The 230,686-nt window shown below is 31.9% G+C and carries 216 protein-coding genes and 2 tRNA genes (2 of these 218 running past the window's edge); 102 read left to right on the forward strand and 116 right to left on the reverse strand.

The genetic code is table 11. The features are described 5' to 3' along the window. The 8 genes from Q4Q40_RS01230 to Q4Q40_RS01265 all read left to right on the forward strand — a co-directional run. Positions 1-518: the 3' portion of a DUF1444 family protein gene (locus Q4Q40_RS01230; protein WP_303299851.1), read on the forward strand. 205 nt of this gene lie to the left of the window's left edge; 518 of the gene's 723 nt are visible here — the last part of the coding sequence; its start codon lies off the left edge, out of view; its stop codon occupies positions 516-518. Between the two features lie 116 nt (positions 519-634). Beyond that, positions 635-1,672 carry an ankyrin repeat domain-containing protein gene (locus Q4Q40_RS01235; RefSeq protein ID WP_303299852.1) on the forward strand — a complete coding sequence of 346 codons (1,038 nt, stop codon included), beginning with the start codon at positions 635-637 and terminating at the stop codon, positions 1,670-1,672. Between the two features lie 409 nt (positions 1,673-2,081). Further along, positions 2,082-2,735 (forward strand): hypothetical protein, encoded by a 654-nt coding sequence (locus Q4Q40_RS01240; protein WP_303299853.1) that lies wholly within the window; start codon positions 2,082-2,084, stop codon positions 2,733-2,735. Between the two features lie 243 nt (positions 2,736-2,978). Beyond that, complete coding sequence (locus tag Q4Q40_RS01245; RefSeq protein ID WP_303299854.1) at positions 2,979-3,593, forward strand: ricin-type beta-trefoil lectin domain protein; 615 nt, start codon at positions 2,979-2,981, stop codon at positions 3,591-3,593. 19 nt (positions 3,594-3,612) lie between these two features. Beyond that, entirely contained in the window at positions 3,613-4,812 is a 1,200-nt protein-coding gene (locus Q4Q40_RS01250) for a serine hydrolase domain-containing protein (protein ID WP_303299855.1), read from the forward strand. Between the two features lie 182 nt (positions 4,813-4,994). Then, positions 4,995-5,711, forward strand: a complete 717-nt coding sequence (locus Q4Q40_RS01255; RefSeq protein ID WP_303299856.1) for a hypothetical protein — start codon at positions 4,995-4,997, stop codon at positions 5,709-5,711. Positions 5,712-5,832: 121 nt separating this feature from the next. Further along, entirely contained in the window at positions 5,833-6,324 is a 492-nt protein-coding gene (locus Q4Q40_RS01260) for a tetratricopeptide repeat protein (RefSeq protein ID WP_303299857.1), read from the forward strand. A gap of 156 nt (positions 6,325-6,480) precedes the next feature. Next, complete coding sequence (locus Q4Q40_RS01265) at positions 6,481-6,858, forward strand: hypothetical protein (protein WP_303299858.1); 378 nt, start codon at positions 6,481-6,483, stop codon at positions 6,856-6,858. A 61-nt stretch (positions 6,859-6,919) separates the two neighbouring features. On the opposite strand, the gene Q4Q40_RS01270 is transcribed toward Q4Q40_RS01265, so the two are convergent. Further along, a complete protein-coding gene (locus Q4Q40_RS01270; RefSeq protein ID WP_303299859.1) occupies positions 6,920-7,888 on the reverse strand; it encodes an endonuclease/exonuclease/phosphatase family protein in 969 nt (322 codons plus the stop codon). Between the two features lie 62 nt (positions 7,889-7,950). Here Q4Q40_RS01270 and hflX point away from each other — a divergent pair, with 62 nt between their 5' ends. Together hflX and Q4Q40_RS01280 are read left to right on the forward strand one after the other, a co-directional pair. Then, positions 7,951-9,165, forward strand: coding sequence for a GTPase HflX (gene hflX / locus Q4Q40_RS01275; protein WP_303299860.1), 1,215 nt, complete (start codon positions 7,951-7,953; stop codon positions 9,163-9,165). 25 nt (positions 9,166-9,190) lie between these two features. Further along, positions 9,191-11,446 carry a transglycosylase domain-containing protein gene (locus tag Q4Q40_RS01280; RefSeq protein ID WP_303299861.1) on the forward strand — a complete coding sequence of 752 codons (2,256 nt, stop codon included), beginning with the start codon at positions 9,191-9,193 and terminating at the stop codon, positions 11,444-11,446. Between the two features lie 291 nt (positions 11,447-11,737). Here Q4Q40_RS01280 and Q4Q40_RS01285 read toward each other — a convergent pair whose 3' ends face one another. The 24 genes from Q4Q40_RS01285 to Q4Q40_RS01400 all read right to left on the reverse strand — a co-directional run bounded on the left by Q4Q40_RS01285 (position 11,738) and on the right by Q4Q40_RS01400 (position 35,090). Continuing rightward, positions 11,738-12,289: a class I SAM-dependent methyltransferase gene (locus Q4Q40_RS01285; protein WP_303299862.1), complete on the reverse strand. Its 552-nt coding sequence runs from the start codon at positions 12,287-12,289 to the stop codon at positions 11,738-11,740. Between the two features lie 24 nt (positions 12,290-12,313). Continuing rightward, a complete protein-coding gene (locus Q4Q40_RS01290; protein WP_303299863.1) occupies positions 12,314-13,564 on the reverse strand; it encodes a YaiO family outer membrane beta-barrel protein in 1,251 nt (416 codons plus the stop codon). Positions 13,565-13,579: 15 nt separating this feature from the next. Continuing rightward, the gene (locus Q4Q40_RS01295; protein ID WP_303299864.1) at positions 13,580-15,994 is read right to left on the reverse strand and encodes a sulfatase-like hydrolase/transferase; all 2,415 of its coding nucleotides are present in this window, start codon (positions 15,992-15,994) and stop codon (positions 13,580-13,582) included. Positions 15,995-16,010: 16 nt separating this feature from the next. Continuing rightward, entirely contained in the window at positions 16,011-17,441 is a 1,431-nt protein-coding gene (locus Q4Q40_RS01300; protein WP_303299865.1) for a glycosyltransferase family 2 protein, read from the reverse strand. A 2-nt stretch (positions 17,442-17,443) separates the two neighbouring features. Further along, positions 17,444-18,547 carry a HEAT repeat domain-containing protein gene (locus Q4Q40_RS01305; protein ID WP_303299866.1) on the reverse strand — a complete coding sequence of 368 codons (1,104 nt, stop codon included), beginning with the start codon at positions 18,545-18,547 and terminating at the stop codon, positions 17,444-17,446. Positions 18,548-18,561: 14 nt separating this feature from the next. Next, a complete protein-coding gene (locus Q4Q40_RS01310; RefSeq protein WP_345027266.1) occupies positions 18,562-18,927 on the reverse strand; it encodes a response regulator transcription factor in 366 nt (121 codons plus the stop codon). Next, entirely contained in the window at positions 18,920-19,288 is a 369-nt protein-coding gene (locus Q4Q40_RS01315; protein ID WP_303299868.1) for an Hpt domain-containing protein, read from the reverse strand. The genes Q4Q40_RS01310 and Q4Q40_RS01315 overlap by 8 nt, the downstream gene beginning before the upstream one ends. A 777-nt stretch (positions 19,289-20,065) precedes the next feature. After that, positions 20,066-20,998, reverse strand: a complete 933-nt coding sequence (locus Q4Q40_RS01320; RefSeq protein WP_303299869.1) for a DUF3078 domain-containing protein — start codon at positions 20,996-20,998, stop codon at positions 20,066-20,068. A 98-nt stretch (positions 20,999-21,096) separates the two neighbouring features. After that, positions 21,097-21,603 (reverse strand): DUF2480 family protein, encoded by a 507-nt coding sequence (locus Q4Q40_RS01325; RefSeq protein WP_303299870.1) that lies wholly within the window; start codon positions 21,601-21,603, stop codon positions 21,097-21,099. Between the two features lies 1 nt (position 21,604). Beyond that, positions 21,605-22,174: a class I SAM-dependent methyltransferase gene (locus tag Q4Q40_RS01330; protein ID WP_303299871.1), complete on the reverse strand. Its 570-nt coding sequence runs from the start codon at positions 22,172-22,174 to the stop codon at positions 21,605-21,607. Positions 22,175-22,395: 221 nt separating this feature from the next. Next, the gene (locus Q4Q40_RS01335) at positions 22,396-22,722 is read right to left on the reverse strand and encodes a DUF59 domain-containing protein (RefSeq protein ID WP_303299872.1); all 327 of its coding nucleotides are present in this window, start codon (positions 22,720-22,722) and stop codon (positions 22,396-22,398) included. Between the two features lie 72 nt (positions 22,723-22,794). After that, positions 22,795-23,217: a SufE family protein gene (locus Q4Q40_RS01340; protein ID WP_303299873.1), complete on the reverse strand. Its 423-nt coding sequence runs from the start codon at positions 23,215-23,217 to the stop codon at positions 22,795-22,797. 38 nt (positions 23,218-23,255) lie between these two features. After that, a complete protein-coding gene (locus tag Q4Q40_RS01345) occupies positions 23,256-23,684 on the reverse strand; it encodes a hypothetical protein (protein ID WP_303299874.1) in 429 nt (142 codons plus the stop codon). A 22-nt stretch (positions 23,685-23,706) separates the two neighbouring features. Then, the gene (locus Q4Q40_RS01350; protein ID WP_303299875.1) at positions 23,707-24,921 is read right to left on the reverse strand and encodes an aminotransferase class V-fold PLP-dependent enzyme; all 1,215 of its coding nucleotides are present in this window, start codon (positions 24,919-24,921) and stop codon (positions 23,707-23,709) included. A gap of 86 nt (positions 24,922-25,007) precedes the next feature. After that, on the reverse strand, positions 25,008-26,321 hold the full coding sequence (gene sufD / locus Q4Q40_RS01355; protein ID WP_303299876.1) for a Fe-S cluster assembly protein SufD: 1,314 nt from the start codon (positions 26,319-26,321) through the stop codon (positions 25,008-25,010). A 155-nt stretch (positions 26,322-26,476) separates the two neighbouring features. Beyond that, positions 26,477-27,229 (reverse strand): Fe-S cluster assembly ATPase SufC, encoded by a 753-nt coding sequence (gene sufC, locus Q4Q40_RS01360; protein ID WP_303299877.1) that lies wholly within the window; start codon positions 27,227-27,229, stop codon positions 26,477-26,479. A gap of 74 nt (positions 27,230-27,303) precedes the next feature. Then, entirely contained in the window at positions 27,304-27,720 is a 417-nt protein-coding gene (locus Q4Q40_RS01365; protein ID WP_303299878.1) for a hypothetical protein, read from the reverse strand. Between the two features lie 148 nt (positions 27,721-27,868). Then, on the reverse strand, positions 27,869-29,317 hold the full coding sequence (gene sufB, locus Q4Q40_RS01370; protein WP_303299879.1) for a Fe-S cluster assembly protein SufB: 1,449 nt from the start codon (positions 29,315-29,317) through the stop codon (positions 27,869-27,871). A 14-nt stretch (positions 29,318-29,331) separates the two neighbouring features. Beyond that, positions 29,332-29,661: a HesB/IscA family protein gene (locus Q4Q40_RS01375; RefSeq protein ID WP_303299880.1), complete on the reverse strand. Its 330-nt coding sequence runs from the start codon at positions 29,659-29,661 to the stop codon at positions 29,332-29,334. Between the two features lie 664 nt (positions 29,662-30,325). Next, complete coding sequence (locus tag Q4Q40_RS01380) at positions 30,326-30,529, reverse strand: hypothetical protein (protein ID WP_303299881.1); 204 nt, start codon at positions 30,527-30,529, stop codon at positions 30,326-30,328. Between the two features lie 99 nt (positions 30,530-30,628). After that, positions 30,629-31,615, reverse strand: a complete 987-nt coding sequence (locus tag Q4Q40_RS01385; protein WP_345027267.1) for a cytochrome-c peroxidase — start codon at positions 31,613-31,615, stop codon at positions 30,629-30,631. Positions 31,616-31,694: 79 nt separating this feature from the next. Continuing rightward, positions 31,695-32,465: an MbnP family protein gene (locus Q4Q40_RS01390; protein ID WP_303299883.1), complete on the reverse strand. Its 771-nt coding sequence runs from the start codon at positions 32,463-32,465 to the stop codon at positions 31,695-31,697. Between the two features lies 1 nt (position 32,466). Next, positions 32,467-33,807, reverse strand: a complete 1,341-nt coding sequence (locus Q4Q40_RS01395) for a hypothetical protein (RefSeq protein ID WP_303299884.1) — start codon at positions 33,805-33,807, stop codon at positions 32,467-32,469. 20 nt (positions 33,808-33,827) lie between these two features. Continuing rightward, positions 33,828-35,090 carry a choice-of-anchor B family protein gene (locus Q4Q40_RS01400; protein ID WP_303299885.1) on the reverse strand — a complete coding sequence of 421 codons (1,263 nt, stop codon included), beginning with the start codon at positions 35,088-35,090 and terminating at the stop codon, positions 33,828-33,830. 285 nt (positions 35,091-35,375) lie between these two features. Between Q4Q40_RS01400 and thiL the strand changes: the two genes are divergently transcribed. Continuing rightward, positions 35,376-36,422 carry a thiamine-phosphate kinase gene (thiL, locus tag Q4Q40_RS01405; protein WP_303299886.1) on the forward strand — a complete coding sequence of 349 codons (1,047 nt, stop codon included), beginning with the start codon at positions 35,376-35,378 and terminating at the stop codon, positions 36,420-36,422. Here the strand turns inward: thiL and Q4Q40_RS24030 are convergent. The 4 genes from Q4Q40_RS24030 to Q4Q40_RS01425 all read right to left on the reverse strand — a co-directional run bounded on the left by Q4Q40_RS24030 (position 36,412) and on the right by Q4Q40_RS01425 (position 38,597). Then, positions 36,412-36,750 (reverse strand): DUF1660 family phage protein, encoded by a 339-nt coding sequence (locus Q4Q40_RS24030; protein ID WP_345027269.1) that lies wholly within the window; start codon positions 36,748-36,750, stop codon positions 36,412-36,414. The two genes, thiL and Q4Q40_RS24030, sit on opposite strands and share 11 nt — an antisense overlap. Before the next feature lie 72 nt (positions 36,751-36,822). Further along, the gene (locus tag Q4Q40_RS01415; protein WP_303299887.1) at positions 36,823-37,089 is read right to left on the reverse strand and encodes a DUF1660 family phage protein; all 267 of its coding nucleotides are present in this window, start codon (positions 37,087-37,089) and stop codon (positions 36,823-36,825) included. Positions 37,090-37,147: 58 nt separating this feature from the next. Then, complete coding sequence (locus Q4Q40_RS01420) at positions 37,148-37,927, reverse strand: alpha/beta fold hydrolase (protein WP_303299888.1); 780 nt, start codon at positions 37,925-37,927, stop codon at positions 37,148-37,150. Between the two features lie 13 nt (positions 37,928-37,940). Next, positions 37,941-38,597, reverse strand: a complete 657-nt coding sequence (locus Q4Q40_RS01425) for a hypothetical protein (protein ID WP_303299889.1) — start codon at positions 38,595-38,597, stop codon at positions 37,941-37,943. Positions 38,598-38,880: 283 nt separating this feature from the next. Here Q4Q40_RS01425 and Q4Q40_RS01430 point away from each other — a divergent pair, with 283 nt between their 5' ends. Next, positions 38,881-40,203, forward strand: coding sequence for an aspartate kinase (locus Q4Q40_RS01430; protein WP_303299890.1), 1,323 nt, complete (start codon positions 38,881-38,883; stop codon positions 40,201-40,203). Positions 40,204-40,347: 144 nt separating this feature from the next. Here the strand turns inward: Q4Q40_RS01430 and Q4Q40_RS01435 are convergent, their stop codons facing one another. After that, a complete protein-coding gene (locus Q4Q40_RS01435; RefSeq protein WP_303299891.1) occupies positions 40,348-41,640 on the reverse strand; it encodes an aminopeptidase P family protein in 1,293 nt (430 codons plus the stop codon). A gap of 164 nt (positions 41,641-41,804) precedes the next feature. Here Q4Q40_RS01435 and Q4Q40_RS01440 point away from each other — a divergent pair, with 164 nt between their 5' ends. The 5 genes from Q4Q40_RS01440 (at position 41,805) to Q4Q40_RS01460 (ending at position 48,356) form a co-directional block, all read left to right on the forward strand. Next, positions 41,805-43,637 (forward strand): T9SS type A sorting domain-containing protein, encoded by a 1,833-nt coding sequence (locus Q4Q40_RS01440; protein WP_303299892.1) that lies wholly within the window; start codon positions 41,805-41,807, stop codon positions 43,635-43,637. Between the two features lie 266 nt (positions 43,638-43,903). After that, the gene (locus tag Q4Q40_RS01445; RefSeq protein WP_303299893.1) at positions 43,904-44,575 is read left to right on the forward strand and encodes a succinate dehydrogenase cytochrome b subunit; all 672 of its coding nucleotides are present in this window, start codon (positions 43,904-43,906) and stop codon (positions 44,573-44,575) included. A 12-nt stretch (positions 44,576-44,587) separates the two neighbouring features. Then, positions 44,588-46,600, forward strand: a complete 2,013-nt coding sequence (locus Q4Q40_RS01450) for a fumarate reductase/succinate dehydrogenase flavoprotein subunit (RefSeq protein WP_303299894.1) — start codon at positions 44,588-44,590, stop codon at positions 46,598-46,600. A gap of 10 nt (positions 46,601-46,610) precedes the next feature. Next, a complete protein-coding gene (locus Q4Q40_RS01455) occupies positions 46,611-47,354 on the forward strand; it encodes a succinate dehydrogenase/fumarate reductase iron-sulfur subunit (protein ID WP_303299895.1) in 744 nt (247 codons plus the stop codon). Positions 47,355-47,438: 84 nt separating this feature from the next. After that, entirely contained in the window at positions 47,439-48,356 is a 918-nt protein-coding gene (locus Q4Q40_RS01460; RefSeq protein WP_303299896.1) for a M28 family peptidase, read from the forward strand. Here Q4Q40_RS01460 and Q4Q40_RS01465 read toward each other — a convergent pair. Continuing rightward, a complete protein-coding gene (locus Q4Q40_RS01465) occupies positions 48,353-51,775 on the reverse strand; it encodes a DUF8818 domain-containing protein (RefSeq protein ID WP_303299897.1) in 3,423 nt (1,140 codons plus the stop codon). The two genes, Q4Q40_RS01460 and Q4Q40_RS01465, sit on opposite strands and share 4 nt — an antisense overlap. A 285-nt stretch (positions 51,776-52,060) precedes the next feature. Between Q4Q40_RS01465 and Q4Q40_RS01470 the strand changes: the two genes are divergently transcribed. The 4 genes from Q4Q40_RS01470 (at position 52,061) to Q4Q40_RS01485 (ending at position 56,705) form a co-directional block, all read left to right on the forward strand. Further along, entirely contained in the window at positions 52,061-52,822 is a 762-nt protein-coding gene (locus tag Q4Q40_RS01470; protein WP_303299898.1) for an exodeoxyribonuclease III, read from the forward strand. 44 nt (positions 52,823-52,866) lie between these two features. Further along, positions 52,867-53,826, forward strand: coding sequence for an OmpA/MotB family protein (locus tag Q4Q40_RS01475; RefSeq protein WP_303299899.1), 960 nt, complete (start codon positions 52,867-52,869; stop codon positions 53,824-53,826). 238 nt (positions 53,827-54,064) lie between these two features. Further along, entirely contained in the window at positions 54,065-55,096 is a 1,032-nt protein-coding gene (locus Q4Q40_RS01480) for an NADP(H)-dependent aldo-keto reductase (protein WP_303299900.1), read from the forward strand. A 214-nt stretch (positions 55,097-55,310) separates the two neighbouring features. After that, the gene (locus Q4Q40_RS01485; RefSeq protein ID WP_303299901.1) at positions 55,311-56,705 is read left to right on the forward strand and encodes a M57 family metalloprotease; all 1,395 of its coding nucleotides are present in this window, start codon (positions 55,311-55,313) and stop codon (positions 56,703-56,705) included. Between the two features lie 72 nt (positions 56,706-56,777). Here the strand turns inward: Q4Q40_RS01485 and Q4Q40_RS01490 are convergent, their stop codons facing one another. Further along, complete coding sequence (locus Q4Q40_RS01490; protein WP_303299902.1) at positions 56,778-58,325, reverse strand: Rne/Rng family ribonuclease; 1,548 nt, start codon at positions 58,323-58,325, stop codon at positions 56,778-56,780. A gap of 404 nt (positions 58,326-58,729) precedes the next feature. Continuing rightward, complete coding sequence (locus tag Q4Q40_RS01495) at positions 58,730-59,020, reverse strand: HU family DNA-binding protein (protein WP_019386001.1); 291 nt, start codon at positions 59,018-59,020, stop codon at positions 58,730-58,732. A 132-nt stretch (positions 59,021-59,152) separates the two neighbouring features. Here Q4Q40_RS01495 and mutY point away from each other — a divergent pair, with 132 nt between their 5' ends. The 4 genes from mutY (at position 59,153) to gldD (ending at position 62,834) form a co-directional block, all read left to right on the forward strand. Further along, complete coding sequence (gene mutY / locus Q4Q40_RS01500) at positions 59,153-60,193, forward strand: A/G-specific adenine glycosylase (protein ID WP_303299903.1); 1,041 nt, start codon at positions 59,153-59,155, stop codon at positions 60,191-60,193. A gap of 179 nt (positions 60,194-60,372) precedes the next feature. Continuing rightward, positions 60,373-60,846: a single-stranded DNA-binding protein gene (locus tag Q4Q40_RS01505; protein WP_303299904.1), complete on the forward strand. Its 474-nt coding sequence runs from the start codon at positions 60,373-60,375 to the stop codon at positions 60,844-60,846. Between the two features lie 26 nt (positions 60,847-60,872). Then, on the forward strand, positions 60,873-62,177 hold the full coding sequence (locus Q4Q40_RS01510; RefSeq protein WP_303299905.1) for a gliding motility-associated protein GldE: 1,305 nt from the start codon (positions 60,873-60,875) through the stop codon (positions 62,175-62,177). A gap of 48 nt (positions 62,178-62,225) precedes the next feature. Further along, the gene (gldD, locus tag Q4Q40_RS01515; protein WP_303299906.1) at positions 62,226-62,834 is read left to right on the forward strand and encodes a gliding motility lipoprotein GldD; all 609 of its coding nucleotides are present in this window, start codon (positions 62,226-62,228) and stop codon (positions 62,832-62,834) included. Positions 62,835-62,899: 65 nt separating this feature from the next. Here gldD and Q4Q40_RS01520 read toward each other — a convergent pair whose 3' ends face one another. Continuing rightward, positions 62,900-63,298, reverse strand: coding sequence for a heavy-metal-associated domain-containing protein (locus tag Q4Q40_RS01520; protein ID WP_303299907.1), 399 nt, complete (start codon positions 63,296-63,298; stop codon positions 62,900-62,902). 93 nt (positions 63,299-63,391) lie between these two features. Here Q4Q40_RS01520 and Q4Q40_RS01525 point away from each other — a divergent pair, with 93 nt between their 5' ends. The 8 genes from Q4Q40_RS01525 (at position 63,392) to Q4Q40_RS01560 (ending at position 72,701) form a co-directional block, all read left to right on the forward strand. Then, a complete protein-coding gene (locus tag Q4Q40_RS01525) occupies positions 63,392-64,279 on the forward strand; it encodes a DMT family transporter (protein ID WP_303299908.1) in 888 nt (295 codons plus the stop codon). Between the two features lie 100 nt (positions 64,280-64,379). Continuing rightward, positions 64,380-64,829 (forward strand): DUF4199 domain-containing protein, encoded by a 450-nt coding sequence (locus Q4Q40_RS01530; protein ID WP_303299909.1) that lies wholly within the window; start codon positions 64,380-64,382, stop codon positions 64,827-64,829. 417 nt (positions 64,830-65,246) lie between these two features. Beyond that, a complete protein-coding gene (gene rplU, locus Q4Q40_RS01535) occupies positions 65,247-65,795 on the forward strand; it encodes a 50S ribosomal protein L21 (protein ID WP_303299910.1) in 549 nt (182 codons plus the stop codon). 25 nt (positions 65,796-65,820) lie between these two features. Then, a complete protein-coding gene (rpmA, locus tag Q4Q40_RS01540) occupies positions 65,821-66,081 on the forward strand; it encodes a 50S ribosomal protein L27 (protein WP_109681945.1) in 261 nt (86 codons plus the stop codon). 221 nt (positions 66,082-66,302) lie between these two features. After that, a complete protein-coding gene (locus Q4Q40_RS01545) occupies positions 66,303-69,128 on the forward strand; it encodes a TonB-dependent receptor (RefSeq protein ID WP_303299911.1) in 2,826 nt (941 codons plus the stop codon). Positions 69,129-69,131: 3 nt separating this feature from the next. Next, the gene (locus Q4Q40_RS01550; RefSeq protein ID WP_303299912.1) at positions 69,132-70,148 is read left to right on the forward strand and encodes a phytase; all 1,017 of its coding nucleotides are present in this window, start codon (positions 69,132-69,134) and stop codon (positions 70,146-70,148) included. 555 nt (positions 70,149-70,703) lie between these two features. Then, complete coding sequence (locus tag Q4Q40_RS01555; RefSeq protein WP_303299913.1) at positions 70,704-70,964, forward strand: hypothetical protein; 261 nt, start codon at positions 70,704-70,706, stop codon at positions 70,962-70,964. Between the two features lie 903 nt (positions 70,965-71,867). Then, a complete protein-coding gene (locus Q4Q40_RS01560; protein ID WP_303299914.1) occupies positions 71,868-72,701 on the forward strand; it encodes a type IV pili methyl-accepting chemotaxis transducer N-terminal domain-containing protein in 834 nt (277 codons plus the stop codon). A 114-nt stretch (positions 72,702-72,815) separates the two neighbouring features. Here Q4Q40_RS01560 and Q4Q40_RS01565 read toward each other — a convergent pair whose 3' ends face one another. The 9 genes from Q4Q40_RS01565 to Q4Q40_RS01605 all read right to left on the reverse strand — a co-directional run bounded on the left by Q4Q40_RS01565 (position 72,816) and on the right by Q4Q40_RS01605 (position 81,884). After that, entirely contained in the window at positions 72,816-74,342 is a 1,527-nt protein-coding gene (locus Q4Q40_RS01565) for a S1C family serine protease (RefSeq protein WP_303299915.1), read from the reverse strand. Positions 74,343-75,280: 938 nt separating this feature from the next. Further along, entirely contained in the window at positions 75,281-76,105 is an 825-nt protein-coding gene (locus Q4Q40_RS01570; protein ID WP_303299916.1) for a heparin lyase I family protein, read from the reverse strand. A 100-nt stretch (positions 76,106-76,205) separates the two neighbouring features. Beyond that, positions 76,206-77,735 (reverse strand): alpha/beta hydrolase, encoded by a 1,530-nt coding sequence (locus Q4Q40_RS01575; RefSeq protein WP_303299917.1) that lies wholly within the window; start codon positions 77,733-77,735, stop codon positions 76,206-76,208. Positions 77,736-78,093: 358 nt separating this feature from the next. Next, positions 78,094-78,837, reverse strand: a complete 744-nt coding sequence (locus tag Q4Q40_RS01580; protein ID WP_303299918.1) for a hypothetical protein — start codon at positions 78,835-78,837, stop codon at positions 78,094-78,096. Positions 78,838-79,145: 308 nt separating this feature from the next. Then, the gene (locus Q4Q40_RS01585; RefSeq protein WP_303299919.1) at positions 79,146-79,766 is read right to left on the reverse strand and encodes a hypothetical protein; all 621 of its coding nucleotides are present in this window, start codon (positions 79,764-79,766) and stop codon (positions 79,146-79,148) included. A 315-nt stretch (positions 79,767-80,081) separates the two neighbouring features. Further along, positions 80,082-80,555, reverse strand: a complete 474-nt coding sequence (locus tag Q4Q40_RS01590; protein ID WP_303299920.1) for a hypothetical protein — start codon at positions 80,553-80,555, stop codon at positions 80,082-80,084. Between the two features lie 69 nt (positions 80,556-80,624). Further along, positions 80,625-80,831, reverse strand: a complete 207-nt coding sequence (locus Q4Q40_RS01595) for a hypothetical protein (RefSeq protein WP_303299921.1) — start codon at positions 80,829-80,831, stop codon at positions 80,625-80,627. Between the two features lie 321 nt (positions 80,832-81,152). After that, positions 81,153-81,491 carry a GIY-YIG nuclease family protein gene (locus Q4Q40_RS01600; RefSeq protein ID WP_303299922.1) on the reverse strand — a complete coding sequence of 113 codons (339 nt, stop codon included), beginning with the start codon at positions 81,489-81,491 and terminating at the stop codon, positions 81,153-81,155. Between the two features lie 147 nt (positions 81,492-81,638). Then, positions 81,639-81,884 carry a helix-turn-helix domain-containing protein gene (locus tag Q4Q40_RS01605; protein WP_303299923.1) on the reverse strand — a complete coding sequence of 82 codons (246 nt, stop codon included), beginning with the start codon at positions 81,882-81,884 and terminating at the stop codon, positions 81,639-81,641. 204 nt (positions 81,885-82,088) lie between these two features. Here Q4Q40_RS01605 and Q4Q40_RS01610 point away from each other — a divergent pair, with 204 nt between their 5' ends. Together Q4Q40_RS01610 and Q4Q40_RS01615 are read left to right on the forward strand one after the other, a co-directional pair. Then, positions 82,089-82,424 carry a hypothetical protein gene (locus Q4Q40_RS01610; RefSeq protein ID WP_303299924.1) on the forward strand — a complete coding sequence of 112 codons (336 nt, stop codon included), beginning with the start codon at positions 82,089-82,091 and terminating at the stop codon, positions 82,422-82,424. 1 nt (position 82,425) lies between these two features. Then, the gene (locus tag Q4Q40_RS01615) at positions 82,426-82,692 is read left to right on the forward strand and encodes a sigma factor (RefSeq protein ID WP_303299925.1); all 267 of its coding nucleotides are present in this window, start codon (positions 82,426-82,428) and stop codon (positions 82,690-82,692) included. Positions 82,693-82,989: 297 nt separating this feature from the next. Here Q4Q40_RS01615 and Q4Q40_RS01620 read toward each other — a convergent pair whose 3' ends face one another. Together Q4Q40_RS01620 and ahcY are read right to left on the reverse strand one after the other, a co-directional pair. Next, positions 82,990-83,895, reverse strand: coding sequence for a hypothetical protein (locus tag Q4Q40_RS01620; protein WP_303299926.1), 906 nt, complete (start codon positions 83,893-83,895; stop codon positions 82,990-82,992). A 338-nt stretch (positions 83,896-84,233) separates the two neighbouring features. Further along, on the reverse strand, positions 84,234-85,550 hold the full coding sequence (gene ahcY, locus Q4Q40_RS01625) for an adenosylhomocysteinase (protein ID WP_303299927.1): 1,317 nt from the start codon (positions 85,548-85,550) through the stop codon (positions 84,234-84,236). A gap of 132 nt (positions 85,551-85,682) precedes the next feature. On the opposite strand from ahcY, the gene Q4Q40_RS01630 reads away from it, so the two are divergent. From Q4Q40_RS01630 to Q4Q40_RS01665, 8 genes are all read left to right on the forward strand, one after another. Beyond that, positions 85,683-86,309, forward strand: a complete 627-nt coding sequence (locus Q4Q40_RS01630; RefSeq protein ID WP_303299928.1) for a 4'-phosphopantetheinyl transferase family protein — start codon at positions 85,683-85,685, stop codon at positions 86,307-86,309. Then, complete coding sequence (locus tag Q4Q40_RS01635) at positions 86,310-87,077, forward strand: phosphoglycerol geranylgeranyltransferase (RefSeq protein ID WP_303299929.1); 768 nt, start codon at positions 86,310-86,312, stop codon at positions 87,075-87,077. Between the two features lie 28 nt (positions 87,078-87,105). Continuing rightward, positions 87,106-87,366, forward strand: coding sequence for a thiamine-binding protein (locus tag Q4Q40_RS01640; protein WP_303299930.1), 261 nt, complete (start codon positions 87,106-87,108; stop codon positions 87,364-87,366). Further along, the gene (gene pnuC / locus Q4Q40_RS01645) at positions 87,350-87,982 is read left to right on the forward strand and encodes a nicotinamide riboside transporter PnuC (RefSeq protein ID WP_303299931.1); all 633 of its coding nucleotides are present in this window, start codon (positions 87,350-87,352) and stop codon (positions 87,980-87,982) included. Before Q4Q40_RS01640 ends, pnuC begins: the two co-directional genes overlap by 17 nt. Further along, positions 87,943-88,506 (forward strand): AAA family ATPase, encoded by a 564-nt coding sequence (locus Q4Q40_RS01650; protein WP_303299932.1) that lies wholly within the window; start codon positions 87,943-87,945, stop codon positions 88,504-88,506. Before pnuC ends, Q4Q40_RS01650 begins: the two co-directional genes overlap by 40 nt. Positions 88,507-88,509: 3 nt before the next feature. Then, positions 88,510-90,072 (forward strand): DUF4301 family protein, encoded by a 1,563-nt coding sequence (locus tag Q4Q40_RS01655; RefSeq protein WP_303299933.1) that lies wholly within the window; start codon positions 88,510-88,512, stop codon positions 90,070-90,072. After that, positions 90,065-90,472: an alternative ribosome rescue aminoacyl-tRNA hydrolase ArfB gene (gene arfB / locus Q4Q40_RS01660; RefSeq protein WP_303299934.1), complete on the forward strand. Its 408-nt coding sequence runs from the start codon at positions 90,065-90,067 to the stop codon at positions 90,470-90,472. The genes Q4Q40_RS01655 and arfB overlap by 8 nt, the downstream gene beginning before the upstream one ends. Before the next feature lie 282 nt (positions 90,473-90,754). Then, positions 90,755-93,010: a TonB-dependent receptor gene (locus Q4Q40_RS01665; protein WP_303299935.1), complete on the forward strand. Its 2,256-nt coding sequence runs from the start codon at positions 90,755-90,757 to the stop codon at positions 93,008-93,010. 323 nt (positions 93,011-93,333) lie between these two features. Here the strand turns inward: Q4Q40_RS01665 and Q4Q40_RS01670 are convergent, their stop codons facing one another. Then, the gene (locus Q4Q40_RS01670; protein WP_303299936.1) at positions 93,334-93,762 is read right to left on the reverse strand and encodes a hypothetical protein; all 429 of its coding nucleotides are present in this window, start codon (positions 93,760-93,762) and stop codon (positions 93,334-93,336) included. A 172-nt stretch (positions 93,763-93,934) separates the two neighbouring features. Here Q4Q40_RS01670 and greA point away from each other — a divergent pair, with 172 nt between their 5' ends. Then, the gene (gene greA / locus Q4Q40_RS01675; RefSeq protein ID WP_303299937.1) at positions 93,935-94,408 is read left to right on the forward strand and encodes a transcription elongation factor GreA; all 474 of its coding nucleotides are present in this window, start codon (positions 93,935-93,937) and stop codon (positions 94,406-94,408) included. 86 nt (positions 94,409-94,494) lie between these two features. After that, on the forward strand, positions 94,495-94,884 hold the full coding sequence (locus Q4Q40_RS01680; RefSeq protein WP_303299938.1) for an HIT family protein: 390 nt from the start codon (positions 94,495-94,497) through the stop codon (positions 94,882-94,884). A gap of 1 nt (position 94,885) precedes the next feature. Here the strand turns inward: Q4Q40_RS01680 and Q4Q40_RS01685 are convergent, their stop codons facing one another. Beyond that, positions 94,886-95,236, reverse strand: a complete 351-nt coding sequence (locus Q4Q40_RS01685; RefSeq protein WP_303299939.1) for a hypothetical protein — start codon at positions 95,234-95,236, stop codon at positions 94,886-94,888. Beyond that, on the reverse strand, positions 95,229-96,392 hold the full coding sequence (locus Q4Q40_RS01690; RefSeq protein WP_303299940.1) for a sensor histidine kinase: 1,164 nt from the start codon (positions 96,390-96,392) through the stop codon (positions 95,229-95,231). Before Q4Q40_RS01690 ends, Q4Q40_RS01685 begins: the two co-directional genes overlap by 8 nt. 182 nt (positions 96,393-96,574) lie before the next feature. On the opposite strand from Q4Q40_RS01690, the gene Q4Q40_RS01695 reads away from it, so the two are divergent. From Q4Q40_RS01695 to Q4Q40_RS01710, 4 genes are all read left to right on the forward strand, one after another. Then, the gene (locus Q4Q40_RS01695) at positions 96,575-97,444 is read left to right on the forward strand and encodes a flavin reductase family protein (RefSeq protein WP_303300707.1); all 870 of its coding nucleotides are present in this window, start codon (positions 96,575-96,577) and stop codon (positions 97,442-97,444) included. A gap of 28 nt (positions 97,445-97,472) precedes the next feature. Further along, entirely contained in the window at positions 97,473-97,850 is a 378-nt protein-coding gene (locus Q4Q40_RS01700) for a DUF3127 domain-containing protein (protein ID WP_303299941.1), read from the forward strand. Between the two features lie 293 nt (positions 97,851-98,143). Continuing rightward, complete coding sequence (gene aat / locus Q4Q40_RS01705) at positions 98,144-98,767, forward strand: leucyl/phenylalanyl-tRNA--protein transferase (protein ID WP_303299942.1); 624 nt, start codon at positions 98,144-98,146, stop codon at positions 98,765-98,767. 139 nt (positions 98,768-98,906) lie between these two features. Beyond that, positions 98,907-99,350, forward strand: coding sequence for an SRPBCC family protein (locus Q4Q40_RS01710; RefSeq protein WP_303299943.1), 444 nt, complete (start codon positions 98,907-98,909; stop codon positions 99,348-99,350). Positions 99,351-99,378: 28 nt separating this feature from the next. Here the strand turns inward: Q4Q40_RS01710 and Q4Q40_RS01715 are convergent, their stop codons facing one another. Further along, positions 99,379-99,945 (reverse strand): DNA-3-methyladenine glycosylase I, encoded by a 567-nt coding sequence (locus tag Q4Q40_RS01715; protein WP_303299944.1) that lies wholly within the window; start codon positions 99,943-99,945, stop codon positions 99,379-99,381. Between the two features lie 96 nt (positions 99,946-100,041). On the opposite strand from Q4Q40_RS01715, the gene Q4Q40_RS01720 reads away from it, so the two are divergent. Continuing rightward, positions 100,042-100,659 carry a thioredoxin family protein gene (locus Q4Q40_RS01720; RefSeq protein WP_303299945.1) on the forward strand — a complete coding sequence of 206 codons (618 nt, stop codon included), beginning with the start codon at positions 100,042-100,044 and terminating at the stop codon, positions 100,657-100,659. Here the strand turns inward: Q4Q40_RS01720 and Q4Q40_RS01725 are convergent. The 5 genes from Q4Q40_RS01725 to Q4Q40_RS01745 form a co-directional block, all read right to left on the reverse strand. Beyond that, positions 100,643-101,359, reverse strand: coding sequence for a hypothetical protein (locus Q4Q40_RS01725; protein ID WP_303299946.1), 717 nt, complete (start codon positions 101,357-101,359; stop codon positions 100,643-100,645). The genes Q4Q40_RS01720 and Q4Q40_RS01725 overlap by 17 nt on opposite strands. Positions 101,360-101,403: 44 nt before the next feature. Continuing rightward, positions 101,404-102,105, reverse strand: coding sequence for a tRNA pseudouridine(55) synthase TruB (gene truB / locus Q4Q40_RS01730; RefSeq protein WP_303299947.1), 702 nt, complete (start codon positions 102,103-102,105; stop codon positions 101,404-101,406). A 1-nt stretch (position 102,106) separates the two neighbouring features. After that, the gene (locus Q4Q40_RS01735) at positions 102,107-102,904 is read right to left on the reverse strand and encodes an undecaprenyl-diphosphate phosphatase (RefSeq protein WP_303299948.1); all 798 of its coding nucleotides are present in this window, start codon (positions 102,902-102,904) and stop codon (positions 102,107-102,109) included. A gap of 58 nt (positions 102,905-102,962) precedes the next feature. Then, positions 102,963-103,229 (reverse strand): DUF3098 domain-containing protein, encoded by a 267-nt coding sequence (locus Q4Q40_RS01740; RefSeq protein WP_303299949.1) that lies wholly within the window; start codon positions 103,227-103,229, stop codon positions 102,963-102,965. A 162-nt stretch (positions 103,230-103,391) separates the two neighbouring features. Next, a complete protein-coding gene (locus Q4Q40_RS01745) occupies positions 103,392-104,267 on the reverse strand; it encodes a cell division protein FtsX (RefSeq protein WP_303299950.1) in 876 nt (291 codons plus the stop codon). A 267-nt stretch (positions 104,268-104,534) separates the two neighbouring features. Here Q4Q40_RS01745 and Q4Q40_RS01750 point away from each other — a divergent pair, with 267 nt between their 5' ends. From Q4Q40_RS01750 to Q4Q40_RS01800, 11 genes are all read left to right on the forward strand, one after another. Next, positions 104,535-107,849: a leucine--tRNA ligase gene (locus tag Q4Q40_RS01750; RefSeq protein WP_303299951.1), complete on the forward strand. Its 3,315-nt coding sequence runs from the start codon at positions 104,535-104,537 to the stop codon at positions 107,847-107,849. Positions 107,850-108,018: 169 nt separating this feature from the next. After that, on the forward strand, positions 108,019-108,279 hold the full coding sequence (locus Q4Q40_RS01755; protein WP_303299952.1) for a SemiSWEET family sugar transporter: 261 nt from the start codon (positions 108,019-108,021) through the stop codon (positions 108,277-108,279). Positions 108,280-108,450: 171 nt separating this feature from the next. Then, complete coding sequence (gene ald, locus Q4Q40_RS01760; RefSeq protein WP_303299953.1) at positions 108,451-109,557, forward strand: alanine dehydrogenase; 1,107 nt, start codon at positions 108,451-108,453, stop codon at positions 109,555-109,557. Positions 109,558-109,626: 69 nt separating this feature from the next. Next, a complete protein-coding gene (locus tag Q4Q40_RS01765; protein WP_303299954.1) occupies positions 109,627-110,322 on the forward strand; it encodes a zinc metallopeptidase in 696 nt (231 codons plus the stop codon). Between the two features lie 146 nt (positions 110,323-110,468). Further along, a complete protein-coding gene (locus tag Q4Q40_RS01770) occupies positions 110,469-112,238 on the forward strand; it encodes a MutS-related protein (protein ID WP_303299955.1) in 1,770 nt (589 codons plus the stop codon). 195 nt (positions 112,239-112,433) lie between these two features. Beyond that, positions 112,434-112,730 (forward strand): GIY-YIG nuclease family protein, encoded by a 297-nt coding sequence (locus Q4Q40_RS01775; RefSeq protein WP_303299956.1) that lies wholly within the window; start codon positions 112,434-112,436, stop codon positions 112,728-112,730. A gap of 595 nt (positions 112,731-113,325) precedes the next feature. Then, positions 113,326-114,012, forward strand: a complete 687-nt coding sequence (locus Q4Q40_RS01780) for a sensor histidine kinase (RefSeq protein ID WP_303299957.1) — start codon at positions 113,326-113,328, stop codon at positions 114,010-114,012. Positions 114,013-114,287: 275 nt separating this feature from the next. Further along, the gene (locus Q4Q40_RS01785) at positions 114,288-114,980 is read left to right on the forward strand and encodes a LytR/AlgR family response regulator transcription factor (protein ID WP_303299958.1); all 693 of its coding nucleotides are present in this window, start codon (positions 114,288-114,290) and stop codon (positions 114,978-114,980) included. Positions 114,981-115,455: 475 nt separating this feature from the next. Beyond that, complete coding sequence (locus tag Q4Q40_RS01790) at positions 115,456-116,598, forward strand: methionine aminotransferase (protein ID WP_303299959.1); 1,143 nt, start codon at positions 115,456-115,458, stop codon at positions 116,596-116,598. A 54-nt stretch (positions 116,599-116,652) separates the two neighbouring features. Continuing rightward, positions 116,653-117,093 carry a hypothetical protein gene (locus tag Q4Q40_RS01795; protein ID WP_303299960.1) on the forward strand — a complete coding sequence of 147 codons (441 nt, stop codon included), beginning with the start codon at positions 116,653-116,655 and terminating at the stop codon, positions 117,091-117,093. Next, on the forward strand, positions 117,094-117,873 hold the full coding sequence (locus tag Q4Q40_RS01800; protein WP_303299961.1) for an amidohydrolase: 780 nt from the start codon (positions 117,094-117,096) through the stop codon (positions 117,871-117,873). It abuts the gene before it with no gap. Here Q4Q40_RS01800 and Q4Q40_RS01805 read toward each other — a convergent pair. The 7 genes from Q4Q40_RS01805 to Q4Q40_RS01835 all read right to left on the reverse strand — a co-directional run bounded on the left by Q4Q40_RS01805 (position 117,860) and on the right by Q4Q40_RS01835 (position 128,884). Then, positions 117,860-119,470 (reverse strand): Ig-like domain-containing protein, encoded by a 1,611-nt coding sequence (locus Q4Q40_RS01805; RefSeq protein WP_303299962.1) that lies wholly within the window; start codon positions 119,468-119,470, stop codon positions 117,860-117,862. The genes Q4Q40_RS01800 and Q4Q40_RS01805 overlap by 14 nt on opposite strands. Positions 119,471-119,528: 58 nt before the next feature. Then, positions 119,529-120,206, reverse strand: coding sequence for a ComF family protein (locus tag Q4Q40_RS01810; RefSeq protein WP_303299963.1), 678 nt, complete (start codon positions 120,204-120,206; stop codon positions 119,529-119,531). Between the two features lie 73 nt (positions 120,207-120,279). Beyond that, positions 120,280-120,687, reverse strand: a complete 408-nt coding sequence (locus Q4Q40_RS01815) for a hypothetical protein (RefSeq protein ID WP_303299964.1) — start codon at positions 120,685-120,687, stop codon at positions 120,280-120,282. A gap of 176 nt (positions 120,688-120,863) precedes the next feature. Further along, the gene (locus Q4Q40_RS01820; RefSeq protein ID WP_303299965.1) at positions 120,864-121,277 is read right to left on the reverse strand and encodes a response regulator; all 414 of its coding nucleotides are present in this window, start codon (positions 121,275-121,277) and stop codon (positions 120,864-120,866) included. Next, a complete protein-coding gene (locus Q4Q40_RS01825) occupies positions 121,277-123,823 on the reverse strand; it encodes an HWE histidine kinase domain-containing protein (RefSeq protein ID WP_303299966.1) in 2,547 nt (848 codons plus the stop codon). The genes Q4Q40_RS01820 and Q4Q40_RS01825 overlap by 1 nt, the downstream gene beginning before the upstream one ends. Next, positions 123,777-124,364 carry a heme oxygenase-like domain-containing protein gene (locus tag Q4Q40_RS01830; protein ID WP_303299967.1) on the reverse strand — a complete coding sequence of 196 codons (588 nt, stop codon included), beginning with the start codon at positions 124,362-124,364 and terminating at the stop codon, positions 123,777-123,779. Before Q4Q40_RS01830 ends, Q4Q40_RS01825 begins: the two co-directional genes overlap by 47 nt. A gap of 86 nt (positions 124,365-124,450) precedes the next feature. Then, positions 124,451-128,884: a chemotaxis protein CheB gene (locus Q4Q40_RS01835; protein ID WP_303299968.1), complete on the reverse strand. Its 4,434-nt coding sequence runs from the start codon at positions 128,882-128,884 to the stop codon at positions 124,451-124,453. A 357-nt stretch (positions 128,885-129,241) separates the two neighbouring features. On the opposite strand from Q4Q40_RS01835, the gene Q4Q40_RS01840 reads away from it, so the two are divergent. Continuing rightward, positions 129,242-129,853 carry a hypothetical protein gene (locus Q4Q40_RS01840; protein ID WP_303299969.1) on the forward strand — a complete coding sequence of 204 codons (612 nt, stop codon included), beginning with the start codon at positions 129,242-129,244 and terminating at the stop codon, positions 129,851-129,853. A 181-nt stretch (positions 129,854-130,034) separates the two neighbouring features. Continuing rightward, on the forward strand, positions 130,035-131,579 hold the full coding sequence (locus tag Q4Q40_RS01845; protein ID WP_303299970.1) for a glycine--tRNA ligase: 1,545 nt from the start codon (positions 130,035-130,037) through the stop codon (positions 131,577-131,579). A gap of 219 nt (positions 131,580-131,798) precedes the next feature. Here Q4Q40_RS01845 and Q4Q40_RS01850 read toward each other — a convergent pair whose 3' ends face one another. Together Q4Q40_RS01850 and Q4Q40_RS01855 are read right to left on the reverse strand one after the other, a co-directional pair. Further along, entirely contained in the window at positions 131,799-132,269 is a 471-nt protein-coding gene (locus tag Q4Q40_RS01850; RefSeq protein WP_303299971.1) for an Lrp/AsnC family transcriptional regulator, read from the reverse strand. Between the two features lie 617 nt (positions 132,270-132,886). After that, entirely contained in the window at positions 132,887-134,251 is a 1,365-nt protein-coding gene (locus Q4Q40_RS01855) for a saccharopine dehydrogenase family protein (RefSeq protein ID WP_303299972.1), read from the reverse strand. Between the two features lie 80 nt (positions 134,252-134,331). On the opposite strand from Q4Q40_RS01855, the gene Q4Q40_RS01860 reads away from it, so the two are divergent. Further along, positions 134,332-134,730, forward strand: coding sequence for a DUF423 domain-containing protein (locus tag Q4Q40_RS01860; RefSeq protein ID WP_303299973.1), 399 nt, complete (start codon positions 134,332-134,334; stop codon positions 134,728-134,730). 60 nt (positions 134,731-134,790) lie between these two features. After that, on the forward strand, positions 134,791-136,407 hold the full coding sequence (pckA, locus tag Q4Q40_RS01865) for a phosphoenolpyruvate carboxykinase (ATP) (protein ID WP_303299974.1): 1,617 nt from the start codon (positions 134,791-134,793) through the stop codon (positions 136,405-136,407). 194 nt (positions 136,408-136,601) lie between these two features. Here the strand turns inward: pckA and Q4Q40_RS01870 are convergent, their stop codons facing one another. Together Q4Q40_RS01870 and Q4Q40_RS01875 are read right to left on the reverse strand one after the other, a co-directional pair. Further along, positions 136,602-137,351, reverse strand: a complete 750-nt coding sequence (locus tag Q4Q40_RS01870) for a uroporphyrinogen-III synthase (RefSeq protein ID WP_303299975.1) — start codon at positions 137,349-137,351, stop codon at positions 136,602-136,604. A 22-nt stretch (positions 137,352-137,373) separates the two neighbouring features. Beyond that, positions 137,374-138,021, reverse strand: coding sequence for a DUF4271 domain-containing protein (locus Q4Q40_RS01875; protein WP_303299976.1), 648 nt, complete (start codon positions 138,019-138,021; stop codon positions 137,374-137,376). Positions 138,022-138,308: 287 nt separating this feature from the next. On the opposite strand from Q4Q40_RS01875, the gene Q4Q40_RS01880 reads away from it, so the two are divergent. From Q4Q40_RS01880 to Q4Q40_RS01890, 3 genes are read left to right on the forward strand one after another with little or no spacing between them, the layout of a single operon-like run. Further along, positions 138,309-139,031, forward strand: coding sequence for a polyprenol monophosphomannose synthase (locus tag Q4Q40_RS01880; RefSeq protein ID WP_303299977.1), 723 nt, complete (start codon positions 138,309-138,311; stop codon positions 139,029-139,031). Positions 139,032-139,038: 7 nt separating this feature from the next. After that, positions 139,039-140,379 carry a dihydroorotase gene (locus tag Q4Q40_RS01885; protein WP_303299978.1) on the forward strand — a complete coding sequence of 447 codons (1,341 nt, stop codon included), beginning with the start codon at positions 139,039-139,041 and terminating at the stop codon, positions 140,377-140,379. A gap of 2 nt (positions 140,380-140,381) precedes the next feature. After that, the gene (locus tag Q4Q40_RS01890; protein ID WP_303299979.1) at positions 140,382-141,074 is read left to right on the forward strand and encodes a DUF4296 domain-containing protein; all 693 of its coding nucleotides are present in this window, start codon (positions 140,382-140,384) and stop codon (positions 141,072-141,074) included. Here Q4Q40_RS01890 and Q4Q40_RS01895 read toward each other — a convergent pair. Then, positions 141,049-142,050, reverse strand: coding sequence for an NAD-dependent epimerase/dehydratase family protein (locus tag Q4Q40_RS01895; protein WP_303299980.1), 1,002 nt, complete (start codon positions 142,048-142,050; stop codon positions 141,049-141,051). The two genes, Q4Q40_RS01890 and Q4Q40_RS01895, sit on opposite strands and share 26 nt — an antisense overlap. A gap of 87 nt (positions 142,051-142,137) precedes the next feature. Between Q4Q40_RS01895 and tyrS the strand changes: the two genes are divergently transcribed. Continuing rightward, positions 142,138-143,433 (forward strand): tyrosine--tRNA ligase, encoded by a 1,296-nt coding sequence (gene tyrS, locus Q4Q40_RS01900; protein WP_303299981.1) that lies wholly within the window; start codon positions 142,138-142,140, stop codon positions 143,431-143,433. A gap of 107 nt (positions 143,434-143,540) precedes the next feature. On the opposite strand, the gene Q4Q40_RS01905 is transcribed toward tyrS, so the two are convergent. The 3 genes from Q4Q40_RS01905 to Q4Q40_RS01915 form a co-directional block, all read right to left on the reverse strand. Next, positions 143,541-144,533 (reverse strand): hypothetical protein, encoded by a 993-nt coding sequence (locus Q4Q40_RS01905; protein ID WP_303299982.1) that lies wholly within the window; start codon positions 144,531-144,533, stop codon positions 143,541-143,543. 456 nt (positions 144,534-144,989) lie between these two features. Next, positions 144,990-145,970, reverse strand: coding sequence for a LuxE/PaaK family acyltransferase (locus Q4Q40_RS01910; RefSeq protein ID WP_303299983.1), 981 nt, complete (start codon positions 145,968-145,970; stop codon positions 144,990-144,992). A gap of 198 nt (positions 145,971-146,168) precedes the next feature. Then, entirely contained in the window at positions 146,169-146,510 is a 342-nt protein-coding gene (locus Q4Q40_RS01915; RefSeq protein WP_303299984.1) for a T9SS type A sorting domain-containing protein, read from the reverse strand. Positions 146,511-146,712: 202 nt separating this feature from the next. Between Q4Q40_RS01915 and Q4Q40_RS01920 the strand changes: the two genes are divergently transcribed. Beyond that, positions 146,713-147,393 (forward strand): response regulator transcription factor, encoded by a 681-nt coding sequence (locus Q4Q40_RS01920; RefSeq protein ID WP_303299985.1) that lies wholly within the window; start codon positions 146,713-146,715, stop codon positions 147,391-147,393. Then, entirely contained in the window at positions 147,393-148,436 is a 1,044-nt protein-coding gene (locus tag Q4Q40_RS01925; protein WP_303299986.1) for a sensor histidine kinase, read from the forward strand. The genes Q4Q40_RS01920 and Q4Q40_RS01925 overlap by 1 nt, the downstream gene beginning before the upstream one ends. On the opposite strand, the gene Q4Q40_RS01930 is transcribed toward Q4Q40_RS01925, so the two are convergent. Next, positions 148,410-149,465 (reverse strand): glycosyltransferase, encoded by a 1,056-nt coding sequence (locus Q4Q40_RS01930; RefSeq protein WP_303299987.1) that lies wholly within the window; start codon positions 149,463-149,465, stop codon positions 148,410-148,412. The two genes, Q4Q40_RS01925 and Q4Q40_RS01930, sit on opposite strands and share 27 nt — an antisense overlap. A 282-nt stretch (positions 149,466-149,747) precedes the next feature. Between Q4Q40_RS01930 and trmB the strand changes: the two genes are divergently transcribed. The 5 genes from trmB (at position 149,748) to Q4Q40_RS01955 (ending at position 152,925) form a co-directional block, all read left to right on the forward strand. Next, positions 149,748-150,425, forward strand: a complete 678-nt coding sequence (trmB, locus tag Q4Q40_RS01935) for a tRNA (guanosine(46)-N7)-methyltransferase TrmB (RefSeq protein ID WP_303299988.1) — start codon at positions 149,748-149,750, stop codon at positions 150,423-150,425. 5 nt (positions 150,426-150,430) lie between these two features. Further along, positions 150,431-151,054, forward strand: a complete 624-nt coding sequence (locus tag Q4Q40_RS01940) for a lysine transporter LysE (RefSeq protein ID WP_303299989.1) — start codon at positions 150,431-150,433, stop codon at positions 151,052-151,054. A 3-nt stretch (positions 151,055-151,057) separates the two neighbouring features. Further along, the gene (locus Q4Q40_RS01945) at positions 151,058-151,387 is read left to right on the forward strand and encodes an MGMT family protein (protein ID WP_303299990.1); all 330 of its coding nucleotides are present in this window, start codon (positions 151,058-151,060) and stop codon (positions 151,385-151,387) included. Positions 151,388-151,539: 152 nt separating this feature from the next. Then, the gene (locus Q4Q40_RS01950) at positions 151,540-152,676 is read left to right on the forward strand and encodes an Mrp/NBP35 family ATP-binding protein (RefSeq protein WP_303299991.1); all 1,137 of its coding nucleotides are present in this window, start codon (positions 151,540-151,542) and stop codon (positions 152,674-152,676) included. 3 nt (positions 152,677-152,679) lie between these two features. Then, the gene (locus tag Q4Q40_RS01955; protein ID WP_303299992.1) at positions 152,680-152,925 is read left to right on the forward strand and encodes a NifU family protein; all 246 of its coding nucleotides are present in this window, start codon (positions 152,680-152,682) and stop codon (positions 152,923-152,925) included. Positions 152,926-152,942: 17 nt separating this feature from the next. Here the strand turns inward: Q4Q40_RS01955 and Q4Q40_RS01960 are convergent, their stop codons facing one another. Then, complete coding sequence (locus Q4Q40_RS01960) at positions 152,943-153,317, reverse strand: HEPN domain-containing protein (RefSeq protein ID WP_303299993.1); 375 nt, start codon at positions 153,315-153,317, stop codon at positions 152,943-152,945. 95 nt (positions 153,318-153,412) lie between these two features. On the opposite strand from Q4Q40_RS01960, the gene Q4Q40_RS01965 reads away from it, so the two are divergent. From Q4Q40_RS01965 to Q4Q40_RS01980, 4 genes are all read left to right on the forward strand, one after another. Then, positions 153,413-153,565, forward strand: coding sequence for a 2-oxoacid:acceptor oxidoreductase family protein (locus Q4Q40_RS01965; protein ID WP_303299994.1), 153 nt, complete (start codon positions 153,413-153,415; stop codon positions 153,563-153,565). After that, positions 153,562-153,726 (forward strand): NADH-quinone oxidoreductase subunit A, encoded by a 165-nt coding sequence (locus Q4Q40_RS01970; RefSeq protein WP_303299995.1) that lies wholly within the window; start codon positions 153,562-153,564, stop codon positions 153,724-153,726. Before Q4Q40_RS01965 ends, Q4Q40_RS01970 begins: the two co-directional genes overlap by 4 nt. A 76-nt stretch (positions 153,727-153,802) precedes the next feature. Next, positions 153,803-153,937: a hypothetical protein gene (locus Q4Q40_RS01975; RefSeq protein WP_303299996.1), complete on the forward strand. Its 135-nt coding sequence runs from the start codon at positions 153,803-153,805 to the stop codon at positions 153,935-153,937. Positions 153,938-154,174: 237 nt separating this feature from the next. Beyond that, positions 154,175-154,504, forward strand: coding sequence for a 2Fe-2S iron-sulfur cluster-binding family protein (locus Q4Q40_RS01980; RefSeq protein WP_303299997.1), 330 nt, complete (start codon positions 154,175-154,177; stop codon positions 154,502-154,504). Positions 154,505-154,743: 239 nt separating this feature from the next. Here the strand turns inward: Q4Q40_RS01980 and Q4Q40_RS01985 are convergent, their stop codons facing one another. The 12 genes from Q4Q40_RS01985 to Q4Q40_RS02040 form a co-directional block, all read right to left on the reverse strand. Next, a complete protein-coding gene (locus Q4Q40_RS01985) occupies positions 154,744-155,364 on the reverse strand; it encodes an alpha-ketoglutarate-dependent dioxygenase AlkB family protein (protein WP_303299998.1) in 621 nt (206 codons plus the stop codon). Next, positions 155,351-155,596, reverse strand: a complete 246-nt coding sequence (locus tag Q4Q40_RS01990) for an Ada metal-binding domain-containing protein (RefSeq protein WP_303299999.1) — start codon at positions 155,594-155,596, stop codon at positions 155,351-155,353. The genes Q4Q40_RS01985 and Q4Q40_RS01990 overlap by 14 nt, the downstream gene beginning before the upstream one ends. Positions 155,597-155,598: 2 nt before the next feature. Next, complete coding sequence (locus tag Q4Q40_RS01995; RefSeq protein WP_303300000.1) at positions 155,599-156,312, reverse strand: 2OG-Fe(II) oxygenase; 714 nt, start codon at positions 156,310-156,312, stop codon at positions 155,599-155,601. Beyond that, positions 156,313-157,155: a methylated-DNA--[protein]-cysteine S-methyltransferase gene (locus Q4Q40_RS02000; protein ID WP_303300001.1), complete on the reverse strand. Its 843-nt coding sequence runs from the start codon at positions 157,153-157,155 to the stop codon at positions 156,313-156,315. It abuts the gene before it with no gap. A gap of 151 nt (positions 157,156-157,306) precedes the next feature. Beyond that, positions 157,307-157,834, reverse strand: coding sequence for a GNAT family N-acetyltransferase (locus tag Q4Q40_RS02005; RefSeq protein WP_303300002.1), 528 nt, complete (start codon positions 157,832-157,834; stop codon positions 157,307-157,309). Between the two features lie 171 nt (positions 157,835-158,005). Next, a complete protein-coding gene (locus Q4Q40_RS02010) occupies positions 158,006-158,665 on the reverse strand; it encodes a hypothetical protein (protein ID WP_303300003.1) in 660 nt (219 codons plus the stop codon). Positions 158,666-158,757: 92 nt separating this feature from the next. Beyond that, positions 158,758-159,657, reverse strand: a complete 900-nt coding sequence (locus Q4Q40_RS02015) for a metallophosphoesterase family protein (RefSeq protein WP_303300004.1) — start codon at positions 159,655-159,657, stop codon at positions 158,758-158,760. A gap of 68 nt (positions 159,658-159,725) precedes the next feature. Further along, the gene (locus tag Q4Q40_RS02020) at positions 159,726-160,754 is read right to left on the reverse strand and encodes a transporter (RefSeq protein WP_303300005.1); all 1,029 of its coding nucleotides are present in this window, start codon (positions 160,752-160,754) and stop codon (positions 159,726-159,728) included. Positions 160,755-160,830: 76 nt separating this feature from the next. Beyond that, positions 160,831-161,202 carry a hypothetical protein gene (locus Q4Q40_RS02025; RefSeq protein ID WP_303300006.1) on the reverse strand — a complete coding sequence of 124 codons (372 nt, stop codon included), beginning with the start codon at positions 161,200-161,202 and terminating at the stop codon, positions 160,831-160,833. Positions 161,203-161,606: 404 nt separating this feature from the next. Continuing rightward, entirely contained in the window at positions 161,607-165,053 is a 3,447-nt protein-coding gene (locus Q4Q40_RS02030; RefSeq protein ID WP_303300007.1) for a PPi-type phosphoenolpyruvate carboxykinase family protein, read from the reverse strand. Between the two features lie 252 nt (positions 165,054-165,305). Next, positions 165,306-166,484 (reverse strand): acyl-CoA dehydrogenase family protein, encoded by a 1,179-nt coding sequence (locus Q4Q40_RS02035; RefSeq protein WP_303300008.1) that lies wholly within the window; start codon positions 166,482-166,484, stop codon positions 165,306-165,308. A 109-nt stretch (positions 166,485-166,593) separates the two neighbouring features. Continuing rightward, a complete protein-coding gene (locus tag Q4Q40_RS02040) occupies positions 166,594-167,346 on the reverse strand; it encodes a tRNA1(Val) (adenine(37)-N6)-methyltransferase (RefSeq protein WP_303300009.1) in 753 nt (250 codons plus the stop codon). A 146-nt stretch (positions 167,347-167,492) separates the two neighbouring features. On the opposite strand from Q4Q40_RS02040, the gene Q4Q40_RS02045 reads away from it, so the two are divergent. Further along, positions 167,493-167,942, forward strand: a complete 450-nt coding sequence (locus Q4Q40_RS02045; RefSeq protein ID WP_303300010.1) for a DUF2383 domain-containing protein — start codon at positions 167,493-167,495, stop codon at positions 167,940-167,942. Positions 167,943-167,961: 19 nt separating this feature from the next. On the opposite strand, the gene rimM is transcribed toward Q4Q40_RS02045, so the two are convergent. The 3 genes from rimM to Q4Q40_RS02060 all read right to left on the reverse strand — a co-directional run bounded on the left by rimM (position 167,962) and on the right by Q4Q40_RS02060 (position 170,350). Further along, the gene (gene rimM, locus Q4Q40_RS02050) at positions 167,962-168,486 is read right to left on the reverse strand and encodes a ribosome maturation factor RimM (RefSeq protein ID WP_303300011.1); all 525 of its coding nucleotides are present in this window, start codon (positions 168,484-168,486) and stop codon (positions 167,962-167,964) included. 173 nt (positions 168,487-168,659) lie between these two features. After that, positions 168,660-169,178: a 30S ribosomal protein S16 gene (locus Q4Q40_RS02055; RefSeq protein ID WP_303300012.1), complete on the reverse strand. Its 519-nt coding sequence runs from the start codon at positions 169,176-169,178 to the stop codon at positions 168,660-168,662. Between the two features lie 110 nt (positions 169,179-169,288). After that, positions 169,289-170,350 (reverse strand): lactonase family protein, encoded by a 1,062-nt coding sequence (locus Q4Q40_RS02060; protein WP_303300013.1) that lies wholly within the window; start codon positions 170,348-170,350, stop codon positions 169,289-169,291. 169 nt (positions 170,351-170,519) lie between these two features. Here Q4Q40_RS02060 and dnaE point away from each other — a divergent pair, with 169 nt between their 5' ends. Further along, the gene (gene dnaE / locus Q4Q40_RS02065) at positions 170,520-174,908 is read left to right on the forward strand and encodes a DNA polymerase III subunit alpha (protein ID WP_303300014.1); all 4,389 of its coding nucleotides are present in this window, start codon (positions 170,520-170,522) and stop codon (positions 174,906-174,908) included. Between the two features lie 481 nt (positions 174,909-175,389). Here dnaE and Q4Q40_RS02070 read toward each other — a convergent pair whose 3' ends face one another. After that, positions 175,390-176,982, reverse strand: coding sequence for a hypothetical protein (locus tag Q4Q40_RS02070; protein WP_303300015.1), 1,593 nt, complete (start codon positions 176,980-176,982; stop codon positions 175,390-175,392). Between the two features lie 663 nt (positions 176,983-177,645). On the opposite strand from Q4Q40_RS02070, the gene Q4Q40_RS02075 reads away from it, so the two are divergent. Then, positions 177,646-178,701 carry a LamG-like jellyroll fold domain-containing protein gene (locus tag Q4Q40_RS02075; protein WP_303300016.1) on the forward strand — a complete coding sequence of 352 codons (1,056 nt, stop codon included), beginning with the start codon at positions 177,646-177,648 and terminating at the stop codon, positions 178,699-178,701. 174 nt (positions 178,702-178,875) lie between these two features. Here Q4Q40_RS02075 and Q4Q40_RS02080 read toward each other — a convergent pair whose 3' ends face one another. From Q4Q40_RS02080 to Q4Q40_RS02090, 3 genes are read right to left on the reverse strand one after another with little or no spacing between them, the layout of a single operon-like run. Further along, positions 178,876-179,322 carry an SRPBCC family protein gene (locus Q4Q40_RS02080; RefSeq protein WP_303300017.1) on the reverse strand — a complete coding sequence of 149 codons (447 nt, stop codon included), beginning with the start codon at positions 179,320-179,322 and terminating at the stop codon, positions 178,876-178,878. Next, entirely contained in the window at positions 179,315-179,644 is a 330-nt protein-coding gene (locus Q4Q40_RS02085; RefSeq protein WP_303300018.1) for an ArsR/SmtB family transcription factor, read from the reverse strand. The genes Q4Q40_RS02080 and Q4Q40_RS02085 overlap by 8 nt, the downstream gene beginning before the upstream one ends. Next, on the reverse strand, positions 179,634-180,065 hold the full coding sequence (locus Q4Q40_RS02090) for an SRPBCC family protein (protein ID WP_303300019.1): 432 nt from the start codon (positions 180,063-180,065) through the stop codon (positions 179,634-179,636). The genes Q4Q40_RS02085 and Q4Q40_RS02090 overlap by 11 nt, the downstream gene beginning before the upstream one ends. Positions 180,066-180,397: 332 nt before the next feature. Here Q4Q40_RS02090 and trxA point away from each other — a divergent pair, with 332 nt between their 5' ends. The 7 genes from trxA (at position 180,398) to Q4Q40_RS02125 (ending at position 187,804) form a co-directional block, all read left to right on the forward strand. Beyond that, complete coding sequence (gene trxA / locus Q4Q40_RS02095; protein WP_136480345.1) at positions 180,398-180,715, forward strand: thioredoxin; 318 nt, start codon at positions 180,398-180,400, stop codon at positions 180,713-180,715. A gap of 88 nt (positions 180,716-180,803) precedes the next feature. Beyond that, positions 180,804-181,346, forward strand: coding sequence for a ClpP family protease (locus Q4Q40_RS02100; protein WP_303300020.1), 543 nt, complete (start codon positions 180,804-180,806; stop codon positions 181,344-181,346). 78 nt (positions 181,347-181,424) lie between these two features. Further along, positions 181,425-183,989 carry a M1 family metallopeptidase gene (locus Q4Q40_RS02105; RefSeq protein WP_303300021.1) on the forward strand — a complete coding sequence of 855 codons (2,565 nt, stop codon included), beginning with the start codon at positions 181,425-181,427 and terminating at the stop codon, positions 183,987-183,989. Further along, on the forward strand, positions 183,986-184,915 hold the full coding sequence (locus tag Q4Q40_RS02110) for a DUF58 domain-containing protein (RefSeq protein WP_303300022.1): 930 nt from the start codon (positions 183,986-183,988) through the stop codon (positions 184,913-184,915). Before Q4Q40_RS02105 ends, Q4Q40_RS02110 begins: the two co-directional genes overlap by 4 nt. Before the next feature lie 170 nt (positions 184,916-185,085). After that, positions 185,086-185,159, forward strand: a tRNA-Asp gene (locus Q4Q40_RS02115). 491 nt (positions 185,160-185,650) lie between these two features. Then, positions 185,651-186,703, forward strand: coding sequence for a helix-turn-helix domain-containing protein (locus tag Q4Q40_RS02120; RefSeq protein WP_303300023.1), 1,053 nt, complete (start codon positions 185,651-185,653; stop codon positions 186,701-186,703). Between the two features lie 78 nt (positions 186,704-186,781). Continuing rightward, positions 186,782-187,804 (forward strand): alpha/beta hydrolase family protein, encoded by a 1,023-nt coding sequence (locus Q4Q40_RS02125; protein WP_303300024.1) that lies wholly within the window; start codon positions 186,782-186,784, stop codon positions 187,802-187,804. 47 nt (positions 187,805-187,851) lie between these two features. Here the strand turns inward: Q4Q40_RS02125 and Q4Q40_RS02130 are convergent, their stop codons facing one another. From Q4Q40_RS02130 to Q4Q40_RS02210, 18 genes are all read right to left on the reverse strand, one after another. Further along, complete coding sequence (locus Q4Q40_RS02130; RefSeq protein ID WP_303300025.1) at positions 187,852-188,922, reverse strand: adenylate/guanylate cyclase domain-containing protein; 1,071 nt, start codon at positions 188,920-188,922, stop codon at positions 187,852-187,854. A gap of 110 nt (positions 188,923-189,032) precedes the next feature. Then, positions 189,033-190,151 carry an ABC transporter permease gene (locus tag Q4Q40_RS02135; RefSeq protein ID WP_303300026.1) on the reverse strand — a complete coding sequence of 373 codons (1,119 nt, stop codon included), beginning with the start codon at positions 190,149-190,151 and terminating at the stop codon, positions 189,033-189,035. Beyond that, the gene (locus tag Q4Q40_RS02140) at positions 190,151-191,263 is read right to left on the reverse strand and encodes an ABC transporter permease (RefSeq protein ID WP_303300027.1); all 1,113 of its coding nucleotides are present in this window, start codon (positions 191,261-191,263) and stop codon (positions 190,151-190,153) included. Before Q4Q40_RS02140 ends, Q4Q40_RS02135 begins: the two co-directional genes overlap by 1 nt. Beyond that, the gene (locus tag Q4Q40_RS02145) at positions 191,263-191,988 is read right to left on the reverse strand and encodes an ABC transporter ATP-binding protein (RefSeq protein ID WP_303300028.1); all 726 of its coding nucleotides are present in this window, start codon (positions 191,986-191,988) and stop codon (positions 191,263-191,265) included. The genes Q4Q40_RS02140 and Q4Q40_RS02145 overlap by 1 nt, the downstream gene beginning before the upstream one ends. A gap of 5 nt (positions 191,989-191,993) precedes the next feature. Beyond that, on the reverse strand, positions 191,994-192,905 hold the full coding sequence (locus Q4Q40_RS02150; RefSeq protein WP_303300029.1) for an ABC transporter ATP-binding protein: 912 nt from the start codon (positions 192,903-192,905) through the stop codon (positions 191,994-191,996). Then, positions 192,905-193,813, reverse strand: coding sequence for an HlyD family secretion protein (locus Q4Q40_RS02155; RefSeq protein WP_303300030.1), 909 nt, complete (start codon positions 193,811-193,813; stop codon positions 192,905-192,907). Before Q4Q40_RS02155 ends, Q4Q40_RS02150 begins: the two co-directional genes overlap by 1 nt. Positions 193,814-193,817: 4 nt before the next feature. Beyond that, the gene (locus Q4Q40_RS02160; RefSeq protein WP_303300031.1) at positions 193,818-195,092 is read right to left on the reverse strand and encodes a TolC family protein; all 1,275 of its coding nucleotides are present in this window, start codon (positions 195,090-195,092) and stop codon (positions 193,818-193,820) included. 1 nt (position 195,093) lies between these two features. Continuing rightward, on the reverse strand, positions 195,094-195,705 hold the full coding sequence (locus Q4Q40_RS02165) for a TetR/AcrR family transcriptional regulator (protein ID WP_303300032.1): 612 nt from the start codon (positions 195,703-195,705) through the stop codon (positions 195,094-195,096). 120 nt (positions 195,706-195,825) lie between these two features. Continuing rightward, positions 195,826-196,947, reverse strand: coding sequence for a hypothetical protein (locus Q4Q40_RS02170; RefSeq protein WP_303300033.1), 1,122 nt, complete (start codon positions 196,945-196,947; stop codon positions 195,826-195,828). 446 nt (positions 196,948-197,393) lie between these two features. After that, a complete protein-coding gene (locus tag Q4Q40_RS24235; RefSeq protein WP_496559852.1) occupies positions 197,394-197,678 on the reverse strand; it encodes a YhaZ family DNA alkylation repair protein in 285 nt (94 codons plus the stop codon). 179 nt (positions 197,679-197,857) lie between these two features. After that, positions 197,858-198,469 (reverse strand): SRPBCC family protein, encoded by a 612-nt coding sequence (locus Q4Q40_RS02175; RefSeq protein ID WP_303300034.1) that lies wholly within the window; start codon positions 198,467-198,469, stop codon positions 197,858-197,860. Positions 198,470-198,763: 294 nt separating this feature from the next. After that, on the reverse strand, positions 198,764-199,108 hold the full coding sequence (locus tag Q4Q40_RS02180; protein WP_303300035.1) for a hypothetical protein: 345 nt from the start codon (positions 199,106-199,108) through the stop codon (positions 198,764-198,766). 261 nt (positions 199,109-199,369) lie between these two features. Continuing rightward, positions 199,370-199,975 carry a class I SAM-dependent methyltransferase gene (locus tag Q4Q40_RS02185; RefSeq protein ID WP_303300036.1) on the reverse strand — a complete coding sequence of 202 codons (606 nt, stop codon included), beginning with the start codon at positions 199,973-199,975 and terminating at the stop codon, positions 199,370-199,372. A gap of 182 nt (positions 199,976-200,157) precedes the next feature. Then, complete coding sequence (locus Q4Q40_RS02190; RefSeq protein WP_303300037.1) at positions 200,158-200,523, reverse strand: DUF4180 domain-containing protein; 366 nt, start codon at positions 200,521-200,523, stop codon at positions 200,158-200,160. Between the two features lie 6 nt (positions 200,524-200,529). Further along, positions 200,530-201,018, reverse strand: a complete 489-nt coding sequence (locus Q4Q40_RS02195) for a DUF2938 domain-containing protein (RefSeq protein ID WP_303300038.1) — start codon at positions 201,016-201,018, stop codon at positions 200,530-200,532. A 114-nt stretch (positions 201,019-201,132) separates the two neighbouring features. Next, positions 201,133-201,987, reverse strand: a complete 855-nt coding sequence (locus Q4Q40_RS02200; RefSeq protein ID WP_303300039.1) for a helix-turn-helix transcriptional regulator — start codon at positions 201,985-201,987, stop codon at positions 201,133-201,135. 173 nt (positions 201,988-202,160) lie between these two features. Beyond that, complete coding sequence (locus Q4Q40_RS02205; RefSeq protein WP_303300040.1) at positions 202,161-202,373, reverse strand: helix-turn-helix transcriptional regulator; 213 nt, start codon at positions 202,371-202,373, stop codon at positions 202,161-202,163. After that, on the reverse strand, positions 202,370-202,762 hold the full coding sequence (locus Q4Q40_RS02210; RefSeq protein WP_303300041.1) for a hypothetical protein: 393 nt from the start codon (positions 202,760-202,762) through the stop codon (positions 202,370-202,372). Before Q4Q40_RS02210 ends, Q4Q40_RS02205 begins: the two co-directional genes overlap by 4 nt. A 260-nt stretch (positions 202,763-203,022) precedes the next feature. Here Q4Q40_RS02210 and Q4Q40_RS02215 point away from each other — a divergent pair, with 260 nt between their 5' ends. Beyond that, positions 203,023-204,426 (forward strand): AraC family transcriptional regulator, encoded by a 1,404-nt coding sequence (locus Q4Q40_RS02215; protein WP_303300042.1) that lies wholly within the window; start codon positions 203,023-203,025, stop codon positions 204,424-204,426. A 140-nt stretch (positions 204,427-204,566) separates the two neighbouring features. Here the strand turns inward: Q4Q40_RS02215 and rsgA are convergent, their stop codons facing one another. Next, complete coding sequence (gene rsgA / locus Q4Q40_RS02220; RefSeq protein ID WP_303300043.1) at positions 204,567-205,646, reverse strand: ribosome small subunit-dependent GTPase A; 1,080 nt, start codon at positions 205,644-205,646, stop codon at positions 204,567-204,569. A gap of 64 nt (positions 205,647-205,710) precedes the next feature. After that, positions 205,711-206,250, reverse strand: coding sequence for a GNAT family N-acetyltransferase (locus tag Q4Q40_RS02225; protein ID WP_303300044.1), 540 nt, complete (start codon positions 206,248-206,250; stop codon positions 205,711-205,713). A 1,232-nt stretch (positions 206,251-207,482) separates the two neighbouring features. On the opposite strand from Q4Q40_RS02225, the gene Q4Q40_RS02230 reads away from it, so the two are divergent. From Q4Q40_RS02230 to Q4Q40_RS02250, 5 genes are all read left to right on the forward strand, one after another. Further along, entirely contained in the window at positions 207,483-207,947 is a 465-nt protein-coding gene (locus Q4Q40_RS02230) for a MarR family winged helix-turn-helix transcriptional regulator (RefSeq protein WP_303300045.1), read from the forward strand. Between the two features lie 10 nt (positions 207,948-207,957). Then, complete coding sequence (locus tag Q4Q40_RS02235) at positions 207,958-209,073, forward strand: efflux RND transporter periplasmic adaptor subunit (RefSeq protein WP_303300046.1); 1,116 nt, start codon at positions 207,958-207,960, stop codon at positions 209,071-209,073. A gap of 3 nt (positions 209,074-209,076) precedes the next feature. Further along, positions 209,077-212,259 carry an efflux RND transporter permease subunit gene (locus Q4Q40_RS02240; protein ID WP_303300047.1) on the forward strand — a complete coding sequence of 1,061 codons (3,183 nt, stop codon included), beginning with the start codon at positions 209,077-209,079 and terminating at the stop codon, positions 212,257-212,259. After that, positions 212,243-213,568, forward strand: a complete 1,326-nt coding sequence (locus Q4Q40_RS02245) for a TolC family protein (RefSeq protein WP_345027272.1) — start codon at positions 212,243-212,245, stop codon at positions 213,566-213,568. Before Q4Q40_RS02240 ends, Q4Q40_RS02245 begins: the two co-directional genes overlap by 17 nt. Positions 213,569-214,273: 705 nt before the next feature. Then, complete coding sequence (locus Q4Q40_RS02250; protein WP_303300048.1) at positions 214,274-214,921, forward strand: hypothetical protein; 648 nt, start codon at positions 214,274-214,276, stop codon at positions 214,919-214,921. Positions 214,922-215,479: 558 nt separating this feature from the next. Here the strand turns inward: Q4Q40_RS02250 and Q4Q40_RS02255 are convergent. Genes Q4Q40_RS02255 through Q4Q40_RS02270 form a run of 4 tightly spaced genes read right to left on the reverse strand, consistent with a single transcriptional unit; the run spans position 215,480 to position 219,103 of the window. Continuing rightward, the gene (locus tag Q4Q40_RS02255; RefSeq protein WP_303300049.1) at positions 215,480-216,094 is read right to left on the reverse strand and encodes a deoxynucleoside kinase; all 615 of its coding nucleotides are present in this window, start codon (positions 216,092-216,094) and stop codon (positions 215,480-215,482) included. Between the two features lie 4 nt (positions 216,095-216,098). After that, positions 216,099-216,878, reverse strand: coding sequence for a hypothetical protein (locus Q4Q40_RS02260; protein ID WP_303300050.1), 780 nt, complete (start codon positions 216,876-216,878; stop codon positions 216,099-216,101). A gap of 34 nt (positions 216,879-216,912) precedes the next feature. Then, the gene (locus Q4Q40_RS02265) at positions 216,913-217,596 is read right to left on the reverse strand and encodes a response regulator transcription factor (protein WP_303300051.1); all 684 of its coding nucleotides are present in this window, start codon (positions 217,594-217,596) and stop codon (positions 216,913-216,915) included. Further along, complete coding sequence (locus tag Q4Q40_RS02270) at positions 217,589-219,103, reverse strand: sensor histidine kinase (protein ID WP_303300052.1); 1,515 nt, start codon at positions 219,101-219,103, stop codon at positions 217,589-217,591. The genes Q4Q40_RS02265 and Q4Q40_RS02270 overlap by 8 nt, the downstream gene beginning before the upstream one ends. Positions 219,104-219,229: 126 nt before the next feature. Between Q4Q40_RS02270 and Q4Q40_RS02275 the strand changes: the two genes are divergently transcribed. From Q4Q40_RS02275 to Q4Q40_RS02290, 4 genes are all read left to right on the forward strand, one after another. Further along, the gene (locus tag Q4Q40_RS02275; protein WP_303300053.1) at positions 219,230-220,045 is read left to right on the forward strand and encodes a GLPGLI family protein; all 816 of its coding nucleotides are present in this window, start codon (positions 219,230-219,232) and stop codon (positions 220,043-220,045) included. Positions 220,046-220,143: 98 nt separating this feature from the next. After that, on the forward strand, positions 220,144-221,034 hold the full coding sequence (locus Q4Q40_RS02280; protein ID WP_303300054.1) for a GLPGLI family protein: 891 nt from the start codon (positions 220,144-220,146) through the stop codon (positions 221,032-221,034). 48 nt (positions 221,035-221,082) lie between these two features. After that, positions 221,083-223,794, forward strand: a complete 2,712-nt coding sequence (locus Q4Q40_RS02285) for a TonB-dependent receptor (protein ID WP_303300055.1) — start codon at positions 221,083-221,085, stop codon at positions 223,792-223,794. A 60-nt stretch (positions 223,795-223,854) separates the two neighbouring features. Beyond that, positions 223,855-223,936 (forward strand) — tRNA-Tyr (locus Q4Q40_RS02290). Between the two features lie 206 nt (positions 223,937-224,142). Here the strand turns inward: Q4Q40_RS02290 and Q4Q40_RS02295 are convergent. Both Q4Q40_RS02295 and metK read right to left on the reverse strand, forming a co-directional pair. Beyond that, positions 224,143-225,231, reverse strand: a complete 1,089-nt coding sequence (locus Q4Q40_RS02295; RefSeq protein WP_303300056.1) for a T9SS type A sorting domain-containing protein — start codon at positions 225,229-225,231, stop codon at positions 224,143-224,145. A gap of 507 nt (positions 225,232-225,738) precedes the next feature. Continuing rightward, entirely contained in the window at positions 225,739-226,992 is a 1,254-nt protein-coding gene (gene metK, locus Q4Q40_RS02300) for a methionine adenosyltransferase (RefSeq protein WP_303300057.1), read from the reverse strand. A gap of 627 nt (positions 226,993-227,619) precedes the next feature. On the opposite strand from metK, the gene ilvD reads away from it, so the two are divergent. Further along, on the forward strand, positions 227,620-229,299 hold the full coding sequence (gene ilvD, locus Q4Q40_RS02305; protein ID WP_303300058.1) for a dihydroxy-acid dehydratase: 1,680 nt from the start codon (positions 227,620-227,622) through the stop codon (positions 229,297-229,299). 11 nt (positions 229,300-229,310) lie between these two features. Beyond that, positions 229,311-230,686, forward strand: the 5' portion of a protein-coding gene (gene ilvB, locus Q4Q40_RS02310; RefSeq protein ID WP_303300059.1) for a biosynthetic-type acetolactate synthase large subunit. It continues 361 nt past the right edge of the window; 1,376 of the gene's 1,737 nt are visible here — the first part of the coding sequence; the start codon lies at positions 229,311-229,313; its stop codon lies beyond the right edge, outside the window.

The raw sequence follows: 230,686 nt of genomic DNA on the forward strand, positions 1-230,686 counted from the left end.
CAATGCCAAATGGAATGGAAATACCTGAAGACCAAAAACCTATTGTAAAACCTTTGTATGAAGATTTGAATCTTTGTTTTGCTGTTGACGAAGGAAACAGTTACAAAATTCTTCAAAACGAAATTTTTGAAAAGAATCCGAATCTTAATGAAGATATACTTCACCAAATAAGTGTGAACACCTTAATTGAAGAAATAGGTGAACAAATAAAAATGAATGGCGACCCTGCCCATATAATAATAGTAACAGCAGGTGGAAACTTTGAAGCCGCAATAATTCTGTTAGATAATTTCTGGGAACAAATTCATCAAATAATTAAAGGGAATGCTATAATTTCTATCCCTGCGAGAGACTTACTTTTTATTTGTAAAGAGGGGAATCAAGAAGCAACCCAAAAATTAAGAGAAATTACAAAAGGGTATTTTGACAATCCAGAAACTCAGGGTCTTTTATCAAAAGCGTTGTATCTGAAAGAATTGGGAAATAGAGAATTAAAAATCATAGAAAAAACATTTTAAAAAAAGAATACAACACCTAACATTGTATATGACGGTCATGACCAGCAAAAGCTGGTCATGCCATATATACCAACCGTTATGTGTAACTATAAACACTATAGAAAAATAAATATCATATGGATAAATCAAAACAACTTCTTCAAGCTTTCATGCAAAATAATCTTAAGCAGATTAATATGCTATTAAAAAATGGAGCTGATATCAATGAGCTATACGAAGGGTCAAATTGCCTCCATCATGCGTGTACATTAAATAAAAAAGACATGGTGGAGTTCCTACTAAAAGAAGGAGCTGATCCCAATGTACGAGACTCTGATAATCGTTCTCCTTTATTTCTTTATATGTATAATTATAATGGAGAAACCCCCAATGAAACCAATTTATCAGTTTTTAAGCTATTGATTAAGTACGGTGCTGATATATTTAAGCTATTTAATGATAACGAATTTGACACATTGAGAATTGCTATCACCTTACTTGGTAATCATAGAACGGACGGGTGGGTAAGCCATCAAAATTACGATAACGTAGCTGTAAAATACAAGCTCACTAAAGGAGCCATGCACTACATCAAACCATATGATGAAAGCAAACGGGATGCATGGGGGAAAATGGTGCCAATAAAGGATCAAAAAAACATTACATCCATGGAACTCGGCTTATCCGAACATGCTAATTACCTCAGGTTATATGATTTGATCATGTATATATTAGATAAAAATGTGATGGATATCATTAATACTAGAGACCTTAGTAAAGAGTACATGCCTTCTGCTTGCGAACTAGGTGTTGGCTCAATAATCAAGAAATTATATGAAAAAGGAGCTGATTTTTCATTTAAACAACAAGAAAATGGGATGACAGCTTTATTGAGCATTTGTCTTGGAGGAAGAGTAGATGGCTTGCGCACTTTCTTTCAATTGATGCCAAAGGGATATGATATTAACGAAACAAATGACCATGGATATAATGCAGCACATATCCTTGCAGATAAAGGAGGGCATCCCAAAATGGTAGATGAGTTAAGAAAATACGGAGTTGACTTTTCCTCTAAGACAACAAAAGTATTAGGTGACGTTCCTAAAGGAAGCACACCATCAGATGTAGCTAAACATTGGAATGATTATGATATGGCAAATTTATTAAAACCATAAATTGACATAAATATTTCGAACTATTATTATCAAAAATACACATAACAAAACCTAAACTGCATTGAAATGCAGTTTAGCCAAACCGCTGCCAGTAATACTGAAATGTAGATAGAATACGAAAACCTACAATCGACCATTAAAAGAAAATACAGTTTTAATTCCCTATAAATGCAAAGAGAAACACACAGTTGAAACAATCGAGAGGTGGAATATCAAAGTTATAGGCAAGACGGACTAATTCGTAGTAGTGATGACGTTTCTGTAACGGAAATGGAGCGAAGGGATTGGCTAATTTTAATTACTATTTGCCAACTTGTAAAAGGATGCGCTTATATTTGTAATTAAAATTAGAGAGGCTCGGGGTGAAATTCCCCTTGTCTACTCGACCACTGAGCGTTATAAAACATATATGAATTACATTCAAAAAACACTGGTTTTATTATTGTTATTATTTGGCAAAGCTTCTTCTGGTCAAATTATCACAGAAATTGAGGGTATCGATATAAATAAAAGTAAAGACGAAATTTCTAACATATATAAAACAATGAATAGATATACTTATTCATTTTGCACAATAGGTAAATATGTTAAAGAAAATGATAACGGTGGTTATGAAAAAATAAGTGATCTATATAATATTATTGGTGTTTATGATAATATCGATACTACTTATGCTCATAAAATTACTTTAGAAAGAGTTTTAATAAAGGATGGTTTTAATTATTATGATTCAACATTTACCACATCTACTGTTTCATCTGAGAATTTTAATGTAGATAAAGCGTGGGGTTTTTTTACATCACTAGATTCTTATCAATTTCATAAGTTAGACAATGAATGTCTGACTAATAAAACATTCCCTATCCCTAATTCAAAATGGTCTGATTGTGTTAGTCTAACGCATGTCAGTGATGAAAGAATCTTACTTTTAGCCCATCATAAATTACGTGAAATAAGAAGTTATGCACCAGAATATGTGTTTAATAAATATCCTGATCAAAACTTATGTCGTGCTGTTTTCATAATTTGCAGAAATATATTCTACGATAGAATTTGGAATTAACACGTTTTCTAACAATGTATGTATAAGAAAACATAGGGCTTTAAGGCTTAATCGAAAAGTCTGTCTTTGTTTACAAAGTCGCTAAATATAAAATTTGGCGTTTATAGGAAAAAAGATAAAAGTAAAATATTTATATTTAGCTAAGTAATAAACCGAAACGATAGTGCTTATCACCAACCCTACGTTTTTATACTGAACGTTAGTCAGAAGCTAAAAACAAGAAGAATATTTAAACTAATGCATATGAAAAAAATAACATTAATTTTAGTGGTATCCCTATTTATGAGCTGTAACTCTAATAAAAAGGAAAAACAAAGTGTAACTGAAATTCAAAAAACAGAAGCCAAAAAAGCTATAACCGAGGATAAACTTCACTCAAATGCGCCTAATATAAAATCGCCTAACCCAATAATATATCTTGCGGATAATCTAGATGAACAAGACAAGTTAGGCTATTGTATTGATACAGATGGGAAAGATTTTAGTGATTCTTTACAAGTCCACTCTTGTAAACCGAAAGGTGACGATGTTCTATTTTACTATGATGAAGAAACGCAACAAATTTGCTCTGCCACATATCTAGGTTTCTCTGCGGCAATGATTGGTGGGCCAAAAATTGGTATGACGATAAGCCTTGTAAAAAGTGAACCTGAATCTTCCGAACAAAAATTTATTTACGATAAAAAAAGTGGAGAATTTAGACCAAAAGAAAATACGGAACTTTGTCTTGCGGCTGGAAGCGAAAGTGACGATGCTGGACCTTATATGTCCAGAGCTTTATCTCTACAACCAAGAGAAAGTACAGACAAAAAATTAAAAACTTGGATTATTAAGGGGACAAAACCCAATACTAACTAAAAAGCTTTCAAAATAAGAAATGAAAAAAATAATTCTAACGTTAATCTTAAATATTCTAGTTAGTACAATTTATTGTCAGACAAAAGACTCTATCTCAATAAGATTGACTGAAGAACTCGAGAAAATATACACAAGAGAATATATTAATGGATTTTCTGTAGCTATTGTAAATCAAGATAGTATTCTATATGAAAAAGGATTTGGATATTCCGATATTAAAACAAACAAGAAATACACTAATAATACAGTTCAAAATATTGCTTCTATTTCCAAAACTTTTATAGGTATTTCATTACTTAAAGCTCAAGAACTGGGAAAACTTAACTTGGACGACCCTATAAATAAACACTTAATGTTTGATGTAAGTAATCCACATTACCCCAATGAACAAATTACAATACGACAGTTAGCAACTCATACATCTAGTATTAAAGATCCTTCTAGATATGAGAAGAACGGATATATTTTAAAAGAAAAAGAGAATAAGGGAGTTAAAGTAAATAGCAATTTTCGTTCACCTAATGAAAAAATGGTTCTGGATGAATTTTTAAAAAATATTTTAAGTAAAGATGGGAAATGGTACAAAAAAAATAATTTTTTAAAGAGAAAACCAGGAGTAATATTTGAGTATTCAAATATTGCTGCAGGATTAGCTGCCTTAATAATAGAGAAAACTACAAATCAATCATTCAACAAATTTACAAATGAATATATTCTTAAGCCTTTGGGAATGTTTGATACTGGTTGGTCTTTTACTGAAATAGATTTCTCAAAACATTCTAAGCTATATCTTAATAATGAAACTGAATTAGCTTTTTATCAATTGGTTAATTATCCTGATGGCGGGTTAATTACTTCTTCTTCTGATTTAGGAAAATACTTAACTGAATTAATTGCGGGTTATAATAGTAATGGCAAGATCTTAAATAATGAAAGCTATAGAGAGCTATTTAAATCACAACTGACTGATATAAATTATACAGAAAGAAATAAAAGCATCTATAATGATGAATACAATATGGGTGTTTTTATGGGAATGTCAGCTCACGGACAAATAGGTCATACGGGTGGTGACCCAGGAGTGGCGACATATATGTTTTTTAATTCTGTAACTAAAATCGGAAAACTTTTGATTGTGAATACAGACCTTAAAAAAGAAGGAATAAAGGAATTTATAGACATATGGAAAAAATTGGAAGAGTATGAAACTAAATTATAAGTCCTGATCAGGTATAGTATGGTGATTACCAATAGCTTTTCTAACTAGTGATGTATAATAAGCAACAAAAAAGAGAAGCTACCTCATATTCTATGATAAAAACAAATAAAACATTTACTATCTTAGTTTTATAATTTGGATATAGACAAGTGCCTATATTCAATTGTTTCCTGTAACCAGAAATGAGCATAGTAAAAAACATATTAAAAAAGTTAAAAGGAAATTCTATAAAAGAGTATCCTGAGATTTTTTACAGCTATTATCTTTTTGGACTATATGAAAATAAGCCGATTTGGGATTGGGAAAATTGGTCTAAATGTATTCCAATTCTTCAACCAATAATTGACCTTAGTCCAGAAACTCCATTTATCAAGACAGAACAAAGTATTCCTGTTACTTATGGCAAAGACAATCAGAACGTGTCCTTTAATAAAGGGGGATTGAGGTTTGGTAGAATGGTTTGGAATGACAAAAACAATGAAAAGTGGACTACTAAATATTGTAATGAAAATAATTGGACATTTTTTGATACTGAAATAGCATTCCCAACAAGAAGTCAATGTGCAAAAAATGGCGGAAATCCTGATTTGTTCATCTCAGTCCATAATCAAAACTTGACTGAAAGCAAAGCTCCTTTGATTAATCAAGCAATAACTATTCATATAGGGGCTCATTTAATCAATGAATCAGAATTAAAAAAGATAGAGGATAATGTGTTTGAATTAGCTAAACTCCTAAACACTAAAGTTGCAGGGAAAATAAAGCGCCCTTCATCTTATAAATCTGACTTAGGAATTGGATATACTGATTCATTTTGGGACGGAACACATGGGCTTCTTGACCTTAACGAATTGGACTTTAGTGAAAATTATAAAAGATACGGAATAGAAAAAATATAAAAAGGCAGCAGGTAACACTTTATATAGCAAATAGGGCGTTCGGTGGTTTACGAAAGTTCATCGCTTTCTAGTACCCTACTTGCCATATATTAACTATTGCATGAACATTAAAAAAATCAAAATGAGCTCAAAAATCCCTATAGTTAGACAAACAGCATGGATATCGATTGTCCCTCACTTAATGGTAATGGGTTTAATAATGTTGATTTGGTATCAGTTCAACAAAACTGAATTTATTCTTTATGGGGCAATCACTTATCTTATTATTTCACAATTACTAAGAAGAGTGATAGCAAAAGAACATAAAGCAGGAATGTTAAAAGTTAAACTTGAAAAATTTGAAGAAGCAATTCCTCTCTTTAAAAATAGTTATGAGTTTTTTAAAAGGAACGATTGGATAGATAAATATCGATTTCTAACTTTATTGAGCTCAGGTAGGATGACTTATAAAGAAATGGCTTTGATTAATATCGCTTTTTGCTATGGACAAAGTGGAAATGGAAAATTATCAAAAGAGTATTATGAACGAGCCTTAAATGAATATCCAAAGAGTGGAATGGCAAAAGCAGGATTAAGATTATTGAACTCTATTTCTGATTCACAGGACAAATGATAAATAAAATGCTATAGAATGTATAAAAATGCATTGAAACGTATTTTACACTAACCGTCAGACTGGGGTGCAAAAACCTATTTTGAATTAAAGTATATTCTATCTATCTAATTGAATAAATTCTCCGTATAATTACTGAGTTAAAAACAACTACCAATGAACCTATTCGATACCTTATTTTACAATATATTTTCCCAATATAAAACCAAGTACAAGCAAAAAGCGAATAGCATAGCAGTTATTTATGTAACGCTTTTACAAGTAGCATTACTCTTGCTTTTGGGTGTTTTCTTTGCGGGTTTTTTTAAACAAATGAACATGGTTACCATGTCGTCTACCAAAGCATGGACATTATTTGTTTTAATGGCTGGGTTTATTTATTTTAAAAACTGGATGCAGTACACAGGTAAAAAACGAATGATGATTAATGCAAAAATGAATAAGAAAAAAACGCAGCACCATAATATTTGGTTGCTTTGGCTTTTACCTGTTGCTACTTTGGGACTTGCTTATGTTCTATTTCAGGCAGTTTAAAAGGCATTGTTATTCCCGCCTTTCGCCTTCATTTAAGATAAACTATACAGCAGGAATAGCGCTACTTCTTAAAAATAGCATACACAGGAAAATGGTCGCTATAACCACCTTTGTATTTTTTGCCAACGTAAGTTCTAAAGGGGGTGCCTTTATATTTTCCATCAAAGCGTTTTAAAAAATCTTCATCAAAAATATTAGCAGTACTAAACTCAAATTTGTTCTTACTGCTTTTAAAAAAATTAGTTGAAAATAAAATTTGATCAAATAAATTCCACTGCCTGTTATAATTTGAGGTGCCTCTATTGTAAGACCTTAACGTCTCCATAGGGTTGTACAAATTAGAACTTTTAACCAGTTGTTTAATACTATTGCTAGAGGGTTCGTCATTAAAATCACCAATAACAATAATTTTTGCATCGGGATCATCATCTCGTAACATCGCAATAATGTCTCCAGCTTTATTGGAAGAAGCCATACGTTTATGTTCTGTTTCTTTCTCGCCTTCGCGTCTAGACGACCAATGGTTTACAATAACATGAATCTTTTCGCTGTCAAGAAGCCCAGAGACCAATAAGATATCTCGTGTGTAATCTGGTGAGCCATCATCATCAAATAACTGAATCGTAAACGTTTCAGAAGTAATAACCTCAAAAGCATTAGTATCGTACAATAAAGCGACATCAATACCGCGCTCGTCTAAAGAATCGTAGTGCACATAATCGTAATTACAATTTTTTAAATGTTTAGATGAAATTAAATCTTCAATAACCGAAGCGTTTTCAACTTCAGCCAATCCAACTATAGCTGGGTGTTTGCCTGTTTCTTGCTTCCCGATATTTGAAATGGCAAAGCCTAATTTTTTAAGTTTATTTTCAAAACGTTTAGGCGTCCATTTTTTTGCCGAATTTGGTAAAAAGTCACCATCATTAGTATGTTTATCATCATTAACATCAAATAAATTTTCAAGATTATAAAATGCTACGGTTTGCATATTGTCACGAACGGGAATGTCTTGAGGAAAGTCTGTCATAGATCAAAAATAGGCTTAAAAATATAAAAATAATAATACCTGTAAATGTTTAACTTTGCAACATGATAGAAAAGAAAGATACTGCTTTAGAAAAAGCAGTTTTAATAGGTGTTATTACTAAAGACCAAGATGAAGTAAAATCTAAAGAATATTTAGATGAGTTGGAATTTTTGACCTTTACTGCTGGGGGATATGCTTTAAAACGTTTTACTCAAAAAATGGATATGCCAAATCCTAAAACATTTATAGGAACTGGTAAGATGGAAGAGGTACGCCAATTTATAGAAGAGAATAATGTTGGTACGGCTATTTTTGATGATGAGTTGTCTTCGGCACAAGAACGTAATATTAGTAAGATTCTTGATGTTAAAGTATTAGACAGAACTAATTTAATCCTTGATATTTTTGCACAGCGCGCTCAAACAAGTTATGCCAGAACACAAGTGGAGTTGGCACAGTGTGAATATTTACTACCACGATTAAGAGGGATGTGGACACACCTTGAACGACAAAAAGGGGGTATAGGCATGCGTGGTCCTGGTGAAACCGAAATTGAAACAGATAGACGTATTGTACGCGATAAAATAGCTTTGCTTAAAGCACGTATAAAAACGATTGATAAGCAAATGGCAGTACAACGTGGTAACCGTGGTAAAATGGTACGTGTGGCATTGGTTGGTTATACGAATGTTGGTAAATCTACGTTAATGAATGTAGTTAGTAAAAGTGATGTTTTTGCCGAAAATAAGTTATTTGCAACACTGGATACTACTGTTAGAAAGGTGGTGATTCAAAACTTACCATTTTTATTAAGTGATACGGTAGGGTTTATAAGAAAGTTACCTACTCAATTGGTAGATAGTTTTAAAAGTACACTGGACGAAGTAAGAGAAGCCGATTTGTTATTGCATGTTGTTGATATTTCGCATCCTAATTTTGAAGAACATATTGAGTCTGTAAATAAAGTTTTGGGTGAAATAAAAAGTGGAAATAAACCAACCATCATGGTTTTTAATAAGATTGATGCTTACCAGGCTGAACCTTTTGATGATGACGATTTAGTTGCCGTAAGAACCGAAGCACACTATAGTTTAGACGAGTGGAAAAGCACTTGGATGAGTAAAGTGGGTAATAATGCGCTATTTATTTCTGCTTTAAACAAAGAGAATTTAGAAGATTTTAAAAAGCGTGTTTACGATGAGGTTCGTGAGATTCATGTAACACGTTTTCCTTATAATCATTTTTTATATCCAGATTATGATGATATAGAAAAATAAGCAGACAAAAAAAGAGACCCCAAAAATGAATTGGATTTTAGTGTTATTGAAAAAGAAATGGGTTAAGTGGTGCATGCTAATTTGTGCTTCTGTTATTGTTTTTTTTGCTATCATTTACATAAGTGTTTTTTTAGGTTTTTTCGGAAAATTACCTACTGAAGTTGATTTAAGTTCTATTAAACAAGCCGAAGCGACTCAAGTTTTAGATAAAGATGGTAAATTAATAGGTAAATATTATATTTACGATAGACAGCCTTTAACTTTTAAAGATTTGCCAAAACACCTTATTGATGCTTTAATTGCAACAGAGGATGTGCGTTTTTATGAGCACGATGGTATTGATAATGTGAGTTTGCTCCGTGTGTTTTTTAAAAGTATTATTTTACAGGATAAATCGTCTGGAGGTGGTAGTACTATTACACTTCAATTGGCTAAAAATTTATTTGGAAGAAAAAAACATGCGGTCTTTAGCATGTTAATCAATAAGTTTAAGGAATCTATTATAGCAAAACGTATTGAAGCTATTTATTCTAAAGAAGATATTCTAACGCTTTATCTTAATACAGTTCCTTTTCCCGATAATACTTATGGCATTGAAAGTGCTTCGCGTAAATTTTTTAATAAATCGGCTTCTGCACTAACGCATTCGGAGGCATCAACACTTGTAGGAACTTTAAAAGCAACAAATTATTATAACCCAAGGCTTTATTTAGAGCGAAGCCAATCGAGAAGGAATGTGGTCTTCCAACAAATGCTAAAATATGATTATATATCCCAAGATTCGGTGGATTTGTTTACAAAACAAGATATCGTTTTAAACTATAAATCTTTTAATCACGATGTGGGGTTAGCGCCCTATTTTAGAGCAGAAGTAAAAAGAGAGTTAGCAACGGTATTAGATACATTAAAAAAAGCAAACGGCGATTCGTACGATTTGTATAGAGATGGTTTAATTGTTCACACGACTTTAAATTCAAACATGCAAGTACTTGCCGAAAAAGCTATGAAAGAACATCTTTCAAGCTTACAGAGTGCTCATGAGGCATCTTATGGAAAATCGGCTCCGTGGCTTACCAATAAAAATATTATCCAAACTGCGATAAGAAATCTTCCGATTTACAAATCTTATAAAAAATCAGGGTTAACAGAAACGCAAATATTAGATTCGCTATCTGTAAAACGTAAAACGGAATTATTTACATGGACAGGGAATACGATTAAAAATGTATCTACTATTGATAGTTTAAAGCATTATTTGAAGTTTTTAAATACAGGGATGCTATCTATAGAACCTCAAACAGGAGCTATAAGAGCTTATTTAGGCGGTATTGATTTTCGTTTTTTTAAATACGATCATGTGTCGCAAAGTGAACGTCAAGTAGGTTCTACATTCAAGCCTTTTGTATATACCACGGCTATTGAAAATGGCATGAAACCTTGCACTTATTTTTCATTATCGGAAGTAACATATACAGATTATGATAATTGGACGCCTAGTAATTCTGGGAAGGATGAAGAAACGCAGCATCTTAATTATAATTTAGAAACGGCATTAAGTAATTCTGTGAATACCATTGCGGTAAAAGTTTTAAATAAAGTTGGGATAGAAAATGTCGTAGAACAAGCAAAAAAAATGGGTATTTCTAAGGAGCTTCCCGAGAAACCATCCCTGGCTTTAGGTGTTGCAGAGATTAATTTGAAAGAACTCACTGGTGCTTATGCTGGTTATGTGAATGCCAGCGAAAGTGCAAAACCTTATGCGATTACTAAAATTGAAGATAAAGAAGGGCGTGTTATAGCATCATTTAAACCTAAAGTTAGTAAGGAAAAGGCATATGGTGATTACACCAGACAGGTGATGTTGAAAATAATGCAGTCTACAGTTAATACAGGAACGGCATCCAGACTGAGAACAGCATATCACCTTAAAAATGATATTGCAGGGAAAACAGGAACGACTCAAAATAATAAAGATGGCTGGTTTGTGGGCATTACGCCAAAACTTGTTACCGTAACATGGGTTGGTAATGATAATCATAGCTTAGGGTTTAAATCCACTGGGATAGGTCAAGGTGCTAATTCGGCATTACCAGTTTTTGCAAAATTTTATCAAAAAATGAATGCAGACGCCCGCTTTAATAGTATTACAAAAAGTCAATTTGAAATAGTTCCTCAGGAAGTTCTGGACGATTTGGATTGTAATCCAGAAAAACGAGATGGATTTCTTAAAAGAATTTTCGGAAAAAAGAAGAAAAAGAAAGCATTTAAGAAAAAGAAGTAAATTGTTATTCATAAGGTAAAATATAGAGAGATTCTTCGCTTTGCTCTGATGACACTAGCCTTTTGGACAAAATAAGACTGCTATGTCATCAGAAGGAGGTACGACTGAAGAATCTAATTTTACTAATAAGTATATAAAAGGAATAATTAGAAGAGCCTTTAATTTCTATTTGGTGTAAAAAACAGAGAGATTCTTCGACTCCGACAATTGTCGGAATGCTCTGAATGACACTAGCCTTTTGCAAATATAGAATGATGTGTAAAATATGTTAATTAAGGGAAATGTGATGCTTTAGTTTCTAACCTTTCTACAGTGATAAACATATTCTGTTATAAAGTTTTTGTTTGAAGTCATTTCACATGCTTCAAATACTTGTTGAAATTTCTTGAAGTTAAATTTAGTATATAAGACTTGGCTATAATAGGCATTGTTTTCTAAAAGACTGTAAGCATCTTGTATAATGGTTAAGCCTTTTTCTTTGCTAAAAAAAGAAAAAGGAATGGAAGAAATTACAGCATTTACATTTTCTTTTACATGTTTTTTTAAGTTTTGTGCTCCGTCGTTAACAATGATTAATCTATCGTCAAATATATTTTTTTTTACATGATCACAAAAACTTTCCTTTACTTCAAAAGCATATAGTTTTGAAGTTGGCGCTATTGTGTTTAATATTTCTTGAGTTATATTACCATGTCCCATTCCAAACTCTACAATAACTTTATTATCTTCTTTTGAAATATGTTTACAAATATCAATTTCAACCTGTCTACTAGTTTCAGATATAGCACCTGTAACTAATAGGTTTTTTGCAAATGCCAAAGATGTTTTAAGTTTCTGATTCATCTAATTTTTTTGATTGATAATTTATTATTTAAATAGTAAGTCCCAAGATAATGAAAATGAATAGATCCAGAAATAAGACCCTGGATTAAAACTGATTTCCTGATGTGCTATACCTGCCTGAGCTCCCCAAAGATTAGTATTGTTTTTTGAAGAAAAATAATAGCCTAAATTAAACTTTTGAGATTGTAAATTAATAATAGCATTCTCATTGCCTCCAAAATTAAACCTGTTTTCTTCAGGAGAAAAACCTGCTCCAACGTCAACACTAAAATAGTTATTAGCATCGCTTCTGTATTTTCTAAAACTTAAGGTTCCAGATTTACTAGCTTTAGGTTCGCCAGGCGTTACATAAGCTCTAAATGACCAATAATTATTTTTCTGATACCATCCAACAGCACCTGTGTATATAGTAGTGGTTGCACTAAATTTTAAAGCTCTAAAACCTAATGAAGCTTCAAAACTTTTGGGTAGGGATTTATATAATTCTGCGCCATATCTTATATCTGGAAATAAAAAGGAGTTAGACATTCCAAAATTTAAATAAGCATATAAACCATTTGTTATTCTAGGATACATATCAATTTCAAATTGAACACCATTAGATTGAAACCGTCTGTTAATATTGATTTTACCGTGAATACTTCCATATTTAGTGGCTCTGGCATATTTTATTAAATAAAATTGCATGGGGTCAAAAACCTGAGAATATAAATCAACTGAAGCTTTTAGCCCAATAGTATTCAAGCTTAGTTTGGTTGTTAAACTGGTTTTGTAAGCTTTGGCTTTTTTATGGTTGGAATCATTTTTTAAAATGGTTTCTATAGTTACCAACGCTTCTTCAGGATTATTGGATGCCTCTTCAGCACTTGCTTTTAAATATAAAATTTCTGAGTTCTCAGGAAAATGCTTCAAAGCTTTTTTTATCATTTCTAATGCACTAAAAGGCGCAGCACTCCATAATTCATTCTTAATAGCAGCTTCCCAAGTATCTAATCTGTCTGGCGATTTCTTTAATACATAATTAAACGCATCTTTGGCTTTTTTGTAATGACCATCCCAGGAATACGTACTGCCTAAAAACGAACGGATGTCATGATAGTCTGGATATTTTGTTAGTATGAATAACAGGGTGTCTTGAGCCTGTTTTCTTTGTTTATTAAAGGCCAAATCTCTTGCGACTTTAAAGGCTCTGTCTGGATTGCCTGTAAAGGCTTTTTGTTGCCCAAAAGAACAAAAATGGATGAAAATTAATATGATGAAAACATACTTATTCATAACTTGAATGGGTCTTTATTTTAAGCTCTTTTTAAAGCTTAGATAATCGGAATTGTTAGGATGAATTTTTATAATGCTATCCATTAATCTAGCGGCAAATACTTTATTGTTTAGTCTGTTGTAAGCTTTAGCCATTTTAAAGGATACCTCTGGATTTAAAACATCATTTTTTATGGATTGGTTAAATATTTTTACAGATTTATCGTCTTGCCCAGACCACCAATACATATCTAAAATTGCTAAATAAGCATCGTAATAATAAGGAGACCTTTTAATGGCATTTAATAATACTTTTTCAGACTTTTCATAATCTTTTTCCCAGGCTAAAGTCCGCCCTTTTAATATTCGGGCATCTGTATAATTAGGGTATTCATTTAATATATAATCACATAATAAACGAGCGATTTTATATTGTTTTTTAAATGATAAGTCTCTGGCAATAAATAAAATTTCATCGTATGTTTTTCCCTTAGAATGCGCATTGATTGAAGCTAATTGCTCTGGAGTAAATGTTATTTTTGGAGTTACATAAATATTAAGTGAGTCTGGAAAAATTTTATTCTGCTGCGTTACATAAGCATTCACCTTTTTAAAAGCCAATAAGGAGTCTTCCATGGTTTTTACCAGAGCCTCTTCATTTACTTTATAGGTTCCAAAATTTTCGTTTATTTTGAATAGTTCGCCATCTGAATACAAATAATCTTTATATATAAAATCATTGATGCTGCCTTTATAACGCATTAAAGGTATTTTATGAATATTTCTAAAATGTCTGGCTGTATCTAGTCCATTTCCAACCCAAGCCGTTTTGTCTAATGGTTTGAATTTAAAGTTTTTTATTAAGCTACTTAATAAGCTTGGAGTAACATCCCAATGTGATGACACAGATTTAAAAACATCGGCTTTTTTTAACATGGGACTGTATATTAAAAAAGGGACATGGAATCTACAAAGTTTATCTTTTTGAGTAATTGGTATGAGTCTATGGTCTCCTGTTATTACAAATATAGTATTCGAATAATCTGGGCGTTGTTTATAACCATGCATGAATTCTTTTATGGCATTATCGGTATAAAGGAGGCATCCAAAAATATCTTTGTGACTATTTATCTGTTTTTTTATAGATTCTAATTCTCGAGAAGCTGTTAACATGTTGTCTACCTCTGCCAGATAGGCTTCTTTCTTAGGGAACTCAAATGGTTCGTGAGTAGAAAGCGTCATAACGATATCTAAACGGGGTTGCTTTTCTATTTCAAAAGAAGTTAATGCTTTTCTAAAAATTTCGCTATCTGGATAGCCCCAGGAAAATCCGCCATCGTTTCCTTTGGTTTTTTCAAAAGCAGGACCATATTTGTTTTCATCAATGAGTGTTTGAATCCCATTATATTCTAAAAAATTAATTTTTCTGTCGAAACTAGACGGACCACCAGAATAATAAGATGTTTTGTACCCGTTTGCTTTTAAAATACTAATAAGTGAAATGTGTGAAGGTGTTTCGGTTAGATCTAAAAATCCTGTTTCACCATATGGTAAAGAGCCAAACAAAGAAGGCAATATGCCAAAGGATCTTCCTGTTGTACTTACAAAGTTTTCCCAGTATAACGATTTTGATATCAGAGAATCTATGTACGGCGTAAAGCCACTATATTCATTTCCGTTTACAAATTCGCTTCCTAAACCTTCTACAACAATAAAAACAATATTTGGTTTTTCCTCTTTAAATGCTAAGAATGGTGATAGTACATCTTTGGAATTCTTGAATGGTTTTAATAATGGATAGTCGTTTCTGTTTGCAAAGTGAGATGCGTTTATTTTACTTTTATCACGTTGGAATTTTATAATATCGTTGGTTAAAAACGCTATTTTATTTTGATGTGATTTATAAGATGCTTCTGGGATAATTAATTTTAAACAGCCTAATAATACAATAGACAGAATACCGAATCCTATTAACTTTCTTTCGGTTATAGATTTAATATATCTAGATAATAATAAGAATAGGAGAGGAAATATTATAAATGGTAAAAAATAGGTGATGGAGATCGATTCTGATACAGAAACGGTGCTAAAAGCATCATCAAATGAATAACCTAATATATCTACTCCTAAATTTAAACTAGTTGATAAACTGTACTTTACAAGTGAAAACTGAATAATTACGAATAGAATAAATAGCGCCTTTATTACAATTACGGCATATTTTTTTACTAACGAGGTTAACAATAAAAAGAGAGGAAACAATAGTATTCCTATAATTAAACCACTCCAAAAATCATTAACAAGCTTATATACTGAGGCTAAAATAATATTTGTTTCTGATGTTTTTGAAGCAAAAAGCTCAAATAAACTAACAAACAATAATGATGCAATTAACGATATAGTTAAGTACACATATTTTTTAATAGCTTCTTTTTTGATGTTAAATTTCATAGTACCTGTGTTTTAGCTATACTGATGTTAAACCTTTTCGTTGCATCACGCCCCATTTTTTTTTCTTATTAAAATAGTAATCATAATTCCCTTTTATGGCAGCATATAAAATGAATGGATGCAAAACGAATGGTTCTAGTGCTGTTAATAGAACTAGTTTATAGCCTGTGCCTTTCTTTTTATATTGATGGTATGTCAACTCTTCAGAATAGAGGGCAATTATTGAAAATAATACAGAAAAGATATAGGCCAGAAGAAGAAACGATAGGGCATATTCCCACCTCACTTCTTTTAAAATGATTAAAATGACAAAATAAACAATACCAACTGCTTCTATTATTGGTGCCAGACGTTCGAAAATGAACCAATAGGGATAACTTAGCATTCCGAAGGAACCATAGTTTCTGTTAAACCCAATTTTTCGATGTTTTTTTAATGTTTCAATAGTACCACGAGTCCATCTATTACGCTGTGAAACAAATATTTTATAATTGTCTGGAGCCTCAGTCCAACATAAGGGATCTGGAATATACGAGACTCTATATTTTTCGTTTTTTTCTTCCATATATCGTCGCATGCGTACAACAATCTCCATGTCTTCTCCCACAGTTTGAGTATCGTAACCACCCACTGCAATAGCTGTTTCTTTATCAAATATGCCAAAAGCCCCCGATATTACTAACAGGCCGTTTAATCGGCTCCATGCCATTCTGCCTAATAAAAAGGCTCTTAAATATTCTAATATTTGAGATTGTACTAAAAGCTTTTTAGGGAGGTTAACATCAATTAATTTACCGCCTCTAATAATACATGAGTTAGCAATACGAATAACACCTCCAGCTGCAATTACTTTGGCATTGGTGACTTCTAAAAACGGTTTAATCATTTTTTGAAGTGCATCTTCCAGGAGTAAACAATCTACATCTATACAGGCAACATATTTGCTTTTACTAATGTTTAGCCCCATGTTTAAGGCGTCTGCTTTTCCGCCGTTTTTTTTATCGACCACCATTAACTTTTCAAAGGCAGGATTTTTAGATTTAAAAACGCCAGTACGCAGGGGTTGCGTTTTAATTTTTTCGTTAATTATAAAATCAATTTTTTCTAAATCGTAAGCTTCAATAAGTTTTTCTAAACTGTTATCACTACTCCCGTCGTTAATAATAATAACATTGTAGTTAACATAATGATTAGATAATAGTGATCTTACGTTTTCAACAACATTTAGACTCTCATTATAAGCAGGAGCAATTATGGTTATTGAGGGCGACATGGTCGAGGATAGGATGTCTTTATAATTAACAAAACTATTTTTTTTAAGGTACTCTATAGTTTCTTTTCCAGATATTATTGATAGAATGATATAAGAGGTAATAGCAGCAAATGCATAACCAAAAAACAGATAATGGAGTATTTGTAAAATTATTTTAACCGTACTAGTATCCATAATTATATATTATTTACAAATTTTATTATTCTTTTACTTCCTTTGCTTTTAGGGGATTTACTAAGTCCCATAAATTTATCCAGATTAATAGATTTTAATATTTTAAGTGCTAATAATTGTATTTCGAAGTTTTTATGAAAAAGGTGCTTTTCAATAAAAGGCTCGTCTGATGGGACTACTAATTTTTCGAGTAAACCAAAGAAACTAATTTGTTCTTCTAGGCTAAGCTCATTAAAATTGGCTTTTAGCATTTCTTTTGCTTCTATACCATATAGACTTGTTAATGCTTCTATAACGCTAACTCTAACCTCTTTTATAGGATGAGATAGTAACTCGATTAAGGTGTCTTTAACTTCAAATTGATTATAAATCTTAGCTAGTTTTAAGGCAAATAAAACCACTGTTTCATTTTTAGATTTTAACCAGGGCTTAATATCACAAATCTGTTGATCGTCAAATTTTTGAAGTGTTTCTAGTAATTGTACCTGTGCCCATTCAGATAATGGTGCTTTTAGATCATCTAAAAAAGTAAGCCCTTTAAATCTAAACATGTTAACCATGTATAGTTGGGTTTCTTTTCTAACTTCATGTCTTGGATGCATGATGAATGGTTCTACAAGGTCGTGTGCCTCTTCAATTTTAAAACGTGTAAGTTCACCAATGCCTTTTGCTATGATATACCAGTTCTTGTTTTTTAAACGTGCTAAGGCATAATCGTAAAGGCCTGTTTTATAATAAAGTGTTTGAATTGAATCGGACATTTCGCCAGACACTTCATTCATTAAATTATATAAAATGGAAATAATTATTTTTCGTTTCGATTTTATAGGTACCGAAGCTTTTAGTTTTTCTATTATAGTTAGCTGAAGGTCATTAATAGTGCCGTTTTCAGAGCCTGAATATAGATATTCAATTAATGTTGCTTCGTAGTCTTTTCTAAATTTGGCACTTTCTGCATCTCTTTTTCTAAGTGTTGCTCGTATTAATTTTAAGTATAAAGTAAGAATAACAATGGCTACAGATAAAGCAGAGCTAACTCCCCAGGCTAGTTTTATTAAGAGCGGGGATTCATTAAAATAATCAATAAGGTATTGATAAGTTGCCATGCTAAATAGTGTTTTTAACTTAAAAGCCTTTTTACCCTAATTATTAGTTCATTGGGACTAAATGGTTTACCCATAAAGTCGTTAGCACCTAAATTAAATGCCTTAATTACCATTTCTTCCTGACCCGCCGAAGAGAATACAATAATTGGAGTGTCTAAATCTAATTTTAATCTAATGTGACTTATAACTTCTAACCCACTAACAAAGGGCATCATAATATCTGTTAGAATTAAATCGGGAGTTTCTTTTTCTATGACCTCTAAAGCTTCTCTACCGTCTTGTGCCATAAGCAATTCGTAACCCTCTTTTTCTAATCTAAACTTCAATAATAATGAAAGTGTCGAGTTGTCTTCTGCTAAAACAATTTTCTTTTTATTCATCATTCATTGATTTAAGTTCGGTTTGTATTTCTCTTTTTACTTCTTTAAAAACTGAAAAACAATAGGTGACAAGTGTATTGGTAGTATCTAAATTTTGCTCGTTTTTAAAGTTAGATTCTAATTCAAGTATGGTCGATTCTAATTTTGAAATACCAAACATGTTAATGTTAGGCTTTATTTTGTGTGTAGCTTTAAATAACAAATCCCAATTTTTATTAGGAAACTGATAAGTTAAAGTTTCTACATACTCATCTATAATTTCAAGAAATAACTCCATTATTTCTTTAATAATGGATGCATCATCAAAAGTACTTTCTTTTAATACATCTAAATTTATATATTGATTATTCGATTTAATCATGCTTTTTATAATCTATATTTTACAATTTCAATCAGAATAGGACTGCAATTTATAAAAAATTATCGACAAAATGCACAAAAACAAGATAAAGTGTATTGTGTGTGATGTAATATGAGAAAAAGAGTGTGTGGATGTAGTCGTATTTGAGTGCTGATCTTTTTCTGAAAATCTACCAAAAGTGAGGATTTGTTTTTTCTTAAGAAAAAACAAACTTAGGATGCTTCAAATAATTTTTAAAACAAAAAAAGAGGCTGTCTAGAAGATGTCATTCTGAATATTACCTTCGAAACAAAATATATTTTATTTCGAAGGTAGCAGCAAAGCTGTGAAGCATTTCTAAAATTTTTAATATTATGATTTTTAGATAAATAAGATTCTTCGCTTTGCTACCATTGGCGTGTTTTATAAACAACTAACTTTCAATTATTTCATTCAGAGCACAGCGAAGAATCTTTATTATTAATCTCTAAAGATTCTTCAGTCGTAAGCTTCGCTTATATCTTCAAACAAAATATATTTTGTTTTCAATAGCCTACCACTGACGTGTTTTGTAAACAGCTAACTTTCAATTGCTTGTCATTCAGTGCATTCCGACAATTGTCGGAGTCGAAGAATCTTTATCATTAATATCTAAAGGTTCTTCAGTCGTACCTCCTCTGATGACACCACAATTACGTCATTTCATCCGCTAGTTAAAATTTTTAACACAGATCTCTAGATGACAAAGTTCATCACTTTTTAGACAGTCTCTTTATATATATGTTGTTTAAGCTTGTTTTAGAACTTGTAGTTTAGTCCAAACATCCAATAGGTTTGTAAATCATTATCAACATCTTCGAAAGAAGTTGCTGTAGTTGGTGTTTCAGGATCCAAAGCGTAATTAAGTGCTTCTTGTTTGTTGTTTCTTAAGCCAAAATCGAAACCTACACCAATCATTTTCCATAAAGTATATCCAAAAGAATTGGTCCATGTCCAGTTTGACAAATCTGAGCTTTCATAACTTTGAAACATCGATAGGTTCGTTTTAAAGCTAACAGCTTTTATTTGTTTTGTATAATCAACAAGGATTTTTGCTCCTAATGAAGATTCAAAAACAGTATCTTCTTTGCTAAAAATAAAGTTATAGTTTAAAGGATGTATTACCACAACTAAATCTTTTATAGGTGTCCAGGTAGCACCAATACCTAAATCTAAATACCCAGGATCATTGAAATTGCTTAAAATAGTTGTTCTGTATTCTGCCAATCCAGAGATTGCAAATTTATCATTTAGTTTGTGCCCGTATAAAGAGGTGATATTAAAAACATCTGTTGCTTCTCTAAACGAGTCGCTATCTGTAGGATCGTCTTTATCATCTAGTTTTACCCAAGATAGGTTTACATTAGCACTGTTTCTCCAAAAGAATTTTTCTTTAGTTAAATTGGCAAAGACATTTACCGTAAAGCCAATATTTCCTGAGTTGTTATTTGGAAATCCCTGCGAATACCAGTTTTTAAAACTAGATATACTACCTCCAATGGTACCAAAAGCACCTTTTTTCCATCCTGGTAAGGCATCAATTTTTGATTGAATAGCATTAACACGAGCTTGGATTGCTGCAATAGAATCTTTTTTAGGACCTTGAGCCGCTTTCAATTCTTCTAAAGTTTCTTGTGCATTTATTGAAGCTATTCCAATAAAGAAAGTAAATAATAATAATAGTTTTTTCATTTTTTGAATTAATTAATAGTTGAGTTAATCGTTTAATGTTAGAGGGAAATAATATGTGTTAGACCCTTTTCTAAAATTAGGTCACAGTAAATATAAGATCATTTATTTTTGTAAAGAGGAACGGAAGAACACGCTTCTCCATACATAATAGATTTAGCAAAAGGCTTTAATTTATTAGCAAGCATAATATAAGCATTTTGTGGAACTGGTTTTTTTGAACACCCTTTTATAATAATTGGTTTGTTTTTAAATTCGGTAATATCTAGTTGGTTTAAAATGTCTTGATAAATAGACGTTTCCAGGGATTCTAAATTACCAATAATAATCTTTTTTGCAAAAGGTTCTAAATAAATGCTAAGAAGCATGTATGCCCATCCTGGAATAATAGCATCACTACTGCACGTTAAGGCTACATAACTGTCTTGATATTGAGACCAATCAAACGCTGAGGCCTGGGCTCTAAAGTCTTTTTCGCGCAATACAAAGCCTTCAAACAACCAATCTTTAATATCGAAAAGCACACGGGATCCTTCAGGATAATAATCTTCAAGATTTACTGTTACTAGGTTACTATTCGCTACGCGATTTATGATTTCGTCTGGCATTTTATTTTTTATTTCCAATTAATAAAAGAGAATCATTATCATCAAATTCTTTATAAAAATCTAGATGTAGAATTTCAAAACTATTTTCATAAAACTTTTTAAGATCAGCCTTGTTATGGTAATTCACAAAAAGACCTTTAAAAATTTCAGAGCCTTCTCCGCTCCAAAAAGAATGACAAATTATACCATTAGAGTTTAAAATATCGTGTTGTCTTTTAAAGGATTCGGTTAACTCATTATCTCTTAAATGATGCATTACTTTGTTTGAGTAGATACCATCAAATTTTTTATCAGTTTTTAAAGTTATAGCATCCAACTCTAAGAATTCTTCATTAGGGTTTTTAGCAATTAAAAAGCTCAAAAATTCGGCTGAATTATCAGACCCTACAACATTAAATGACTTTTTTAAGATTTCCCAATCACTACCTGGACCAGAACCTATTTCAAGTAAAACTGAATTGTTGGGTAAAACTTTTTTAAGTTTTTCTATCAGTTGAGATCCATTAAAACCTTTTGCTAATTTTATATATTCTTCAACAGATTCTTTTGTTTTATAATAACCTCTATCCATACAATTTAAGGTTTAATCTAAAAATTCTCTGCTTGGAGGCAGGGTTTCCTAATTACATCGCTCTTTTGGAGCCATCAGAACGGCTTTTTTTGCAGTTCTGGGTGAGGTAAAATTTGCCTCTAAAGGCCAAATGAAACTGGCAAAAACCAGTGCTGAGTGGAGCCGAAGTATACCCTTATAGTTTGCCTGGGGATAGTCAGTCAGTTTTAAGAGCTTTTATTTTAAAGCATCCCCAATTCTAATTTAGCTTCTTCACTCATAAGTTCTTGTGTCCAAGGCGGATCGAAAGTAATTTCTACTTCAGCACTTTTTACTTCGTTCAAAGATTTTACCTTTTCTTCAACTTCTAATGGTAATGTTTCTGCTACAGGGCAGTTAGGTGTTGTTAAAGTCATTAGAATTTTAACGTCGTAATCTTCGTTAACAAAGACGTCATAAATAAGACCTAGTTCATAAATATCAACAGGAATTTCTGGATCGTAAATAGTTTTTAAGACATTTACTATTTTTTCGCCTAATGCGTTTGTATCTATTGTTGTTTCACTCATAACTATATTTTTTTTCATTTCCGCTAAGGCGGAAATCTCATTAATAGATTCCTGCCTTCGCAGGAATGACAATCAATTCAATTGTGTTTGATACGCGATAGCATACATTTTAAGTTGTTTTACCATACTTACTAAACCATTGGCACGCGTAGGAGACAAATGTTCTTTTAAACCAATTTTATCTATAAAATCGGTGTTTGCGTCAATAATATCTTTTGGGTGCTGGTTTGAAAATGAGCGAATTAAAATCGCAATAATACCTTTAGTAATAATAGCATCGCTATCTGCTGTAAAAGCTATTTTATCGTCTTTCATTTCGGCGTGTACCCAAACTTTACTTTGGCAACCTTTAATAATGTTGCTATCCGTTTTGTATTGCTCGTTAATTAAAGGTAAATCTTTACCTAAATCAATCATATATTGGTAACGTTCCTCCCAATCATCAAACATCGAGAATTCGTCTATTATTTCGTTTTGAATATCTTTAATGGTCACAATAACAATTTTATACAAAAATACAACAAGAAAGTTTCCTATTCAATGTTTTCTGATGTAGATAGTATTTCTTTAACAAGTATTTCTATTTCTTTTGGTGGATTTCCATGATCGAAAGGTTTCGTCTCATAAGTCGTTCCATCATAAATAATTTTTAACCTTGCTATAGCGGCTCCATCAAAAAGACGATTTTCTGAAGGGGCTTTTAGATTAGGTATATTTTCAACATCAATGGGTTTAAGTGCTTTTAATAGATTGTTCCAGTGTGTTTGACTGCACGCTTTGATAAGAGGCGAGGTGTTTCTTTTGTTTTCAAAAGAGATATTCTTTTTGTTGATCTTAATGTTTTTATAAAGACCTCTCGATTGCGCTGAATATTCAAGTGAAATAGTTTCTTGATCTATTTTAGATTCTGAGCACCGACTGTCTATAAATGCAAGAGATAGAATTATAAAAAGGAATTTCATAGGATTTCGTTTTATAAAAATATTAAGACAGCATCATTTTAGCTTTCTTAACACCTTCAACTAAGGCGTCAATCTCTTCTTTAGTATTGTAAAATGAAAAAGATGCACGAACAGTTCCTGGAATACAATAAAAATCCATGATTGGTTGCGCACAATGGTGTCCTGTACGTACTGCAATTCCTAACTTATCTAAAATAGTACCAACATCGTAAGGGTGAATATGCTCTAAATTAAAAGAGATTACCGATGTTTTGTTTTTAGAGGTTCCATATATTTTTAGACCGTCTATCGTTAATAGTTTTTTTGTAGCATACTCTAGCAAATCGTTTTCGTAAGCTGCTATGGCATCAAATCCAATAGTGTTCATGTAATCGATAGCTGCTCCAAAAACAATACCTCCAGCAATATTTGGTGTGCCAGCTTCAAACTTGTGTGGTAAATCGGCATAAGTTGTTTTCTCAAACGTTACTTCAGCAATCATTTCGCCACCTCCCTGATAAGGAGGTAATTTATTAAGCCATGCTTCTTTTCCATAAAGCATACCTACACCTGTTGGGCCACACATTTTATGAGCCGAAACTACATAAAAATCAACATCTAAAGCTTGAACATCTGGTTTTATATGAGGACAGGCTTGTGCGCCGTCTATTAAAACGGCAGCACCAACTTCGTGTGCTTTTTCTATGATATATTCAATAGGATTAATAGTTCCTAAAGCATTTGATATGTGGTTTACAAAAACAAGTTTTGTGTTTTCAGATATTAAATCATCAAAAGCACTCATAACTAATTCGCCTTCTTCATTCATTGGTATGACCTTAAGAGTGGCTCCAGTGCGTTCACAAAGCATTTGCCAGGGCACGATATTACTATGGTGTTCTAAAGCAGAAACTATAATGTCGTCTCCCTTTTTTAGGAGGGAAGAAAACCCATTTGCTACTAAATTAATACTATGTGTTGTTCCCGATGTTAGTATAATTTCATGTGAAAACTTAGCATTAAAATGTGCTTGTATTTTTAGACGTGCTTGTTCGTATAAATCTGTTGCTTCTTGACTTAATGTGTGTACCCCACGATGAATATTAGCATTGTAGTTTGAATAATAATCTACAATGGCATCAATAACTTGTTGTGGTGTTTGTGATGTTGCAGCATTATCAAAATACACTAAGGGTTTCCCATTTACTTTACGTGAAAGAATGGGAAAGTCTTTTCTTATGTCTTGTACGTTGAACATGGTTTCAAATAATTTATGTTGGTAGTATTATGAGGTTCCTTTGGGTCATTGAGCGAGGTCGAAATGAGAGAAGGAATGTCAAAAAACTACAGATCGAAACCAATATTGACTCCTAATTTCTTCGCGATAATCTTAGTAATGCGTTGTTTCATTTCGGGAATTTTAACCGAATTTAATACATTGTTGCTAAAGGCATACATTAAAAGTGCTTTGGCTTCTTTTTCTGGAATACCACGCGAACGCATATAAAACATAGCACTTTCGTCTAATTGTCCAATGGTACAACCGTGCGAACATTTAACATCGTCTGCAAAAATTTCGAGCTGAGGTTTGGTATTAATAGTCGCTTTATCACTTACAAGGATGTTATTGTTTGCTTGAAATGCATTGGTTTTCTGGGCTTCTTTTTCTACAATAATCTTTCCATTGAAAACACCTGTTGAATTCTCTCCAAAAATACCTTTGTAGTCTTGATGACTTTCACAATTTGGCTCTATATGATGTACCAATGTGTTGTGATCTACATGCTGTTTCTCACCAATAATGGTCACGCCTTTTAGGATAGAATCAATGCGTTCTCCTTCTTGAAAGAAGTTTAGATTGTTACGTGTTAATTTACCGCCAAAAGCAAAAGTGTGTACAGATGCTACACTTTCTTTCTTTTGTTTTATAAACGTATTATCTATTAAAGATGCGTTTGAATTATCGTTCTGAATTTTATAATAATCTACAATAGCGCGCTTATTTGTAAAAATTTCGGTAACGCTATTTGTAAGTACTGGATTGTTGTTTAAACTTTGATGACGTTCTATAATTTGCACATGCGAATTCTCGTCAACCACAATTAAATTACGTGGTTGTAGCATGGTAGCAGATTCGTTTCCTGTAGAAAAATGTATAATTTGAATGGGCTTTTCTACCATTTTATTTTTAGGAATATGAATATAGGCTCCCTCACTCGAAAAGGCTGTGTTTAATGATGACAGACTGTCTTTTGTAGCAGCTTTATTGAAATAGTTTTCAATTAAAATACGGTATTTTGGCTTTGAAAGCGCAGAAGACATTAAGCAAACATCTATGCCATCGTGTGTGGTTTGTGATAAGTGAGACGAATATTTACCATCGATAAATATAATTTTATAGGTGTCTATATCGTGGATGAAATATTTTTTAATGTCTTTATAATCTATAGCATCTTCCTGTTGAGGAAATAGGCTATAATCCTCTTTTAATATTTTATTTAGGGAAGTGTATTTCCAAGCTTCTTCTTTTTTTGTTGGAAAGCCTTTTTCTTCAAATATTTTAATAGCATCATTTCTTACATCGTGCACATAGGTGTCAATGTCTACTTGATTTTCAAATACTAAAAAGGATGATAATAATTTTTCTTTTAAATCCATTGTCTCAGTCTTCAGTGATCAGTCTTCAGTAAGCAGCCAAAAGCACTACTAAAACTGTGTAATTTATTACTGTTTTATTTTTGAATAAAATAGAAAGAGTAATCAGAATTTGAGTAAGCAACTGCCAACTAGAGACTGAATACTGCCAACTAATTTTAAGCGTTCACTTCTTCTTTAATCCAGTCGTAACCTTTTTCTTCAAGCTCATGAGCCAATTCTTTTGTGCCCGATTTTACAATTTTTCCGTTATATAAAACGTGTACAAAATCAGGAACAATATAATCTAATAAGCGTTGATAGTGGGTGATAACAACTACGGCGTTGTCTTTGCTTTTAAGTTTGTTTACACCATTTGCAACTATACGTAATGCATCGATATCGAGACCAGAATCGGTTTCATCAAGGATAGCCAACTGTGGATCTAGCATGGCCATTTGAAAAATCTCGTTACGTTTTTTCTCGCCTCCAGAAAACCCTTCGTTTAAAGAACGTGATAAAAACTTTCTGTCGATTTCTAACATCTCAGATTTTTCACGGATTAATTTAAGCATGTCTTTAGCAGGCATATCATTTAATCCTTGGGCTTTTCTGGTTTCGTTAATAGCAGTTTTTATAAAGTTAGTAACAGAAACACCAGGAATTTCAACAGGGTATTGAAACGATAAAAAGACTCCTTTATGGGCGCGTTCTTCGGCAGCTAATTCATCAATGTTTTCGCCTTTAAATTCAATAGAGCCCTTTGTAACCTCATACTCTTCTTTTCCTGCAATAACAGAAGCTAATGTGCTTTTTCCAGAACCATTAGGTCCCATAATAGCATGTACTTCACCCGCTTTTACTTCAAGGTTTATGCCTTGTAAAATGCTTTTATCTTCAACACTTGCGTGTAAATTATCAATTTTTAACATACTTTTTAATTCAAAGTTTTAAGTTCAAGATTCTAAGTCTATTTTCTTTTATCTTGATTCTTTTTCTATATTGATTAGTTCTCTAATTTTACAACGTTATTATCTTCTTGCTTTGGTGCTGTTACGTTTAAAATTTCAACAATTTCAACTTTATTTTCCCAAAGTATTTTTTCGTCTTTTTTATTTGTGATTCTTCCTCTAATCTCTACAGGAACCATGTCTGTTGGATTCGATTTATGAGTTTCAGCTTTTTTGTTTAGTTCGTGCATTTTATCGGTAATTAAAACACCATAAATATTGGTATGTGTTTGTAAAACTGCAGCGCCATCATAAAAAACAAAGTCACCTTTTAAAAGTGTTAAACCATCGTTTTGTTTAGCGGTTTTTTCTGGACTGTCTGCTGTGATAAGATCATTTTCTGCAGATTTAGTTTCTTTTTTACAACTTAAAAATGCTGTTAGTGTAAATGCGATAAAAAATATTTTTTTCATTTTAAAATTCATCTTGTTTAGTTTTCTGTTTTCAGTCTCAGTGTTTAGGTGAGGACTAAACGAGAAACTGTATATCTTTTTTAAGGTTTTTTGAATATTCCATCAAGAGTGGCGAATTACAACTTGTAACTCAATACTATCAATTATTTTACCCTACACTTCCTTCTAAACTTATTTCTAATAATTTTTGAGCTTCCACTGCAAATTCCATTGGTAATTTGTTTAATACTTCTTTACTAAAGCCGTTTACGATTAAAGCAATGGCTTTTTCGGTATCAATACCACGTTGGTTGCAATAGAAAATTTGATCTTCACCAATTTTACTGGTTGTGGCTTCATGTTCTATTTTAGCCGTTTTGTTTTTTGCTTCTATATATGGAAAAGTATGCGCACCACATTCATTTCCCATTAGTAGGCTATCACATTGTGAAAAATTACGTGCGTTTTCTGCTCTGGAATTTATTTGAACTAAACCACGGTAACTGTTTTGCGATTTTCCTGCTGAAATTCCTTTTGAAATGATAGTCGATTTAGTATTCTTTCCTAAATGAATCATTTTAGTACCAGTATCTGCTTGCTGGTAGTTGTTTGTTACTGCTATGGAATAAAATTCTCCAACAGAATTATCGCCTTTTAAGACGCATGATGGATATTTCCAGGTAACAGCAGATCCTGTTTCAACTTGGGTCCAAGAGATTTTTGCGTTTTTCTCACATAATCCTCGCTTGGTTACAAAATTGTAAACACCACCTTTGCCTTCTGCATTTCCAGGGTACCAGTTTTGTACTGTAGAATATTTTATTTCTGCATCATCCAGAGCAATTAACTCTACAACGGCTGCGTGTAATTGGTTTTCGTCTCTACTTGGTGCTGTACAACCTTCTAGGTAACTAACATAACTACCTTCGTCTGCAATAACTAGAGTTCTTTCGAATTGTCCTGTACCTGCTTGATTAATTCTAAAGTATGTTGAAAGTTCCATTGGGCATTTTACCCCTTTTGGAATATAGCAGAAAGAGCCATCACTAAACACTGCGCTATTTAAAGCGGCATAAAAATTATCTTTTTGAGGAACTACGGTTCCTAAATATTTTTTGACTAATTCTGGATGCTCTTTTATAGCCTCAGAGATACTCATAAATATTATGCCTTTTTCTCCTAAGGTTTTCTTGAATGTTGTTGCTACTGAAACTGAATCTATAACAACATCCATAGCAACACCAGACAATTTTTTTTGTTCATCTAGAGAAATACCTAATTTTTCAAAAGTTGCCAATAATTCTGGGTCTACTTCATCTAAACTATCATATTTAGGTTTGCTATTAGGCGCAGAATAATATGAGATACCTTGAAAATCTGGTTTTTTATAATGGACGTTGGCCCATTCTGGTTCGGTCATCTCCTTCCAGACCTGAAAGGCTTCCAATCTCCAATCGGTCATCCATTGTGGTTCTTCTTTCTTTTTAGAAATAGCACGCACAATAGCTTCATTTAAACCATTAGGGAATGTCTCTGATTCTATATCTGTATAAAAACCATATTCGTATTCTTTGGTTTTTAGCTCTTCACGAAGATCATCTTCTGTATACTTCGACATAATTCTTTTTTATTTTATAATGAAAATGATTCGCCACAACCACAAGTACGGTTGGCGTTAGGATTGTTAAAAACAAAACCAGTTCCGTTTAATCCTCCAGAATATTCAAGCGTCGTTCCAATTAGGTATAGAAAGCTTTTTTTGTCTACGATAATTTTTACATCATTATCTACAAATACTTTATCGTCTTCTTGATTTTCTTTGTCGAACTTTAAATCGTAAGACAGCCCAGAACAACCACCACTCTTAACACCTACACGTACGTAGTCTGTTGAAGGATTATAGCCATCATCTGTCATTAATTCAATGACTTTCTTCTTAGCTGTATCAGAAACTTTTATCATATTATTTTTTAGTTTAGATTTAGAAACATGTTCATAATGATTTAATTAAGACAGCTTCTAAATAAAGTACAAATATACAATATAAGTCATGGATTACCATATAACCTGACATTATATTAATATATGGTTTTATAGGTTTTCTTTATGGATTTTGAAAAGGTTGTGATATCTAAATAAATTATGGGTTTAGTGACAATTTATTAGATTAAAATATCAAATTCAACTAAATTTTATAAAAATAAGGCATACTCATAATCTTTTTTCTTACAGATTATTTTTTAGTGCGTTGAAAAGAGTAACTTATATCAAGTAATTAGAAAGTGCAAATTGTAGTTGAGACAATACTTAGTTTGACATCGATTTTATGTGTTAAGCTATATATAATGAGTAAAGTAACTTGTGTGTGTAAATAAAGAAATAGTGTCAATTCCGAACGCTATCGAAAACAAAATATATTTTGGTTGAAGGTGTAAAACGTAGCTTTTGAGGAGGCATCTCATTTTTGTGAGACGTCTCCTCACTCATGCTTTACTCTGCCGACATTGTCAAGGTGTTGTTTATTAATAATATAAATATTATTTGCTTATTTTAGTTTGTGTCGAGTTCACGTTAGTTAGTATAAACTTGTTTGTTTTGAAACTTGATAAAAATTTGTTTAATTAGCTTACATTACTTTTTTTATTTTTGAAAGATAAAATGGGCTTTTTTGTTGGTCTACTTCAATGATATCACCAGAAAGGTTAAACATAAAATATTTTTTACAACATTTACAAACTAAGTCTGGAGTATCTGTTTTAGTTTCTTTTAGGCGGAAATAATTGTGTCCATAAGCTAAACAAAAAAAGCTTGAAGTGATTGCTGTTTTCATAAATAAAATAGTTTCTACAACTTAAATATATGTAAAATTTTACATATAATGAAGGAAAAATCTATTTTTATATAGGAAAAAGAATACATTTCAAAGAAATTAAAGGTTTTTGAAATCTGAATTATTGATAAACTCATAATCCGAAAGAGTTAGTAAAAAGGCTTTTAAATCTGCTTTATCCTGAGCTGAAAGTTGTACACCACCTTGTGCTACTTTTTTCATTAATGGATCAATAGTTGGTGAGTTTTGTAGACCTTCGCTATAATGATTAATCACTTCATCGATTGTAGCAAATCTACCGTCATGCATATAAGGCGCAGTGAATGTTAGATTACGTAATGAAGGTGATTTAAATTTTCCATTATCTGCAGGGTCTCCAGTTATTTCACCTAAGCCTAAATCTGTAATTGTGGCATCTAAACCATTGTTGTGAAACATATTATCTGTCCACAATGGGTTTTTGTCACTACCATGACAATGAAAACAATCCCCTTTTGTTTCGTCCATAAAAACATTAAAACCATTAAGCTCTTCGGAGGTTAAGGTAGCTTCGCCTAAAAGATGTTTATCAAATTTTGAATTGGAAGAAATTAAAGTGCGTTCAAATTGAGCAATGGCTTTGGTAACTAAAGAGGAATCTATCGTTGATGTTCCAAATGCTTGTTCGAATAAATTAGGGTATTCTGAGTTTTGTTGTAATTTTTGTTCTACTTGCATCCATGTATTATGCATTTCCAGAGGATCTGTTACTGGTTGGAAAGCTTGGTGTTCTAAACTAAATACCCGACCATCCCAAAAGAATTTTTCATCATAATTCCAAGCTAAATTAAATAAGGGCATGGCGTTACGATTACTAAAAAAACCATCAATGCCATCGCTAAATCGGTCTGTATCAGAAAACGCATTTTCTGGAGCATGGCAATCTGCACATGCTTGCGTATTGTCTGCAGATAATATGGGGTCGAAAAATAATTTTTTACCCAAAGCAATACCTTCAATTGTTTGTGGATTGTTTGTTGGAACCACAGGAGAAAGTATATTATCTTGAAAGAGTTGTGGGATTTTTAAGGGGCTTGATGTGGGCACATATGTATCTACATTTTTATTTGAGCATGATACACAAATGAAAAATAGCAAGATATAATATGGAACGCATTTAAGCATTTTATTGATTAATTGTGTTTAAACTAAATACGTTTTGACCGTTTTCAAACATCAGTATTTGGGCATTGAAATTTGGCATAAGCGTATTGTTTAAAACATTCAGATCCCAAGCGTTTGGGTTTTTAAACCATTCGGCGATGTTCATGTCAATTTCAAAAACAGCATTATTTGTAATGGTAACAGCTCCTAAATCAACTTCAAAAAAAGTATCTTCAAACTCTTGAGTTGTCCCCGAATTATCTACTGCTCTTATAGTATGATAGGCGTACCCTGTTTCGGTGGTTGTATTGTCAATAAACTTTCCTTCTAATTGCATAAAATGATAGCCACCTCCTAGCATGGCTGGAACGCTCCAGGAAGTTGAATTTAAATCAGAATAATTACCATTATAATTAGCGTCATTATTAAAGCCAAAAGTGAAGGAAACTTTGCTGTAAGAACCCGTTGGAATAGTTGTAATTGGTGTAAAAGACAGGTTTGTATTATTGGTAACATCAACTAAATTATACCCATCAAGAATAAATATTTCTCCATCCGATTTTTGAAATGTTATACTAGAAATAAGGTATCTTAATTTTGTTATACTTAACTGTTCACCATTAGCATTGGTGTATTGAATTGTGTTAAAATCGGTATTTGTAACTGCTGATGCATCCCAATTATGACTAAAATTAAATGTCGCATTTGCTTGAGAAATAGTATCATCATTATCTGAGGTACAGGATAATAATGTGATTAAACTAAAAATAAGTATATGGACTATTCTTTGCATTTTATTTTATTTTAAAAATTAATAAATCTGTGAATCCTTTATTTTCTGGAATATCGCCATTTGAGCTATTAGATTCTCCGACAACAATAATACTTTTGTCATCAAGCTCAATGGCATCATATGCAAAATCAATATCGGAACCTCCAATGGTTTTTTGCCATTCTAGGATTGCATTAGCATCAATTTTTACAACCCAGGCATCATTTTGTCCGTTGTTATTTGAAAGATTTCCGTCTGAACTTCTTGAGCTTCCAGAAATAATGAACCCATTATCTTGAGTTTTAGAAATAGAGCGCCCAACATCAAAACTAGTACCGCCAATCGTTTTCTCCCAGATTAAATTTCCCGTTGGAGATATTTTAATAACCCATAAATCGGCAGCACCAAGATTGTTTGAAATGTCTAAATCTTTACTTCTAGTATCTCCAACAATAATATAGTTGCCATCTCCAGAACTTGTTATGGCTCGTGCTTCATCAATTTCTGAACCACCAAAAGATTTTTCCCAAATTAATGCTCCAATTTCAGATATTTTAATGACCCAAAAATCATAAGATCCTTTGTTTTCTTTTATGTCGATATCATCACTATCTGAAGATCCTACAATAATATAGCCATTATCATCCGTTTGAATAACATCATAAGGGGTGTCTGTATAAGTGCCGCCAAAAAATTTACTCCATTGTTTTTCGCCAGAAGCATTGAGTTTAATAGCCCAATAATCACCGCCAGCATGTTTTTTTGAAACTAAAGATTTACTGTTTCCTTCACCATTTGAAGCCGTGACATCTAAAACGCCTGTTAAGAGATAACCGCTATCTTTTGTTTCAATTATTGAAATACCACTATCTGCTCCAGAAAAACCAAAAGATTTTTGCCATAACATGGAACCCTCAATATTTAATTTTGAAACCCAAAAATCGTTAGAACCAGAATTATCGGTTACTGCACCATCGTTACTTGAACTAAATCCAATAATTGCGAAACCACTATCTTTTGTTTGGATAATTTTGTTACCTCTATCATCATCACTGCCTCCATAAGTTTTTTGCCATTGTAAATTATTGTTGGCGTCAAATTTAAGAAGCCAATAATCAAAAGATTCATTTTGCTTATCGGTTATATCGTCGTTTATACTTTGTGTATACCCCAAAATAGCATACCCACCATCATTTGTTTTGGTAATGGATTGTGCACTTTCGTTTAAAGAACCTCCGTAGATTTCTATTTCTGAGATTATTTGGGTTGTATTTAAATTATTAGAATCGTCTGAAGAACAATTTAATAAAGTCATAAATGTGACTAAAACATAAAGACTAATATTAAATTTTATTTGTATCATAAGAATTTGCTTATTAAATGCTATAAGTCACTTTTCCTTACTATAAATAAGCCTTTTTCAATATCACTAATAACAATATTTCCACTTTCAAAATAAGGATAAACACTCCACACGCCATTAAAATTCGCATTATCATCAGCTGGGTATGTGTCAAAATAACCAATTTCGGTCATGGAATCAGTTGAAGAATCAATATTAGAAATATCAAGGACTCTTAACCCAGCTCTATAATTTGCTAAATAGTAAGTGTCTTCTTTAACATAGCCATTATGATCAATGGCGAGTGTTGGACCAAAATAGGTAGATGATAAAACAGGGTTGTCGAGGTCGTTAAAATCAAACACTATGGTTTTAGTATTATTCCCAAAAAATTGTTCATCAAGTTCATCTCCCAAAATAAAATATCGTTGATTTTTGGCAAACCAACCTTGGTGTGTATAACCAGAATTAGGGTATGTAACATCTGAGATGAATTGTGGATTTGCCTTATCGGTTACATCAATAATAACAACTTTGTTAGTTCCAGAGGTAGTCCCGTTACTGCCAATATAAATTTCACGCCCAGTATAATCTGAATCGGGGCCACTATAAGTTACAACTTGCGCATCATGTGAATAACCATCTGCATCGTAACCACCAGCACTAACTGGATTTAAAGGATCTGAAATGTCTATAAAGTTAGGGCCTCCATTAAACGTATTACAGCCAACCAAATACGCAAAGCCTTTATCTTCATTAATTACTATATTGTGGCAACTTCCAACACCATTATAAAGAGCATCGGTTGAGAAAACTTCTGGTGGGTTTGCAACATTGCGTAATCGAGTTAAATCAAATACTTGCATGCCATGTGCACCAACAAGATCAGCAACTATGAAAGCATAATTGTTATAAACTTTAACATCTCTCCAAGAATTGTCAACCGTTTCTGTTGGTAGATTCCCTAAATATAGGGGATTTGCTGGGTCTGTAATATCAATAAAAGCAACATTTGTGTTTGTTGCTAATATAGCGTATTCATTTCCAGTAGTAAGATCTGTCCAACCCCAAGAGTCGTTACCAGCATCAGCATCAAATATGTCTAGAGATAAATGTGCTATTAAATCATAACCGTTACATGGGTAAATATCTGCGAAACCATTTATGCAAGGTGCTAATGTTTCAGTTTCAGTTTCAAGAATAGGGATATTATTATTTCTGTCACAAGATTGTACAGATAAAAATAATAGATAGCTTAAAATAGAGGCTTTAATAAAACGAATACTTTTTTTTAAGTAATTCATGTTAGCATTTTTTTTGGTTAGTTCTTTTTCTTTTTCAAAGTATAGAATTCGTTTGAATTTTTTAGTGTTTAATTGAAACGAATTCTATAACAAACATATTGCTTATAATGTAAGTTAGCTAATGTAAAATAATAAAATTAACTTGATTAAAACTTATAAGGTATGTGCTTTTATCGATTTTTATATTAAAAATGAAAGATGGTTTATACAATTTGAGATTGGTTTTGTACTATTTAATATTAAAAGTTTATTCATTTATATATTTAAGCTTCTTATTTTTGCGTCATGATAGAAGATAAAAATCAAGAGAGAACTCAATTAAGTGATTTGGGAGAATTTGGACTTATAGATCATCTCACCAAGAATTTTAAAATTAATCATAAATCGACAGTTAAAAGTATTGGAGATGATGCTGCTGTTTTAGATTTTAAAAGTAAAAAAATGGTTGTCACAACCGATTTACTTATAGAAGGTGTACATTTTGATTTAAGCTACATGCCTTTAAAGCATTTAGGATATAAGGCGGTTATTGTAAATTTATCTGATGTGTATGCTATGAATGCAAAAGCGACACAAATTACAGTCTCTATAGCGGTGTCTAATAGGTTTCCGTTAGAGGCTCTTGAGGATTTGTATGCAGGAATAGAAACTGCTGCAAAGATTTATAATATCGATGTTGTTGGAGGAGACACAACATCTTCTTTAACAGGGTTGTTAATTTCTGTAACAGCTATTGGGGAAATTGAGAATAATAATGAAGTATACAGGGATGGTGCTAAACCTAACGATTTATTGGTAGTTACAGGAGATTTAGGAGCTGCTTATATGGGATTACAGGTGCTCGAACGCGAAAAAGAAGTGTACAAAGTGAATCCTAATAGCCAGCCTGATTTGGAACTTTATTCTTATATTATAGAACGTCAATTGAAGCCCGAAGCTCGAAAGGATATTATTAAACTATTAAAAGATTTAGAAGTAAAACCATCTTCAATGATTGATATAAGTGATGGTTTATCTTCCGAGATTATACATTTATGTAAGCAGAGTAAAGTGGGTTGTGATTTGTATGAAGAAAAAATTCCGTTAGATCCACAGGTAATTTCAACTTGCGAAGAGTTTAATATTGATAGTACGACGGTTGCTTTAAATGGGGGTGAGGATTATGAACTGTTATTCACAGTTTCTCAAGAGGACTATCCTAAAATAAAAGCAAATCCTAACCTCACTGTAATTGGATATGTGAAAGAAGAGCAAGCAGGTATACATCTAGTAACTAGAGCAGATACTCAAATACCTATTAAAGCTCAGGGTTGGAAAAATTTCAATGCTTAAATACTAACAGATTCGATAAATCTACAGATGCATGTAGCTCATCGTCCGATTTTACTTTATGCTTAATGTGAATATATTCTATGTCATCATTAGTTATATCCAAGTGTTGCTTAAGATTAAGACTTGATCTCATATGTCGTTTCATATGAATGTGTTCCAAAACGTCGTTTATTTCCTTGAATTCAGGTGTAAGTTCTGTTAAGTATCCGTTTTCGTTGGTGGTGAGTTGCTTATTGCAGTTTTTGCAGGTGTACTCTTTTACATGGTACGTAACATCCCGCGTTACTTGGAAATTATGTCCAAATACCTTGCAATGGATATTTTTCATTTAGTGCTATTAGATTAATCAGTTAGAGTTTATTAAAATATTAAAAAACAATCAGACATAATCAACAACTTGTTAGTAAATCGACGAAGCGATCGTTTTCTTCTTTGAACGTTCCATTCTTGAGGTGTGTATACGTTCTAAAATGACATTTATCTCTTTAAACTTGGGTGTTAGTTCGATTAAATGACCATTACTATTTGTCGTCAATTGTTTTTTGCAATGAGAACAAGTATATTCTTTAACATGGTAAGTTACTTTTTTAGTTACTTGATAATGATGACCAAAAAGGTTGCAGTACATTTTAGGAATAAATGTAGGTTTGTTAGTAGGTTTGCTCATGGTATTAAATTTAGGAGCAATAAATCTAAAGTAAAAAAATCAATAAAACGACAAAGCGTTATGTATTTTCGATGAAATGCGTGATTGTGTATGAAAATTCACTTTTATTTTCAATATGACTCATGTGTCCGTCGGGAAACTCTACGATTTCTACATCCGTATTTTTTGTTTGAGAGATTAATGAGTTATAATCTAGCACAGGATCTTTTCTGCTAATAATGAACATTTTTTTAAAAGGTGTAAAATGTAGAAGGGCTTCTCTATCATCTCTAATTTTCATTCCTTCAAGAGCTGCGACTATACCTTGTAAAGGCGTTTTTAAGGCTTCTTTTTTTATGTGCTTTATTTTTTCTGAAAAAATGGTTCTGTTTTTTGGTCTAAATAGATTAGAGATCGCCATTCTAATAAACATTTTGTGGTTTTGTTTAACAGCAATTATAGCTCGATCTCTATTCTTTTTCTTTTCATCGGTATCTGCATTAGCGGTAGAGTTCATAAGGCATAATCCTTTCAATGCGTCTGGATTTTTTTCCGCGAATGCGAGAGCCACGTAGCCTCCCATAGAATGTCCGATAAAAGTGGAACGGCGAATTTTTAAATGTTTCAAAACCACTAGAACTACTTCGGCCATAAGTTCCATAGTGTGTATGTAGCCCAGGCATTCGGTTTTTCCGTGACCTAGTAAATCGATACAAATGATTCTGTTTTTTTTTGATAATGTTGGAATAAAAGGATCCCACATTGAAGCGTTTTCTAAAAATCCATGAAGTAAGACAACCGCGTTCCCTTTTCCAGTATCGGTATAAAAAACATTTATGCCTTTGTATTGTAAAATCATTGAAATAAGTACGCTAGGATTTTACTTTTTTAATAGCAGCGAAGGCTTTATCTACATATTCATCTTCTACCAGAATTGTAAATTCATTTGTGGTTGAAATGACTTCGTAAAGAACAACGCCTTCCCAGGCTAAACGTTTAAAAAAATGATAATATAAGCCAGCAATTTTAGAGTTGTCTTGAGGAAGGTTTATACTAATTGCAGATAATCCATCTTGTATTGCCAGGAATGTTTCTTTTTTTAATTGATCGATAATAAAGTCTTTTAAGCTGCTGGAAATTATAATGTTACTTTCGTGAATACCTCTTGTAAACGTATAAAATAATTTTGATTCTTGATTGATCCTATCTAGAATTTTGGCATGATTATCAATAATAGTGTCAGAATTTTTAACGGTAAAGTCTGTTAGGTTAGAACGTACAGTTATATCTCCTAAATTCTGGATAACCCGTTTCATTTTTATGGAATTGCTTAACGTCGTTGGCGGATTGTATCGTCTTAAAGCCATCATGATAGCGCCAGGTTTAACATCTTTTTTAAGCATTTTGCTAATAGGTTCTGTTAATTCAATGGCTAAGGCGCTAAAGTTTATGATATTTCTAGATAGCGCCTCTTCTAAATAAGGCTGCGTTATTAAAATATCTTCAACACAGTTAGATACAGTTTTCATGTGCTTATGTTTATTGCTTTTTAACGGTTGTACTTCGACAATATTTTTGTCAAATATTGATTTGTATATTCCATTCCAAAATATATTTTGTTCTCGATAATGTTCAACATAAGTTGGTCATTAAAGGTGTGTAACATCTATTATATCAATAACATTAGTCTTAAATTATTGCTACGGGTGTTTAGTGTTAATTATTTAACATTATGTGCAAAAATAATCTTTTTTTTAAATAAATATAGTTATTGGGTTAAGGAGTTTTAGTTTTACAGTTAAATTGACGTAAATGAAAGTATTAAAGTTTGGAGGAACCTCGGTGGGTTCTATTGAAAATATATGTAACGTTAAAAATATTATTAACGATAGAGAAAAGAAGATTGTTGTGCTTTCTGCTATGTCTGGCACTACGAATCAGTTAGTTGCTATTACAAATAATATTGCGAGAAAAGAACCGGACGAAGCTATTGCTAAGATTAATATGCTACGTGAAACTTATGATGTTACTATAGACAAACTATTAATAAATAAGGGCTTAAATAAAGAAGTTAAAGATTATGTTTCTGGTGTTTTTAGTTTCTTAGTTTCATGTACTTATAAAGCGTTTTCTAAAAGCTTAGAAAATAATATTGTTGCTCAAGGTGAGTTGCTTTCTACGTTTATGTTTAATTGTTATTTGAAGCAAGAAGGTATTAATTCTACGTTATTACCAGCTTTAAATTTTATGCGTATTGATAAAGATAAAGAGCCAGACATAAGTTATATAAAACAACATTTTGATAGTGCAGTAAGTGCTGTAGGAAATTCAGAAATATATATTACTCAAGGATTTATTTGTTTAGATGATAATGATGAGGTTTCAAATTTACAGCGTGGAGGCAGTGATTATACAGCAACTATTATTGGGGCAGCTATTAAAGCTGAAGAAGTGCAAATTTGGACAGATATTGATGGCATGCATAATAACGACCCCAGGTATGTTGAAAACACCAAGCCAATTTCAAACCTGTCGTTTGATGAAGCTGCAGAATTAGCTTATTTTGGAGCAAAGATATTGCACCCACAAACAGTGACTCCTATTAGAGCAGATAACATTCCTTTGCGTCTAAAAAATACGATGAATCCAGATGCTCATGGAACATTAATTTCTAATATTACTTCAGAAAATGGTATTAAAGCTATAGCTGCTAAGGACAATATTATAGCAATAAAGATTAAATCTGCAAGAATGTTGCAGGCACATGGTTTCTTGAAAAAAGTATTTGAAATTTTCGAAACGTATAAAACATCTATCGATATGATTACAACATCGGAGGTAGCTGTTTCTTTAACTATTGATGACGATAGGAATTTAGATAAGATTATTGAAGAACTAGAGAAAATAGCAACAATAGAGGTCGATAAAAACCAAAGTATTGTTTGTTTGGTTGGGCACTCTGTTGTTAATCATGATGATACTTATAAATTATTCCAAATACTGCAAGACGTAAAAATTAGAATGATTTCTTATGGGGGAAGCAAAAATAATATTTCTCTATTAATAGATACAAAAGATAAAATTAATTCGCTACAAAAACTAAATGATTATTTATTTGAATTAGTCACTCTATAAATTAGAATATCTTAGTTTGTTAGCAAAAAGGGTCGTTTTTTAAACGACCCTTCTTTTTTATTAGTTTCAAATAATGCTAGTATATTTCGCTTTCAGTCTGCTAAAGTGAATCTATGGGTTTTTAGCTCATAATGGTTAGTTCATTTATGAGTTCATAATAGCTTCTATTTCATCAGCTTCAATAGGGATATTTCTCATTAAATTAAAAGGTTCTCCATTTTCTTGAATAACGACATCATCTTCTAATCGTATACCAAAACCTTCTTCAGGAATATATATTCCAGGTTCTACAGTAAACACCATATTAGCTTGCATAGGTTCTGTTAGTATGCCATAATCATGAGTGTCTAATCCCATGTGGTGGCTCGTACCATGCATAAAGTATTTTTTATAAGCTGGCCATTCTGGATTTTCGTTTTGCACATCGGCTTTATTTAGTAGTCCTAAGTTTTGTAACTCACTAGTCATTATTTTGCCTACTTCTACATGGTAATCTGCCCAGATAGTTCCAGACACCAACATTTTTGTAGCTTCATTTTTTACTTTATTTACCGCATTATAGACGTCCTTTTGTCTTGGAGTGAATCTCCCCGAAACAGGAACACTACGTGTCATGTCACTAGAATAATTAGCATATTCTGCGCCTATATCCATCAATATTAAGTCGCCCGCTTTACATTGCCGATTGTTTTCTATATAATGTAATACGTTTGCATTATTTCCTGAAGCAACAATAGGGGTATAGGCGAATTTTTTAGAGCGATTTCTCAAAAATTCATGCATAAATTCCGCTTCAATTTCATATTCCCAAACACCAGGTTTTACAAAATTTAAAATACGTCTAAATCCTTTTTCGGTAATATTGCAAGCTTGTTGAATTAAATCTATTTCAATAGTGTCTTTTACAGAACGAAGTCTTTGTAAAATAGGATTGCTTTTTGCAACAGCATGTGCTGGATATTTTTCTTTTAGCCATTTTGTAAAACGATCTTCTCGGGTTTCTGTTTCTACATTAGCTCTATAGTGTTCATTGGTATTAATATAAACTGTATCACACTGCGTCATAATCTCAAACATGATTTTTTCCATGTCTTGCAGCCAATAAACGGTCTTAATACCGCTAGTCTCAAAAGCTTTTTCTTTGGTTAATTTCTCGCCTTCCCAAATAGCGATATGTTCATTCGTTTCTTTTAAAAATAAAATTTCGCGATGTGTTTCTTTTGGGCAATCTGGAAATAGTACCAAAATACTTTCTTCCTGATCTACGCCACTTAAATAAAAGATGTCTCTGTGTTGCTCAAAAGGCATGGTGCTATCGGCACTTATAGGGTAGATGTCGTTTGAATTGAAAACAGCCAAACTCTTGGGTGCCATTTTAGAAGCAAAATTTTTACGGTTTTTTATAAATAGCTCGTTATTAATTGAATGGTATTTCATCTTAGTTGTATATTAAGTTTGCTTTTATGTAGCAAAGCTAAATAAATCATTTAGATTATAATTTGCTATATTTGGGAATCCTCATTTTTTTTAATAAACCTAAAAGTTGATTTTATACGTATATTCAATAATTTAGGTCTCTTTAAATGTTTAAAAGTTTTCAAATGAAAAAAGTTACGAAACCAATAATGCCAATTATTATTTTACTGTTTTGCCTAGTATTTCAGAAATCTTTATTTGCGCAAAGTATGCTAAGAGAAATACCTTTAAAGCAACAGATAGATGAATCTAGTTTGGTAATAGAAGGTAAAGTAATTTCGAAGCAATCATTTTGGGATACGGATTATAAAAATATTTATACAGTTAATACTATAGAAGTTTATAAAGTTTTTAAAGGGGAAGCTGTTACTATAATAGAAGTAATTACTCCAGGAGGAGCTGTTGGTGATAGAATACAAAAGGTTATTCCTAGCTTAAAACTTAGAAAAGGAGATTTAGGTGCTTTTACCTTGCATGAAAGTCATATTAATATTTCAGAAAGCAATAAGTCTGGGAATAAACAATTTAAAGTATATAGTTCTCTTCAAGGGTTTTATAAGTATCATTTAAATGATAATGTGGCTACAAATCCATTTAGTTCTAAAAATGGAATTACAAAGGAACTTTATAATCAAATAGAAAGTATTACAAAGGCTAAGTATGTTGATGTGTCTTTTTTTGATGTTAGCAAAGCGCATTCAAAATTGGTTGAAAACAAAAGTGTTTTGCAGCCACCAAGTTCTATAACGTTTAATCCAACAACTTCTACTGCAGGGACAAAATCAGTATTAACTATTTCAGGATCTGGATTTGGAGGCACTAAAGGAAAAGTAGGGTTTGCTAATGCGGATGAAGGAGGTGTTGATAATGGAAATACCATATTTTTTGATGCATTAGATACACAAGTTTTAACTTGGAGTGATACTCAAATTACTGTTGAGATACCTTCTGAAGCTGGCACAGGTAAGATTCGAGTTACTGATGCATCATTATCTAGTAGTGAGTCTGCTGCAGATTTAAATATAACTTATGCTGAAGTTAATTCCGTTTCAGACTTTTTAGCTAATGGTGTAGAATATGCCTATCAAACACGGCATATAGATGCAGATGGCAGCGGTGGTTATACATGGGAAATGCATACAGAATTTAATGCAAATACTAATGCGAAAAGTGCTTTTTTAAGAGCTTTAGAAACATGGAGTTGCGAGACAGGAATTAATTTTAGTGTCGCGTCATCAGCTACAACAGTAGATGAAGTAAAGGATGATGATACTTTTGTAGTACGATTTGATAATGGTTCAGAGCTTCCTGCAGGTAATTTAGGAGTATGTACTTATTTTATTGGACTTTGTGGGAGTTCTGCTGTAGGCCAAACTAGTGTTGAGGCTTATGTAGATGAATTAGATATTGTATTTGATGATGGTACCGATTGGAATTTTGGGCCAGGTCTTTCTACAGTTATTGGTCAATTTGATTTTGAGAGTGTTGCGTTACACGAATTAGGACATGGGCACCAATTAGGACATGTTATAGATACAAATGCTATCATGCATTTTAGCCTTTCTCCTAATGAAGAACAAAGGGTTTTAGATGCTAATGATATTATTGCAGCTAATAACATACAAAATAGAAGTACAGGATCTACAGTTTGTGGAGAAAGTGCCATGACAAATTATTCGGGAGATTGCGGTTTAAGTATAGACGAAGAAGAGCTAAATAGTTCTATCAGTCTATATCCAAACCCAGCCAAAAGTGTTTTTTATATAAATAATGAATCATTTATGAACTTAGAAAAAGTAATCATTTATGATATTAGCGGCAGGCAAATATCCGAATATGATATTTCTAATACTTCACAAATAAAGACTATTAATCTTGTTGGTATTTCTAAAGGTATTTATTTCGTAAATATTCACTCTAATAGTGCTATGATTACTAAAAAAATAGCTGTAGAGTAGACTAAGTTACTATGAATTTGAAATAAAAAAAGCTAAAAAATGTCGTTCTGAATACCATAAAGAATCTCTGAAAGGTTTAATTTTTTAAATTTAGAGAAATAAAATTCTTTGTTTTGATCTGAATTATTTGGTTTTAACTTAGAATTCAGTCTCTTTTTTGGTTTTTTCTTTAAATTGATTCTAAATAGTAAAAACATGACATTTGTTAGTTGTCTAAAACTTCATCCTAACTTACCTTTGTGAAAACATAAAATAACTTCAAAATAATGAGTGGATTTTTCAAATCTTCGATTGGAAGAAAAGTAGCTATGGCACTTTCTGCTTTTTTCCTCATGTTTTTCTTAATAATACATTTAGCAGTTAACATCACATCTTTATTCAGTGAAGATGTTTTTAATGAGCTATCTCATTTTATGGGAACCAATCCTTTGGTTCAATTTGGGTTACAACCCGTTTTAATATTTGGTGTTGTATTTCATTTTTTAATGGGATTTGTGTTAGAAATTAGGAATAAGAAAGCAAATGGCGTAGCATACGCTAAAAACAATGGTGCAGCTAATTCTACTTGGATGAGTAGAAACATGATTTATAGTGGGCTGGTTATATTAGCCTTTATTGTACTTCATTTTATAGATTTCTGGTTTCCAGAAATAAATACGAAATACATTCAGGGTGATATGTCTGGAATGCATGATGGCGGTTTTAGATATTTTCATGAATTAGTAGAGAAGTTTCATAATCCATTAAGAGTAGGAGCCTATGTTGTAGCGTTTATTTTATTAGGGCTGCACTTAGCACATGGTTTCACTTCTGCATTTCAATCTATGGGGCTAACTGCTGGGCGTAAAAAAAACATGCAAACTTTTGGAAAATTATATTCTATTATTATTCCATTAGGGTTTATAATTATTGCCCTTGTTCATCATTTTAACCATTAATCTTAAGATAGTATGGCTTTAGATTCAAAAGTACCAAAAGGTCCAATTAAAGATAAATGGACAGATTATAAAAATCATATCGATTTAGTAAATCCTGCAAATAAACGTCATATCGATATTATTGTAGTAGGAACAGGTTTAGCAGGAGGTTCGGCCGCTGCAACCTTAGCAGAGTTAGGATATAATGTAAAAGCATTTGCTTATCAGGATTCTCCGCGTCGTGCACACTCAATTGCTGCACAAGGAGGTATTAATGCTGCAAAGAACTACCAAGGAGATGGCGATTCAACATATAGATTATTTTATGATACTGTAAAAGGTGGTGATTACCGTTCTCGTGAAGCAAACGTATATCGTTTGGCTGAGGTGTCTGCAAATATTATTGATCAATGTGTGGCTCAAGGTGTTCCTTTTGCTCGTGATTATGGTGGGTTATTAGATAACCGCTCGTTTGGAGGTGTATTGGTTTCAAGAACTTTTTACGCTAAAGGGCAAACAGGTCAACAATTATTATTAGGAGCTTATTCTGCAATGAATAGACAAATTGCTCGTGGTAAAATTGAAATGTTTAACCGTCATGAAATGCTTGATGTTGTAAAAGTTGATGGGAAAGCAAGGGGTATTATTACTCGTAATTTAATTACAGGTGAGATAGAAAGACATTCTGCACATGCAGTTGTAATAGCATCTGGTGGATATGGAAATGTATATTTCTTATCAACAAACGCTATGGGAAGTAATACGACGGCTGCTTGGAAAATTCATAAAAAAGGCGCTTATTTTGCAAATCCTTGTTATACACAAATTCACCCAACATGTATTCCACGTTCTGGAGATTATCAGTCTAAACTAACATTGATGTCTGAATCTTTACGTAACGACGGACGTATTTGGGTTCCTAAAAATATGGAAGATGTAATAGCAATTCGTGAAGGTCGTAAAAAGCCAACCGATTTGTCTGAAGAAGAACGCGATTATTATTTAGAGCGTCGTTATCCTGCATTTGGTAATTTAGTACCTCGTGATGTGGCATCTAGAGCAGCAAAAGAGCGTTGTGATGCGGGTTATGGTGTAAATGCTACTGGTGAAGCGGTCTATTTAGATTTTAAATCTGCTATTACGCGTTATGGAAAAGAACAAGCTAAGATTCATAATATAACAAATGCTTCTGAAGAAAAAATATATGAATTAGGTCAGGCTATTGTTGAAGCTAAATATGGTAACTTGTTCCAAATGTATGAGAAAATCGTTGATGAGAATCCATATAAAACACCTATGATGATTTACCCTGCAACACACTATACAATGGGAGGTGTTTGGGTTGATTATAATTTAATGACAACCATTCCAGGTTGTTATTGTATAGGGGAAGCTAATTTCTCAGACCACGGAGCAAACAGACTTGGAGCTTCGGCTTTAATGCAAGGGTTAGCCGATGGTTATTTTGTATTGCCTTATACCATAGGAGATTATTTATCAGACGATATTAGAACAGGAAAAATACCAACTGACACTAAGGAATTTGATGAAGCAGAAAAAGAGGTAAAAGACCGTATTGATTTCTTTATAAATAATAAAGGAACAAAATCTGTGGATTACTTCCATAAGAAACTTGGAAAAGTGATGTGGGATAAAGTAGGTATGGCGAGAAACGAAAAAGGTTTAAAAGAAGCTATGTCTGAGATTAAAGCCATTCGTGAAGAATTCTGGAAAGAAGTAAAAGTTATAGGAAATGCAAATGAAATGAACCCAGAGTTGGAAAAGGCAGGTCGTGTCGCAGACTTTTTAGAATTAGGAGAGTTATTTGCTAAAGATGCTTTGGTGAGAGAAGAATCATGTGGAGGCCATTTTAGAGAAGAATCTGTAGAATTAGATGGTGAACAAAAAGGAGAAGCAAAACGTAATGATAAAGATTTTGCATTTGTTTCTGCTTGGGAATATAAAGGAGAGCCAGCCGATGCCGTTTTACATAAAGAAGAATTAGAATTTAAAGATATTGAACTAAAACAACGTTCATACAAATAAAAAGGACACTATGAATTTAACACTTAAAATTTGGAGACAAAAAGACTCAAATGCAAAGGGTCAAATGGTCGATTATAAAGTTACTGATATATCAGAACATATGTCCTTTTTAGAAATGATGGATGTTTTAAATGAACAATTGGTAAACACTGGAGAAGAGCCTGTAGCTTTCGATCACGATTGTCGTGAAGGTATTTGCGGGATGTGTTCGATGTACATCAATGGAGAAGCACATGGGCCAGATAGAGGTGTAACAACATGCCAATTGCACATGCGTATGTTTAAAGATGGCGATACTATTACCATAGAGCCATTTAGAGCAGCGGCATTCCCTGTGATAAAAGATCTGGTAGTAGATAGAATGGCCTTTGAGCGTATTCAACATGCTGGAGGGTATATTTCTGTGAATACATCTGGAAATACTCAAGATGCAAACTCAATTCCAATTTCTAAACATGCAGCAGATGAAGCTATGGATGCAGCCACTTGTATTGGTTGTGGTGCCTGTGTTGCTACTTGTAAAAACTCATCTGCAATGTTATTTGTAGGAGCTAAAGTATCGCAATATGCTTTATTACCTCAAGGGCAAGTAGAAGCTGCAGACCGTGTTAAAAATATGGTTGCACAAATGGATCTAGAAGGTTTTGGTAATTGTACAAATACAGGAGCTTGTGAGATTGAATGCCCTAAAGGGATTTCTTTAGAGAACATTGCACGTATGAATAGAGAGTTAATGAAAGCCAATATATCATAAAGTTTTAACCATACATCGTAAAATTTGTAAACCCAAGCTATGCTTGGGTTTTTTTGTTTAGATTTAAGACATAAACTCTAACGAATGAAAATAAAATTCATATTCCTATTTTTTCTATTTCAAATTTTATGTATAAATAGTAACTCGCAAATATTTGAAAAAACAGCTAGTCCTTTTTGCGAGGAATCCATGTTAAAGCACATTAAATCATTGTCTTCGGATGCTTTTGAAGGCAGAAAAACAGGGACAAAAGGAGCACTAAAAACTAGAAAATATATAATTAATCAATTCCATTCGTTACATATTTTGCCATTAGGAAAAAGCTATGAACAGTCTTTTTCGTTTATAAAAAAAAGTAAGGAATATAAGGGGACAAATATTTTAGGGTTTATTAAAGGAACAGAATTATCAGAAAAATATATAGTTATTAGCGCACATTATGACCATGAGGGGATTAAAATGGGGGAAATATATAATGGTGCTGATGATAATGCTTCTGGGTTGAGTGCTTTGTTTAGTTTTGGTGAATATTTAAAAAACAATCCACCAAAACATTCTGTTATTTTAGCAGCTTTCGATGCGGAAGAATTAGGACTTCAAGGGTCTAAATACTTTGTAAGGAATCCAATCATTCCATTAAAAAATATAAAAGTGAATATTAATATGGATATGATTAGTAGGAGCGAAAAGAATGAATTATATGTGTGTGGAGTCAAGCGCAATAAGACTTTAGACTATATTATTTCAAATTTTGAATATTCTAAAAAAATAAAACTTATTTCTGGGCATGATGATTATGATAATCTAGAAGATTGGACTTATTCTTCAGATCATGTAAACTTTTATAAAAAGAGGATTCCGTTTTTATACTTTGGGGTTGAAGATCATAAGGATTATCATGAGCCTACAGACGATTATGAGAACATCCATCCAGATTTTTATGTAGAAGCAGTAAAGGTTATTATTTCAGTTTTTAAAAAAATAGATAATTCACCATTCTAGAAATAAGCTTTTAATTGAATAGAGCCTGTATGTATGGCTTTGCTAGACTCTGTTTTTCTTCCAAGATAACTCAGGTTAAGATCGAGAAAAGCAGTTAACTTTTTTTGCGCTAATAAAGTCCATGTAAAGTTTTTTCCAGGTTGTAATCCTTCTAACATTTGGTAGGCTACTGGTGTATTTGAATCCCCATTAAAAATATTAGAAAAATAATTAAACTCACCATTTATAGCACTTTTTTGACTGCTAGCTATGGTAAAAGAAGCGCCGTATTTTTGCTGTTTTAAAGCCTCTAGGCTTCCTATCGTATTATCTTTACTAGTATATTGGTAAAATATACTAAAACTAGAATTGTCATTATATAAGTACGATAACTTTGGATTCAGGAGTGTTTCATCAAAATTATAATTCTTGCTTGCAAAGTTCTCACTAATGCTTTCATTATTATTAAAAGATGAAAGCAGGTTTATTAACCAACTTTCGGCAATTTTATGATTAAAATTAAGTTGATGACTTTTTAAACCGTTTTCTATAAACCCAATAGATAGAATGCTTCGAGTTGTATTATCAAGGTAGGTATAAGAGGTTGTAAAATGTTGTTTGCCTCTATTAAAGAATAAGACATTTCTAAAATTTAATTGCAAGCCTAATTGATCGGTTTCATCATTTTTAAAAGGATTGAGATTAAAACTGTTACCTTCTCGTCTTATCTTTCTATCAATTAAATAACTGGTTTGATTGTAAAAATGTGACCAGAATTTTTTCAATTTACGTTTACTAACACTCCATTGAGATGGGTTAATAGTAAGTGTTTGACTTAATCTGTTTTGATGTGTTTTTATAAAAACCTGATTAGGTAAAAGTACCCTTATGTATTTTCCTTGGTCTTGAAATTGTGCAATTTCAAACTCTTCTAATTCTTGTATCCCATTTTCATTATAATCAATCCAAGTATAAGTGCCCTGCCCTGCTTCAACTTCAACATAAGTAAAATCTTGTTGAGGTAGTGTTCCTGAATTAGTTTCAAAAATGGTATTCCACTGTACAATTTGTTTAAAAAGTTTTTGGTTAAATTGTAATCTGGAATTTATAGACTGTTCATTTTCAATAGCACTATCTTCACTTTTTAACGTTCTATAATTAGCATATAAAGACAGATTGGTGTTTTTATTTTGAACCAATCGCGAATTTAAATAAAACGTATTGGAGGTATTTACTTTTTGTAACTCATTATTTCTTATACTGTCATTCACTCGGTTTTTATAACCTATTTCTGCAAAAACTTTCGTGCTATCCCCAACGCCAACAAATATTTCGTAGGACTTAAATTTTTGACTTAAGGACGTTAATGTTTGAGTTAGAATATCTTTTTGCTCATTATCCTCAAAATCTAATTGAGTACCCAACCAACTTTTTTGCATACCGTAAGTTATACGATTATAAGATCTTAAAAAGGTTGAGGTATCCGTATTAGAATTTGCATTTAAAAAACTGGAATAAGATGTGATGTTGAATTTATTTAAAAGTAAGTTTATATTGGTAACATGCCTGTTACCATTAAAATTTTTAGAGTAACCTAGATGCTCAAATTGATAGTTAATAATACCTTTTTCAGGATGAGACATTTGAAAACCTGAGTTTAATAAGATTTGATTTCCTAAGTCGTTTTCGGTTTCATTTTCAGAAGATAAACCTAAATTCCAATCACGATTAAACTCCGCATTGTACAAACGTTCAATGGTTTTAAAATTTTCTTGAATATAATCTGTTTTAGCAAATACACTTAAACTCCAAAGGCTATCATGTTTGATAAGTTTTTGCTCAATATCAAATTTTCCAGCAAAACCATCATTGTTTTCATCATCTGCATTTGAGAATAAATTTAAGTCGTTTTTACTACCAGTTGCTTCAAAAGTTATATTTGTTTTTTCGGTTGGTTTATAACTTCCGTTAATGACTGCTATTTGAAGTTTTGTAGGAGCAACCAATTGAACAATAGGTGCAAAATTTCCTTGACCAACACCTATGAATTCATATATATTATTAATAGCGGTTGTATTGCCTAAGATATAATCTCCTTCATTTGTTCCAACTTGTGTAAAGGTAACACGATACAATTCATCGTCTGGATCATTTGAAAATACAAAAGCTTCAACACCTCCAATAAGCTCTTTTTTATATAAAATTCTATTCTCATTTATAGATTCTTGAACTTCAGAAGGCGCTACCATTAAGCTGCTATCATCACCAGCATTAGATAGTATTAGAATCTGTTCTTCAGATAAATTTTGTTGAAGGGGTTGGTTTTTTGCATCGTTTTCAGAATATACTGAAATTCCAATATTTAATTTGTCACTTTCATATCGTCCACCACCATAAGCTACAAAACGGGAGTAATTACGTTCGCTAAATTGATAATCGACAGTAACCCTCATTTCGGAAGTTATAGGATATGTAGAATTAAATATAATTTCACCTGCATTATAATCTATAATATAATCTTGATCTTCACCACGTTTTACAGGAATACCATTTACAAAAACCGTCTCACTGCCAGATACAATAAGCACAAATAATTCGCCATTTTGACCCTGTAATTTATAGGGGCCTTGATTACCTTCCTGGGCGGTAAACTGACTTCTTGTAAATTGACCACGCACTATAGCACCCGAAGCAAATAAATTGGTTTGAGCATCCTCATCTCCTAATTTGGTATTAACAGACAAACCTTGAACACGCTTAGAAAAACTTGCGAAATAAGAATCGGTATTTTGTAAATCAATATCACCAGCACGAATACTCCAACGGTCGCTAAACAATTCAATAAAAACTTGGTCAAATTCATCTAAACGTTGCGAATAGCCACTTTCTTGTAAAGGAATATTAGCATCCTGTATGGAGGCTCTAAGTGAAACCTTATCATTAAGCTTTCCCGTTATTTGAAGGTCTAATTCGCTGTTTAAAACCGAACTTTGGTTGTTTCCAATAGTCACACCTCTTGAGATACTTCCCGAAGTTGTTAAACCATCAAACGGAATAAAATTTTTAGAAGTATTTGGTTGTGATAGTTTGTATAGTTTGTCAAGGTTATTGTTGTTTTCAACAATAATAGCATCATCCAATTGTTGGTAGGTTTTGGTCAAAAAATCGGGGAACTTTAAATAGCTAATAATAATTGAATCGGTTGCAACAGGCTTTTTAAAAGAAAGAATAGCTTTAGCATAATCAACCGAATAGAACGTTGAATCAATAATCGTATTATCTTTTCTTTTAATTGAAAATGAACTAGAATTTATACTAACACTATCAATACGAATCGTATCTTTTACAACAACTTTTATTGTTTTATAGTTTGAAGTTGGTTCTTGAGCAAATCCACAAAAACCAACTATAAATATAAAAATTGATGTAATACACTTCATTAGATACTTAAACTACAAAAAGTTTAAAATATTTTGTTAATATCATTCGTTAAATCAGTTGTAAAACGAATATAATTCTTTTAAGGAACTTAAAGGTTTCTTATAAATTTGTCTTTTCCCGAGAAATCGAGATACTAAATAAAAATAAATTTTTGTTTGATAGTGTAAATGTAACGTATTATTTATTTTAGCTAGATGAAACGAGCATAATTAAAGATTTTGGTACGTATCACGATATTTATTATGTGAATAACACGCGATAATTAGAACAATAACTATATATAAATGAAAATTATATCCTATAATGTAAACGGTATTCGAGCAGCAATTAACAAAGGCTTTGTTGATTGGTTAAAGAGTGCAAACCCAGATGTTATTTGTTTGCAAGAAATAAAGGCATTAAAAGAGCAACTAGATTTAGATATTTTTGTTGAGGCAGGGTATAAATACAACTATTGGTTTAGTGCTCAGAAAAAAGGATATAGTGGTGTCGCTATTTTAAGTAAAACGGAACCAAACCATATAGAATATGGAACAGGCATAGAGACGATGGATTTTGAAGGAAGAAATATAAGAGCCGATTTTGAAGGTGTATCCGTTATGAGTTTGTATTTGCCATCTGGAACTAATGATGCACGTTTAAACCATAAGTTGGAGTATATGGATTTGTTTCAAGATTATATAAACAATCTTAAAAAGGATCTGCCTAATCTGGTTATTTGTGGTGATTATAATATTTGTCATGAAGCAATAGATATTCATAATCCTAAAATGAAAGGCGTATCAGGGTTTTTACCAGTAGAGCGCGAGTGGATTGGGAGCTTTATAGATAGTGGATTTATAGATTCGTTTAGATATTTAAATACAGAAACTCAACAATATAGTTGGTGGAGTTACCGTGCCAATGCCCGTGCAAATAACAAAGGCTGGCGATTAGATTATGCGATGGTTGCAGAACCATTACAAGAAAAAATAAAAAGAGCCGTTATACTCTCTGAGGCAGTACATAGTGATCATTGCCCCATTTTAGTAGAAATAGATAATTAAAACCCATTTTAAATAAGTAATAACAGATGATGAACCTAAACAAAATGATAAAAAAAACCTTATTAGCCATAGTAACTTTAACATTTTTAGTGTCTTGTGTATCTCCAAAAATATATAAAGAATTAGAAGATAAATATGCTGATTTAAAGGAGGAGAATAGAAAACTTTCTAACGAAAATGATGACCTTTTAAGTGCTAAAACTGCTGCAGAAAATGAATTGAAACAAATTCAGAAAGACTATGATGAAGCGCTTCAACAACGCGATAAACTACAGTCAGATTATAATGCAGCAAAATCTAATTACGAGAACCTAAAAGCGTCTTATGATGCATTAGAAAAAAATAGCTCTAGCGCAATAGCAAGAAACTCTAAAAAGAATAGAGAGCTATTAGCACAATTAGAAGCAAAAGAACAAGCTTTGGCTGCCGAAAATGAACGTTTAGCGAAACTTAAAAAGGAACTGGAAGAGCGATCTAATCGAGTAGCAGAATTAGAGAATGTTATAGCTTCAAAAGATGCCGCGATGACGCAACTAAAAAATGCGATTTCTAAAGCTTTAACAGACTTTGAAGGTAAAGGTTTAACAGTAGAACAACGGGATGGAAAAGTCTATGTGTCTATGGAGAACAAACTTTTATTTGGTTCGGGGAGTTGGGCCGTTGGTTCCGAAGGTAAAAGAGCGGTACAACAATTAGGAAGTGTGCTTGGCGATAATCCAGATATTGCAGTTTTAATAGAAGGACATACAGATAATGTACCTTATAAAGGTAACGGACAATTAAGTGGTAACTGGGATTTATCAACCAAACGTGCTACAGCTATTGTAAATATATTAAGAGAAAATGCAGCCATAAACCCTGAAAATTTAACGGCAGCTGGTCGTGGTGAGTTTGCACCTATTGCTTCAAATGATACGGCAACAGGAAAAGCAAAAAATAGACGTATTGAGGTGATTTTAACACCAAAATTAGATGAGTTATCTAAGTTGTTAAACGATAATTAAGTCGTTTCAGTAATGAGGGATGATTGTGACAATCTTTTGAATAGTAGTTCAAAAACCAATTTGGATATGCAATAAAAAGATTCTCACATCACGCAAAAAAGCGCGACTCAGGATATCAATAGATAAAAAACCTTTGAAAGGCTTAGACCTTTTAAAGGTTTTTTATCTTTGCACCTGTCATAAAAAAATAATTACGATTGTCATTCCTGAGAAGGTAAGAATGACAAAAAAGCTAGTTATGAAATACACAACACTACCAAATACCAATATAAAAGTTAGTAAACTATGTTTGGGTTCCATGACATGGGGAAACCAAAATACAGAAGCCGAAGGACATGCACAACTAGATTATGCTTTAGACCAAGGTGTAAATTTTATAGATACGGCAGAGTTGTATCCAGTACCTGCTACAGCAGAAATGAGTGGGCGTACCAGTAAAATTATTGGTACTTGGTTGCAAAAAACTGGTCATAGGGATAAAGTGATTATTGCTTCTAAAATTGCAGGTCCTGGAGATTATACAGCACATATCCGAAAAACAGGATTTAGTCCAAATGCGATTAAAGAGGCCATAGATTTAGAGCTAAAAAGGTTGCAAACCGATTATATAGATTTATATCAGTTACATTGGCCAGAGCGTAATACTAATAGATTTGGCGTTAGAAATTATAAGTATGATTCTAATTGGGAAGATAACTTTAATGAAATATTGCACAGTCTTGATACTCAGATTAAAGCAGGGAAGATTAGAAATATAGGGATCTCTAATGAAAACTCATGGGGTACGATGCGTTATTTAGAAGAATCTAAAAATCATAATTTACCAAAAATAATGACCATTCAAAATGCATATTCTTTACTTACTAGAACGTTTGAAACGGATATGGCTGAAGTGTCGTTAAGAGAAAATGTAGGCTTATTAGCATATTCCCCAATGGCTTTTGGAGTGCTTTCTGGTAAATATATAAAAGGAAATGCGGCAGATAATGCAAGGCTTAAATTATTTCCAAGATTTGCAAGATATAGCGGAGAACAAGCTACTGAAGGAGTCAAACAGTATTTAAAAATCGCAGAAGATAATAATATGACTTTGGCACAAATGGCTTTGGCGTTTGTAAATCAGCAATCCTTTGTTACTAGTACGATTATTGGAGCTACTAATTTAGCTCAATTAAAAGAGAATATAGATAGTATTCATGTTTCTTTAAACGAAGAAGTGTTATCCCAAATTAATGAGGTGCATAATCTGATGCCTAATCCTGCTCCTTAAAATAACTTTATTATTCTAAAGTTACTATGTAATTCTTTATAGTTTGACTTTTACAAGTTTACCAATAATATCGTTTTACGGTTTTGCCTCAACTATGTTTTTGTTTTTTCGATAAAATACATAAATTTTATGTGTTTCAAAATTAAGATTTTAAAACTAATTATGTAAGTTTAATTGGGAGGTGGTTTTTTATTAATTTTTAAACTTAATTATAATGAAAAACAAACTTAGAATTATCAAATTATTTTTGGTGTTTGTAATTCCTTTTTTCTTATTTCAGAATTGTTCTGAGGATGAAGTAGTAGAAGGAAAGGTAGAAACGACTCTAGAAGATGATCCTGTGGTCAACAAACTTTTAGAAATGGGCTATGAACTTGAAAGAATACAAGAACTTGATGATTTTTATCTTGTTCAAGGGGATTTATTATTCTCTAAAAACATTGAGGATTATAACCAAAAAGGGAAAAATAAACAAAGTGATATTCTTGAAAGGCACGCGCATACGGATAATTTAGTTTCTCAAACAAACGTAACCTCAATGACTGTATATATAGATTCATCTGTTTCAGTACCTGGAGCTGACAATTGGCAAATTGCAGTAACTGATGCAATTGATGATCTTAATAGTATTAGTAACTCTAAATTAAACTTTATAGTTTCAACAAATAGTGATTCAGATATAATTGTTAAAAGTGACAATAATGCGTTACCTAGCAACACCATAGCTGCAGCAGGATTTCCAACAAATGATCAACCATATAACACTATCTTGATTAATTTAGATTTTCTCCCTAATATAGATATTAGTGATGGAATTAAAAGATATAATATGGTTCATGAGTTAGGACATTGTATTGGCTTACGTCATACAAATTGGGAAACTAATGATCCTTATACAACAGTTGGAGCAAACTTGATCCCAGGAACGCCATCTCAAGACCCTAATTCAGTAATGAACGGGGGAACAGCGTTAGACTCTTGGAGCGGCTTTTCAGTATATGATATTGTTTCTATTGAATATTTGTATCCTATTCCAACAATTTCAGGAACTAATTTAATCTGTAATACTGAAACAGAAACCTATACTTTGGTTGGAGCTAGCTCTGCTACATGGCAAGTGTCGTCTAATCTGCAAACTATTTCGTCTACAGGAACAAGTATAACCGTAAGCCCTTTAAACGCTTTATTTAGTGGTTCGGCTTATGTAGCAGCTACTATAAATGGAAATACAGTACAGAAAGATTTTTATATAGGAAAGCCTTCTCTGGCTCAATTAATGACAAATTCTGGAGTACCGTATGATGTATTTAATTTACCTGCTGGTTGCGAAAATGGTAATACATATTGGGAGTTTAATACCAGGAATGCATTAGATCAGGTATCAGAGTTTCAGTTTAGCGTTTCTGGAGGGACTCCAATAATAAAAACAGCTATTAACGGTTCAGCAATATTAACTGCCCAAGAGTTGGGGATACTTGAGGGACAAACGTTATCTGTTACAGTTAGACCAGTAAATAGTTGTGGTTCTCAAGGTCTAGTACTTGTAATAACATTATACAGACCAACAGATTGCGAATGTGGAATAGGAGTTGGCTGTGCACTTCCGTAACCAACAAACATACAAATGCATGTGTGCATGAAAACAAAAACCCCTTACTAAAAATAGCAAGGGGTTTTTAAATTATTTAATTTGATTACCATCTTTGTCAAAAAAATGATATTCTAGATACGTGTAAGCATCTCTTGGTAAAATTTTAACCCATTTTTTGTGTTCAAAAAACCATTTTGAACGTATCGATGGAAAGCCTTTTGTTAAGAAGGCTGCTATAAAAGGGTGTGTGTTTAAAGTCAACTTTTTATAGTCTTTTTTTAATAGTTGTTCAAGATCTTGTGTTACTTTTTGCACCAATCCTATAGGTGCTTCAACCTCAGAGCCATTTATAACGATATCAGGATTTTCCTCACGTGTTTTAATGTTCATTTCTGGGCGAACGCGTTGTCTTGTTATTTGTATCAATCCAAATTTGCTAGGAGGCAATATTTTGTGTTTTGCTCTGTCATCTTTCATTTCATCACGAAGATGGTTAAACAATTTTTGCCTGTTTGCAGCATTAGTCATATCAATAAAATCGACTACTATAATGCCTCCCATGTCACGTAAACGTAATTGACGAGCCATTTCTGTAGCTGCTATTAAATTAACTTCTAAAGCTGTGTCCTCTTGATTATTGGCTTTGTTAGATCTATTGCCGCTGTTTACATCTATAACATGTAGTGCTTCGGTATGTTCTACTACCAGATAAGCACCTTTTGCCATAGAAACGGTTTTGCCAAAGGAAGTTTTTATTTGTCTTTCAATTCCGAATTTTTCGAAAACAGGAATTTTAGACTGATACAATTTTACTATTGATTCTTTTTTTGGTGCAATTTCTTGCACATAATCTTTAATTTGAATGTAAAGCTCTTCATCATCAACATGAATACTTGTAAAAGTGTCATTAAATATGTCTCGTAAAATAGACGAGGCCTTATTCATTTCTCCTAATACTTTACTTGGATGATGTGCTTTGTGTAGCTTTTTACACATTGCCGTCCAACGACTAAGCAAATTTTGTAAATCTTTATCTAGTTCAGCTACTTTTCTGCCTTGTGCTACAGTACGAACAATAATACCGAAACCTGGTGGAGTGATACTCTTTACCAATCGTTTTAGTCGGTCTTTTTCTTCTCTGTCTTCTATTTTTTGAGAAATAGAAATACGACTAGAAAAAGGAACTAAAACAATATATCTACCAGCAATAGAAAGCTCTGAGCTTATTCTAGGGCCTTTTGTAGATATAGGTTCTTTAACTATTTGTACTAATAGCGATTGATTAGATTTTAAGGCGTCAGCAATTTTGCCGTCTTTCTCAATATCTTTTTCAAATGGGAAATCTTTTAAAGAAAAATCTTTTAGTTTACCTGTGCTTACACGTTTAATGAATTTTAAAAGTGAAGGTAGTTTTGGTCCTAAATCGTGATAATGCAAAAAGGCATCTTTCTCGTAACCTACATTAACAAATGCAGCGTTTAGACCAGGAACGGCTTTTCTAATTTTGGCTATAAACACATCACCAACAGAAAAGTCATTACTGTTTTCATCTTTCTGTAATTCAATAAGTTTTCCATCTTTTAATAAGGCAAAATCAACATTGTCGGAACTAGATCGAATAATCAATTCTTTATCCATTTAGTTAATTTTTATCCATACAATTAAGTACAGATGGATTATACATTATTTTTTCTGGCAATAATTATTGATTTTCTATTGTCAGATATAAAACCTCAATGACTCTTTTGGTATAAAACCAAATTTGTAATTGAGGAAAATTTCACAGGGTTTTTAAATCCGTGGAACTCAAAAAAACATTAAAATATTTAAAGTTTTAATGAACTCATTTCAAAGAACTTGTCTGTTTTTTTAAAACCAAAAGAAGTAGTTAATCTAACTACTTCTTTGATTTATTTTTTCTTCTTGTGACGATTAGCTCGCCTACGTTTTTTACGCTTATGCGTAGCGACCTTATGTCTTTTGCGTTTTTTACCACTTGGCATATATAGTGTCTTTTAAATTAATAATTTATTTTAATGCTTCTATTTAACGTCTACATTTGTTTTAACACCTTCAACAAAAACTTTTGCAGGTTTAAATGCAGGAATATTATGAGCTGGTATTTTTATGGTAGTGTTTTTAGAAATGTTTCTACCAGTTTTTTCGGCTCTTGTTTTAATAATGAAGCTACCAAAGCCTCTTAAATAAACATTGTCACCACTTTCTAATGAAGTTTTTACTTCTTCCATAAATGTTTCAACAGTTGCTTGAACATCACCTTTTTCAATTCCTAATTTTTCGGAAATTTTTGCTACTAAATCGGCCTTCGTCATTTTTATTTTTTTTTAGGTTATATAAATTTAGAGGGTTGCAAATATAGGAATTTAATATTCAATATTTCAAACCTAATTCATTAAAATTTAAGATTATAAACGTTTATTTTTGTACGCAGTTTATATTCGATAATGGTATTTTCAAAAATTTTAATTCGCTGGTATTCAAATAATAAGAGGCTACTTCCTTGGAGAGAAACTAAAGCTCCTTATCATATATGGTTGTCTGAAATTATTTTACAACAAACACAAGTTAAACAGGGACGTCCTTATTATATGTCATTTATAGAGAAATTTCCTTCTGTTTTTGATCTTGCCAAGGCAGATGAAAGTGATGTTCTAAAATTATGGCAAGGATTGGGTTATTACTCGCGAGCCAGGAATTTACATGCTACTGCTAAACATATTGTTAATGAATTAAAAGGAGAGTTTCCTAGTAATTATAAAGATTTATTAAAACTAAAAGGGGTAGGTGATTATACGGCAAGTGCTATAGCTTCTATTTGTTTTAATGAGGTTACAGCAGTTGTTGATGGCAATGTATATAGAGTATTATCAAGATATTTTGGAATAGATACTCCTATTAACTCATCAAAAGGAGCAAAAGAATTTAAAGCACTAGCTCAAGAATTAATTGATAAAAAGAACCCAGCAGAGTTTAACCAAGCCATTATGGAATTTGGAGCAATACATTGTACGCCTCAAAATCCAGATTGTAATATGTGTCCTTTTAATAAAGGATGTATCGCTTTCAATAAAAAAAGAATAAATGAATTGCCAGTTAAAATTAAATCCGCGAAAGCGAAAAAAAAATATTTCAACTTTTTAGTATTTATTTCTGATGATGGAAAAACTGTTTTAGAAAAACGAGAAGGAAAAGGTATTTGGCAAAACCTATATCAATTTCCTTTAATTGAGACCAATACAAATGTTGATGTAAAAACTTTAAAAACGCTTATTAAAGAACATCATTTAATAAATGGGTTGCCGTTTGAATTATCTCTATATAATAAAGATGTTATTGTACATAAATTATCCCATCAACATTTATACACTAAATTTTGGGTTTTAAATGTAAATAGTCTTTTAATTAAAGGAATCCCAACTAACGAGATACACAAATATGCCGTGCCAATTCTGATAGGGAATTTTATTGAAGCCTTTAATTTTTAAAAACATTTCTTTAAATATTCAACGTTTGAGTTTCAATTGAAATGATCGTTTCCTTAGAAATAATCTCTAACAATGCTTTATTTTTGATTAGTTTATATACAGCAATCATATTTTTTTACTAATTTTAAAAAAATGCAGCGCAATATTGTAATTTTGCATTCTAACAATAAGCGATAATTATGTCAGGAACATTAAACAAAGTCATGTTAATTGGTCATTTGGGAGATGAGATAAAAATGCATTATTTTGAAGGTGGGGGTTGTATTGGTCGGTTTCCTTTAGCAACAAACGAAACTTATACAAATAAGCAGACGAATGAGCGTGTTACGAATACGGAATGGCATAACATTGTTGTTAGAAATAAAGGAGCCGAGATTTGTGAAAAGTATTTAAGTAAAGGAGATAAGGTTTATATAGAAGGTAGATTGAAAACCAGAAAATGGCAAGATGATACTGGTAATGAAAGATATTCTACCGAAATTCAATGTAACGATTTTACATTCCTTTCAACCAAAAAAGAGAGTGAGAATAATGCAGCTGCTAATAAACCCATAGCTCCAAACCCCGTTGCTAACAAGCCATCAAGTAGTGATGAGTCTATTGCAGGTAGTGGTGAGTCTATTGCAGAAAAAAATGACGATCTTCCATTTTAATTTAAGTTAAACTAAAAAGAGCGTATTTGGATCCTGACCCCTCGAGTTTTAAATCTTTATTAATTTCAATTGATTTTTCAGTTGTTACAGGTCTTGTATTACTGTTTTTGCTCTTAGTTTGTTCGGGGCTTATCTCTGGGGCAGAAGTAGCTTTATTTTCCCTTAACAGAAAAGATATAGACGATGGTTTAGAAGAGAAATCTAAACGCATTGAAATCATCTCAAAATTATTAAAGCATCCCAAAAAGCTATTAGCCACTATATTGGTAGCCAATAATTTTATAAACATAGCCGTCGTTATTTTGTTTGCTTTTTTAGGAGATTTTATGTTTGGAAACATTACTAATCCGCAAATTAAATTTATTGTTGAGGTTCTTGTAATTACATTCTTGATCTTGTTGTTTGGTGAAATTTTACCTAAAATATATGCTAGTAGAAATAATTTGAAGTTTGCTTCTTTTATGGCATACCCGTTACGTGTTTTAGATGTTTTTTTATCGCCAGTAAGTTTGCCAATGCGAAGTGTAACATTGGCTATTCATAATAAATTAGGAAAACAAAAATCTAATTTAAGTGTCGATCAACTTTCCCAAGCTTTAGAATTAACAAGCGAAGAAGATACGACCAAAGAAGAACATAAAATATTGAAAGGTATCGTATCGTTTGGAAATACAGATACGAAACAGGTTATGCGTCCTCGAATTGATATTTTTGCCCTAAATATAGAGCAAAAGTATACAGAGATCATGCCCGAAATAATTTCTAATGGTTATTCTAGAATCCCTGTTTATGAAGATAATATAGATACCATTAAAGGGATTCTTTATGTTAAGGATTTATTACCACATATCGATAGAGAACAGTTTGATTGGGCAAGCTTAATACGTAAGCCTTTCTTTGTGCCAGAAAATAAAAAGTTAGATGATTTAATGGCAGAGTTTCAAGAGAAAAAAGTGCATTTGGCTATGGTTGTAGATGAGTATGGAGGCACGTCTGGTTTAGTTTCTTTAGAAGATATTATTGAAGAAATTGTGGGTGATATAAGTGATGAGTTTGATGATGAAGACTTAATATATTCTAAATTAGATGATACTAATTTTGTTTTTGAAGGTAAAACAGCTTTAAAAGATTTTTATAAAATTATTAGAGTTGAAGATGAGACTATTTTTGAAGAGAATAAAGGGGAAGCAGAATCCATTGCAGGATTTGTGTTAGAAATATCTGGAAGTTTTCCGAAATTAAACAGTAAAATAAATTTTAAAAATTACGTTTTCACTATAGAAGCTTTAGATAGGAAGAGAATAAAACTTGTAAAATTTACGATTACCTAAATTGCTTGATACAAAGACTAAATATAGTTACTGCTAACTAAATATTATATGATTTTAAAGCCGACTTTCAATTTTTTATTAAAAAGTTTCTTAATAACTGGTGTTTTGATTTTTGTGTCTTGTGGAGAAGATTATGTTCCAAAACCAAAGGCTTATTTAAGATTAGAGTATCCTAAATCCAGATATGTTGAAGCTGAGGTAGATGTTCCTTTTTTATTTGAAACGAATTTATTAGCAACCAAGTTAAGTTATAGTAAAATAAATGCTACCACAGAGAGTTATGGTATAAATATAGAATATCCAAGTTTAAAAGGCACCATTTTTTTAACTTACAAAGCAGTTGAAGGGAATAGAAAAAATTTAATTAATTTTTTAAGAGATGCAGAAAAGTTAACAGAAAATCATATGATTAAAGCTGATGAGATTCCTCCTGCAAGTATTTACGAAAATGAAATAGGAAAAGTATATGGTATGTTTTCTGAAGTTAAAGGAAATGTAGCATCTCCAGCTCAATTTTATGTAACTGATAGTATAAACCACTTTTTAACAGGTTCTTTGTATTTTTATGCGAAACCTAATTACGATTCCATTTTGCCTGCAGCCAACTATTTACAAAAAGATATTAAGCATATTATGGAAACCATAGAGTGGAAATAAAAAAGCTTCCAGATTTTAAAAAACTAGAAGCTTAATTGTTGTAAATACTTTTTGCAAGAAGTTTTTTATTGTACAGCAGTTTTTTCTGAAAATGCATCAACCGTTTTCATGTCACTTACTTTATAAATATCGGCAACTTTAACAACTGTTTCTTCTAATAGCACAGGAGTTACCTTAGCTTCGTTATATTCAACCATAGCTAATTTTCTATCAAAATCTACAGTAGCAGATTTTACACCTTCCATTTTAGATATTTTCTTTTCTATCGATTTAGCACATCCAATAGCACATGTCATACCATCAATGGTGAATTCTGCTTTAGCATAAGTAGCATTTGGATCTAATTTTTTAGAAACCTCTGTAGCTACCTCTACCGTTTTAATTTCAGGTTTAGTTTCATTCTTGCAACTAACAGTAATCAATAGTACCATTACAATTGCTATAATATTTTTTAATGCGTTCATTATTTATAAGTATTAAGTTGTTTACAAAACTACTAAATAAAGCTGTTTATTGTATTAAAAAATAAAATTTTGTGATTTCTAAGACTGGTTTAAATGAACAATATTAATCCAAAATGGATGTATCTTTTTGTGCTCTCTATAGTTTGGGGAAGCTCGTTTATTTTAATTAAAAAAGCATTGTTAGGATTAACGCCCTATGAATTGGGGGCATTAAGAATAATTATTACAGGGCTTTTCCTATTTATAATGGGGTATAAAACGATTAAAACGATTAAAATATCCGATTGGAAATGGATTATAATCTCTGGCTTTTTAGGGTCTTTTATTCCTGCTTTTTTCTTTGCTATTGCAGAGACAGAAATTGATAGTGCTGTAGTTTCTATTATAAACTCATTAGTCCCTTTAAATACGATGTTGTTTGGTTTCGCTATTTTTAAAATAGCGTCAACAAAACGCCAAGTATTAGGTGTTATGATTGGTTTTATAGGTACCGCTATATTAATCTTGAAAGGCTCACATTTAAATCCGAATCAAAATTATCTGTATGCTATTTTTGTGATTTTATCGACCTTTATGTATGCCCTTAATGTTAATATTATTAAGAAATATTTGCAGCATGTAAAACCATTAACTATTGCTACTGGTAATTTTGTAGCCATAATTATTCCTGCCATAATTGTTTTATTATTTACAGATTTCTTTTCGGTAAAAACATTTGAGAATCCAGAATTTAAAATGGCTATAGTTTATATTACTATACTGTCGTTTTTTGGTACAGCTATGGCAAAAATATTATTTAACAAACTCGTACAGATATCAACACCAGTATTCGCTTCTTCGGTAACTTTTGTTATACCTATTGTAGCTTTAATTTGGGGCTTTTTAGATGGTGAAACATTTAGTCCTCTTCAAGGACTTGCTAGTATTATTATTTTACTAGGTGTTTATTTATCTCATAAAAAGCAATCGAAAATTAGTTAATGAGCTCAAAAACAGTATGTTTATGTAAAAAAAATAGTCTCAAAATTATTTTAATCCATAAATTTTCCCGAAATTTAAATACATGTAAATTTGCAAGAAGATGAAAAAAACATCACTCTCTATTCGCTTTGGACTCTTTACAAGCGCTATGTTAATAATATATTTTTTAATCTTATCAATATTCAATAAGCATACTAATCCTGCATTTAGTTTTTTTAATGCTGTTATTACTGCTTTTGGAGTTTGTGAAGCAGTACGTTTGAAAAAACTTGAGAACCCAGAAGTTTTTACTTATGGAGAAGGATTTAAAACAGGCATTATTACGGGCTTTATAGCTACATTAGTGTTTACTGTTTTTTTCTTGTTTTATGTCACAGAGATAAACCTTGACTTTTTACCAGAATTACTAAAAACTATTAAAGGTGGTTTTAATGTAGATATTGGTATGCTGACTTTTGTGGTTGCTGTTATGGGCTTAGCAACAACTGTGGTTTCTGTACTTACAGTTATGCAGTTTTTCAAAAAAGCCAGCAATATGCTTCAAAATTAATAGTATTTGCTGTTTTAATGCCTTAATACGTAAGACGCAGCTGCGGGTAATTCTTTAATAAATCCGTTAATTTCTTTCATTTTAATTCTGAATTGATTTTTAATTTTTCTCATAATAATAGCAATTAATTTTGCTTATAAAACGGGCTTACAACAAAAAAACCTCTTGCTTTTTAAGAAATCTTACTTTGTTTTATTGGTTTCAACTGTAGTTAAAAGGGTGTTTTTTAGTGTATTTCGCTTTCAGCTTCTAAAAATTTTGAAAATGAATTTCACGAATTCAGTTTTCCCATGTTTATTCTTTTTAAAAATTAAGAGGAAATAATCATTCAAAATCAATAAAACGTTTGTAGTTTAATTAATTACCAGTATATTTGCACTCATTTTTGAATAAATTAATTAATAAAAACGTTACGCTATGTACGCAATTGTAGAGATAGCAGGGCATCAATTTAAAGTTGAAAAAGACCAAAGAGTCTTTGTTAACCGTTTACAAACAGAAGAAGGTAAGAAAGTTTCTTTCGATAATGTTCTTTTAGTTGCAGATGGTGACAAGGTTACTGTAGGCGCCCCCGCTATAGACGGAGCTCAAGTAGGAGCAAAAGTCTTAAAGCACCTTAAAGGTGATAAAGTTATAGTTTTTAAGAAAAAAAGACGAAAAGGTTACCGTGTTAAAAATGGTCACCGTCAGTCTTTAACAGAAATTGTAATAGAAAGCATAGCTGCTTCGGGAGCTAAGAAAGCTGCCAAAGTTGAAAACAAGGAAGCTAAGAAAGCTGCTCCAGCAAAAGCAACTAAAAAAGCAGAACCAAAAGCAGAGGTTGCTGCACCTAAAGCAAAAAAAGTTGAGGCTACTCAAGATTTAAGCAAACTTACTGTTGCTGAATTAAAAGATATGGCTAAAGCTAAAGGAGTTGAAGGAATTTCTTCTATGAAGAAAGCCGATTTAATTGCTGCTTTAAGTTAATTTTAAAAACTAAAATCGAAATAAAATGGCACATAAAAAAGGAGTCGGAAGTTCGAAAAACGGTAGAGAATCAGAATCGAAACGCTTAGGTGTAAAGATATTTGGTGGTCAAGCTGCAATAGCTGGAAACATTATCGTTAGACAAAGAGGTAATACACATCACCCAGGTGAGAATGTTTACTCTTCAAAAGATCACACATTACACGCTAGAGTTGATGGTCTTGTAAAATTTACTAAGAAAAAAGATAACAAATCTTATGTTTCTATTGAGCCTTTTGAGGCTTAGGAAATAATTTTCTTTTACAAAGTATTTAAAAACCCTTTCTGGAAACAGGAAGGGTTTTTTTGTAGTCTTTTAATTATAATATATCTAAAAGTTATTTTTAATGTTACATAATCGTAAAGACACGATTTTTTCTAAGTATAGATAACAATTAGATAAAAAACACTTAAAATTCTTCACTCATCAATTTTGTTATTTCGTTCAAAATTCAACTAGCAAAAATTATGAGAAAAAATTACGTATTACTATTATTTATTACATTATCTCTTTCCTTTTTTGGATTCTCTCAAAGCGGGCATATTCAAGGAAAAATTATTGATGAAAACGGCTTATCAATACCTTTTGGAAATGTATTAATCGAATCGTTAAATAAAGGAACTACATCAGATTTTGATGGTAGTTTTTTATTGGTAAATGTTCCTTCTGGGAACCAAACAATAAAAATTACATATTTAGGCTATGCCGATGTGGAAAAAGAAGTTACTGTTGAAGAAGGCGCAACAGTTAAAGTTATTATTAGAATATCGCCTACAGCTTTAGAGCTAGATGGTGTTTTAATAACAAGTTATAATAGCGGTCAGGCAAAAGCACTTAACTCACAAAAAAATAAACAGAATATTACCAATGTTGTTTCAACAGATCAAATAGGGAAGTTTCCCGATGTTAATATTGGAGATGCGGTAAAGCGTATTCCTGGAATTACTATGCAGGTAGATCAAGGTGAAGCTCGTAATATTATTATTAGAGGTTTAGCTCCTCAACTAAATTCGGTAACGTTAAACGGGAGTAGAATTCCTTCCGCCGAAGGTGATAATAGAAATGTCCAAATGGATTTAATTCCATCAGATATGATTCAGCTTATAGAAGTAAATAAAGCTGTGACTCCAGATATGGATGCCGATGCTTTAGGTGGCTCTGTAAATTTAGTAACTAGAACTTCTCCAAACGGATTTAGGCTTGCTGCAACAGTAGGCTCTGGAATTAATTTTATTACTGATAAAAGAATTCTTAATGGGTCGTTTTTAGTAGGGGATAGATCTAAAGATAATAAATTTGGATGGATGCTTTCTACGACTATTAATGATAGCGATTTTGGATCGGATAACGTAGAGGCAGAATGGGTAAATGAAGCAGAAAGTCCTGTTTCTGGAGACGATATTTCCGTAAATCCTTTTGTAGAAGAATCTGATATTAGAACTTATTTAGTACAGCGTATTAGAAGAAGTTTTTCTGCAAATTTAGACTATGCCTTCGATGTTAATAATACCATTTATTTAAAATCAATGTATAACTGGAGAGATGATAGAGAAAATCGCTTTAGACTTAGTTATGGAAGCATTGAGCCAATATTTAATAGCGGTACAGAAACTATTATAGGATACCAAGGTGAAATAGGAAGACAAACAAAAGGAGGAATTGATAATAATAGAAATAAAAATACGCGTTTAGAAGACCAGCGTATGGAAAACTACAGTTTAGGTGGCGATCATCTTTTTGGAAAGTTAGAGTTTGATTGGATGGCGTCTTACGCAAGTGCCTCTGAAGAACGATTAAATGAACGTTATATTGAATATGAATTAAAAGAAAATAATGAAGGCGACCCTATTCCTTTTAATACCGATTTTTCAAATGAAAAGTTCCCGTTAATTACACCATTGAATAGTAGCGATGTTGCTTTAAGTAATTTTAGTTTAAAAGAAATTACAGAAGAGAACCAATTTACAGAAGAAAAAGATTTTAACTTTTTTGCTAATTTTAAATTGCAAGTAGACTTTTTTAATAAAGGAAATGGATTTGTGAAATTTGGAGGGCGTATAAAAGTGAAAGATAAAGAACGCATTAATAGTTTCTTAGAGTTTGAATCTACGGATAGTAGTTTCGACGACTTAAGTGCTATACCATTAGTAGACCAAACAGATACTAACTTTTTAGCAGGAAGAAAATACGCAGCAGGGATGTTTGTAGATCCTGCTTTTTTAGGAAAATTAGACCTAAATAATATATTGTTATTCGATGTTTCTGATGTACCTAGTGAATACGTTAGAGCAAATTATGAAGTAAGAGAAGATGTTTATGCAGGTTATGCAATGGCAAATCAGAAATTGTCTGATAAATTGGATGTATTAGTTGGTGTAAGAGTAGAACATACTAAAACGGAAGCAACTGGTAACCAAATTGAAGATGAAGAAAATGTTCTGGGGAAAATAACTGAAGACAAAAATTATGTGCATGTTTTGCCTGGGATTCATTTTAAGTATCATGTTAATGATAATACCGTATTACGTTTTGCCTGGACAAATACATTAGCAAGACCCAATTATCAAGATGTGGTGCCTAGTGTAGATCTTGTTGCAGATGATAAAGAAATATTCTTAGGGAATCCCGAATTAAGTGCGACGACATCTATGAATTTTGATTTGATGGCAGAATATTATTTTAGTAATGTAGGTATTGTTTCTGGAGGGGTATTTCAAAAAAGTATTAAAGATTTTATATATACATTCCAATTTGAAGATACTGCTACAGGTTTTGATACATTCCAACCACAAAATGGAGAAGGTGCTAATATTTTTGGAGCAGAAATAGGATTTCAACGTCAATTAGATTTCTTACCAGGGTTTGCGAAAAACTTTAGTTTCATGTTAAATTACACATATTTAACATCCAATACAGACGGGATTAGGAACTCTGATGGAGAAGAAAGAGATGATGTTGATTTACCAGGTACGGCACCGAATATGTTTAATGGCTCTTTAGCATATTCTAGTAAAAATTTCAATTTGCGTTTATCTGCAAATTACTCTGATGCTTATATAGATGAAATTGGAGGAAGTGCTTTTGAAGATAGATATTATGATGAGCAATTTTTGTTAGATTTTAATGCATCCTATGCTATAAATAACGAATTAACATGCTATTTCGATTTAAACAACATTACCGATCAGCCTTTACGTTATTTCCAAGGAATTAAAAATAGAACTATGCAAGTTGAATATTATGGAAGACGTATTACGTTTGGTTTAAAATATGACTTATTTAAAACAAAATAAAAAATGAAAAATCTTAAAATAAACATCATTTTTATTTGCTTTGTTGCTTTAATGGCATGCACTGCAAAATTACCTATAATTGCAGCCCATGTTGTTACAGAAACAACTTTACACGATACAGATGATCCTGCGATATGGGTTAATCCCAAAGATGCTTCAAAAAGTATCGTTTTTGGTACCGATAAAAATACAGAGGGAGCTATTTATGCCTTTGATCTAGAAGGTAAAATTATTGAAAACAAAACTATTAGGGGTTTAAAACGACCTAATAATGTCGACTTAGAATATGGTTTTCAGCTTAATGATTCTACTAAAGTTGATGTTATTGCATTTACCGAAAGAGAGCGTCAGCAAATACGTTTATTTTCTGTTCCAGATATGAAAGCATTAGACAATGGCGGTTTTCCTGTTTTTATAGATGCAAAAGAACCTGAAACAAATTTACCAATGGGGATAGCACTTTATAAATCACCAAAAACAAATAAATTATACGCTATTGTAGGTAGAAAAACAGGACCAAAACAGGGCTATTTATATCAATATCATTTAACTTCAGATAGTTTAGGTGTCCATTCTAGATTGGTTAGGAAGTTTGGAGAATTTAGTGGTAAAAAAGAAATAGAAGCGATTGCAATTGATGACGAAGCAGGCATTGTGTATTATTCTGATGAGAAGCATTGTATTCGCAAATATTATGCAGAACCAATAAAAGGAAATGAAGAGATTTCCTGTTTTGGTAGCGCGTATTTTAAAGAAGATATTGAAGGTATTGCTATTGCTAAATATCAAGATAAAGGATTTTTAATTGTATCAAACCAACAAGTGCATACATTTAATGTTTTCGATTTAAAAACAAATGCATTTATTAAAGAAATTAATTTAGGAACTATAGAAACAGATGGCTGTGAGGTTACAACCGCTGCATTGGGCGATAAATTCCCTAATGGATTATTTGTATCTATGAATGATAAAAAGAATTTCTTTTTTCACGATTTAAAAAAACTTAAACTATTAGAATAAACCAACCATTAGTTTAAAGATGAAGCCCTTTCTGGAAACAGGAAGGGTTTTTTATTGGTATGAACTGTAGTTTTAAATGGTGTTTGGTATGCGTTTCTAAGAAACGAAGCGTTTTGGTTTTTGGTAGGATTCCAAATATAAAATGTTTAAAAAAAAAGCATTTAAAGTAGTAACTAAAATTTCGTTAGGTAGTTTCCTCATTTTGGGTGCTTTTACTTTCCCTCTCGGATATAGCACAATAAGAATAAAATACTTCTCTTTACATTAAAACCTTTTTTTAGATTATTTGGGTTAGATCGCCTTAAAGACTTGCAAACCGCGTTTATTACTTTTAACGCATGGTCTAATTGTTAATTCACATTAACTTTAGAAGCTGTAGCGTTGCTTTTATCTTTAAAAGGAATGTTTTGCTCTATTTGAGATAAAGATCGTTTAGAATGGCTGTTTTTTTTGTTGAGCATTGTTTAAATAAATTATACAGAATAAGAATAAATCCTTAACTTGTAGGTGTTGCACTTGCAATATGTAAATTGTCTCACTTAAAATTATATGGTTATGCTACCTTTTAGATCTGAAATAAGAAACTCGCCGAGCCAGCAAACTATCAAAATTTTTTTGACGGATGCATCTTTAGATAACAAGATTAAAACACATTTAGAGCATTTTAACGAAATAGAACTTGTAGAAATCAGGCAAAGTATTGGACAGAACCGAGCGGATGAAAATATTACTGTTTTTTTAAAAGACGATGTAGATATTAATAAAATGAAAGCTTCTATCGATTCTAGTTTGTGGTGGTATTTTGAAGAGAAGTAATATGCCGTTAGTTTGTTTTTAGCTTTTTTCCTAAATAAACCGTTCAAATAAAAGAATGTGTTGCTTAGTTTAAAAACAAAGCATTGCCAGACTTAATATTTTTAGATATAACAGTTAAATGGTGGTTGTGGTTTTTATATTATTAACATCAAGCAAAAATTTTTATGACTCCTTATAATAAATATACTATAAGAGGTTTTAAATCCTATCCAATTTTTTAGACCAAACCGAAAGGAATATGCTTATTCGTCAGACTGCGCAAAAACCTATTTTGAATTAAAGCATATTCGGAGGGGTGTCTGAGAAAAAAATCAAATATGAGATTCTCAGAGCTATGAATATAGTTAATGCGCAGACTCCCGTTGGTAATTAATTAAGAAACTGTTTAAATTTTATCCCTTAGTTTATTTTGTGGTCTTAAGCCCGCATTCTACTCTGCAGCAAAATTTATTTAAATAGTGATGCTATTCGTATTTACTTTGCCTTGACTGAGAACTTAGTCCACCGAAACTAATTCCCAAAACAAACTTAAACAGTCTCTAAGTTTTTGGATTATTAATTTTATTTTTCACCTGTGGTGTAAATTTCGCGAATTAAGTTAATGACTTCATTAACAGTGTTTTGTTTATTTATTAAGTATTAGTACTTAATTCTATGTTAAAAAAAATATTGAATTAATCACTTTTATGCATTTATAAATTTTGGAACCTTAAATTAATTTTTTGATAAATAGCATCTGCCAAAGTTGTTAATATACTATAATTTGTAAAGATTAGCTTAACTCTATTAGTGCTTTTTGTCTGGTTTTTAGTTACGGCTAATCCAGGCGGTTGTTTTTTGTGAGAAAAATAAGTATTTTTACGTAGTTTCAATTTACAATACTTAACTCCAAATCTTAAAAACATGAAGTCTAAAATTACGATTACCCTTTTTATGATTATACTATTGACGATTAATAATGCAACGGCACAAACTCAAAATTTTGGTTCGATTAATTATAATAAAGCCATTAATATTTCAGGTAAGCAAAGGATGCTATCTCAAAAAATGTCGAAAGCATATTTATTAATATCAAAAGGTGTTAACAATGAAAAAATTAAAAAAGAACTTAATTCAAGCAAATTTATTTTTGACAAGCAATTAGAGATTTTAAATGAAAATGCCAAAAGTTCATCTACAAAATTGTACATAAAAAAAGTATATGGTTTTTGGAATGAATTTAAACGCATAATAAATAAAACAGCAAGTCTTGATAATTCTTTGCGTATTATGCAATTAAATACAGAACTCTTAGATGCTTGCCATAAAGTAGTGCAGAGTATAGAAGCGACTTCTAATTACGATAATAAGTTTTTTGAAAATAATGATCAGGAATTAATTAAAACAATTAATGTTTCTGGAAAGCAGAGAATGCTGTCTCAAAGGTTATGCTTATACTTTGCTGCTATAAAAATATTTCCAAAAAATAAAGCAGAATATCGACCTATACTAGATAGTGTTTTTGATGAGTTTTCCGATGTAATAGGTCGCTTATTAATAAGTACTTATAATGATACAGAAACTGAGGAAGAAATTGGTCTCGTTATGGCAGTTTGGGAGCAATATCAATCTAGTAAAAGAAAGTTTTTAGATGGCGATTTTGAGCTAATAGATGTTTATAATGTAACAAACGACCTAACAAAAAGCTTTAATAAAATAACAGGCTTGTATGAATTGCTATCGGAAGGTCAAAAATAAATTGACGTTTTTAAGATAAATTCAATGTGTAAAATATAATATAATTAAAAACCTCGTGTATTCACGAGGTTTTTAATTATATAGTATAAGAATAACTTCTTAAGTTCTGAGTATTTAATTAATAAATAATCCTTTACTTATTAATTCAGCAGGAATTGCAAACCCTAATCCTTCGATGCCAACACCAGATAATTTAGCGTTTATAACACCAATTAATCCCCCTTGTTTGTTAATCATCGGTCCGCCACTATTTCCTCCATTAACTCCAGCATCAGTTTGAATTAACTTAACACCTTCGTTTTCTCTGTCTCCAGAAATAATACCTTTATTTAAAGTTTGACCTAATTCAACTGTAGTAGGCGTACCAATAATAAAAATATCATCACCAGTTTTATAATTTTTTGTAGTAGGTAAAGCAAAATGACTTGAAAAAGTGGCATCTACTTTTAATAATGCTAGATCTAAGTTCTCACTCTGTCTTATTAATTTAGCTTTATACTCCTTATTATCTTTTGTAATAACAGTTATATCTTCCTTATAATTAGCTACAACATGGAAATTAGTTATGATGTAACCATCTGTACTTATTTTAAATCCACTTCCATGACCTTCGCCTACCTTTATTGTAACTGTACCATCTAATGCAGAGTCTACATCGTTAATCGCTTTTCCTTTAGAAAGGGTGATGTTAGGTAGTGTTTTTTGCGTTGCGACATTGTCTTTCTCTAAATGTTTTTTAACTTTTTCATTATTAATAAAAGTTAAGAAAGATGAAGCAACAGCATCTTCTACAGCTAAAAGTGATGTATTTTTTTTGTTGTAATCTATAGAAAACTGTCCAGATGTGGTTTTGTAGCTTTTAGTATAAACACTTTGTCCGTATACATCTTGAAAATCCCAAGAAATATTTACTTCTGCTTGTAAGAAGCTCATATAGCGTTTAGCAGCTCTTTGATAAACATATTGAATGTCTAACTCACTAATTTTAGCACTTAAGTATGCCGAATTTGTTTTGTTCTTAAAAATAGTCTTAGTAGAATCTGTGTACTTATATTTTAATAATATATCATTTAATGACGACGTGAATATAGAGTTGTCAAATTCAATCTTATCTACATTAGAGTCAATGTCTTTAAATTTTTTCGTATTATTCTTTTTAAGAGAACGGTGTCTGATTTTTCTAATTTTTAAAGCTTTTTCATCAAGATGAAACTCTGTATTTTTTACAAAAAGGTATTTTTGATCTTCAGTTTTGATTGCGATAGGAATTAACTTTTCTTCAGCTGTAACATCTTTTTTATAGTTATAACTTTTAGGACCAAAATCCATAAATGGAGGATAGAATAAAATTCCAAAAGGAACCCATGATAAGATGTGTAATGGTGATTTTAGGTTTTGATAGTGAACCACGTATTGATCTTTATATCCTTTTGTTTCAATTTTTAATTGCTTAACCTTACGGTCTCTTGATAATTTAGATTTTACGCTTCTTCCAGAACCTTGTTTTACACCATTTACATAAACTACAGATTCATCATTTTGGGTTTTTACATTAACATTTTTTTGAATTTTACCATTAAGGGTTGATGCACAACTATTCACCAGCACCATAATAGATAATAAAAATAAGATTTTTTTCATTTGAGTTAGAGGTTTAAATTTGTAAGAAGCAATATTAATAAAAAGAACTGTTTTTTTAGGCGATATTATATATTAGTTTACTTATTTACTTGGCAGACGCTCAAAAGCTATTTTGTAACTTGCTTCTTATTTCTAATTAAGTTAAATTCTGACTAATTCAATTCGGTAATTAACAAGAGAACCATGGAGCAAATACGCATATGTGCACCGTAACAAATCTGACAATTTTATTTTTGGAATGTATCTAAACCATGAAGAATTTGTTCCTAATCCTGCTGATGATAAAAAAACAACTAAATATGTAATATGGAAAGCTAAATTGTTTTAATAGAACAACAAGATAGAAGTAAGAATTCTGACCCAACTAGGTTGATTGAAGGATGGGATAATTATTTTTGGATGGAGCTAGAAAAATAATTTATAGCAAATACATTGCTTTTATAATATATAACCCCCTAATTAATACTGTTAATTAGGGGGTGTATTTTATTTCATAATAATGCTAATAGCCAATGTATGCTTAGTGTGGTAGTAAATGCAGTGCATTTCGAACCTGCACAAGTAAAAGCTTTAACCGATCTCTAGTTTGTTGGGATAAAAATAAGGAAAAAGCTTTTACGTAGCTGAAAACCAGTCCACATTTCGGCTCTCTAACGATTAGAGTTATGTATGTAAACACCTAGCCTCAGATTACCCAGCTAACCCATGACACATATCAAAATAAGCAGTAGTGTGAGTTGTATCAGATTACAAGAAGTTTTAACAAGTTGCTTATGTCAATTTTAAGATTTAGTTGTGTAAAACTATCTGGTTTTAGGATTTATTCATACAACATATAACATATTTATAAATATTTTTGTGCAAAAATAAAGAGTGAAACACGGAATAAAATCACAAACCAGCATTATAGAGTCCTTATAATTAAATCTTAATTCTATTTATTTTTCTATTATAGAGAAATCTGCAAAAAATAGATCTTCATCTCTTAGGTCTTTAGCTGTTTTTAGACTTCTATAAATCCCCCATTTTGGTCTTATAAATGAGGCTCCATTTTGCCATAATATCAAATTTTCACTTTTGAAATTTAAAATGTTTTTCTCTGTTTTTATATCTATAATATCAATTTTATAAGAACCTTTAGTATCATAAGTTACAGTTTCAGTAACTTTCACCCATTTTCCCCGAAACAAGTCAAGGTCTACTTTTTTAAGTATCACTCCTTTTTCAGGACCATTAGAATATCTGAGTTCTAATTGATCAGGGTTTCCTTTTCTTGGAGTAAGTGTTATAATAGGTTTTGATTTTGGTTGTTCATCTACTGATTTCAATTGATGAATATGTGTGAAGTTTTTAGATGGTTTGAAGTTTGTATCTAATTTAAATTTCCAAATATACTCTACCGTTTCTCCTTTAGTACCTTTCAAACTGTCGGGAGATGCTCTATAGGTTTTAATTTCGTTACGCTGTCTATCAAATTTTTTGCAACGATCATTATCCTCATTTAGATGAATAGAGAATTTAAAAACATATTTGTTTAATTCATTATCAAATATTTCTGTGATATGAGGATCTTTAGCATTAGAATGATTGTCGCAATCTCCTTTTTTTATTCCTGGAGACTCTAATGCTCTTCCACGGTCTGGATCCAATATGGAATTAATTAAGATTCCTGCTTTTCCCGACCCATCTGCCTCCAATATAGTTTGTGATTGAAGTACACTTCCTGAAAAAAGAATAAACAGTTTAATAATAGTTAATTTCATATAATTTAGGACTTATTTAGTTGTTTTTGTAATGTGGGGTAATGTGTTTGTGTATTAACTTAAATCTGATTCTTGAGAATCACATTGTTACCTGCTTGCTTTAATCCTTCAGTTGTTTCAATCTGTCAATTGCATTTTGATTTTCTGGATTTAGTTTCAAAGACTTTTTGTAATTCAAAATAGCGTTTTGGTAATCCTTATTGTAAAAATATGCTTCAGCTAAACTGTCATATAAATTTGCTGATTTTGGATAAAGATGTAAAGCCAACAAAAAGACATTAACTCCTTGTTTTATCTTGTTTTTATTAAAAGACAATCGTAATCCTAAAGTGTTCAACATTCCTTCTTGAAGTTCAAGATTTGGGTATTCAGCAATAGTTCTTTTATATAAAAGGATTAAATCTTGATAGTCTTGTTTATATGCTAAATCATTGAAATCTTTATAGGAAAATTCCTTTTCAACAGCTTTTTTTGTTTGTTTTGAAATCAAACTTTCTGAAAAACCATTTTCAACAGATTTATTTTCAATGAAATCATTCGCCTTTTTTTTATTTTTTAGTGTTGCATTTAAAAACTGCAAAATATGAAGGCAAAGCAAATTGTAGGAAGCCATTATTTTTTCATCACTTTTATCTTGCCTTTTATCTCTGTTGGCAAACAAGACTCCAAACGAACTGAAATAGGAATGTGTGAGGTCGTGAAACCTATATCTGTAAACATTGCTATATTTTAAAGAGTCATATAATTGGAATTTATAATTTAATTCGGCAGGAATTTTATCGTTTCTCAAAACTTCTTTTGGAATCTCTTTTTGAGAGAAGTGGATGTAAGGAATTGTAAAGTTATCTAAATTAAAATATGGTGACTGTTCCAAAACAGGATAATTATACCTTTCTGCTCCATCCAAACTTACAATTGCATTTATATTCTTGTTTTTCATTACCGTGATAGCGTTCGATAATCCACCAAAACTAAATCCCATTAATGCCACTTTTTCCGTATCAATATTCTTGTAGTTGTAAATTTCTTTAAGAAGGAACTCAACATCTCTTGATTGCGTTTCCATATCTTTTGTGGTTGCTCCTTCTAACCAACGTGTGTCTGTTCCTTTTGAAGGGCTTGATATCACTACAAATCCGTTACTGGCTAAATATTCACATAATGCAAAATTCTCAATTGAAGAGGCTTGATAACTTGATGCATAAACTACGATTGGAAAATTTCCGCTTAACAATGTTGGATTAGAATAGGCATTTACTTTTTCAGAAAGATGAGCCTTGTTTTGTGCTGTGTTCGGTAAATAATGAAACCAATCCAATAAAAAATAGTTTGGCAAATCTTTCCATTCTTCTTCTTCTTTTAAAATCTCTAAATAATTTAAAACGGTTAGCTGTTCGGAATTATTATCTTCAATTGTCGCAGGATACCAAATACTAATTGGAACTGGCCTCTCGATAAGTTGGTTGTTAAACTCATTATGAATTCGGTAGGTTCTCGTGCTATCTTTGATTGTATAATGTTTGAAACCTACTTTGTATTTTCCAGCTTTAAGGTTTATATCTTTTATAGATGTCTGCCCATAAACTATTGTTGATAGTAAAATACTTGTAATGAATATATTTAACCGCATTATTTTTGAATTAGTGTCCATAATAAAGATGCCCTATTTTGATGATTGTTACAGGTCTAATGTTCGTTAAGGGACATGGTTTGCCAACGTCTAGTATAAGAAATGTAGCGGATTTACGCACAAACTTTTCGGTTTACTATTCGCCTTCAATTTACAGAACTCGCTTCGAATTAAGCACTTAAACCGCTATTTTTTTTATATACAGTGTGGCTGTTGCACAAGTCAAAAAATATTGCAAAACACTTGTTTCTTGCATTTAAACAAACATAACAGACTGGTTTTTAGCTATATTTTATTGATTGTTATTGAAAAAAACAAGGTTTATTCAAAATCATGAGTTGTGCAACGGTAACCGTTGTTACCTGCCGTATTTTTTCCATATTTTCTTGAATTTTTTTTCAGATGTCAGTAATAGTATAACTCCATTTATCGCTCTCGAACCATAAATACTTGCTGATTGTTCTTTTGTCAAATATTTAATGGTGTTAGTTTCTACTAGTAATAATTCTTTCAATAATTCCCTGTCTGCTAAAGGATATCCGTTGACAACAATTAAAGGCTCTGGATTATCATACCTGATTGTAACTTTAGCGTGTTGATTAGAATCAGATATTTTTATTTCTTTCGAGTTATTCTCTGTTTTTTCAGGATTGTAATTCAATACTTTAAAAACTAAAGAATCTACATATTTATAAAGCTTTTGTTCCGACAGTTTGTCAAAATTCATAAGTTTGAGTTCTGGCTCATCTTTTTTATTCAATTCAATAATTCGGAATTTGTTAGTTAGATTTCCATTTTGGTAATATTCAATGATTTGTCCGAAATCTCTTTTTCTTAATTTAATTTTTTCTTTTCCAACAATTCCACTTATTCGAGGTGGTTCAGTACAAATGTTTACTTCGTTTGTCGTAAATTCTCTTTTTTCAATCCACCATTTTGTTTGATAACAATTTTTGATATTTCTATAAAATTTAATTGTGTCGGTTTTAAAAAATATTTCGCTATTGGTTCTCCATATTCCATTCAATTCCTTTTTCTTAATTTGAGAGAAAGAGAAGTTGGTTAATAATAAAAAGCTTATTGTTAAAGCAGTAATTTTCATTTGTGGTTATATGGTAGGTAACGGTTGGTGTAAGGAAAGTACGAGTTTAAGAACGGCGATTTTCCGCAGGAAAATCGGAAGTTCGCAAACAAAGGACAGGCCTTACGATTAAGCATTAAAAATAGTATTTTTTTTACACATTGTGGCTGTTGCACAACTACTTTTTTTGATTGAATTAGGTTATTTCTGAGAACTTTAAAAATAATGAACATTGATAATCAGTATCTTAATAATTGTTTGGAAATTAAAACACATGATTTCCTAAAAATTTTGAGTTGTGCAACAGTCACCATTGTTGTAGTGCGTTTTTAGTATTTAAATTTCGATTTAATTCTTTTCCAAAAAGTTGGTTTTTCCTTTTTAGCGTTATCTTTTGTCAAGCCAAAAGTTATTGAACTTACGTGTCCGTCTTCATAATATTCAACTTGGTCAGCTTCTTCGGCTCCAGCATCCAAAAAGGCTTGTGTCAGGATTTCAGATTGTTCTCTTAACCCTTCCCATACAGGTGAGTCAAATACTTTGTTTTTTGCATCTCTATGCTCAAATTCGAAATCTTTGATTAGAGTCAAAATTGTCTGCATTGGTGAGATTCCAATAAGTTTTAAATCCGAAATCAACCTGTCAAAATCGATATTCTCTTTAGTACGTTTAAGTTTACTTACCAATTCATTTTTTAAGTAGTTTTTAGCAACTTCTTCGGCTTTTTCCCTTGCTTTTTCTCCACCAATAAATCGTTCATCATATTCATTCGAACTGTCAATTTGATTTTCATTGTCAAGCATATCATAAACACACCACCACCAATAATCTTCGTCCATCCATTCAGCTCGCAACATTAAACCTGACCATTTTGCTGTGCAATCATCATTCAAATCGCCATTCCATATTATTGGTTGGTCAAAATCTCTATTTTTTTCTATCGTTTTCATTGATTGGTCAAATGCACTACAACGTTTATGTATAAGAATAGTGCGGTTTTGTGTGCGAGGATTTTCCGAAGGAAAATCAGATGTAACAAAAATGCACGACACTTTGATTAAGCACTAAACCAAGCATTATTTTTATACGGTGTGGCTGTTGCACAAGTCAAAAAATATTGCAAAACACTTGTTTCTTGCATTTAAACAAACATAACAGGCTGGTTTTTAGCTGTATTTTATTGATTATTATTGAAAAAACCATAGGTTTATTCAAAATCATGAGTTGTGCAACAGTCACCGGTGTTACCCAACGTTTTTTATTTATTAAAAATCACCTGACCAATCAGGATATGCTATATGTCCCCAAAACATTCCGCTTTCAACATTCAGAATATAAGTCAGATATTGTTCTTCTTTTGAAATATTCGCAATGAAGGTCAAATCCGTTTTAGGTATTTCAACATATTTTTCCGACATATTTTGCTCAAATGTTTCTATCGAATCGTTGTCTGGAAAGAACGGTAAAATTTTATCTGTATCCTCTTCAATATATTCCGCTGCGCTTGAGTAAGAATGGAAGTCCATTTTTGAAATGAAGTCAGAAGCATCTTCTTTGGTAAATTGTAAATGAACCCAAACATCACCTTCCAAACTGTCTCCGCAATTTATAATTCCCACATTATTTGGAAATTTTATTCCACTTGTTTTTTCAAAAAACTCAAAATCACAACTTCCTTTTGTCGGTTTTCCATTGCAGCTAATTAATAAAATTAATAAAGAAAAAAGTGTAATTCTCATTGTGGTTTCAAATGTTGGGTAACAATTGTATAACTACAATAAATAGTGATTCTATTGTGGTTATATCGTTTATACATGCAATGTATTACTTTTTAATAAAGTATCCAATGGACTTATAATGGTCTTATTGTTAATTTCAATAGTTTTGGTATAAATTTCTGTCGTTTTTGGCGAACTATGTCCTAGCATATTCTGTAAATGACGAATATTTATGTTGTTTTCAATACAATGCAATGTGTAGCAAACCAATGGCGCAATGTATGTACTGTTGCCCATGGGTTCAAATTAGTATCGTTCACGACTTTTCTATATATGGCTCTTATGCTAGTGGTACTGTATTTACATCTTGTTTGTCCTTCAAATAGCCCAATAGCACGGATTTTTAATCCGTGATTCATTATCTTAAACATAACCCATTATATGAAGCTTTCACCTCACTACAAAAGCCTTCTTTTATTTATTTACGGGCACGGAAAACATTTCCGCGCTAGCGGGTTTCGTTGCGTGTTTCAGCACCTAATTTAGTAAATATAAACCGAATAGAAAATCCACGAATACTAGCAATTACTTGTAGGATACGGTGTTGATCACCTGCTTTTATTTGTAGATATTTTCAATATTCAACTCTTCGGTTACCATTTCTTGCAGAGTTTTCAATTCCTTATTGTAATTTATATTTTCTTCTTCTTTCTTTTTTAATTCTGATAAAACGTCAAATACAAAATTTTCCTCTCCATACTCATTCCAATCTTTTTGGAAACTCCTATTCCTGTGGTTACCGAATTTGAGTTCCATTTTATGTCTGTTCCATTTTGATTCCATATCAATACTATAGTCAATCAGAATTTTATTATTCCTAATGTTTTTTATTTGAAAAACTCCCATTGGAATTTCCATTTGTTTATACTCTTCTTTGAGTTCTTTTTTTGTTTTCATATTATATAAATAATTGTAATCTAGCAAGACTGCAAGAACTTGTTTAAGTGGTTATTTATAAGATAATTACGCGATTTTTTTATTAAATGCAATATATTCTGGTTTCAACTTAGACATGTTGCAATTTTCATTTTATATAAATACAGATCATAACTCCCTACCGTCAAAATCAATATCAAGTAGTTTTTGAGGATGAATTTCTAATCCCTTGGCTAGTTCGAATAAGGTAGTTAATTGAAGACTAACTAAACCTTTTTCTATTTTACTGATTTGACTATGATCAACATCACATAATTGAGCTAATTCTCTATAGCTAATACCTTTGTCACTTCTAATTTTATGTAATTTTTTTCCAAACAATAGGAGTAAACTTTTCTTAGCTTCAATTTCCATATTCATATTAATTTTAAGAAATATCTATGAATTTGATATAAAAAATGTAGTACTATAATACTACAGATAGAATATTTATGTATATTTGTAGCTTAATACATATGTTTTCAATTCTTCAAATAAAAATATTGAAGCAATTGCTTTGCCCTCAAAATTAAGTTTACCTACCACGCAATAAGCGTAATTAACCTTAAAATTTTATTTATGACAGAAACAGAAACCAAAGAATTACCGTACGATTATTTACTGCCTCGTTATATTAATATAGCCTTAATAACTTCGTTAATCGAAGAATCCCACTTAACCAGCGCCGTTAAAGAGCATTGTAAAATGGGATTAAAGATTATTGCTCTTATCTGTGCTGATTTTGCTTATAAGACAGAGCGTACTCCTTTAATAGGTAAAGAATTCGATGCCTTTTTTAAATTATTTCCTCAAGCCTATTTTAACAATCGGGAATTAATCTCTACAGATCTGATTATTAAAAGCATCCAATTATGCATTAGTACAGAAGATCTGGTACATATAAATTGTGAGTAATATGAGCTCCAAAGAAGATAGAAATGAATTAACGCTGGAAGATTACAAGAATCTTTTTGAGGGCTTGTATCCGCAACTTTGTGAGTTAGCATGTAAATACCTCAATGATTTAGAATCCTCAAAAGATCTCGTTGAAGAAGTATTTGTTAACGTATGGGAAGATGGAATTGTTTTTGAAAATGAAAACCATACCACAAGTTATTTTTATAAGGCTGTGAAGAATGCATGTCTTAATTTTCTAAAAAATAAAACCCAAACATTCAAATGACTGGTTTGGCTTTTTATTTTTGGAATTTAATTCCGCGAAAACAGGAATTTTGAATCTTTAGATAAAAATAAGCGAGATACCATTATTTTGGCTTGCATAAGTAAAGACTATATTTGTAGAGGACAAAGGTAAATCCTTTAGTTTGTCTATCGGATTAATGTCACCATAAGCTTTAATCATTATCAGAAATGTGGTATTAGAGGTGCTAGGAATCTATTGGTTACTGGATATTAACTTTCCAATACCTTCTCATGCTTCAGAATTTATTGAAATGACGCTAATAGATAATTTAACTTATTAAAAATCTAAGTTGTTTTTTATAATGTAATCGTTAATCGTTTCTGACCATTCTTTGTTTGCAAAATGGAATTTAAGACCACTTTCTTTTTTTCCAAACCAAGCAAATGTTTTTTCTTCAACTATTTTGTTATTGGAATAACTGTCATAGTAACTGAACCTTATTTTAATCAAGGCTTCAGAAAATATAGTATCAATTTCTTTAATGCTGAATTTTTCTTGACTGTAAAGTATTAGACGTCTATTTTTATTTATAGGAACCTCCAAATTTTCATGTTCAGAATTTTTAAGAATCATATGTCCGATTGTTTTTTTATTTCTCCCAAACACAATTATACCTGAGACCTTTAGATTTTTAGCCGCTCTTTTTCCATCATTTCGGCAATCATATAATAGTCTGTAGTGATTAGGGTTATTATATATTGAATAACTTATGGTTATATTTACATTAGGCTTTTCTGATTCAAATCTTTTCTTTTCAATTTCTAATTGTTCTTTTACCTTTTTTTCAAATAATTCTGTTTGCTTCAGAGTATTATTCAATGTTTTAATTTGAGTCTTTATGTCGTGTTCAACATTACTTAGAGTTTTATTTTGTTTACTAATGCTGTTACTAAGAGTTAATGTCTTTTCTAGGCTTTCGTTTAAATTGTAAATTATAGAATCTGCTTTTGTTTTGATGTTTTTAGTATTATCTAAGGTAATGTCAATTTTTTCTACTTTTTTGATTTCCTCTTTTTCTTTTAAAGCTTCAGACTTTATTGAAAAATATAAACCAGACAAAATTAAAATACCACCGACAAGCACAAGAAAATACTTGTCATATTTGTCGTTAGTTAAATCTAATATATAAGATAGTATAGCAAGTATTGCTGCAATTACCAATGTAATTATGATATATTTCATGATTTAGATTTATTGTTAAAAGAAGAAGAATTTAAATATAAGAATAATTTCACTTTTTAGTAAATATTTTTTGCAATAGTGATTGATACTGCATCCTTTTTTGAGGTACTAGAAAAAGATATAGCGTAAAGCGCGGTTTGTTTTTGCTTTTTCTGTTAAAACAAAATAGCTCTAATTAACCAAGTTCTAGCTAAGTTGTTTTATAAGAATTTAAAAATCAGTTAACTAATTATACGATTTATCTTGTCGTCGGCAGAAATGACAGAAAAACAAAAACCCTCACATGTCTGTAAGGGTGTAAGTATTTTTAAGCGATTAAACGCTATAATGTCCTAAATCTAGTATCTGTAATGCTCTGGCTTATAAGGGCCATCAACAGTTACACCAATATAACTTGCTTGATCTTCACGAAGTTCTGTTAACTCCACTCCAATTTTTGCTAAGTGTAATTTTGCTACTTTCTCGTCTAAAGATTTAGGTAGCATATAAACATCATTTTTATAAGCATCAGCGTTAGTCCAAAGTTCGATCTGCGCCAAAGTTTGGTTTGTAAACGAGTTACTCATTACAAAACTTGGGTGTCCTGTTGCACAACCTAAGTTTACTAAACGACCTTCGGCAAGAATAATAACATCTTTCCCGTTTATAGTATATTTATCTACTTGAGGTTTAATGGTGTTTTTTGTATGTCCGTGGTTTTTATTTAACCAAGCCATATCAATTTCGTTATCAAAATGTCCAATATTACAAACAATAGCCTTGTCTTTTAAAGCTTCAAAATGTCTACCTTGAATAATATCTTTATTTCCTGTTGTTGTAATAACGATATCTGTATTACCAATTACAGTTTCTAGTTTTTTAACTTCAAAACCATCCATAGCAGCTTGTAACGCACAAATAGGATCGATTTCTGTAACCGTTACAATACCTCCAGCCCCTTTAAAAGAAGCGGCAGTACCTTTACCAACATCGCCATAACCACAAACGGTTACACGTTTTCCAGCAAGCATAATATCGGTAGCACGACGAATCGCATCTACCGCAGATTCTTTACAACCGTATTTATTATCGAATTTCGATTTTGTAACCGAGTCGTTAACATTAATAGCAGGCATTGGTAACGTACCATTTTTTACACGCTCGTAAAGTCTGTGAACACCCGTTGTAGTTTCTTCAGATAAACCATTAATACCTTCAGCTAACTCAGGATATTTATCTAAAACCATATTAGTTAAATCACCACCATCATCAAGTATCATATTAAGTGGTTTTCTATCTTCACCAAAGAAAAGTGTTTGCTCAATACACCAATCGAATTCCTCTTCTGTCATGTCCTTCCAGGCGTAAACTGCCGTTCCAGCATCAGCAATTGCAGCAGCAGCTTGATCTTGAGTAGAAAATATGTTACAAGAACTCCAGGTAACTTCTGCACCTAAAGCCTGTAAAGTTTCAATTAAAACCGCCGTTTGGATTGTCATGTGTAAACATCCAGCAATTCTAGCACCCTTAAGAGGTTGTGAATTTTTGTATTCTTCACGTAAACTCATAAGTCCTGGCATTTCAGCTTCGGCTAATTCTATTTCTTTTCGTCCCCAAGCGGCAAGTGAAATATCTTTTACTTTGCTAGCTACGTAAGGAATTGTTTTTGTACTCATATCTATATTTCTTTTTTGTTTTTAACCCTAACAAGATTGTGATTACCACTTAAATAGTTAAATTCGCTTGTCAAAAAATACAATCCTAGATTTAGGAAGTGCAAAGATAACTAATAACTTTTAGAAAAGTAAATGCCACTTTATAAAAACATAAGTCCAAACTTACAAACTAATGTTAAGATTTGGAAGATTGATGAGTCTTACGATGATTTAATAAAATCTGTATGCTTAAAACCTAAAAGTTTAGAGCGTGTTTTAGATATGAAAAGTGAGATGCATCAACGTGGGTTTTTAAGTGTACGTTGTTTGTTATCTGAATTTGGATATCAAGATTCCGATTTGTTTTATGATGAAAACGGGAAACCACATTTAAAAGATGGAAAACAAATCTCTATTACACATTCGTTTAATTTTTCAGCAGTAATTATTAGTGATCTAATTGTTGGAATAGATGTTGAAAAACAACGTGATAAAATTACTATTATAGCCCATAAATTTATTGGTTATGAGCATGATTATTTAAATGAAGATGATGAAAACTATATAAAAAAACTAACTGCTATTTGGTGTGTAAAAGAATCGCTGTATAAACTATTTGCCACCCCAGGATTAAGTTTTAAAAAACACTGTTTAGTAATTCCGTTTTCTGTTAATGATCATGAAACCATTGCCTGGATAGATTATAAAACAAAAAAGCATTGTTACAATATTCGCTTTTTAACGTTTGAAGGATTTACCTGTGCTTACGCCATTTCTTAAATGAAGCCTATTTATAAAGACATATTAGCATCAACTCTTAAAGGAGAAAAACTACTTGCTGTTTTAATAGATCCAGATAAAATGACTCTGGATACAGTACCGAGTTTTATTGAAAAAGTAAATACATCTATAACAACTCATATTTTTGTTGGAGGAAGCACTGTTGATGAGAATGTTACCGATGTTTTGGTCGAAAAGATTAAGAAATATACAACCCTCCCCGTTGTTTTATTTCCTGGTGATGTGACTCAAATTACTAATAAAGCAGATGCCATTTTATTTCTATCTTTAATTTCTGGAAGTAACCCCGAGTATTTAATAGGTAAACATATAGCGTCCATTTCGAAACTAAAAGAGACAGATCTTGACGTTATTTCAACAGGCTATATTTTAATTGAAAGTGGAAAAAAAACGGCAGTAGAAAGAGTAACAGGCACAGAGCCGTTATCAAGAACTAATATTCAACATATTGTAGATACAGCAAAAGCAGGCGAATTACTTGGAATGAAATTGATGTATCTAGAAGCAGGAAGTGGCGCAAAGCTTTCAGTTTCAAAAGACATTATATTAAAAGTAAAAAAAGCATTAAATATTCCGTTAATTGTAGGTGGAGGCATTAGAAGTAAAGAACAGTTAGATAATGCATACAATGCTGGAGCCAATTTAGTAGTAATTGGTACGGCTTTTGAAGAAAATAATTCTTTTTTTGATGAACTAAATCCCCATGGGGCGTTGAGCATTTTCCCAAAGAAGGAAAAAATAAAGTGAAGATATAACAAATTATAGATTAAGTTTAATGCGAATATCAGTAGAATTAACCATGACGCCGTTGCAGGACGATTTCGAACCTGCCATTATTCATTTTATAAAAAAACTAAGAGCATCAAACCTTAAGGTTCTTGAAAATCCATTAAGCACGCAGGTTTATGGAGATTATGATGAGGTAATGAAACTACTTACCGTAGAGATTAAAGAAGCTTTCGAGCTTATTGAAAAAGGCTTACTATATATGAAGATTGTAAAATCGGATAGACACGATTATGAACCTCATTTTTGATTTTTTTTTCGAACAATATTCTAATTATGAAACGGTAGATGTACTATTAGAAATAATAGCCGTTATTTTCGGGTTTCTTTCTGTTTGGTATTCAAAACAAAATAAGATTTGGGTATTTCCAACAGGTATGATAAGTACCATAATATTTGTGTATTTATTATTCAAGTGGGAGCTCTTGGGGGATATGATGATAAATGGCTACTATTTTATAATGAGCGTTTATGGTTGGTATATTTGGACAAGAAAAGTAGATGAAACACATGTAACACCTATTTCAACAACAACAAGTAAAGAGAAAACAATTGGTGTATTTATATTTATAGGAACCTTATTGTTTGTGTTTTTGGTTTATAAAGCCTTTAATAAATGGACAAGTTGGGTCGCTTACATAGATACGCTTACAACAGCCATCTTTTTTGTTGGAATGTGGTTAATGGCAAGAAGAAAATTAGAAAATTGGATTTTTTGGATTATAGGTGATTTAATATCAATTCCACTATATTTTTATAAAGGGTTTACATTTACTAGTTTTCAATATTTAGGATTTACATTTATAGCAATATTTGGTTATTTAGCATGGAAGAAAAGTATAAACAGCAACCAGCAAACTGTATAAAAGTAGTTTTATTTGGACCAGAATCTACTGGTAAAACTACTTTGTCGAAACAGTTGGCACGTTACTACGACTCCGTTTGGGTGCCAGAATATGCACGGGAATATCTCCAGAATAAATGGAATAACGAACGTAAAACTTGTGAGCCTGATGATTTATTACCTATTGCAGAAGGGCAGATGAGACTTGAAAATAAATTGGCAAAAAAAACGGATACGATTTTAATTTGCGATACCGATTTATTAGAAACCAAAGTGTATTCTGAAGCCTATTACTTAGGTAGTTGTGATCCATTACTTGAAAAATATGCGTTAGAAAATACTTACGATTTGTATTTTTTAACTTATATTGACACGCCTTGGGAGGCCGATGATTTACGTGATAGACCTGAGGAGAGAAAAACGATGTTTGAAGTTTTTCAAAATGAATTAATAAAAAGCAAAAAACATTATGTATTGCTTAAAGGAGATAAAAAAGAACGTCTGGAAACAGCGGTTATACATATAGATAAATTATTAAAAAGATAATTGATGTTTACTGAAAAAGATATTCAACAGATACAAAATAAAGGCATTACTGAAGAACAAGTTAATGCTCAGGTAGCACGTATAAAGAATGGTATGTCCTATTCTAATTTAGTGGCAGCAGCAAATATAGGTAGCGGTATTGATAGTTATAATGAGGATGAAATAAAAGATTTTATCAAGTTATATGAGACAAAGCAAAATGATTTATCTACTTTAAAATTTGTGCCAGCATCTGGAGCGGCTACCAGAATGTTTAAGTTTTTATTTCTGTTTTTAAAAAATTTCAACCCTTCAAAAGAAAGTATTGAAAACTATGCTGAAACGTATAAGGATACATCGATTAAGACCTTTGTCTCTAATTTGGAGCAATTCCCGTTTTATAATCAAGTCGTATTAAAAGCTAAAGAAATGAATTCAAATTTCGATAATTTGTCGAAAGATGAAAAATATTTACAGTTTGTAAAATCCATGTTGGATGAAAATAACCTTAACTATAGTTTTTTTCCTAAAGGATTACTTCCTTTTCATAAATATGAAGATGCTGTGATAACGGCTTTTCAAGAACACTTATTTGAATCTACATTGTACGCATCATCAAATAATAAAGCAAACCTTCATTTTACCGTTTCAGAAAAACATCATGCTTATTTTATTGATGAGTTAAATCGTTTAAAACAAGATATAGAACAAAAAACGAATACGACGTTTAATGTGTCGTTTTCATACCAAAAAGAAGCAACAGAAACCGTTGCGTTAACTAAAGAAGGAACGGTTTTTAGAAATGAAGATGGCTCTATTTTATTCAGGCCAGCAGGACATGGTGCCTTATTAGAAAATTTAAACGACTTAAATAGTGATCTTGTTTTTATTAAAAATGTAGATAATATTGTGGTTTCTGATAAAAATAAAGAGGTGTCTGAATATAAAAAGTTACTCGCTGGCATTCTTTTAAATGTTCAAGAACAGGTTTATGCGTTTTTGTATAAGCTTGACGAAGAAGTTGTTTTGGAAGAAACACTCCTTAAAATAGCCTTGTTTTTATCTAATAAGATGAATGTGACTATAGATGCAGATTTTGAAGATTTTACATTAGAAGAAAAAAAGACCTACCTAAAGAAAAAACTAAACCGCCCAATTCGAGTATGTGGTATGGTTAAAAATGAAGGAGAACCTGGAGGAGGCCCATTTTGGGTAAAAGATGAAAGCGGAGAAATATCATTACAAATAGTAGAATTTGCTCAAATTAATATTCAAGACAAAGAGCAACAAGACATCGTAAAAAATGCTACTCATTTTAATCCAACAGACCTAGCTTGTGGTGTTAAAAATTATAAGGGAGACATGTTTAACCTTAAAGATTTCGTAGATCCTGAAGCTGCTTTTATAACCATAAAAACTCAAAATGGTATAGATATAAAAGCATTGGAGCTTCCTGGGTTATGGAATGGTAGTATGGCAGATTGGAATTCTATTTTTGTAGAGGTGCCTTTAGAGACTTTTAACCCTGTAAAAACGGTTAACGATTTACTTAAACCAGCACATCAAGTAGCGTATAATAATGTTTAATACAGATGCCTTATTACAAGAATTAAACTTTAAAGCTATTAGAAGCTCGGGTAGTGGCGGGCAACATGTAAATAAAGTGTCTTCGAAGGTTGAGCTAACTTTTAATTTAATAGAAACACTCGTATTTAGTGAGAGACAAAAAGAGCGTCTTCAAAATAAACTCCAACACAGATTAACTAAAGAGGGTGTTTTAATTTTACAATGTGGTGAAAGTCGCAGCCAACATAAAAACAAAGAGCTGGTTATTAAACGCTTTTTAGAATTAATCCGTTTAGGGTTAGCTGTTCAAAAAAAACGTATTCCCACTAAAATTCCCAAAGCAGTTATTAGAAAACGGTTAAAAAATAAACGTAATCTTTCTGATAAAAAGGCTAATAGAAAGAAGCCAAATATTGATTAATTGTTTATACCTTTGCTGCGTTCTCAAAAAAGGGGTGCCTTTCTGTTTAAAAACCTTTAATCAAAATTTTAAAGATTTTTAAACTTCCAAAGAGCTGAGATCATACCCAATGAACCTGGAACAGGTAATGCTGTTTAGGGACACCGAATGTTAAAAAAACATCTACTAGATGTTTTTAGTAAGTATAAAAACGGATAAGCTTTTTTTACAATACATTCAAAAATTAATTAATAACAATAAGAATAATTACCTCTTTTTATTCGATTATAAAATATAATCGTAATGAAAAATTTATTTCTTTTTTTAACACTATTGGTGTTAACAGTCTGTGCCAATGCGCAAGACAACCAAAAACAACAAGATTCTACCAAAACACGAAAACTAGATCAAGTGCTTCTTTCTGCTACCAGAGCTAAAGATAAAACGCCAGTGGCATTCACAAATATTAAAAAAGAACAGTTGGAGTCTATAAACTTAGGTCAAGATTTACCTATTTTGTTAGATCAGTTACCTTCTGTTGTTACAACAAGTGATGCTGGTGGAGGCGTAGGATATACTGGGATTCGTGTTCGAGGGAGTGATGCCACCAGAGTAAACGTGACTATTAATGGCATTCCGTATAACGATGCTGAAAGCCAAGGGACATTTTGGGTAAACATGCCAGATTTTGTGTCTTCTGTAGAAGATATCCAGTTACAACGAGGTGTGGGCACATCAACCAATGGCTCAAGTGCATTTGGGGCAAGTTTGAATCTAAAAACCTTAAAGCCTTCAACTCAAGGGTACGCCACAACTACTAATGTGGTTGGAAGTTTTGGAACCAGAAAACACAATATTAGTATAGGTTCGGGTCTTAAAAATAACTTTTATGCAGAAGGAAGATTATCTAATATTCAAAGTGATGGCTATATAGATAGAGCAAGAGCCGATTTAAATTCTTATTATTTAGAAACAGGTTTTTTAAATGAAAAAACAGCTATAAAAGCTATTGTGTTTGGAGGTAAGGAAGAAACCTATCAGTCTTGGTATGGTACGCCAGAAGCAGTTGTGAATAATGATAGAGACGGTATACAGGCATTTATCGATAGAAATTTTCCATCTGATGAAGAAACTCAAAATTTATTAAATTCTGGAAGAACCTATAATTTTTATACTTACGATAATGAGGTCGATAACTATGAACAAACACACTATCAGTTGCACGGTTCTCATCAATTTAGTTCTAGTTTTTCTGCTAATATTTCAGGAAACTTTACTAGGGGAAAAGGATATTTTGAACAGTATAAAGATGACGAAGAATTAGGGGATTACTTTCCTAATAATACAAACGCATCTGATGAAGGAGATGTTATTAGAAGACGTTGGTTAGATAATAATTTTTATGCACTAGTATATTCTCTAAACTACACAAAAGAGAACCTGAACTTGTATTTAGGAGGTGGGTATAATAGTTATAAAGGGGATCATTTTGGTGAAGTTATTTGGGACTCTTTTCCTGCTTCAATACCAATTAGAAGCAATTACTATTTTAGTTATGGAGATAAAGAAGATTTTAATACCTATGTAAAAGCCGAATATAATATTGGCAATAATGTATTTGCCTTATTGGATTTGCAATATAGAAGGGTAAACTATGAATCTGTTGGAACAAGTTCCGATCTATTAAGCATTAATGTAAAGGAATCGTATGATTTTTTCAATCCGAAATTGGGATTAACATATAAATTAAATAATCATAGTAGTGTCTATGGTTCTTACGCTGTGGCGAATAGAGAGCCAAATAGGGATGATTTGACTAAAAACCCAATACGTCCAAAATCTGAACGCCTGCATGACTTTGAGTTTGGTTACAAACTAAGAAAAGCCAATTTTTATGCTACAGCAAATCTGTATTACATGAATTATAACGATCAGTTAGTTTTAACAGGAGATTTAGATGATGTAGGGGATCCTATTAGAGAAAATGTAGCAAAGAGTTATAGAGCAGGAATAGAATTGCAAACGGGTTACAAGGTGTCAGATCAATTTAGAGTAGATGCGAATGCTACGTTTAGTCAAAATAAAATAAAAGCATTTGATTACATCATTTACGATACGCAATATGATCCAAACACATTTGATAGTGTTTCCTATGAACCCGTAGTAACCCAATTTGAAGATACAGATATCTCCTTTTCACCAAGTGTTATTTTTGGAAATACTTTAACGTATGCTCCAATAAAAAACGGAAGTATTGTGTTACTATCTAAATATGTAGGTAAGCAATATCTAGATAATACCTCTAGCGATGCTAAAAGTATTGATGCTTATTTTGTGAATAATTTAAATGTATCCTACAAAATTCAACCAAAATGGATTAAAGAAATAGCACTTAATTTGTTGGTGAATAACTTATTTAATTCAGAGTATGTTTCTAATGGTTATACCTACAGTTATTTTTACAGACCAGTAGGATCTTCTGATGCGCCTATAACTGAGAATTTTTATTACCCACAAGCAACTACTAATTTTTTGATAGGTGCTACATTAAAATTTTAAAAAGGAATGTGTTATACCAATTATTATTTATAGTTTATTTTAAATAATAATTGGTATTAAAAGACTTGAAAAGTAAGTTCAATGTTATTAATTTAAGGGCTTTTATCTCTTCAATTGTCTGGTTGAGCCTTTCGGCTCCGCTCAAGACAGGCTAAAGTCGAAACCCTCTTTATTTGTTAGAATGATGGGTTCTCAACAAACTATGCTTGCTGCTTTCACAACAAAATATATTTTGTTGTTCAGTAATGCTCGAATAGACATAAATTCCCTAATGACATTGAGGGCAACCTAACAAATCAAATTATAAACATTTTTTAGACCTCTTAATTAAAGATTAAGAGGTTATTTCCGTTTAGTTCTACTCTATAATTTTTTAAACTACAAGGTAAGTTGTTACTGCCTAAATACCGTCCAGTAATTAAACTATATGTATTTTCATCTTCACAACTACTGGTGGCTTCTAAACCAGAAGGAACAAGTACAGAACAAGTGCTAGAGATATGATTTGGGTCGCCAGCATCCCATGCATAAAAATCTGCACCTGTACTGGCAACAATAATTCCAGCATTTCCAGCATTAGCGATGTACACAGAGTTTCCAGCAAAGGGCAATTGACTATATTGGGGTAAGCTAAGATTTATGTTAATGTTAACTCCTATGTCTAATAAAAAATTACAATTTTTGTTGTCTATAGAATTTTTACTACAAGACGATAGAATAATGATGCAAATGAGTGAGAAAACAAGTTTCATAGTAGTTAAAAAGTTAGAAATGCAATTTACAATAAAAAGCAAATTGAGTTAAATATTTTGTATATTTGTTATACAATCTCGTGTAAGCGGGATTTTTTTTTATGCTGAACTCTTCACTAAATTATGACGAAGTGTGGTTTCAGCATCTTTTATTAAGTTAAACGATGAAGTTATGAGTAAAGTATCTTACTATACACCAGAAGGGCTAAAAAAATTAAGAGATGAGCTAAAGCAATTAAAGGATGTAGAGCGTGTAAAAGCCTCTAAGGCAATTGCTGAAGCTCGAGATAAAGGTGATTTAAGTGAAAATGCCGAATATGATGCTGCTAAAGAAGCCCAAGGTATGCTAGAAATGCGTATTGCTAAATTAGAAGATGCCTTAGCAGGAGCGCGTGTTATTGATGAATCTCAGTTAGATAATTCTAAGGTATTAGTGTTATCTAAAGTTAAAATAAAGAATCAAACTAATGGTATGGAAATGGATTATACCTTAGTAGCCGATGGAGAAGCAGATTTAGCTTCGGGTAAAATTTCGGTAAATTCTCCCATAGGTAAAGGTTTACTAGGGAAGTCTGTTGGCGATGTTGCCGAAATTCAAGTGCCTAATGGTGTCATGAAATTCGATATAATAGAAATTTCCAGATAAGAAGTTATATACCATTACTGTCTAACCAACAAAAAATAAGTTTAAGTAAAACATTTTCTGAATAACCTAACGCTCTCAATTAATATATGGCTTCAATTTTCACAAAAATAGTTAACGGAGATATTCCTTGTTATAAAATCGCCGAAACAGATGCATTTTTAGCATTTTTAGACGTAAACCCAAATAGTAAAGGACACACACTTTGTATCCCAAAACAAGAAGTTGATAAGATCTTTGATTTAGACGAGTCGACTTATAATGGTTTAATGAGTTTTTCAAGACGTGTTGCCTTAGCAATAGAAAAGGCATTACCTTGTGAGCGAGTAGGAATGTCTGTTATAGGGCTAGAAGTACCACACGCACATATACACTTAATTCCATTACATACCATGGAAGATGCTCGTTTTATTCAAAAAGAAAAACTTACAACAGAAGAATTCCAAAATACAGCAAAAGCTATTAAAGACCAATTATAAATTAAGCATTGTTCATTATTGATAGTGCTATTACAGCGATAGCTGCTATAATAATTAAAATAATAGCAATCCACGATGCTTTCTTTAAATAGGTCGATGCTTTTTTTGGAACAAATGCTTTTTTATGATATTCAAAAACAAGCTCAATATCATCGGTCCATTTTACGGGATAAATAACAGTATTACATGTTCTACACTCAATTTCATGGTTAATTTGAGAAGTGATAGACCTATAAAGCTTGGTATTAATTATTTTTTGTTTAAAAATTAAGCGCAAGCCTTCTGTACTATAACACTCTGGGCAGTTGTTTTTTAATACAACTTCTTTCACGGTAACTAGTTTTTTAGACATAATTTGGGGCACGTTTTAAGCTAATTTGTATAGTAGTTCCTTTTTTAATTTGAGATTGTAAAACCTTTATTTTACCATCATGAAAATCTTCGATAATACGCCTGGTAAGGGATAAACCTAATCCCCATCCACGTCTTTTTGTGGTGTATCCTGGGGTGAAAATTTTATTAAAATCTTTTTTAGGGATTCCTTTTCCAGTATCTGTAATACTAACTTTTACATTGTTTTCTAATTGAGAAATCTCAACAATAAGTTTGCCTCTGCCTTTCATGGCATCTATGGCATTTTTTACTAGATTTTCGATAGTCCAGCTATATAATTGTTTATTAAGGTTTACAGGAATATCTCCTTCTGGAGTTATAATTTCAAAGTCTATAAGTTTCGAAGATCGCGCTTTTAAATAATCATAAGAATCAATGGTTTCTTTAATAATATCGGTTACTTTTAAAGTTGGGATGGATCCAATTTTGCTAAAACGCTCTGTAATAGTTTTTAATCGGTCTACATCTTTTTCGATTTCAGCAATATAATCTGAGTTTACATGCTCACTTTTTAAAATTTCTGTCCAACCTATTAAAGAAGATAAAGGCGTTCCGATCTGATGAGCCGTTTCTTTAGCCATCCCAGACCATAATTTATTTTGGGTAGCATTCTTATTACTACTATAAAAAAAGAAGATTACTGCTCCAAATAAAATGACAATAAGTATTAAAGCTAATGGATAATATTTTAATTTGTTTAATAAAGGAGAATTTCCGTAATAAATAGTACCAGCAATACTGTTTCCTATTTTTATGCTAATAGGATTGTTTTCTTTTTCAAAATTTGAAATTAGTTTTTTAACATATAAAGAATCAGTCATTTTAGTATCATCTATATTGTTATAAAGATCTAAATCACCATTTTCATCAATAACAATCATTGGGGTTGTTTTATTGCTAGTAAGAATTTGCAGTGTAAGTTCCCCCATGTTGGAATCAATCTCAGAATTCACAAATTCATTTTGGGCTAACGACCAATGTTCCATTTTAGTACGCTCTTCCTCTTTAAAGTGCTGAAAAAACTCATAGGTTTTCCATAAAATAAGGGATACAATAACGAAAGACGCTATTATAATAATCCAACGAAATGCGTTACCATACTTTGTAAAAACCATTAACTACTTAGATTGAATTTGTAATATAATGCAAATCTGTTAATATTATTGTTTAAGATGTTAGTAAATTGGTTTTTAATTGGGCGAAAAATTAATTATTTTAACAGAGGAAAACTAATAATAAACACTAGATTAAGTTTTAACGAATTTTTTAATTAGTTTTGTTGAAACAAAAAAAGTTAATGACGTCTTTAGATCCAAAAAGCTTACCAACCAGTAAATTACATGGTTATTTATTAAGCGCAGTTGCTCCAAGACCAATTGCTTTTGCGAGTACTATTGATGTAAATGGAAACCCAAATTTGTCTCCATTTAGCTTTTTTAATGTGTTTAGTGCGAATCCGCCAATCATGATATTTTCGCCTGCACGTCGTGTTAGAGATAACACGACAAAACATACATTACAGAACGTTGAGGCGACAAAAGAAGTGGTTATTAATGTGGTGAATTACGATATGGTACATCAAATGTCGTTAAGCAGTACAGAATATCCTGATGGTGTGAATGAGTTTGATAAATCGGGATTAACGATGTTGAAATCTGATATTGTTAAACCTTTTCGTGTGGCAGAAGCTCCCGTACAGTTTGAATGTAAGGTGAATGATGTTATTAAATTAGGAACAGAAGGTGGTGCAGGAAATTTAATTATTTGTGAAGTTGTTAAACTTCATATTGATGACGATGTGCTTGATGAAAATGGCGTTATAAACCAACAAAAATTAGATTTGGTTGCCAGAGCAGGTGGTAGTTATTATACCCGTGCTAAAAAAGGTTTTTTTGAAATACCTAAACCTTTGTCAACCTTAGGAATTGGTGTCGATAGTTTCCCAGAACATGTTAAAAACAGCATGGTTTTAACTGGAAATGATTTAGGTATGCTAGCGAATATAGAAGCCCTGCCTTCTGATGAAAGTGTTAAAAGCTTTGTTGAAGATTTAGGAGAACGGTATTCGAATATTAAAAAGGCAACACATAGACAAAAACATAAATTAGCACGTAATTACCTAAGTTTTGGTGATGTTGAGAGTGCATGGAAAATATTATTAAGTTAAAATACTAATAGAATATAAATAATAATTAATGGAAGTTCAAGGAAGAATAAAAATGGTAGGAGAAACTCAAACTTTTGGGAGTAATGGGTTTAGAAAAAGAGAGGTTGTAATAACAACGGAAGAGCAATACCCACAGCATATCCTAGTGGAGTTTGTTCAGGACAAAACAGATTTATTAAACAGTTATCAAGTAGGACAACAAGTTAAGATTAGTATTAACCTACGAGGTAGAGATTGGGTAAATCCACAAGGAGAGACTAAATACTTTAACTCTATTCAAGGTTGGAGAATTGAAGCTTTACAAGCCGAAGCTTCAGGTGAAAACATGCCACCTGTACCACCAGCAGATGCTTTTGAACCAGCTGGAGATTTAAAAGAAGGCGATCACGACGATCTTCCTTTCTAAAACAACTTGTTGTATTAGTTGCTTCACTTATACAGGGAGGCGCAAGTACCGAGCTTGATTCAGTATGTATTTTGACTTAATAAAGAATCAAAATACAGAAGGATCGATACATTAAAACCTCAATATTATAATTAATGTTGAGGTTGTTTTGTTTTAAAATATTAATGAAACAAATGAGGTTTCAAAAGGTTTTGAAGCAGCTGGCAATAAAAACTAGAAATATTTATTAGAATATCTTATAAAACCGCCCTCTGGTTAATTTGAGACTATAGAGAGTGATTAAATAATAATTAATGAAATACTTAACCCAGGAAATATGGTTCCCAGATGTTAATGAAGCCAACGAAGATGGTATATTAGCAATAGGGGGCGATTTATCTGTTGAGCGTTTAGTATATGCTTATAAAAAAGGCGTATTTCCTTGGTTTGAGGCTGAAGAACCTATTCTATGGTGGTCTCCAGATCCTCGTTTTGTACTATTTCCAGATAAACTAAAAGTATCTAAGAGTATGAAACAAATATTACGTAATAAGAACTATGTTGTTACTGTTAATAAAGCTTTTAAAGAAGTGGTTGGAGCATGCTCTAAAATAAAGCGTGAAGGCCAAGGAGGTACCTGGATTACAAATAATATGATTGATGCCTATATAAAACTTCATGAATTAGGTTTTGCAAAATCTGTAGAGGTTTGGAAAGATGATATGTTAGTTGGTGGACTTTATGGTGTCGATTTAGGGAATGATGTGTTTTGTGGAGAAAGTATGTTTGCTAAAGAAAGCAATGTTAGTAAGGTTGGTTTTATAACATTTATTCAGAATACTAATTATAAACTTATAGACTGTCAGGTGTATACAAATCATTTAGAAAGTTTGGGGGCTGAAGAGATTTCTAGGGATGTGTTTTTAAAATATTTGTAAACAACATCTTACATTATAAATAGTATAAAGAAGAATTGATGGAACAGAAAAAAGGATATTGAAAGATATTAAAAATGAAAAAAATAACGAAATATTAACAATGGTAGTCGTTGCACAAGATCAATAAAAAAACAAGATCATGAAATACAGTTGTTCAGTTGAAATAAATTTATCTATAGATAAAACAGTGGAGCTTTGGGAAAACGAAACTAATTTTAAAGAATGGCAAGATGGGTTTAAAAGTATTGAACATTTAAGTGGAATACCAAATTCAAAAGGCGCAAAATCAAAAATAATTTATCAAGGAGAACAGAAAATTGAATTATTGGAAACAATCATTTTATCAGATTTACCTAACAAGAAAATAGCTCTTTATGAACACATTCATATGACAAATACTCAGACAACTCGTTTTAAAGTAATCGAAAAGAATAAAACAGAATACATATCAGAAGTTGAATACACGAAATTCAATGGATTTATGATTAAGTTGATGGCAAAACTTTTCCCAAGTAAATTTAAAGGGCAAAGTCAAAAATGGATGAATCAATTTAAGGAATTTGCTGAAAAAACGGGTAACTAAACAAATACAGAAAGGTTTAAGAACATCATTAAACCTCTTTGTGCCTAAAACAATCTATTACATGATCGTTTACCATGCCTGTAGCTTGCATATGAGCATAAACAACCGTAGTGCCTACAAATTTAAACCCTCGTTTTTTTAAGTCTTTACTAATAGTATCACTTAAAGGCGTGTTTGCTGGCACATCTTTTAAAGTTTTAAAATTGTTTTTTATAGGTTTTCCATCTACAAACCCCCAGATATATTTACTAAAACTTCCAAATTCTTCTTGAACCTTTATAAAAGCCTGTGCGTTAGTAATTGTTGCATTTACTTTTAATTTATTTCGAATAATACCAGCATCTTGTAAAAGAGAATCTATCTTATCTTGTTTATAATTAGCTATCTTTTTATAATTAAAACCATCAAAAGCTTTTCTAAAATTTTCACGTTTTCGCAAAACAGTAATCCAACTTAAACCCGCTTGAAACGTTTCTAAAATTAAAAATTCAAAAAGGCGATCATCCTCATAAACAGGAGTGCCCCATTCTTTATCGTGATAGGTTTCATATAAATCATCACCAACACACCAATGGCACCTAAGTTTTGTTTTCATAAAATTTTTCGTAAGGTTTAAAATAAAAGTATGACAAATATCATCTTAATTAGAAAAGCAAGATACTAATTTTGTGTTACTCATTAAAAGAAGATTATGAAGACGATTATAAAAAATAGTTTAAATAAAAGTATATCCTATCTGGCATATAGAGATTTAGTAAAGCAACTAGCTGAAGCTAACTCCAATACTGGAAATGAAAAAACAGAAGCCTTAGCAGATTACACTAAGCTTAATGACCGACGCATGAAACGTTGGGATAAAACTATAAAGATAACTAGTGAGTCTTTAAGTAAAATCAAAACTTTTAAAGAACCTATTACTTGGTTAGTAATTACAGAAAGTTGGTGTGGGGATGCTGCACACGTAATGCCCGTAATAAATAAAGTTGCCGAATTAAATGATAATATTGATTTGAAAGTAGTGCTTCGTGATGAAAATCCTGAGTTAATGGATGCTTTTTTAACTAATGGTAATAAAGCGATTCCTAAATTAATAATATTAGATAATAATACAGGCGATGTTTTAAATACCTATGGACCAAGACCTAGCGAAGCAACTAATTATGTTAGTAGATTTAAGGCAAAGCACGGAGCGTTGACTCCTGAATTTAAAGAAGATTTACAACATTGGTATAATACCAACAAAGGACAAAATATTATAGATGATTTAACCGATGTACTGTGTGAGTTAGAACCTAGTGTTTGCCAATAAAGTAAAACGTTATAGAGCCTAATTGTGTTTTCTTAGAAGGATCTGGACTAAACTGTGAATCTTTAGCATACTCTAAAGCATGTTCTATAAGGCATTCGTTATTTGAAGTTGAAGTGGTGTTTATATAAGTATCTATCACACTTCCTTTATCATTAACAGTAATATTCACAACTATTTTACCATCGACCTCACATAAGTAAATAGGAATTGGTATAAATACTTTGTCTCTATCAACTAACGAAAAACTAATGGAGCTTTTTGTATTAGCACCCTCTTCTTCTTGCTGCTTTTTTAATAAATCATTTACTTTACTAAATAATGATAGCTCCTCTTTATTTACTTTAGTATCCTCGGAAGCCTTATACTCTTTAGTGTAAGCTTCTGTACCTTCTGGTATGCTGGATCTTGGCACATAGTCTTCTGGTGGAGCAATAGGTTTAAAAGCTTCAGCAAAGTGCTTGCTGTTTTTCGTTTCGTTAAAAGCCTTATTTGTTTCTGCCTTGCTGGCGTTTAGTTTTTCTAAAGCCTCTATTATTTTAATTTCTTCTTCGGTTAATTCCTCTTCAGGTTCTATTTCATAATAACTTTCCGAAGCGAATTTATCTTGTTTTTTAAGGCTTAAATTGAATACAGACAGGACTACCGTTCCTGATATAAGGAAGGTAAGTAGCAGGGCTTTATGTTGATTTGTTAGGTCCAAATCATATTGATTAGAGAGAATTATTTACGAAATATACGTAAAAATTATGTTTTTTGGTCTTTTAAGCTAGAAATAAAGGCTTCTATAGTAACCGAATCATCAATATGGAAGTCACCAATTTTGGTACGACAAAGTTTTGATAGGTGTGCTCCAGAGTTTAATGCTTTCCCAAAATCGTTTGCTAAAGAGCGAATATAAGTCCCTTTACTACAAACCACTCTAAAATCAATATTTAAACGATCTATTCTGGTGATTTCAAATTCTGAAATACTTACAATTCTTGGTTTTATTTCAACGGTTTCACCAACTCTGGCATATTCATACAATCGCTTTCCATCTTTTTTTAATGCAGAAAAAATAGGCGGATATTGTTGAATATCTCCTATAAATTGTTTCGTTGTATCATGGATTAATGCCTCTGTAATATGCTTGGTAGAAAAAGTTTCGGTTATCTCGGTTTCTAAATCATAAGAAGGTGTCGTACCGCCTAAAGTAATGGTGCCCGTATATTCTTTAACCTGCCCTTGAAATGTGTCAATTTGCTTGGTCATTTTCCCCGTACAAATAACTAGTAGTCCTGTTGCTAAAGGATCAAGTGTACCAGCATGGCCTACTTTTATTTTTTTTATTTCAAAAGCTTGGCGGATTTCCCAACGCAACTTGTTAACTACTTGAAAAGAAGTCCAATTTAACGGTTTGTCTATTAAAAGCACCTGTCCAGAAAGGTAGTCTTCTTTCGATATCATTTTATAAATTTAATAATGAAAATACAATAGCACTAATACCAGCAATAATACAGTAGATTGCAAAATAACTTAGTTTGCTTTTTTTAACCAAAGCAATCATCCATGTACATGCAAATAGACCTGCAATAAAAGCTGACACAAAACCAATGGATAATGATGTGAAATTCTCACTATCATAGGTAAGATCACCACTAATAATATCTTTTGCAATTTTTCCGAAAATTAAGGGGACCACCATTAAGAATGAAAAACGAGCTGCTTTAGTTTTGTCGTTTCCTAATAAAACGGAAGTTGAAATAGTAGCACCAGAACGTGATATTCCAGGAAGCATAGCAATGGCTTGAGAAATTCCAATAATAAAGGCGTTTTTAAAAGATACTTTTTTATTAGTGTTTTTAGCTTTATCTGCTAAAAAAAGTAAAATAGCTGTAACAATTAGCATGCAGCCTACCAGTAAAATATTACTTCCAAAAAGTTGTTCTAATTGTTTTTCAAAAAATACACCTACAATAACTGCAGGAATCATAGACACTATAATTTTTGAAACGAATTGTAAATCCTCATTCCATTCAAATTTTAGTATACCTTTAATAATATCTAAAATGTCTTTTCTAAAAATCACGATAGTACTTAATGCCGTTGCAAAGTGAAGTACAACTGTAAATAGAAGGCTTTCTTCGGGAATTGAGTTGTCGCCTAGTATGGCTTTTCCGAGTTCTAAATGCCCGCTTGATGATACAGGTAAAAACTCAGTAAGTCCTTGAATGATACCTAAAATAATTGCATCGATTATTTCCATGCGGCAAAAGTATTAAAATAGGAATAGTAAAAAACTAAAGTGCGTTGGAATTTAGAATTTATTTTTTAGAATTGGAATTTTCAGGATTTAATAAAATGGCGTAAACTTCGATACCAAATCCCAAGAGAATAATAGCTGGAGCAAGTCTTATACGTCTCCAATGAAAAATTTCAGGATTAAAAACATTAGGATCGTCGCTACCTCCACCAGACATTAAAATAAAACCAACAGCGATACAAGCTAAACCAATAAACATGAATTTATAGTTTTTCTTTCCAAAAACAAATATACTTTTAGCGTTTTCTTTTCTTTTTTTCTCTCCCATAATTAGTTAAATTCACTATAGATAATATCCTTACCAATGGCTATTTGCGAAATGTGCTCGGAGATTGCAAACCAACCGCCAAGAACTTTTGCAAAGTGCAAAGTAACCTTTTTATTTAAAACTTTAGTGTTAAGAAAATCTAAATTTAATCTACTTGCCTTATTAATACAATTGATCGGTCTTTAAATTCAAAAAGCGTTGCGTTGCAAAATGTGTGCTTATCCATGTAATAATAATTCCTAAAGCAAAAATAAAAAGAAATAAGAAAACGATTAAAATAGGATTGCTTAATAATCCTAGTTCTAAAAATGTTTTATTAAGATAATACAAAACTATAGCCATTCCTATAAGAGCCAGAGCAGCTCCAATCATTCCCAAACGAACACTTTTCCATATAAAAGGACGTCTAATAAATTGCTTGGTAGCACCAACCATTTGCATGGTTTTAATGGTGAAACGCTTAGAAAAAACAGCTAATCTTATGGAACTATTAATAAGTAAAACAGCAATTAAAGTAAAAATAGCACTTATAATAAGCACCCAAAAACTAATCTTTTTTACATTATCGTTCATTAAATTAACGAGATCATTATCGTAGTTAACCTCGTCAACAAAATCTTTATTTAATGCTTCCGCAGAAATTTTTTCAAGATGTTCAGACGTTACGAAATCTGCTTTCAAATGCACGTCGATTGAATTTTGCAAAGGATTATATCCGACAAAATCCATAAAGTCTTCACCGTTTTCCGCTTTCATAAATTCGGCAGCTTGATCTTTAGAAACGTATTCGGTAGATTTTACATAATCTGCCATCGCTAAACTTTTTTCAAGTTGTTTTGTTTCAACCTCTTTAGCAGAATCTTTAATATAGATGGTAACAACTACTTGCTCCTTAAAGTGATCAGACACTTTTTTAGCATTAAGAATAAGCATGCCTAATAAGCCCAATAAAAACAAAACTAAAGCAATACTTAATACGACTGAAAAGTATGAAGAAATAAGTCTGCGCTTTTGATGTTTTTCGAATGATGAACTCATAAAAATGGATTAATGTCGTAAAAATAATAAAGTATAAGCAAAGAATCTTCAAAAGATTTAAGTCTTTTGATTTCAAATAAAAATGTCTTTCAAATAGATATGAGAATCTTATTAAATATAATTTGAAATACAGTTAGATGTTAACCTTATTTCAAACAGATGTAAATACAACGTTTAAACTTTCAACATTGTTATAATAAGCTTAAATTTGCGCCTTTATTAAGCAAGCAATATTTAGTTGGCAGTAATACGAAAATAAGAATTTAGATGAAATACGATTTTAACGAGGTAGAAGCCAAATGGCAAAAATATTGGGCAGAGAACCAAACGTTTAAAGCTGTTAATAATAGCGAAAAACCAAAATATTATGTGTTAGATATGTTCCCTTACCCAAGTGGAGCAGGTTTACATGTTGGGCATCCATTAGGATATATAGCTTCAGATATTTACGCACGTTACAAACGTCATAAAGGCTTTAATGTATTGCATCCACAAGGCTATGATAGTTTTGGTTTACCAGCAGAACAATATGCCATTCAAACAGGGCAACATCCAGCAATAACTACTGCTGAAAATATAAAAACATATCGTAGACAGTTAGATCAAATAGGTTTTTCGTTCGATTGGTCTCGTGAGGTTAGAACGTCAGACGCTAGTTATTACAAATGGACGCAATGGATTTTTATTCAGTTGTTCGAGTCTTGGTATAATAATGATTCTAATAAAGCTGAAGATATTTCTGGTTTAGTAACTATTTTCGAAACAGAAGGGAATACAAATGTAAATGCCGTTAGCGATGATAATGTTGAGGTGTTTTCTGCTGAAGATTGGAAAGTGTTTTCTTCTAAAAAACAACAAGAAATTTTGCTACAATACAGGTTAACGTATTTAGCAGAAACAGAAGTGAACTGGTGTCCTGTTTTAGGAACTGTTTTAGCAAATGATGAAATTGTAAATGGTGTTTCAGAACGTGGCGGACACCCCGTAATTCGTAAAAAAATGACCCAATGGAGCATGCGTATTTCTGCCTATGCAGAACGTTTGCTTCAAGGATTAAATACTATTGATTGGACAGATTCTTTAAAAGAAAGTCAGCGTAATTGGATTGGAAAATCGGTTGGGGCGTCAGTTTTGTTCCCCATCCTATCCTTCCCTAGAGGGGAAGAGAAAGCTGGTTCGTATACTCGTGCGGGTTATATGACGGGAGGAAATAATTCACACTTATTATTGGAACGAGCCAAAGAGATGCGTGCTAATCCAACTCAGGCAGAAGCCGTATTGTGGGAACAGCTTAGAAATAAAAATTTAGAAGCAAAATTCAGACAACAACACTTAATAGGGGACTATATTGTTGATTTTGTATGTTTAAAAAAGCGATTAATCATTGAAGTTGACGGGAAAATCCATGAATCTCAAATAGAAGAAGATGCAAAACGCACAGAAATTCTTGAAAATGATTACTATAAAGTTATCCGTTTTACAAATGAGGAAGTTTTAGGAGATATTGAAAGTGTTTTAGAAAATATAAAAAAAGAACTAGCACAAAGAGAATCAATTCAGAGTAAATCACAACAGAGTGAGCAAGAGCAGAGTGAGCAAGTTCCCCCTTCGGGGGCTAGGGGGATTGAAGTATTCACGACTCGTCCTGATACCATCTTCGGTGTGTCATTTATGACTCTAGCACCAGAACATGAGCTAGTGTCACAAATAACAACACCAGAACAGAAGGAAGCTGTTGATGCTTATATTCTTGCGACAGCAAAGCGCAGTGAACGTGATAGAATGGCAGATGTAAAAACCATTTCAGGTGTATTCACAGGTGCCTATGCCGAACACCCGTTTACAAAAGAACCGATTCCAATTTGGATTGGCGATTATGTATTGGCAGGCTATGGAACAGGAGCGGTAATGTCGGTGCCATGTGGAGATCAGCGCGATTACGATTTCGCGAAGCATTTTAATATTTCAATTCCTAATATTTTTGAAGGCGTAGATATTTCTGAAGAAGCTTTTTCGGATAAAGAAAAAACCATCATAGCAAATAGTGATTTCCTTAATGGGATGAACTATAAAAAAGCCACTAAACGTGCCATTTACGAATTGGAACAATTGGGACAAGGCGAAGGTAAAACCAATTATAGATTACGGGATGCTGTATTTAGCAGACAGCGATATTGGGGCGAACCATTTCCTGTATATTACGTGAATGGGATGCCACAAATGATTGCTAAGGAGCACTTGCCAATCAAATTACCAGAAGTTGAAAAATATTTACCCACCGAAACAGGTGAACCACCATTAGGAAATGCAACCGTTTGGGCTTGGGATACAAATACGAATCAAGTAGTAAGTAACGACCTAATCACCCAGAGCACAGTCGGAGGAAACCAAGATAAGGGTATCTATCCGCTCGAACTAAACACCATGCCAGGTTGGGCAGGAAGTTCATTCTATTTTAACAGATATATGGATCCTGATAATGATAATGAGATGGCTTCCAAAGAAGCACTGGATTATTGGCAGGATGTCGATTTGTATATAGGAGGTAGTGAACATGCCACAGGACACTTATTGTATTCTCGTTTTTGGCAAAAATTCTTGTTTGATAAAGGCGTTGTGCCAGTAGATGAATATGCTAAAAAACTTATTAACCAAGGGATGATTTTGGGTACTAGCGCTATAGTATATCGTATTTCAGGAACTAATAAATATGTTTCCAAAGGGTTAAAAGATAGTTATGATGTTGAAGAAATACGAGTTGATGTTAATATGGTTAACGCTTCAGATGAAATTGATATTGAAGCATTAAAAAAATGGCAACCGCAATTCAATAATGCTGAATTTATTTTAGAAGGAAGTAGTTATATTGTTGGGAGAGAAGTTGAAAAAATGTCAAAACGGTGGTATAATGTTGTTAATCCTGATGCTATTTGTGCACAGTATGGCGCAGACAGTTTAAGACTCTACGAAATGTTCTTAGGTCCATTAGAGCAATACAAACCATGGAATACAGCAGGAATTACAGGAGTACACAATTTCTTAAAAAAATTATGGAAACTATACCATCAAGGAGAAAACGGAACTTTTCACGTAACGAGTTCCCCTCCTAAGGAGAGGTTAGGGGAGGCTCTTAAAACACTCCATAAAACCATAAAGAAAGTAGAAGAAGATATTGAGAATTTCTCATTCAATACATCGGTGTCTACTTTTATGATAGCCGTTAATGAATTAACAGCTCAAAAATGTAAAAGTAAAGAGATCCTTGAACCTCTATTGATTCTGATATCTCCCTATGCACCACATATCGCAGAGGAGTTATATAGTCAGTTAGGGCATAATGAGTCCATTTCAACAGCAGATTTCCCAAAATTTGATGCAAGTCATTTAGTAGAAAGCAGTAAAAATTATCCGATTTCATTTAATGGAAAAATGCGTTTTACTTTAGAGTTGCCATTAGATTTGAGTAAAGATGCTATTGAAGCTGCAGTTATGGCACATGAAAAAACAAAAGAACAACTTGGAGGTAGAACACCGAAAAAAGTGATCGTGGTTCCAGGGAAAATAGTCAATATTGTAGGTTGAAAAATGTGTATTCTTAAAGAAAGAGGCGCTTTTAGTCATGTCGAAATGAGACACGATTGAGACATCACATAATGTATTGAGAATAATTATATAATTTTTCCTAAAAGTTATTATTGAGCTTGTAGAAGAGAATGCAGGAATTCAATATTTTTTAAATAGTATTATTAAAATGAATTATACAGAAATAATAGGTTTTATAGCGGCAATTTTAACAACTGCAGCCTTTTTACCTCAAGTTTATAAAACTTGGAAGACCAAAGATGTTTCTAGTTTATCGTTCCCTATGTTGCTTCTCTTTTTTGTTGGTGTTTTAATGTGGTTAATTTATGGTTTTCTAAAACATAGCACACCTATAATTTTTGCAAATACGATTACTATCGTATCTATATTTCTATTGGTGTCTTTTAAAATTAGATACAATAAAAAATAAATCAACTTGATAATTTCGAAGCTAAATTTTGGTGCTGAATTTTCTATTTAATAAAATAATCTTTCAGTTTTATTAAATTCATAAAAATCATCCAATCTTCATAATCTAGTATATTAATTCTGTATTTCATTGTAATTTGGAGGCATAAAAAACAACCTAAAAATTACAGCTATGAAAATTGGTATTCCTATTGAAATTAAAAATAATGAAAATAGAGTGGGTATGACACCTGCTGGCGTTTTTGAACTAACAAAAAACAGTCATACGGTTTATGTACAAGCTAATGCTGGTTTCGGAAGCGGCTTTTTCGATGAAGATTATCAAGAAGCTGGAGCAGTTATTTTGAATTCCATTGAGGAAGTGTATGCATCCAGCGATATGATCGTGAAAGTAAAAGAACCGATAGAAAAGGAATACGCACTAATAAAACCAAATCAAGTCGTTTTTACTTATTTTCATTTTGCTTCAAGTGAAACGTTAACAAAGGCTATGATTAAAAGTAATGCGATCTGTATTGCTTATGAAACGGTTGAAGATGCTGATGGTGCTTTGCCTTTATTAGTTCCAATGTCTGAAGTAGCAGGTAGAATGTCTATTCAACAAGGCGCTAAATATTTAGAGAAACCTATAAAAGGAAGAGGCGTATTGCTAGGTGGTGTTCCAGGTGTTCCGCCAGGTAAAGTTTTAGTTTTAGGAGCTGGCGTTGTTGGTATTCAAGCAGCAAAAATGGCTGCAGGATTAGGAGCCCATGTTACTATTATGGATATTAATATGAAACAATTACGCTATGTAAATGATGTGATGCCAAATCATGTCGTTACAGAATTTTCGAGCGAATATAATATTAGAAAACGTATTAAAGAATCTGATTTGATTGTAGGTGGTGTTTTAATAAAAGGCGCAAAAGCCCCAAAGTTAATTACCAAAGATATGCTTAAAGATATGCGACCAGGAACGGTCGTTGTAGATGTAGCAGTAGATCAGGGTGGGTGCTTTGAAACTACCAAAGCAACTACGCATGAAGACCCAACTTATATGATTGATGATGTGGTTCACTATTGTGTAGCCAATATGCCTGGTGCTGTACCTTGCACTTCAACAGTAGCATTAACGAATGTAACCTTACCATATATTGTTAACCTTGCCAATTTGGGTTGGAAAAAAGCTTGTGATATGAATCCCTTATTAGCAAAAGGTCTTAATATTGTAAAAGGAGAGATTGTTTATGAAGAAATAGCAGAAGCTTTTAACTGGAATACCAAAGTTTTACAAAACTGACATTATTTCAGAAGTCAACATTGGCGTTATTTTTGCTATATTTATTTATAATTTAAAAAAAATAAAACAATGCTAGGATATTATGTATTATTAGGAGCTATTGCCTTAGTGAGTTGGTTGGTGAGCAGTACTTTAAAAAGAAAATTTGAAAAGTATTCTAAAGTCCAGTTACGCAATGGTATGAGTGGGGCAGAAATTGCCGAAAAAATGTTAGCAGATCATGGTATAAGTGATGTTGAAGTTATTTCTACACCAGGACGCTTAACAGATCATTATAACCCCAAAAACAAAACGGTTAACTTAAGTGAAGCTGTATATAATCAGCGTAATGCAGCCGCAGCCGCAGTTGCTGCACACGAATGTGGACATGCTGTGCAACATGCTCAAGCTTATAATTGGTTACAAATGCGTTCTGCATTAGTGCCAGTAGTAAGTGTAACATCAGGGATGTCGCAATGGGTGGTTATTGGTGGTTTAATGTTAGGAGCTGCTGCTGGTTTAGGTTTTGGGTATTATGTAGCAGTCGCTGGTTTAGTGATGATGGGGTTTGCTACTTTATTTAGCTTTATAACACTACCTGTAGAATACGATGCGAGTAACCGTGCTTTGGCTTGGTTAAAAAATAAAAACATGGTATCTCAAGAAGAATATGCTGGTTCGAAAGATGCACTAAAATGGGCTGCAAGAACATATTTAGTTGCTGCAATTGGAGCCTTAGCATCTTTGGTGTACTGGGCACTTCAAGTATTTGGAGGTCGAGACTAATAATAAAATTTGAAATTAATTAAGCTCTGATATATTTCAGGGCTTTTTTATTTCTTTGTTTGAAAAGAATACCTCGATGTGATACGTTTGAGGTTTTCTATGAATTACCATTCTCGCAGCACGAGAATCTAAATCAAAAATTAAAAATGAGTGACCATTTATCATATTATAAAAAACATTTAGAAACATATAAATCTGAAGGCCAAAGATTATACAAACAAATGACAGCCTTAAGCATGTTAAGGTTGTCCGTATTTTTGGTGACAGGGTTTGGGATCTATTTCACGTTTCAATATTGGCAAATAGCGGTTGTTATTGCCATTGTTGGTATTGCTGCATTTGTTTATTTATTATCAAAATACACCGATATAAAATCGCAAAGAAACTTCAATAAAGCTTTAGCAGAAATAAACGAAGCAGAAATCAAGATTGCTTCTGGTGATTTTCATGAGCGCGATAAGGGGCTGCAGTTTCAAGACCCTGGTCATTTTTATAGTTTAGATATTGATTTGTTTGGACGCGGTTCATTTTTTCAATTTATAAACAGAACAACCATCAACGAAGGCTCTCAAAAGCTAGCCGATGCTTTAAAAGCAAATAACATTGAGGCTATTACATTACGTCAAGAAGCTATTAAAGAATTAAACTCTAAACCGCAATGGAGGCAGTATTATTCGGCTACATCAAGTTTGGTTGAAGTTGAAACACCTGCTAAAAGTATTATAAGTTGGTTACAGGGCTATCAATCTTTTTTACCAAAAGTGATGCGATGGCTACCAATAATCTTTGTTATATGTTCTATTGTAATATTTGGTCTAACGGTTTTAAGTTTTATAACCCCCGAAATTATTGGATATTGGTTGCTTTTAGGACTTGGTATCACAGGTGCTTATATTAAAAAAACAAATGTTTTATCTTCAAATACCGATAGAGTTAAAGATACTTTTCGTCAATATGCATTGTTATTAGATTTAATAGAGAACGAAACGTTTACTTCAGAATTATTACAACAAAAACAGCAACAAATTCAATTAGATACAGAAAAAGCATCCCATATCTTTAAAAGGCTTTCAAAATCTTTAGACGCCTTAGATAATAGGAATAATATTATAGGAGCCATTTTTGCTAACGGATTGTTTTTATCAGACATAAAAAACGGTTATAACATTGAAAAATGGATTGAACAATATGCTAATAAGGTTGCCGATTGGTTTGAGATTGTATCGTTTTTTGATGCCTATAATTCACTAGGGAATTTCGCATTTAATCACCCTGATTTTATATTTCCAGAAATACAGGAAAAAGGAGCCGTTATTAATGCTGGTAGTTTAGGGCATCCTTTATTGGATAAAAATAAACGTGTAGATAGCGATTTAATAATTGAAAATGAACAATTTTTTATTGTTACTGGTGCTAATATGGCAGGGAAAAGCACATTTTTACGTACAGTATCTTTGCATATTGTTATGGCTAATGTTGGACTTCCCATTTGCGCTAAAACAAGTACATACTCGCCAGTAAAATTAATTACCAGTATGCGAACAACCGATTCTTTAGCAGATGATAGTTCGTATTTCTTTTCAGAATTAACCCGTTTGAAATATATTGTTGATGCGATTCAACAAGAACCTTATTTTATTATTTTAGATGAGATTTTAAAAGGCACAAATAGTACAGATAAAGCGATAGGTTCCAGAAAATTTGTTGAAAAACTAGTAGCTTCAAATGCGACAGGGATTATTGCTACTCACGATTTAAGTTTATGTGAGATTGAACAAGAATTAGAGGATGTGAAAAACTATTATTTTGATGCCGAGATTATTAATGACGAGCTTCACTTTGATTATAAATTAAAAGTTGGAGTTTGTCAAAATATGAATGCTAGTTTTTTGCTTAAGAAGATGAATATTGTTTAGTTACGTACTGTCAACTCCGAGACCCGTGTTAAAAATTTTAATTACAATTAGTTCTCGATACAATTCTGTAAAAAAAACAGAATTATTCGAACTGACAACATAGTTAGCAGTTTAATTTAGAATTCTATTATCACTTCGAGTGAATTTGTGAAGTAAAACGGAACAAATTTGTATCGAGAAGTCAATTCTTAGATTATGAAAACGTATTATGTTTACATTTTAAAATGTTCAGACGGAACTTATTATACTGGGTTTACTTCAAATTTAGAACAACGTTTTGTAGCTCATAAAGGAGGAAAACATAAAGATAGTTATACTTATTCTAGAAGACCATTGTCGTTAGTTTTTTATGCAGAATTCACAGATCCAAGTATTGCTATTAAGACCGAAAAACAAATAAAAAAATGGTCAAAAGCAAAGAAAGAAGCTTTAATTAATAATGAATTTGAAAAATTGCCCAATCTTTCAAAGAAAAATTTTAATTACAATTAGTTCTCGATACAATTCTGTAAAAAAACAGAATCACTCGAACTGACAACATAGTTAATAATTTAATTTAGAATTCTATTGTCACTTCGAGTGAATTTGTGAAGTAAAACGGAACAAATTTGTATCGAGAAGTTATTTCTTCTCTGATCTCACTTTCTCAATCATTTTAACAGCACGCTCATCATTAATTAATAATGCAGATGATTATAGTTAATTTACAAACGACATTTTGGACGTTGGTAATGGCAAAACAGGTTTTTATACATAATTCTTGATAGTTATAGCTTTTCTATTTACTTTTCATTAGAATATGACTTTTGTAAAGAAACATAGCTCGCAAATTTTGGTTCACATCCTGTTTTGGATGCTGTTTGTATTTGTCTCATTGTTTCTGTTTTCAGATTTTTATTGGAAAGAAAACCCTTTTCTTCAATACCTGGCACTTTTAGTTATTATCGTATATGGAAACAACCTTTTACTACTGCCTTTCTTTGTTAGGAAGAAAATGTACACTCCTTACATTTTTGTTTTTGCTGCAATTTCATTTCTAGCGACCCTGTTATATTGTTATACGTTTGCGAAATGTGGATGTACTATTTTGAAATGTTTAAGCGACTATTTATGGCAATCACTAGTACCATTAATTTTCTTTTCTTTTATATGGATATTATATCGTTTTATTGATAAAGAAAATGAAGTTGAAGCCATTAAAAAGGAGCATGTTGAAATGGAGTTGAAGTTTTTAAAATCACAAATAAACCCACATGTGTTGTTTAATAATTTGAATACAATTTATTCCTATTCATTAGAAAAACCAAACGAGGTTCCAGAGATGATTTTAATGCTATCTGATAACCTGAAGCATGTTTTATATGAAAGCAATTCTAAAACAATTTCCTTAGAAAAGGAGATTCAGTTTATAGATAATTACATGAAGTTTCAAATACTAAGAACAGAAGGAACGAAGCAAGTTCATTATAAAAAGGATATAGATACATATAACCATCAAATAGCACCATTGCTTTTAATAACTATTATAGAAAACGCTTTTAAACATAGTACCCTATATAGTGATGTTTCTATTTTTATTAAAGTTGAAAAAGATACCTTAGAATGTATTTGTGAAAATGATTATAAAAAAGAAAGAGTAAGTACCACAGATTTTAGAATTGGTTTGCAGAATTTAGAGAAAAGGCTAGAGCTTATTTATAAAGATGATTATGAATTTAAAATCAATAAAGGAGAAAAATTTAAAGTGTATTTAAAACTTAATTTATTATACTAAAATAACGTAAATTAAAAAAAGTAAATAGTATTTTGTCATGTCGACAGAGCGAAGCATGAGTGACGAGACATCTTATAAAGATGAGATGCTTCTTCAAAAGCTACGCTTCATATCTTCAAACAAAATATAATCTGTTTTCGATAGCGTTCGGAATGACACAATTCTATTATTTATATGCGCAAATTGCTTATTATTAATTGTTTAATATGTCGAACTGACGTTAAAATAGTATCAGAAGCTTAGCCGAAAGGCCAGACCATACAAATTGATAAACAATGAATTGTATTATTATAGAAGACGAAATTCCCGCTCAGAAAATTTTAAAGAGTTTTATAGGTAAAATGCCTAGTATCATATTAGTAGATACTTTTAAAGCAGCTATCGAAGCAAATACTTTTTTAAATAATAACACAGTTGATGTTGTTTTTTTGGATATTAATTTACCCGATATGTCTGGATTAGATTTTATCAAAACCATTAAAAACCCTCCTGCTATAATTATGACTACGGCGTATCCAGAATATGCCGTAAACAGTTTTGAATTAGATACAATTGTTGACTATTTGGTAAAACCATTTTCTTTCGATCGATTTTTAAAAGCTGTTAATAAGGCAAAAGATAGAATAGAAATATCCGAAAATATTCCAGAAGAAAACAACGACGATACCATCTTTTTAAATGTAGATAAAACACTGCATAAAATTGACTTGAGTACTATATTATACATAGAATCAGATAGGAATTATATCACTATAGTAACAGAAACTCAAAAGTTATCTTATATAGATTCGTTAAAAAATTGGACAGAAAAGCTTCCTGAAAATCAATTTATTCAAGTACATAAATCGTATATAATAAACAGGAAATTTGTGGACAAACTTTCTGGCAATACCATTTTTGTAAAAGCTAATAAAATTCCTATTGGGAGAACGTATAAACAAACATTATTAAAAGTATTAGGGATATAAATTTTAAATTGAAAAGAACCTCTAAATACTTTATTTTGTAGGTGTTATGCTAGTTCTTATTTTGAGTGATACTTGGTGTTAGTTTCAAGAAAGTCTTTATTACACCGTTTCGAACACTTTCTGCATTTTTTATAGGTAAGTTGTTATATTTACATTGGATAACAATTGAAAAATGGCGTGGATATAAAATTCAGGAAAGCTAGAACGAAAGATCTACCCAGTATTATAGACATGATTGCTGATGATGAATTTTGTTCATTTAAAGCAAATAAGAATCTTATTTGTTTGAAAATAAAAACATTAAAATTTTAAGAGATTTTTCACAACTTTACTGCTACCTTCGAAACAAAAATATTTTGTTTCTCGATAATATTCAGAACGACATTTTTTAGAATTTAGCCGCTTTCCATTGAAATTGTTATTTCCGTAAAGTGGGAATCAAATTTTTAAGAAATAGAAAAAGACAAAAAACACTATGCAACATCAATCTAAGCTTCCTAATGTAGGAACGACTATTTTTTCAATTATGAGTAAGTTGTCTAATGAGTACAATGCGATCAACTTATCTCAAGGATTTCCCAATTTTGAAAGTGACCAAAAATTAACTGATTTAGTTAATAAAGCTATGAATTCGGGGTATAATCAATACGCACCCATGGCTGGAAATTTAGAATTGCGAGAAGCCATTGCTAAAAAAATAGACTTATTATATGGTACGAGCTATCATCCTGAGAATGAAATCACAGTTACTGCAGGAGCGACACAAGCTATTTTTACAATTATTACAACATTTATAAATCCAAATGATGAAGTTATCATTTTCAGACCTGCTTACGATAGTTACGAACCTGCCATAACACTTAACGGCGGAAAAACAGTTTCAATACAACTAGAAGCACCCAATTTTAGTGTGAATTGGAGCGATGTAAAATCAAAGGTGAACAGCAGAACTAAAATGATTATTGTTAACACACCGCATAATCCTTCTGGTACGGTATTTTCAAAAGAAGATATGATGCAGCTAGAAGACATTACGAAGAATACGAATATTATTGTGTTAAGTGATGAGGTTTATGAACATATGATTTTTGATGACGAAAAACACCAGAGTGCGTGTATATTTTCCGATTTAAAATCGCGAAGTTTTGTAGTGGCTTCCTTTTGTAAAACATTTCATAATACAGGATGGCGGGTAGGCTATTGTTGTGCGCCGAAAGCACTCATGGAAGAATTTATGAAAGTACACCAATTTAATGTGTTTTGTATTCATCATCCAACGCAAAAAGGAATTGCAGACTATATGAAAGCCCCCAGTCATTATCTAGATTTACCTGTTTTTTATCAACAGAAGCGAGATTTGTTTTTAGACCTTATTAAAGATTCCAGGTTTAAATTTACAGCCTCAAAAGGTACCTATTTCCAGGTGTTAGATTATTCTGAAATAACCCAGGAATATGATGTTGACTATGCGAAACGGTTAACTATGGAATATGGGATAGCTTCCATTCCATTATCGGTTTTTAATAACAATAATTTAGATAATAAAGTACTTCGATTTTGTTTCGCAAAAACCGATGATACTTTAAAAAGAGCTGCAGATGTTTTGAATGGTATTTAAGTGACTTTTTAATTGATATATGGTCTAAATCATATAACGATTAAAGAAAAGATTATGAAATTATTTGCAGTATTATTATTTTTAGTGGCATCATTAACCATACAAGCGCAAGAGGTTGCGTTTAATGGAACGACTTATAAGGTTAAAGGAAAAACTATTTTAAAAGATAATACGGACATAACAAAGACATTGTCTGTTGAAGAAAAAACAAAAATTTTAGAGACTCTAAAAGAGCAAAAAACTTTAGAAGCTGAACGTGTAAAGGCTGAAAAAAAAGCAGAAAAGAAAGAGAAAAAGATTCAAAAAGCTTTAAAACAGAAAGAAAAGGCGCAATCTAATTTTGAAAAATCTAGTCGTAAGTTCGATAAAGCTACGGCTAAATACGAAAGCTTAAAAAAAAGAGGTAGACTATCACCAATTAAAGAAATTAAATGGGTTGAAAAAGTTGAAAAACTAAGATATAAAAGAGATAAATTTGAAGGTAAATTAAAATAAATGCAAGACGAACTTAAAATAGCCTTAATTCAATCTGATTTGGTTTGGGAAAACCCTAAACAGAACTGTGAAAATTTTTCTAAGAAAATAAAAAACCTTCCCGAAGCAGTTGACTTAGTCATACTTCCAGAAATGTTCACAACAGGTTTTACCATGAATGCAAAAGATGTTGCCGAAACTATGGATGGAGATACGGTTGCATGGATGCGATCTACAGCTTTAAAAACCAATGCTGTTATTATTGGTAGTCTTGTTATTTTGGAGGAAAAAAACTATTACAATCGATTGCTTTTTGTCGAACCATCTGGAGCTATACAACATTACGATAAGCGACATACTTTTACATTGGTAGGCGAAGATAAAATTTACACTGCAGGAACAAAAAAGCTAATTATCGATTATAAAGGCTGGAAAATTTGCCCGCTAATTTGTTACGATTTGCGTTTCCCTGTATGGGCAAGAAATACCGAAGATTATGATGTTTTGCTATACATTGCCAACTGGCCAAAACCCAGAGTTTCTGCGTGGGATGCATTGCTAAAAGCACGAGCTATTGAGAATATGAGTTATTGCATTGGAGTAAACCGTGTTGGTGTTGATGGCGTTAATAGTGACTACTCGGGGCATTCCGCAGTATATGATGTACTAGGGAATATAATCACTTCAATGGAACCAAGTAAAGAGCAAGCTCAAATAGTGACTCTAGAAAAAAGACATATTCAAGCTTACAGAAATAAATTAAAATTTTTAAACGATAGAGATCTTTTTACTCTGAAGTAAATTGAAGTGTTGTAGATTCATCCCAACCTGCTCTAATTTCTATTTCTTTGAAATGACTTACACGTTCTGGTTGTCTTTTTTTAAGATAACTTCCAGAGTCATATTTTTTGTTCCCATTAGTATCGTGTATAACACGAATGTGATAGATGCCAGGATTTAAGTTTAAAAAATCAAAGGAGCCAGAATTCTCAATAAATTGTTCAATTTTTACTTTTCCATCTTTATCTGTTAGTTGTACAATAACTGGATACGTCGCATTTACTAATGTGAAACGCGCATTACCAAAATCGGATATTTTTTTTGTTTTTAGAACATAACTTAAAGTATCATTTTTGTTATCAAAAAAGTCTACAAAAGCTTCGGGCAGAAATTTTATGTTATAGGCATGCTCTTCTTTCTTTTTAAAATAAAAAGCATACGTATTTGTAAGTGTATCAAAATCGGTAGTAAAATCGATTTGAGTAGAATCTTTGTCTATAAGCGTAATTTTAGAAGTATCTAAACTAGTAAAAGGTATCGCACTAGAAATTATAAAAGGTTCATCATAACCAATGGTGCCAGATGGCGATGATTCAATGACTAAGGAGTCTACTTTTTGCTTGCTAATTCTTACTGTATAGTCTTCTTTTTCAATTGAAGGATGCGTCACCTTAAAAAGAAGCGAGTCAACTTCAAGACGGGGTTTATACCAATAGTTAAGAGTGTCCGTTTTTTTATCTTGTGTTATGCGAGATTCAAACTCAGGAGGCGTTTCAGATAATAAATGAATCGCCATTCCAGTAGGGTCGCCTTCATATCCAAAAGCAATTTTTTCACCAGATAATAATCGAGGTCTGGTGGGCTTAAAGTCTAATGCTTCAGAAAATAGTTTTAAAGTATAAAGCGTATCTGTAGGCACTTCAATAAAGTCTTTATAAAATGCAATTTGATCGGTCTTTTGCTGAAATTTATTGTCTCCATTGCCATCCTTTAAGGCGATAAGCATATACTTGCCTTCTTTAAGATTTTCGATAGAAAATGTGGTAAGACTGTCAAGTGTATTGGTAATATATTTAGGCGTTTCTTTATAAATAATAGAATCATTAAAAGTGGAATCGACTTCGTATAAAGATACCGAAACAAAGGTTTCTGGTTTTGTTTTTATGGCATCCACTATTTTACCGCTTACTTTAAGGGAATCTATATAATCGCCAGTTGATAATACATATCTGTAATATGGATACGGATTTCCTTCATTATTATCGGTAATACTATTTCCAAAGTTAAATGCGTATGTGGTATTAGGTTGTAACGTATCGTAAATTTTAATAGTAATGTATTTACTCGCACTACCCAAGGGTGTAACATCAGGCTGTATTTTCATAGGGGGCGAAATAATGAGTTGTTTTTGAAGGTCTTTTATTTTAACATATTCGTCAAAATAGACTCTTATTTCATTACCAGTAAAATTGGTTGAATAATTCTCTGGAATAGACTTAATAATGATTGGAGGATCTTCATCTTTTGGACCCCCATCAGGCGTACCTCGGTTGGCACAGTTTATGAAAAACAAGCTTAGAAAAACGACTAAAATAAGATTTGAAAGTGTTTTATTCATTACCAATTTAAAATTTTACACAAACCTACATAATTTTAGAGATATAACGGTGAACTCATTAGGCTATTGCCATGGTGGCTATACTTATTTTTATGTTTTTTACTTGATTTAATGTTGCTATACAAGCTTCTAAAGTTGCACCAGTAGTAATAATATCGTCTACTAACAAGATATGTTTGTTTTTAAGAACTTCAGAATTAACAAGTGTAAATAATTCGGAATCACCATTCCAACGTGCCAATCGTTGTTTATTGGCTTGCGATTTAGTATTAGTTACTTTTAAGAGGGTATTGTCTATATAATCTGCTTCTAATGCTTCAGCAATTTGTTGACCAAATTTTGCGACTTGATTAAAACCTCTTTTTTTTAGTTTCTTTTTATGAAGTGGTACAGGAATTACCAGATCAATAGATTTATAAGGTGCGATATTCTTTAATTCGCCTCCTAACCAATTTCCAAGGACAAAACCAATATTTTCATAGCCTTTATATTTTAATCCGTGAATGAGCTGTTGAACAATTCCTTTTTTTTCAAATCTAAAAAGTGCAGTTCCATTTTCAATTTTGGCACGTCCGTAAAGTACTTTTTCAACAGTATCATCATTATCAAAATGGAAATTTGTAACAGGTAAATCATGTCGGCAATCTGTACAGATTGTTGTTTCATTATCATTTAATAAATTAAGACATGCGTAACATATTTTTGGGAAGAATAGCTTGATTATTGAATTAATCATTTATTGTGAAGAAGTTTTTATATTAACTTTGGGAAATCAGGCTAGTTCTTTTAAATAAGATTATTGGAGGCATTTATTCTTTTCGTTTTTTATTAATCAGATTTTCATAGTCTTCTCGTTTGGATTTATTAACGTCCTTAATTACTATCTCACCATTTTTTAGATAAAAATAAATAGAATCAGAACCTTTTATTTTAGAAACAGAATCACCAATTGCCATATTAGCGTAAAGGCTATTTGATACATGAATTTTACGATAATTTTCTAAAAAAACATATCTGGATGCTCGTGGGTAATCACCGTCTTCTTTCTTTTTTATAACTTTCCCTGAATATTCTTCGTCTCTTGTTTTTTCATATCTCTTTTTTACACGGTCAAGATTATTTTCTTGGAAGTAAACAATAGGAATAATTATTGCAATTATTGGAAGAAAAACTTTGAGTAAAGGTATTCGAATCTCTCTTTCTTGTTTTGTATTCATTTTTAATTACCTACAAAGTTTATAGTTAGTTGTGTTTGCAACGCTCTAAATTAGTAAAAGAAAATGAACTAGAATTTTTGCTATCAACATATTCATGTGCAACATACTTTAGGGAAGAATAGGTTGGCTATGGATTTGCGCATTTATTTAAGAACGCAAAGCTCTGTAAGCCAGTCTTAAAACTCCCACTCTTCGATAAGTTTTATGATTTGATGTATATCAATAGGTTTTTTTAGGGTGATATTTGCGCCTAATGACTGTACTATTTCTTCTGTGGAAATAGTCGTATTATTTCCTTCGCGGAAGAAGCCTGTAACAGCTATAATTAAAGATTTTTTATTATATGATGCATTACGTTTTCTAATTTGGCCAATACTTCTTATACCGCCATCAGGAAGAAATTGATTGTTTTGAACATGAAATAAATCAATTACAAAACAATCATAATCATTTGAAAGTAATATTTTTGCATCACTTGAATTAGCCGCTATATCAACTTCGTACCCTTTTGCCAATAATTCGTTTTGCCATTCTGTAGCAAGTTGATAATCATCTTCAATAAGAAGTATGCTTTCTACTTTATTTGTCATTAATTACTATTTAAAATATGTTTATCTATTATTCCTTTTAGTTTATCAGTTCTAATAGGTTTTAAAATTACTGGAGCTTTAGGGAAAGTGCTTTCTTCTAGAAAAGAATTTCCGTAACCTGTAATATAGTAAAAGGAAACACCCCTTTTTTCACATTCAAAAGCAACTTTCATACAGGTTTCTTTTTTTAAGTTAACATCTAAAAATGCAAGATCGTAATGTGTGTCTTCCAATGATTTTAATGCCTGTTTTTGATTTGAAAAAGCATCTATTTTATTCACTTTAGGACCAGATATAACTTGCTTAATGTCTTGCGCTATAATAAAATCATCTTCTAAAATAAACGCATTTATTACTTTATATTTTTTTGGTTTTTTAATTGGTATGGCTTGTTGTACTTGTTCTAAAACGAAAATACTGTCTTTACTTTCTCCTATAAGATTTTTTGGGATTTGAAATTTTACATAAAGTCCGTCTTTTTGGAATTCAACCTTTGAACTCCCAGCAAACTCATAATTTATGGCGTTTTCAATAATGGTTGTTCCAAAACCGGTTTTATTTGGCGCTTTTATTTGTGGTCCATCTAACTCTTTCCATTCAATTGTTAAACCTTCAGAATTGGTTTTCCACATAATTCTCACCTTCCCTTTTTGCGTTGACAGCGATCCGTATTTTATGGCATTTGTAGTAAGTTCATGAACAATCAAAACCATCATCGAGATAATTTCGGATGTTATTTTAACACCAGATCCTTCCAAAATTATATTTTCTGGATTATTACAAAGTGGTTTGATAATTCTTTCAAATAAATTTTTTAATTCAACCGAGGTATATGAGTTTTCCGTTAATAAGCTATTCGCTTTGGCTAATGCAAGAATACGATGCTCTAAAGAATTCGCATAATCATCAATGGAATCTATGTCATTTATTGTTTGTTTTGAGATAGACCTAACTAATGCTAATATATTTCTTATACGATGATTAAGCTCCCTAATTACAATTTTAAATCGCTCTGTAGTTGCCTTTTCAGCATGTACTGCTTTTTGAAAAGTGGTAACAGCAATTTCTGCAAGTGTTAAGGTTTCAGAATCCCAAATTTTGGATTGTTCTTTACTCAAATCACAAAATTCGTTAAAGGAGCTTCTTGGGTGGAGACGAACTTTTTCTTTTTCAAAAACTAAGTCTTTTTTGGGGTTGCCCGCCCATAAGATATTCTTTTTAATTTCATTTCTAAAAAAGTAAATACATATTTTAGGATTGTTGACATGTATTCGCAAAGCCAGAACACCTCTACAATGATCTAAATTTTTAATTTGGAGTTCGCTTAAATTATTGGAATAAAAAATATTATTTGTTTTAACATCACTAAAGTTAGTTGCAATAGCATCAATAGCATTTTTTGTTGGGCAATCACCATGCAGTAATACTTTTTTATCAATTTGATATGCAACGCCATCACATTTTATAAGAGATTTAAGTTTGTCTGCATAATCTTCCCAAAACATTTGAAGATAAATAGGATTTTGGTTGAGTGTTATAAACTCTTCTCCTTCTAAATGTAACTTATTGATTTTCTTTTCTACTTTCTGTTCTATTTTCTGCTCAAGAATCGTCCCAGCAATTTGACCGATTAATTCTAAAGAATAAGTGACTTCTGAAGAAAGTTGTTTAACATCCTGATTGTGTAATGCAAATAACCCCCAAAGTTTACCTTTTATTATTATTGGAAGTGTTAGGGTGGAAGACACTTGCATATTTTTTAAATACTGCCCATGAATAGGTGAATTACCTCTTAAAATACCTAAAGTTAAATTTAAAGGTTTAAGCGTTTTATTAGCACTTTTTAATTTTACTCCAGCATCAGATGTGTTATGTATGTGCCTTATAGGTGTTTTTAAGAAAATTTCTCTTGCTTTTGGAGGAATATCGAATGCAGGAAAATGTAAACCCAAATAAGAATCCATTCTTCCGCTATTAAATTCTGCAATGACCTCACCTGAGTTATCTGGATGAAATTTATAGGCTTTAACTCTATCGAACTGGGTAATGTTTCTTAATGCAATAACAGATTGATTTAAAATGGCATTTACATTTTCTAGTTTTTTAATAGTGTCAAGTGTCCATTTTAAATGCGCATTGATTTTAAATACTTCTACAGATTCAATTATTGGAGTAATTTCAATAACGACATTTTCATCAACTCTGAATAAAGAGATATCAACTTTTTGCTCTTTTAAAACAATTATTTTTGCTTGTTCTCTCTGTTGGTAAGTAGATTTGTGAGATGCAATATTGCTAATGGCGTGAAAACTTTCTCTATCAAATAAATCTCTAATAGATAGATTAAATAGATTATCAACCTCAAAGTCAAAATAATCGTTTAAATTTTCTGAAGCATAGGTAATAGCCAAAGAATTAAAGTTAAATGCTACTAAAGCACCATAACTTTGTATTATACCAGGAAACTCTATGGGTTCATTATTGCATTCTTCTAAGGCTTTAGCTTCTGATGCCTTGGAGTTTTGTATTTCTTTTTTGAAGTTCATTTGTAGCTATTTGATAAATAAGATTAAAAGTGTTTTGTGCGGATTCTATAACTTCGCTTTCAATGAACTCTCTCTTAGACAATAATTCTTTTAAACTATTCATTTGTTCCTGACTGCTGTTTGCTAAGGCTGTAAAGTAGTAGAAAGGTTTTATAATTGTTTGTTTTTTAGCTGATGCTAAAAGCACTTTTGCACCTGCGGCAGATCCCGCAAATACATAATACGCACCTAATTGCGTACTGAAATTTATGCTTTTAAAGTTACAGTACCGATATTTTTCAACCTCATTGGTTATACTATAATCGATTAACTTTAAATCTTTTTTTAATGCGTTTATTAGATGCTCATTATAAGTGTTAACATGGCATGTAGCAAGATTCTCTAAAAGAGGTTTGCAATAGTATCTTGCAATAAGCATGGTGTTATAAAAAAGATCTAATTTTTCTTCATTTATTCCATCGTTAAACTTAAAAATGTGCTCTAAAGCATTATGAAGTTCTTTTGTTGATGTATATAATTTTTTTCTAAAAGTATTTTCCATAGTCAGTTATATTTGCTATCAAATAAATAGTAAAACTTGTCTTGTAAAAGCAGATAGTTTTATATTCGATTACTTAAGTATAAATTTTAATTAAGCCATTTGTTAAGGGTGCTGAACAATTCATCTTTTATTACGGGTTTAGATAAAAAATCCACGCAACCTTTATTATAGCATTTTTCTTTTTCTTCAGGCATAGCATATGCTGTTTGCATAATTACTTTTGCCTCAGGGTTCATTTTTAAAATTTTATCCATGGCAGTAATCCCGTTCATTTCTGGCATTCTTATGTCTAATAATATGATATCAATATTTGAGTTGTTCTTATAGGTGTTTACAGCAACTTTTCCTGTTTCTGCAAAAAGAATTTTTGCTCCAGTATTTTTTAATACAATTTGAAATAAAAGTCGTATTAAAGAATCATCTTCTGCTATTAGAATAGTTTTATTCTTTAAGAAATCTTCAGAATTAGGAGCTTCAATTTTTATAGTTTTCTTATTTTCTTTTGTTGATTTTAAAGGTATAGTAAACTCAAATAAAGTACCAACTTTATATTTTGAACTTACAGTAATATACCCCCCTAAAAGTGTTATGATTCCTCTACAAATAGCTAAACCTAGTCCAGTGCCTCCGTATTTAGCATTATTTTCATAATTAATTTGTTTAAATCGCTCAAATATTTCAACCTGTTTATCTTTTTCAATACCTATGCCTTGATCTTTTACAAAGAATTTCAAATACCCTTGTTCAACTTCAAACCCAAAAGAAATTTTTCCTTTTTCAGAAAACTTTAGTGCATTATTTAGAAGATTAGATAGAACTTGTTGTAACCTTTGTGGATCTGTAATAATTATTAAATCTTTATATTCATCTGGTATAGATGTTTTAAAAATAATGTTGTCTTTGTCTTTAGATTTTTTTAATTCGTTATATGAAATTTCTAAATGATTTATAAGTTTAGGTATATGACATTCTTTATAAATCATTTTTATTTCGTTCGACTCTATTTTGGCTACGTCAATAATATCATCAATTAAATTTAAAAGTTGTTTAGAATTGCTATCGATAATCTCTAGATATTTTAACCTGTCTTTTTGATTAAGATAATTATTTTTAAGTAATTCTGAGAACCCCAGAACACTATTCATAGGCGTTCTAATTTCGTGGCTCATATTGGCCAAAAAATAATTCTTATGAATATTTGCTGCTTCTGCGTCCTTTTTTGCTTTTATAAGCTCTTCTTCAATAAATTTTTGCTGAGTTATATCTTGAGTAGCCCCTCTTAATCCAATAATTTCACCATCACCATTTCTAACTGCTTCGCCTTGTGCCCACAACCAACCAAATTCGCCATTTTGCTTAATTATATTCAATTCCATATCATAAGGAGTACCTTCGGTTATGGCTTTTTTTACTGAAGAAGACAATAATTTCCAACTATCTTTTGTGAACAATTTTTCATGCTCTGTGAATGGCGGTGGTGGTAATTTAGGATTAAATCCATAAATTTTATAAAGTTGTAAAGTCCATGTAACCTCGTTAGTAGCTATATCCATATACCAACTACCTACATGTGTTATTTCCTGTATGCGTTTTAGTTCTATTTCACTTTTACTGAGTGCTATTTTATTTTTCTTTTCTTCAGTAACATCTAAAATAGTACCCGCAAACTCACCTTTTCTCGGGCTAAAAGCATTCACAACAAAATACTTACCAAGGTCTGATACATAACTTTCTATGGTTTGATCTTTGCCTGTTAATGCAACTTCACTATATAATTGTATCCAATTATTAGGATCTTTTTTTAAACCTGGTAAGATTTCAGAGATTTTTTTTCCGATTAGGTTTTCTGCATTTATACCTAATATTTTTTCATAGGACGGATTTACATCAATATATTCCCAATCTATAGGAGTATCATTTTTGTCAGTAATAATTTTAGCGTGAATAAAGCCTTCATTTAGACTTTCGAATAGTTTCTGGTACTTTTTGTCTTTTTCAGCAAGTTCCTTTTCTGTTTCTTTAAGTTTGTTTATGTTATTTAATGTAATAACGACACCATTAATAACTTTATCGGTTGTAATAAATGGGCTTATTCTCTTAAGATAAAAGTTATTGTCCTTGTCTTTTACTTGTTTTTCTACAACAATTAATTTTTCAAGAACTAATTTTGAGTTTTCAATTATTGAAGCCCTTATGTCTTCTTCAAAGTTAGAAGTAAAGCTAGAAAGGGGTCTGCCAAGATCTAATTCATGTAAATTAAACACTTCTTTTAGTGCTGGAGTAAACTTTCTAATACGTAAATCTGTATCTAAAAAAACAGTTGCAATCTCTGTATTATCAAGAAGATTTGTAACATCATTACTTAGGTTGGTGAGCTCTTTGTTTTTTTCCTGCATTTCAGAGTTTACGGTATACAACTCTTCATTTACAGATTGAAGTTCTTCGTTGGTACTTTGAAGCTCTTCGTTAGATGCCATTAACTCTTCATTAGAAGATTGAAGCTCTTCATTACTGGTTTCTAACTCTTCAATAGCATTTTGTAATTCAGTTTTAACAACCTTAAGCTCCGTTTCAAGATCTTCCAAGCGTTGGTTAGAAACTTCATCAACATCAATATTATTTATGATTAAAGGTTCTTCATATTCTAGAACTTTATCATTAGCGAATTCTATTAAGTAGCATCCATTTAACTCATCATCAAAATCAGGCATATGAAATTTTAAATCAAAAGAAAAGTTTTTTTCGTTAGATTTATTTACAACCCCCTTAATAATAATATCTTGCTTTTTGTTTTCAATTCTTCTAATACCACTTCTTATTACTGCCGCAATATCTGGATTTACAATTTTTAATAAATTGTTTTGAAAAATCCCTTCGTTATGAGATAAACGTTTGCCAGCATCACCTTTTATATAAAGAATATTAAAGTTTTTATCTATAAAAATTGATGCAGGACTAAACTTTTTACTTAAGTATTTATGAAATATTGATACAGGATCTTCTTTTGTTTTAAATTGAGGAGTATTTATAGGTAATGTCGTGTTTTTATAAGTTATTGACGAAATTCTTTCAAGATTACTATTTTGAGAGGGAATTTGTCTTGTAGTGGATACGTTTTGATAAATTTTCCATTTAACATCAATAGTTTTAAAATATTTTGCAGTTTCACCTAGAGATTCGCTATTTCCTAAAAATAAATAAGAGAATTGATTTAATGCAAACTGAAAGCTAAACATGACTTTCTTTTGAATTTTATTATCAAAATAAATAAGTAAATTTCTGCAAGAAATAAGATCCATTCTTATAAAAGGAGGATCTTTAATAAGATTATGATTAGAAAACACTATTTTTTCTCTAACGCGTTTTATAATTTGAATTTTATCTCCAGTCTTTAAGAAATATTGATCCAGGTAAGGTTTCTCTATTTCGTTAACAATATTAATATGATACATGCCAATGCCTGCAACAGTTAATGCCTTTGGGTTAATATCTGTTGCAAATATTTTATAATCAAGATTTAATTGGTGTGTTCTAATGTAATCATCAATTAGAATAGCGATGGAATACACTTCTTCGCCTGTAGAACAACCTGCTACCCATATCCGAACTGTTTCAGATTTATTTTTGGACTTGCATATATCTGGGATTACTTTATCTTTAAGATTACTGAAAGCTTCTGTATCTCTAAAAAAACGTGTTACACCTATTAAAAAATCTTCTTTTAAAGTTTGCTTTTCATCTAAATTGCTAGACAAAAATGTGACATAATCAAATAGATGCTCTATATTGTTTATGTTCATACGTTTTTCTAGTCTACGTATAAGTGTGTTTTTTTTGTACTCTCTAAAATCTATTCCAGAAAATTTATAAACAATAGTTAAAATATTATTTATTAAAGTCTCGTCAGACGAATTAATATTAAAATCTTTAGATATTAATTTTTTGTTTGCAGGTATTTTGCAAAACAACCTGGCAATTTTTTCTGGATTTAGAATATAGTCTGCTATATTAGTTCCTATAGCAGAATTAGGCATCCCATCAAACTGTGCAGAAATTGGGTCTTGAACTATAATAGTACCACTACCTTCTTTAATAGTACGTATGCCTCTAGAGCCATCAGATCCTGTACCAGATAGAATTACACCAATAGCCTTTTCTTTAAACTCTTCCCCCAAAGTGTGAAAAAAAATATCTATGGGTAAGTTTAAATTGTGTTTTGGCCCTTTATTTAACAAATAAAGTTTCTTGCCTTTTATATGAAGGTTTTTGTTTCTTTGGTTAAAATAAATGCAGTTGGGCTTAATAACCTGTTTATCTTCTGCTGTGTAGATAGGCATATCTGTATGCTTACTAAGTAATTCGGGCATTAAACTTTTAAAGTCAGGCGAGAGGTGTTGAATAATTATAAAAGTCATCCCAGTGTTGTTAGGTATGTGATCAAACAGAGTTTGTATAGCATCCAAACCTCCTGCCGAAGCACCAATACCAACAACATACAAGTTGGAATTTTTATTCTTCATGGGGTATAGTAATATAAATTATAATATAAAAACGTCTCTATCTAAATGGATATTTTCCTACAATATAAGTAAGAATTGGATGTAAACAAACGATAAGTTGTTTTTTTTATAAGAAAATTATTCACATACTACAGTAATATTCCTTTTTAATAAACATAAAAGAAAATTTTTTATTGAGAATATTAAATCTGTTTTCTGTGTAACCATTTCATATTTATATAGTTGTGATTTGTGTAATATCTTTAAATTACAATTTTATAGCCTTCACCAGACCTCAATATCCATATCATAAAAAAACTTTTCAAGAATAGTTTTATAATTTGTAGATTTGATAATACACTATAAACTAACCTATTTATGAAAAAGCTTGCACTATTTAGTATTACCTTATTATTAATATGTAATAAAACCTATACTCAAAACACTCCTGAAGCTACAGGGTTATCTGCAATAACCTTCATTACAATTGAATCTGACAAAAAAGCTATTGCTAAGGAAATAGCACAATTTAGATCTAAAGAATATATCATTAATAATATAATAGGTAGAACAAACGGAAAAGATATTCGATTTGAAACTGAAAGTTTAGCTTCAGATGATAGTTCAAGTTTAGTTTCAATTGCTTTTAATTGTAATGAACTAAATGAAAAAGGTCTGCTTCTTGCATTTTTTGGACCAAATACAGATGCAAATGGAGAATTAAAGGATGCCTATGGATTTAGGTATATTCCTTTAAAAGAAGCCCAAGATTTATTTAAGAGAATAGATAAAGTCCAAGATGATAATAAAAAGTATTTGTCTAGTGATAATGACGTTAACAACGTTTATATAGAATTTGAAGATGTTAAATTTGTCATTTATAAAGATGATGGTGAACAGATAAGAGTTTTTTGGAATGGCTTTCAGATTGTTTGGGAAAGAACTGCTTTTGATAGAAGTAAAAGACGATTAAAGAAATGGTTTGATTAATATATTAACTTTATACTAACTCTAGATTTAAGCTCTAACCAAGAGACCATAACCTCAGTTTTAAACCATTAACAATGCTTATTTAAAAGCAATAAGACATCGTAGCTAAAAAAAATGCATATACATTGTTTTTTTTAGTAAACAACTCCCTTTGTTTCAAGCGGTTTTTTATTTTTGCACCATGGCAAATCAAGACGATAAATTTAAGAAGGTTATTTCGCATGCGAAAGAGTACGGTTACGTGTTTCAAAGTAGCGAAATATATGATGGATTAAGTGCGGTTTACGACTATGCACAGAATGGTGCAGAGTTAAAGAAGAACATACGCGATTACTGGTGGAAAGCGATGGTTCAAATGAATGAAAATATTGTAGGTATAGACGCTGCTATTTTTATGCATCCAACCACTTGGAAAGCTTCAGGGCACGTAGATGCTTTTAACGATCCATTAATTGATAACAAAGATTCTAAAAAAAGATATCGCGCCGATGTTTTAGTTGAAGACTATTGTGCTAAGATTGAAGCAAAAATTAATAAAGAGGTTGCCAAAGCAGCAAAGCGTTTTGGGGAATCTTTTAACAAAGAAGAATTTGTTTCTACGAACGGACGTGTTTTAGGTTATCAAGAAAAAATAAAGACAACGCTTTCGCGGATGGCAAAATCTTTGGAAAGTGAAGATTTGGCTGATGTTAAAGCCCTTATTGAAGAGTTAGAAATTGCTGATCCTTTAACAGGAAGTAAAAACTGGACAGATGTTAAGCAGTTTAACCTCATGTTTGGCACCAAACTAGGTGCTTCTGCAGAGTCTGCGATGGATTTATATTTACGCCCAGAAACAGCTCAAGGTATTTTTGTGAATTTTTTAAACGTTCAGAAAACAGGACGTATGAAGATTCCATTCGGAATCGCACAAACAGGAAAAGCCTTTAGGAATGAAATTGTAGCAAGACAATTTATTTTTAGAATGCGTGAGTTTGAGCAAATGGAGATGCAGTTTTTTATAAAACCAGGGACTCAAAAAAAATGGTATAAGCATTGGAAAGAACACCGAATGAAATGGCATTTGTCTTTAGGTATGGGAGCAGATAATTATCGTTTTCACGATCATGAGAAATTAGCACATTACGCGGATGCAGCTTCCGATATTGAATTTAAATTCCCATTTGGTTTTAAAGAATTAGAAGGTATTCATTCACGTACAGATTTCGATTTAAAAGCGCATGAAGAGCACTCTGGAAAAAAACTACAGTATTTTGACCATGAAGATAACGCCAGTTATACACCATACGTTTTAGAAACCTCTATCGGTTTAGACAGAATGTTTTTAGCTGTATTTTCTAATTCATTGCAAGAAGAAGCCTTAGAAAACGGAACAACACGTACTGTTTTTAAACTACCAAGTGTTTTAGCACCAGTAAAAGCGGCTATTTTACCATTGGTTAAAAAAGATGGCTTACCAGAGGTTGCTCGTAAGATTGTAGACGAATTAAAATGGGATTTTAATGTTATTTATGATGAAAAAGATGCCGTGGGAAGACGTTACAGAAGGCAAGATGCCAACGGAACACCATTTTGTATCACTGTAGATCATGATACTTTAGAAGATAATATGGTTACCATTAGACACAGAGATACTATGGAACAGCAACGTGTTAAAATAGAAGATTTAAGAAATATCATTAAAGAAGAAGTAGATGTACGCTCTTGGTTAATGAAGATGTCATAAATTCCTTTGAAGAAAGGCATCTTAAATTCCAAAAATAAAATTCTAAAATCCCAAACATTCTTGTTTTGGGATTTTTCTTTTTTAATGTCATTTATTAGAGTGAGAAGCTCTACACTGAATTGGTATATCCGTTTTTTAGTCAGTGAGTTAAAAAAATCCTTAAATCTTACGTCATATAGCAAAGCGGTCTTACGTCTTTTTTGTCGACACTAACACGCCCTATATCCGTATTTGCCTATCAATTTGTTGATCTAAAGAAATAATAGATTCTGTTCTTAAAACCCCCACGATACTTTGAATTTTATTATTTAATAATTGCATTAAGTGGTTATTATTGTAAGCTAGTATTTTTATAAAAATATTCCAGTTGCCAGTAGTATAATGACATTCTAAAACTTCGGGAACTTTCTTTAAAGCTCTAATAACATCCTCATTGTTTACCGCTTTTTCAAGGTAAATACCAACAAAAGCCATGGTAGAATAGCCTAACACTTTTGGATTGATAATAAATTGTGATCCAGAAATAAGTTTAGATTTTTCTAATTTTCGTAGACGTTGATGAATAGCAGCACCAGAAATACCAACATTTCTTGCAATCTCTAAAATGGGCGTTCTAGCATCTGATGTTAAGGCACGGAGGATTTTTTTATCAATACCATCTATTATTATAGGTTTGATTTTAGATTTCATTAGTTGAATTTTAAAACATAAAAATAGGTATTTGATTTCAAATTGAAACCATGAAGCATATAAAAGCTTTACATTTTAATAAAAGCCAAAGGTGTGAGGCCAATAATATTAATAAACTATTATTAGTTAGATAAATATATGTTACTTGTCTCCTTGAGCCTACAGTGTACCCACAAATATTAATATTATAGATATGCTTAAAAAATATACTATATAAAAAGGTAGACACGAATTTCACGAATTTTCCTGCCTACCGGCAGATTTCAAACCTGTATAAGTATTATGACAGACTGAAAGTCTGATTCGTGTTAATGTTAGGTATAGAGATTTCAACGACATTGAGATTCTATTCGTGTAAATTTGTGCAATTCGTGTCTTAATTATCGTTTTATGCTCAGGGTTTAGTTTGCTGTATTAGTTTATATAGCTTAGAGTTTGTAGGGAAAATAACTTAAAAAAGATGTGGGTACACCGTAGCTCCTTGAGCGCAGTCTAGAGGTTGTTAATTTCAATACCTTTAACAGGTCTCGACTAGTCTATTTTTAGCTGATTCGAAAACCTCGACCAGACATGTATATGTATTAATGGTTATAAACAAAATAAAAACCGAACTCAGCTTAATTATTCAAAGGATTATAACCTAAATAAGGTATTTCCTTTTCGTGAAATGTAACACCAAAAGATTCCAGTTCTTTTAAAATAGGTTCGTAAACTTCTTTATTGATAGGAATTTGAACACCAGGAGAGGTGATTTTTTTATTTAGAATGGCAAGTGTAGCTATAGCAACTGGCAAGCCTACCGTTTTTGCCATAGCTGTATAGGTTTGATCTTCTCCCAAAACGACCATACTAGCATCTATTTGATGTTTTTTTCCATCTTTTTCGTAACCGAACTTATGATACATTACAATCATATCTTTATCATGGGGATCAAGAGTCCAACTGTCCATAAGTATTTTTTGGAGTATTTGTGCAGGGGTTGCTTTTTTAAGACCTACTTTTTTATCAGCATTAAAAATGTCGAGCTCCGTAAGTTTATCCCACACAATATCATCCTGATCAATTTTTAGCGCATGTCTTAATTTTAATTCTACAGAATCTGTAGGGCTATAGGTTAAAAAAGCATTTATAAAATCGCGATAACTCATAGTTTCGCTACCGTCTATAGTATAACTGTCATCTGTCATTCCTAGCATAACGAAAATATTCCATGCACGACTAAAACCAACACGCCTCATAGTTCCTCTATATAAAGTCTTAACGTTATTGAGTCCATAAACACTTTGATATTTTAGAGAGTCTCTATTTGCATAGGCTTCAAAACGTCCAAAACCATCAATGTCTAGAAATTCGGTGCGTCTAAACAAATGATGATAGGGAATGTATTTATAAGTGCCTTCTTGTAAAAATTTTGCAGCGCCACCTTGTCCCGCAGTGACTACATTTCTGGGGTTCCAGGTAAACTTATAATTCCATAAGTTAGTATCACTTTCGGGCGCTACTAACCCACCAGTAAACGATTCAAACAAGATGACTTTCCCGCCATTATTGCGAATACGGTCTAAAACTTGCATCGCACTCATATGATCTATACCTGGATCTACACCAATTTCATTCATTAGTATAAGTCCTTTGGCTTTCGCATCGGCATCTAAAGCTTGCATTTCTGGACTGACATAAGATGCTGTAACCATATGCTTTCCAAACAAAACACAATCTTTAGCAACCTCTATATGAAAACGGGCAGGAAGCATAGATATAACAATATCTGCATCTTTTATAGCATCGGTGCGAGATGTATCATCGAAAACATCTAACAATATGGCCTTAGTATTTTGATGATTGCCAGTTAGTTTTTTTGCAGCATTAAGGTTTAAATCACCAACTGTAATAAAAAGATTTTCGGCAGTCGATTTATCTAATAAGTATTTTAGAAGACTAGAAGTTGATTTTCCTGAACCAATGACTAAAATTTTTCGCATAATGAGAATAGTTAATTAGTTTTGTGATAACGAATTTAATAAATACAATAGTTTTTAATAGCCTTGATTAAATACATATTATGAACAAAAAAATATTAATTACAGCATCAATTTTTGGAATATTGGCTGTCATTTTAGGAGCATTTGGAGCACATGCGCTAAAAAAAATAATGACTGTTGAAGCTCAACAAACTTTTGAAACTGGGGTAAGATACCAGATGTATCATGCTATTTTACTACTATTTATAGGTAGCACTACATACATTCAACAAAAAAAGAAGAAAATCTTATACTATTTAATTGTAATAGGAATCATTTTATTCTCAGGATCTATTTACGGATTAGCAACAAACTTGTTAACAACTTTTAATTTCAAAACTATTGGTTTTGCAACTCCAATCGGCGGATTACTTCTAATTTTAGCATGGGGGTTTCTAATTATGAATTTCTTAAAAAATGAACCTAAAAACGATAATTAATAATAAATAGTTTGAAATAATTGTCTTAATTTTGCACAATAAATAATTTTATAACAAATTATGGTAAATTACAATCAAGTCACGAAAACGATTTCGTTGGAAACATACGGAATAAAAAATGCCAATGTAAAGTATCAACTTTCTCCAGAACAACTTCATGATATTGCTATTGAAAAAGGGCAAGGTTTAGAAGCTTCATCTGGAGCTTTAGCAGTTAACACAGGTGAGTTTACAGGGCGCTCTCCAAAAGATAGGTTTATTGTTAAAGATGCTATAACGAAAGACCGAGTTTGGTGGGGAGATATTAATATTCCGTTTGATCCTGATAAGTTTGATGCCCTATATAATAAGGTTGTAGATTATTTATCTAATAAGGAGCTTTTTGTAAGAGATAGCCTCGCCTGTGCAGATGTAGATTATAAATTAAATATTCGTATTATTAATGAATATCCTTGGAGCAATCAATTTGCCTATAATATGTTTTTGCGTCCAACAGAGGATGCGTTAAAAGATTTTGATCCCGAGTGGACGGTAGTCAATGCTCCTGGTTTTATGGCAGATCCCGAAAAAGATGGTACGCGCCAACATAATTTTGCTATTTTAAATTTTTCTAAAAAGATAGCTTTAATTGGTGGTACAGGATATACAGGTGAAATTAAAAAAGGCATTTTTTCTGCTCTTAATTTTATACTTCCAGTATTTAAAAACACATTACCAATGCATTGTAGTGCTAATGTTGGTAAAGATGGTGATACAGCTATTTTCTTCGGATTATCAGGTACAGGAAAAACAACATTATCTACAGATCCAAATAGAAGTTTAATTGGAGATGATGAACATGGTTGGACTGCAGAAAATTCGGTGTTTAATTTTGAAGGAGGCTGTTATGCTAAGGTTATTAACCTTTCGAGAGATAACGAGCCAGAAATATATGATGCTATTAAAAAAGGCGCTATTCTGGAAAATGTTATTTTAGATACAGATGGGCATGTAAATTTTGAGGATACTTCTATTACTCAAAACACAAGAGTTAGTTATCCGATTAATCATATTGAAAACATCCAAATTCCTTCTATAGGAAAGAACCCAAAAAATATTTTCTTTTTAACAGCAGATGCTTTTGGAGTATTGCCTCCAATATCAAAGTTAACACCTAGTCAGGCAGCATATCACTTTATTTCTGGATATACCGCAAAAGTAGCAGGAACAGAAGCAGGCGTTGTAGAACCACAACCATCCTTTTCTGCATGTTTTGGTGCACCATTTATGCCTTTGCACCCAGCTAAATATGCCGAGATGTTAAGTGAAAAAATGAAAGATTCTGGTGTTAATGTGTGGTTGGTAAATACAGGATGGACTGGCGGTCCTTACGGTATTGGTACAAGGATGAAATTAAAATATACACGTGCCATGATTAATGCAGTATTAAACGGAGAGCTTGGGTTGTATAATTATGATGACTACCATATACATTCTGTTTTTGGAGTGGCACAACCTAGAGAATGTCCAGGCGTACCAACAAGCGTTTTAAGTCCTAGAGCGACTTGGAATGATGATGAAAATTATTATAAAACAGCTTTTAAATTAACCAATGCATTTCGTGAGAACTTTAAAAAATTCGAGGCTCATTGTAATGAGGAAATAAGACGTGGCGGTCCGCAACGTTATGCGTTTTAGTTTAAAAGAATACCTTTAGGTTTAGCCCCGAGGTTTTTATTTAAATTGTTATTTCCGTGAAATCGTAAGATTCATGAATTTATTATTATATAATGAATAAAACGGGAATCTAAATACAAAAAGGGATGATTTGAAAAAATCATCCCTTTTTGTTTATGAAGTAAGTAGTTTAAACTACTTCTATGATATAAGGTTTACTTTCCTTTATTAACTTTATCAATATATTTCTGTAAAGCCATTGTCATTGATGGCGTTTCAGGTGTTGGAGCGGCAATGTCTACTCGTAAGCCTTTATCTTCTACAGCCTTTATTGTTGTATTTCCAAAAACAGCAATTCGTGTTTCGTTTTGTTTGAAATCTGGAAAGTTATGAAATAAAGATTCTATCCCAGAAGGACTAAAAAACACTAAAACATCATAATACACATTAGCTAAATCGGATAAGTCGCTAACCACTGTTTTGTAAAAAGTGGCTTGTTTCCAATTAACACCTAAGGCGTCTAAAGTGGAAGGAACTTCTGGTTTTACTTTATCTGTATTCGGTAATAAGAATGTTTCTTCTTTATACTTCTTAATTAATGGCGATAATTCTGAAAACGTACGTTTACCAACATAAATTTTACGCTTTCTATATACCACATATTTTTGAAGATAGTATGCAACAGCTTCAGACTGACAAAAATATTTCATACTATCTGGAACTTTAAATCGCATGTCTTCTGCAATTCTAAAAAAATGATCTACAGCGTTTCTACTAGTTAAAATAATAGCAGTGTAGTTATTTAAATCTACTTTTTGTTGTCTAATGTCTTTTGCAGATACGCCCTCTACATGAATAAAAGGTCTGAAATCTATTTTAACCTTTAGCTTATCTTGTAAATCAAAGTAGGGTGAGTTTTCTATTTTAGGTTCTGGTTGAGATACTAAAATTGTTTTTACTTTCATACACGCAAGTAGTTGGTTCTATTTAATTGGTAAAAAACACCTTGTATAAAATAATATAAGGTGAGATTTCGAGAGTGCAAAGATACAAAATAAAATAAAAGTAATTGTGTTTTATTAAATTTTGATGCGTTTTAAAAGAAGTAATAAGCCCAATAATATTAACAATTAGCATTAAAATGATGATTATATATATAATTGGTAAAGAAGGATTAAAGCTAAATAATAGTAAAGCGTTTATAGGGAGCAATAAAATACCTAAGTAATTTTTATAGCTAATTTTCTGAAAAAGATATTCGTCCATTAGTTTGTCAATTCCAAAAAGACTCCCAAATAGGCGTTCGATAAGAACCTTTATTAAAATTAAAACGCCAATGCTAAACCCTATTTTAAATAAGGCATCTATAGATAAAAGCTTGCCATCTGTTATGTGTTGGTAAGCAATAAAGGTGAAAACGGATAAGGAAAGGATTAAATTTCCAAATAGTAAGGCATCAAAATTGTCGAAGAATTTTTGATCTCTAGAATAAATTTTAAGGTATTTAGAATTTCCCAAAAGAGATATAAACTCATCAAACCGCTTTTGAGAAGTCAATTTTGCGATAGCTACAATAAGTAGTCCTGCAACTAATAAAATTGTAAATAATTCATTTGATATAGTCTCCCGAAGCATGCCATAAAATTATTATAATTATTAACACGACGCTTATAATTATTAAGGAATATTTAAAGAAGTGGTTTAAACTTTTTTTCAATTGGCTACAAAATGCTCTTTTTCACTCAATTTTTGCCTTTTTATTGTTCCATAGAACTACTATGAATTACAAAAAAAATGCTTTAATTGACGATAAAACAACTATTTTTTGCTTCAATCAAAAAAGTTTAAACCACTTCAAAAAAATAAACGGTTATTAATGTACATTTGCTAAAAATTAAAAAGTTTTTTAACAAAATTAGAGAATGAAAGATACGGTTGTTATCATTCCAACATATAATGAGATAGAAAATATTGAAGCTATTATAAGGGCGGTGTTCCTTCAATCGGATAGTATTCATATCCTTATTGTAGACGATAATTCGCCAGATTTAACAGCTTTAAAAGTAAAAGAACTTCAAACCGATTTTCCCGACAGGTTATTTTTAGAAAGAAGAAAAGAAAAATCGGGGCTAGGAACTGCCTATATTTACGGCTTTAAATGGTGTTTGGCTAAGGCATATAAGTATATTTTTGAAATGGATGCCGATTTCTCACATAATCCAAGCGATTTAATAAAGTTACATAATGCTTGTCATGTTGATGGAGCAGATTTATCTATTGGTTCAAGATATGTAACAGGTGTAAATGTGGTTAACTGGCCAATGAATCGAGTTCTTATGTCTTATTGTGCATCAAAATATGTGCGTATTATTACAGGTATGAAAATTCATGATACCACAGCGGGTTATGTTTGTTATAAACGACAAGTGCTTGAGACGATTAATTTAGACACTATAAAATTTATTGGTTATGCATTTCAAATTGAAATGAAATTTAAAACTTATTTAAAGAAGTTTAAGATTATTGAAGTGCCAGTTATTTTTACCGATAGAACAAAAGGAGAATCAAAATTAAGCTCAGGTATTATTTCTGAAGCTATTTTTGGAGTGATATCTATGAAGCTTAAAAGTATTTTTAAAAAATAAAATTTATATGAAATCAACACTTATTAAAAATGCGAATATTGTAAATGAAGGAGTTGTTTTTAATGGCGATATACTAATAGAAGGCGAATACATTAAAGAAATAAGTAATTCAATAAGTGTTAAATCTGCCGATGTACACGTTGTAGATGCTGAAGGAAAATATTTATTGCCTGGTGTTATTGATGATCAAGTGCACTTTAGAGAGCCAGGATTAACTCATAAAGGTAATATAGAAACAGAATCTAAAGCAGCTATAGCTGGAGGGATTACTTCTTTTATTGAAATGCCAAATACCAACCCTCAAACAACTACTATTGAGAAGTTAGAAGAGAAATTTGAGATCGCTTCAAAAACATCATCCGCTAATTATTCGTTTATGTTTGGCGGAACCAATGATAATTTAGAAGAAATTTTAAAATTAGATATAAATCAGGCAGCAGGACTAAAATTATTTTTAGGATCTTCAACAGGTAATATGCTGGTTGATGATGTGGCCGTACTTGAGAAAATCTTTAAAAGTACCAATATGCTTATATCTGTTCATTGTGAAGATGAAGGCACTATAAAAAAGAATTTTCAAGAGCATATTGAAACGTTTGGAGACGATATTCCTGTTAAATACCATCCAGTTATAAGGAGTGAAGACGCATGTTATTTATCATCTTCCAAAGCCATAGAATTAGCAAAAAAAACAGGAGCGAGGTTACATGTATTTCATCTTTCAACAGGAAAAGAAACAAATTTATTTAGTAATAAAATTCCTTTAAAAGAAAAACGAATTACTTCAGAAGTTTGTATCCACCATTTGTGGTTTAGTGATGAAGATTATGATAAAAAGGGCACGTTGATAAAGTGGAATCCAGCGGTAAAAACAAAAGAAGACAGAACGCAATTATGGGAAGCTTTATTAGATGATAGAATAGATGTTATAGCTACAGACCATGCGCCACATACTTTAGAGGAAAAGAAAAACGTTTATACTAAAGCACCATCTGGGGGACCGTTAGTACAGCATGCATTACCAGCTATGTTAGAAATGTATCATAAAGGTAAAATTTCTATAGAAAAGGTGGTTGAAAAGATGTGCCATAACCCCGCAATTTTATTTCAAATTGCAAGAAGAGGTTTTATTAAAGAAGGCTATTTTGCAGATTTAGTATTAGTGGATTTAAATAACCCATGGACCGTAAATAAAGATAACATTTTATATAAATGTGAGTGGTCTCCTTTTGAAGGAGCAACCTTTAAATCTAGAATTACACATACATTTTTAAACGGTAGTTTAGTGTATCAAAATTCTAAATTCAGCGATGTGAAAGCTGCTCAACGATTAACTTTTAATAGATGATTTTGAAACGACTTGCCATATATCTAGGTATTATTATAGTTGCTTCGGCTTGCTATGATTTAGATAAACCAAAGAAACCTGATAATTTAATATCTAAGGATAAAATGGTTGAGATTTTAATTGACGCTAAGATAGTAGCATCTATTAGTTCTAATTCTGTAAACAGAAAAGTCATATTAGATCATGGTGTTAAATTAAACTCATACGTTTATAGAAAACACAATATTGATAGTTTGCAGTTTGCTTTAAGCAATGCGTACTATTCATTTTATATAAAAGACTACGAAGAAATTTACCTTAAGGTTAAAGATAGCCTAGATACGCTTCTGGTTAAATTTAAGAAAGAGGCAGAAATCGTAAGAATAGAGAAAGAAAAAAGAAGAATAGATTCTCTTAAATTGGTATTTAAAGAGATGGATTCCTTAGGATTATTAAAAGTTAAAGATTCTGTAGGACTACTTAAAATAAAAGATACATTAGTCGAAACATTAATACAAAAGGTGTTTGAAGAAAAAAGAATAATAGATTCCCTTAAGGTGGTATTTAAAGACATGGATTCCTTAGGATTATTAAAAGTTAAAGATTCTATAGAATTACTTAAAACAAAGGATACACTAGCCGATACATTAATACAAGATATACTCGAAGAAAAAGGAAGGCTAATTGCCCCTATTTCAGATAAAGATCACCAATAGTAGCTATAGTTTCATCAATAGGTTTAAACTTGTAATTTAAGGTCTCCTTAATTTTATGACTACTGTACTTGGTTTCTGTTGATAAGGATATAGCCAGGTGTCTTGTTAACTGTCTTCGTTTGCCAGTTAGTTTGGTTTTTAGCCAATCCAATTTCCATACTAATTGTAATAACCAACCACTAGCCATTTTTTCTGGAAGTTTCGCATGAACCGACTTGGATAAAGCTTGTAAAAATTGTTTATAAGTCCAATGCTCGGCAACTAATACAAAACGTTCATTTATAATATCGCTGTTAATAAGAGTTATCATAATAGAAACGACATCTTCGATAGCTATAAGAGCAATTGTTCCAGAGGTGTAATATTTTAATCCCTTATGTGCTTTCTTAAATAAACTCCCAGTTCCATAATGCCAAATACCAGCGCCTAGAATAACACCAGGGTTAACAATCACAACATCAAGACCTTCTTGAGTAGCGCGCCAAACTTCCATTTCGGCACCATATTTTGTGATAGCATACACACTATTATCATCCTCAGGGTTCCAAATAGTGTCTTCTGTAATGTCTTCGTTATTAATAGTCTTCCCTAAAGTAGCAATAGAACTTACATAGCAAAGTTTACTAATAGCATATGATATACACAGATTTACAATATTTGCGGTTCCTTCAATATTCGTTTTTCGTAGGATTTGATATTTATCTGGGTCAAAAGAGACGAATGCAGCACAATGATACACATGAGTAACCCCAATAAAAGCTTCAGATAATGAAGGAATATCTAAAAGATCTGCCTTTACCCATTCAATAGTTTTAAAAAGAGACTCGTAATTAGAAGTATAAGTAGCAAAAACAGACCTTACATTGGCAAGTTTGTGTTCTGTTCTGTAGATAGCTCTAACTTTCTCGTTATTGCTAGCAAGCTTATAAAGTAAATGAGAACCAACTAAGCCTGTACTTCCTGTTACTAAAATCATGCAACTAAAGTAAAGAATTATTCATAATACTAAAGTAATTATGCATTGATTTTTATCTTTGCATAGTTTTGTAAAAATTCAAGAATAATGATAAAGAACTTTGTTGAGGAATTAACGTGGAGAGGTATGATACATACCGTAATGCCAGGAGCGGAAGAACACCTAATGGAAAGCATGCGTAGTGCTTATGTGGGGTTTGATCCTACAGCAGATTCTTTACATATAGGAAACTTGGTGCCTATTATGCTTTTAGCGCATTATCAACGTTGTGGACACAGACCTTTAGCTTTGGTTGGTGGGGCAACAGGAATGATTGGTGACCCATCTGGTAAATCGAATGAACGTAATTTGCTAGATGAAAAAACATTACGCCATAATCAAGATGCTATTAAAAACCAATTATCACATTTTTTAGATTTTGAAAGTGATGCCGAAAACGCAGCGCTTTTAGTGAATAATTACGATTGGATGAAAGACTTTTCATTTCTTGAATTTATTCGTGATGTTGGGAAGCATATTACTGTAAACTATATGATGGCTAAAGATTCTGTAAAAAATAGAATTTCATCAGAGTCGTCTGAAGGGATGAGCTTTACAGAGTTTACATATCAATTAGTTCAAGGGTATGATTTTCTTCATTTATTTAAAGAAAATGATTGCTCCATACAAATGGGAGGAAGCGATCAATGGGGCAATATTACAACAGGAACCGAATTAATTAGAAGAATAGCCAGTGGAAAAGGGTTTGCTATAACCTGTCCGTTAATTACAAAGTCTGATGGTTCTAAATTCGGGAAATCTGAAGGTGGAAATGTGTGGTTAGATGCCAATAGAACATCGCCATATAAATTCTATCAATATTGGTTAAACTCTAGTGATGCAGATGCTGAAAAATATATTAAGATTTTTACTTTTTTAAACAAAGAAGACATTAATACTCTCATTGAAACGCATAACGAGGCACCGCATTTACGTGTTTTACAGAAGCGTTTAGCAGAAGAGATTACAATGATGGTGCACTCTAAAGGAGATTTAGAAAATGCTATAAAAGCGAGTGACATTCTTTTTGGGAAATCTACTAGTGATGATTTAAAAGCGCTAAACGAACAAACTTTTTTAGATGTATTTGATGGTGTGCCACAAACAGAAGTAACTCAATCGGACATTGACAACGGCATAGATATTATCGCAGCTTTAGCAGAAAAAGGTGGGTTTTTAAAATCTAACGGTGAAGCAAGAAGAGCACTTAAAGAGAATTCTATTTCTGTAAATAAAGAAAAAGTAAAGGACGATTATAAAATAACCAATAAAGACTTAATAAATAATAAGTTTGTTTTGTTGCAACGCGGAAAGAAAAACTATTTTGTTTTACGCATCAAATAAAATTTGATGGACTCTTAACGGTTAAATCACCTCATTAAATAAAAATTGCCTTTTTGATTTTTCAAAAAGGCAATTTTGCTAAAAATGAGTATGAATGTTTAGTTTAACTACTGTATTGGAGTATCACTAATATAATTTGTAGAAAAATTAGTCCAATTATATTTGTCTTTTAAATATTGTGCAGGGTTTTTACAAAGCACACCATTCTCCCATCCCCAAGGCGTACTAGCTTTATTGCTTCCGTTGCCATTGTCACCTACAAGAGCTGTACCAGTTATAGTTAAAGGATTGTTGCGTTGAAGCCACAACGTGCTTTCCAAAGCAAGTAAATTATAATGTACAGTTTGAGGCAAATTATTAGAATCTTTGTCTGGAGTAACAGCTGGGGCGCTATCATGATAATACTCGATATACGAACCATCCTTGTCTGACGAACCGTTCATTTTTCTAATACCATGTCCTTTGGCTTCAATAAAGAACTCAGAAGTATTAGATGTTATTAATAATTCACTATTAGTATAATCGTAAATATCCGAATGCCAAATAGTCTGAGCATTTATAATGCTTCCAAAACTACCATCAGCGTTTCTTTCTGCAGCAATTAATACAGCTTCCATATCGTTTTCATGAGAATCTAGAGAACATAAAAATAAGACATCTGTCCAATCTCTAGGGTGGTACACACTATACAGAATGAAAAAATGTGTTGCTGTGTAAGTTACATAATAATAAACATAAGGTATTAGCTGTCCAGAATTTCTACCAGAAACCATGTTGTCCCAGTTGTTAGAAGTGTTCCAGTCACCATCATAATCAACCGCTGCTATCCAATCTGCAGAGCCACTTTTGGATTGGTTACTACACAGACCATCAGTAGTATCAACATCCTGAAAAAATTGAGGAGCATACTCTTGTGCAATAGCTTCATCGGTGTATATAACTACCTTTTGTATTGCATTTGAAGCTTTAGTCTCTTCTTTTGTTATTGTTGTTTCTGGAATTTCGGAATTTTCTATGCTATCTGTACTGCAAGAAAACAGGACTAAAACGATAGATGTTAATAATAAAATGCTGGTAAAATGTGTTGTTTTTGTTTTCATAATAATTTGGTTTATATTAAAGTAAACTTAGGATTCCAGCATAAATATTTCGTTAAAGGAAAGTAAATAAAATGTTGTTTTTACTACATAATGGTGTTTTAAAAGTGTTTAAATATTAATAGCTTATTGGTGTATAAAGTCAATAAGCTACTCTTTTTACAGGTTTTTGGTCTTAGCAATGAATGCCGTTGCTATAAATAATATGAAATAAAATTTACTTTTAACGGATGAAAACTTTTCTAAAAGGGATTTTTGCTTGAAGAGAGATATAAAAGGATTTACTAATTAGCAGTAGTTTTCCTAAAATAACAAAGCCTGATCTTAAAATCAGGCTTTGTTTTAACCAACCAACTAAAAACTAAAAATTTTCCTTTTTCTTAGCTGGTAATTTTGTCGTATTTATTTTAAAAAACTTACATAAAAATTTAATTTGTCTTTCTGGGTTTATCTTAATGATTAGATTACCATAAGATTACACCCTCGAATATCTGAATTATCAAAACGACCGATAACCTCAAATGTTCCATTATCATTAACGCGACCTAGATCTTGAGTAGCAATAAAGGAGCAGGAATTTATGTTAGCTAAATCAATAACGTTTATTCCTCCAGTTTTCCCTAATGATTGTATAGAGAGTGGGTCTTCTGTATCGCGTGTTAAAATACGCATCCAGTTAGGGTAATTAAAAACACCATGCCCTTTAGAATAGCCTTGACTTAAAAGTTCGGTCATCCCATATTCGCTATGTATTGCGTCTACTCCAAAACCTGTTTTTAATTTTGTATGTAGAGCCTCTCTAATAAGCTCTTTTCTTCTCCCTTTCATACCACCAGTTTCCATGATAATCGTATTACTCAAGTCGAATTGATAAGCTTCAACGAGGTCTAATAACGCAAAAGAAACACCTATTAATAATATCTTTTTTCCTTGGGAATCTAATGCTATTAATGTGTCTTTTAAGTCAGAATAATTATCTAAATAAAATCCACTTTCAGCATATTTTGATTGTTTAATCATAGCATCCACCATATATATTAATGAAGAGCCTTTACGCTCTAAATAAGAAGGTAATAATGCAAGAATGACATAGTCTTCAATGTTTCCGTAGGATTGCTGAAACCCTTTGGTAAAGCTTTGATTGTAAATGTCTAAATCTGTTATATAATGTTTACTCGTTATATTACCAGTAGTACCAGAACTAGAGAACGTTGTTTTAATGGTGTCTTTAGTACTCAGTATTTTATGAGATTTAAAGAACTGAATAGGTAAAAAAGGAATATCTTTTATAGTTTTTACATCGCTAGGATGTTTATATAATAAATCACAAAAAGAACGATAAACGCTATTGTTTTCAAATTGGAATTTAAAAATTTGTAAAGCCAAACCTTCAAACTCAGTTTGATTATTAATATTGAAAATGGAATTAGTGTCGATCATAATTAAAATCTAAAAACTCTCCGACCCTTGGGGCGGAGTTTCCAATTCACCTCTCCGAAGGAGAGGTCAGAACTGCCTTTTTTGTCAGTTCTGGGTGAGGTAAATACAAAATTCAAGAATTTTTTATTAGAAGACAAAAGTATAAAATAAAAAAAGCGTTACCATTGGTAACGCTTTTTTTATTTATGAATTGTGATTTTACTTAATCACTAACTTTCTTGTTTCGCTAATTTTGTTTTCAGTAATTTTTAAAATATAAACACCTTTATTTAAATTTGAAATATTTAATTCTTTACCTGTTAGTACGATAGAATAAACTTTCTTTCCTAAAACATTAAAGAATTCAATTTTCTTGGTTAAATTGTATTTTGATGTTATATATATGTATGTTCTACCGCTTGTAGAAGGGTTTGGATATATAGATAAACCTTCTATATCTTGCGGTACAGGAGGTGTGTTAACATTGTTTTGAGCAAAGCCAAATTGCGCAGTTGTAAATGTTAATACTAATAATAAAATGAATAAGTAGTTTTTTTTCATACGTTCTTTTCGACATTATAAAGGTAATAAATAACAGCAAAAGTGATGCCAAAAAATTGTTAAAGATTTAGTTATTTGGTCGAAAGTTTAAATTACTGTAACTTGGTTGTTACTTTAATGTTATTAATTTTGGAATACCAATAAAACCGTATTATTAGTTTTATCTTTACTTTAAGAAATAAATATAATTTGTTGTTTAAGTATGAAAAAGAATGATATTAAGATACTTTTAGTGGATGATGAGCCAGATATTTTAGAGATAGTTGGATATAACCTGTCAAATGAAGGTTATAAAGTTATTACTGCAGAGAATGGTGCTGAAGGTGTTAAAAAAGCAAAAAAGGAACAACCACAATTAATTATTTTAGATGTAATGATGCCTGAAATGGATGGTATTGAAGCTTGTGAATTAATTCGGAAAAACCCAGATTTAAAAAATAGTATCATTACTTTTTTAACAGCAAGAGGAGAAGATTACTCTCAAGTTGCAGGTTTTGATGCTGGTGCAGACGACTATATCACTAAACCAATAAAACCTAAAGTGTTGGTTAGTAAAGTGAAGGCGCTTTTAAGACGTTTTAAAGAGGAAGATATTGCCGATACTGTTAAAATAGGGAGTTTGGAAATAAATAGAGATGAGTATAAAATTATTTCTAAAGGGGAAGAAATTATTTTACCAAGAAAAGAATTTGAATTACTATCTTTATTAGCTTCAAAACCAGGAAAGGTTTTTAAAAGAGATGAAATTCTTGATGCAGTTTGGGGAAACGAAGTTGTTGTTGGTGGTAGAACAATCGATGTACACATTCGTAAATTAAGAGAAAAATTAGGAGATAATAGTTTTAAAACAATAAAAGGAGTAGGCTACAAGTTTGTAGAATAATGCAGACCAAATTTAAAAGATCATACAGGTTTTCGGTAAAGACATCATTTTTTATATCATTATATACAACACTCTTAGTGAGTGTTTTTTTATATTATTTAGATGTGTTTAAGTGGTATTATATGCTTATTTTTTTAGTAAGTGTTTATGCTTTTTCTTTTGTAATAATTCAATTTAGTGTAGAGCAATTTATATATAAACGTGTTAAGAAAATATATGACGATTTAACACTTTTAGAGTCGGCTAACATAAATAAAGGAGCCATTACTACAGATATGCGAACACTTACTCAGGAGATTGATAAATTCGCTCGTGATAAAAAAATCGAAATCGAAACTTTAAAAGATCGTGAAAAGTATAGGAAAGAGTTTTTGGGAAATGTATCTCATGAATTAAAAACCCCTTTGTTTACGGTACAAGGATACATCCTTACGTTGCTAGATGGCGCTATGAATGATGAGAAAATACGAGAAAAGTATTTAGAAAGAGCCAGTAAAGGCATTGAGCGATTAGGTTATATTATTAAAGATTTAGATATGATAACCAAATTAGAGGTTGGCGATTTAAGTTTAAATATAGAAGAATTTGATATTGTAGAGTTGGTTGAAAATGTATTCGAAATGTTGGAGATGAAAGCCAGCAAAAAAAGAATTACGCTTACTTTTGATACAGATTATAACAATCAGGTGTTGGTAAAGGCAGATAAAGAACGCGTACAGCAAGTTTTAGCAAACTTAATTGTAAATTCTTTAAAATATGGTAGAGATAAAGGAACTACGGAAGTTAGTATTGAAAACTTAATAAAAAACAAGGTTATCGTTCGTGTTACAGATAATGGAGAAGGTATTGAGAATGTACATTTACCTCGTTTATTCGAACGTTTTTATAGAATTAATAAAAGCGGATCTCGTAAAGAAGGAGGCTCGGGGTTAGGGCTTTCTATAGTAAAACATATTATAGAAGCGCATAACGAAAAAATATATGTAGAAAGCGAATTTGGGGTAGGTAGTGAGTTTTCATTCACACTCGAAAAGGTTGAATAAATTCTTGAAATCTACACTGTAATCAAAAGATTTTAATCCTTTAAAGGAAGACATACTCTCTAATTTATTTAATGTGAAATCCTCTTGTTTGCAACTCGGGACTAACTTTAAATCCGTTAATCTTTTTGCTAAATATTCCTGTTCAAACTGACCTGGTGTAGGTATAAAAAAAGCTTTTTTATTCAGTTTTGCTAAATCCATAATGGTAGTATATCCAGATCTTGATATAATTAATGCACTTTGGTTAATAGTTTTTTCCAGTAAATGTGACGTCATAAAATTATAAACGGTCATATTCCCCATAATCTGTATAGTTTGTTCTTTTTCCATAATACCTTTTACAAAAATTACTTTTCCAGTATAATTCTTTAATTCTGAAAAAAGTTTTTCTTCAAGGAATGTACGTTGTGGTTCAGGTCCAGAAAGCAACACCATTAAATCGTTTTGAATTTTGTAACCCTTATTTTGAAACCTACTTAAAGGACCAATATACTCTAACGGAATATCAAATGACATGATGTGTCCAAGTTTGCCACTTAAATTAATGTCTTCTATAGTATCAGGAACCCAGCATACATCAAATTTCTTTATAATTTTTTGATGCATTTTAGTACTTAACCATGTTGTACTTCCTGTTAAAACATTTAATTGATGTGTTATAAAAACCGAGGGCACTTTTTTACTATAAACACCCAACCGATTATCAGAAATAATGCCTTTGATATTATGGGTTTCTATAATAGATTTAGTTGTTTTTTTCTCGGCTTTAATCGCTTTAAGAAGTTTAGGAGAATCCTTAATCATCTTTAATTTAAAAAGCTTTCCCTTTTTAGCATACGTAACATTGTAAGAAGGTAATTCTATAGATGAAAGGCAAGGGAATTCTTTCTGTAAAAGTGTTAAAGCAGTGCCATCACTAGCAATAATGGGTTCGAAACCATATTTTATCAATTCATAAATAATAGGAATACTTCTTGTGGCATGTCCTAAGCCCCAGTTTAAAGGTGCAACTAAAATTCGTTTTTTCATCTGTTTTGTTTCTTATTTTTAAAGATCAGATGTTATTTGTCAAGAATAATTTTTTGAATGGTATCGAATTTTTTAATGGTGTTCATTTTATAAATAATTTAGGGCGTGTATTTTGCATTACAAAAATCAAACTTTCTACACTATTTTTATTCAATTTATAGCATTAATTAAATTAAAAAATGATGTCATTGCAAGCCTCACGCAAGTTTTCAGTAAAATCAAAGATAAGCATATAAACACTCCCGTATATTTCCTTAATTTTACCAAAATTTTAAATATATAGTGGGAAGCAAAAATAAACTCAGAAGATTTAAAGAAAACGAAACCTTTTCAAACGTATTTCAACCAACAAGAGAAGAGTTGGTTGCTGGTAATTACGATTTAAAAGGTCATTGGAGAACATCAGTATTTAAAAATGAAAACCCTTTAGTTTTAGAATTAGGTTGTGGAAAAGGAGAATACTCTGTAGCGTTGGCAAAAAAATATCCGAATAAAAATTTTATAGGAATAGATATTAAAGGTGCGCGTTTTTGGAGAGGTGCTAAAACGGCCATTGAAGAAGGAATTTCAAATGTTGCTTTCCTAAGAACTCAAATAGAACTCATAGACCATGCTTTTGCAGAAAACGAAGTAGATGAAATTTGGATAACTTTTCCAGATCCACAAATAAAATATAAGCGGACTAAGCATAGGATGACTAATGAAGCATTTCTAAAACGCTATAAAAAAATATTAAAAACCGAAGGGGTTGTTAATCTGAAAACCGATAGTGAATTTATGCACGGGTATACACTTGGATTACTGCATGGAGCGGGACATGAGGTGCTTTATGCCAATCATAATGTGTATAAACAAGAAGGCAGTCCAGAAGAAGTTACAAGCATTCAAACGTTCTACGAATCGCAATATTTAGAACAAAACAAACCAATTACGTATATTCGGTTTAAAATCAAGCATTAGTGAATATGACTTTTATCTTTATTTTGGGATTATTTGTAGCTTTAATAGGGGTTATTCCTCCAGGACTGTTGAATATGACAGCAGCTAAAATAAGTTTAAAAGAAGGGCACACAAGAGGGATTGTGTTTTCTATAGGCGTTTGCGTTATTGTTTTACTTCAAACCTATGTTGCTTCTGTTTTTGCAAGGTATTTAAGTAAACATTTAGAAGTTGTAGACATTCTACAACGTGTCGCGTTCGTTATTTTTATATTAATAACGATCTATTTTTTGCTTATTGCAAAATCAAATCCCAAACAACAAATTCAACCACAAATACGTAGTAAGCATAGTCGGTTTTTTCAGGGTATGTTTCTCTCTGCAATAAATGTATTCCCTATTCCTTATCAAGCCTATATGACCATTACATTGGCCTCTTTTGGATGGATGTCTTTTGAACAAATTAGTATTATATCTTATGTGGCTGGAGCAGCTATGGGAACCTTTGTTATGTTATACATGTATATTTTCTTTTTTGATAAAATAAAAGGAAAATCGTTTACATCTCAAAAAAGCATGAATTATGTAATAGGGGGAATAACAGGTGTTATCTCAATTATCACACTCATTAATATTATCAAGGAATTGTAGATTATGAAACCAGAAACCTTGAATTTTTTTGATAAAGTTTACGAGGTCGCCAAACAGATTCCTTATGGTAAGGTGACTAGTTATGGGGCTATTGCTAACTATTTAGGAGCAGCAAGAAGTGCACGTATGGTAGGTTATGCCATGAACGGTTCTGGGAGTAAAGATGTCCCTGCACATCGCGTTGTGAATAGAAAAGGCTTGCTAACAGGGAAACATCATTTTGATGGAACGAATCTCATGCAGCAATTATTAGAAAGCGAAGGCATTGAGGTCATAGACAACCAAATTCAGAATTTAGAAAGTGTCTATTGGGATCCATCAAAGGAATTGTAATTATTTCCTAATTTATCAAAAATTTACAAATAATTACATATTGGTTTCTCTATCAAAAAACTGAATATCCATATAAATCATTTCAATTAAATGCCTTTAAAATCTAAACAATTCAGAGTATATTTGCATATTAGATTAAATCTAAAATAAGGATGAAACTTAATAAGCAAGATATATTAAAAGCATTAGAATCTATTACTGTTCCAGGAGAAGGGAAAAATATGGTTGAAAGCGGTGCTGTAACTAATGTGATCACTTTTGGAGATGAGGTTATTGTAGACATTACTATTACAAACCCTAGTTTGCAAGCAAAGAAGCGTACCGAGGTAGATATTTTAAAAACGATTCATGAGCAGGTTTACGAAAAAGCTAAAATTACGGTAAATGTAAAAGTGAATGCTCCAGCAACACCAAAAGCAAATGTAATTAAGGGAAACCCAATACCTGGAATTAAAAATATAGTAGCAGTAGCATCTGGTAAAGGCGGTGTTGGTAAATCTACAGTGACAGCGAATTTAGCGGTAACACTAGCGAAAATGGGTTTTAAAGTTGGTGTTTTAGATGCCGATATTTATGGACCATCTATTCCTATTATGTTTGATGTAGAGGCTAACCGTCCTTTAGCAGTAAATATTGAAGGAAAGTCTAAAATGAAACCTGTAGAGAATTACGGTGTTAAAGTATTATCTATTGGCTTTTTTACGCAACCTAATCAAGCTGTTGTTTGGAGAGGCCCTATGGCTGCTAAAGCGTTAAATCAAATGATTTTTGATGCGCATTGGGGAGCTTTAGACTTTATGTTAATTGATTTACCTCCAGGAACGGGTGATATTCATTTAAGTATCATGCAATCACTTCCAATTACGGGAGCTGTTATTGTTAGTACACCGCAAAATGTGGCTCTAGCTGATGCTAAAAAAGGCGTTGCGATGTTCCAACAAGAGAGCATAAATGTGCCTGTGTTAGGAATTGTTGAAAATATGGCATACTTTACACCTGAAGAATTGCCTGATAATAAGTATTTTATCTTTGGAAAAGAAGGTGCTAAAAATTTAGCAGAAGATTTGAAAGTGCGTTTTTTAGGAGCATTGCCATTAGTGCAAAGTATAAGAGAAGCTGGTGATGTTGGTCGTCCAGCAGCATTGCAAACAGCAACACCATTAGAACAGGCTTTTGAGAAGCTAACGCAAAATATCGTTGAAGAAGTCGTAAGACGAAATGATGATTTGCCTCCTACTGAAGCAATAAAAATTACAACCATGGCTGGATGTTCAGCTGTTAAAAAATAACGTATGAGTACAGAGGAAGTTAAATTAAATGTAGAGAAGGCTTTAGAAGAAATTCGTCCATTTCTTCAAAGTGATGGTGGCGATATTTCATTGCTATCTATTGAAAAAAACGATACCTTAGTAAAAGTTCAGTTGCAAGGCGCTTGTGTAGGTTGTAGTGTTAACCAAATGACTTTGAAATCTGGTGTGGAAATGACTATTAAGAAGTATGTACCACAAATACAAGAGGTGATAAATATTCAAGTTTAGATATTTGAGATAATAGTTTAAATAATTTTTTCTCGTCTAAAAAATGTGTCTAAATTATTAGCTATTTCAAAGCAATTTCTAACTTCAGAAACCTTATTGCAATACATAGAACCCATATTAGATGATTTACATTGCAAGTCCTCTAAATTAACCTTTTCAGAATTTTTATTAATTTTTACACATTCTTTATAAAGATTATCAATAGTTTTTAAATTACTTGGATCTATATTATTTTTTAAAAGATATCCTTTTAAAAAATTCTCGATGGCATGTTGAGCATTTTTACAAACAGAGTAAGTTACAATATCTTCTTCAGGTCTAAATAATTCCTTATTGGCTTCATTTAATTTCTCAACAGCATCCTCAAATATTTTTTTAGCTTTAGTTTCCATTTTAAATAATTTTAATTTTCTAATTCGTCTATAAGAATTAAATACATCTGTTTCTAAAAGAAACAGATGTATTTATAGAATTTTTACTAGTGGCCATGAATCCTGCAGGATTAAAAACAAATTTGCATGCTGTAAAGCCAGGACATACAATTATTGTGGATACGGATGCCTTTACAAAAAAGAATTTAGAAAAAGCCCAATATGAATCAAACCCATTGGAAGATGGTAGTTTAGATAATTATTCTTGATTTTTGATGTTGAAGTCGCATTTTTAATTCTGTGGGCAGTCGTTTTTAAGGATGTCGGGTTTGTAGCTTTAATTGAAATAGTCATATTCCTTTTCATTTTAGGATTGGGATTGTTGTATGCATGGAAAAAAGGCGCATTAAAACAGGAGAGATTTTCTTAAAAAGCTCTTAGAGCATAATGGTCTTGAGGTTATAACTGAAGAAGAACCCCAATTATACACAGTTGCAGTTACTAGTATGATTTTTAATCCTACCATTTGGATATTCGAACGTAAGTTAAAAACTTTTGATGGTCATAAAGTTACCCAAGATTATTGGAATCAAAAAACGGAGAAAACACATCCTCAATATTGGAATAACGGAAAAAAATAACGCTGTTATTGTAAATCGATAGTTTAAGAATCAATACAATTTTCAAGACAAAGTATATTTAAATCATCCAAATGCAAGCTGTTTTGAACGGTTTTTTCGTTTATTTTAACGAGTTTACCTGTTAATCCTATTAAGTCTATAAAATTTATAGGAATTAAAATATGCCATTCTAAAATTTAGTTATATTTTTGCAATTCTTTTTAAGATTAAAAAAAAGTATAAAAAATTAGATTAATAATGGTTGATATTAATATTAAGATAACGGATAGAGAAGGTACACAGCATAGTATACTTGCTCCAACAGACATGGCCATGAACCTTATGGAGGTTGTGAAATCTTATGAATTAGCTCCCGAAGGAACTATAGGTGTTTGTGGTGGGATGGCCATGTGTGCATCATGTCAATGTTATGTGTTAAGTGAAACTGAGTTACCAGAAATGGGCGACGATGAAGAAGCCATGCTATCTGAAGCTTTTGATGTAAAAAAGAATAGTCGTTTAGGTTGTCAAATACAAATGACGCCAGAGATGGAAGGTCTTGAGGTTGAGTTGGCACCAGAAAGCTAACTAATTCCTGCGAAAGCAGGAATCTCATCATTATTTTACCTGACTATCTTTATTGGTCTCAATTGCAGTTAATAAGGATATGCTTTAGCGTGTTTTGCTTTTAGCTTCTAAAAACTTTTGATACGAATTCACACGAATTCAGTTTTACCATGTTTATTTTTTTGTTTGGGGATATCACGAAGTAGACTTTCAGTTTACCAAAACGAACTTGTGGTTTATTTGAAAAATTCGTGAATGTTCTAGTGGATTGTATGCTCTTCAATCGTTCTAAATGTCAAATTTATTCTGGGTGAATGTATTAATTTTGTTGGGGGTAATCGGTGTAACCAATTTGTTTGAGTGGTTCCTTTCATCACTAGTAAACTGCCGTGTTCTAAAACCAATGTTACTTTTTCTTTAGTTTCTTTATGCTTAAAAGCAAATTTCCGTTCTGCTCCAAAACTTAAAGAAGCAATAGCTCCATTCTTTTTTAAGTCTTTTTCGCCATCGCTATGCCAAGCCATGCCTTCATTGCCATTGTGATAAAGATTTAGTAAGCAAGAATTAAATGTTTCTCCTGTTTTCTGTTCTACTTTCGTTTTTAATTCCAATAATTCTTTAGTCCATGGTAACGCCAGTTTTGTGGTTTTCGAATAGGTGTATTCAAAAGGTTTTTCGCCATACCAAGCCACTTTTCGTTTAGTAATTATCTTCTTGCCAAAGATTATAGCCTCGTCATTTCGCCACGCAATATTATTTAATAAGGATTCTAAATATTGGTTTGCCTCGTTTTGATTTAACAGTTTACCATGATAATTTACTACTCCGTTTTTTGGAAGTAGATTTTTTGTAGCGTCAATTTCTATATCAAACAATACCATATTTCCATTTTTTATATTCAACTCTCATACAATGCCCACAAGGACGGAAATTGTTTTTTAATGCTTCTTTTTCGGTTGAAAAAAACACACGATTTTCCCGTTTCATTCGCATGCCCGACTTACAATTCAATCTGCCGTAAATCTTTAAATTTTTATTGCCTCCAAAAAGAATCTGCTCCGTTTTGATTTTGGCTCTCAAATCGGTATCCGAAATGTCATTATGTTTTATCAAAATTAACTTATTGCATCGTGAAAAATAATGCCCAAAGTATGTCTTTCACCATGATATAACTCACTTACCCCGTGTTTTATATTTACTCTATAGTATCCTCTCTTTCCTTTTACAGGTCTAAAATTGGTTGTAAAAATAAGCATATCTCCTTTTTTAGGCTTTAGTACAATGGCTTTAGACTGTGCTCTTGGTGTTTGTTGTGTGAGCACGAATTCCCCACCTTCAAAATCAACATCAGGTTCGTTTAAAAACAATACGGTCTGAATTGGGAAATACACATCTCCATATAAGTCCTGATGTAAGGTATTGAACCCGCCTTTGCTATATTTCAAGATTAAAGGGGTCGGTTTTAGTTGATTATTCTTGTGACATAATTCCTGTAATTCATTAAATGTATTTGGAAATTGTTTGTCGATTTTTAAAACTTTCATCCACAAATTGGCTACTGGTGCTAATTTTGGATATATCTGCTCCCGTAATGTTTGAATTGTTTTTGGTAACGGATAATCAAAATATTTATATTCGCCTAAACCAAACCGATAACGTTCCATCACAACGGTTTTTCGATATCCAATAGGCTCATCATACAAATTGATTAACTCTTTGCATTGTTTTTCAAAAATTAATTTTGGCAGAATGGCATATCCTTTTTCATGCATATTCGTAGCGATTTCATTCCAATCAATGGCTTCAATTCTTGTAATTAAATCTTCCATTTACCCATTGATTTTTGAAGCTTCCCAGCCTATTATTGCTGTTTTTCGCGTGTTTCCCCACATATAACCACCAATATTTCCTGTGGATTGAATAACTCTGTGACAAGGAATTAGAAAGGCTACAGGATTATTTCCGATAACTGTTCCAATGGCTCTTGATGCTTTAGGTTTATCAATTTTTTTTGCAATTGAGCCATAAGTCGATAGGTTGCCCATTGGTATTTTTAAAAGAGTTTCCCATACTTTTAGCTGAAAAGGGGTTCCATTTAAATGTAATTTTATTTGATTGAGTTTACTCCAATCATGCTGGAATATAAATAAAGCATTTTGTTGCGTTGTATCAACAACTTGATTGTAATTGGCATTTGGAAACCTGTCTTTTAGTTTTTTTAATGCATGATCCTTGTTATCGAAAAATTCTATATGACAAATTCCTTTTTGAGTGGATGCTACGATGATATTTCCAAACGGACTTTCTGCAAAACTGTAACTTATAGAAAGGTTCTCGCCACCATTTTTAAATTCGCCAGGGGTCATTCCTTCTATATTGATAAACAAATCGTGCAAACGACTTGTACCTGATAGCCCTGTTTGGTGAGCCGTGTCAAATAATGTGGCCTGCTTGTCTTTTAGTAACTGTTTTGCATATTCAATACTTATATATTGCATAAACTTTTTAGGACTCACGCCTGCCCAATCTGTAAAAAGACGTTGGAAGTGATATGGGCTTAAATGTACGCTTTCGGCAATGTCATTTAAAGAAGGTTGTTCTTTAAAATTTACTTTAATATAATCTATGGCTTCTGCAATCCGATTATAGTTAATGTGGTCTTGTTCACTCATTTTTTTAGGCTTTGTGTTACAAAAGTATCTTGCTTTTGAAAATCATAAAACCCGATTCTTGCTAAACATGTTTTTTTAGTTTGAGATGCTGTTTTTAAAGTTGAGTTAAACGTTACGTATAAAATACGTTTCAACGTGTTGTTGCATATTGTTAGTATGCTTTTTCGATTGCGTAAATTATATTATCCTGATTATGTTCATCTTTTTTGCCCTCAATAAGGGCAAATCCGTTTTTCTCTAATAATTTTTTGGAACTTTCATTTTCTCTATGAGTGTAGGCTTCTATAAAATTCAAATGCAGTTCTTTAAAACCTAAATCTAACACATTTTTCAAAGACTCGTTCATTATTCCTTTTCCTTGGGATTTTGGACTTAAGTCGTATCCAACCTCTGCTATTTTTTTGTCTTCTGAAAAATTCCATAGACAGATACTGCCAATCATTTGGTCACTATTTTTTTCTGTTATGACCCAATAGTAAAGAGTCTGATTTTCAATGCCGCGATTGATTTTTGAAATAAATCCCAGTGCTTTTTCTTTTGATTCTGCACTTGGTCTTTTTACAAACTTATTTACTTCTTTGTCTGAACGCAAATAAGAAATTATTTCCCAATCAGATTGTTTCAATCTTCGTAACAATAGTCGTTCGGTTCTTATGTTGGGAAAATGATTTTGTTCCATTCTATTCTTTTTTACTGACGCAACTAATTTAATAAAAAGGCATGAGTTTTCTAATCGGAAATTCAGATGTTATTGTGTTTATGCTGTATTGTCTAAAGTATTACCTAAGCAGGTTAGTTTTTCGTTATAATCTGTTTAAATGTCATTACTAGAGCATTGTTCAACCGTTTTTTAATGTTTTTCGAAATGAGTCCCATTCAGTTCTTTATTCAGTTGTTCAATTTTTTCATTCAGATTTCTTTTCGTTAGTAAAAATTCTTTCGTATCGATACTTTCGGGATTTAGGTTTTTCATTTTCTTTTTCAAGTAAGACCTTTTAACGGCTAATACATACTGTTTAAATTCGGCTTCTCTTTTTTGAACCAATACTTTTGATTCTGAATAGTCTTTTTCTGGAATATTAGAAAAATGTTCTTTTCCACGTTCTTCTTCTGGAATGTATTGATTGAATTGATATGTTGGTTTTCTTCTGATTATTTGTTGAAATGAGTCAGAGTGTATTGTTATGGTACCTTGCTGAGTTTCTATTATCCATTCGATTGAGTGGTCAAGAGTAGATTTAGAAATTTCATAAATCTCTAGTCCATTCACGAAATCCATTATAAAGTTTATTTTAAATAAAGTTACATTTTCAAAAATTAAAGTTGCTGGTGATATCCAAAATGTATATGGCATTCCTTCAACTTCTGGTTCGTTCCATTTAAAAATATAATCTAAATCTAAACTTACCTTATCGTCAAACTTAAGAGCGTAAATTGGACAATCGTGCCAACCCATTTCTTCGAAGTCATTATGTGACCAAATCCACTTTTCTAACTTATATGTTTTCATTTATGTTTAAATGCTTGTCAACAGGTTATATGTACATATTAGCCTTTAATTATTTCGAGATAACAGGTGTTTTGCATCTCAAAACCGTATTTTCAACTAGTCACATAATCAATCAACTTTCTAGGGCCTTCAAGTATGGTTTTTACAATTTGAAGCGTGCCATCTTCTTTGGTAGCAATATGCCATTTTATGAGTGATATTTTACCATGCTCTATTTCAATACCCGTAATACTTCGTGGGTGTACACAGCTCCCATCATTAAAAAAAGCAATATCCCCAGTTTTTGGAAAACGAGGCCTGTGTGTATGACCAACAATGGTTAATAAATTGTTGTTCTCACTAATCCATTTTTTAGTTCGGCGCTCTACTTTTATAAGTTCTTTGTAGTTTTTTGCAGGACTTGTTGGGTCTGCAATTCCCATAACATTTAATGGTTTCCAAAGAATACGTACCATAAACCGACTCCATTTCCAAAATAAAAAATTCCACCAATCGGCTTGATGACCGTGTGTTAAAAACACTTCCTGTTCTGTTAAACTATGTTTTAAAACAATGCCTTCATGGTATGTAATACCTTTAAACAGCTCAACATGTTTACCCGTTTTTGCATCAAAATAAGTAGATAAATGCTTCTTTACATAATCAGGATTTCTGTAAACCATATCGTGGTTTCCCCATATCATATGTAATTTATCCGCTTTATGAAACTGTTTCATAAGCATAAACACATTTTTATGAGCGTTCAATATAGAATTAAAGGACAGGTTTTCCCAAAGCTCGTCACCATCACCAATTTCACAATATTGAAAACCTTCTGCATAATAATGCTTTAAAGCATGAAAGTAGATATTTCTATTTTTAGCAAAATCATCAGCAAAACTATTATCACCGCGATGACAATCACTAAATAGAATGAACTTACTATCATCATCAAAGTTGATAACTTTAGCATTTTTATAAGCCTTGTCTAATCTCTTTTTGGATGAAAACATGAAGTAAATGTAAACAAAAAGCGTTTCAATCTGAAACGCTTTTCTAGGTTATGGAGCAAAAAAAGGAATTAATGGAATGCGTATTGCAATCCAAAAGTTAAATTATAGTTCTGTTTTAGTTGAATACCGTTTAAATCTTGATAAAGTGGAGTGGTATATTCTGCCGCAAAACGTAAGCCTTTTAAACCACCGTTAACAACTAAGTAGTTAAGGCCAAAACCGGAATTTATATAAGTTCCGCCAGAGTTTACAGTATCCGCAGTAGTTACCATCATGGGGTTTAGTAAATCGCTGGCACCATCAATTTTATCAACAAGGACACCTTCTAATCTTATAGAAGCGCTCAAATTACCACTTGCCTTTACAGCAACCCAGTTATTGAAATTATAACGATTACCGAATTTATAGTCTTGGTCGTTATCGTTAATGTTTACCATTCCAGTTAGTTGATGTCCCCAGGAAAATTTATCGCACTGTGCTAAATAAGTTAATCCTAGTTTGGCGCCAAATGATCCAGTTCCTGTTTGCATAGGGTAAGGAAGTTGTACGGCATTGTCCATTGACGTAGGAAGTACGCTCTTTTCTTCAATACTACCTGTTGGAATAGAAACGCCTATTTGAGCATGCAGCGCTTTTTTATTTTTATTAAAAATACCGTATAAGGCATTTACAGAAACATCACCCAGACCATTTGTATTTGTTGAAAATTCATTACCATTACCCATTTGTAAGTTCATATCATTTTCTAAATAGTTAGCCATAACCATCAACGTTATTTTATCAGATGGTGCATACATTAAGCCTAGCATGTGCATATTCATTATCATATCTTGTGGAGCTACCGTATAATTAATAAAAGCATCTGCGTTGGTAACATCATCAGTCCCTTCTCTAAGTTGCCTCATATCCATAGTCATGAAACGGTATGAAACCATAAATTCGCCTTTATGGTGCACATGATCTCCCATAACAGAAATGGGTGCATGCCCATCAGGTCTACCAGAAGACCATAAATTTGAATCAGATTTAGGATGCTCTTCTTGTGCAAAAGTTATTGTAGTTGCAATGCATAGCATTGCTATTAATATATTTTTCATAATAAGTTATAAATTGTATAAATAGCTTGAGTTCTTGCAGAAATTCTTCTGAAGAAATTTAAAATAAAAGGAAGTATTATATCAAATCTGGAGGTTGGAAGGCACTATAATTATAATCGAAATAATATAGTTTTTGATAAGGAAATCTTGTTTTTTTTGAAGCTAATTTAAACGTTTGAAATGTTTTTATTTGGAGGATTTCTACGAATCCGATAGGGTAATTTTCCAGAGAGACACGTAATGAATTAGAATCGTTTTCCTGTTGTTTTTCAATTTCTTTTACTAAATAACATTTACCATGACATTGAAGTTCTGGTTTGTCTTTGTTAATACACAAAAACTCAGCAATATAATCTTGATTCAGTAGATACTCAACATAAGGTTGAATAGGTCGTAACATAGCAACCGTATATAATAAAACAAAAAACAACGCTGTTAGTTTATGCAATGACTAAGTTTTTAGCAAATATATGATTAGATGCTAAATTGTGCTAAAACTTGCGTGTAATTTCTCTTAATATTTTAATATTACTGTATTGATGTTTTTTCAGCTGTGCTAAAAAAGACAATTTATAGACTTTTTAGGAGTCTGTTTAAAAAGTGTCATTCTGAATCCAATGAAGAATCTCTAAAAAAAAACATTAATGTTTTGATTTTTAATTGAATAAGATTCTTCAGTCGTACCTCCTTCTGAATGACACTAACCTTTTGCAAACATAGGATGATACCCCAATTACGTCATTTCATACGCTAGTTAAAATTTTTAACACAGGTCTCTGAATGACACTAACCTTTTGCAAACATAGGACGACAAAGTTCATCACTTTCTAGACAGCTCCTTTTTAAATTAGTCTATTTTCTGTACAAAGGATCTGCTCCAATAGTACCAATTAAACTGTTTATATATGAATCGGATTTAACTTTATTATATGACGCTTTTGCTGACTCCAAACGATCTTTAATATTCATTTCTGTAACTAAACTATCATTATTAGGGTTAGATATAAACGCTTCCAAATACATTATTTGAGAATCATAAAAACGAATATCTTTTTGTTGTTTTAATAATAATCGTTCTTTATACCAATCACTGTTTAATATATAATCCCTATCAAAGAATTTCCGCAATTCGGGATCACTGATACTTTTGCCCTCATAAGACCCATAAGCCATAATATGTAATAGAATTTTAAGTGGAGGTATCGCTGCTTTTATGCTTCCATCTTCAAAATAGCTTAGCGCCACTTTTTGTTGCGCTTCGACAATGTTTTTTATTCCATCAACATAATCTTCCAAACCTTGTAATTCTGGTTTCAGCATACGCTCATTAAAAACGGCAGTTGGTTCATCAAACAAACGATTTAAACATCTTAATGAGAACGTTTTAGTAATTCTATAACCTAAACGGCTTGCTAAAATAGTTTCACCATTATGATTAAAATCTTCAATTTTTTCTAAAGATCCGTTAGTTATTAGCTTTTTAGGATCTCTATCTTCTGGCTCTAATCGTGCCCAAATTTCTGGAATAAGTAAACTTACATCATGATCTATTTTATTTTCTGCACCAACATAACCAGCTGCTGTACTAAAACCATTTGATTCTGTTAAAATATGTGATAACAAAGCGTTATTTAAATCGGTTGTTGGAGTTAACATATTGAATGGCGCTTTTGTTAAAGCACCTTCCGATCCTGCTCCTGTTGTTGATGGCGATTTACCTGTTAAACTACAAATAAAATCCATAAATAATTCTGGTGTTTCCTGATAGTGAATAGGATTATACACTGCTAAAGGGCGAATACCTGCTACTTTATCTACAGGATTATTTCTTCTACCAGGTAAAACGGCATTTACTACATGAATTACAGGTTCTCCTAATTTTATTTTTCTAATTAAGCGCACGCCTATATCTGCCAAATAAGTTGCTTCAGTTTCATTAACAAATAGATTTGGTTCTAAATAACGAGGGTTTTTTGTTGGACCATCACTTATAATCCTAGTGTGTGAAGGCAATACAAATAATTCTTCTTCATTAGTACTGTTTACTATACTTGTTATAAAATCTTTAACGGGTTGCGTGTATTTATCAAAATTAATGGTGTCTTCGTAAATTTCGATAGCATCCTTTTTCTTTAGCAGTTCGTAATTTGTTAAAAAGCGACCATTAGAAACGATGTCTAATTCGGCATTCTTATCGTAACCTCTCACAACAGCCTCGTCTGGTCTTTGAAATAAATGTGCTTCGCAATTAGTAAGTACTTTTACACTTTTATTATCAAATTCTGGATTCAAGTTTTTAAACTGATGTCTTGGCAATGTGATTGATGCCGTAATATCATCTTCCGTTTGAATTTTTTCACTTGGTGAAAAATCAGATCTTAACTTATTAAGCATCCAGTTTCCCTTTTGATTAAAACCGATGCGTACATAACTACCAACTACGGGTGTATTATTATGTAAAAGCCCTGTGCCATTTTCTCCATTGATAATTTCCACAGACATGTAATCTTTCCAGTTTAAGACGCCGTGAGCTTGTCTGTATAATCGCTTTACAAACAGGACTAAAGAACGGATGTGTACTGGAATACTTTTTAAAAAGACGTTGAATTCATCTGAGTTTTCTTCAGAAGGAATTAGCAATTTTACTGCAGAACTTAAGGTTCTTTCTTCACTTAAAAAGGGTCTTGATTTTGGTCTGTTAGGGTCTTTTATTTTCCATCTCGTAGAATAATTGAATTCTATAATTTCGTCAGCTTTTTTAAAATCTTCATCTATATTTTGAATATTAAAAGTACTATAGGTAATGGCATTTTGCATAGATTTAGAAATCTCAGATTTGCCACCACCAGATACAGTACAAGGTTTATGGCAGAAAATACCCTCTGCAAACGTATCAACAATACGCCATAAATTAATCGATTTATGCTTTTCTAACCTAAATTTATTTCCAGTAGGATGGACGTAGGTTTTATGAGGAGACAATAGTAACTTTTGCTCTTTGTTATTATGTGTCCATGTAATATTATTTGTATTGATGTTTACATACGCAAATTCAGGAATGTAGATTATATTAGGATATTTTTTATCTATGGCATAGTTTTCTGGTTTTACGTCTATGCTGTCTCCTAATAGCTCTTTTACTTCTTCAAAATTATGACGATAATTATGGTATTCGGAGTAGTCCTTCCCATCTAGTGTGTCGCCCATAACCCTTCTTGCAAAAGCGATTGCTCCGCCAGCATGTTCTTCTTCAACCAAGCCAAATAAATTAGCAGAGTAACTTATTTGCGTTTTAATTTCTTTTTTTGAGTAGCCGTAATAATTATCAGCAATAAGAGTTACTACGATGCCTCTATCATCTCTACAGGTAATTTTAAAAGCACTGCCGTCGTTATATAATTCATTTTCGTTTTCCCAACACATGCCATCTCTTTTTTGGCGATCTGTAGCAGCATCGATATTAGGTAACCCAAGCTCTTTTTTCTTTAAGGTTTTTAATTGAGGTGCTAAAATGATACATCCTGTATGACCTGTCCAATGTTCAATATCTAATGCCGCGTCATTTTGCGCTAAATTTGGATTGCCTGCATTTCCAAAAATAGATTCAACAAAGTCTAAATTACTAACTAAGCTACCTGGTGCAAAAAAGCGAACTTCTAAAGATTTTTTAGAAATGATTCCTTTTACTTCAGGACAAACAGTGGGTCTTAATAACATAGATACCATTGTTTTTGCTTTGTCTTTTTGATTGGATGTAAATGGTAATGTTTTTAATTCATCAGAAGGATTGAAAGCCGCATTTAAAAAGTGCGCTAAAACAATTTTTGGAACTTCTTTTTTATCTAAAGGGACAGGTAGATTTCCTTCCACAATATGAAAGGTCCCTTTTGTTGTTCTTTTATCATGCAAGGGATTGTTTAAAATACCTTGTTTTACTCTATTGGAAGTAATAAGATCGCTTTTAAAAGAATTTCCGTTTGGAGGTAAACTTACTTCTCTGGCTTGTCCTTTTTTTGATAAAACCAATGTGTTATTTGGTAATATATAGGATTTGTTTATGGAAACGTCTTTTAAATAGTCATTTAAAAAATTTTGAATTCTTGAATCGACAGGTGAGTGATGACTTGCTAAAAGCCTTGATTTTTCTTGTAAACTTTTTATTAGGCCACTCGTTAACTTTTCAAATTTTGGGTTGCAAAATTTTTCTGTACTATCTTCTTTATCTTTATAAGTTGGTTGTCCTAAAGCCGCTAATTGTAAGTTGATAAATTGAATAATATCTTTTCTTGATTCTTGCATAATATTTTAAACTTTTAATGCTTTGCTATTCTAAAGGGTTTATTTTATAAAGCAAAGTTACTATGCCAATTATTAAAAAAACCTGCCAAATATCAGTTAATTATAAAATTTAGCTATTTTTTGCTGCAATCAAGAACGTTTAAATTGTGTCAAAAAAAAATCCTTTTAGAAGCATCTAAAAGGATTTTTTTGTTTGAAACAACCCGAAATTCGAGTTTATTTTTAATATACCACGATCAATTATATGGAGGTTTATTTAAAAGCATTTAAACCAGTAACATCCATACCTGTAATAAGTAAATGGATATCGTGTGTGCCTTCGTAAGTAATCACACTTTCAAGGTTCATAGAATGGCGCATAATGCTGTACTCTCCTGTAATTCCCATACCACCAAGCATTTGTCTGGCTTCTCTGGCAATATTAATGGCCATGTCTACATTGTTGCGTTTGGCCATAGATATTTGTGCCGATGTGGCTTTACCATCATTACGTAAAACACCAAGCCTCCAGGTTAATAGCTGTGCTTTGGTGATTTCGGTAATCATTTCTGCTAATTTTTTTTGTTGTAATTGAAATTGACCAATAGGTTTTCCAAATTGTATGCGTTCTTTACTATAACGTAAAGCGGTGTCGTAACAATCCATGGCTGCTCCAATAGCTCCCCAGGCAATACCATAACGCGCAGAATCTAAACAGCCAAGTGGTGCACCTAAGCCAGATTTATTAGGGAGTAGATTTTCCTTTGGTACTTTTACATTGTCAAAAATAAGCTCACCTGTTGCCGAGGCACGAAGCGACCATTTATTATGAGTTTCTGGGGTTGTAAAACCTTCCATACCACGCTCAACAATTAAACCATGAATACGTCCAGTTTCATCTTTTGCCCAAACAACTGCAACTTGGGCAAAAGGTGCGTTACTAATCCACATTTTGGCACCGTTTAAAAGATAATGATCACCCATATCTTTAAAGTTTGTAACCATGCCTCCTGGGTTGCTTCCATGATCGGGTTCTGTTAAACCGAAACAACCAATCCATTCACCACTTGCTAATTTTGGTAAATATTTTTGACGCTGCTCTTCGTTACCATATTTCCAAATAGGATACATAACCAATGAAGATTGCACTGAAGCTGTGCTTCTAACTCCAGAATCCCCACGTTCTATTTCTTGCATGATTAAGCCATAAGAAATTTGGTCTAAACCAGCACCGCCATATTCCATAGGGATGTATGGTCCAAATGCGCCAATTTCTGCTAATCCATTAATAATTTGCATTGGGAATTCTGCTTTTTGCGCGTAGTCCTCAATAATTGGAGAGACCTCACGTTTTACCCATTCACGGGCGGCATCACGCACTAATTTATGTTCATCTGTGAGTAGCTCATCTAGATTATAATAATCAGGAGCTTCAAATAAGTCTGGTCGCATAAGGTCTAAATTTAATTGTGTTTTAAAATAAAATAATTAATAAAAATGCTGTTTTTTTATCAATTTAGCATTTTAAGTGCCCAAATTTAATTAATTCATGTCGATTCGATCACATTTTTAAGTAAAAATCTTTAGTAAGATTTATATAATTTTTGGTGTATTGATGTCTTGAGGTTTCAATAACTAAATCATTCATTTTTATAACGCTTTTTTGTTTGTTGGCAAAAGAAAATTCAATTAAGCTTCTTTTAACCTCAGAAGTTGGAGTGCCTTTTATATGTAGTATGCTATTTGGAGTAAGTTTGGATTTTGAAGCCAAATCGATAAACTTTTCTTCCTCTTTAAATGGGATAATTACTGAAAAGATACCGTCTTCTGATAATAATTTTGACACGCTTTCAATTAGATGATTAAAAGGCATGGCGTCGTAAAATCGTGCTGTTTTTCGCGCGTTAGACATTAATTCCTCTTCTTCTGGGAGAGATGGCGAAGCCAGAGAGGGAGAAAAAAAAGGAGGGTTGGAAATAATGAGATCGTATTTATCTTCAATCTCATCAACAAATTCTTCAAGTGCAGCATGGTAACAAAATAACCTATCTCCCCAAGGCGATTGTTCAAAATTGTCAACACATTGTTCGTAGGCACTATCATCAATTTCGAGCGCATCAATAACTTCTGCATGGCTTCGTTGTGCTAACATAAGCGATAGAACGCCTGTACCTGCACCAATATCTAATATTGAAAACGGGTTGTTTTTAATTGAAGCCCAAGCGCCAAGTAACACGCTGTCTGTACCAATTTTCATGGCGCATTGTTCTTGGTTTACGGAAAATTGTTTAAAAACAAAAGGTTTTTTAGACATGAAGTTATTTTTTAAATTTAAGGCAATAGTATAAAATAAAAAGGTGTAATAAAGTAGAAATTATAAAAGTATATTAAAATTAATACTAAATGTAGCCGTTTGTTCTATAATTAACGTATATAAAAATAGTGGCTTAATTAAAGAAAATGAAAAAAGAAAATAAAATTTTAGTAAAATTGAAAGATGTTTTTTTAATGAATGAAGTCATCGAAAAAGTCTATACAAAAGCATGCGAAAAAGTTTCTAACACAAATATAAAAGCCTTTTTAAAAGAAAAAAGCTTAGAGCGATATAGTTTTGGTAAAATGTTGCAAAATGAAATTGAAGAGTTCGATACAGATGTTGAAGATCCAATAATGTCAAAAAGACGATATCATCTTTATATGAGAGACTTTAATAATTTATTAAAACTAGAGAATACTGGTGATTTGCTCAATTCTATTTATAGAATTGAACTATTATGTATAGAAAAATATAACGAATTACTTAGAGAAATTAATTTGTCTTTATCCCTTTGCAGATTATTGGTAAAACAACAGGATAAAATTCAATATGGATTACGTTTAATAAAAAAAGAAATGATCGATATTTATTAATTTTTTAAATATCAACTATTTACAAATATAAGTCGATTAGCCCTTCTGGTGTTTCAACCAAAATAGTTTTATTCTCTCTATCTACTTTTACTATAAACTCATCGTTCATCGGGATTAAAATCTCAATACCATTATTGTCTATTTCAAAAAGTGATTGTGCTGTAGAATCGTTAATAGATTTCAAGAGGCCTACTTTTCCGTAATTTACATCCTCAATGCTAAAGCCAATAACCTCGTGAAAATAGAACTTGTTGCCTTCAAGTTTTGGAAGTAAGTCGAGGGGTAAATATAGGTCACATTTCATTATCGCATCTGCATCTGCTTCTTCATCAACATCTTCAAACTTAATACGTAATAATTCTGATTTATGGAGCTGTGAATGTTCAATAAAAAAAGGCACAAGATTATTCCTTAAATTTAAAAAAATGGCATCTAAATTCTCATAAATTTCAGGTTGGTCTGTGTCAAGTTTAGCTAAAACTTCACCTTTAAAACTGTATTTCTTTACAATTTTACCTAAGTAAAAACAATCTTCTTTTTGCATGACAAATGATTTTTTTTGTCATTCCCGTGTAGACGAGAATCTTTTAAAGTTTATCACAAATTTTATGAGATTCCCGCTTTTGCGGGAATTATTTAATCAAACTTGTAAAAGTTTGATTAAATAAAAAACTCCGATAAAAATATCGGAGTTTAAAAGTATAAAAAAATCTTTTTTTATTCTTCTTCGTTTGAAGCTTCTGTTTCAGCAGCAGGAGCCTCTTCTGGAGCAGCTTCCTCTTCAACAACAGGAGCAGCTGCAGCAATACGTGCTTCATTAGCAGCTTTTTCAGCTTCTAACGCTTTTGCTTTAGCTTCAGCCTCAGCTTTAGCTAAATCATCAGTTTTAGCACCAACTTTACTAGCTTTTTCTTCAGCCCAAGCATTAAACTTAGCTTCTGCTTGCTCTTCAGTTAAAGCACCTTTTCTAACACCACCTGCAAGGTGATTTTTTAGTAAAGCTCCTTTATAAGATAAAATAGCTTTAGCTGTGTCAGTTGGTTGTGCACCGTTCTGTAACCATTGTACAGCACCATCAATGTTTAATTCTATGGTAGCTGGGTTTGTGTTTGGATTGTAAGCACCTAATTTTTCTAGGTATTTACCATCTCTTTTTGAACGAGCATCTGCTGCTACGATCCAGTAGTAAGGTTTTCCTTTTTTACCGTGTCTTTGTAATCTAATCTTTACTGGCATAATAATTAATTATTTGAGGTTCTCGACCTCGGTTATTAATGAGGGCGCAAAGATACTATATTTTTTTAATTATTAATGCATTATTTTATTTAGAAATAACTTAAGGTATCCTAAAATAATAAGCAAACAGGAGTGGGTAGATCTATAGCATGCAGAAATGTAAGTTTTCCATTTTCTGGATCAATTTTAAATACCGAAATATTATTACTTTTTTTATTTGCCACTAGTACAAATTTACCTGTAGGATCTAAGGTGAAATTTCTAGGCCAATCACCATGAACACTTATATTTTGTATTTTTTCAATAGTACCATTAGATGGATCTCTTTTAAAAACAGCGATGGTATTTTCACCTCTGTTCGATCCATACAGAAAACGTTCATCTTTAGATAAGTGAATATCTGCACAATAACTTTTACCATTATAATTTTCTTTTAAAGTAGCGTCGGAATCGATTTCTATAAAACCATTAGCCGTTTTTTTAACAGATGTAATGGAATTTCCATATTCATTAATAATATAAATAAATTTCCCATCATTACTTAATGAGAAATGTCTTGGGCCTGGGTTCCCAGTGGTTTTTACAATAGCATTAGAAACTAGATTATAAGCATTGTTTTTTAATTGATATTGGTAAACGGCGTTCATACCCAGATCGGCCACATATAATTGATCTTTATAAAATTGAGCGGAATGTGCATGGGCGTTTTTTTCGCCTGTATTATGATCAAAAACTTGTGAAGCTTCATTTAAACTACCATCTTTATTTATAGAGTAAATGGAGATATTCCCTCCAGTGTAATTTGATACAACAGCTTTGTCTCCAATGGCATTCACTGATACATGACATGGCCCTTTGCCATTGCTACTAACGGTATTTATAAATTTTAGTTTTCCATCCGATTCAACTTTAAAGGAAGAGACAGCAGATGTGCTACCTTCTCCAGCAGCATATATGTATTTTTTATTTGGAGAAAATGAAATGAATGATGGGTTTTGTGTGGCTACTGCTAGCATTTTATCACTTAACTCACCAGTCTTAGTATTAAATTGAAGCCGATAAATACCTTCACTAGCACCATCGGTATAGGTGCCTACATATAAAGTTGTATTTGGATTTGTGCAACTCAATAAGCATATAGGAATCCAGAGTAGGTATGACTTAAACTTCATTATAAAATATTTTAGCCTCTAAAGTAGAATAATTTATTGAACTATAAAAGATTGCTTTTGTTTAAAACTGTTCATAACTTTCACTTCAATAAGTTATAATATTCTGTATTTTTATGGACTTCGTTTAATAATTATAAACGGCTTAACACCAAACATCTAAATATAAAAAATGTATTTAATTTTCGATACAGAAACAACTGGATTGCCAAAACGTTGGGATGCACCCATTACAGATACTGATAATTGGCCTAGATGTATTCAAATTGCATGGCAATTGCATGATGCTATGGGAAACTGTATCGAGCATCAAGATTATTTAGTAAAACCAGAAGGGTTTAATATTCCTTACGATGCGGAGAAAATTCATGGTATTTCTACCGAATTGGCACAAGAACAAGGTATTCCTTTAGCTGAGGTTTTAGAAAAATTTAATGAGGCTTTGGGTAAAACCAAATTTGTTGTTGGACAAAATGTAAAGTTCGATTTAAATATTATGGGTGCCGAATTTGTTCGTGGTGATGTTGAAAACCCGTTACAAGAATTACCTGTTTTAGATACTTGTACAGAACATACGGCAAGTTTATGCCAGATTCCAGGAGGACGTTATGGTAAATTTAAACTGCCAACACTTACCGAGTTACACGAGTATTTATTTAAAAAACCTTTTGCAGAAGCTCATAATGCAACAGCCGATGTAGAAGCAACTACGCGTTGCTTTTTTGAGTTGGTTCGTTTAGGAGAATATACAAAAGAACAGCTAGATGTAGCACCTGATTATTTTGAGAATTTTAACGAAGCCAATCCAAAAGAAATTGAGCTTATAAAACTAAAGCACGTTAATCTTAAACAAGAAAGTGCTAAAATTCTTGAACGTCTTAAAAGTCTTAAGGAAGAAGCGATTTCCTCAACAGATATTGAGAAAAACGTATCAGCTTTAGCGGATGTCGATTTTGTGCATCTTCATAATCACTCACAGTTCTCAGTATTACAATCTACCATTAGTGTGGTTGATCTGGTAAGCTCTGCTGCCGAGCATAACATGCCTGCGGTTGCTTTAACCGATCATGCAAATATGATGGGTGCTTTTCACTTTGTGAACGCAGTAAACAATCATAATAAATCTGCTAAGAAAAAAAACGAAGAAGCTACAGAAAAAGGAGAAACACCAACAGCCAAACCTATTAAGGCTATTATAGGTTGTGAGTTTTTTGTTTGTGAAAACCATAAGGATAAGAGTAGAAAGGACAATGGTTATCAGATAGTACTATTGGCTAAAAATAAAAATGGCTATCATAATTTAGCGAAATTATCATCGCATGCTTTTGTTAATGGATTCTACTATCTACCAAGAATTGATAAAGAATTAATAAAAGAATATAAAGAAGATCTTATTGTACTTACGGGAAATCTATATGGAGAAGTTCCAAGTAAAGTACTAAATATTGGCGAAAACCAGGCAGAAGAAGCACTGCTTTGGTGGAAAGAACAATTTAAAGATGATCTATACATTGAATTAATGCGCCACGATCAAGAGGATGAAGATCGTGTAAATCCTGTGTTAATTGAATTTTCCAGAAAGCACGATATAAAATTAGTAGCTTCAAATAATACCTATTATTGTAAAAAAGATGATGCGAATGCACATGATATTTTACTGTGTGTAAAAGAAGGTGAAAAACAAGCAACACCGATAGGTCGCGGACGAGGATATCGTTACGGACTGCCAAATCAGAATTATTATTTTAAGTCGTCAGACGAGATGAAAGCCTCGTTTAAGGATGTTCCTGAAGCGATTATTAATATTCAGGAGGTTGTTGATAAGGTGGAAGCTTACGAGTTGGCGCGTGAGGTTTTATTACCTGCGTTCGATATTCCAGATCGATTTATGCATGAAGAAGATAAGGTAGATGGTGGTAAGCGTGGTGAAAACGCCTATTTACGTCATTTAACTTATGAAGGCGCCAAAAAACGTTATGGTGAAGATTTATCAGAAGAAGTAATAGAACGTCTCGATTTTGAGTTAAGTGTTATTGAAAACACAGGGTATCCAGGGTACTTTTTAATTGTTGAAGATTTTATTCGCGAAGCTCGAAATATGGATGTGTCGGTAGGTCCAGGGCGTGGTTCTGCGGCTGGTTCGGTAGCAGCATATTGTTTATGGATTACCAATATAGACCCTCTTAAATACGATTTGCTTTTTGAGCGTTTTTTAAATCCAGATCGTATTAGTATGCCCGATATTGATATTGATTTTGATGACGAAGGAAGAAGTCGGGTCATGGATTATGTTATTGATAAATATGGAAGCAATCAAGTAGCACAAATTATCACCTATGGTACCATGGCTGCTAAATCTTCCATTCGAGATACAGCACGTGTATTAGATTTGCCATTATTTGATGCAGATAAGATTGCGAAACTTATTCCAACAATGTCTAAGCTCGGAAAGATTTTTGGGTTAAATGAAAAGGAATTAAGTAAAAAGTTTCGTGCTGAAGATTTAGAAAAAGTTAATCAACTTATAAATATTTCTGAAGGGTCAGATTTAGAAGCAGAGACCGTTAATACAGCAAGAGCCTTGGAAGGTTCGGTTAGAAACACAGGAATCCATGCCTGTGGCGTTATAATAACGCCAGACGATATTACTAAGTTTGTTCCTGTATCTGTAGCTAAAGATTCCGATTTATATGTAACGCAGTTTGATAACTCGGTTGTTGAGGATGCGGGCTTATTAAAAATGGATTTCTTAGGATTAAAGACTTTAACTTTAATAAAAGATACTGTTAAGATTGTAAAAGCAAAACATGATATTTTATTAGATCCAGAGACTTTTCCTTTAGATGATAAAGAAACATATGCTTTATTTCAACGTGGTGAAACAGTTGGTGTATTCCAGTATGAATCTCCTGGAATGCAAAAGCACCTTAGAGATTTAAAACCAACTGTTTTTGAAGATTTAATTGCGATGAATGCCCTGTATCGTCCAGGACCCATGGAATATATTCCAAGTTTTGTTCGTAGAAAGCATGGTGATGAGGATATCGAGTACGATTTGCCAGCGATGGAAGAATACTTGAAGGAAACGTATGGTATTACGGTCTATCAAGAGCAAGTGATGTTATTGTCTCAAAAATTAGCTGGGTTTACAAAAGGTGAGGCGGATGTATTGCGTAAAGCAATGGGAAAAAAGCAGATTGCGGTACTTGATAAAATGAAGCCAAAGTTTGTGGAGCAGGCAAGTGCTAATGGACATGACGCGAAAGTGCTTGAGAAGGTTTGGAAAGACTGGGAAGCCTTTGCGAGTTATGCCTTTAATAAGTCGCATTCAACCTGTTACGCATGGATAGCTTATCAAACAGCTTATTTAAAAGCACATTACCCAGCAGAATATATGGCTGCAGTACTCTCTAATAATATGAACGATATCAAACAGGTTACCTTCTTTATGGATGAATGTAAGCGTATGAAATTAGATGTACTGGGACCAGATGTGAACGAATCGTTTTATAAGTTTTCTGTAAATAAAGACTATGCCGTGCGTTTTGGTATGGGAGCTATAAAAGGAGTTGGTCATGGAGCGGTTATGACTATTGTAGACAATAGAAAAGAAGATGGGGCATATAAATCTATTTTTGATTTAGCGAAACGAATCGATTTAAGAGCTGCGAATAAAAAAGCTTTTGAAAATTTAGCATTAGCTGGAGGTTTTGATTGTTTTAGTGACACCCACAGGGCACAATATTTTCATAAAGAGGGTGATGGTATTACCTTTTTAGAAAAAGCAGTTAAATATGGAAGTAAACATCAAGAAAACGAGAACTCAGCACAAGTAAGTTTATTTGGTGCTGCAAGTGATGTGCAAATAGCAGAACCAGAAGTGCCACCATGTGAAGAATGGGGGACTATGGAGAAATTAGCTCAAGAACGCGAAGTTGTAGGGGTTTATATCTCTGGTCATCCATTGGATGATTTTAAAACGGAAATGAAAACTTTTTGTAATGGGAACATTGCCATGTTCAATAATTTAGAACCTTATGTAAATAGAGAAATTGTTTTTGGTGGTGTCGTAACCGATGTGCAACACCGTGTAAGTAAACAAGGAAAAGGATGGGCGTTATTTGTTATAGAAGATTATACCGATAGTTTTGAGTTTAGGATTTTTGGTGAAGAATATTTAAAGTTTAGACACTTTTTAATGAAGAATAACTTCGTGTTTGTAAAATCGTTTGTACGCGAAGGCTGGGTTAATAAAGATACAGGCAAGAAGAGCGATCCAAGACTGCAGTTTAATAATTTTCAATTGTTGCATGACGTGATGGAGAATTATGCTAAAAAATTATCTATTCAACTTAATATTAACGACTTGAAAGAGGAAACTATCTTGCGTCTAAAAGAATTATTACAAATGCATCCAGGAAACCAGATGCTTAATTTTGTGGTTTATGATACTAAAGAAAAAATAAAAGTACAAATGCCTAGTAGAAGACAAAAGGTGAAGGTGTCTCAAGAATTACTTAGTGAATTGGAGAGTCAAGATGTGTTGTATAAGTTGAATTAAAGGATTTCCTTATTGTTACATTATATAAAAAGAAGCTGTCTAAAAAGTGTGATTCTGAATATTACCGAGAAACAAAATATATTTTGTTTCGAAGGTAGCAGCAAAGTTGTGAAAAATCTCTGAAAACCTTAATGTTTTTGATTTTTAGATAAATAAGATCTTTCGCTTTGCTATCATTGATGTTTTTTATAAGTGATTGGTTTTTAGTTGTTTGTCGTTCAGGGCACAGCGAAGAATCTTTATAATTAATCTCTAAAGATTCTTCAGTCGTACCTCCTTCTGAATGACACCCAATTACGTCATTCCCTCCACTTGAGAAATTTTTGGTCTAATGCCTCTGAATGACACAAACCTTTTGCAAACATAGGATGACACTCCAATTACGTCATTTCATTCGCTAGTTAAAATTTTTAACACAGATCTCTGGATGACAAAGTTCATCACTTTTTAGACAGTCTCTTTTTTAATTTAATATTTTATCCTATTTACAAGAAGCTAGCTCTTTGCAAAACGTCATTAGATCTTCTGGGGTATTTTTAAATGTTTTGTTTTCTGCTTTTTCTATTAAAGCTGGGCATCCTTTAGCAAGTTTAACCAGATTCTTTTTAAAACCAAATACATATCCTGTTGATAAAGTAGATTTACCTTTTTCACTACCAGGAGTAAAGATCACAGGCTCTTCATTATTAAAATGATATAAATTGATTTTGTCTGATTCAAATAATACTTTACAAAGTTTTTCTGCAGCTCCACTTAATAACATTTGAGCTGAAACTGCATTGTTATTGCCATTTTTTACACCAGATTCTTTGAACATTACATTCTTATAATGTGTACCATCAACAAATAAAACTTCATTAAAATCTTTAGCATTTTCGACTTTAGTGCCTACTGGGGTACCGTTATCTGCATACTGTACCGTTCTTATTTCATAGGCTATTTTCTTAACATCTTTAGTTTCTATATCTACTAAAATGGTATCTCCAACTTTAGAAATTAAATAAGCTTTAACTAATTCTAATTTAGTATTTGAACCAGATGCTTCTTCAGCTTCAGGGGCTTCTTCAATATTAGTAAGGTCTTCGGTTATAACCTCAAAATGTCTGGTGTTCGTTTCGTTTATTTCAAACTTCTTTAATAATTCATCAGATATGCGAATAAAGTGTTTGCCATGAGATTTATCATAATCGTTTTCAATTAACTTTTCAGCATACTCTTTAGCTTTTTCTGGCATATCTAAATAGTAATACATTTTAGCAATATTATAATAGCTAGCATATCTCATTTTAGCCATCTTTTTCTTTGTTCCAACGTATTTTGGTATTAAGCTATTAAAATAATCTATTACAGGTTCTAGCTCTGTCTTTAAACCAGAAACGGGTTGGTCATATTTCATTTTGGCAAAAGCAGCTTTCATAATACCATAATTTTCCATGTGTTTTTGATATTCTGGATGCTTTTTGTTACCTAGAATCCAAAAGACTACAGTATTATAGTTAGCTGGAACATAGCCATAAGTTGTATTTAAATTACTATTTATTATATTTAAAATGCTCTTTTTATGCTTTGAAGTGTATTTGTTTCGTATATTATAACGGTTATTATTATAATGATTTTGTGCAGCTTTGTAAGTTGAAAATGAGTTGCTTTCGTAATGATCATTCTCAGAAAAATCTCTATTATAATTGTTTTCTATAACCACAGCATTACTAATCGATAAACTAGCAGAAGAAGTGTATGGGATATGTACTTTGTAAGTATAACTCGTAGAAGTTACTTTACCGTCTTTGTCTTTTTTCTCATGCTTGGTTTTTCTTATATCAACTTCACCTATTTGTGTGCCATTAAAATTATAGTTGATGTCTAAAGTGCCATTTGATTTTACTCTGGAGAACCCTGATAAGGATATAGCTCTTATGTTAGAAGAATAAGTTCTTTTACTATTATCTAATATAGGTTTTGAAGGTAATTTAATATAAGAAACACTAACGTATTCTCTATCTAAATTGGCATTTTGTGAAAATGAAATTGCATAGATTAACAATGCAAAAACAAGAGTAGTTGTTTTGTTCATAAGTATAGTTGTTTGGGGTTTGATTATTGCTATAGCAATACCAAATATAGAATTTATTTCGATGAATCAAAATTTATTGATAGGGTTACGGATATTCAATTTTGAGAAGTTTGTAAGACGCATTCAAAATTGTAAGTTGAATTAATTCAGATAAAATATTGATCTACCGTATAATACCTCGACTCTTGGGGTGGTCTCTATTATTGGGGTCAGGGCTTGCTCTGAGGTCTAATATCTTTTTATTAAAAAGGGGGGGCGCTAATACATTTCCAAAATAGTTCTTGGTTAGGGAGTATTCAATAATTTTAAAGTTTCACCAATAATTATTTTCAATATGAATGGTGAATTGGCCTTCTGCTTCCACTGCTTCTAGCTAAAATTTAAACACTATTGCTAACAAAATATCATTAATTCTAAATAATTAACACCACTATTTAGTGAGATAACTAAAATGTCAACATTAAATATTAAAAAATCTATCCTAAATTTTTAGGAATTCGTGATTAACGTCCTACAATTGCTGTAAGATAAAATATTTAAATCGATAAAAAAAAACACCTAAAATGTTGTCTGTGTGCGCGTTACTGTTGTTAGTCTAAAAAAAAACACGATGATTCCTTTTTTAAATAATTTACATACATGAAATTTTAAAAACTATTTATGATGAAAAAATTACTAAAAAAATTATCTTTTGTTGCAATCTTATTTTTAACATTTGCAACTGTACAAGCACAAACACCTGTAGTGCATTTAAAGTTTGATAACAATTTAAATAACGACGGAAGTGGTAGTTTAGCCTTTGAAGTTGGTGGTGCTAATAGTGCTGGGGTTACAGTACCTTACAGCGCTAATAATATAGAAGGCAGCGCTGCTATAAATTTTACTCTTATTGGTGATGACACAGATCCCTCATATAATTTAATTCAAAATGGAGGTGGTTTTGATGCTCAAATTAGGAGTACGACCAACTCAAGTATTACAGGTAGCGATGCTCGTACTGTATCTGCTTGGGTTAGATATGATGATAGACTTGATACAACCAATGGATCACATACTATAGTGAACATGGGAGACCCTGCTGCTCCTGGTGGTTCTTATGGAAGAACCACATTTACGTTTGCTGCTGCCAATAATGAAATTCAATTAGGTGTATCTGGGGCTAATCTTAAGCATTTTTATACAAATGGAGAAGATATTGAAGATCTTGGCTGGCACCATGTAGCATATACTTATCCTAGTGCTGGAACGTTAGGAGACATTGTATATTATTTAGATGGTGTTGCAGTTGATGACAATGACGCTGGAGGAGGCGGTAATGAAAATATTGTGTTAAGTACAACTGCGGACAAAATCTATATAGGCACCAGAGGAAATAATACTACAAAGTGGTTTGATGGTGGTGGAATAGACGACGTTAGAATTTTTGACGTTGAGCTTACGGCTGCACAAATGTTAAATGTTTACAATGAAAATGTACTTAGTATAGCTGGTTTTGCTTTTGGCGAACTAAAAGCATACCCTAATGAGGTAGTTGATTTTTTACAAATTGAAACTGCAAGCAACAACTCTTTAGAAATTAATGTATTTGATATTACGGGAAAAGCTATAATAAAAACTTCTGGTAATTCTGTAGATATGAGTAGTTTAAATTCTGGTTTATATATTGTTAAAGTTAGAGAAGATAATAAAGTAGCTAACTTAAAAATTCTTAAAAAGTAATTAGAGCTTATTTTTCATAATTTATACTGAATATCCTGTTGTATTTAAATATATAACAGGATATTTTTCATTTCTTAAATAAGAGACAAATTTAATATTGCTGTGTTTTTGCCAAACATGAAGTAATAATTTTCATAATTCAATATCTTTCTGGTTATTTGAATTATAGAAAGTTTATTTATTGGTCTCTAAAAAGCCTTTTAAACTATTAGTAATATAATGATCCCAAGTAGTAGAGCATATTTCGTAACAATTAATATTTGGGGTAAGTCCAACTTGATGAAAATTAATTAAAGTTTTTCCGTTTTGCTCTTCAATTTTCCAATGTAATACGTGCCCTATCCATTCTTTATTAAAATCAGGTTCACCGCCAATACATTTCCAAACGAGTTCTTTGTTAGGCGTGTATTCAACAATTTTAAAGGTCCACCAATAGTTGTTTTCAAAATGAATGGTGAATTGCCCTCCTGCTTTAAATTCGGTATTGCTTGTTTTGCTCCACCATAAATGTAGGTTCTCATTTAAAGCAGAAAAGACTTCTTTAGCGTTAACATTAACTTCTAATTGCTTTCTGTAATTTATTATGTCCTGCTTGTCTACTTCTTTTGTGTTATTAAGCATCTTTTGAATTATTTAAAAAGTCTTCTAAGTTTTGTAGTGAGTTATCCCAGAATTGCGTGTAAAACTCTACCCATTTGCTAACCTCTTTTAAGGGTTTTGCGTTGGCATAACAAAAACGTTCCCGACCGTTTGTATTAATATTTACCAAACCAGCTTCTTCTAAAGTTTTAATATGTTTGGTAACACCTTGTCTGCTAATGTCAAACTGACTGGATATTTGGGTAATAGATAAAGCGGAAGTCGCTATAACTAAGGCGTGAAAAATATCACGCCTTGTTGGATCTGCAATTGCTTTAAATAATTTAGTTATTTTATCCTGCATTTACTAGCTCTTTTAAGTAACCGGATAGTCCGTTTATACAATTGTCCCAACCACCGTTAAAGCTTTCAAACATTTTTACGGCAGTTTCTCCTTCATAATTCGAAATGCCAGAATGTTCCAGATATAATTTGGTGCCACCTTCGGTTGGTTCTAACAACCAAGTTACTGTAGTTTCTACTTTTATTTCGGCAACAACCCAAGTATAAACTAATTTATAAGGGTTAGATTCTTTAACCTCTCCGCTAATGGTTGTACAACCTTTTTCGTTTGCTTCAGAGGTAAAAGTGTATTGGTACCCTTTTTGAGCCTTAAAATCGGCTTGAATAAACCAAGCTGAGATTTCTTCAGCTTTAGAAATGGCATTCCATACTTTGTCTATGGAGTGTTTAAATACCTTTTCTTTTTTAATAACATCATTCATAATTATTCTGTTTTTTGATTAATATGCAACTTGTCGGTTGCTAAACTAAAACAAATATTCTTTATATGCAACTATTTGGTTGCTTTTAAATGAATTTACATTTATATAAAAGGTGAAAAAGTTTAAACTTAACTTAAAGAATACATTGTTCTTATACGAAAAATAAGGACGAAAAGCTTGTCTGTATATGGCTGTATATGTGCTCTTAAGCTGAAAATAACTCTAAACAATACGGTTATAGGCAAAACAAATTGTTGGTTTGTAAGCTTTCGTGAAAATTTTGACTAATTTTGTGTTATTAAAAATAAAATACGAATTAAAACATAAATATTATGGCATTAGAGATAACAGATGCAACGTTTGAAGAAACTGTATTAAAAAGTGATAAGCCAGTATTGGTTGACTTTTGGGCTGCTTGGTGTGGACCTTGTAGAATGGTTGGACCAATTATTGAAGAAATTAGTGGGGAATACGATGGTAAAGCTGTTGTTGGTAAAGTCGATGTAGATGCAAATCAAGAGTTTGCTGCAAAATATGGTGTTCGTAATATCCCAACTGTTTTGGTTTTTCAAAACGGAGAAGTTGTTGGAAGACAAGTTGGTGTAGCTCCAAAAAATGCATATACAGAAGCAATAGATTCGCTTTTGTAAAAAAGTATAGAAAAAATATAGAAAAAGAAAATTGAAAAGGTTTGTCATTATGGCAAACCTTTTTTTATTTTAGATGAAAATTAAAAATATGAGTGAACAAATAAAATTGCAAGATGCTATTGATAGCAAATTAATAGAAGAACGCAAAGTGTTTTTGTGGGGGCAAGTTGATGATGCTTCTGCCAAGCATGTTATAGAACGTTTAATGTATTTAGATGCTTTAGATACTAAGGATATTCATTTATATATTAATAGCCCTGGTGGCTATGTAACTTCTGGTTTTACTATTTACGATTGTATGAAATCTTTAAAAAGTGATGTGTCAACAATTTGTACAGGATTTGCAGCATCTATGGGATCTTTAATATTATCTGCAGGAGAGAAAGGAAAACGTTTTATACAACCTCATGCACGTGTTATGATTCATCAGCCTAGTGGTGGCGCACGTGGACAAGCTAGTGATATAGAAATTACAGCCAAAGAAATTATAATTACTAAAGAGCTAAGTGCTCAAATATTAGCTGATAATTGTGGGCAAACTTTTGATAAAATAATGAAAGATTTTAATCGCGACCATTGGATGGGAGCCGATGAGTCTACTGCTTATGGTATTGTTGACAAGGTTTTATAATATTGCTTAGTAGTTTAAAGAGATTATAAAAAGGTTTGCATTACAGTAAACCTTTTCTGGTTTTAAAAAGTGGTCTTTATGAAGAGTTTTTTATGTTTTTTGTGCTTATTAACTATTTTTTCTTGTGAAACCAAGCAAGAGAAAAAGTCGCTTTTGTCTAAAGGTATTTCATTAGATTTAGCAACGTATAGAAAAACACAAGTAGAAGACGTAATTTATAACTTAACCTTTAATATTCCTTTAAAGAAAGAAGGTTCTATAGTTTCCGAGTTAAAGTTGAACTTAAAAATTAAAGATTTAGAGCACCCATTGTATTTAGATTTTAATGAAAAAAAATCTTTTATTAAAAGTGTAACTGTAAATGGAACTACAATCGATGTTCATCATGAAAAAGAACATCTTATTATTTCAGAAACATATTTAAAGCTAGGAGCTAACACTATAGATATATCGTTTATAGCAGGTGAATTATCGCTTAACAGAACCGAAGATTATTTGTATACTTTACTAGTGCCAGATAGAGCGAGTACATTGTTTCCTTGTTTTGATCAGCCTGATATAAAGGCCAACTATGTATTAGATATTACAGCTCCCAAAACGTGGGAAGTATTATGCAGTTCTAAATTAGATTATAAAGAAGATAAACAGGATGATACAAAATATGTGTTTTGTGAATCGGATAAGATGAGTACATATTTATTTTCTTTTGTGGCTGGCGTATTTAATAAAACGATGCAGAATTTGGGATCGTTTGATATGACTATGATTTACAGAGAAAATAATGAAGCTAAGCTTGAATCTAGTATAGACGAAATTTTTAAATTACATGAAGCATCTGCTAATTTTTTAGAAGATTATACACAAAAAGATTTTCCGTTTCAAAAAATGGATTATGCCAGCATACCAGGTTTTCAATATGGAGGCATGGAGCATGTTGGTGCTATTCAGTATAAAGAAGCATCCCTTTTTTTAGATGAAAGTGCCACTTTAAATCAGAAGTTGAATAGAGGGAAATTAATAGCCCACGAAGTATCGCATATGTGGTTTGGTAATTTGGTAACCATGAAATGGTTTGACGATGTTTGGCTAAAAGAAGTCTTTGCGAATTTTATGGCCGATAAAATTGCAAATCCTACATTTCCTGAAGTTAACCATAGGTTAGAGTTTATGTCTCAGCATTATCCGAGTGCTTATAGTGAAGATCGAACAAAAGGCGCATCTCCAATTCGTCAAAATTTAGATAATTTAAAAAATGCAGGGTCACTTTATGGTAACATTATATACCATAAAGCACCTATTATGATGCGGCAGTTAGAAGCAGCTATAGGAGAAGATAATTTTAAAAAAGGCTTACGCAATTATATACAAAAATTCGAAAATAGTAATGCAGATTGGAACGATTTGATTCACTTGTTAAATGCAGAAACAACGATCGATTTAAAGCAGTGGAGTCAGGTTTGGGTTACCCAATCTGGGCGGCCTATAATTACAAATAACATTACTTATAAGGATGGTAAAATTGAAACTTTTGAAATATCTCAAAAGGCAGAAGACGGAAGTCAAAATATTTGGACACAAACCTTTAATATTGGCTTAGTTTACGAAGACACAACACTTGTAAAAACAGTGCGTTTAAATGATAAGAAGATGTCACTAAAGGCTGTTATAGGTTTGCAAAAACCAAAGACAATTGTTTATAATTACGATGCTTTTGGTTATGGTGTTTTTCCCATTGATGTTGAAAACCTAGCAATACTCCCTACAATTAAAAATAATGTGGCTAGAGGCTATGCATATATTAATTTATATGAAAATATGCTTACGAACACAGTAACTCCTACAGACACTTTTTACTTGCTTTTAAAAGGGATAGAGAATGAAACAGAAGAACAGATCGTTAATCTTATCTCAAGAGCGTTATCATCGGTTTTCTGGAACTACCTTACGGATCAAGAACGCTTTGATGCGCAACAATATATGGAACCATTATTACGAAATATGCTAAGTGAAAATTTAGATGCTGGACTAAAAAAAACAGTGTTTAATTTATATAAAGGAATTGCTTATTCAATAAATGGAAAATTGTTCTTATATGATGTTTGGACTAAAAAAATAAAGCTTAAGGGGTTAAATTTAAATGAAAGTGATTTTACAAGTATTGCGTCACTATTAGCAATCTATAATCATGAAAAGACAGATGAAATACTAAGCATTGCTAATGCAGAAATTACGAATCCAGATACTAAAAAACGCTTTGAATATCTATTACCGTCACTATCAAATGATGATAAAGTTAGGGACGCTTTTATGACATCTTTTTTTGAGGCAAGTAATAGAACAAAAGAATCTTGGGTGTTAAGTGCTTTAAGCAATATACATCATCCATTACGTCAAAAAGTGGCAGAAAAGCATTTACAAACATGTTTAGAAGTATTAGAAGACATACAGTTAACAGGAGATATCTTTTTTCCAAAGAATTGGCTTAATAATACTATAGGAAGCTATTCGTCTAAAAAAGCGTTTCATGTGGTAGAAACATTTTTAGCAGAAAATCTAGACTTTAGCCCTGTACTAAAAAATAAGTTATTACAAAGTGCAGACGGATTATACCGAGCTCAAAAAATTAAGAACTCAAAGGAATGAATTTACAAGCAGAATTAAATAAAACAGACGGTTTTAAAAACTTGGAGTTACTAGCTAAGCAAGTTGTGGAAGGCTTTATTGCGGGGATACATAAAAGTCCGTTTCATGGGTTTTCGGCCGAATTTGCAGAACATAAAATTTACAATCAAGGAGAGAGTACACGCCATATAGATTGGAAGCTATTTGCTAAAACAGATAAGCTTTACACCAAACGCTACGATGATGAAACCAATTTACGGTGCCATATCATTATAGATAATAGCAGTTCAATGCATTACCCAAAAATGGATTCGTTTTCTATCGATCATTTAAATAAAATAGGGTTTTCAGCTTTAGCTTCGGCATCTTTAATGCATATATTAAAAAAACAACGAGATGCTGTTGGTTTAAGTATTTATAGTGATAATTACGATTATTACGCTCCAGAAAAAGGTAGCGAACGCCATCATCAAATGTTATTAAATCATTTAAGCGATGCTGTAATTTCTAAACCTATAAATAAAGAAACAGAAACGTATAAGTATTTACATGAAATAGCAGAAAAGATTCATAGACGCTCTATGATATTTTTGTTTACAGATATGTTTCAAACATCAGAAGACGATGTGAAATTGTTTGAGGCCTTACAACATTTAAAATATAACAAGCATGAAGTGATTTTGTTTCATGTATTTGATAAAGAAAAAGAACTGATATTTGATTTCGATAATAAGCCAAAGCGTTTTATTGATGTTGAAACAGGGGAATATATTAATTTGTATGCCGATACTATAAAAGATAATTACAATAAAGCCGTGAGTCATTATTTTGACGCTTTAAGATTAAAATGTGCGCAATACAAGATCAAATATGTGGAGGCAGATATTAATAAGGATTTTAATAACATTCTCACTACCTACATGGTAGAGCGGCAAAAGTTTGTATAGACCCTCACTGAATTTTATGCTGAGGTAGGCTAAAAGACAAGTGTGATGATTACAGTTAAAACCCTAATACGAGGTCTTGAATAATTCTTTTTAAAATAATTTTTAAAAAACTTGAGAAAACATTTGAGATATAGAAAAAGGCGTGTATATTTGCAACCGCAATGAGCAACGGTCTGGTAGTTCAGTTGGTTAGAATGTCGCCCTGTCACGGCGAAGGTCGCGGGTTCGAGTCCCGTCCAGACCGCGAATAAATTGCTAATCGCTTAGAAATCAATATGATATCTAAGCGATTTTTTTATGTGTAACAAATTCTGCACGCGACAATTATAACTGTTTGATTTTCATTGCTTTGGTGGGTGGAGCGTAAATCTTGGGGACAACTTTAAAAAGTTATAACTTTGACTTGATTTAAAGACTTTAAAGCCTTGGACATTACCTTAGCAAATTATCTACTACCAGAAGGTCTATTAGACTATTTTGATATAGGAAGAACGGATTAATTATTAAAAGAGACTGGTCTTTAGTAGTTAATGGAACACGAATTACTTCAGAATTCGCGTCTTTTTTTTAAAGTATCATTAGATAACGAAACTGTATGCAGTTCTAAAACCATAAAATTTGAATACAGAGAATCTTTTTTTCAATCTAAATCCTATTAATTTTTTTATCATCTCTGGTCTTGTCCAGAATTTTATATTATCAGGAATTTTATTTTTCAAAAAGGGTAACCGACCAATGGCTAGTATAATATTATCCTTAATTCTGGTCGTTGTCACTCTCCATTTAGTCTATTTAATGGTTTTAGACACAAATCTTGATAATCTATTCCCTGGCACATTATATATGCCGTATTCATTTTTATCGGCACTTGGCCCTCTAATTTATTTTTATGTAAAAGCGCTTACCAATATTAATTTTAATATTGTAAAAACTGATTATTGGCATTTTGTTCCTGTAACAATAGAAATTCTTATGCAAGTATTTAATATTCTTTATGGCATAAAGAACAATCAGATTTTTTACAATACCCCCTTCTATTTTTATGGCTCCCTTATTCTTTATTTTTGGACGGCAGGTTCAATGTTTCATTATATTAACCTTTCTCTTAACGTTATTGGAAAACATGAGAATTGGGCGTTGAAGAATTTCTCCAACCTGAGAGATATTACATTAAAATGGTTGCAAAAATCAATAATCTATTTTAGATTATTATGGATAATTTGGGTTCCTTTTATTATAGTATTCCAGTTATTTTTTGGATTGCAGTTACAGTACATTTATATTGTTCTGGCACTTTATGTACTATTATTGGCATTGACCTATCTTACCTTTTGGATAGGATTGGAGGGTTTTGGACATGCTAAAACCATGGCCTTTAGACCAAATATCGGGGTTAAGGAAAATAAGAATTTCGGTTCGCTGTCACAATCACAGCTAGAAACTTATATTGCAAGTATGGAGCGTTTTATGAAGAAAGATAAAGTTTATCTAGATGAAAACTTAAATCTTAGAGAATTTGCTTCACTTCTAAATTTAGACCCAAACCTTGTTTCTTTTATATTGAATGAACATATAAAAAGTAACTTTCACGATTTTGTAAATAAATACAGAATTGAGGAAGTAAAAAGCCAATTGTACAATCCAGCAAAAAATAATATTACCTTATTGGGCATTGCGCTTGATTCGGGGTTTAATTCAAAAACTACATTTAACAGGGTCTTTAAGAAAATGACAGGAAGCACCCCGTCCGAATTCCGAAAAAATATAGAAAGTAGCACTAAAAAATAAGTGCCATCCTTCATTATGGTGCGCAAGGCACTCTATTTTATAGTTGTTTTGTTCTTAGTTAATTAAAAACAATAAACCATGTATAAAATTGTAATTGGACTTTTACTATTTAACACCGTTTTCTGTTTAGGACAAGAAGCAAACGTAAATAAGAAAGATGTTCTTATGCAGCAAATAGTATCTCCCCCTTCTCAACAGGAAATTCATGAAACACTCATTAACCTTAGGCAAAAGGACTTATTGCCTAAAGATATTGTAGTGCATGATTCAATTATTTTATCTAATATGAACAAGCTTTTCATACTTTCCCATACTGTAGAAGGTAATAAACATTATGGAGCAGTTATTGTTCCTAAACATTCAGAAAAGCTTAAGTTACCTGTTATCATTTTTGCAACAGGAGGAGATGGCATACATACTGAATTTGATGTGAGTCAAGACTTTAATCACAAAGCAATTCAATTCCCTAATTATTTAGGTGAAAAATTGGATAAGGAATTTATAGTGGTCATTCCATCATTTAGAGGACAACAACTCATCATTGATGGCAAAAAATACCAGTCTGAAGGGAATATAGGGGATGCCTTTGATGGAGCTACTACTGATGCTTTGGCATTTTTGAATGTAGTACTTGAGATCTTTAATACTGCTGACGAACACCGTATTGCTATCTTCGGAGGAAGTAGAGGTGGTACAGTTTCTTTATTGGCATCGGCAAGAGACAAACGAATAAAAAAGACAGTGGTCGTTGCTGCTCCAACAGATATGGCAGCTCTTTATGACTTGTACCCACAACAATTTAAGTTGTTATTTTTCAATTACCTACTGAACGGTAAAATTTCGGAGATACAAGCAAGGAAAAGGTTCATTGCGAGTTCCCCTATCTATTTTACAAAAGAACTGTCTTTCGTACAACTACATCATGATGAAAACGACCCTTTTGTACCTGTGTCTTTTGCTGGAAACCTGATTAAAAAAATGGAACAAGATAAGACGAAGTTTTGTTCCTACTTTTATAATGAAGGCATTCATGGTTTTTGGGATAACGAAAATTATTGGAAACGTGTTCAGGAATTTTTGGGCTCTTGGATAAAAGAATAACCAAAAAAACTTTTGAATGTTTTGATTAGCACTTAAATAAATGCATATTATACTTTACTAATAGTATGAATGCTAATTTCATTATGTTTTCCTTTTAATAATACCTTTCCTAAGAATTTAGAGGACAAGTACCTTTCAATTTTTAGATTTTCCAATAATTTTTCAGATATCAATAAAGAGACTTTATACGTGTTACATTCACTCTGTATACGGGCAGATGTATTGATGACATCTCCATGGTATGCTAATTCTTTTTTTACAATACCAACTTCTGCGACCATTAAAGTACCTCCATGTAACCCTGCTTTGAATATTGGTGTAACGCCATATTTTTTCATGTAGTATTCTTTTTTAGTGTGTAGTTTATGGGTGAATGCAAAAAATAATTCTACACAATTATTGTTCACCAATCCTTTTTTGTATGGCCAACTTATCACGGCTTCATCACCTACATATTGATATATTTCAGCATCATATTTCGGAACGACTTCATTTAAATCTAAAAAGCAATCTTGAATAAGTTGACTATATTTTAAATGCCCAAGTTCTTCTGCATAGGTGGTTGAGGATTTTAAATCGAGAAACATAAAAATGCGTTTTTCCTCTTTAGGTTCCCTATATTTTCCGAATAGCATTTTAAGAAAGACACCTTTACCAAATTTATCATTGGCTATCTTAATAAATGAAAACACTATGGAAGCAATAAACGTATATATAATAGCGGCTCTAAAAATTAAGCTACTTCGCCACCATCCAAACTCAATATTAAGCTCTAAGCCTAAAGCTGTATTAGCAATACTCCTTACAAAAGTGGAAATAAAGACTATAAACAAGAAATAAAGAAAGGTGCTTAAAAAAATATTAAACCCCATAGAAAATCTTTTTGAAAAATATTTTTCCAAACCAAATTCTATATTGGCATAGATGACCCCCATTAAAAAGCCAGAAAGGGCAAATAGCATAACCTTTATCCTTAAATCGGCATTTATATCCAATCCGTTTACTTCTTTTATCGAACTGTCCTCAAAAATGCCATAGTACCTAAAAACAGCAAAAAAAGCCATCGCAATAGTCCAGAATGAAACCGATTGCCAAAGAGTTCTTGTGTACTGCTTCATGAGTTTAATCCAATCGTTTATTTTGAGCTGATTAATCATTCTTAATAGTTGTATTTAACTTTATGCTTCATAGTCTATATTGGGTTTTTTAGTCTTCAATATGTAAATTGTTATACTTGTTTTTTATAGCTCCATACTGCCAATCCATTAAAAATAAAGGCTAAAATAAAGGTATATAGAAATTCAAATCGGATGTTCCAAAAGCCACTACCTTTCATTAATACCTTTCGGCTAACGGAAATAAAATGAGCCAAAGGATTTCCAATGGTCAATTGTTGCGCCCATTTTGGCATACTATCTATGGGTGTGAAAAGCCCAGACATCAACACAAAAATGATAATGAAAAAGAAGGCTATAAAAATGGCTTGCTGTTGCGTATCTGCAAAGTTAGAAATGAGTAAACCTAGTCCTAATACAGCAATGATATTAAGCGTTGTATAGCCAAAAAGCAAGAGTAGGTTTCCTAGTATAGGAATATTGAAAATTAATTTGCTGGCAATAATGCCTACTGTAAAAAGAACCAAGCCTATACATAAAAATGGAATTAATTTCCCTAAAATAAATTGCCATTTTTTAAGCGGTGTTACATTAATCTGTTCAATAGTACCTACTTCTCGTTCTCGTACAACATTCATCGCCGAAAGTATAATGGTTAATAATGCGGTAAGTTGGGCTAGAATACCTGGAGCCATAAAATGGGTGTATTTTAACTCAGGATTGTACCAGTACCTCGAGGAAATGGTGGTGTTACTTTGCTTTGATATGGAAATATCAGGTATTACTTTCTGAATCAGTTTTGCATTGAATGACGCAACGATCGCTTTTAAGTAGCCCGATCCTACTATGGCCTGTTGCCCATTAGTAGCGTTAACCAGCAACTGTATCTTAGGTTGTTTACCATTTATGTAATCATTTTCAAAATTAGGCGGAATCTCTATGACAATATCACTTGTGTTTTCTTGTAAATAAAAGTAGGCTTCATTGGTATTAAAAGAAGTAGCGACAAGTGTTATTCTATCATTGGCTATTATTTTATGGTTGAGTGTTCTTGAACTCTCACTTTGATCCATATCCACAACTACTACGTTTACATTTTTAACTTCATTGGAAGCTGCATTTGACAATACAATGAGTTGAACGATTGGCAATACAGTCATCATAGGCAAAATAGCCTTGTTACGTATAATCTGTATAAATTCTTTTTGTATGATATATGCTAAAATGTTCATTATTCTAGTCGTATTTTAAAATTCTTTAAAGCCAAGGCTAGTAATACAATGGTCATTCCTAATAAAATTGCTATTTCAATCACAACGGATTGAAAACCAACACCACGTAGCATCACAGCTTTTAATATTTCAATAAAATAAGTGGCGGGAACTACAATACTTCCGATGACTTGTAAAACTTGAGGCATGCTCGAAAAAGGAAAAATGAACCCAGATAAAATCATTGTTGGTAGCATTAATCCCATCATAGAAGTAAGCATGGCCTGTTGTTGTGTTTTTGCCTTGGTAGAAATAAATATACCTAAGGACAAGGCCAGAATTACGTATAATAAACAACACAGTAATAATAGGATGAGACTTCCCAGTAAGGGTACTTTAAAGACAAAATGACCAATAATAAGTACCAGAATAGCATCTATAAATGAGAGTAGCGCATAGGGCGTTACTTTACCTAAAATGATAAGTAAAGGCGGTAGGGGCGAAACCAATAAAATTTCCATTGTGCCTAATTCTTTTTCCCGAGTTATAGCAAGAGATGTAAGCATTGCCGAAATAATAAGCAAAATAAAAGCAATGGTTCCTGGAATGAAATTATAAGCACTTATCAACTGAGGGTTATATAGCATTCTATCTTCTACAGTAATCAAAAAAGGATTTTCTATTTGTTGTAATTTGTTTTTCTGAAAGCTTTGAATCAACCTTGTAGTATATTGTACCAAAGTATTTGCTTTATTGGGATCTGACCCGTCCGCAATCAATTGAATAGTTAACGGATTATTTCCATAAAAATCTGAAGAAAAATCTTTAGGAATTACCATAACCAGAGCTACGTTACCTTCTTTAAAACCACTTTCTATATCGGCTTCTGACGTTAATACTTTATTGAGTGTAAAATGTCCTGAACTTTGTATATGTTGTATGAGTTGTATACTAGTTTCGTCTTTGGCATAATCTAATACATCTATAGAAGCATCTTTAAATTCGGTACTAACAGCATACCCGAAGAGGAGCACTTGTACAATGGGTATTCCAAAAAGAATAATTAGCGTACGTTTATCACGAATAATGTGATATAATTCTTTTTTTACAAATGCTTTGAATATTTTGAACATTAGCGTGCTAGTTTTAAAAATACTTCGTCCATAGATGTTGCCTCGAATTGTTGCTTTAAATTATGTGGTGTGTCCAATGCTTCAATTTTTCCTGCAACCATAATAGAAACCCTGTCACAATATTCTGCTTCATCCATATAATGTGTCGTAACAAAAACGGTACGCCCTTTTTCAGCCACCTGATAAATGGTTTCCCAAAACTGCCTGCGCACTCTAGGATCTACTCCTCCCGTGGGTTCGTCAAGAAAAACAATCTCTGGGTCGTGCACCATAGATATGGCAAATGCCAAACGTTGTTTCCAACCCAATGGCAAGGATATAACCAATGATTTAGATACTTCTGTTAACTCCAATTCTTCTAGTATTTCTGTGGTTTTTTCTTTTATCTTTTTCCTTGAAAGCCCATAGATACCCCCATAAAACTGAATATTCTCAACAACGGTCAAGTCATCATACAGGCTAAATTTTTGAGACATATAGCCGATGTTTTTTTTGATTTTTTCAGGTTCGGTATCTACGTTGAATCCCGCAATTTTCCCCATACCTTCTGTAGGTTTGCTTAAACCAATCAACATTTTTATAGCTGTGGTCTTACCAGCGCCATTAGCACCTAAGAATCCAAATATCTCCCCTTTTTTAACTTTAAAAGTAATGGCGTTAACAGCAATAAAATCGCCAAAACGCTTGGTGAGTTTGTCTACTTCTATGGCAAAAGGTGTGTTCATTTTTCTTAATTAACAGGTTGGCTTATATCTAAAAATATATCTTCAACTGTAGGTTGAATTGTTTTTGCTGTATTATCTGAAAACCCCGCAATTTTTAAATGATACTCTATTTGAGAAGCCTCATACGGTTCATTGGTAATCAGGTGTAAATTTTCTCCAAAAGGCAATACGCTTTCTGTAAAATTCTGTACTCGTAGATAGTTTAATAACCTATACGTTTCTGTAGAATTAATAGAAAACAGCGGTTTTTCAAAATTGGAAATCATCTGCTGCGGCGAATCAATTTTTAGAATTTCTCCATTTTGAATAAGGGCTATTCTATCGCACAATGTGGCTTCGTCCATATATGGTGTGCTTACCAAAATGGCAATTCCTTTGGTTTTTAGTTTCTTAAGCATGTCCCAAAATTCAACACGACTTACGGCATCGACACCTGTGGTAGGTTCATCTAAAAATAAGACTTCGGGTTTATGAATTAAAGCACAACACAATGCCAGCTTTTGTTTCATACCTCCCGAAAGTTTACCTGCTAATCTCTTTTTAAAGGGTTCTATCTGAACATAAATATCCTTTATTAAATCATAGTTGTCTTCTACTGTCGTACCAAATATGGTAGCAAAAAAGGATAGGTTCTCTTCGATGCTTAAATCTTGATACAAAGAAAAGCGTCCTGGCATATAACCTACTTTTTTACGTATTTCTTTGTACTCGTTTACAATTGGGTGTCCTGCAACAGTTCCTTTGCCTTTATCGGCAAGTAAAAGTGTTGTTAGTATTCTAAAAAGTGTTGACTTTCCTGCACCATCGGGACCAATAAGTCCAAACAATTCGCCTTTACCCACGGTAAAGGACACATCGTTCAAAGCTAGCACATCGCCATATTTTTTTGTGATATGTTCTACTGTGATTGCATCCATTAGTCTCTGTTTTTATTAGAAAAAATGACTTCTGCTGGCATTCCTATTTTAAGCAATCCATCGTTTTTTACTTCTACATCTAACGCATAAACCAGGTTAACTCGTTCCTCTTTGGTCTCAATGCTTTTTGGCGTAAATTCAGCTTCATCTGCAATCCACGTAACGGTACCTTCCAGTTCTGTATAACTATCCTCATCACTATCTATTAATACAGTCACCTTATCATTTAATTTCACTTTTTGAAGTAACAGAGCGCTCGTATATGCTTTTAGTTTTAAAGTGTTTAGATTGGCGATTTTATATAATGGTCTCCCTTGATTTACCAGTTCGGCGACTTCGACAAAAGTGGATAATACGGTACCTTCTATCGGGTTATTAATCTCATGGTCGTTTATTTTATTTCTCAAAATCGCAATTTGTGCTTCTAAAGGTTTTCGCTCTGATAAAATGCTGCGATTGGCAATATTAATCTGTCTGGTGGTTGAACTTATTTGCTGGTCGACCACCTCTATTTCGCCATTATAATCATCGAGTTGTTTTTGGGTTGCTGCCTTTTTTGCTACTAGATTTTGGGTTCTGTTCCGTTCTCTATCTAAATTGCTTTTTCGTTTTAATAAAATAGCAATTTCTGGAGCCGCTTCCTGTAATTTAAAGTCTAAAGCTTCTAATTTTGCAATGACTTGTAACTTTTCTAAATGCAATTGTGTTGTATCTATTAAGCCTACATTAATCCCTTTTTGAAGTTTCATGCCTTCCTTTATATTGAATTGTAGTAACTCGCCATTTCCTTTGGCACTAATAGTTACTGAAGTGGCTTCAAAGTTTCCGTAAGCATCGGATTTTTCGGAGTTTCCGCAAGAAAGCAGCAATACGACAACGAAGATGGCGGTTATTGATTTTATTTGCATAATATTATAATTTTCCAAATAGGGTTAAATAATTTACTTGTAATTGTTGTATTTGTATTTGATGTAATTTTAGTTGTTGGCGCGCAGATAATTCGGCATTGATTTGAATGAGGTAATCATTGGCTTTTATAACTCCTTCTTGTAACTGTACTTGTGTTTGCGCTAAAATATCTTTTTGAAGTGCTGCTATTTGATTATCCTTTTTCACTTGTTCCTCTAAAGCGACTATTTTTTCTTGGTATTCCTTTTGCTGTGAAACAATATTAAATTCGAAAGTTTCTTTATTTACTTGTACTTGCTTTACTTGTATCTCTATTTTTTCGCGCTCTTTTTTAGCTTTGCCCCAATCTAGAATGTTCCAGTTTAAACGAACCCCTCCTAATGCATAGGTCGCATTTGAAACATCGGAAAAATTAACAGGATTCGGATATCCAACACCTCCTTGGGCAAATAGCGAAACTTTAGGCTTTCTATTAGCATCTATGGTCTTTCCCTGTGCTTGCAATAGCTTTTTTTTAGAATCATAATAAACTTGCTCTGGTCTTGAAATGTTTGGAAGGTTATCCATTAAAACCATTTCGGGAATCTGTAGTATTGTATTTTCTGAAAGGTTCGTTCCTAAAAGTGTATTAAGCACTCCTAAATAGGCTTTTATGTCTCCAGTAAGCCGTCCGTCTTCCGATTCTAGTTCCAGCTTGCGAACTTTTAATTTTGAAAGTTCACTTTCTAAAACTGTTCCATTATCAAAACCAACTTGCAATGATTCTATATTGGTACTAATATCGTGTATAGAGGTATGCAGCAATGATTGGTGTTGGCGTGATAATTTAATGACAAAAAAGAGTGCATTCACTCTATCTTTTAGATTGCGAAGCGACACATTAAGTTCTTGTTGATGTACTTCCAACGATGCAACTTCAATATGTTGCCGAGCCTTGGTTAAACCGCCATCATAGATATTATAGTTAACGTCTACATATCCTTTATAACTCTCCAAAGGAAGGTCTATATTCACAGGTCCTCCAGCCATTCCAAAGCTTAAGTTTTCAGATTGTAATTGCCCTGTACCATTAAGGCTAATGGTAGGTAGTTTTCCTTTTTTTATAATGTCTGTATTGGTTTTGGAAACTTCATTTAACAGCCCTTTATTTAAAAGGAGCGGATAATTTGCCTCTACTTTTACATAGGCTTCCTTCAGGGTTATAATAGACGCGTTTTGTGCGCTTGTTTTTATACTGAAGCAGAGTATCACAAAGGCTATGATTGTTTTTTGAAACATTTTATACTTTTATTGAATTAATTATAAAATTCGCGACTTCTATTTTACGCTCATCTAACAGCTTTTCAAACGGAAGGTCTTCCATATTTGTAACTGCTTTGAGTAGGGGGGCTCCAAGAAACGGAAAAGCATTTAGGGCAATTATATTGATGAATAACTGCTCGGCATTGGTGGGTTTTAGATGTCCATTTTTCACTTCGTCGTCTAGTTGTTTCTTAAATTTTTCAAGGTTAGGAAGCCCTATTTCCTTTTTTATATTTAAGATGAATTCTGGATTTCTGTTAAGTTCCTGAAAAATAAAACCTGGCATATATGGATGTTCCATAATAAATGAAATATGGTTAAAAGTGAAATTTCTAATCTTCTCTTCAATAGATAAATCATCATTCAAAATTTCACCAAGATGTGTTGTCATCAATTTAAATGCATTTTTAAATACTGCTTCAAACAAAAGTTGTTTACTCCTATAATAATAATGAAGCATTGCCTTATTGATACCAGCTTCATCTGCTATTTCTTGCATTCTAGCACCATCCATTCCTTTAAGCTGAAACACACTTTTGGCAGCTTCTAATATGAGGTTTTCAGTAGTTGTATTTTTTTCTTTTGTCATTATTAACTATTTGGTTTAACTTTTTGGTTGATAAATATATAAAAAAACTAAAAATAGGAATTTTACTTTAGCCTGTTGTTAGTTTAAATTCATTCATGTGAAGCAACGGTTTATAATTTTTTAGTTTTTTTTATTGATAGGAATTATAATCTGTCTGAAACGATCGCTATTCTTTGGTTTGATAGCAAAATAAATCTGAGTGTGGTTTTCCAGATCAATATCAGAAGTATTATATCCAAGTATATTATAAGAATCTTCATTCCATGAAGATACTATCCCACCTGGAGCTGGTATACTGGAATACCATCCATTTTTATGAATATCATCAAAGGCATAATGCACTTCAAATTCTAACTGGCCTTCATTTTTATCCCGAGACCAGCCAAGAATAAATTCATTATTAATATTATTATAAGTTCCTGTAAGTGTACAAATTTGTTTAATGTTCTCATCATTTTCATCCCTGTAAAATTCAAATCGGTCAAAATAAAAAGCTGAAGAATTTGTAGCAAAATCTCCCCAAATATAAAACCTGGTTAAAGCATCAAAATAATTGAAGTCTTGTTCGTTTGTTGGGTATTGCTTTACTCCTTGTTCTATATTACCGTTATCACCTCTATTGTGAGTAGGGCGAAAATCAATAATTACTTGTTGCCAGTTGCCACCAGCAGATTCAAGATTAAAATAATGATGATAATGTCCGCCTCCAGATTCTGCACTACTAGGATTTCCATTCCTGGCACGAAAATATGTGCCAAAATGTAGGTTTGGTTGACCAGTGACCTTTCTTTCTATCCCTTCAGGTAATTTGATCCAAAATCGCAAACGATTATATGTGTTTTCTTTCCATTCTTGCCCTTCATCTATATGTTGTCTTGTCCAATGCCAGACATAATCAGTTTGCGAGTAATTATACATTTGCAGATATAATGGCCCACTGGTCATTATAGCCTTTAATGATTTGTCGCCAGAAACCGAATAACTGGATGATAGCTCTGTTTTCCCTATGCTTTTTGAACTATTAGGGTAAATATTAAAAAGGTATTTGTGTTGATCTTGTGGTTGATTAGGATTTATAATGATAACTCCATCTCTTTCAAAATCTGAAAGAATAACAGATTCTTTAATTTCTTGACCAGTAGAATTATCTGGGATGTTTGTACTAATTATATTAATCTCATTAGAACTACAGGAAGTAAAAAATAATAATAACAAAAGTAAGAGTACATTGTAAGTACGCATGGTAATTGGTGTTTTTGGGGTTAAATATTAATTATTTAATTCAAGTTTTTAAAAATAGATTTTAAACTATTGCTTCCTTTTGTAATGGTATGATGTTCTATTAATTGAAACTCATATGCAATATTCTTTTATTAGTATCCATCCTTTACATTAAAACATACTTTTTAGCTTTTAAACATTAAGTTTTTAGTGATTATATTTCTTGTTTTTTACTATAATAAACCAAAAGGTTTAACCATATGGTTAACAAATATACTAAAAAACTAATAATGATAATTTTTTACTTTGAAAATTTTCGATTAATCAATATTTATATTGAAGAAAAATGACTCTTAATGTCTATAAAATATAAGCTAAGGTCTCTTAGAATTAAATAATATTATCAACTCATTTTCGTTTTTCTAAGTTATTAGTTTGAATTCAACTATTTCTAATTCATTACCATTTTAGATTAAGGATAGTTGGTACTGACCTACATAAAACTTTCTTGTGGTAATCAATTTAAATGATTGTTTTCTGTTTATTAAAGATGTTGATTCTGCTAAATAATCTTTCTCACTAATTTTAAATACTTTTTTCGATAATGAGCTATTAGCTTTTTGATAATACACGCCATATTTAAGTCTGATTTTTGAATTTTTCCTATCTGTATTTATAAGTTTGAACGAAAACTCTAAATATTTTCCAATTTTAACAATTGGAGTGAGAATTTTAAAGTCAATTATTTTGATTTATCAATAGTATCAAAACCAAATAGTTCCATTTTATTCCATTCAGTACAGAAAATTTGATTTTAAAATACGTTCTTATTAAAATTAGGAGCAACCTCTCCTGGGCAATCGGAGAGGTTGTTAAAAAACTCTTTGGAATATATGTTTTTAAGAGCCGAACCCATTTATTCTTGTTTTGATTATTCTATATAATTCTCAATAATCTTACCATCAAATTTTGCGATTAATTGTTCTGCCATATCGTCAAAAACATCTACTAAAGTTGTTTTATTCATTTCCAACATTTCTTGATTTTCATGATTAAAATGCATATCCCAGGTTAGTATTGTTTTATCTCCTTTTGCTTCTAGTGTGGTTAGAGAAAAATTTTCAGTAAACCCAAACTCGGTTGCCTCTTTTTTGCTTGAAGCCCAACCTAAATCTGTTTCTTGCCAAACTACTTTTTCGGTATGAATTATACCTTTTTCACCTTCCTCAATTGGTTTAAAGTAGCAAGTGTATGAAGTGCATTTCTCGTTTTTTGTTTCTGTTTCTACTTTTTCTAAACCAGCACTAAATTTAGGCATATTTGCAGGGTCGCCAACTAAATTATACACTTCTGAAGTTGGCTGATTTAATTCTAAAACCATTCGATTCCTTAAAGGGCTATTTACAAAACTACTTGCTTTAGGATAAGTTAATATTGCTTTTTTTTCTGTTTTAGTTGTTTGCTTTTCACTCATTTTTACTTTGTTTTGACCATTGCAACTTATCATTAATAAGATTACAGGTATCATTAATAATTGTTTCATTTTATATCTTTTAAGTTAACTTGATACAAAAGTAAATTGGGGGAGTGACAACCCTATGTCAACTAGGATTAAGTAATTCGATAAAATAATTTGAAAGATTAAAATATTTCTGATAATTAAAGTTTTGTGTGCTTGTATTTGATTCTAAAATTAAACTCTCTAACTTCATTCCATATCTTCAACATGATATGTAAATAGAAATAACCTTCTTAGTTTTAATACACGAAATTTGTTAGCAAAAGTTTCTGTCTATTGCTTTGCAACAGTATCATAGACAGCGCTGATAATATTTAATTATTGTTCTATATCTAATAAATCAATTTTATCATGTGGTTCAAGAGGATTTGAATATGCAACAATTACATAATTTTTAAGTCTTCGTTCTGCTTCACATAAAATATTTAGTTGTTTATTTTGCAGAACTGCTGATTTAAAAAGTGAACAAAGTCCATTCTTACTTTTCTTATGTTTACAATTAGAACCTTTGTAAATGGCAATATTTGCCCCCAGCATTTCTGTTAGAATATTAGTTTCCTCAATAATCTGCTTATTGGGTTCAGCAAGTTCACTCAAATCAACAAAACCTCGGATTTCTTCTGGTAGCCAAGAAGGATAAAAATTATTCTCAACATTTTGCATTATTGTTAATTTGTTTTATTTCTGTGATGTGTTTCAGAATGTTCGGTTTGTTACTGAACTAAATATAAATATTTTGCTTTTATTTTTCGTTTAAATGCAAATTTTATACTTGGCGGACTTTGTAAATAAATATTCTCAGGACTTTCTGTTTAGCGCAAAAATCTTATGTTTTTTAGCTTAGTTCTTCTTAATTTGAATGGGATCCAAAGTGTTCATGCGAAGGCACTTCATTTAACTAAAAAATGCCAATCTTGAAATATGTCAGCTCGTTTCAGCGAGCTTTTTTACGATGATGCTTACGTGTTTAGAAGGATATTGGTCTAATTCCAAGTGTTTACATTCACAATTAGAATTCGATATTATATTGAGGATTTCTGTTATTCCAACGGATCCATAACAAAATTTTTCGTTGTGCCAAGTATCAATATGTTCGCCAATCGTATCGCCGAAAGTGAATAATAAAATTCCATCTGGCTTGAGTAAGTTGCAAAGTTTTTCAACCACTGGTTTATGACTTTTAATGGGCAAATGAAAGATACTATCCCAAGCCACAATTAGGTCAAATTTCTCATTTGTTTCCCATTCGACTATGTCTGCTAGCTCAAAATTGATATTAGAATGCTGAGCTTTTGCGAGTTCAAGCATTTTATGGGAAATGTCAATTCCTTTTATAGTAAATTTGGCTTCTAAAATCTTGTTTATTATTCTGCCTCCGCTGCCACACCCAACATCAAGGGCATTGTCTTTTGATGAACAAAATTGAATAGCTTTATCGACCATTGAGAGTCCGTATTCAGATTGTAGCATTTCGTCATTCCATTTTTTGGCAATGTTGTCGTAGCTTTTCGCAAGGTCTATATTGTTCATTTTTTAGTAATATATTTTTTTGTCTTCTCTTGAAACATAGCTGCAGGTCAAATAGATATACTTTCTTTTGTATTGGCTAATGTGCCATCAAAATCTAAAACAGACGTATTATAGATTTCATTAGGGTGGCGTTTTTTTCAATAAGCGTATAGCTTTGTATAATTACTCGGTTGCTGTAGCTGTCAACTTTTTGAAGTCAGTTTTTCAATTCCCTCTTCTACAGAACCAACAAAATTTACTTGTCCGAGCTTATTGCTTTCAAAGATAAAATCTTTTAGACTCTTACTTTCTATAGTATTAAAATCCCCAACTATGGCAATTTTGAAATCGTAAGTCGAAAATTTCTGTAAAATTTCACCTGCTATTTTTGTTTTTAACTCAAAGAAATGGGGTGTCAAATTATTTTTGGTTACGATTATGTTTTCAGCACCTTTATATCGACAGTTCATTAATATTTCTACAGCATCTTGAGCATTCCTTATCTCAACTTGGTCAGATGACAATTTAGCTATTTGAATGCCTTCGTTTTCGATAATTTCTATATTCATATTGATTTAATTTTTGAATGTGTACTTTATAAGTACCGTACAAAGATATAAACCAATGCCATAAATAAAATGTGCCATAAAACTTTTCAAGCGCACAGTATTTGGGTCTGGCAGGTTTGAGCAAGCTACTCCAAAGCCAAAAGCGGGTTGCATTATAAAAAAAGGAGCTACTATGGTGGCTAATCCAATTACCAATGCTGGAAATAAAGTTGGCTTATCAAACCATCCTTTACCATAAATAGCAAACATTAAAAAAGCAAAGGTTATCCCAATAGCGTAATGTGATATCCAACCTAGTAATAGTTCATTTTTTATGGGCGTCGCATTCATAATTTTGTCATGATAAAATTGCCCATTGAACATATGACCAATCCACCTTCCCACAAAAGCATAGTTGAGAGATTTTATATGAAAGAAACTAAGGATATAACCCCAAAGATCCATAGCCAAGGTCGCTCCAATTCCCGTAAGGAATACTTTTAATAGTATATTCATGTTGCTTAGTTTTTTTGTGATTTTTTAAGCAGTTGCGATTCATTTACAAAAGCTATTCAAAATTAGCTTCTATACCCATTATGGAGATAGGATAAAATTCAAAACAGATAGGATTTATTTAAAGTTGTTCCGAAACATATCGGGAGTATATCCTGTATATGTTTTAAATAATCTGATGAAATGCGAAACATCATCATATCCTAAATGAAAAGCTATTTGATTAATTTGATTTGAAGTGGCAAGGAGATTCCGTTTTGCTTCTAATATGATATGCTCTTTAATCATTTCTGAACAAGTAATGCCTAGTGAAGTTTTGGTAATGGTGTTCAATTGATACTGCGACAAATTCATCATATCGGCATATTGAACCACTTTTTTCTTGGTGTAAATATGTTCTGCTAAAAGCCCCATGAATTCCTCAAGGCGTTCTTGCATATAAAGCGTTCCGTTAGTTGATAGAGCATTGGAGCGATGACGAACAAGTTGAGTCAATAAGATAATCATATTTGCCTTTATAACCTCTTGATACCCTTCTTCTTTCAACATGTACTCATTAAAAATATAATCCAATAACGAATACAATTTATTAAAGCTGTCGGCTTCCAATTGATAAAAATTTTGACTACTAGCCCTCTGTAAAAAATGCTTTTCCGATTTGTTTTGAGTTGTATATAAATCAGTACTAAAGTTGATTAAATAACCTTTGCTTTTTGAGTCTAACTGAAGTTGATGTACTTGACCAGGTCGCAAGAAAAACAATGAATAATCGGCTATATCAAAAGATTTAAAGTCTATATTATGTTTGCCCTTTCCCTTTTGTAATGCTAACATAAAGTAGTAAGCGTGTCTATGAAGTGATTCTATAAGTGGTTTTCCATTGAGGATATCCGCAAGGCTTTTTATCCAAAAATTTTCAGAAAAATTGGACTCTGTATAGGGGGTTATTTTTCTTACTGGGATTTTTTTCATTTCAACTTTAAACTCTTAAAGTAATGTTATATTCCTATTTAAATTATAAATCATTGCCTGTAGCCCACACGTTTTTTGATGGATGCAATTTCTATGTATTGATAACTTTTTTGGCAGGATCAAGTATTAAGTACTGAAAAAAAATGAAAGACAAGTTTTAATTATTCCCATTATTAGTTTGCTTTCCAGTCCGATTCTTCCAATTCAAATAGTTCATCTACCTTGATATTGAATATGGAAGCGATCTTGAAGGCCAATGCTGTTGATGGAACAAAGCGCCCTTTCTCTATGGCATGAATAGTCTGACGCGTAACATTAACTTTTTCAGCCAAAGCTGCCTGTGACATATCATTTCTTGCCCGCTCTACTTTGATAAGATTTTTCATTCTTTAAACTTAAGAATAGTGAAACTTATAAATGCAACCAGTAAACAAACCAGTGTAAACCAGTAGGAAGAAATAGCCCCATCTTGATTGCCGTCAGGGTACGTAGTAATGTAATTTGTAATAGTACCAGCTATACAAGTGAACACAAAACCTATTGCCAACGATTTGAATTTCAAATATCTGATTCTCTCATCCGCCATAGGACGACCAGAGAAAAATAAGAACAACAACCCCATGCCTAAAAGACCAATTAGACTCTCTACAAACCAATTTCCATTTTTTACCACTTCGAAAATTAGTGCTCCAATTGCCAACAAAATGAAGGCAAGACCTAAATAAAAATTTCCCCTAATAAACCAGGAAACCAATGATTGACGATTTGTTTTCATATTTATAAAATTGTAAATTATACAATAACAAATGTAAACTATAATTTACATATAGACAAGTTTGTAATAACAAAAATAAATATAACAATTAAAAAAAAATTTATAAACAGACTGCGTTATTTGTAAAGTTCTCTACAATTTTTTCTGATTTATTGCCATTTAGGATTAAGGATAGTAAGCGGAAGTAAATACATCACTAAAATATTCCATTCGTTATATTTATTATTTTAGTATCCTTAATTAAAGTTGGGTCATTCTAAATGAAATCTAATAAAACAAGAAAAGAGTATATTAAACGGGTAAATTACGTCTTAGATTTCGTTGAAAAGAATCTTGATACGGATTTATCTCTAGAACGACTATCAAAGAAAAGTAATTACTCATCTTTTCATTTTCATAGAGTTTTTTCCATCATTGTTGGTGAAACAATAAATGAATATATAAACAGGAAACGAGTAGAGCGTATTGCATCTATTCTGCTTGTAAATACAAGTACACCTATAAAAGAACTTGCCTATAATTATGGATTTAATAGTGAAAGTTCCTTTTCAAGAACATTTAAAAAATATTATAGAGTTAGCCCTACAAGGTTTAAGTCTGAAGGAAAAACAATACTTCGCAAGATTGGTATAGTCCCTTTCACAACTGAAAAATATATTCGTAGCATTGATAACATTAAAAAGTGGATTGATATGAATGCGCGAATAACCGTAAAAGAATTAGAAGAGATAAAACTTGCTAGTATAATGCATATTGGAGAATTTGATAAAATTGGCAATATGTATCAAAGATTAATGAAATGGGGGCACACAAAAAAAGTATTGCCTACTTCGGATTTTAAAGCAATAACCATTTATCACGACAATCCTAATGTTACTCAAATTTCAAAAGTGAGATATAGTGCATGTGTAAGAGTTAGCAAGGATATAAATGCTGAAGGAGAAATTAGACCCTTTACAATCCCAAAAGGGAACTATGCTGTTGGCAATTTTGAAATTGAAGCAAACGATATCTCAAAAGCATGGGAAAGCATGTCGATTTGGGTAATAGAAAACAATTATAACTTTAGAGATGGGGTTTATTTTGAAGTATACCTTAATGACCATAAAACCCACCCTGAACAAAAATTTATAATAGACATTTGTATTCCTATTGAAAAATTTAATAAAAGTAATGAGGTATCAAATAATGAAAATCTATCTAATTGTAAAAACCAAACTAAACAAGGTCAGGTACATGTGGATTATCATCAATTGATAAACTACATGAAAGAAATAAAAATGTTTTTCGATAAAGAATATCAGACCGTTTTTAAACTAGGAGCCATTTACAATGGGAATCCTGATTTCTCCTATTTCTCACTAACAACTGAGGAGTTAAAAAGGCTAAAATTAAAGTTTGTCATTATTTTTAATCACAAAAAGATGTGCTTTAATATTTGTTTATCTGGCCAAAACAAAAGCATTCGAAAAAAGTACTGGAAGCTATTCAAAGGAAGTAGTTGGAACAAGTATCATTTAGCAGAATCAATTGATGATAGTCTGTCGATTATTGACTACACAATAGTCGAAGAACCTAATTTTGATGATACCACTATTTTAATAAAACAAATTGAAACCGAATCATTCAAATTCATTAATGAAATTAGAAATATCCTTGAATAAATCATACAAATAATCTTAGATGTAATCATTTGCAACTCTAGTCCAGAAAGAATCTTTGATTAAAATGTTAAGTTTGTAAAACCTTGTTTAAATTAATAAAGGCGGTCAATTTAACCGCCTTTATTACATTCTTATTGCTCCTACTGGTATCTATCCTTTTTCTTATGCTTCATGACATTTTTGACCATCTTTCCAAATATTTTATCTTTTTGTCTTTTTTCAAAAATAGTAGAAGTATAATGTTCCTGTTCTCTTTCGAGCTTCATAAAATTTTCATAGACATTTTCATCTAGTTCACCAGAATCAAGAGCGCTTGTTACAGCACAACCTTTTGTGCTAATATGATTACAATCATTAAACTTACAATGTTTCTTTAATTCAGTAATCTGTTCAAAAGTACTTGCCAATCCATTTGGACTATCAATAATTCCCACTTCTCTCATGCCAGGGTTGTCTATTAAGATTCCTCCTGTTTCCAAAACAATAAGCTCCCGATGAGTCGTTACATGTTTTCCTCTATCTATACTATTGCTTATCCCATTAGTTTTCATCAGATCTTTTCCTGTTATGTTATTGATTAGGCTTGACTTACCTACGCCAGATGAACCAAGTAAACAGTAAGTTTTACCAGTTTTAATTATTGACTTTACATCATCTAACCCTTCCCCAGTTAAATTACTTAGCGTGAGTAAAGGTGTGTTCTTAATTCTCTCTTTCACTTGAGAAATTATTTTAGCCCTTTCATTTTCATCCACAAGGTCTACTTTACTGAAAATAATTATGGGTTTAATGGAACTAGAGTTGCAAATAGTAAGATATCGCTCAAGTCTGTTTATACTAAAATCTCGATTTAGGGATTGAACAATCAATCCGAAATCTAAATTCGAAGCAATAATCTGTTTTTCACCTTTTCTTCCCACAGTTTGTCTTACCAATATGGTCTCTCTCGGATAGACGGCATGAATGAGCCCCTTATTGGTGTCATATTCTATTAATGCGACCCAATCACCAACAGCAGGAAAATCCATACTACTTTCAGCAGTGTATCTTAAATTTCCCAGCAGTTCAGATTCCACCTCTCCTTGTTCAGTTAAAACAATGTATCTTTCTCTATGTTGTAGAATTACACGACCAACCAAAAAAGAATCTAATTGATTTTCAAATTTATAAGTATTTAATATTTGTTTGAAGCCTAAATCTTCAAGGTTTATATGTTTCATTTGTTTTATTAATTGAAGTGATACAAGTGGCACGATAGTTATCCATCATGCCATAATTATACTCTTACCAATAACGAGTATCATTAATTGCTTCTACACAATATGTTTTGCCAGTAATTGGTTTTATTTCATGGTTTTCTAGTGATTGGGCAATCCAGCATTTAGGACAACCTATTGTTAAAGGGGCTTGAATAATTTTTGTTGATATAGGTTTATAACCTACTTTGGAATAAAAACGAATATCTCCATATGTGGTAACAATTTGGACACCACCATTTCTTAAAACACCATGCGCATATTTAATGAGGTTTGTGCCTATTCCTTTACCCCGTGCAGTTGGTTTTACGGCAATAGGTGATAATAGCCATGCATTAGTATGATTTTGCTTAAAGCGCAATTTTGAAAAAATTACGCAAGCGGAAATTACACCTTCATGCATACTTATGAAAACTTTTAAGTATTGATTACTTGTGTTTTCAAGTAAATCCTTAGCAAGTTTTCCTATTAAACTTCCTTCTTTTTTGTCTTCCTCAAAAGGAAATGTTTCTGCAAATAGTTGAATGATTTCTTGGTGCCGTCCACCTTGATATATTGAATTTTTCACTTGTTTTAATCTTAGTTATTATATATGAATCGCTTTTAGCTCCAAAACCATGATGCAAGGGAAAATTCCAAGTATAAAATAAGCATATTAGTAATTAACAACTAATGCGTATTTCTGTTTTTTAATTTAAAATAAGGAATGTAACCTTGATGCAAGACGGTAGAAGCTCCGTTGCATAGGAAAAATAAGGGAGGTTGACAGTAATGAATTAATTGACTAATTCAAACAACTGTCTTTTATACCAACTCCTTAGTGTCGAATATGAATTGAGGAAAGTTTCTCATAAGAGGCAAAAATATAAAAAATTAAGGAAAACTTAAAGTGAGTTGGAGTAATATTTAATAGGGCAAATTTTTGCTTTTTTAAATTTGAAGGGTGTAGCATTTTGTTAAATTTCTTCAAATTTGTATTGTTTTGTGACATTACAAATGATATATTTGCCTTTAGAAAGTTATTTTGACATTATAGAAATCATATAAAAGTTCACAAATTGTTAACATTAGTTTGTGAATATTAGTGAGTATTAGGTCTTAAATATGTCCTAAAAATATAAGGTTCGGATTCCATCCAGACCGAAAAATTGCTAAAAGAAAGCTCTGAGGAATTAGGGCTTTTTTTGGAAATTTAAAGAAGTTGTGTTGTCCTAGAGAAATCTAGGAAGTAGTAATACCAAGTAAATTTGGTATTCCAATGAGAAGCTTTCCTTTTTTCTTTATAGAAGATTGGGATGCTTTTTTATTTTATAATAGTTACATTATCTACATTATCTACATTATCTACATTATCTACATTATCTACATTATCTACATTATCTACATTATCTACATTATGTACGTTTTCTAAACAGTGTTGTGTTTCCTAAAACATTATCAATTTCGGTTGAGAAAAGATTACATTCTGTGTAAAATTCATGGATCAGAGATTTTTTAAGTCAGTTCGGTCGATTCGTTTTTTGTCAACAATTGAATCAGTCAAAAGTTTAAAATCAGTTACCATTCTGTGAGAATGGTCTAAATATCTTTGTTCTCCGTCTTGAGCTAAATTCCTAACAATTGAACTATCGTTTTGACTATATTTTTAATTGAAGAGTATGTGGTTACCATTGTTAGCTTTAGTTATTCTTATTTCCCTATTTTATCTTAAAAAATCCCATTTATTAACCCTCCAATAATTTAACAAAACTTTATTAGTTGCATATGCAACTAACTATAGTGGTAAACTATATTTGCAGAATGAAAAAAGAAGAGGTACATGTAGATTTTGAAAACTCCATTGCTCCCTGGTTAGGTAAAACGGCTAAGGTTATTGAATACCATTTCCAGGAAAAATTCAACGATGCTAATCTTGATCTTACGAAAGAACAAATGGTTGTGTTAAAAAAACTTCATTATGACGATGGTCTAAGCCAAAATGACCTGGCTTTTTTAACCCTTAGGAATAAATCATCTTTGACTCGATTATTGTCTAAAATGGAAAAGAAAGGTTATATCATTAGACAACAAAGTAACGTTGATAAACGGGTAAATAAAGTTTTTTTAACCCAAAAGGGAAGAGACACCTTTGTTTTAGTCAAACCTGTTGTAAAAGAAATGATGGCCAAAATAGAACAGAATATTACCGATTCCGAAAAGAAACTAATTATAAATATGCTGAAAAGAATTCAAAGTAATTTTGGTCCGCAAGTTAAATCCCTTTAATCTACTAAAAATGAGAAAAATTATATCTATTGTTTTAGGAGTCTTACTATTAGTAGCTGCCTTTACTGTTGCTAAATATTTGATTGATAATAAAAAGAAGCCTAAACCAAAATTTGAAAAAGTTGTTAAAACAGTTTTTGTTGAGGAAGTAAAGAATGTTGAGATCCCCATTGTTATTACAGCTAGTGGTAATTTGATAGCAAAACGCAAAATAGATTTATACGCAGAAGTTCAGGGCGTATTAAGGCCATCAAACAAAGAGTTTAAAGCTGGTACTTCATATAAAAAAGGAGCGTCTGTGCTTAGAATAAATAGTGAAGAATTTTATGCCAATCTTCAATCACAAAAAAGTAGCTTTTATAATAATCTTATAGCTATTATGCCCGACATTCGTTTGGACTATCCAGACGATTATCAAAAATGGGAAACTTACCTTAGTAATTTCGATATCAATAAATCAATTCCAGAATTACCAAAAATAAGTTCTGAAAAAGAAAAGTATTTTATTTCAGGACGAGGTATTAACACGGCGTACTACAATGTTAAAAACCTTGAGGTTAAGTTAGGTAAATACAATTTAAGAGCACCATACAATGGTGTTGTAACAGAGGCGTTGGTAACCCCAGGATCATTAGTTAGAGTTGGTCAGAAATTAGGAGAATTTATTGATCCAAGTGTTTTTGAAATGGAAGTATCTGTTAATGCTGAGTTTGCAGATTTACTTAAAGTTGGAAATACAGTAAAGCTTCATAACATGGAGGAAACAAAAGAATATTCAGGAAAAGTTATTAGGGTTAATGGTAAAGTAGATGCAACGTCCCAAACCATAAAGGCTTATATAGAAATTGCGCATCAGGATTTAAAGGAAGGGATGTATCTAGAAGCAAACTTAACAGCAAAAAGTGAAAGTAATGCCATAGAAATTTCCAGAAAGTTATTAGTAGATAATAAACAATTATATGTTGTTCGGGATTCTGTTTTAGATCTTGTAGATGTAACTCCAGTTTATTTTTCAGCAGAAAGTGCTGTTATTAAAGGTTTAGAAAATGGGACATTAATAGTGTCTAAACCTATACCAGGGGCTTATGATGGGATGCTAATAAAAATCTTTCAAGACAAGAATTAAGACATGAGAAAGCTTTTAAATTATTTTATAAAATTCCCTGTAGCTATAAATGTATTAATCCTTGCCTTTATAGTTTTTGGTATCATTGGGGTTAAATCCATGAAATCGTCTTTTTTTCCCTTAGTCGATTCAAAATTAATACAGATCAGCCTGATATATCCAGGAGCTTCTCCTGCAGAAATGGAAGAAGGCGTTGTTTTAAAGATCGAAGACAATTTAAAAGGTATTATTGGTGTAGACCGTGTCACTTCTGTATCTAGTGAAGATGCTGCAACCATTAGTGTAGAAACTATAAAAGGAAAAAATATCGATGTGGTTTTAGCAGATGTTAAGAATGCAGTCGATAGGGTGCCATCATTTCCAACAGGTATGGAACCTCCTATTATTGCAAAGATTGAAAACGTAAGGTCTACTATAAGTTTTACATTAAGCGGTGACAATATTCCGTTAACAACCTTAAAGCAGTATGCCAGAGAAATAGAAAACGATTTACGAGGCATTGATGGAATTTCTCAAGTGGATATTTCTGGTTTTCCAGAGGAAGAAATTGCTATTTCTGTTAGAGAAAACGATTTGCGAGCTTATAATTTATCGTTTCAGGATGTAGCCGAAGCAGTAACTAGCACTAACATTTTAATTACAGGTGGAAACATAAAAACGAGCGAAGAAGATTACTTGATTAGAGCACGAAATCGATCGTATCACGGTAATGAACTGCTTAATATTATAGTTAGAGCAGCCCCTAATGGAAACATTATTAGATTACAAGATGTGGCATCTGTTGAAGACGCCTGGTCTGAAACACCTGATAGAATCTTTTTTAATGGAAAAAAAGCTATTAGAATTAGTGTAAGTAATACAAATAATGAAGATTTAATAGCCTCTGCAGAAGCTGTTAAAGTATATATAAATAAATTTAATCAGCAGTATGATAATGTACAATTGGATGTTTCTAGCGATTCTTCAATCACATTAACGCAGCGTACCGATTTATTGGTTAAGAATGCCGTAATGGGTGTGCTTCTTGTATTGCTGTTTTTGGCAATATTTTTAAATGCAAGACTAGCATTTTGGGTAGCGCTAGGGATTCCTATCTCATTCTTTGGAATGTTTATTTTCGCTGCTCAATTTGGTGTGACCATTAATGTATTATCTCTCTTCGGAATGATTATCGTTATTGGTATTCTGGTTGATGATGGTATTGTAATTGGTGAAAATATTTATCATCATTATGAAAAAGGAAAATCACCAATTAAAGCGGCAATCGATGGTACTTTGGAAGTATTACCTCCAGTAGTTTCAGCTTTATTAACGACCATGATAGCCTTTGCAACGTTCTTCTTTTTAGATGGAAGACTAGGTGAGTTTTTTGGTGAAGTCTCCGCTGTGGTTACTTTAACCCTATTAGTTTCTATGGTTGAAGCTTTAATAATGCTTCCTGCCCATGTTGCCCATTCCAAAGCATTACAACGTAAAGGAAGAAAATATAATAAGGTCGACACCTTTTTTAGAAAATTGAACGTAGGCGCAGACAAATGGTTAATGAAGATAAGGGATGTGTTCTATGTGCCTTATTTGCGTTTCTTTTTAAAGAACAAATTTTTAGGTTTCGCTATCCCAATAGCATTATTAATATTTAGTATTGGTGCCATAGGCGGCGGTATTGTAGGTACCTCTATCTTTCCAAGGATCGCAAGCGATAGGGTTTCTATAGAACTTAAAATGCCACAAGGCACAAATGAAATGATTACAGATTCGATTATTTCTAGCATAGAAGAAAAGGTGTGGATGGTTAACGAACAGTATGATAAGGAGCAGTTTGAGAATGAATCTGTTGTTCAAAATGTGATCAAACGTATTGGGCCAGGAACATCGAATGCTACATTAACAGTTAATTTATTACCAGGTGAGTTGCGAGGTGATTTGTCTTCGCAAGAAATAACAAACAAAATACGTGACATTTCTGGAAAAATTCATAGTGCTGAAAGCTTGATATTTTCGTCTGGTGGTAATTTTGGAGGAAGCCCCGTTGCAGTGTCACTATTGAGTAATAATATAACAGAACTTAAGGCCGCAAAAGAAGAGCTTAAAATTGAATTAAGCGCAAATCCAGTTTTAAAAGATGTTTCAGATAATGATCCAGCTGGAATTAAAGAAATTCAAATACAATTAAAAGATAAAGCCAATATTTTAGGGTTAAACCTGCAAAGTGTTATGAGTCAGGTGCGATCTGGGTTTTTCGGATTTCAGGCACAGCGTTTTCAACGTGGACAAGACGAAATTAGGGTTTGGGTTCGTTATAAAAAAGAGGATCGTTCCTCTATAAAGGATCTGGACGATATGTGGATCAATACACCATCGGGAAGTAAGGTGCCTTTTTCAGAAATTGCTAGCTATAAAATAGAGCGGGGTGATGTTGCTATTAATCATTTAGAAGGTAAAAGAGAAATTCAATTAACAGCCGATTTAAAATCTGCAGATGACAGTGCTACAGATATCTTAGATGATATTAGGACTAGTATAATGCCAGAAATAACATCAAAATATCCAACAGTTTCTGCCGCTTATGAAGGTCAGAATAGAGAAGGATTAAAAACGGTAAATTCTGTGTGGTCTGTTGGACCGATTATTTTAATATTAATATATATCGTGATTGCTTTCACTTTTAGAACCTATAGCCAACCTCTATTATTGATACTATTGATCCCATTTAGTTTGATTGGTGTTGTTTGGGGACACTTTTTTCATGGTTTTCAAATTAATATCTTGTCTTGGCTAGGTATTATTGCTTTAATAGGAATTATGGTTAACGATGGTTTGGTGTTAATTGGGAAATTTAATGGTTATTTAAGAGAAGGAATGGCATTCAACGAAGCATTGGTGCAAGCAGGGAAATCGCGTTTTAGAGCCATCTTTTTAACATCCTTAACAACCATTGCTGGTTTAGCACCTTTACTGTTGGAAGGGAGTCGGCAAGCACAATTTTTAAAACCAATGGCAGTCTCAATTTCATACGGAATAGCGATTGCAACGGTATTAACGCTTGTATTGTTACCATTAATGCTGTCTGTTTCAAATTCAATAAAGGTTTTTGTAAAATGGATGAGAACAGGGAAAGATGTAACTAATGAAGAGGTTGAAAGAGCAATTATTGAATCAAATTTTGAAAATGATGAATTACATTAAAAAACTACTATATGTGTTGCTGATTTTTTGTGTTCAGCAAACTTTTGGACAAAAGGTACTGACCAAAAAAGAAGCTTTAGAAATGGCACTTGAAAATAATTATGGCGTTAAGGTTGCTAATAATAATTTAGAAATTGCTAAAAACAATTCTAGCGTTTATAATTCTGGGTTTTTGCCAACGCTATCTGCCAATGCTGGGGCAGATTACAGCAATGATAATCAAGAAATTGTGGAGCAAGGGAGTGGTGATGTAAGACCTGTTGATGGAGCAGAATCTAAAAGTTATAATGCATCTCTTGATTTGGATTATACCTTATTTGACGGTTTTGGTAGGAAGTATAATTACCAGCAATTAAAAGAAACCTATAACCTTACAGAATTGCAAGCGAGAGAAGCTATAGAGAATATGTATTTGCAGTTGTTTAATGTGTATTTTCAAATTGCAAGATTATCTGAAAACACTAATAATCTACAGGAAGCTTTAGATGTTTCTAAGCAACGTTTAGAACGTGCAAAATATCAATATGAGTATGGGCAGACTACAAAATTAGAGTTGTTGAATGCAGAAGTGGACGTAAATAACGATAGTATTAATTATATCTCAACAAGACAATTGTATTTAAATACTAAACGTGACTTAAATATAGTTTTAGGCGTACAGAATGATATTAATTATAATGTAGAAACAGATGTGAATTTTGTGTCTTTAATGTCCTTTGATGATTTACTTGTAAAAGCACATGAGAACAATGTTATTTTAAGGCAAAATGAAAAGAATATTGCGATTAGTGAGTTTGACATAAAAATTAATAAATCTAGTTTTCTTCCTAAAGCAACTTTATCAAGTTCTTATGGTTGGAATAAAAACATTAATCCGTCTACACAATTTACTGCTGAGTTTAGATCTATTGGATTAAGTGCAGGAATTAACTTGTCATGGAATCTCTTCGATGGTGGTTCATCAAAGACAAAAGTCGCTAATGCTAAAATTGCACTTGAGAATCAAAAAATACTTAAAGAACAACAAACAGAAACTTTAGAAAATACTTTAAAGAATACTTACGAGGCTTATAATAACGCTCTTTTTGTGTTTGATGCCCAAAAGAGAAATGTCGCCACAAATCAAAATAATTTTGAAAGAACGCAAGAACAGTATAAATTAGGGCAAGTATCGTCAATAGAATTTAGACAAGCTCAAATAAATTATTTGAACGCACGAACAGCATTGAATGATGCTAAATACGATGCTAAATTAGTCGAATTAGAATTGCTACAACTTTCTGGTGAAATTTTAAATATGTCTTTTTAGTCTGTTTTATTCGAAATAAATATAGGAAGGTAGAGCTGTCTAAAAAATGCCATTCAGAATGAAATGAAGAATCTTTTCAAAATTAAATATTAATCTGGTTTCGACATAAAACAAGCTTGTTTTTGGTATGAAAACTAATATTATAAGGTGTTTGTCACCTTGAGGCACCAGGTGAAAATTTTAACTAGCAGAAGAAATGACGTAATTGGGGTGTCATCCAGAATGAGGTACGACTGAAGCATCTAAAATAGTTTCTAGTTTTAATTGAATGAAAGGATAATGAGATTCTTCGCTTTGCTACCTTGACGTTTTTTATAAATACTTAATATATAATCGTTTGTCATTCAGAAGGAGGTACGACTGAAGAATCTCTTAAAACTTCAATGTTTGATTTTTAGAGATTCTTCGCTTTGCTCTGAATGAACACTAACCTTTGAACAAAAAGGAGTCGCTATGTCATTCAGAAGGAGGTACGACTGAAGAATCTTTAGAGATTAATAATAAAGATTCTTCGACTCCGACAATTGTCGGAATGCTCTGAATGATAAACTTTTTTTAATTTAAATAGTAAATCAATTCATTGATTATAAATAGATTATAATTTTGTATGAATTTATTTGTTAAATTTGGAATATAGAAAGGAATGATTACTTACTAAACATTGCTTTATAAAAACCAGGTTATTTTAAATTATTAAAATTAGTTATGAAAAAAATTATCCTATTTACGATTATTTTAATATCCTCTTTTTCTAATGCTCAAAGCGATAAAGAGGTCTATTCTAAAAACACGAAGTTTGTTTATGGAGCAGAAGGGATGGAACCTAAGGATTTTACTGTTGATATAAAAGGCAAGAATAAAGAAGATCTATTATCTAAAGCTAAAGAATGGTTGAATGAGAAATATAAAAATTTAGAAACCAAAAATGGTAAAACTGATAAAACGGTTGGTATAGATACTATTTATGAAATTGAAGAAACTAACAAAGATGGTGGTGCCGATGAAGCAGGAAAAGGAAAGAATAATATAAAACTTCGTTTTAAAGGTTATACAAGTAATGCCATTTGTTTTGGTGAAAAACCTGATTATGGATGTGAAGATGTGGAATATGTTATAGAGCTAAGATTTAAAGATGGTGAATATAGATTTAAGCCTGTAAAATTGACTTATAAAGCAGCTTCAAATAAAAAAAAGCAAAAAATAGAACTTGATAAAAATAAGTTTTATTCTAGTGATGGAAAAATAGTGAATGGTTATGGAAAAGTACCATCACAAATAGAGACTCTATTTAATGGTTTAAATAAAAGTATTTTAAACTATTTAACTAACAAAAAACAGGAAGATGAGTGGTAGTCTGTGAATTATTTATTGGCATTAAATGTCGTTAAAAAGATGTGCTTTAGTACATGTCTCTTTCAGCTTCTAAAAATTCTTGACAAGAATTTTAATAATTCACATTAATTCCGTTTTACCAGGTTATATTTTGGTGTTTCACGAAGCAGGCTTTTTGTCTTGTAGGAGCTAAGTTGCATGTTTGTAGTTGTTTATATGCGTAGTTTCGTTGGTAAAATACTTTTATTAAGTAGTGGATAAAAAGAGATCTTGTTTTAAATAATACTCCTTTAAAAACCTCCAATAAGAATTTAACTCAAATAAATGTGACTTTTAAATGATGTTAGTGTCTAAATATTGCTATTGATCAATGAAAGTGGCTTGGCAAATCAATTGAAGTATATGAATTAAATGTATCTATTACCCACAAAAAGATAAATTACTAACACATTTAATGTTTATAAGAAAAAGTTAGACGATAAAAAAACTAAGCTTTTTATTCGTTTTCTTGTAAATAAAAGTATAGTCTAAATTGATTTGTCAACTAGCTACTTTTCGTTTAAAGCAGCCACAAGACAATCAAAACAATCCATTTATTTCAGCATCAATAGTGTTTATAACGCTTCCTAAGTCTTCTGGGTTGTCTACAAAATTTAAACTATCAACATCTATAATTAAAAGTTTTCCTTTGTCATACCCATGAATCCAAGCTTCGTAGCGTTCATTCAATCGACTTAAATAATCAATACTGATGGAGTTTTCGTAATCACGACCACGTTTATGTATTTGAGATACCAAATTAGGAATAGAGCTGCGTAAATAAATTAATACATCTGGACCTTGAACTAAAGATTGCATTAAATCGAAAAGCGACTTGTAGTTTTCGTAATCACGATTTGTCATTAAACCCATAGCATGCAGATTAGGAGCAAAAATGTGAGCATCTTCATAAATAGTTCTATCTTGAATAATATCTTTTCCACTTTGACGAATTTGCAAAACTTGGCGAAACCTACTATTTAAAAAGTACACTTGTAGATTGAAACTCCAACGTTCCATTTGGTTATAAAAATCATCTAAATAAGGATTGTCTACAACGTCTTCCAGTTGTGCTTCCCATTTATAGTGTTTTGCCAATAGTTTTGTAAGCGTAGTTTTCCCAGCACCAATATTTCCAGCAATAGCAATATGCATATTTTTAGTCGATTTTTATTTTATACTCATGTAGATTTTTATCCGTGTAAATATACAAGGTTTCATTGGTTACAAAAAACTCATTGATAAACAAATTAGGAATTGAAATAGGGACTATGGTATCACTGTTTTTTTTTAAATAAACTAATGAATTATTTTTGTTTAAAAATATATCTCCATTACTTTCAGTAAGTTGCATATACCCATTATTTTTTATTTTTTTTACCAAGCTCCCAAAATAATTATAAGTATACAAATAGTTTTTAGTAAGTAAATAACAAAAATTATAATTGCTTTTTAAATCTAAAACAACATTTTGAATCGGCACAGTTTGAGCACGTGTGGTTCTCGTTTTATAATCAAAAAGCTCTAGTTTTTGGTTGTCTTGGTTAAAAATCCATATCGTATTATCATGTCCTGTAGAAACGTGCGATACATTTTTATATTTTACAAGTGTATTAAAATCAATTTTGAATATTTCTGATAATCGGTTGTCAAGAATTACAATACTATTAAGATCTTTATAAAATAAGTTGATTTTTAAAGGGTTAAAAGCATTTGCAGATGTTATGTTACCAAGTTGTAAATTGTTGTAAGTAATGGTTTTATTAGCATTCTTTTTAATAAAAACATTATTATTTATAAAGTATTTAGTATCAAAATTATCAATAGCGATGAAAAGGTCTGCTTTTAGGGCAGTTTTTTTTATAAAAGAAGTTTCAATAGCCTTTTGAGCACATATTGAGTAAGATAGAAGTAAAAAAAAATAGATTGTATATTTCATATGAACTTGAAAAATACAAAAACCTTAGCACTTTCTAGCATATTAATTTATATCCGAATCCACGAACATTAATAATTTGTATGGTATCGTCTTGATTTAGTTTTTTACGAAGTTTAGTAATAAACACATCCATACTTCGGGCATTAAAAAAATCATCATTTCCCCAGAGTTTATTTAAAATTAAAGAGCGGTCTAAAACTTGATTTTTATTTTTTATTAAATGAAACAACAAATGTGCTTCACGATGTGTTAATTGCACACTAATATCATTTTTATATTGTAGGATTTGTTTAGTAAAATTGAATGTATAACTTCCAATCTGTAATAATTCTGATGTATTTTGAAGTTTAGCCCTATTTAGTAAATTATTAATTCTAACAATTAATTCTTCCATACTAAAAGGTTTTTTTAAATAATCATTTCCGCCAATAGAAAAACCTTCAACAACATCTTGTGTTTGAGATCTTGCTGTTAAAAAAATTATAGGAATACTATTGTCGGTAGCTCTAATTTCTTTAGCCAATGTGAAGCCATCCTTTTTAGGCATCATAATATCTAGAACTAACAATTCTGGATTTGAGTTTTTATAAATTTCAAAAGCAGTTTCACCATTATTACATAACAAAACCTTGAATTGCCGTGTCTCTAAACTTTCTTTTATTATCTGCCCTAGAGCGGGTTCATCCTCCGCCAAAAGTATTGTTGTGAATTTACTCATTTGGAAGTGTTATTTTAAAGGTTGTAAGGCTATTATCTAGGTCTAATTGAATAGAACCTCCATGCTTTTCCACAATTTTTTTAGTATAGTATAACCCAATACCAAACCCTTTTACATCGTGGGTATTCCCTTTTGGAATGCGGTAAAATTTTTCGAAAATTTTGTCTTTGGTTGCTCTTGTGAGTGAATTTCCAGAATCGGAAATAGAAATTGTGAACGCAAACGAGTTTTGAGTTAGATGAATAATAATAGGATCGCCTCCATACTTGATAGCATTATCTATAATATTATTAATAGCGTTCTCAAAATGAAACACATCCAAATTAGCCATTATGGATTCGGATGAGGGGTTATAAGTAATCGTTTTTACTTTGGTTTGCATATTATGTTTTTCAACAATAGAAAGTAATAGGTCTGTTACATTATATGTTTCCTTTTTTAATTCTAAATTACCACTATCTAAGGTCGCTGTTTCAAGAAGTTTTTCGACCATTGTATTAAGTTTAGATAATTGGCTGCTAGACACATCTAAATAAGTTTTTGTCTTTTCTTTATTGTCTATAACATTAAAGTTCTTTATGCTTTCTAAGGCAACCCCTATTGTGGCAATTGGCGTTTTAAACTCGTGTGTAATGTTGCCTATTAAATCATTTTTTACTTCGGCTAATTGCTTTTGTTGTTTAATGATTTTTAAAAGATAAAATAAACAACTTATAACCGCTAACACAAGTAGCGTAGAAATAAGAATGCTTGTTAAAATTCGCCTTAAAATAATTTTAGTTTCATTAGAGAAATAAATTTTTAAATCGCTATCTTTAGGTAGATAAGTAGTTTTTGATGAGAGTACTAAAGAAGCATTTTTAATATGATCTTGAACAAATCCCTTCGTATTAATGATGTCATTTTTATAAGATAATCTGTAATTGATTTCTAGTTTTTTTCTATTAAAGTCATTCCGCAATAAACTATCAATTTTCTTTAGTTGTAAAGAATCGTGTGCCATGGAAATTAAAACTTTAGAAGTAAGTTTCTTAAAGTTACTTATATGCGAAGAATGACTAGTTGAATCAATAGATTTTTTTAAAATAATCCTATTAATACGCTGCTTCTTTTTCGAAGTGTTTTTAAAAGGATACTCAATCAGACTGTCAGATTTCAAATCTTTTAATAAAGCAATATCGTCATTGAATTCAATATTCAATGAATCTGTGTTAGAAACACTATTTGTAAATACCTCGATATCGCGGTATATACTATCTAAAATGTCTTTATTAAGAGGTGTATCGTCGTCGTACTCATGATTAAAAGCGAATGCCAATGTGTTTGTTTCGGCAAGATTTGCAAAATAAGTCTCAACAACATTATCTAAACTTGTTTGTACACTATTAATTAATTGTTGCTTACTAGCAAGATAGTTTTTGTAATTCCAATACACTTGAACACTTATAGTACTTAATATAACAAGTATTATTATATATAAAATCCATTTATATCTTAAGTCATTCATATATCAAAAGTAAATGTTAAAACCATATAAAACCAATCGGTTAACACACGTTAACACTCGTTAACTATAAAAAGACATAATACTTTTCATATTTGTAATGTATTAATCAAAAAACAAAGTTTAGTTATGACAATTAAAAGCACACGTATCTTTTTAATAGTATTATTTATTATTAATACTATTTCGGCTCAAGATTTTCAAGGCATTGCTACCTATAAATCACATAGAAAAGTAGATTTAAAAATGGGAGATGATACTATAAATTCAGAAAGGCAAAAACAGATTCAAGAGCAGCTAAAAAAGCAGTTTCAACAAGAGTATACATTAAAATTCACCCAATACGAATCTGTTTATAAGCGAAATGAAAAGCTAGAAGCACCTTCACCTTCGTCATCTGGAATAAGAATTAATGTCACACAAGGCGCAGATATTATGTATAAGAATGTTAAAGAGAACCGCTATACTAATAATACTGAAATTTTCGGAAAACTATTTTTAATAAAAGACAGTTTATCAAATAGGAAATGGAAACTTGTAAATGAAACTAAAAACATAGGAGAATACACGTGTTATAAAGCGACGTTTAATGATACATATGAAACACAAAGTATTAGTGATAAAGGCGAAATAGAGATTGTTAAAAAAGAAAGAGTTACTACAGCATGGTATACACCCCAAATCCCTGTAAGTAATGGGCCTACGGATTATTATGGGCTACCAGGATTAATTCTTGAGATTAATGATGATGAGCTAACTTTAGTTTGCACTAAAATTGTTTTAAACCCAAAAGAGTCATTCAAAATTAGCGAGCCAAAAAAAGGCAAAGAAGTGACACAAAAAATGTATGATGAGATTCTGGATAAAAAATCTAAAGAAATGATGGAAAGCTTTAAGTCTAGACGTGGTGATGGGGAAAGAGTCATGATTAGAATGGGAGGTTAATTTTAAGAATAATTTAACATTTAATATTTAAACTATAGTAGAAGTCTTTTGTCTTACAGGTGTTAATGTAACACCTAATTCTTTAAAGATTTCATAACATGATTAAATCCATTTTCAATAAATTAATTATAGCAACGGGCTTTTTTGTTTCAGTTTGTTCGTATGCTCAAAAAGATTTTCAAGGGAAGGCCTATTATCAATCTAAAACCTCTGTAGATATGAGCAATTTTGGTAGACCTGGAATGAGCGAAGATCAGAAAAAACGAATTGCTGACCGTATGAAAAGTATATTTGAAAAAACATATATACTAACATTCACACAATCGGAATCTATTTATAAAGAAGAAGAAAAATTAGAAGCTCCAAGTCAAGGAGGTAGAGGGGGAAGGTTTGCAATGATGAGCAGTAGTTTTACCAGAGGACCGCAATATAAAAATGTTAAAAGCAAATCGTTATTAGAAGATCAAGAATTTTTTGGAAAACAATTTTTAATAAAAGATTCATTACCACAGTACAATTGGAAAATGGGAAGTGAAACCAAGCAAATAGGGAAATATTTGTGTTTTAAAGCCACTGCGACCATACAATCAAATGCTTACGATTTCACAAATTTTAGAAGACCACCAAATAGAGAAGAAAATAATAAGGAACAGGATTCTGCCAAAGCTAAAGAAGCAGAAGAAGACACAAACACCACCAGAGAAATTAAAATTGTTGCATGGTATACCATGCAAATCCCTATTAATCAAGGTCCAGGTGAATATTGGGGATTGCCAGGGTTAATATTAGAAGTTAATGCAGATAAAACCACCATTTTATGTTCTAAAATAGTTATGAATCCTGAAGAAAAAACAACTATTAAAGCACCTTCTAAAGGCAAAAAAGTAACAAGAGATGAGTACGATATTATTGTAAAGAAAAAAACGGAGGAAGTGCGCGAAAACTTTAGAGGTAGAGGCGGCCGAGGTGGCGGAGGTAGAAGAGGTTAACAAAATTAGGATCATAATTATTTATAATAAAAGCGTATCACAAATTATATGAAATTAAAAATAACTTTGTTACTAATATTAGTAGCAAGCAGCGTTTCTTTTGCTCAGGTTAGAATACAAGGTGTTGTAAAAGACAGCATAGGAAATCCATTAGAATTAGCAAATGTTGTTGCCATAAACCAGGAAACAAAAGCTTTAGATTCTTATGGTATCACAAATGATGAAGGGCGTTATAAACTTAATTTAAAGAAAAATGCCACCTATAAGTTACAAGTGAGTTACATAGGTATGAAAACAGGTGAGCACATTATAGAAACGAAGGAAGAAACGATTACTAAAGATTTTAATTTGTACGCCGATAATGCTTTAGATGCAGTAGAATTAGTTTACGAAATGCCTGTAACCGTTAAAGGAGATACTTTAATATATAATGCCGACTCATTTAATACAGGAACAGAAAGGAAATTAGAAGACGTGCTTGAAAATTTACCTGGAGTAGAAATTAATGACGACGGAGAAATAGAAGTAGAGGGTAAAGTAGTAAATAAAGTCATGGTGGAAGGCAAAGATTTTTTTGACGGCGATTCTAAATTAGCCATAGAAAACATCCCATCTAATGCTGTAGATAAAGTACAAGTACTTAAAAACTTTTCGGAAATAGGACAGTTAAAGAGCGTTACAAATAATGAAGATAATGTTGCCATAAATATAAAACTAAAAGAAGGTAAAAAGAATTTTTGGTTTGGTAATGTAACAGCTGGCGGTGGCGCATCTAATGATAATGAACTCTATTTGTTACAGCCTAAACTTTTTTACTACAGCCCAGAGTATAGTATAAATACTATTACGGATTTTAATAATATTGGGGAAATTGCTTTTTCACGTCGCGATTATTTCAACTTTACAGGTGGTTTTAGAAGTCCTAGTCGTCAAAGCGGAACTAATATTAACTTAGGAAGTAATAATCTTGGTTTTTTAACGGTTCAAAATAACAGAGCTAAAGATATTATTACCAAGTTTGGCGCAGCAAATTTTAGTTGGTCACCAAATAAAGCTTTAGATTTAAGTGGGTTTGCTATTTTTTCGAGCAGTAGAACAGAGTTACAAGAAAACAGAGATGTTCAATATATTGATCCAGATAATGCCGATCGTGATGAGAGTACCGAGAGTAATACATTACAGCGAAGCGATTTAGGAATGCTTAAATTATCGGCTAAATATAAGCCTAATGTTAACAATCAGTTAGATTATGATGTTTTAGGACGTATATCCAAAGAGTCTCAAGATCAACTTTTTTTCTCTTCACGTAATGGCGATATAGATGAATTAGAAAGTTCATCACCATATAGTATCAGTCAAAATTTAAATTATTACTACACGCTTAATGAAACTAATATTTTTTCATTAGAAGTTCAGAATTTAATACAAGATGAAGATCCTTTTTATAATGCTATATTAGAAGATAAAGATAATTATGAAGAAACCGCTACTGTTTTAGGGTTAGATGGTGCTCAAATTGATTATAACGTAGCACAAGAAAAACGTGTTAAGTCGAACCAAACAGATGCTAAATTAGATTATTGGAATATATTAAATAATAAAAGTGATATAAATTTTACTTTAGGAACTATATTAAGCAATCAAAAATTTAACTCTAATATTTTTCAATTTTTAGATAATGATTTTGAGTTTAATACAACACCAACAATTAATGACGGGTTAGATGCTAATGATATTAAATACAATTTTAGTGATGTATATTTAGCTTTGCATTATAGGTTAAAATCTGGTATTTTTACATTTACTCCTGGTATTTCGGCACATGCATATGGTGTTAAAAATACACAGTTTAATACAGAGGTAACCGATAATTTTTCTAGATTTCTTCCAGATTTTAACATGAGAATACAGTTAAAAAAGAGCGAGCAAATTGTTTTAAATTATGCTATGCAAACACAATTTACAGATGTTTCAAACTTTGCGAGAGGCTTAGTGCTTAATAATTATAACGCCTTGTTTGCAGGTAATCCAGAATTAGAAAGTGCTTTAACACATAATCTTAATTTGGTGTATTCAAGTTTTAATATGTTTAACTATACCAATGTTTTTGCACGCTTAAATTATAGTAAAAGTGTTGATAATATTAGAAATGAATCTGAATTTATTGATGATGTTATTCGTGTTAGTTCACCTTTAAATTCCAATTTTTCAGATGAAAGTGCTAGTGCTAGCGGAAGGTTTCAACGTACATTTGGTAAGCTTAGAGCTAGTTTAAATGGGAATTTTAACTATTCTAAATACAATCAGTTTGTTGGAAACGCACAATCTGTAAATGAAAGTTTTTCACAAACCTATAGACTACAATTAAGAACAAGCTTTAAAACAGCACCAAATATTGAATTAAATTACCGTTATAATATACAAGATAATAACCAGGGAGGTACTAACACAAAATTCTTTACAAAAGCACCGTCTGTAGAAGTTGATGCCCTTATTTTAAAGTCGTTTACTTTTAAAAGCGATTATTCGTATAATAATTTTAGCGATGAAGAAGGTACTATTAATAGTTACGAATTTTTAAATGCTTCATTATCATATAAAAAAGATAGAGATGCTAAATTTGAATACGAAATTAAAGCGACTAATTTATTTGACACTAAATCGCAAAATAATGTGAATTCAGGAAACTTATCGGTAAGTGCTACCGAGTATTTTATTCAACCTTTATACGTATCATTTAGATTGCGCTATGAATTGTAAAAAAATATAAGATTTTTATTTGTAGTATAGAAGAACAATAATATATTTGCGGTCAGTTTTGGGGAGATACTCAAGCGGCCAACGAGGGCAGACTGTAAATCTGCTGACTACGTCTTCGCAGGTTCGAATCCTGCTCTCCCCACGAATGAATAGAAAAAGCAAGCAAAATTTAAAGCTTGCTTTTTTATTTTGTGGGTTTTTCTATTTTCAAAATCTATCTAAAAGATTGTTTTAAATAAAATAACCGCTTTTTTGATTTAAATCACCTTGTTTAACAATCAAAAAGAACAAACTTTAACTGTTTAAAGCCACTAAAAATAGCTATTATGAATCTCGAGTTTTATAAACTTATTCTTTTATAAACTTTATGGTATGCTCATTTTTAATCTTTAAAAAATATACTCCATTAGTAAGGTTTTGAATATCTATCTTTTCATTGTTAGAAATAGTTCCTTCGTTTATTTTGTTTCCTATAATATTATAAATGATATAATTTTCAGTTTTTGAAAGACCAGAAATTTGAATAAGACCTTTTGAAGGGTTTGGGAAACTTTTAATTGAATTTTTTGCAGAGTGGCTGTTTATACTAAGTGGGGGTGAGAGATTGAATTTAGAAATTTTGCTAGAAATAGGCTGGGACATATACAAGTCATTTCCGTTAAGCACGATTCCATAAGGTTCAGTGTCAACCAACCCAGTAGTTACTACAGTTGTTGGTATAATTGGTAAGGTCTCAGTGATGTCTATTTTAGAAATTTTCTGCCCAAAATAATCAGCGATATATAAAATATTTCCATTAAGTTCCAATCCATAAGCACTACTTAACCCAGATCCAGTATGAGATACAACAGGTATTGGTATAGCTGGTAAAGGATTAGTAGTAATGTCTATTTTAGAAATTTTGTTAGAAGAAGAACCGTTTTGAGTAAAATACAAGTCATTTCCGTTAATTGCCATTCCAATAGGGAGCAATAATGTCCTTACTACCTCTGTTGGCGTTGGTGTGGTTTCGGTGATGTCTATTTTAGAAATTTTGGTTAATTCGGCAATATACAGCTCATTTCCATTAAGTATTATTCCAGAAAGAGTCGTAAGTCCACTAATTACAGATGTTGGTGTAATTGGTGGCGTCTGGGAAATGTCTATTTTAGAGATTGTACCACCAGCTTGAGAAATATACAAATCATTTCCATTAAGTGCCAATCCAGTTGGGGAACTTAATCCAGTTGTTACTATAGGAGTTGGTGTTATTGGTGTGCTTTCAGTGATGTCTATTTTATATATTGTGCTACTACTATGTTGAGCAAAATACAAATCGTTCCCATTAAGTACCATGCCTTGAGGGAGGTTTAATTTAGTTGCTACATCAATAGTTTGTGCTATAAGATTACTACAGCTTAAAAATAGAATTGCGGTAAGTAAATAAATTTGTTTCATGATTTGATTATTGAAATACTTGCCCCGAATAATCAGATAATGTTGTGCCAATTCTAACTAGAATAAAAAGAACTAGCAAGGATGATTAATACAAAGAATAAAATAGAAGGAACTCTTTTTGCATAGTTGAAATAACTATGCCTTTTATAGGATAGTTTCATAATAAGTAGGTTTAAAATCTATTTTATTGGGACAAATAAGATTTATTTAACAAAAATAAGCGATTTTTCTGATAAAGTAAATTCATGTGTTTACAAAAAGACTTTCTAATATAAAAAAAGTGAATACTTTTCGTTAAAATGCATATTTCCTCTGATTTTAAATGGTTTAACCTTTTAAAATTGGTAATATAGAGATCGTTAGAAAGAACTCCATTTGCCTAAACTAAGACTTTTTTTGCTAAAAACAGAATAAGTGTTTTTTCTTACAAATTTAAGTTTATTTACAAAAAAGAGGCTGTCTTAAAACTAATTTAGACAGCCTCTTTTAATATTTATAAAATGAATTTTACAATCCAAATACTTCTTTTACCTTATTAACATAATCTAATTTCTCCCAAGTAAATAATTCCACATCTAAAGTTGCAGTTTCTCCATTTGGTTGCGTAAATGTTTTAGTAACGGTCTCGTTTTTACGCCCCATATGTCCGTAAGCTGCCGTTTCGCTATACATAGGTGAACGTAGTTTTAAACGTTCTTCGATAGCAAACGGACGCATATCAAAAATCGTAGAGACTTTTTCAGCAATTTCACCATCAGTCATATTAAAAGAGCACGTGCCATAAGTATCAATAAAGATCCCCATAGGCTCTACCACACCAATAGCATAACTTACTTGTACTAAAACCTCATCGGCAACACCAGCAGCAACTAAGTTTTTTGCAATATGGCGTGTGGCATAAGCAGCACTTCTATCTACCTTACTAGGATCTTTTCCAGAAAATGCACCACCACCATGGGCACCTTTTCCGCCGTAAGTATCAACAATAATTTTTCTTCCTGTTAATCCAGTGTCTCCATGAGGTCCACCAATAACAAATTTTCCAGTCGGATTTATATGGTATTTAATGTCGTTATTAAATAAAACCTTAATTTGCTCAGGGAGTTTGGCAACCACACGTGGAATTAAAATATCAACAATATCTTTTCTAATTTTAGTTAACATAGCGGCATCTTCATCAAAATCATCATGCTGTGTAGAAACTACAATAGCATCAATACGTTGCGGGATATTGTCGTCGCTATACTCAATAGTTACCTGACTTTTAGAATCGGGACGTAAATATGTAATCTCTTTTTCTTCTCTTCTTAATTCGGCAAGTTCTATTAGAATTCTATGTGAGAGATCTAAAGCCAAAGGCATAAAATTTTCGGTTTCGTTTGTCGCGTAACCAAACATCATACCTTGATCGCCTGCACCCTGTTGCTCTTTGCTTGTTCTATCAACGCCTCTATTAATATCATCAGATTGTTCATGAATGGCAGAAAATACGCCACAAGAATTCCCGTCAAACATATATGACCCTTTGGTGTAACCAATTTTATTTATGGTATCTCTGGCAATTTTTTGTACATCTAAATATGTATTAGATTTTACTTCACCAGCGAGCACTACCTGTCCTGTAGTAACTAAGGTTTCGCAAGCTACTTTCGATTCTGTGTCGAAAGCCAAAAAATTGTCAATTAAAGCATCACTAATTTGGTCTGCTACTTTGTCTGGATGTCCTTCAGATACGCTTTCTGAAGTAAATAAATATGCCATAGTTTTTATTTTATTCAAGATTTGACGATAACGTCGAAGGAAGTTTACACTGCCTTTAGCATTTTTTAATTCTAAACTTATTTCAGAACCTTTTGATTCTTAGGTCATTCAGAATGAGGTTGCAATCAGTCAAATCTTTCCTCTTTATTATTTGTGTTGGCAAAAGTAAAAAAATAAAAGGGAATGAGAATTTATTTTTCTTTTTTTTAAAAAATAATTGGTTGTTACATTTTAATTGTAAATCTTTGTAATAGTGTAAGATGAAAAAACAAATATTAAATATCGTTTCTATTAGTGTCATTGTGATTATTTCACAACGATAGGAAGCGCTATATATAAATAAAACAAATTTTAAAAGCCTTCCTTAAACGGAAGGCTTTTTTATTGCATATTTTTAAAATTTTGAACATCATAAAAATATTAGTTTAAAACACTGTTAGACAGATTGTTGTGTCATTTTATGTAGTTGTGGATTTAACCATAAAAACTAAAGAATAATGTAAATAAAAACCTAATAAATTAATTTCGAAACTTATTTGAAGGGGTTGTGGAATTTTTAAAATAATTCTTAAATCGTTAAAGTATTAAATTAAAAAAAGACAAAGTATAAAATTATCTGTAGTAAAGATGAAGGAACTTAATAAATACAGTAAAACAGTAACTCAGGATTCAACACAACCAGCAGCACAAGCTATGTTATACGCTATTGGTTTTTCTGATGAAGACTTTTTTAAGCCCATAGTGGGTATTGCCAGCACAGGTTATGAGGGGAATCCTTGTAATATGCATTTAAATGATTTAGCAAAATTAGTTAAAGAAGGCACAAAAAAGGAAGATCTTATTGGTTTGATTTTTAATACAATAGGTGTGAGTGATGGTATTTCTATGGGAACACCTGGGATGCGTTACTCGTTACCTTCAAGAGATATTATTGCAGATTCTATGGAAACTGTGGTGCAAGGCATGAGTTACGATGGTTTAATTACTGTAGTAGGCTGTGATAAAAATATGCCTGGAGCATTAATTGCCATGCTTCGTTTAAACAGACCTTCTATTTTAGTTTTTGGCGGCACAACAGATTCTGGGTGTCATAATGGAAAGAAACTAGATATCGTTTCTGCTTTTGAAGCATGGGGAAGTAAAGTGGCTGGAACTATGGAGGAAAGCGAATTTAAAAGCATTGTAAAAAAATCTATTCCAGGAGCTGGAGCTTGTGGCGGTATGTACACAGCAAATACTATGGCATCGGCTATTGAGGCTTTGGGAATGGCGTTACCTTTTAATGGATCTAATCCCGCAGGGAGTGATGCTAAAAAAGAAGAATCTGTAAAAGCAGGAGAAGCCATGCGTTTATTACTTGAAAGAGATATTAAACCATCCGATATTGTAACTCGTAAATCATTAGAAAATGCTGTTCGTTTAGTCACCATTCTTGGTGGTTCTACCAATGCAGTTTTACACTTTTTAGCTATAGCTAGAGCTGCACAAATAGATTTTACACTTAAAGATTTTCAAGAGATAAGTGATAATACACCATTTTTAGCAGATTTAAAACCTAGTGGACGATATCTAATGGAAGATTTACATGCTGTTGGAGGGATTCCTGCAGTATTAAAATATTTATTGAAAAAAGGATTGCTACATGGTGATTGTTTAACCGTAACAGGAAATACATTAGCCGAAAATTTGTTGGATGTTAAAGATCTTACAGAAGGACAAGATATTATAAAACCTTTAGAAAATCCTATTAAAACTACAGGACATTTACGTATGCTATACGGAAACTTGGCAAAAGACGGTAGTGTGGCTAAAATTACAGGAAAAGAAGGTTTAAACTTTATTGGAAAAGCAAAAGTGTTTGATAGTGAATATGATGCTAATGATGGTATTCGTGATGGAAAAGTAGAAAAAGGCGATGTTGTCGTCATTCGTTACGAAGGCCCTAAAGGAGGTCCAGGAATGCCAGAAATGCTAAAGCCGACAGCTGCTATTATGGGAGCTGGTTTAGGTAAAGATGTGGCTTTAATTACAGATGGTCGTTTTTCTGGCGGAACACACGGTTTTGTGGTAGGACACATTACACCAGAGGCTCAAGAAGGAGGCACTATTGCCTTTGTAAAAGATGGTGATATGATTACTATTGATGCAGAAACAAATACTATATCTCTTGAGGTATCTGAAGAAGAATTACAAAAAAGAAGAGAAAATTGGACAGCACCAAAATTAAAATTTGATAGAGGTGTTCTTTATAAATATGCAAGATCAGTATCTTCAGCATCTAAAGGGTGTGTTACTGATGAATTTTAATTTTTTTCGATATGAAAGAAACGCAAACAATAGAAACAAGTAAAACTAGTTCAGCGAAAACTGAGCGTATATGTGGTAGTGAAGCCATTATAAAATGTTTAATAGCAGAAGGTGTTGATTTGCTTTATGGTTATCCAGGAGGTGCTATTATGCCTGTTTATGATGAATTATATAAGTATAGAGATCAAATTCACCATGTATTAACACGTCACGAGCAAGGTGCAGCACACGCGGCTCAGGGATTTGCAAGAATTTCTGGAAGAGTAGGTGTTGCGATGGCGACCTCTGGACCTGGAGCTACTAATTTAATTACTGGAATAGCAGATGCCCAAATCGATTCTACGCCAATGGTGTGCATTACTGGGCAAGTATTTTCTAATTTATTAGGTACTGATGCATTTCAGGAAACAGATATTATTGGTATTTCTACACCAGTTACTAAATGGAACCACCAAGTAACTAAGGCGTCAGAAATTCCAGAAGTTTTAGCAAAAGCATTTTATATCGCTAAGAGCGGTCGTCCAGGCCCTGTATTAATTGATATTACAAAAGATGCTCAGTTTGGAGAAATTGATTTTAAATATGAAAAATGTACAGGTATTAGAAGTTATATTCCAACGCCGAAAATGAACATAGAATCAGTGAAGGCTGCTGCCGAATTAATCAATGTAGCTAAAAAACCAATGATTGTTTGGGGGCAAGGTGTTATTTTAGGTAAAGCAGAAGAAGAACTAAAAGCAGTTATTGAAAAAGCTGGCATTCCTGCCGCTTGGACTATAATGGGAGCTTCGGCTATACCTACATCACATCCGCTAAATATAGGTATGGTTGGGATGCATGGTAATTATGCCCCAAATAAATTAACCAACGAATGTGATGTACTTATCGCAATCGGAATGCGTTTTGATGATCGCGTTACAGGTAGTTTAGATACGTATGCTAAACAAGCTAAGGTAATTCACTTTGAGATCGATCCATCTGAGATTAATAAAAATGTACATGCAGATGTTGCAGTATTGGGTAACTCTAAAGATAGTTTAACAGCTTTAATACCATTGTTAAACGAAAATTCGCATGAAGCATGGCATCAGAAATTTAAAGATTTGTATGCTACCGAGTTCGAAAAAGTAATCAAAAACGATCTTCATCCAACCAAAGAAGGGTTAACTATGGGTGAGGTTTTAAAAGAGATAAATATACAAAGTGAAGGTAATGCTGCTATCGTATCAGATGTTGGTCAACACCAAATGATCGCTTGTCGTTATTCAGAATTTAATAAAACGAAAAGTAATATTACTTCTGGTGGCTTAGGTACTATGGGATTTGCATTACCTGCTGCTATTGGTGCTAAAATGGCAGCACCAGAACGTGAAGTAGTGGCTATAAT

The organism is Flavivirga jejuensis, assembly GCF_030540765.1.
Taxonomy (GTDB): domain Bacteria; phylum Bacteroidota; class Bacteroidia; order Flavobacteriales; family Flavobacteriaceae; genus Flavivirga; species Flavivirga jejuensis.

Coding starts and splice junctions, on each gene's coding strand:
- Q4Q40_RS02060 (WP_303300013.1), bottom strand. CDS start 170,350: ATGAAGTTTAAGTCATACCTACTCTGGATTCCTATATGCTTATTGAGT.
- Q4Q40_RS01560 (WP_303299914.1), top strand. CDS start 71,868: ATGAAGTCTAAAATTACGATTACCCTTTTTATGATTATACTATTGACG.
- Q4Q40_RS02075 (WP_303300016.1), top strand. CDS start 177,646: ATGAAAAAATTACTAAAAAAATTATCTTTTGTTGCAATCTTATTTTTA.
- Q4Q40_RS01720 (WP_303299945.1), top strand. CDS start 100,042: ATGAAGACGATTATAAAAAATAGTTTAAATAAAAGTATATCCTATCTG.
- Q4Q40_RS01415 (WP_303299887.1), bottom strand. CDS start 37,089: ATGAGCAAACCTACTAACAAACCTACATTTATTCCTAAAATGTACTGC.
- truB (WP_303299947.1), bottom strand. CDS start 102,105: ATGATATCGAAAGAAGACTACCTTTCTGGACAGGTGCTTTTAATAGAC.
- Q4Q40_RS02145 (WP_303300028.1), bottom strand. CDS start 191,988: ATGAACACACCTTTTGCCATAGAAGTAGACAAACTCACCAAGCGTTTT.
- Q4Q40_RS02205 (WP_303300040.1), bottom strand. CDS start 202,373: ATGAAAAATCTTATCAAAGTAGAGCGGGCAAGAAATGATATGTCACAG.
- Q4Q40_RS01530 (WP_303299909.1), top strand. CDS start 64,380: ATGAAAAAAACATCACTCTCTATTCGCTTTGGACTCTTTACAAGCGCT.
- Q4Q40_RS02150 (WP_303300029.1), bottom strand. CDS start 192,905: ATGGATGCAATCACAGTAGAACATATCACAAAAAAATATGGCGATGTG.
- Q4Q40_RS01435 (WP_303299891.1), bottom strand. CDS start 41,640: ATGAAATACCATTCAATTAATAACGAGCTATTTATAAAAAACCGTAAA.
- Q4Q40_RS01235 (WP_303299852.1), top strand. CDS start 635: ATGGATAAATCAAAACAACTTCTTCAAGCTTTCATGCAAAATAATCTT.
- Q4Q40_RS01565 (WP_303299915.1), bottom strand. CDS start 74,342: ATGAAAAAAATCTTATTTTTATTATCTATTATGGTGCTGGTGAATAGT.
- Q4Q40_RS01285 (WP_303299862.1), bottom strand. CDS start 12,289: ATGAATCAGAAACTTAAAACATCTTTGGCATTTGCAAAAAACCTATTA.
- Q4Q40_RS02055 (WP_303300012.1), bottom strand. CDS start 169,178: ATGCCAGTAAAGATTAGATTACAAAGACACGGTAAAAAAGGAAAACCT.
- Q4Q40_RS01575 (WP_303299917.1), bottom strand. CDS start 77,735: ATGCGGTTAAATATATTCATTACAAGTATTTTACTATCAACAATAGTT.
- Q4Q40_RS01655 (WP_303299933.1), top strand. CDS start 88,510: ATGTTTACTGAAAAAGATATTCAACAGATACAAAATAAAGGCATTACT.
- rsgA (WP_303300043.1), bottom strand. CDS start 205,646: ATGAAACATATAAACCTTGAAGATTTAGGCTTCAAACAAATATTAAAT.
- dnaE (WP_303300014.1), top strand. CDS start 170,520: ATGTATTTAATTTTCGATACAGAAACAACTGGATTGCCAAAACGTTGG.
- Q4Q40_RS01320 (WP_303299869.1), bottom strand. CDS start 20,998: ATGAAAAAACTATTATTATTATTTACTTTCTTTATTGGAATAGCTTCA.
- Q4Q40_RS01380 (WP_303299881.1), bottom strand. CDS start 30,529: ATGAAAACAGCAATCACTTCAAGCTTTTTTTGTTTAGCTTATGGACAC.
- Q4Q40_RS01995 (WP_303300000.1), bottom strand. CDS start 156,312: ATGGAAGATTTAATTACAAGAATTGAAGCCATTGATTGGAATGAAATC.
- Q4Q40_RS02125 (WP_303300024.1), top strand. CDS start 186,782: ATGTATAAAATTGTAATTGGACTTTTACTATTTAACACCGTTTTCTGT.
- Q4Q40_RS01455 (WP_303299895.1), top strand. CDS start 46,611: ATGAATTTAACACTTAAAATTTGGAGACAAAAAGACTCAAATGCAAAG.
- Q4Q40_RS01345 (WP_303299874.1), bottom strand. CDS start 23,684: ATGAAATTCCTTTTTATAATTCTATCTCTTGCATTTATAGACAGTCGG.
- Q4Q40_RS01620 (WP_303299926.1), bottom strand. CDS start 83,895: ATGAAATATATCATAATTACATTGGTAATTGCAGCAATACTTGCTATA.
- Q4Q40_RS02020 (WP_303300005.1), bottom strand. CDS start 160,754: ATGAAAAATATATTAATAGCAATGCTATGCATTGCAACTACAATAACT.
- pnuC (WP_303299931.1), top strand. CDS start 87,350: ATGAACCTCATTTTTGATTTTTTTTTCGAACAATATTCTAATTATGAA.
- Q4Q40_RS01615 (WP_303299925.1), top strand. CDS start 82,426: ATGAGCTCCAAAGAAGATAGAAATGAATTAACGCTGGAAGATTACAAG.
- Q4Q40_RS01755 (WP_303299952.1), top strand. CDS start 108,019: ATGAATTATACAGAAATAATAGGTTTTATAGCGGCAATTTTAACAACT.
- Q4Q40_RS02250 (WP_303300048.1), top strand. CDS start 214,274: ATGAAAAAAATTATCCTATTTACGATTATTTTAATATCCTCTTTTTCT.
- Q4Q40_RS02185 (WP_303300036.1), bottom strand. CDS start 199,975: ATGAACAATATAGACCTTGCGAAAAGCTACGACAACATTGCCAAAAAA.
- Q4Q40_RS01280 (WP_303299861.1), top strand. CDS start 9,191: ATGAATTGGATTTTAGTGTTATTGAAAAAGAAATGGGTTAAGTGGTGC.
- ilvD (WP_303300058.1), top strand. CDS start 227,620: ATGAAGGAACTTAATAAATACAGTAAAACAGTAACTCAGGATTCAACA.
- Q4Q40_RS01840 (WP_303299969.1), top strand. CDS start 129,242: ATGAAAAAGCTTGCACTATTTAGTATTACCTTATTATTAATATGTAAT.
- Q4Q40_RS01475 (WP_303299899.1), top strand. CDS start 52,867: ATGATAAAAAAAACCTTATTAGCCATAGTAACTTTAACATTTTTAGTG.
- Q4Q40_RS01765 (WP_303299954.1), top strand. CDS start 109,627: ATGCTAGGATATTATGTATTATTAGGAGCTATTGCCTTAGTGAGTTGG.
- Q4Q40_RS01430 (WP_303299890.1), top strand. CDS start 38,881: ATGAAAGTATTAAAGTTTGGAGGAACCTCGGTGGGTTCTATTGAAAAT.
- Q4Q40_RS02120 (WP_303300023.1), top strand. CDS start 185,651: ATGGCTAGTATAATATTATCCTTAATTCTGGTCGTTGTCACTCTCCAT.
- Q4Q40_RS01665 (WP_303299935.1), top strand. CDS start 90,755: ATGAAAAATTTATTTCTTTTTTTAACACTATTGGTGTTAACAGTCTGT.
- Q4Q40_RS01525 (WP_303299908.1), top strand. CDS start 63,392: ATGAACAATATTAATCCAAAATGGATGTATCTTTTTGTGCTCTCTATA.
- Q4Q40_RS01635 (WP_303299929.1), top strand. CDS start 86,310: ATGAAGCCTATTTATAAAGACATATTAGCATCAACTCTTAAAGGAGAA.
- Q4Q40_RS01955 (WP_303299992.1), top strand. CDS start 152,680: ATGAGTACAGAGGAAGTTAAATTAAATGTAGAGAAGGCTTTAGAAGAA.
- Q4Q40_RS01785 (WP_303299958.1), top strand. CDS start 114,288: ATGAATTGTATTATTATAGAAGACGAAATTCCCGCTCAGAAAATTTTA.
- Q4Q40_RS01330 (WP_303299871.1), bottom strand. CDS start 22,174: ATGGATAGAGGTTATTATAAAACAAAAGAATCTGTTGAAGAATATATA.
- Q4Q40_RS02135 (WP_303300026.1), bottom strand. CDS start 190,151: ATGAACATTTTAGCATATATCATACAAAAAGAATTTATACAGATTATA.
- Q4Q40_RS01480 (WP_303299900.1), top strand. CDS start 54,065: ATGAAATACACAACACTACCAAATACCAATATAAAAGTTAGTAAACTA.
- trxA (WP_136480345.1), top strand. CDS start 180,398: ATGGCATTAGAGATAACAGATGCAACGTTTGAAGAAACTGTATTAAAA.
- Q4Q40_RS01885 (WP_303299978.1), top strand. CDS start 139,039: ATGAAATCAACACTTATTAAAAATGCGAATATTGTAAATGAAGGAGTT.
- Q4Q40_RS01570 (WP_303299916.1), bottom strand. CDS start 76,105: ATGAAATTAACTATTATTAAACTGTTTATTCTTTTTTCAGGAAGTGTA.
- Q4Q40_RS01860 (WP_303299973.1), top strand. CDS start 134,332: ATGAACAAAAAAATATTAATTACAGCATCAATTTTTGGAATATTGGCT.
- Q4Q40_RS01735 (WP_303299948.1), bottom strand. CDS start 102,904: ATGGAAATAATCGATGCAATTATTTTAGGTATCATTCAAGGACTTACT.
- rpmA (WP_109681945.1), top strand. CDS start 65,821: ATGGCACATAAAAAAGGAGTCGGAAGTTCGAAAAACGGTAGAGAATCA.
- mutY (WP_303299903.1), top strand. CDS start 59,153: ATGGTATTTTCAAAAATTTTAATTCGCTGGTATTCAAATAATAAGAGG.
- Q4Q40_RS02175 (WP_303300034.1), bottom strand. CDS start 198,469: ATGAAACAATTATTAATGATACCTGTAATCTTATTAATGATAAGTTGC.
- Q4Q40_RS01305 (WP_303299866.1), bottom strand. CDS start 18,547: ATGGCAACTTATCAATACCTTATTGATTATTTTAATGAATCCCCGCTC.
- Q4Q40_RS01505 (WP_303299904.1), top strand. CDS start 60,373: ATGTCAGGAACATTAAACAAAGTCATGTTAATTGGTCATTTGGGAGAT.
- Q4Q40_RS01700 (WP_303299941.1), top strand. CDS start 97,473: ATGGAAGTTCAAGGAAGAATAAAAATGGTAGGAGAAACTCAAACTTTT.
- ahcY (WP_303299927.1), bottom strand. CDS start 85,550: ATGAGTACAAAAACAATTCCTTACGTAGCTAGCAAAGTAAAAGATATT.
- Q4Q40_RS01925 (WP_303299986.1), top strand. CDS start 147,393: ATGCAGACCAAATTTAAAAGATCATACAGGTTTTCGGTAAAGACATCA.
- Q4Q40_RS02010 (WP_303300003.1), bottom strand. CDS start 158,665: ATGAAAACATATAAGTTAGAAAAGTGGATTTGGTCACATAATGACTTC.
- Q4Q40_RS02155 (WP_303300030.1), bottom strand. CDS start 193,813: ATGCAAATAAAATCAATAACCGCCATCTTCGTTGTCGTATTGCTGCTT.
- Q4Q40_RS02170 (WP_303300033.1), bottom strand. CDS start 196,947: ATGCGTACTTACAATGTACTCTTACTTTTGTTATTATTATTTTTTACT.
- Q4Q40_RS02235 (WP_303300046.1), top strand. CDS start 207,958: ATGAGAAAAATTATATCTATTGTTTTAGGAGTCTTACTATTAGTAGCT.
- Q4Q40_RS02230 (WP_303300045.1), top strand. CDS start 207,483: ATGAAAAAAGAAGAGGTACATGTAGATTTTGAAAACTCCATTGCTCCC.
- Q4Q40_RS01310 (WP_345027266.1), bottom strand. CDS start 18,927: ATGAATAAAAAGAAAATTGTTTTAGCAGAAGACAACTCGACACTTTCA.
- Q4Q40_RS01395 (WP_303299884.1), bottom strand. CDS start 33,807: ATGATACAAATAAAATTTAATATTAGTCTTTATGTTTTAGTCACATTT.
- Q4Q40_RS01240 (WP_303299853.1), top strand. CDS start 2,082: ATGAATTACATTCAAAAAACACTGGTTTTATTATTGTTATTATTTGGC.
- Q4Q40_RS01770 (WP_303299955.1), top strand. CDS start 110,469: ATGAGTGACCATTTATCATATTATAAAAAACATTTAGAAACATATAAA.
- Q4Q40_RS01965 (WP_303299994.1), top strand. CDS start 153,413: ATGAATCCTGCAGGATTAAAAACAAATTTGCATGCTGTAAAGCCAGGA.
- aat (WP_303299942.1), top strand. CDS start 98,144: ATGAAATACTTAACCCAGGAAATATGGTTCCCAGATGTTAATGAAGCC.
- Q4Q40_RS02285 (WP_303300055.1), top strand. CDS start 221,083: ATGAAATTAAAAATAACTTTGTTACTAATATTAGTAGCAAGCAGCGTT.
- metK (WP_303300057.1), bottom strand. CDS start 226,992: ATGGCATATTTATTTACTTCAGAAAGCGTATCTGAAGGACATCCAGAC.
- Q4Q40_RS01450 (WP_303299894.1), top strand. CDS start 44,588: ATGGCTTTAGATTCAAAAGTACCAAAAGGTCCAATTAAAGATAAATGG.
- Q4Q40_RS01745 (WP_303299950.1), bottom strand. CDS start 104,267: ATGAGTTCATCATTCGAAAAACATCAAAAGCGCAGACTTATTTCTTCA.
- Q4Q40_RS02080 (WP_303300017.1), bottom strand. CDS start 179,322: ATGCTTAATAACACAAAAGAAGTAGACAAGCAGGACATAATAAATTAC.
- Q4Q40_RS01465 (WP_303299897.1), bottom strand. CDS start 51,775: ATGAAGTGTATTACATCAATTTTTATATTTATAGTTGGTTTTTGTGGA.
- Q4Q40_RS01550 (WP_303299912.1), top strand. CDS start 69,132: ATGAAAAATCTTAAAATAAACATCATTTTTATTTGCTTTGTTGCTTTA.
- Q4Q40_RS01790 (WP_303299959.1), top strand. CDS start 115,456: ATGCAACATCAATCTAAGCTTCCTAATGTAGGAACGACTATTTTTTCA.
- Q4Q40_RS02035 (WP_303300008.1), bottom strand. CDS start 166,484: ATGCGACCAGACTTATTTGAAGCTCCTGATTATTATAATCTAGATGAG.
- Q4Q40_RS02190 (WP_303300037.1), bottom strand. CDS start 200,523: ATGAATATAGAAATTATCGAAAACGAAGGCATTCAAATAGCTAAATTG.
- Q4Q40_RS01670 (WP_303299936.1), bottom strand. CDS start 93,762: ATGAAACTTGTTTTCTCACTCATTTGCATCATTATTCTATCGTCTTGT.
- Q4Q40_RS01775 (WP_303299956.1), top strand. CDS start 112,434: ATGAAAACGTATTATGTTTACATTTTAAAATGTTCAGACGGAACTTAT.
- Q4Q40_RS01590 (WP_303299920.1), bottom strand. CDS start 80,555: ATGAGAATTACACTTTTTTCTTTATTAATTTTATTAATTAGCTGCAAT.
- pckA (WP_303299974.1), top strand. CDS start 134,791: ATGGTAAATTACAATCAAGTCACGAAAACGATTTCGTTGGAAACATAC.
- Q4Q40_RS01805 (WP_303299962.1), bottom strand. CDS start 119,470: ATGAATAAAACACTTTCAAATCTTATTTTAGTCGTTTTTCTAAGCTTG.
- Q4Q40_RS24030 (WP_345027269.1), bottom strand. CDS start 36,750: ATGAAAAATATCCATTGCAAGGTATTTGGACATAATTTCCAAGTAACG.
- Q4Q40_RS01245 (WP_303299854.1), top strand. CDS start 2,979: ATGAAAAAAATAACATTAATTTTAGTGGTATCCCTATTTATGAGCTGT.
- Q4Q40_RS01685 (WP_303299939.1), bottom strand. CDS start 95,236: ATGTCTAAAAAACTAGTTACCGTGAAAGAAGTTGTATTAAAAAACAAC.
- Q4Q40_RS01950 (WP_303299991.1), top strand. CDS start 151,540: ATGAAACTTAATAAGCAAGATATATTAAAAGCATTAGAATCTATTACT.
- Q4Q40_RS01250 (WP_303299855.1), top strand. CDS start 3,613: ATGAAAAAAATAATTCTAACGTTAATCTTAAATATTCTAGTTAGTACA.
- Q4Q40_RS01610 (WP_303299924.1), top strand. CDS start 82,089: ATGACAGAAACAGAAACCAAAGAATTACCGTACGATTATTTACTGCCT.
- Q4Q40_RS02270 (WP_303300052.1), bottom strand. CDS start 219,103: ATGAATGACTTAAGATATAAATGGATTTTATATATAATAATACTTGTT.
- Q4Q40_RS01300 (WP_303299865.1), bottom strand. CDS start 17,441: ATGGATACTAGTACGGTTAAAATAATTTTACAAATACTCCATTATCTG.
- Q4Q40_RS01920 (WP_303299985.1), top strand. CDS start 146,713: ATGAAAAAGAATGATATTAAGATACTTTTAGTGGATGATGAGCCAGAT.
- Q4Q40_RS01495 (WP_019386001.1), bottom strand. CDS start 59,020: ATGACGAAGGCCGATTTAGTAGCAAAAATTTCCGAAAAATTAGGAATT.
- Q4Q40_RS01335 (WP_303299872.1), bottom strand. CDS start 22,722: ATGAGTGAAACAACAATAGATACAAACGCATTAGGCGAAAAAATAGTA.
- Q4Q40_RS01855 (WP_303299972.1), bottom strand. CDS start 134,251: ATGCGAAAAATTTTAGTCATTGGTTCAGGAAAATCAACTTCTAGTCTT.
- Q4Q40_RS01580 (WP_303299918.1), bottom strand. CDS start 78,837: ATGAAAATTACTGCTTTAACAATAAGCTTTTTATTATTAACCAACTTC.
- Q4Q40_RS01600 (WP_303299922.1), bottom strand. CDS start 81,491: ATGAAAACAAAAAAAGAACTCAAAGAAGAGTATAAACAAATGGAAATT.
- Q4Q40_RS01400 (WP_303299885.1), bottom strand. CDS start 35,090: ATGAATTACTTAAAAAAAAGTATTCGTTTTATTAAAGCCTCTATTTTA.
- Q4Q40_RS02045 (WP_303300010.1), top strand. CDS start 167,493: ATGAAAAAAGAAAATAAAATTTTAGTAAAATTGAAAGATGTTTTTTTA.
- Q4Q40_RS02110 (WP_303300022.1), top strand. CDS start 183,986: ATGAATTTACAAGCAGAATTAAATAAAACAGACGGTTTTAAAAACTTG.
- Q4Q40_RS01825 (WP_303299966.1), bottom strand. CDS start 123,823: ATGAACTTCAAAAAAGAAATACAAAACTCCAAGGCATCAGAAGCTAAA.
- Q4Q40_RS02085 (WP_303300018.1), bottom strand. CDS start 179,644: ATGCAGGATAAAATAACTAAATTATTTAAAGCAATTGCAGATCCAACA.
- rimM (WP_303300011.1), bottom strand. CDS start 168,486: ATGCAAAAAGAAGATTGTTTTTACTTAGGTAAAATTGTAAAGAAATAC.
- tyrS (WP_303299981.1), top strand. CDS start 142,138: ATGATAAAGAACTTTGTTGAGGAATTAACGTGGAGAGGTATGATACAT.
- Q4Q40_RS01650 (WP_303299932.1), top strand. CDS start 87,943: ATGGAAGAAAAGTATAAACAGCAACCAGCAAACTGTATAAAAGTAGTT.
- Q4Q40_RS01545 (WP_303299911.1), top strand. CDS start 66,303: ATGAGAAAAAATTACGTATTACTATTATTTATTACATTATCTCTTTCC.
- Q4Q40_RS01960 (WP_303299993.1), bottom strand. CDS start 153,317: ATGGAAACTAAAGCTAAAAAAATATTTGAGGATGCTGTTGAGAAATTA.
- Q4Q40_RS01365 (WP_303299878.1), bottom strand. CDS start 27,720: ATGAAAAAAATATTTTTTATCGCATTTACACTAACAGCATTTTTAAGT.
- Q4Q40_RS02090 (WP_303300019.1), bottom strand. CDS start 180,065: ATGAATGATGTTATTAAAAAAGAAAAGGTATTTAAACACTCCATAGAC.
- Q4Q40_RS01740 (WP_303299949.1), bottom strand. CDS start 103,229: ATGGGAGAGAAAAAAAGAAAAGAAAACGCTAAAAGTATATTTGTTTTT.
- Q4Q40_RS01895 (WP_303299980.1), bottom strand. CDS start 142,050: ATGATTTTAGTAACAGGAAGTACAGGCTTAGTTGGTTCTCATTTACTT.
- sufD (WP_303299876.1), bottom strand. CDS start 26,321: ATGGATTTAAAAGAAAAATTATTATCATCCTTTTTAGTATTTGAAAAT.
- rplU (WP_303299910.1), top strand. CDS start 65,247: ATGTACGCAATTGTAGAGATAGCAGGGCATCAATTTAAAGTTGAAAAA.
- Q4Q40_RS01980 (WP_303299997.1), top strand. CDS start 154,175: ATGGTTGATATTAATATTAAGATAACGGATAGAGAAGGTACACAGCAT.
- Q4Q40_RS01910 (WP_303299983.1), bottom strand. CDS start 145,970: ATGATCGACACTAATTCCATTTTCAATATTAATAATCAAACTGAGTTT.
- Q4Q40_RS02000 (WP_303300001.1), bottom strand. CDS start 157,155: ATGAGTGAACAAGACCACATTAACTATAATCGGATTGCAGAAGCCATA.
- Q4Q40_RS01265 (WP_303299858.1), top strand. CDS start 6,481: ATGAACCTATTCGATACCTTATTTTACAATATATTTTCCCAATATAAA.
- Q4Q40_RS01325 (WP_303299870.1), bottom strand. CDS start 21,603: ATGCCAGACGAAATCATAAATCGCGTAGCGAATAGTAACCTAGTAACA.
- Q4Q40_RS01420 (WP_303299888.1), bottom strand. CDS start 37,927: ATGATTTTACAATACAAAGGCATAAATGTTTTTTATACCGATACTGGA.
- Q4Q40_RS01870 (WP_303299975.1), bottom strand. CDS start 137,351: ATGAAAGTAAAAACAATTTTAGTATCTCAACCAGAACCTAAAATAGAA.
- Q4Q40_RS02280 (WP_303300054.1), top strand. CDS start 220,144: ATGATTAAATCCATTTTCAATAAATTAATTATAGCAACGGGCTTTTTT.
- Q4Q40_RS01905 (WP_303299982.1), bottom strand. CDS start 144,533: ATGAAAACAAAAACAACACATTTTACCAGCATTTTATTATTAACATCT.
- Q4Q40_RS02240 (WP_303300047.1), top strand. CDS start 209,077: ATGAGAAAGCTTTTAAATTATTTTATAAAATTCCCTGTAGCTATAAAT.
- Q4Q40_RS02255 (WP_303300049.1), bottom strand. CDS start 216,094: ATGCATATTGCTATTGCTGGAAATATTGGTGCTGGGAAAACTACGCTT.
- Q4Q40_RS02265 (WP_303300051.1), bottom strand. CDS start 217,596: ATGAGTAAATTCACAACAATACTTTTGGCGGAGGATGAACCCGCTCTA.
- Q4Q40_RS01930 (WP_303299987.1), bottom strand. CDS start 149,465: ATGAAAAAACGAATTTTAGTTGCACCTTTAAACTGGGGCTTAGGACAT.
- Q4Q40_RS02165 (WP_303300032.1), bottom strand. CDS start 195,705: ATGACAAAAGAAAAAAATACAACTACTGAAAACCTCATATTAGAAGCT.
- ald (WP_303299953.1), top strand. CDS start 108,451: ATGAAAATTGGTATTCCTATTGAAATTAAAAATAATGAAAATAGAGTG.
- Q4Q40_RS02260 (WP_303300050.1), bottom strand. CDS start 216,878: ATGAAATATACAATCTATTTTTTTTTACTTCTATCTTACTCAATATGT.
- sufB (WP_303299879.1), bottom strand. CDS start 29,317: ATGTCGAAGTATACAGAAGATGATCTTCGTGAAGAGCTAAAAACCAAA.
- Q4Q40_RS01640 (WP_303299930.1), top strand. CDS start 87,106: ATGCGAATATCAGTAGAATTAACCATGACGCCGTTGCAGGACGATTTC.
- Q4Q40_RS02295 (WP_303300056.1), bottom strand. CDS start 225,231: ATGAAACAAATTTATTTACTTACCGCAATTCTATTTTTAAGCTGTAGT.
- Q4Q40_RS01375 (WP_303299880.1), bottom strand. CDS start 29,661: ATGATAAAAGTTTCTGATACAGCTAAGAAGAAAGTCATTGAATTAATG.
- Q4Q40_RS01595 (WP_303299921.1), bottom strand. CDS start 80,831: ATGGGCAACAGTACATACATTGCGCCATTGGTTTGCTACACATTGCAT.
- Q4Q40_RS01820 (WP_303299965.1), bottom strand. CDS start 121,277: ATGACAAATAAAGTAGAAAGCATACTTCTTATTGAAGATGATTATCAA.
- Q4Q40_RS01945 (WP_303299990.1), top strand. CDS start 151,058: ATGAAACCAGAAACCTTGAATTTTTTTGATAAAGTTTACGAGGTCGCC.
- Q4Q40_RS02130 (WP_303300025.1), bottom strand. CDS start 188,922: ATGAAGCAGTACACAAGAACTCTTTGGCAATCGGTTTCATTCTGGACT.
- Q4Q40_RS01350 (WP_303299875.1), bottom strand. CDS start 24,921: ATGTTCAACGTACAAGACATAAGAAAAGACTTTCCCATTCTTTCACGT.
- Q4Q40_RS02040 (WP_303300009.1), bottom strand. CDS start 167,346: ATGTCTAAAAAACCTTTTGTTTTTAAACAATTTTCCGTAAACCAAGAA.
- Q4Q40_RS02160 (WP_303300031.1), bottom strand. CDS start 195,092: ATGTTTCAAAAAACAATCATAGCCTTTGTGATACTCTGCTTCAGTATA.
- Q4Q40_RS01810 (WP_303299963.1), bottom strand. CDS start 120,206: ATGATTAATTCAATAATCAAGCTATTCTTCCCAAAAATATGTTACGCA.
- Q4Q40_RS01975 (WP_303299996.1), top strand. CDS start 153,803: ATGATTTTTAATCCTACCATTTGGATATTCGAACGTAAGTTAAAAACT.
- Q4Q40_RS01315 (WP_303299868.1), bottom strand. CDS start 19,288: ATGATTAAATCGAATAATCAATATATAAATTTAGATGTATTAAAAGAA.
- Q4Q40_RS01460 (WP_303299896.1), top strand. CDS start 47,439: ATGAAAATAAAATTCATATTCCTATTTTTTCTATTTCAAATTTTATGT.
- Q4Q40_RS02105 (WP_303300021.1), top strand. CDS start 181,425: ATGAAGAGTTTTTTATGTTTTTTGTGCTTATTAACTATTTTTTCTTGT.
- Q4Q40_RS02140 (WP_303300027.1), bottom strand. CDS start 191,263: ATGTTCAAAATATTCAAAGCATTTGTAAAAAAAGAATTATATCACATT.
- greA (WP_303299937.1), top strand. CDS start 93,935: ATGAGTAAAGTATCTTACTATACACCAGAAGGGCTAAAAAAATTAAGA.
- Q4Q40_RS01715 (WP_303299944.1), bottom strand. CDS start 99,945: ATGAAAACAAAACTTAGGTGCCATTGGTGTGTTGGTGATGATTTATAT.
- Q4Q40_RS02275 (WP_303300053.1), top strand. CDS start 219,230: ATGACAATTAAAAGCACACGTATCTTTTTAATAGTATTATTTATTATT.
- Q4Q40_RS01940 (WP_303299989.1), top strand. CDS start 150,431: ATGACTTTTATCTTTATTTTGGGATTATTTGTAGCTTTAATAGGGGTT.
- Q4Q40_RS01290 (WP_303299863.1), bottom strand. CDS start 13,564: ATGAATAAGTATGTTTTCATCATATTAATTTTCATCCATTTTTGTTCT.
- Q4Q40_RS01630 (WP_303299928.1), top strand. CDS start 85,683: ATGCCACTTTATAAAAACATAAGTCCAAACTTACAAACTAATGTTAAG.
- Q4Q40_RS01875 (WP_303299976.1), bottom strand. CDS start 138,021: ATGCTTCGGGAGACTATATCAAATGAATTATTTACAATTTTATTAGTT.
- Q4Q40_RS01470 (WP_303299898.1), top strand. CDS start 52,061: ATGAAAATTATATCCTATAATGTAAACGGTATTCGAGCAGCAATTAAC.
- Q4Q40_RS01270 (WP_303299859.1), bottom strand. CDS start 7,888: ATGACAGACTTTCCTCAAGACATTCCCGTTCGTGACAATATGCAAACC.
- Q4Q40_RS01295 (WP_303299864.1), bottom strand. CDS start 15,994: ATGAAATTTAACATCAAAAAAGAAGCTATTAAAAAATATGTGTACTTA.
- Q4Q40_RS01800 (WP_303299961.1), top strand. CDS start 117,094: ATGCAAGACGAACTTAAAATAGCCTTAATTCAATCTGATTTGGTTTGG.
- Q4Q40_RS02245 (WP_345027272.1), top strand. CDS start 212,243: ATGATGAATTACATTAAAAAACTACTATATGTGTTGCTGATTTTTTGT.
- thiL (WP_303299886.1), top strand. CDS start 35,376: ATGATAGAAGATAAAAATCAAGAGAGAACTCAATTAAGTGATTTGGGA.
- Q4Q40_RS01390 (WP_303299883.1), bottom strand. CDS start 32,465: ATGCAAAGAATAGTCCATATACTTATTTTTAGTTTAATCACATTATTA.
- Q4Q40_RS02030 (WP_303300007.1), bottom strand. CDS start 165,053: ATGCAAGAATCAAGAAAAGATATTATTCAATTTATCAACTTACAATTA.
- Q4Q40_RS01555 (WP_303299913.1), top strand. CDS start 70,704: ATGCTACCTTTTAGATCTGAAATAAGAAACTCGCCGAGCCAGCAAACT.
- Q4Q40_RS01425 (WP_303299889.1), bottom strand. CDS start 38,597: ATGAAAACTGTATCTAACTGTGTTGAAGATATTTTAATAACGCAGCCT.
- Q4Q40_RS01440 (WP_303299892.1), top strand. CDS start 41,805: ATGAAAAAAGTTACGAAACCAATAATGCCAATTATTATTTTACTGTTT.
- Q4Q40_RS01850 (WP_303299971.1), bottom strand. CDS start 132,269: ATGAAATCTAAAATCAAACCTATAATAATAGATGGTATTGATAAAAAA.
- Q4Q40_RS02180 (WP_303300035.1), bottom strand. CDS start 199,108: ATGCAAAATGTTGAGAATAATTTTTATCCTTCTTGGCTACCAGAAGAA.
- Q4Q40_RS01445 (WP_303299893.1), top strand. CDS start 43,904: ATGAGTGGATTTTTCAAATCTTCGATTGGAAGAAAAGTAGCTATGGCA.
- Q4Q40_RS01260 (WP_303299857.1), top strand. CDS start 5,833: ATGAGCTCAAAAATCCCTATAGTTAGACAAACAGCATGGATATCGATT.
- Q4Q40_RS02215 (WP_303300042.1), top strand. CDS start 203,023: ATGAAATCTAATAAAACAAGAAAAGAGTATATTAAACGGGTAAATTAC.
- Q4Q40_RS01845 (WP_303299970.1), top strand. CDS start 130,035: ATGGCAAATCAAGACGATAAATTTAAGAAGGTTATTTCGCATGCGAAA.
- Q4Q40_RS01255 (WP_303299856.1), top strand. CDS start 4,995: ATGAGCATAGTAAAAAACATATTAAAAAAGTTAAAAGGAAATTCTATA.
- Q4Q40_RS01830 (WP_303299967.1), bottom strand. CDS start 124,364: ATGGAAAATACTTTTAGAAAAAAATTATATACATCAACAAAAGAACTT.
- hflX (WP_303299860.1), top strand. CDS start 7,951: ATGATAGAAAAGAAAGATACTGCTTTAGAAAAAGCAGTTTTAATAGGT.
- Q4Q40_RS01750 (WP_303299951.1), top strand. CDS start 104,535: ATGAAATACGATTTTAACGAGGTAGAAGCCAAATGGCAAAAATATTGG.
- Q4Q40_RS01520 (WP_303299907.1), bottom strand. CDS start 63,298: ATGAACGCATTAAAAAATATTATAGCAATTGTAATGGTACTATTGATT.
- Q4Q40_RS01690 (WP_303299940.1), bottom strand. CDS start 96,392: ATGGTTTTTACAAAGTATGGTAACGCATTTCGTTGGATTATTATAATA.
- arfB (WP_303299934.1), top strand. CDS start 90,065: ATGTTTAATACAGATGCCTTATTACAAGAATTAAACTTTAAAGCTATT.
- Q4Q40_RS02195 (WP_303300038.1), bottom strand. CDS start 201,018: ATGAATATACTATTAAAAGTATTCCTTACGGGAATTGGAGCGACCTTG.
- Q4Q40_RS01915 (WP_303299984.1), bottom strand. CDS start 146,510: ATGAAAAAAAACTACTTATTCATTTTATTATTAGTATTAACATTTACA.
- Q4Q40_RS02200 (WP_303300039.1), bottom strand. CDS start 201,987: ATGAAAAAAATCCCAGTAAGAAAAATAACCCCCTATACAGAGTCCAAT.
- Q4Q40_RS02100 (WP_303300020.1), top strand. CDS start 180,804: ATGAGTGAACAAATAAAATTGCAAGATGCTATTGATAGCAAATTAATA.
- Q4Q40_RS01710 (WP_303299943.1), top strand. CDS start 98,907: ATGAAATACAGTTGTTCAGTTGAAATAAATTTATCTATAGATAAAACA.
- Q4Q40_RS01695 (WP_303300707.1), top strand. CDS start 96,575: ATGACGTCTTTAGATCCAAAAAGCTTACCAACCAGTAAATTACATGGT.
- Q4Q40_RS01605 (WP_303299923.1), bottom strand. CDS start 81,884: ATGGAAATTGAAGCTAAGAAAAGTTTACTCCTATTGTTTGGAAAAAAA.
- gldD (WP_303299906.1), top strand. CDS start 62,226: ATGATTTTAAAGCCGACTTTCAATTTTTTATTAAAAAGTTTCTTAATA.
- Q4Q40_RS01815 (WP_303299964.1), bottom strand. CDS start 120,687: ATGAATACAAAACAAGAAAGAGAGATTCGAATACCTTTACTCAAAGTT.
- Q4Q40_RS01795 (WP_303299960.1), top strand. CDS start 116,653: ATGAAATTATTTGCAGTATTATTATTTTTAGTGGCATCATTAACCATA.
- Q4Q40_RS01835 (WP_303299968.1), bottom strand. CDS start 128,884: ATGAAGAATAAAAATTCCAACTTGTATGTTGTTGGTATTGGTGCTTCG.
- Q4Q40_RS01585 (WP_303299919.1), bottom strand. CDS start 79,766: ATGAAAACGATAGAAAAAAATAGAGATTTTGACCAACCAATAATATGG.
- Q4Q40_RS01485 (WP_303299901.1), top strand. CDS start 55,311: ATGAAAAACAAACTTAGAATTATCAAATTATTTTTGGTGTTTGTAATT.
- Q4Q40_RS01985 (WP_303299998.1), bottom strand. CDS start 155,364: ATGGTATTGTTTGATATAGAAATTGACGCTACAAAAAATCTACTTCCA.
- Q4Q40_RS01880 (WP_303299977.1), top strand. CDS start 138,309: ATGAAAGATACGGTTGTTATCATTCCAACATATAATGAGATAGAAAAT.
- Q4Q40_RS02015 (WP_303300004.1), bottom strand. CDS start 159,657: ATGTTTTCATCCAAAAAGAGATTAGACAAGGCTTATAAAAATGCTAAA.
- sufC (WP_303299877.1), bottom strand. CDS start 27,229: ATGTTAAAAATTGATAATTTACACGCAAGTGTTGAAGATAAAAGCATT.
- Q4Q40_RS02070 (WP_303300015.1), bottom strand. CDS start 176,982: ATGAACAAAACAACTACTCTTGTTTTTGCATTGTTAATCTATGCAATT.
- Q4Q40_RS01490 (WP_303299902.1), bottom strand. CDS start 58,325: ATGGATAAAGAATTGATTATTCGATCTAGTTCCGACAATGTTGATTTT.
- Q4Q40_RS02210 (WP_303300041.1), bottom strand. CDS start 202,762: ATGAAAACAAATCGTCAATCATTGGTTTCCTGGTTTATTAGGGGAAAT.
- Q4Q40_RS02005 (WP_303300002.1), bottom strand. CDS start 157,834: ATGGAACAAAATCATTTTCCCAACATAAGAACCGAACGACTATTGTTA.
- Q4Q40_RS01680 (WP_303299938.1), top strand. CDS start 94,495: ATGGCTTCAATTTTCACAAAAATAGTTAACGGAGATATTCCTTGTTAT.